The organism is Achromobacter mucicolens, from assembly GCF_902859725.1.
In the GTDB taxonomy this organism is placed as follows: Bacteria; Pseudomonadota; Gammaproteobacteria; order Burkholderiales; family Burkholderiaceae_B; genus Achromobacter; species Achromobacter mucicolens.
Window position 1 is genome coordinate 1 of the sequence record NZ_CADIJP010000006.1, and the last position, 225533, is coordinate 225533.

Here is a 225533-nt window from a genome sequence, read left to right on the forward strand (position 1 = left end):
GGCAAGCCGCCCACAGCCACGCAGACCGCGCCGGCGGCCGCCGGCCCGCTGCGCCGCGACCGCGCGTTCGTGACGCTGGCCGCCGGCATGGCGCTCGGCCTGTTCGCCCAGATCGGCCTGATCGCGCACCTGCTGTCGCTGCTGGCGCCGCTGCTGGGCGCGCAGACGGCGGGGCTGGCAATGGGACTTGCCACCGCCAGCGCCATCGCCGGACGCTCGCTCGTCGGCTGGCTGATGCCTCCGGCGGCCGACCGCCGCCGGATCGCCTGCGCGGCCTATGCCGTGCAGATCGCCGGGTCGCTGGTGCTGATGTTGGCCGGGGAACACGTGTGGGCGGTGTGGGCAGGCGTGGTGCTGTTCGGGTCGGGCATCGGCAACGCCACGTCCCTGCCGCCCCTGATCGCGCAGGCGGAGTTCGCGCGCGAGGAGGCGGCCCGGGTGGTGCCCCTGATCGTGGCGCTGTCGCAAGGCGCTTATGCCTTTGCGCCGGCCGCATTCGGGGCGTTGCGGACCCTGTTGCAGCCGACGGGGCTGGCGCTGCCGGGTTTCCTGGCCGCCGCCGCCGTATTGCAGTTGGCCGCCATCCTGTGCTTGACCGCGGGTCGTGGCGCGCATGCCAGGCGCGGCGCGTCCTGACGCCTTCAGGCGCCGCCGCCGCGCCGCGCCACCAGGCCGGCCATGACCGCGTCGCCGCGTTCGTTGACCAGCCCCTCGGCCACGCCCTCGCGATCGGCCGCGTTGCGGTTCTGACTGACCTTCCACTTGCCTTCGATGCGCGCAATGGGGATTTCCACGCCGATGATGGCGCGCATCTGCGCGGCGATGAAGTCGGCGGGCGCCTCGTCCACGCGCCACGGCTGGGCACGGGCGCGCTCCTGGCTATCGGTCAGGGCCTCCAGCTGGGCGCGCAGCCACGCCGGATCGTCCTGGATGACAGGCGTGCCCCACACGTGGACAGCCACGAAATTCCAGGTGGGCACCACCTTGTGCGTCTCCGCCTTGGTCGCGTACCAGGACGGCGTGATATAGGCCTGCGCGCCGTGGAAGGCCACCAGGCACTCGCGTCCCGACGCCAGCTCGGCAAGCTGCGGATTGGCGCGCGCCACGTGCAGGCGCAGGACGCCATGCGAGCCTTCGGGATAAAGCAGACAGGGAATGTGATTGGCCATCAGCCCGCCGTCGCCGCTGGTGCAGACGACGCCCAGCGGGTGGGCGCGGATGAACTCGTGCTGGATATCCAGCGAATCTTCGCGAAAGGCGGACGGCAGGTACATGATGGCGGCGCGATGAAAAGGTCAGGAAAGCGACAACATACCGCGCGCGTGGCCCCACTGAAAGAGCCACACCCTCCGCATTTCATGGAGCCAAGAACCTCGCGCCCCAATTGGCGCCGCCAATGCGTCTCGCTGCTATCGTCGGGATCGCGCGTAGGCAGCGTTCATGCGTTCGCGGGCCTCGGTTTCATGCGCAAAGGCGCGGTCGTAGTTTTCAAGGCAGCCGGGCGTGGGACTGGGCCACTGGATCGCGGCGATTGCTTCGGTCAGTTCATCGCGGGCCCGCTGCCATTCCTTGACGGCGGCATACCATTCGTTGGCGGTGTCCATAGATGTCTCCTTCTATGTGCACATGCTCATCGTAGCGCTAGCCGCGGCCAGCAAGACAGCGTTTTCGCATGGTCAGAAGGATGATGCGGCCAGGCACGCAGCCGACGCCCGCAGCCAAAAAAATAGCCGCGGCAGCGCGAGTTTCGGGCAGATAATTGCCAGCATGAATCGTGCCGGTCTTGTGTCCGCCGCCGCGGACGCCGTTGTCTGAAAAGGAAAGCCCCCATGAAGCCCAACCTCGCACTGCGCGCGGCCTGCTGCGCACTCATCGGACTGGCCGGCTGCACCAATCTGCCCAAGGCCAAGGACTATTCCACCGCGCTTGGCGAACCCCAGAGCCAGCTCCAGCAGGACCCAAACTGGAGCGGCGGCCGCATCTGGGTCCGGCCAGGGCCGCCGATCGGCAGCCAGTTCGACAAAAAGCTGCTCATGGAGAATGTGACCTACATTCCCGGCGACCGGCCTGACGAGTTGGACTTTCGCGACAATGCCGAACTGCGGCAACGCGTGCTGGACTACATGAACGCCGCCTTGCGCCGCGAGTTTTCGCAGGCCGGCTATCAGCTGATATCGGCGCCCGCGCCGCGCTCGGTGCGGCTGCGGGCCGCCATCACGGGCACCTTCCGCAACGATCGCGATCCGCGCCCGGGCGAGTACGTGCCGATCGGCTACGTGCTGGGCCAGACGGCCAAGGCCGCGGGCCTGCGCGATCAATCGGCGCGGCTGTTGATCGAAGCCTCGGCACGCGATGCCACCACCAACCAGCTGCTGATCGCCTCGATGGGCGCCGTCACGGGCAGCAACCTGCCCGAGAGCCGCAAGCCCACGGCGGCCGACGTGCAAGGTGCCATCGACGACTGGGCGCGCCGCGTTCGAGAGCAGTTCGACCGCATCTGGGTCGCGGAAATTCCCAAAACGCCGTGATGCGCGGGTGACCATTTTCCGCTGCATATCACGATGTGATGAATATTGACGTCAACCCTCACTTACCCAGGGACCACGGCTAATGCTACTGTTCCGCCTGTGCAAGGAGTACATGCAATGGATCAGAAAACAAAGCCCTGGGCATTTCCCAAACCCCACCCCGAAAACACGCCCCGCGGCGAGCGCAACAAACAAGAGTTCGACACGCCGCCCAAGGAAGAAAAGCCCGCGGCCAAACCGCGCGCCAAAAAGCAGACGCCTGCGACAGGACGGGCTCGCCCGTGAGGCTGACGGCAAAGGTCTGTGCGGCCGCCGGGGCAGCGCTTTGCGCGCTGTCCATGGCCGCCGCCGCAACGCCCGACTTGCAGACAGGCGACATGGTTTTCCAGCAATCGCGATCGGCGCAAAGCCTGGCCATCCAACAGGCCACGCATTCGCCCTATAGCCACATGGGCATGATCGTGACGCGCCAAGGCCAGACCTACGTCCTCGAGGCCGCGGCACGCGTCAGCTACACCCCCCTCTCCCAATGGATCGCGCAAGGCGAGCGCGGCCATTACGTCGTCAAGCGGCTGCGCGACGCATCGCAGCTCACGCCCGACGCGCGCACCCGCCTGGCCAAGGCGGGCGCCGCCTATGTGGGCAAGCCCTACGATCTGGCGTTCGCCTGGTCGGACGACCAGATCTATTGCTCCGAACTGGTCTGGAAGATCTACGAGCGCGTCCTCGGCGTGCAGATTGGCGCGCTGGCCCCGCTGAAAAGCTTCGATCTGGCCTCGCCCGCCGTGCAGGCCAAGATGCAGGAACGCTACGGCAAGCGCATTCCCTGGGAAGAACCCATCATCTCGCCGGCCGCCATGTTCGCGTCGGACCAACTGGTGACCGTCGGCACCTTCTGACGGCGGCGCGCCGCGCTGATAACGGCGCGCGCCGTGGGGCATCATGCCCGCGCCGCCCGCCTGAAACGCTCAGCGTACCGGCACGGTGTCCTTGTAGAGCACCCCGTCCTTCATGATGACCAGGAAGTTTTTTTCCGGGTCACCGATCAGCGAGATGTCTTCAATGGGGTTGCCATCGACCAACAGCAGATCGGCAAGCGCCCCCTCGCGCACCACGCCCAGGTCGCCGCGGTAAGGATTGCGCTTGCCCGACAACTTGAGCAATTCGGCGTTCGTGCCGGTCGCCATCATGAGCGTCTGTGCCGGCGTGTACCACCGCGTGAGGCTGGCGAGGATCCTGCCCTGCTGCGCCGCCAGCTGGCTGGAAAAAAGGATGTCGGTGCCGAACGCCGTCTTCAGTTTGTACTTGATCGCCAACTGATAGGTCCGGTCGGTGCCGGCAAAGACCTCCTGCGCTTTTTGCCATTGGTCCGAGCCGCGGGGAAAGGCGTCTGCCAGTTCGTCCGGAAAGGGCTGCGTGCTAAGCCATACGCCCGATCGGGCCATCAGCTGCGCCGTTTCCTCATCCATCATGCTGCCGTGCTCGATGCTCTGCACGCCCGCCTTGATGGCCCGCTGGATGGCGGTGGGCGTGTAGGCGTGCACCGCCACGTAGGTGCCCCAATCCGTCGCGGCCTCCACCGCCGCGCGAAGCTCGGGCTCGGTGAACGTCACGACGTCCAGCGGGCTGTGCGGCGACGACACGCCTCCACCGCCGGTCAGCTTGATCTGCGTCGCGCCCTGCATGAGTTGCTCGCGCGTGCGCAGGCGCACTTCGTCGGGGCTGTCGGCGATGGTGCTGTCGCCGGCCAGATCGTGCCGCGACGCTGGCGCCCCTAGCGTGCGCGGCAGGTCCGCCATCGAACGGAAATCGCCATGCCCGCTGGTCACGCTGATCATCGCGCCGGACGGGTAAATGCGTGGGCCCGGGATCACGCCCTGATCCACCGCCTGCTTCAGGCTGAACGCCGAGCCGCCCAGGTCCCGCACCGTGGTGAAGCCGCGCATCAGCGTCTTCCCCGCCTCCACGCCCGCGACAATGTTCAGGTAGGTCGGATCCTGGGTCATCGCCACGGCCAGCGGCACGCCGACGAACATGCTGTGCCAATGCATGTCGATCAGCCCCGGCATGAGCGTGCGCCCGCCGCCGTCGATGACCCGCGCGCCGTCGGCCGACACCTTGTCGCGCGACACCCTCTCGATGACGTTGCCGTGGACCAGCACGCTGCTCGCCGGACTCAGCTCGCCCGACACGCCGTCGAAGATGCGGACATTTTCGAAGAGGATCCGGGAATCGGCCGCGGCCTGCGCGCCCGGCGGCGGCGCCGCTTGGGCCGCGGGCAAGGAATGGGAATGCGCCGACGCAGCCCCGAAAATCAGCAATGCCGCCGTGAATGCAATACCAGTCCTGACAACCATGATCGCGCCTCTGGGTGAGTCATCCGCCTTCAGGACGGAAACAGGATCGGGATCAGCAACACGCTGACCACCAGGGAAAACAAGGTCAATGGCGTTCCGATCTTCAGATAGTCGGCAAAGCCAAAGCCCCCCGCCACGCTGACCAGCGCATTGGAAGGCGTGGACACTGGCGACATGAACGCCGCGGACGACGCGATGGCCACCGTCATCGCAAACGCGTAGGGCGAAGCATGCAGGCTTTCGGCGATGCTGATCGCCACCGGGCCCATCAGCACGGCAGTGGCCGTGCCCGACACCACCACGCCCAACGTGACGGTCGCCACGAACACCAGCGCCAGCTGTCCGTAGATGCCCCAGTCGCCCGAATAGTGCAGCAGGAACTGCGCGGCCATATCGACGCCGCCGCTGCGCTTGAGCGCCAGCGCAAAAGGCAGCATGCCCACGATCAGGATCAGCGCGCGCCAGTTGATCGACCGGTACGCCACGTCCAGCGTCACACAGCCGAACAGGCCCATCATCAGGCCGCCGATCAGACCCGCCATCACGTTGGGCACCCAGTCGGTCAGCATCAGGAACACGACCGTCGCCAGCGAGAACAGCGCGTGAAGGGCGCGATTGGGCACCGGCACCAGCGAATCGGCTTCGACCGGCATGGCCAGGCTGACCAGATCGTGCTCTTCGGCCTGCAGCGAGAAAATGCCTGCCCACGGGCCGACCACCAGCAGCGTGTCACCCACGCGCATCTTTGCATTGGGCAGGTCGCGCATGGCCTCCTTGCCGCGCCACAGGCCGACAACAAAGAGCCCGTGCCGGGCCAGCACCACGGATTCACGGGCATTTGCGCCCTCCAGCCGCGACTCCGAGGGGATGATGACCTCCATCATGCCCACGTCGCGCGCCTGATCGGTGAAGTACACCCCGGACATCGCCAGCCGCTTGACCTGATGCCGGGCGCAGAATCCGTCGATGTCGAAACCTTCGGCGTCCATGTCCAGCAACAGGATGTCGCCCGCTTCCAGCACGTCGTCCGCCGTGGGGCGCATCACGGCCCGGGCGAAGCGCGAGTGCCGCTCGATGGCGATGACGAACGCCGCCTTGCCCAGTTCGCCCGCCCACATGCCAAGCTGACGACCGGCCAGATCGGAGTCGTCCTGCACCAGCAGGCGGCAGGCCCGGTTCTGCAGGGAATACTTGGTGACCCAGTCGCCGAAGCTGGGCCGGTTCGCGGCGCGCGCCCCCTGGCCCGCGTCGATCAGATTGCGCGCAAACAGCATGTAGGCGATGCCACCGGCCAGGACGACAATGCCGATCGGCGTGAAGTCAAAGAAGCGAAAGCCCGCGTAGCCCGCATAGCCCAGCGCGCTGTTGAGCACCAGGTTCGGCGTGGTCGCCACCAGCGTCAGCATGCCGCTCATGGCTGCCGCCGCGCCCATCGGCATCAGGATCCGGCGGCTGGCCATGCCGGACTTGCGCGCGATCCGCAGGACGATGGGAATGAAGATGGCGACCACGGCCGTGGAGCTCATCACCGCGCCCATCGAGCCGACGGCCCCCATCACCAGCAGCACCAGCCATCTCTCGCTCTTGCCGCCATGCCGCAGCAGCAGGTCGCCCACGGCCTGCGCGACACCCGTGCGCACCAGCCCCTCGCCCACGACGAACAGGCAGGCGATCAGGATGATGTTGGGATTGGAGAATCCGTCCAGCGCCTCGCGGTAGGTCACCGTGCCGCTGAATGGCAGCAGCAGCATGACCAGCAGCGCCACGGCATCGGACCGGGGCCGCCCGATGACAAACAGCACGACAGCCGCGCAAAGGATGGTGAGGACGATTGCCAGTTCGCTGACCATTGCCGTGCGGCTCCTTCGCGCGTCCCTAGAACGCCGTGTTGCCCGTGCTGATCGCCCACACGCCGATGCCGCACGACACCAGCACCAGAATCAGGATCGGCCATTCATACGGGGCAAAGATGTTGCCGCGCTGCTCCCGGCGGGAGATCAGAAAGAGAATCGTGCCAGGCGCATAGATGACGCACGACAGGACGAAATACCGGAAGCCGCCCGCGTACACCAGCCCGGCCGCATAGACCGTCGCGGCCGCCGCCAGCGCCAGCTCGATCTTGCGCCGCCCGCCCCAGCCGTTGTAGGTTTCACCGCGCACGGTCAGCATCAGCCCAAACGCCGCCACGAAGAAATACGGCATCAGGCTCATCGAACTGGCCATGTTCTTGAGCAGCACGAAGGTGTCTTCGGTAAAGAGCGTGACGATCAGAAAGAGCTGCACGATGCCGTTGCTGAGCCAGAGCGCGGCTGCCGGCACGCCGTGGCGGTTTTCGCGGCCCAGGAACGACGGCATGATGCCCGCGCCCGCCGCGGCGCGCAGCACTTCGGCCGCCAGCAGGATCCACGCCAGATAGGCGCCCGCCACAGACACCATCAGCCCCACGCTGACCAGCATGCCGCCCCACGGCCCGACCACCGCGCGCAACACGCCCGCCATGGACGGGTTGCGCAGCGCCGCGATCTCCGCGCGCGGCAGCACGCCGTACGACAGCATCGTCACCATCACCAGCAGCGCCAGCACCAGCAAAAAACCCACAATGGTCGCAACCGCCACGTCCTCGCGCCGCTTGGCGTAGCGCGAATAAACGCTGGCGCCTTCCACCCCCAGGAACACGAACACCGTGACCAGCATCGTGTTGCGCACCTGCTCGAAAAGACTGCCCTTGCCTTCACCGCTGAGCCCCTCGGCGATGTTCGCGCGCAGCACGTCCAGGTCCACGGCAAAGGCGGCAAAGACGATGAAGATCGCAATCGGGACGACCTTGGCGATGGTGACGACCGTGTTCATCCCGGCGGCCTGACGGATGCCGCGCAGGATCAGGAAATGGGTAGACCACAACAGCACCGAAGACACCAGCACGGCCGGCACGGTGTCGCCATCACCGAAGAACGGCAGCACGGCGCCCAGCGTTCCCTTGAAGATGACGAAGTAGCTGACGTTGCCCAGGCAAGCGGCCGTCCAGTAGCCCAGCGCCGCCAGAAACCCCAGATACAGCCCGAAGCCCGCCTTGGCGTACGCGAAGATGCCCGTGTCCAGGTCGGGACGCCGGCGCGCCAGGAACTGGAAGACCATCGCCAGCGTCAACATGCCCGTGCCGGCAATGGCCCAGGCCACCATGCCGCCCACCGGACCGGTATTGCGCGCAAACACGCTGGGCAGCGAAAAGATCCCCGCCCCCACCATCGAACCCACTACCATGGCGGCAAGCGCCATGCGAGAAAGTTTGGCAGTTTCCCCGCTCACGATCTTCTCCTGAAAAAGACCCAGTGCTTGCCCCGCCCGCGCGGCCGTCCCCCTCCGGAACGGCCGCGCACGCCGATCCCCCGTTAAGCGGCATCCCGCGAGATCGGGCACGTCATGCAATGCCCGCCGCCGCGGCCCCGGCCCAGTTCCGCGCCGACGAAGGTGATGACCTCGATGCCCGCCTTGCGCAGCAGCGTGTTGGTGTAGACGTTCCGGTCATAGGCCAGCACCACCCCGGGCGAGATGCAGACCAGATTGGCGCCGCTGTCCCACTGCGTGCGCTCGCGGACATAGGCGTTGCCGCCGGTCTCGACCACGCGCATCTTCTTGACGCCCAGCGCCTCGCCGATCACGTCCACGAGCGAGCCCTTGTCCTTGTGCAGCTCCAGCGAGCCCGGGGTGCTGCCCGGCCGGTACGAGAACGCCTGGACGTTGTTGACGATGTCGGGATACATCAGCACGCAGTCACGGTCCGCGAAGGTCAGCACGGTATCCAGGTGCATGGCCGCCCGCAGCTTGGGCATGGCCGCCACGATCACCCGGTCGGCCGCGTTCTTGGCGAAGAGCGTGGCCGCCAGCTGGCTGATTGCCTGGCGCGACGTGCGTTCGCTCATGCCGATCATCACCGTGCGGTTGCCAATCGGCATGACGTCGCCGCCTTCCAGCGTGGCCAGTCCGTGGTCGGCCGTGGGGTCGCCCCACCAGACATTCACCTTGCCGGCAAAGCGCGGATGGAACTTGTAGATGGACGACGTCAGGATCGTCTCTTCGTGCCGCGCGGGCCAGTAAAGCGGATTGAGCGTCACGCCGCCGTAGATCCAGCAGGTCGTGTCGCGCGTGTACAGCGTGTTGGGCAGCGGCGGCAGCAGGTATTCCGTGACGCCCGCGGCCTCCTTGATCAGCATGAGCTGTTCCCCGCCCACCGACTCGGGAAACTCGTCGGTCGACAGCCCCCCGATCAGCGTCTCGGCCAGCTTGCGCGGCGCCAGCCCGTCCAGGTAGCTGCGGATCTCATCGAGCAATCCCAGCCCGACCTGGTTCGCCACCACCTGGTTGTCAAGGATCCACTTCTTTGCTTCGGGTATCGCGACCGTTTCGGCCAGCAGATTGTGCATTTCCAGCACGTCCACGCCGCGGTCCCGCATCTTGGTCATGAAGTCGAAATGGTCGCGCTTGGCGTTGTCGACCCACATGACGTCGTCGAACAGCAACGCATCGCAATTGGAGGGCGTCAATCTTTCGTGGGCGCGTCCCGGCGCGCAGACCATCACCGTGCGCAATTGCCCGACTTCTGAATGGACTCCAAATTCCTCGGTATCAGCCATGACTAGCTCCCAGACGTTAAATGGCGATCCAGCCGTAGATCAGGCCGACAATGGCGGCCAGCGCTCCGACGCATGCCACGATGAAAACGACCAACTCCCAACCCGTGAAGAACGACCTGCCCTGCTCGCGCCGGGCCCAGAAGTACAGAATGGATCCGGGCGCGTACAACAGCGCCGACAGCAGCAGGAACTTCAAGCCGCCGGCGAGAATCATGAACACCGTGTAGATGGCGGCGATGCTGGCAAGCGTCAGATCGCGCTTGCGGTCCTTGCCGTCGACATACGTCTCGCCGCGCTTGGCAAGCTGCCAGCCGAATCCGGCGACCAGCAGATAGGGGATCAACGACATCGCGCTGGTCAGGCTCAGCATCAGCGCAAAGGCGTCGCGCGACCAGTACGTGCTGATGACGAAGAGCTGCACGATGATGTTGGTCACCCACAGCGCCACGACCGGCACGCCGTTCTTGTTCTCACGGGCGAACGCGCGCGGCATGTCTTCGTTCTTGGACGCCGCGTGCATCACTTCCGCGCAGATCAGCGACCAGGCCAGATAGGCGCCCAGCACCGAGATCAAGAGGCCCACGCTGACGAACACCGCGCCCCACGGCCCCACCACCGATTCCAGCACGCCGGCCATCGACGGCTGACGCAGCCCGGCGATGTCGCTCTGCTGCATGACCGCATAGGGCAGCAGCGACACCAACACCATCAGCAGCAGCGCCGTGACAAAGCCGATCAGCGTGGCCACCCCCACGTCCGAGCGCTTGGACGCGAATCGCGAATACACGCTTGCGCCCTCGATTCCCAGGAATACGAAGACGGTCACCAGCATGGTTCTGCGCACCTGCTCGAACAGGCCGTAGCCGCTCATCTCGCCCCAGAAGTTGATGCGGAACAGGTCGAGCTTGAACGCCACGAACAGCACGACGATGAACACCACGATCGGAATGATCTTGGCGACCGTAACGACCGCGTTGATGAACGCCGCCTGCTGCACCCCGCGCAGGATCATGAAGTGAAACAGCCAGATCCCCACCGACGCCACCGCGATCGCGATGACCGTGTTGCCGTCGCCGAAAACGGGAAAAAAGGCGCCGAGCGTGGACTTGATCAGCACCCAGTACGAGACGTTGCCGATGCAGCTGCCGATCCAGTAGCCAAACGCGGACAGAAAACCCATATAGTTGCCAAAGCCCGCCTTGGCGTACGCAAAGACGCCCGCGTCCATTTCGGGCTTGCGCTCGGCCAGCGCCTGAAACACGCGCGCCAGCGTATACATGCCCGCCCCCGCGATGATCCACGCGATAACCGCGCCGACGACGCCCGTCGCCCCGCCAAAGGTCCTGGGCAGCGAGAAGATCCCGGCGCCGATCATCGACCCCACCACCATGCCGGTCAAGGCAAGCAATCCAAGCTTCTTGGGAGTACTGCTTTCCATCATGCACCTCCAATAATGAGCAAAGACGAGAGCGGGTCGGCCGACTTGCCGGGCGGAGCCCGGACCGGCCGGCTCAGCTGCGGGCAACGCGTGAACTGCGGCCTGCGCCGTACACGGTGGTCATCACGATAAGTAGGGGCACGCCAATGAACGTGCCCGGAATGCCCCACACAAACCCCCAGAAAAAAACAGCAAACATCACCATCAGCGGCGACAGCGCAAACGCGCTGCCGGCAAGCCTGGGTTCCAGATAACAGCCATAGACGATCTGGATGCAGTTCAGGACGACGAGCACCGCAATGCTGGTCTGCAGCGATCCGACCTGCACGAACGCGAAGAACGCCGGAAACACCGTAGCCACCAGCGGCCCGAGGAACGGGATGTAATTGAGCAGGAAGGCGAGCCCGCCCCAGGCGGTCGCCAACTCCAGGCCGGCATAGATGGCAAACAGCCAGACCGTCACGCCCGTCAGCACGCTTGCGATCGTGCGGATCACCATGTACCAGCGCAACTTGGCGGCGACATCGCGCCCGATCGCCATCCAGCGCTGCGCCCGGGCCTCACCCAGCAGGCGGATCAGCCGCGCCGGCGCCTCGTCAAGCTCGAACAGCCCCAGCGCAATGAAAACAAAGGCGATGAAGATCATGCCCAGCATGCTGTTGATCCGCAGCGCCACCTCCTGGATCGCCCGCACCAGCCATGACACGTTGAAGCTGTCCTGGAACATCTGGATCGCCATCGCGCCGTGCGGGTGCAGCGTTTCGGTCTCCAGCGTGAACAGACGCTGGAAGCGCGCGGCGTTGGCCATGACCCACTGCGCGACCAGGCTGAAGCCCCAGGCCGCCAGCGACAGGAACACCACCGACACGACCACCGTGACCACCAGCGCCAGGATCGCGGCCAGCGGCGCCGGCATCCTGCGGCCCAGGTACTGGCGCAGCGGCGCAACCAGGCAGATGACGAACAACGCAAACGCCAACGGCACGAAGATCGGGCTGGCCAGGTACAGCAGGCCGAGCAGCAGGAGGGCAAAGATGCCGGACATTGCGAAGGACGTCATCGTGGTATCACCCCATCAACGCGCTTGACCAGATAGGCATAGAACGGATTGGAGGTCAGCCGGGTCAGCGTGTCCATGCCGATCACGAAGGCGCCGACTTCGCCGCGCATGGACATGGCGCCCAGGCTGATGCCAAATTCTTCGATGTTGTCCGGATGCGTGCCGTACAGCGCGTCGTCGGTCGGGAACGGCAGCGCCACGTGCGACAGCGAATAGACCTCGCGCGGATAGTCCATGCCGATGGCCCGTTCCACGACGGCGGTGGCGTTCGGCTCAATGACGCGCTCGATCATGGCGCTTGACGTGGGGCTGGCGTTGGTGACGAGCGTCAGGCGATAGTTGCGCTTTTCACCGGGCAGCGTGCCCGCCAGTTGCCAGGCGACACCGCGCCGGAACAGCGGCCCAAGCTTGGTGGCCCGGTTCAGGTCGAACAGCACCAGATCGCTACCGTTGGCAGGCAGCCGCGCATACAGCGCGTTGATCAGCGCGCGCGTGCTGACGGTGAAATCCAGCACGGAGTGGAACGTGATGATCGGCGGCAACCGTTCCAGGCCGCCCGCGCGCTGCTGCGCGACCAGCCTGTCCTGCAGCGTCTGAGTCAGCTCGAACGACTGGCGGGCCGCGTGGACCGGGAAAGAGTTGTACTTGAAGGGATTGAACTCCGGCACGATGCTGAGCCATGCTGCCTTGGCAAACGCGGGCAGGATGGCCGGCAGCCCCGCCAAGCCCGCGAAGCGCGCGAACGACGTGATGCCGACCATCGGCGAGATCAGCACCAGGCGGTCGGGCTTGTCGAGCTTGGGATTGTCCAGCGCATCCAGCGCGTGCATCAGCGCCAACGCACCGCCGTTGGAAAAGCCCACCATGTGCAGCGGTTTGGGCGCCGGCACGCGGCGGCGGGCTTCGCGCACGGCCAGGCGCGTGGCCGCCGCCCAGTCTTCCCAATGCGCGTCCGTCAGCCCGCCGGGCACCGTGCCGTGGCCCGGCATCCGGATGGCGATCGCCACGTAGCCGACCGATTGGTAATGGGCGGCGACGTGGCGCAGGCTGTAGGGCGAATCCGTCAGGCCATGCAGCAGCACAGCCACGCCCCGCGGCTCACCCGCCGGCAGCAGCATGAACGACCGGTTCCAGTCATGCGCGAAATGCTCGGGGTACACCTTCGCGTCCGCGAAATAGCGGTTGCTGTCCACCTTGTCCTCGGGCAGCAGCTTGTCGCCCACGTTCTGCCTGACCAGCGCAAAAAGCTGATCCTCATGCGCCAGGTAATCGTCCCAGGTGCTGCGGTCCAGCCGCTCGGCGTCCAGTTCCTGCGGCACATATGTGTGCCACGCAGCCAGCGGCGGCCCCTGCTGGATGTCGTACAGGCGCACGCCCATTAGCGTGAAGACGATCAGCAACGCCACCCCGGCCGCAATGAACAAGGCCTTGCGCAGCCGGCGCCACCGCGGGCGCTGGACGGCGTCGGTGGGCTTGCCGGTGTTCACTGCGCGGCTCCCGAGGGGGAAGAACCTGTCCCCGCCGGCAGAACGGGCGTGGACGTGGGGCCCGCCGCGGGCGGCGCGTCCGCCATGACCACTTCCGGCTGCTCGTCCCCGCCACCCAGCGCCACGTACAGCGACACGCCGTTCTGCAATTGCGAGGCCCGCAGCGTCAGCATCTGCTGCTCCGCGTTGAACAAGCCGCGCCTTGCGTCGACGACTTCCAGGTAGATGGAGATGCCGTTCATGTAGCGCAACTCGGCGGTTTCAGCCAGCCGGCGCTGCGCCTGGATCGCCGTCTCCTGCGCGGTGACCTGTTCCTGAAAGCGCTTGCGGTTTTCCAGCGCGGTCGCCACTTCGCTGAACGCGGTCTGCACCGTCTTGCGGTAGTTGGCGACCAGTTCGTCGCGCTGCGCCGTGGCCAGGTCCACCGCCGCCCGCCGCTGCCCGTAGTCGAAGATCGGCCACCCGATCCCCGCGCCGATGTTCCAGATCTGGCTGGGTGAGGAGAACAGATCCGACAGCTCGGTGGACGCGTAGCCCAGCGATCCGGTCAGCGCAATGCGCGGAAAGAGTGCCGCGCGCGCCGCGCCGATGTTGGCATTGGCGCTGCGCAGGCGGTTCTCCGCCTGCCGGATGTCCGGCCTGACCACCAGCAGCGAAGACGGCAATCCTGGGCTAAGCGCATCGAACTGCCCCGCGGACTCGATGGGCTGGCCGGGGGCCATCTCGTGCTGCAGGTCTTCGCCGACCAGCACCCACAACCGGTTCCAATGCCCCGCCGTGGCGCGCTGCCATTCGGCAAGCTGGGTCTGCGCCTGGGTCAGCAGGATGGCCGACTGCTCGAAATCGACGCGCGACGTGACCCCGGCGTCCAGGCGATCCTTGGCCACGCGGAGCGCATAGCTGCGCGTCTCCACCGTGCGCTGCGCCAGCGCGATGCCCTCTTCGCCCGCCTGGGCGTCGTAATAGGTCGAGGCCACGTTTGCGATCAGCGACAGGCGGAACGCGCGCCTGCCTTCCACCGTCGCCAGGTACTGCTGCAACGCCGAGGCGGTCATATTGCGCACCCGCCCCCAGAAGTCCAGCTCGAAGGACGAGACCATCACCTGCGCGTTGAACTGATTGAATTGCACGGTCTGCCGTGACCCGGCCAGCGCCGGGTCCAGCACGGTCAGCGGTTGCTGATTGCGCGACGCCGCCGCGCCGGCGTCCAGTTGCGGCAGCTGATTGGCGCGCTCGATGCGGTAGAACGCCCGGGCCTGCTCGATCCGGGCCGTGGCCGCTGCCAGGTCCTGATTCAGCTCCAGCGACCGGGCGATCAGGCGCTTGAGCTGCGCATCGCCAAAGAACTGCTCCCAGGTCACGTCCTGCGCCGCCTTGGCATCCGGAGGGACCTCGCCCGGGAACATGGCGGGCGTGGCCACTTCGGGCCGGCGGTGCTCGGGCGCAAAATTGCACGCGGACAGCCCACCGATAAGCAGCGCGGCGGCGGCAAGGCGGGCGGGGGTCATGGGTTCTCTCCCCGCTCTTCGGCCTTGGCCGGACCGCTCTCGCCAGGCTTGGGCGCAGTTTTCCGGGGACCGGACCAGCGCCGCGCCACCATGTAGAAAAGCGGCGTGAAGAACACCCCGAACAGCGTGGCGGTCAGCATGCTGCCCATCACGCTGGTGCCCACCGCCTGCCGGCTGGCGGCGCCCGCACCGGTCGCCAGCACCAGCGGCAGCATGCCCAACACGAACGTGACGCTGGTCATGATGATGGGACGCAGGCGCTGGCGGGCCGCATCGACCACCGCTTCCTTGCGGTCGCGGCCTTCAAGCTCCTCCTTCAGCGCGAACTCCACGATCAGGATGCCGTTCTTGGCGGCCAGCCCGATGATGGTCACCAGCCCGATGTTGAAGTAAATGTCCGCCGACATGCCCCGCCCCAACGTGAATGCGGCGGCGCCCAGGATGCCGAAAGGCAGGATCAGCAGCACCGACACCGGCACGGACCAGCTTTCGTACAGCGCGGACAGCAGCAGAAACACCACGACCAGCGACAGGGCCAGCAGCAACGCCACCTGGTTGCCCGCTTGCTGTTCCTCGTACGCGGTCCCGGTCCACTCGTACATGATCCCTTGCGGCAGGACCCGCGCGGCGATGGCCTCCATTTCGGCCAGCGCCACGCCGCTGGAGCGGCCCGCGGCGGCTTCGCCCGAGATCGTGATGGAGGGAAAGCCGTTGTAGCGTTCCAGCTGCTGCGGACCATCGATCCAGCGCATTCGCGAAAACGCCGAGAACGGCACCATCTCGCCCCGATTGTTCGGCAACTGCAAGGCGGCGATGTCCTGCGGCTGCATGCGCTGATCGGCCTCAGCCTGGATGAACACCCGCTGCACCGAGCCATCGTGCAGGAAGTCGTTGACGTAGTTCGAGCCGAACGCCAGCGTCAGCGCCTGATTGACCTGCGCCACCTGCAAACCCAGCGCACGGGCATGCACGCGGTCGATCTCGACATACAGCCGCGGCCCCGGCGGCATGCCGTCCAGCCGCACGCCGGTCAGCAGCGGACTGGCGGCGGCGGCCGCGATCATCGCCGCGCCCGTCGCGGCCAGGCCCGCGCCGCCCTGCGCCGTGCGGTCCTGCACTTTCATGGAAAAGCCCGACGCGTTGCCCATTGACGGGATCGGCGGCGGATTGAGCGCAAAGATCATTGCCTGGGGAATCTGCCGGAAGGCCAGGTTGCTGCGCCCGACCAGCGCATCGACCGCCTTGCTGCGATCCGTGCGCTCGCTCCACGGGTACAGGTCCACAAACGACAGCGCAGCCGTCTGCCCCTGGCCGAAGAAGTTGAACCCGACCACCGACGCCACGTTGCGCACGGCAGGCTGCTCACGCAGCAGGCTTTCGGCCTGTTGCACGGCCACCTCGGTCTGGTCGGCCGTGGTGCCGGGCGCGCCGGTGTACGACACGAAGAAATAGCCCTGGTCTTCCAGCGGCAGATAGCCGCCCGGCAAGCGCGAGAACAGAAAGATCGTCAGGCCGCACACGCCCAGGAAGATCAGCATCCAGCGCAGCGGCCGCACCAGCATGTGCTCGACCGCCCGCACGTACTGGCGCGTCATGGCGTCAAAGCCCGCGTTGAACTTGTCGAACACCCATTGCTTGGCCTTGGACACCCGTCCCTTCGGCGGTTTGCCGTCCGGCAGCTTGAGCAGCGTTGCGCACAACGCGGCGCCCAGCGACAGCGCCAGCACGGTGGACACGACGATGGCGACCGACAGGGTGATGGAGAACTGGCGGTAGATCGCGCCGCTGGACCCCGGAAACATCGCCATCGGCACGAATACCGCCACCAGCACCAGTGTGCTGGCGAAGATCGGCCCCCACACCTGGCCGACCGCCTTGCGTGTGGCTTCAGGCGCGGAAAGCTTTTCGTCCTGCATGATGCGGGCGACGTTCTCGGACACCACGATCGCGTCATCGTTCAACACCCCGATCGCCACCACCATGCCAAACAGCGACAACAGGTTGATGGACGCGCCAAACAGGAACAAGCCCGCGCAGGTGCCGATCAGCGCAATCGGCACGATCAGTGTCGGGATCAGCGTGCTGCGCCAGCTTTGCAGGAACAGGAACACCATCGCCGTGACCAGCAGCAGCGCCTCCACCATGGTGACCAGCACCGAACTGATCGAGGTCGTGATGAAGGGCGTGGTGTCGAACGGCACCGTCCAGCCGACGCCCGCCGGAAAGACCGATTCCAGCTCCGTCATGCGCTGGCGGACCTGGCGCGCGACATCCAGCGCGTTCGCGTCATTGGCCAGCTGGATGGCGATGCCGGCGGCCTCCTTGCCATTGACGCTGAGGCGGAAGTTGTAGCTTTCGTTGCCCAGTTCCACCCGCGCCACGTCGCCCAACCGCACGAGCGAGCCGTCGTTGTTCACGCGCAGGATGACCTGTCGGAACTGCTCGGGCGTGGAAAAACGGCTCTGCGCCACGATCTGCGCGTTGAAGTCCGCGCCGCGCGCCAGCGGCAGGTCGCCCAGCGAACCGCCGATCGTCTGCGCGTTCTGCTCCTGCACCGCGCGCATCGCGTCGCTGGCCGACATCTGAAAACTTGCCAGCTTGCGCTCGTCCAGCCAGATCCGCATGGCGTACGACGAGCCGAACAGCTGCACATCGCCCACGCCACGGATACGGCGCAGCTCATTCAAGATGTTGTTGGACGCGAAATTGCCCATCTCGACGGCGCTGACGTTGCCGCTTTCGGATTGCAATGCCAGCAGCATCAGGAAGCCGGATGACGCCTTGGTCACGGCCACGCCCAACTGGCGCACCTCTTGCGGCAGCCGCGGCTCGACCCGGCTCAGGCGGTCCTGCACCTGGCTGCGCGCCACGTCCAGGTCCGTGCCGGGCTCCAGCGTCACCGTGATCTGCGCCGTGCCGTTGGCGCGGCTGACCGACGCCATGTACAGGAAGTTGTCGACCCCGTTCATTTCCTCCTCGATGATGGAGGTGACGGTGCGATCGATGGTCGTGGTATCGGCGCCCCGGAAGGTCGCCTGGATGGTGATCGACGGCGGCGCGATGTTCGGGTACTGCTCGACGGGCAGCAGCACCACCGAGATCAGGCCGAACAACAGAACGAAAAGCGCCACTACCCAGGCGAATACCGGCCGCAACACGAAGAATGAGCCCATGGCCGACTCCGTCAGGGTTTCGCAGCTTGCTGTTCGACAGGATCGACCTGCTGGCCAGGCCTGATTCTGTGCCAGCCGTCCACCACCACCCGCTCTCCGGGTTCAAGACCGCTACGCACCAGCCAGTTGCCGGCGACCTGCTCGCCGACCTGGATCTGTTTGGGCACGGCCGTGTCGCCCGGCCCGATGACAAACACAGTGGCGGTGTCGCCATTCAACCGCGCGGCCCGCGCGGGAATCAGGATGCCCTCCTTGCGCACACCCACCAGGATCTGCCCGGTCACGAACTGCCCCGGCAGCAATTCCCGCTTCGCGTTGTCAAAGCGGGCGCGTATGGTCTGAGCGCCGGTCGTCCGGTCCACGCTCAGGTCCGCAAAGTCGACGACGCCCGTTTCGCCGAACTCGCGGCCATTGGCCAGCATGAGACGCACCGGAAATGTGTTGCCCGCCGTGGCCAGCGCGCCCGAGCGCGCGTAGTCGGTCAGGTCCATGATGGCGGTGTTGGATTTGGTGAACGTGGCGCTGATCGGCGAAAGCTGGTTGACCTGCGCAAGCAGCGTTGCGCCCGATGCGCTGACCAGCGCCCCCTCGGTGACCAGCGCGCGTCCCACACGCCCCGCGATGGGCGCCCTGACCGTGCAACGGTCCAGGCGCAACTGCGCCAGCGTGACCGCGGCCTGCGCATCGGCGACATTAGCCTGCGCCTGGCCCAGGGCGGCGAGAGCCGCCTCGTACTCCTGTGCGCTGACCGCCTGGCGCTGCACCAGCGGACGGAACCGCTCGGTGACCGAGCGCGCATTCTTCTGCACGGCCTGCGCGCGCTGCAGCATGGCATTGGCTTGCGCCAGCTGCGCCTTGTAGTCGCTCGGGTCGATCTGGAACAGCGGGTCGCCAGCCTCTACGTCGCTGCCCTCGGTGTACAGCAGCTTCTCAACGATGCCATCCACGCGCGCCCGCACTTCGGCCGTGCGGATGGGTTCGATCCGGCCCGGCAGATCCACGTTCAGATCGACCGGCTGGCTCCCCACGGTCATCACGAAAACCTTTACTGGCGCCAGGGGGACGGCAGCCGCATCGTTCCGGTCCCCACACCCCGCCAACACCATCGTCCACGCACTCAACGCATACAACACGACACGACGGACATTGCTGCTCGCTTGCATCATCCCCTACTCCCAGGCGGTCGGACTCAAGGTCCCACTTCCCTCTCCCCCCACCGGTGGAAAGGGCCCAGCTCGGACAGCTCAATGGCGCGGCGGGTGCGCCGGTTCAGCGTATTTGTTGTGGATTACGGGCGCGACGCGGCGCAAAGGGAATAAAGCGCCGGAAAAGGGAGGAGGGCCCGATCGGGAAACATCCGATCCAGGAAGAACCTGCCCAACTGGGCAAGGCCGATGCTTGCCAGGCGTGCGCCAGCCGCATCGTGATACGAACAAGACCATCGACTTTCGCACAAGGATCCTTTATGTCCGGGACAAGGGGAAACTGGCTGAAAAAGTGCTACGTGGTCATTCGGCGGACATTGCGCTGCAATCCGCTTGCCGGCGCTGGCACGTTACGTGCTGGGGCGCGGCGTTTCGGGACAGCTTAAGTAGCGGCGGCGCTTAGCGCAAGCTTTTCTCGATGGTGTCAATCGACCGCATGGCAGCATTTTCAACGCCATGCAGCGAATCCTTGGCGCAGCCGCGCCCGGGCGGTTGGTCGCAAATATGCGAATTTCCGCGGCCTGTTTTGCGCAGCCCAACCCATGAGCAAACACGCTTTACGGCCACGCGGGAGAATTATTTCCAGAAGCGGAAAATTGGCACTAATTGAAACTTTGCTCCGGGAGGCGCGGCGGCCGCTGCGCGTGGCCGCCGGCAACGTTCAACTGCGGGGACGAATCTTGCGCACGACTTCCAGCAGATCGTCCAACGACACCGGTTTGCTGATGTGCGCCGAAAAGCCGGCGCTGACGGCTTCTCGCATGTCTTCCTTGGCGCCGAACCCGGTAAGCGCGATGGACGGCAGATCGACGCCGTCCTCCCGCTCGCGGATGGCCCGCATCAGCGCATAGCCGTCCATGTTGGGCATGCCGATGTCCGACAACAGCAGATCGAATGGGGAGTGATCCAGCCGTTCCAAGGCCTCGCGGCCGCTGGAGACGGCTGTCACGATGGCCCCTTCCAGATCCAGCAGTTCTCGCATGACCTGCAGGACGTCCTCGGAATCGTCGACCAGCAGGACATTCAACCCGTCAAGCGGCATGTCGCCATTCGTTTGCGGCGCGTCCTGTTCTTCGCGCGCCCCGGCCAGGTCCAGCCACACGGTGAACCGCGCGCCGGCGCCCAGGCCGTCCGAGTGCACCTCGATCGTGCCTCCATGGGCGCCAACGAGTTCGCTGACGACCGCCAATCCGATACCCAGCCCAGGGCTGGTGCCGGCCTTCTGACGCACGTCACCCTGGCTGAACATGTCGAAGACCCGGCCGACAAACATCGGGTCGATGCCCTGGCCAGTATCGGCCACGTCCAGCCTCAAACGGTTGTCTTCAACGGCGAGCTTGAGCGCGACCCGCCCTCCTTCCGGTGTGAACTTGATCCCGTTGTTCAGCAGATTCCAGATCACCTGCTCGATGCGTACGGGGTCGGCATCCAGGTAGACCGCCAAGGCGGGATCGAAGTCCGCGCGCAGATCGACGCCGGCGGCGGCGGCGGCGGGCCTGAGCACATCGAGGATATTCTTCGCGATGGCCGCGACGTCGATGATCGATTTGTTCAGCGCCAGCTTTCCGGTGCGCACGCGCGACAGGTCCAGCAGATCGTCGATGATGCGAGCCTGGCCCCTGACGGACCGCTGGATCAGATCGATGGCGCGCGCTGCCGGTGCCAGGTTACGCACGGCTGGCGTGCGAGCCAGCAGCTCGGCATTGAGCTGAATCAGATTGAGCGGGTGCTTGAGTTCGTGCGACACGACCGCGAAGAATTCGTCCTTGAGCATGCTGTCGGCACGCGCGCGATCCAGCCGCGATTCCTGCTCGGCATCGCGCAGCTTCAGTTCCGTCACATCGCGCACGATCTTCGCGAACCCTTGGTAGACCGGGTCGTCCATGCGGTTCACGCCCCCGGTGCAGTACACCAGGCTGCCATCCTTGCGCTTGTGCCACCGCTCGTCCGGCGCGTAACCGATCTGCCGGGCACGATCGAGTTCGTATTCCGGCCTGCCGGCGGCAATGTCCTCGTCGGTGAAGATGATGGATATCGACTTGCCTTCGGCCTCGGCGCTGGTGTATCCGAACATCAACTCGGCGCCGATGTTCCAGTTGGTGATGATGCCCTGGTTATCCAGCGTCATGATGCCGAAGTCGCGGGCGCTTTCCGTCATCAGCTTCAGGTGCGCCTCGCCCAGACGAACCCGGTCTTCCGCCTTGCGCCGGTCGGTGATGTCGATGAACGTCAAGACCGCGCCTTCGATGCGGTGTTCGGCACTGCGGTAGGGCAGCAGCCGCGCCAGATACCAACGGTCGGTGGCGCTGCGCACCTCGCGCTCAAGCGGCCGCAGCGATTCGAAGACGCCCGCGGCATCCTTGGCCAGGTCCGGATAATCCAGCCGATGCGTGATGTCCAGCACCGAACGGCCGGCATCGCTGGGAATCACGTTGAAGATATCGGAGGCGCGCGGCGTGAACCATTGAATGCGCATCATGCGGTCCACGAACACCGTGGCGATGTCGGTGGACGCGATCAGGTTCTGCAAGTCGTCATTGATCTTGGCGGTTTCGTCGACCTTGGTCTTGAGTTCCGCATTGACGGTAATAAGCTCTTCGTTGACGGACTGCAGTTCTTCCTTGCCGGTTTCCAACTCTTCGGTGGTCGAACGCAGCTCTTCGTTGATGGCCTGGAGCTCCTCGTTCGAGGCCTTCAATTCCTCCGTCGAGGTCTCGGCCTGCTCGATGGTGGCTTGCAACTGATCCTTGGTGCGCTGCAGCTCTGCCTCCAGCTGGGTCAGCACGGCAGCAGAGCCGCTCGTCGGGCCCTGGATGCCATCGGCGCTCATGATGTCTTCGACTTCGTCGAACAGCACCAGCATGTAGTCGCTGGCGGACTCCTCGTGCCGGAACGGCCGCACCACCATGTTGATGTAGGCCTGGCGGTCGCCTAAGGTCATCTTGACCCGCCGCGCCTCAACGCTCTTGCGCGAGTGCAGCGCCTGGAACATTGCCGTGCGCAGTTCGGTGCGAAGTTCGGGATGCACCGACGCCGGGAGATTCCGGGAAGGCTCGCCGCCCGGATGGCGCAGGAAACGGCCAGCGCGGTCCGAAATATGCACGATGTCGCTGTTGGCATCGACGATGACGCTGGGTGGCGCGTACATTTCAAGCGCGCGCTGGTGCACGGCGGCGTAAGACACCTTGGTCTCACGCACCGGGGCGGTGGAGGCATGAATGGGCCGGACGTGACTGAAACCGCCGTCCGTCAGTTCGGGCATGCCGCTCAGCTGCGCCGGGGTCTCGCGCGCGGCGTAAATGCGATAGCGCTTGTCCACCACCTGGAACAACTGCGGGCACGCATCGGCCGATTCGGAGCTGCCCAGAAACAGGAAGCCGCCCGGCTTCAACGCAAAATGGAACATGCGCAGCACATCGCGTTGCACCTCGCGATCCAGGTAGATCAGCAGATTGCGGCAGCTGACCAGATCCAGCCGCGAAAAAGGCGGGTCGCGCAGGATGTTGTGCACGGCAAACAGGACACGCTCGCGCACGTCTTTCTTGATGCGGTATTCGTCGTCCTTGCGGCTGAAAAAGCTTTGCAGCATTGCCTCGGGCACATCGGCCTTGATGGCCATGGGATATGCCGCCGCCCGGCCCGCCGTCAGCGCGGATTCGTCGATGTCGGTGGCAAAGATCTGGATCCTGGGCGGCTGAGGCATCGCCGCAGCCCGCGCGCTCATCAGCATGGCGAGCGAATACGCCTCTTCGCCGGTCGAACAACCCGCCACCCATGCGCGCAATGCGGAGTCCGGCGCATGACTGAGTGCCTTGAACAGCTTGGGCAGTACAAATTCATCCAGATTGGCGAAGGCGTCCCTGTCGCGGAAGAACTGCGTCACGCCGATCAGCATGTCGGATAGCAGCTTGGGGGTTTCGTCGCTGCGTTCCTGCAGCAATTTTCCATAGTCCGCCAGGGTCGCGGTGCCCGTGATCTGCATGCGGCGCTCGATCCGGCGCAGCACCGTGGCCTTCTTGTAGTGACGAAAGTCGTGCGCCGTGCGGGCGCGCAGCAAGGCAAGGATCTCGCGCAACGTGTTGCGATCCTGCTTGGACTCATCCGCCGCCAGCTCGGCGTCGGCCGCGCCCGCGGCTTCCTCCTCGGTCAGCGTGGGCAGGTGGATGCTGCCCATGTTCTCCGCGATTTTCCTGAGGCGATCCGGCATGATCGATACCGGCAGCACGATGTCCACCGCGCCGGTTGCGATCGCGCTTCGCGGCATGGTGTCGTGTTCGGCGTCCTGGGGCGACTGCGCGAACGTCACGCCGCCCTGCTCCTTGATACGGGCAAGGCCGACCGACCCGTCCGATCCGCCGCCGGACAGGACGATGCCGACCGCTCGCGTTGTGTGCACGTCGGCCAACGTCCGGAAAAACGTGTCGATGGCGATGTGGCGGCCTTCCGGTCTGGGCGTGGCGGCGGTCACGCGCAGATACCCGTCGTTCATCGCCAGCGTCGCGCCCGGGGGTATCACATAGATGTGATCACGCTGGATCGGGACCGGCTTGGTGACCTGCGCGACCGGGATGGCGGTGCTGGACTGCAAAATCCTGTCGAGGACGCTTTCGTGATCCGCGGACAGGTGCACCACCACGACGAAAGCCATGCCGGGCTTGGCCGGCAGATTCGAAAAAAATGTTTTAAGCGCGTCGATCCCCCCGGCTGAGGCGCCCAGGCCGACCACAGGAAAGCTGAGGTCACTACGGACGACGCCGGGCTTGTTGTTTGGAACGGACGGCGAATCGGACATTTTTTGCCTGCGGTGACGGGCTGAAGGGTATCGGCAATGATACAGGTCGCGAAAAGCGCGGCGGCCTCAAGTCACGGTGCAGGCCCCGGGGGCAGCGCGCGCAGCGGCAGCACATCCGCCGCGCCATCGCCGTGTTTCGTGAAGAAACCCATCAACGCCTCGGCCGCCTGGTCCGTGCCGATGACCAGACAATCCCGCGCGCCGGCTATTGCGTACTGCGCAATCATGCGCTGCTCGGAGACGCCCAGTTCGCGCGCGATGGCGTAATGCGGGCGCAAAGACGTGCTTTCGGGTTGCATGTTCACTCCTATCCGCTTATGGCGGATATCCGCAGCAATCCGTGTGCCCAGCCGTAGCGACGATTGAGACCCCTGAATCCCCTGGCGCCCCCCGGCGCTCAGGGCATCGTATGCGCGTCCTCGGTCAGCACCTGCATCAAGGTTTCGACCGAATAAGGCTTCTGCATGACCGGAAAGCCCAGCGCCCGAGGGCCCGCCATCGCCTCGCTGTAACCACTGGCCAGCACGATCCGGATGCCGGGCCAGCGCTCCCGGATCCGATAGGCCAGATCCATGCCGTTCATGCCGGGCAGCACCAGATCAAGAATGGCCAGGTCGAACCCCCCATCGCGCTGTTCAAGTTCCTTCAGGGCTTTTTCGGCGTCAACGGTCCAGGTGAGCTGTTGTCCCAGCTCTTCCAGCCATGCCGATACCACTTCACCGACCATGCGGTTGTCTTCAACGAGCAGCACTTCGCGGCGCACCGGCACGTTGGCCATCTCACCGGAGACGGGCGATCCGGCCGTGGCGCCCGACGCCTTCGCGGCCGGCAGGTAAAGCGTGAACGTCGTGCCCGCGCCCACCGTGCTGTCGACGGTAACGTCGCCACCCGATTGCCGGACAAAGCCTTGCACCTGACTCAGCCCCAACCCGGAGTTTTCATGCTGACCCTTGGTCGTGAAAAAGGGTTCGAAGACATGCGCCAGCACCTGCGGCTCGATCCCCGCGCCGGAATCCTGCACCGATAGCGCCACTTGCGGCCCATTGAGCTTTGCCAAGCCGCCCAGCGTCGCGGTGTCGGGCACGATCTGGGCCGATATCTTCAATTGGCCGCCCGAGGGCATCGCGTCGCGCGCATTGATGACCAGGTTGAGCAACGCCGACTCAAGCTGGGTGGGATCGGCGAAGATCGTACAGTCGCCTGGCCCGAACTCGTAGCTGACCGCAACGGACGACCCCACCGTGGTTTCGAAGAGCTGCCGCATGGAAGCCAGGCTGTCGCGCACGTCGAACGCGTGCGGCTGCAGCGGCTGCCGCTTGGCGTAGGCAAGCAGCTGGCGGGTAAGCTGGGCGGCTTTTTCCGTCGTGTCGATGATGATGCCCACATAACGCATCAGCGAAGCAGGCAAGTCGGGATAGCGCTTGATGAATTCCGCGGAGAACCGGATCGCCGTCAGAAAATTGTTGAAGTCATGCGCCACGCCGCCCGTCAGCCGGCCAATGGCCTCGTTGCGCTGGGCATGGTGCATCGAATCGCGGGCTTCCTGGAGCTGCTCGTGCCGCTCTTTTTGCTCGGTGATGTCGCGCGTGATCTTCGCGAAGCCGACCAGTTCGCCGCGATCATCAACGACCGGGTCGATCACCACGCTGCACCAGAACCTGCTGCCGTCCTTGCGCACGCGCCAGCCCTCGGCCTCGAAGCGCCCCTCGCGCCGTGCCGTCTCCAGCGCGCGCCGCGGCACCTCGGCCTGCTGATCCTCCGGCGTGTAAAAAACGGAGAAATGCTGCCCGATGATCTCGTCCGCGCCATAGCCCTTGAAACGTTCAGCGCCCGGATTCCAGCTGCTGACGCGGCCATTGGCGTCCAGAAGGTAGATGGCGTAATCCATTACAGCCCCTACCAGCAGACGATAGCGATCCTCGGACGGAAAATCCGGTAAAGAAGTCATGCAATGTCCCCACCTGCGTGTCTATTCATGCTCAAGCCCCGTCAGCAAACGGCGTGCCATCCTGAAAATTCTGTTACAGCCGCCGGCCCGCGGGCACAAAATTTGCTCTAACAGCGATCAGTAGGCGGCCCATCCCTGGCGCCGTCCGGGCACAGAGGGCCTTAGCAATGCAACCCATCCGTAAAGCTGTATTTCCCGTCGCGGGCCTCGGCACGCGGTTTCTTCCTGCCACCAAGGCCATGCCCAAGGAGATGCTTCCCATCGTCGACCGGCCGCTGATCCAGTATGCCGTCGAAGAAGCGGTCGCCGCGGGCATCACGGAACTGATTTTCGTCACCGGCCGAAACAAGCGCGCCATCGAGGATCATTTCGACCGCGTGCCAGAACTGGAATACGACCTGGAAGCAAAAAACAAGAACGCCCTGCTGGAAACCGTCCGCAACGTCATTCCGGACAACGTCAAATGCGTGTACACCCGCCAGCCGGCTGCCCTGGGGCTGGGCCATGCGGTGCTCTGCGCGGCGACCATTGTAGGCAACGAACCGTTTGCCGTGCTGCTGGCGGACGACATGATAGACGCGGATGCCCCTGTCATTGGCGAAATGATGAAGGTGGCCCGGGAGTTCGACGGCAGCGTCCTGGCGATCCAGCAGGTGCCCAAAGCCAACACCCACCAATACGGCATTGTGTCCGGCAGCCGCAAGGCGCACGGCGTCATGAGCCTGACCGGCATCGTGGAAAAGCCCAAGCCCGAAGACGCGCCGACCGACCTGGCGGTCGTCGGGCGCTACATCCTGGAGCCCGAAATCTTCGCGCTGCTAGAGAGCACCCAGGCGGGCGTGGGCGGCGAAATCCAGCTGACCGACGGCATCGCCGCCCTGCTCAAGGCCCATAACGTCTTCGGCTTCGAATACGAGGGCGTGCGCTACGACTGCGGCAGCAAGGAAGGCTTCTATCGCGCCACGATGGAAATTGGGCGCAAGTATCACAACCTGGGTTGATGCCTCGTCCGCCCACGGGGGACGTCAATCAGAAGGCAGATCGACGGCCTGGCCCGCGCCATTCGCAAACGGGGCGCCGACGCGCCCCTGTGCTGCACCAGTCAGCAATTTGCCCAGCTGGACGCGGTGGTGCAGGAAGCCGCCAGCGGCGGCGGCTTCACGCCCGGCGAACGGGTGGCGGTGGATCTGATCCGCTGGTCCTGGCACGAAGTCACGCGGGAACTGGATGCCCTGTGCGACACCGTGCAGCCTGCCGCGCAACAGCCCCCATCCCAGGCCGGGGCCTGAAGCGCGTCACGCGTCATGGCGTGAGCACCACCTTGATGCATTGATCCTCCTTGTCGTGGAAGGTCTTGTACATATCGGGTCCGGCCTCGAGCTTTGCGCGGTGCGTGATGACACCCGACCGCTCACTCGACATCCATGCTGCGATGCGTATTGACCGTGCATAGTCGACATGCACCAATAGCCCGACAGTGTGAACAGGAGGCAGAAATGTCAAACCCAACATACAAGCGAGTCATGGAAGTCGTTGCCGCTGCTGCCGACGGTAGCACTTACCGCATCGACAGATATTCCTCGCAGCCAATGGGCGATGAAATGCCCCGCGCCTACTGCTGCCTTCCCGACGGCCAGCTCGTGACCTGGGAAGGCGATGGACACTACAAACTTCCGGATGGCACCGTCGTCACCATGGTGGCGTCCAGGTTGTGCCAGTGAGTCCGGCGCCGCTACATCCCGCGGATCAATACGCCGACCAGGAACAGGACGGCAACCGCGCCTATCCAGAAGGCGAGCATCAGCCAGGGTCCGCGGCCGGTCTTGGCCCCGCGCCGCGCGGGCCGGCCGCGCGAAGGTGACTCGTCTGCTGGCTTCATGATGGCTCTCCAGGGCGCCCATTTCAGCGCATAGTACGAATTACGGCCCTGCACGCGCAAGGGGTGCGCGGGGTCCGTCATCGCCGTCGTGGCGCATCGATTGAAAAGCGGGCCTTGCCCAGCCCCTGTACCGCAAGGCGCATGCCGGTGAGCCCTGGTGCAACGAGTGGCGGGCAGGCCCTCTTGAACGGCCCGGCGCCGGTTCTGGCGCCGGCGCACGCGCGTGCGCTACTTCTTGGCGGACACGCTTTGCTGCAACGTCTTGGCGGCCTGCAGATGCTGCTGGAGACTGGGCAGCGTTTCGATCGCAAATTGCTTGACCTCGGGATCCTTCACTTCCTTCGAGGCCTTTTCGAACAGCTTGACGGCGTCCTCGTGCGCGTCCACGCCGATCTCGTCGGCGTAAGCCTTGTCGAATCCTTCCTTGCGCAGGCCCAGCGCCTTGAGCTTGGCCGACTGCATCATCGACGGATCCTTGGGCGCCTCGAAGCCCTTGCTCTTGGCCAACGCTTCCAGCTTCTGCCCCACCTTGGTGTGATCGTCGATCATCATCTGCGCGAACTTCTTGACCTCGGCGTTCTGCGACTTTTCCAGCGCCATCTTGCTGCCGGCAATCTCGAGATGGCCAGACTCGGCCGCGTCGGTCAGAAAGCCACGGGCCTCGCTGTCCAGCTTGTTCGTTGCGGCGGGCACCTGCCCGCCAGGGGCGGCGGGCGTCTGCGCAAGCGCAACCGAACCCATGCTGAGGACAATTGCAGCGCCAAGCCCTGCCTTCAAAAGACGGTTTTTCATTCGGACCTCCAGTAGGAATAGCGTCGCCGGATGACGGCGCGTTGCCGTCTGACGAACAACCAAGCTTCAGCAAACGTCATGCCCGGAGGGGTGCCCGGATGGCGTCGCCTAGCGCGTTTGCGTTGGTGGCACACGAGCGCAACACGGGAACGTTAGTTGCGGACTCTGGGGCGTCGCAGCGACGCGGTCATCGGGTTCTGGTTGGGGAGCCTGGTGGCTGGCACGGCCTCGCCTCGTCGCTGTGACCTTGCTTTTCGCTTGGATGGAGCGCATTCGGCCCACAAGGCTCGGCACTTTTTTGCGGCTCAACGCGCGGTTTTACGGCGATGTAACACAGAAACGCGAAGTTACACGCGCTGCGTTGCACGACGGTTTTGCGCTGGGCAAACTAAGCGCTCGCATCTTTTGGGAGAGTTGCCATGCAAGTGGATATCCAGAAGCTGGGAGCAGACGCCGCGCGCCAGGGGTTGACCCTATTGGATTGCCCCTACCTTCGCACCGCAGCCATGCCTGCGCAGACCGGCGAATCCGTCAATGAATGGCGCAGCCGCGTCGAGATGTGGAAAGCCGGCTGGAAAGACGGCGTCAAATCTCGGGCAGTGAGCCGCACGCCTTCATCCCCCTTCATGAGCATACGCAGGTAGCATCGCCCTGCTTTGCGCGCCACGCCGGGCCCTGGACTACGTCCAGGGCCCGCTTCATTTGGCTAGGCCGAGAGGCCATTCAGCAGGTGCAAATAGCCCTGAGCGGTTGGTCGAGAATTCTTGCACTTTGTTGCACCGCATGGGGAGCCGATTTTGGAAAATCCCGGGGCACAACGATTTCTATCCACACCACTCTCTGGAGCGCACGATGAATACTGAACAAGGTATTTGCGTAGATGGATTCAAAGTCCACTGCGACGTCATTGAGTTGCCCAGCGGCAAATACCGGTTGGACGTCACGACCCGGCGTGACGGCGACCTTGATGACCAGCAAGCTGTCTGGCCCATTCCGAGCGGCAAGCTGTTTTCGGCCCAGCATGAAGCCGAGCGGCACGCGAAGTGGATTCTCAAGGGCATCCGGCGCGTCGACCCCAGCGGCACGCCGCAGTTCTGCCTCACCTGACGCGCAACGCACGCGCAGTCCCCTGGAGCGCCTTCGGGCGCTCTTTTCATGGGCCGTACCGGCCCCTCGGGCACGCGCATTGCTGTGGCTCCACCGCCACATCCGGCCGGCAGCGTCGTGAACGACGCTGCCGGCCTTCACACTGGGGAGCATCCATGGATCGGCCACGCCACCGCACACAAGCGGATTCACCGCTGACGGTCTCTGCGCTTGCAAGTCTTGCGGCAGCGCGCGGTCTCTTTTCGGGACCGTATTAAGTGCCCCGCCAGACCTCCCCAGCCGGCCAGGCGCTGCCGGACCCGCGGACCTCGATGCTGAGGGGTTTGATGGGAACGGGTCTGCTCGTCGCGTGCGGGCTGGGCGTGTTCGCGTTATGGCGATACCTGGACGCCGCCCATCCCGCTGTTGGCGCCGCCTTGTTGGGCGGCTTGCTCGCGGCGGGCGCGACCGCGCTGGGCGCGTTGCCGGTCGCGTTCTCGCAACGCGTGCCCGAGCGGGTGCAGGACACCCTGCTGGGATTCGGCGCGGGCATCATGCTGGCCGCCTGCGCGTTCTCGTTGATCATGCCGGGCCTGGACGCGGCCCGGCAACTCGGGAGCGGCCCCTGGGGCGCGGGTCTGACCATCGCAGGGGCGATCCTGCTCGGGGCACTGGCGCTGCTGCTCTTGGACCGCGTGCTGCCCCACGAGCATTTCATCAAGGGCAAGGAAGGCAAGCCCGCACGCAACCTGCGCCGCACCTGGCTGTTTGTCTTCGTCATCACGCTGCACAACTTTCCGGAAGGCCTGGCGATCGGCGTCGGCTATGCCGGCGCCGATCCCGTGCAGGCGGGTTCGCTCGCCATGGGCATTTCGATCCAGGACGTTCCCGAGGGACTGGTGGTGGCCATTGCCCTGCTCGCCGCGGGCTATCGGCGCGCATTCGCCGTTGGTTTCGGGATGGCGTCGGGGCTGGTGGAACCGCTGGGCGCCGTGCTTGGCGCTGCCATCGTGGGCTGGTCGGCCTCGCTCTTGCCCTGGGGATTGGGCTTTGCGGCTGGAGCCATGCTGTTCGTCATCAGCCACGAAATCATTCCCGAGACCCATCGAAAAGGCCACGAGGTTCCCGCGACCTGCGGCCTCATGCTGGGATTCGTGCTCATGATGCTGCTGGACACGGCGCTGCAATGACGTCGCCCGGCGTTGCGGTGTCACCGGTATAAGCGGATCCCTCTCCGCCTTTGGATGCCGGCCGCGTTGACGACGCCCATCCGATTTCAGTAATGTGAATCGGTGAGCCTGCCGGCTCACTTTTCCCTGTAAGCCATTCCATCTGCAAGCCAACCCCAGGAGCTCGAACATGAAGAAGCACCTACTGATGATTGGTCTCATTGGCTCGCTGACCTTTTCGGTCATCGGCCAGGCAGCTGATGCGAAAAAGCCTCTCGGCATGTGGCAATGCCAGGACTTCCTCGACGTCCAAGAGAGCTTCCGTCCCGTCGTCGTCAGCTATGCAGAAGCGCTGAACAACAAAGGCAAACCCGAAGAGGCTGTAGTCGACGTAGAGGGCATCAGCACCCGCACGCCGATGCTGGTCAAGCAATGCAACGAAAACCCCAAGCTCATGCTGCGCGACGCCTTGGCGGGTCTGAAGAAGTAAATGTCTCGACGCCCCTGAGGCTCAGGCTTCGGGGGCCTGCCTTAGCGCTCCTCTTCCCCGCAGCCTCTGGCGCGCAATTGCCCCGATTCGATTCAGGCGCTTGCCGCGAATGGTCGCGGTTGGGGGACTCTGCCCTATAACCCCAGCGACAGCAGCATCAGGAACGCGCCAAACAGCACAAAGTGCGTAAGGCCCTCGATGGCGTTCGTCTGCCCGTCGTTCAGGTTGATGGCCGCGACAACCAACGTGACCAGCATCATCAGCGTCTGCAGCGGCGTCATCGCCATGTTGATCCGCTGACCGGTGATCAAGGCCATCGCCTCCATCGCCGGCACGGTCAGGATCACGGTGGACAGGGACGCGCCCAGCGCAATATTGACCACCGACTGCATGCGGTTGGCCAGCGCCGCGCGAAACGCCGTCAACATCTCGGGCGCCGCCGAGATGCCCGCCACGACCAGCGCGATCAGGCCGACGGGCACGTCCATCCCTTTCAGGCCTCGGTTCAGCGAATGCGACATCAGCTCGGCCAGCGCACCCACCGCCACAATGCCGATCGCCATCACCGCGGCCGACTGGCGCCAATTGGGCTGCGCGCCCGCCGGCGCGGGCTTTCGCGTCTTCTTGTCGGGATAGCTATAGCTGAAGAAATAGCTGTGGGGCCCGGTCTGCATGCGCACGAACACGCCGTACATCAGCAGCATCGACACCACCGTGAAGGCGCTGTAGGCCCGCCAGCTTGGCTGCGGAACGAACTCGGGGATGATCATCGACACCGTGACGGCGGTCAGGATCATTACGCTGTACGTACGCGCCGAATCGTCGTTGTAGGCCTGCTCGCCGTGCTTGAAGCCCCCGATCAGCGCGGCCACGCCAAGGATCCCGTTGATGTCCAGCATCACCGCCGAATAGATGCTGTCGCGCACCAGCGTCGGCGAGCCCGCCTTGGCCGACACGATCACCAGCACGATCACTTCGACCAGCACCGCCGACAGGGTCAGGATCATGCTGCCGTATGGGTCGCCCAGCTTCTGCGCGATTCGTTCCGCATGCCGCGCAACACTGAGCGACGCGGCAAGAATCGCGGCGATCAGCACGACCGTTTCAACAAGGCTGCCGGCTTGACCTAGCCCTTCCAGATGCGGCTCAACCAAGAGCCCCGCGACCGCAAGCCCGCAGGCCAGCAGCAGGAACATTTCAGACTGCAGTAGGGATTTCATTGCAATGTGATGGGCGAAAAACACCGTGAGCCTAGCACGCGCCATGCCGCGTGGAACGCAAGCATTCGGGCATGAGGCTTGCTGTCAGATTTTCCGTCACGCAGGTCCGTGCGTGTAGGGATGGAGCGCCATGCCGAAGAGAAATGCAGCAAGGCGGCGAGCAAAGTGCGAGCCGAAAGCTCGGCCTCATAAGGCCGGAAAAGTGAATCCGATCTCCCACTTTTTTGACCGCTTCGCATCGCACGTCACCAAGAGAGCGGGATCGCCTGTCGCGTTCGGCATCGCGCTGATCGCGGTGGTCGTGTGGGCGTTCTCAGGCCCCGCCTTCGGCTATTCCGAGACGTGGCAGCTTGTCATCAACACCGGCACCACCATCATCACGTTTCTCATGGTCTTCCTGATTCAGCAAAGCCAGAACAAGGACAGCGAGGCGCTGCACCTGAAGCTGGACGAACTGCTGATTGCAGTGAAAGGCGCCGACGAACAGCTGGTCGACGCTGAACGACTGGACGAGGAAAAGCTGCTTGCCTTGGCGTCCGCGCTGACAAGCCGGGCGCGGAAACAGCATCGGCAACGCGCGCGGAGTCGCCGCCGACAATGAAGGGGTGCGGGTCCGGGGCTCGCTTGGACCCGCGACGGTCCGCCCGTGCAACAAGCGCGGGCGCGTCTCGCGTTTGCCTTCCGCTAAGGAATCGATGAAACGTCCCGGCCCGCAGGCGCGGCCGGCACGGGAGGGGTCTGGCGGGTTCGCGGAGTGGGCGGAATGGTCTGCATGACGTGAGTCTGCTGGACGTGCTGGGCGGGCTGACCTTGCTGCACACGCAATTTGCGCAGCCGCGCCACCTGAAGATCCAGAAGCGCCCGAAGCCGCTCGATCTCCGCGTCGTCGGCCGACCTGGCGGCAGCGGCGCGCACGTCCGCCATCATCTTCTCCAACCGGGCCAATTCCGGATCCGACATCGGATCGCTGACGCGCCGTACCTGCATGCGGCCCATCAGTTCGGCAACCCGGTCGCGCATGGCCACCGCCGCCATGGCGCGCAGCGGCTGGCGCAAAAAGCGGGGCCAACCCAGCGTCGCACCAGCGGCCAGCGCGGCCGTGCGGGCCCACGCTCCGCCGGCCCTGTTCAGCGGTACGCGTCGCGGCATGGGAACATCGAGCGCCTGGCGGTCGCGCTCCATCTTGGCCAGCAGGGCCTCTTTATCAGCCAGTGTGGTCGTCTTGGGCATAATGGCTCCGTGCAGCAGCGGTATCCAGGCGCACCTGATGACTCAGTTCCGCGAAGGGCGACGCTTTCGGCGCGCTCCGTGTCGAGATGGCCAGCGAAATCAGCGTGATCAGCAGCCAGGCGCCGGCCACCAGCCACGCGGCCAGCTTGCGATGCTCGGTATCCCAAAAGCTCACAATGGCAGCCACCGAGACAAAACCCAGCGTGCCCAAACCGCAAAACACGAGGGCCACGCTGCTGATCACGGTCGCAACCAGCGCCGACCGGTACAGGGACAACTCGATCCCCACCAACTCCACATAGTCCCCCGAGCGTTCGGCGGCAAAGGCCGCGATGCGGCGCAATCTACGCAATCGTTCTGCAATCATGGCGTCTCCTTGGCGCGTGGCAAGGCCCGCGCAGCAATTGCCATTCCCGCGCCAGAACGCCTACGGCCTCCCCGACGCGCGCCCGCCAGTCAAGCGGATCAACAGGCCCGCCAGCTGCTCGAGCCGGTAAGGCTTGGGCAGAAGCGGAATGCCTTCCTGCCCGGCCTTTTTAACTTCCTCGCCCATGAACCCGGTCATCAGCGCCACCGGCAGTCCCGGGTTCCGGATACGCACTTCCCGAGCCAATTGGATGCCGTTCTTGCCACCCGGCATCATGGCATCCGTCAACATGACGTCCACGCGCCCATCGCCGTTCAGCACTTCCAACGCCTCGGCGGCGCTGGAAGCGGGCGTGACCGCATAACCCAGCTCCTGCAGCATGCTGGCCGTCAGTGCGGCGACTTCGGCGTCATCTTCAACCAGCAAGACATTCAACATCGAGGCGCGTTCCCGAACCGCACGCACATCGGCCGGGCGGCCACGCGTGGCGGCTTGTTTTGCCGACCGAGGCAGACACACCGAAACGGTGGTGCCCATGTCCGGCTGTGTGGAAAGCTCGATGGCGCCGCCCGACTGCTTGGCAAAACCATACGCTTGCGGCAGCCCCAGGCCCGATCCCTTGCCGACATCCTTGGTGGTGAAGAATGGCTCGAACACGCGCGCCGCCACCTCTTCGGTCATGCCCGTGCCGGTGTCCGTCACGCGCAACGCAACGTGGTCGACCGTCAACTCGCCCTGCCCCGGCGCAGCCACGTTCTCGGTCCGGATTTCGATCACACCGCCGTTGGCCATGGCATCGCGCGCATTGACCGCCAGGTTCAGGATGACGAGTTCAAGCTCGCCGGGATCGACCTCCACCGGCCACAGGCCATCGGCCAACGCCAGCGAAACGACGATGTCGCCGCGCAAGCTGCGCTCCAGCATGTCGAGCATGTTGCGAACGACCGTATTCAGGTCCACCACCTGCGGGCGCAAGGCCTGGCGGCGGGCAAACGTCAGCAACTGCCGCGACAACGAGGCGCCCCGGTCCACCGCCTGCCTCATCGACGCATACAGGCGTGTGCGCCGCGCATCGTCGATGGGACGCTGCAGCATTTGCAGCCCCCCTGAAATGACCATCAGCAGGTTATTGAAATCGTGGGCCACGCCCCCCGTCAGTTGTCCCAGCGCCTCAAGCTTCTGGGCCTGGCGCAGCGACTCTTCAATCCGGCTGCGCTCGAGCATCTGTTGCTGAAGTTCGGCATTGGCCATTTCCAGCTCCCGGGTCCGGCTTGCCACCATGGACTCGAGCGCCTGGGCCGCCTGCTTCTCGGCCGACAGCAAAGAACGGATCTCATACTGGCGCATCCTCGCGCGCGCCGCCGTCTGCACCATCGTCGTCAGGGCAAGGCTTTGGGTCGGCCGCTCCAGCAGCGACACGTTGCCCAGCAGCTCCGTCATCTTCTTGCGCCACCGCACGACGGGTCCGCTCTGCGACTTGCCGGTCAGCACGACAAACGGCAGCCCGGACCAGGCCGGCTGCACCCTCAGCCATTCGCTCACCAGATCCAGATTCTTGCCGAACAGCCCTTCCTCGGTGATGCATGCCGTCAGGGCGCCGGTTTCCGCCTGCATCAGCAGCTCTTCCGCGTCCTTGCACACGTAGGTCGAAAAGCCGGCACGCTGCAGCAGCCGCGCGCCCGCCGTGCCATCGCGACCGATCGGGGCATACACCAGAACACGCGCTTCGGCATCATCAGGACGAAGCATCGGGTACGCTCAATAGTCGCAGGTCTTCACCCGTGTACTGCGGGGTGCCCGAAAACAGTCCATGGAAGGCGGTCAAGGGCGGCCCCAGGGTAAGACCTGCCGACGACATGGTGAATTCGCGCATCACGTGTTCATGCGCGCCACTGCGTTTCTTGACGACCGAAATCGCACGACGGACGCGTCCGCCGTATTCGAAATAGCGCAACATGATGACCGTATCGCTGAGATAACTGATGTCCAGCGGCGTTTCCATCGGGCCCACCAGCCCATGCTCGGCAAGCACCATCACGGTTGTCACTCCCTGCTGGCCAAGGTAACTGAGCAGTTCGTGCATCTGCAGAATCAGAAACCGTCCGTCGGGCATGGCGTTCATATACCCGTTCAGGCTGTCGAAAATCACGATACGCGCCCCGCCCTGCTCGACAGCGCGCCGCACCAACACCGTAAATTCGCCCGGAGACATTTCGGCGGGGTCGATTTGCTTGAAGTTCAGCAATCCGGCATCCAGCGCGGTATCCAGTTCCATCCCAAGCGCGCGGGAACGCGCAAAAAATGTGGACCGCGATTCGTCAAACGCAAAAATCGCCGCATGCTCGCCTCGCTGCGTTGCGGATGCCGCGTACGTCGCCGCCAACGAGGACTTGCCCACGCCGGCCGCGCCAATCAACAGGGCGTTGGTGCCACGGTCCAGCCCGCCGCCCAGCAGGCTGTCCAGCTCCGCGTTGCCGCTGGGGGTGGGCGTCGGGTGAAACTCCTTGTGATGCTCGGCCGCGACGAGCCGCGGATAGACCTCCAGACCTCCCCGCTTGATCGTGAAGTCGTGATAACCGCCCCGAAAGTCCACGCCGCGCATTTTTAGAATGCGCAGCCGCCGCCGCTGCGAACCGAAATCGACGGCCACCTGCTCAAGGGCGATGACGCCGTGCGAGATGGAGTGCAGCTGCAGATCGTCCTCTTTGGCGGCCTGGTCGTCCAACAGAATCACGGTGCATTGGCGATTCGCGAAAAAGTGCTTCATTGCCAGGATCTGGCGGCGATAGCGTAGCGACCCCTGCGCCAGCAGTCGAAGTTCAGAAAGGCTGTCAACGACGACCCGCGACGGATTCAGCGATTCCACCTTGTCCAGAATGAGCCGCGTGGTTTCGGTCAGCTCCATCTCGGCGGGGTGCAAGACCGTGAGCTCCCGCTCGGGGTCCAGCACGTCTTCCGACACGATTTCCAGGATCTCGACGCCATCCAATGACCATCCATGGCGGTGCGCGACGAGGTTGAGCTCGGCCGGACTTTCGGACAGCGCGACATACAGCGCGCGATCGCCCTGGCGGACACCCTCCAGCAGAAACTGCATGCCCATGGTGGTCTTGCCAGTTCCAGGCCGTCCTTCGCAGAGATACATCCTGTTGGGATCCAAACCGCCGCCCAGAATATCGTCGATCCCGGGATTACCGGTCGAAATGCGAGGGTCAGGCTTGAAAGCCGCAGTCTGTTCGTCAATCGGTGCGCTCATGGCTTTCCCGCAAATACGAGTGAAGCACCAAGCATATCGCCATCGTCAAATGGGATCAGCCGCTCAGACGGAAAGAGATGTTACGTACTGAATCGCTGCGCCGGGCCAAAGGGGGTTGGGCAATAAAAGGAAAACCCAGGTCGCGGCGCCGCCGCGCAAGAGCGCAATGCGTCCCCAAAAAATAAAAACCCACCTTCCGGAATGCGGAAGGCGGGTTTTTATTTTTACTTAATACTTCGGCTTACTCGAATGAAATCTGAAGCTGGGGATTGATCTTCCATTCGAATCGGGCGCTTGCCTCGCCGCCACCGGCGTCTTGGGCAAGCACCACGTAACGGCCCTCTTGCGGAGTGGGCGGCACCAGACCGCGCAGCGTGCCGGTGGCCTCGTCAAACTTCAGGCCTTCCGGAAGTCGGGCAGGCGTCGTGCCGTCCTTATCGAAAAGCGCGTAGCGCACCGCGCCGCTACCGCCCGTGGCGTTCACCACCGGCAATGCCGTCGGCATCGTGGCGCCGGCCGTGAGTTCGATCGGGTTGGTCGAGATTTCGAGCGCGGGCGCCAGGTTGAAGTCCACCGGGATGGAAACGCGGGCGCCGCCTTCGTCGCTGATGGTGGCGGTCAGGCCTGCCATTTTTTCCAGAGACTTGGGCACCGCGCCGCTGACACGGCCGCTGCCGTCGAGCACCAAGCCGGACGGGATACGCATGGCGCTGCCATCAGCGTTTGAATAGGACACGGCGTAGTTGCCGGTGCCGCCGCTGACGTTGATGAACTTGACGGGGCTCTTGATGCGGCCGCCCGCCGTCGCTTGAATGGAACCGCCTTCGACATTCAAAGGCGGGTTGATGGTCAGTTGCACCGCCCGACTGGCCTTGCCGCCACCGCTGTCTTCGACCTGGATCAGGTAAGTCAGCGTCTTGGGGCTGGCGACGGAGGGTGCGGCGCCCGAGAGCGAGCCGTCGGATCCGAACACGAGGCCGGCGGGCAGTTCGGCGGGCTTGCCGCTGGTGTCGAGCAACCGGAAGTTCAAGGTGCCGGTTCCGCCGGAGGTACGCACGCGGATCAATTGGGAATTAAGCGTTGCGCCCGACGTGATGGACAGCCCCTTGTCGGGAGCAATAGCCGTGCCGCGGGACCGGGCAATTTCCTGACCGCCCGTGGACGTCGTGGAGGCCGCAGGCGTGCCCTTGACGGGCGCGGCGCGTTGCGAGATTTTGCCCACGGGCGGTTTGAAGTCTTCGGCAGCGATGGCTTGGCCTGGCTTGACTGCGATCAGTCCAACAGCGACTCCCAAGCACGCGAATCGGGAGATTATTTTTTTATTCATAACAGTCCTTGTCACTTAATCAACGATGCGCTCTGCGCGTTAAATATCACTCAACAGGCCGAGCGCAAAAACGCTCGGCCTGCGAGACCCAATAACCGCGTGCGCCTCAGACAAACTTGAAGCTCCGCCATGTCTCTTTGCATTTACATCGCAGAACCGCGCAAGGCTGCAGGCCACGATCAGCACTGACGTATCGGAAGACTGGGCGACACATTATTTCAAGAACAAGAGGCTGGAATGGAGAGTAAAACTACCCTTTTGCCAGCACATAATCGGGTTGCCCCTCGCTCGACTGCCAGTCAGTGCCAGGCTTTATCAGACCGATGAACAGCCGGGCCAACGCAATCGAAGAATTGATATTCAGCTTGGAATAAACACGCGCCTTGTGGTTGTCGACGGTTCGCACGGAGATGTGCAGATGCTCCGCGATTTCCTTGCTGGAATGCCCCGCAATCACGCCTTGAACGATCACAAGCTCACGCTGCGTCAGCAGCGCCTTTCGCGCTTCTTCCTGGTCTGCCCGGACGCGGTTCAGATGCGCGCTGCGGCTTAGGCGCAGCGCGAAGTGAATGGCATGGGAAAGGCGGCTGGAATTGAGCGGCTTGGCAAAGAAGTCCACCGCACCGCGCCGCATGGCTTCGACGGCGTCGCCGAATTCAGGCTCGGACTTGATGAAAATCATCGGCAGGGCGGCGTTTGCCTGGACCAGATCGCGCTCGACGGCTCTATATGCGGTCAATTTTCCAAAGTCCATGATCAGGCAGTCGCACTCGCCCTCGGAATAAATGGACAGGAAATCACGCACTGTCCGGCTCTGTATGACTTCGATGGAAAAATTGGCCAGAATCCGTCGCACTGCCCATTCCGATGACTCGTCCTCGTCGACGATGTAGGCCTTGGCGCCGATGGGAAATGGGTCCGCGTCAGTCGCCCGGACCGCAACCCCGCGTGTCCCAAAGAACGCGTCATGGATAAACCGAGGGTGGTACTGCCCCCAGTGCTGCGACTGTTCGGAATACGGCATCGTCTGTTATGGCAAGAACGCAAAATCGCGCATCCCGGCAATCTGGGTAGCACTGCGCGCAAGTGACGAAGTATAGGAACGCGTCCACAAGCAATCCCATCAGAAATCTTCGATTCTTTGGGCCGTCCGTCTCGCTGGCGCCTCGCGTGGCCACGGCATCCATTGCTGCCGGCGTTTTCATGATGGAAGTCAACATCGACGCCGCCCTAATCCGCAATTCTGTCCGGATGGTCGTCATGCTGGTTAAATCGTCCGAAGCGGAGCTTCGCGCGCACGCTCGCCGGTGAAGCATGACTCAACGATGCGGTGAGCGTGGGAGACACAAATGGCCCGCAGACTCAAGTCGTTCATCCTGGCCGCCGTGTTGTTGGCGCCGCTGCTCGCGTTCGGGGCTGCTGGCGACGAGGCGCGTTCCACGGCCCCTGCCCTTGAATTGACGCTGGAGACAGCCCCCGTCGTGATCGACGGCCAGGTTCTGTTCACGGTCCGTGGGCTGTCATCGTTTCCCGCCGAGAAACGGGCGCAAACCATTGGGCGAAGAATCGAGGAAGCGGCCGGCGATGCCGGCTTCGCGAGCGCCGGACTGAAAGTGGGCACCATAGAAACCGGCTCGGTCATCCTGGCAGGCAAGACGGCATTGATGGTCGTCACCGATGCGGACGCCCAGCTCGAGCAAACCACGCGCGAGAACCTCGCGGCCTTGCACCTGGCGCGCATTCGCCAGGCGATCGATGAATACCGGCTGACCCGCAGCACGGACTACCTGATCAAGGCGGCCCTTCATGCGGCTGGCGCCACCGTCCTGCTGGCGGCAGGCATTGCGGTCTTGCTCTTGCTCAACCGATGGCTGGACAAGGCCGTCTCCAGGGTTCTGAAGCGTCGCGTTCATGACGTGGACATCCAGTCGTTCGAGGTCGTGCGGTCGGACACGATCTGGAAAGCGTTGCATGGCGTGATCCTGGCGATCGGGATCATGACCATCGTCGTGTCGATCTACGCATACCTGCAATACGTGCTTGCGCTCTTTCCCTGGACCCGTTCCGTTTCGAACGACTTGCTCAACCTGTCGACCCGCGCTGCCCGCAGACTTGGGAAGTCCACAGCCGAGATCATTCCCGACGTCCTGATTCTGATCATCATCTATTTCCTGACCCGCTTTACGCTAAGCCGGGTCCGAAAATTCTTCGCCGCAGTGGAGCAAAAGCGCGTCGTCTTCACGCAGTTCGAACCGGATTGGGCCATGCCGACCTACAAGCTGCTCCGGGTGCTGATCCTGGCGTTTGCGGTTGTCGTCGCATACCCCTACATTCCTGGCTCCCAAACCGCAGCCTTCAAGGGCATCTCGATCTTCATCGGGCTCATGCTGTCGTTAGGCTCTTCAACGTCAATATCCAACCTTATCGCGGGCTACCTGATGACCTACCGGCGGGTTTTCAAGGTTGGGGATCGGGTGAAGGTGGGCGATGTCGTCGGCGAAGTCGTGGCCGTCCGCCTTCAGGTGACGCATCTGCGTACGAATAAAAACGAAGAGGTGACAATACCGAACTCCCAGATTCTGAACAGCGACGTCACGAATTACAGTTCCCTTGCCGGCACCAAAGGTTTGATTCTTCACACCACGGTCGGGATCGGCTACGAGGTGCCGTGGCGGCAGGTCGAGGCCATGATGCTCACCGCCGCCGGGCGGACCGCCGGCGTGCTTTCAGATCCAAGCCCCTTCATTCTCCTGACCAAACTGGGAGATTTTTCGGTTTCATACGAGCTGAACGTCTATGTGCGCGACACAGAAATGATCGGCAAACGCTACGCCGAGCTGCATCGCCACATCATTGATGTCTTCAACGAGTACCAGGTGCAAATCATGACGCCTGCCTACGAGGGAGACCCCGACCAGCCCAAGGTCGTGCCGCCGGAACGTTGGTACTCCGCGCCCGCATCTGCGGACGTGAGATCCAAGCCCTGACACGCGCGACGCTGCCCGCGATCTATTTGCCGGGTGAATCAACGGTCGGCAAGGCGAAACCCGGCGGCACATGGGTCCACGGGAAGCCCTTCAACGCCATGTCATAGGCGGTGTCGTACAGCGATCGCATGTACTCCGTGTCGAACTCCTCTCGATGAGGCGCCCGAAAGCTCGATGGAATGAACGCAAGGTTGAACTGGACGCCATCGCGGTGCGCCGTCGTGTAGATGCGGTAAAGATCGCCGATACCCTGGCTTTGAATCATGGACGCGACCGCGCGCGCCGCAATGCTCATTGTGGCGCGCTGCACCTGAATCCAGTCCGCGTCCAGCCGCGCGTTGCGGATGATATAGAGCTCCCGCTCGCGGTTGGCGCCACGCAGCGTCGCCTCCTCAGCCAAGCGCAGGGTCACCGGATAGGCAAAGACTTGCGCCACGACACCGCCATCAACGTGCATCTCCTGGTAGCGTCGTCCACCGGCTTCCACGTCAATCATCATGGGAGGAAAAGCGCCCGGAATCGACGTCGAGGCGACCATGACCTTTACGAACAAGTCCAATGCCGCAGGCCCCCCGTAAGTGGCAATCTTGCCCATATCCCAGATAACGCCACGGCCGGTATCGAGATCAGTGGTGCCGATCAACAGCATGCGCCCCTTGGCGTGCTCAGCGGCGATCTCCTCGAGGAATTCCTGGGTCACGAGCTTTCGGGTCAGGGCCAGGAGCGGGCGGTTGTCTGCCATTGCGTCGCTCAACACGCCGCCGAGCAAGCTGCGCTTGACCATCACGTCATCTGGCGAGGTCGTTGTATAGACTTCCTTCAGCGTCGCATCATATTTCTTGCCGACAAAAGCAAAAGGGGCAATCAGCGCACCCGTGCTGATGCCGGTCACAAGCTTGAACTCCGGTCTCGTGCCTGTTTCCGTCCATGCGTTCAACAACCCCGCAGCAAACGCCCCGTTGTCGCCACCACCAGAAATCGCAAGGAATACCGCTGGCCCCAGCTTGCCCGAATACCCCTGCCTCGCAAGATAATCCTGTTCCCTTTTCAACGACTCGTAGGCTGCCTGAACGACTTTCGGCGAGTCGGCCACAACCAGATAGCGCACGCCAGGCATTCCGGGGACTTCTACCTTGTCGACCAATCCATGCGGCACCGCCGATAGCCGGGCGGGCGTCGCGGTGCACCCTTGAAGAAACAACCCGGCCGCCATGATCAGGGCAAGGCCGAACGCAGCGTCAATGTGCCGCCTTCCTGCAAAAAGCGTCTTGAACAGCGTCACGAAGAATCTGCTCATGCTCTGTTTCTCTCCGCGCCTTTGAAGACCGACGGCTTTATCAACTTGATTCCGCGCGCCCCGTTGTAGCCATGAATCTCTTTGACATCGAGCTTGCGCATGAACTCAATGGTGTGCGCGTCGATGATCTGTCCTGGCACCATGATCGGGAAGCCCGGCGGATACGGGATGACGAAATTCGCTGACACCAGCGGGGGGCCCGCCTCAAGGCGCTTGTCAATGTCTTGACTGGACAGCGGCAGATATTCGCAGTCCGCTTCGTTGTAGGCCGCGAAGAAGGCGTCTCGCATGTTGCCTTCCTGCGTGGGGCTGCGCGGGTCATCTCGATAGCCGTCATGAAAGCGGCTGAAGTTGGGAAGGCTGGGCACATCTTCCATCAGGCTCCTGACTTTTTCGGCGAATTCTGCCCTGCCCGCTTCGCCGCTTTCCTTGAATCCTGATTCGATTTCCTCGGAGATCTCCAGCAGCACCTTGATAAGCATCGCGACGTCACTGCGTGTGTTGTTGATATTGCTCTGAAGCAAGACGCTGTTGCGCGAGGTCTTGTTGAGTTGGATGTTGTAGCGGGAAGCCAGCAGGTTCTTGAACGTGGTGCCGTCGTATCCCGCCGTGCCGCACACCAGCGTCAGGCGGGTCGGGTCCAGGCAGAACTCGTCTTCCTTGAACGACTTCACGGCGGTCAGCCAGTTCGTGCCCGGCGCCAGATAGTCGGCAAAGCCCGATGCGCGAAATTCCTCGGGGATCATCTTGTCGGCCCCCAGCACGCTGAAGTAGCGCGAAATCAGGGGATGATTCGCGACCTCGCGGCGGATGGCCAGGGCGACCTCGATGGCGCGCATGACGAGCTCGTAGCCCTCCAGCTCCATCTGACGGCGAGCCACATCCAGCGAGGCAATAATCTGCGCATTGGGCGAGGTCGATGCATGGATGAAGACCGCTTCGTGGAATGCCGAGACATGGTGCTCGTAGTCTTCATCGCGCACGGCGATGATCGATCCCTGCCTTAGGCTCGACATCGATTTGTGCACCGAATCCGTCTCGTAGACGCGTACGCGCATGGCCCGCGGATCGGGAACCAGAACGCGATCCAGCAGCCGCGGGTCCTGGGGGTCCAGATCCTCGCCAAGTTCGCGGCACTGTGCCTGCCAGGCCTCGAGCGCCTTGGGGTCGTCGCGCCATGCCTGCAGCGCGGCCGCGGCGCCCATCGCCGTGCGCATGCGCAAGAATGGGGACCAGCGGGCAAAACCGAACCACGCCTCGTCCCACAGGAAAATCAGGTCGGGCTTGATGGCCAGGCACTCGGCCATGACGCGCTGGGTGTTGTAGATGTGCCCGTCGAAGGTGCAGTTCGTCAGCGTGACCATGGCCACCTTGTCCAGGCGCCCCGCCGACTTCAGCGCCAGCAGCGCCTCTTTGACCGTGCGCAGCGGAACCGCGCCATACATCGAATACTCCGTCATCGGAAAGGCTTCCACATAGAGCGGCTGCGCGCCCGACAGAACCATCCCGTAGTGGTGCGACTTGTGGCAGTTGCGGTCCACGATCACGATGTCGCCCGGTTTGGTCACCGCCTGGTAGACCATCTTGTTCGACGTGGACGTGCCATTGGTCACGAAGAACACGTGGTCCGCGCCGACCGCACGCGCGAACTTCTCCTGGGCGACCTTGATGTTGCCCGTGGGCTCCAGCATGCTGTCCAGGCCGCCTGTCGTGGCGGACGTCTCCGCCAGGAAGAGGTTCAACCCATAGAATTCGCCGAAGTCGCGAATCCAGTTTGACTTGATGATCGACTTGCCCCGCGCGATGGGCAACGCGTGAAAGGTGCTGATCGGCTTGGCGGCATACTGCTTGAGATTATCGAAGTGGGGCGTGGATTGCCGATCACGCACGCCCTCCAGGATGTTCAGGTGCACCTCCATGGGCTCTTCGACCTCATAGAAGACGCGGCGGATCGCCGAGGCGCTGGGGTCGCCCGCCAGTTGTTCCACGTTCCTATCGGTGAGCAGGTAAATGTCGAGCTCAGGCCGGATGCGGGCGATCATGTGGGCCAGCCGCACCCCGATCTCGCGCGGCGCGTCGACCGTCATGTCCAGGTGCTCGTAGACGCTCAGAAAATCCCGCAGCAGCGGGGCATCGTGCTTGGACGGGATGGGGATGCCGTCATAGATGACGACGGCCTCCAGCTTGCCGTTGAGAATCGTGGCTAGCAAGGCATCTTCGACGCTTCCGACCAGGACGGGCTCGTAGATCAGGGGGTCGTCGTGCCGCCGCAGCTCGCGGATTTCTCGGGTGATCGCCGCTGCGCGGGCGGCGGGCGCCGGGCTCACGAACAGCGCCTCGAAGTACGGCCGGCTGGAGTGGCTTCCCGCCAGACCGGGCGGGGTGCGGTCGGGCCCTTCGCCGGAGAATTCCTCTGTCGCCTGCCATTCGCTCTCGTCGTAGCGATAACTGCCCGATAGCAGGGAGTTGCTCATGCGCAGGATGAGACGCGCCGCGCCCATGCCGTCCCCGTCCGCGATCCGCTCGTCCAGCGCATGCAGCAACCGCACGCCCGGGTACGCGAAGTAGCTCTCCATCGGGAGCAGGTCCGCCAGCGCTTCCTGCACGGGTCCCGCGCCCGCGCCGGTCCTGGCGCACCGGACCTCGGCGGCCCAGGCCTGCGCCTTGGCATTCAGGTCGCGCCACCGGTCCAGGCGCGCGGCCGAGTTCGAGAGCAGGTGGTCAAGTTGGTGCTGATCGTTCGTTTCGGATGTCATGGCAGTCCCCAGATGGCTGGCGTAAGCCCCGGCAGACAGCCAGCCGAGGCGCGTGGGCGTCGTTACGAAAGAATCATGATCACCACCATGCCCCAGATCGTCAGCAGGGTATTGCCGACAGCGTAGGTCACCGTGTATCCCAAGCCGGGAACCTGGCTTTTCGCGGCCTCGCAGACCATGCCGAGCGCCGCGGTGGTGGTGCGCGCTCCGGCGCAGATGCCCAGAATCAGGGCCGGGTCGAAGCGAAAAATGAACTTGGCGACCAGCATCCCCAGCACGAGCGGAACGGCGGTCGCAAATATGCCCCACAGGAAGAGGCTGATGCCCAACTTCTGCAGCCCGGCGACAAAGCCCGGCCCAGCCGAGATACCCACCACGGCGATGAAAACATTGAGCCCGACGGAGTTCATGAACCACAGCGTGGGCTCGGGAATGCGGCCAAACGTGGGATGGATGGCGCGGAACCACCCGAAGACGATGCCGGCAATCAGCGCACCGCCCGCCGTGGAGAGCGTGAGCGGGATGCCGCTGACGTTGATCACGACGGCGCCGACAAGCGCGCCGATCGTGATGGCCAAGGACATGAACGCAACATCCGTCACCGTGGTCGGCCGGTCAACGTATCCGAGATTCTTGGCGGTGGCATTGATGTCCTGCGTGCGGCCGACGACGGTGATGACGTCGCCCCGGAACAACTGGGTCTTTGGCAGGATGGGTATCACCGTCTCGGTCGGACCGCGCCGGATCTTTTTCAGGAACACGCCACGGGCTCCCGGCCAATGCGCCAGTTCTTCCAGCGGCTTGCCATCCACACTCTTGTTCGAGATGTAGATATCGACACCCTCGGTCTTGATGTCGAGCAGCTCGGCGTCCTCGACTTCGCGCCCGCTGGGGCCAAGCCGTTCGATCATCTGGTTGCGCTTGCCGCCGATCGCGACCACGTCCCCCGCCTCGATGACCGTTGCCGGATCTGCCTCGATGATCTTTCCGCCCCGCCGGATCCGTTCGACAAACGCGCGGAATCCGGGTTGCACGCCGGCCTCGATCTCGCTGACGGTCCTGCCGATGAATGGGCTGTTCTGTGCCACCGAATAGGCCCGGACGTCGAACTCGTACCAATTGGTCGCGTCCGCCCCGCCCTGCCCGGCGCCCAGTTTCACCTCGTAGGCCTTGCAGGCGGCCACCAGGTCGATGCCAAGAAGCTTCGGCCCGATCTGTGCCAGGATGATCGCCGAACCCACGGTGCCGAAGATGTACGTGACCGCGTAGGCGATCGGCATGGAGTCCAGCAACGCCTGGGTATCCTCGGGCGAGCGGCCAAGGCGTCCGATCGCATCGGTCGCCAGCCCCATGGACGCGGAGATGGTCTGCGACCCCGCGAACAGGCCTGCCGCGGAACCCAGGTCGTAACCTGCAAGGATCGCGGCAACGACGGCCGCGCCCAGGGACAACAGCGCCATGACGACGGCAAAAATCGCCTGGGGTAGTCCATCCTTGGCGATGCCGCGCACGAATTGCGGGCCCACCCCGTATCCCACCGCAAACAGGAACATCAGGAAGAAGACCGACTTCACGTTGGGGGATATCTTGACGCCCAGTATGCCGATGACGATCGCGACAAGCAGCGTCGAGGTCACGGCGCCCAGACTGAAGCCCTTGAAGCTTTTGCCGCCTATCCAGTAGCCGAAGCCCAGCGCCAGGAAGATGGCGATTTCCGGATAGGCTTTAAGCGTGTCCACAAACCAACTCATGATTCTCTCCTTGACTGTTCCTGGGTGGAAAGCACTGAGTCATGCAGGTTCGGAAATCTAATGCGACGCCCGCGCAGCGCGGATGTGCAGCGCCAGAGTAGAGCAGCCCGCATCAACGAAATTGACATTGGTCAACATACCCAACGGCCCATGTCTGAAACTGATCGGGACGCAAATCGCTGCGATCTGCACAATCAAAATCAAAGCGCGGCGCCGGCTCGGAGCCGGACCTGCTCGAAGCGCCGGAGCTTCCTCTTTCGGGGAGACAAATGCCATGGACTTCTTTAGCAACTTGCTGCAGCGCAACCCGGAACTGGCGGTTTTCCTTGCCATCGGGATCGGCTATTGGGTGGGGGCATTCAAGATTCGCGGCGTCGGCTTTGGACCTGTAACGGGATCGTTGCTGGCCGGGCTGCTGATCGGATACTTCGTTCAAGTTCCGATATCCGATACCGCAAAACAGGTGCTGTTCCTGCTATTCATGTTCGGAATCGGATACTCCGTGGGCCCAAGCTTCTTCCGAGGAATGAAGGACGGCGGGTGGCGATGGGCGGTGCTGGGCGTCGTCGTGCCGGTTGCGGGGTTGGCTACTGCGTGGGTGCTTGCCACCTTGTTGAAGCTCGAGATCGGCTATGCGGTGGGCCTCATCTCAGGCGGGCTGACCGAATCTCCGGTCATCGGAACGGGCAGCGAAGCGATCCGGCACCTGCCCATCAGCGTCGACGAACAAAATCGCCTTATCAGCCAAATCGCCGTGGCCGACGCGCTGTGCTACATCTTCGGTACGTTCGGCGTCATCTGGTTCTGCTCGAGCCTGGGACCAAAGCTGTTGCGCATTGACTTGAAAGCGGAAGGCGCGAGGCTTGAACAGGTCTATGGCATCGAACGCGAGAAAGTCGGCGTGACCTCCGCATGGAGACGATTCGACCTGCGCGCGTATCTGGTCCAGGACCATCACGCGATCGTCGGAAAATCGGTTGCTCAGGCCGAGTCGCTTTTCGCGCCGGAGCGGCTGTTCATAGAGCGAATCAGACGTAACGGCAGTCTGCTTGTCTCTACACCCGAAACCCGCCTGCTCGCGGGCGACGTCATCGCCGTCTCCGGCAAAAGCGAAGTCCTTCTCAGAGTGCTGGATCGTAATGCCATCGAACAAGCCGATCGAGAGCTGCTCGACGTTCCAAGCGCCATGTTTGATGTCGTGCTGTCCAAGCGAGAGTTTGTTGGTAAAACGGTCGCTCAAATCGCTGATCGCGCCGAGGAAGTGCGAGGCGTATTCCTGCGAGATATCCGGCGCGGAAGTGAAAAGATCCCGATTGGCCCCGGCACCGTGCTCCAACGCGGCGATGTCCTGACCATCGTTGGCCCGGAAACGGCGGTGGAGCGCGTGGCGGCGCTTGTGGGAAGCGTGGTGCAGGAAGCAGATTCCACCGATTTCGTCGCGCTGGGCTTCGGCGTCTTTCTTGGCGCGGTGATTGGCACCTCGCTCGTATTGCCCATCGGCGGCATGCCGATCGCCATCGGAAGCAGCGTCGGAACATTGGTGCTGGGCCTTTTGGTCGGCTGGCGCAATGCTGGCAAGCCGTTATTCGGCCGAATATCCCACGCTTCCCTGGAATTCATGAAGTCGATCGGGCTGGCCGGTTTCGTCGCCATGATCGGATTGAAGGCAGGGCCTCTTTTCGTCGACGCGCTGAAAGAAGTTGGACTGACGATCTTTCTGGCGGGCATCGTCGTGACGTTGGTGCCCTTGTTCGTTGGCTTGCTGGTGGGACGATATTTGTTGAAGCTTGAGCCGCTTTTATTGTTGGGCGCATTGGCCGGCGTGCAAACCATGACCGCCGGCCTTGCCGCGGTGCAAGAAAAATCCGATAGCCCCGTCGCGGTCATCGGCTATTCCGGCACAGTGGCCTTCGGACATATTCTGATCACGACCTGGGGCACGGTGATCGTCTGGCTGTTGTTTTGACCGTGCACTTACCCAATCAGCCTCAGGAAGGAAGAGCGGTCCATGACCCAGACCAGAACAGCCACGACCGAAGCAAAAACCAAGAATGCTCGCCTTCCATTGCGGAGTCCGGCTGATGGCAATGAAACGGCCTTTTTCCCTTTGAGGCGCCGCTTTTCCCAGGTCTTCAGGAACAGCAGATAGCCGGCATACACGATTGGGTATGCAATCAGCAGATTCAAAAAGGTGCGATGCGGCAGCAGGTCATCATGCGCCGTCAGCGCAAGCGCGCAGGCGGAACTGACCAGCAACATGCCGCTTTCGATGTAATCCTGAATCGACGCGATGGCCAGCTCTGCTTTGGGTGTACCCCGCTGATGTCGGACGACCCCGCGGCCCGCGGTCAACCCCGCCATGGCGGCAAGCCAGAACGAGCAATAGGAAAGAAAGTAAGCCCGTCCGTCCGAGGAAGTGAAAAACGAAGCAGCGTCGGCGTCGTTCAGAAAAACGAGCACCACCACGGGAGGGGCCAGCAACAGAAGCGCCAGCCCAAACAGCGCCCAATCGGCGCCGGTCAAATTTTCCATGTGGTTCATCTACTTGCGCTCCAACAAGGCATCGTTATATTCAGATAACGGCACCGGACGGCGGAACTGAAATGCCGTTCTGGTTGAATGCCCTAGGTTGCGAACGGTCACGAACCTCGGGGACGCGCCACGGTGAGACGCACCGGCCAGAAGCTTAGGGGTGGCGCCATGCGTTCATCACTGCCTCGTGGCGGGCTGCGCACTCCGCGTACTGGAATGCCAGCGCGGCATGCGCCTGCGCCAAGTCATCCCAGGATGGAGAATCAACGCGCGCGATCGGCGGGCACGGCGCGCTGAGGTTGACGGGCAGCGTTGGCCGCGTCGATGGCGTCGTTGGTTGCGCGCACCCTGCCAGGGTCACGCACGCAGTCAGCAGGCAAAGGACGCTGAACAATCTCATGGGTATACCTCTCGATGACCTGGGGCCGCGTGGCTGCAAGCTGATCGATGCGGGCCTGCAGGTCGCCGGACAGCCCGGTCAGGCGCTCAGCTTCGGATTTGAACTCTTGTAAGTCTGCCACGCGGTGGGCCTCCTGGCATTCAGCCCGGCCAGCTTCTCGCTGGAGGTGCCCATACCAGGCGACGCCCGCGCCGGCGGCGCCCAATACTGCCGCACCAGCCACGCCAGCGACCGCGTATCCCTTCCAGCCGGCCAATGTCTTGAGGGCGGCGACGGTCATGCGCGTCCCTTCCAATCGCGCGGGATCTGGAAGTGCGGCCCGTCCTTGAACGATTTCCAGTCCCCGCCCCACTCCACCGGGACGCCTAGCTCGCCGGCGCAGGCCTTGACCACCGAGGCCAGGTCGGCAAACGCCTGCCAGTTGTTCCAGGGAATCGCACCGCCCACGAGCGGCGCCAAGTCGACGGCATGACCCAACCCATGGGCCTGCGGCAGGTGGTGGCTGGCCATGGTTTGGCTGGCTCCTTTCCTGACGTATTCGCGCTGCTGCGCCAGCGTACGCAAGCCTTCCACCACCGTGAAATCCACAGCCGTGCGCTGAATCGCCCGCTTCACGACGGCGACCAGATCGGGATGCACACCGATCAAGCGCGTCAAGCTGCGCTGTGAAAGCTGAAACTGGCTCATTACTCTGGGCTCCATGTATGTTTGGCCGTCTGAGCGGCCACGTAGCAGGCGGGCAAGCCCATGAAGCGCGCGAAGATGACATTGTTGTACATGTCACGCCCCCTTACCGCGCACTCGGTCGATTGCGGCCTGCCACAAGGCTCCCACGGGCAACGCCTGCACGGCTTCCCAAGCGCGCGAGACGATCGCCATGCCAAACATCCCGGTGAGGAATCCGGCCAAGCCCTCCGGGATGCCGAGCATCAGCGAGAGATAAGGCGCCGCATAATAGGCCACCAACGAGCCGCTGCCCGCCATGCTTAGCCGCGCGGGCCAAGATCCTTGCAGGTAGCGCATGGACACAACTGCGCCCAGCACGCCGGCGAACTTAGCGGCAAGGGCGTCGAAATCTTGAACGTTCAATTGCGTCCCCGCAGATAAAGTAAAGACCGCCTTAGGCGGCCACGTGATGACGGCAGTTCGCGACGTAGGTCCGGTCGACGCGAGCGATGCGGCGGTACGTCCACGATCGGAAATATTTCGCCGGATTGGATGGTGAATTTCTCATCCCGGGCAGCATCGCTCATGTACGTCGGCGCCGTCTCTTTCGGGATCGACAGCCCGCATTCGGGCCAGGACCCGGCCTCAAGGTAGCGGCTCTGTAGCGCAAATGCGTGTTACGCGCGCGCAACGTCATCAAATACATACGGAAACGCCGGATCGTAGGGTTGCGCGTTCGATGACGTGGCAAAGAAGGTTTCGGTCATATCACTTTCCTATCGCGATGTAATAGAACAGGGGCGACTGCGCGGATTCGGCGCTCGTGCTGCCGACCACCTCCAGCGACGTGTTCGAAAAGTTCGCGACGCTTAGGCTATCCATAGCGTTTGGCGAGTTCTGGATTTGTGGGATCACGACCCAGGCTGCGTTGGGAAAGGCTAGCGGATACGATACCGACGCCGATCCGACGTAATAGCCATCCGTCGCCGTCTTCATGTTGATAGTGCCGCGTCCCCACTGCAGAATCACGCCGCCCAGCCAGGACGGCAACGCCAGGTAGCCGTTCACGCCCAAGGACATCGTCACGCCAAACCGGAGTTTTCTCGGCGTCACCGCCTTGGTGTCGTCCGTGCCCGCTTCTACTTCGGCAGTGGATGCGATTCCCGCCGGCAGGGCAATCCAGTTCGCACCACCCGAATCCGGATCCGTGCTGTTGTTCTCGGCCAGATTCAGCCAATAGCCCTCCCCCAGCGATTTTTTCAGCATCGCACCCTGGGGATACCCACCGATGGCCGTACTGAACGCGGCGTCGTAGGGATACGCCCCCCCGGCCTGCTGCCACCTCGCTGCCGCACTGAGAAAATTCAAAATCCCATTGAAATCCGCCCCATAAGGCGGCACGCCGCCCGCCGCCAGCGGCGTCATGGTCAAGGGTGGAAAGCCGTCTGTAAACGACGCCGCGCCCGGCGTTACGCCGATCTGCGAGGCCACCGGAATGGCATTCTTGTTGCCGCTGTCCGCAAACGGGACGGCCGATTTGAGAGGTGCGTTGCTAGCTTGCATTGATAAGCCCCGAAGAAGTGAAATAGACGCCCGAGCCAAACGGCTGCATCAGCGCCTCGTTGAAACCGAACGTGGTGGAAAGATCGACCTGCAGGACATGCGCATGTACCGCCGCCGGTTTGGGAATGGCACCGGATTGGGTGAGGATGGCGATTTCGTAGGGGGCCAGCGCAAACTCGAACACATAGCGGAACTCCATATGTCCCGTGTCCGACACGTAGCACCGCCCGCGCCCGGCGAAGAGGTTTGACAGCAGCTGGTTCAGGCTGGGCGAGGTGCAATCCGAGATGTTGGCCAGCGCCTTGACCAGGATCAGCTTGCGGTAGGCATCATCGGCAAGCCGGTACGTCTGCGTGGACTGCTCTCCCGTATAGAACGGCGCCTGGTTGAACGGCTGCCCATCCAGGGCTTCGTCAAAACCCAGGTAGGTCACGTCTCCGGGAACTGTCAGCATCCGCCCGACGTCGACAATCCTGCCCCAGATGTCCAGCCCGAACCCCTGCGCGGTCTCCACGTTCCAGACGTAGCGGTAGAACGCATCGAAATCCGTCTGCGGGTTGATGTAGTCGTCCATGTTGTTGATCAACTGGACGAGCGTCGGGCTGTTGGCGTACTGGCTGATGAGGGTCCGGGAGGCCAGGCCCGGCTTGGGCACGACGTTCATAGCAACGTCACCGCAATATCGCCGGCAGTGACCGTGGGCCGGCGGTTGATGGGCACCGTCAGGCTGGCAGCCGTCGGCGACGCAGGCCCCAGCAGCAGCGACAGGATGGAGACCGAGGGACTGAGGGCCGAGATGGCCGCGTAAAACCGGCTTGCATAGATGGTGGAGCCGATGCGCGCCCGTTGCCCGCCATCCGCGCCACTGAAGGCGTCGATGATCGCCTGCCGGGTCAAGGCAACGATGTCCGAAGGCAGTGCCGGGTTGTCTGCCAGCTTCACCTCAAACAGCACGGGCAACGCAGCCGGCGTTTCCCACTTCACGACGTACGAGGGGTAGGGATAGGAATACCCTTGCCTGTCCTCGATCGTGTATGACGTGTTGCCGTTGTAGTCGCTGCCATTGCTTTTTTTGCGCCAGATCGCATCGGCGATATCCGCGGCCTGACCACCTGCAACGGCCACCCAGATCGAGTGCGGTCCCAGCGTCACCCCTCCGATTGTCCTGGGCACGGACATGTCATTCTCCGTCACATAGGCGTCGATCACGCCCTCTACGTTCGCCACGTTCGCGTAGATCGCGGGCAGCGAGCCGCTGGCGTTCAGCGCCACCGACTGACGCCTGCGCGCTTCGAATTCCGCGCGGCTCTCCACGTCGCTGCCCGGCGTGCCTGCGTCGGCATTCGACACCGAATCCCAGCCGGGAATGGCTTGGTAGATCTGGTTCAACGCGCCGGGCGCGCAATCCACCGGCCCATCGACCGTGCAGGCAAAGGGAAGATCGATGCTGCCGCTGGGTGGAATGGTCCCCGCGCGGGTGCAGAGGTAAAGCCTTCCATCCACCGTCTGCGCCCGCGCGCCCACCGGGATCGTCACGCCGGCCAGCCCATTGCAGGTCGCAATGACGGCGGTAGGCGTGCCAGGCTTGCGGTCCAGAAAGTAGATCCGCCCGATGGCGTCCTGCATCCGGTCCGCGGCGAACGCCGGATCGACCTGATTCACGTACGCCGCGAATTCGTTGTTCTTGTCGCCGATGATGGCGGTCGTACTGGAGGCGAGCTGGCCCTGCGGCGATTCCAGCGCCAGATTCAGTCCGCCGCCGAATGCGGCGTCCATGTCCGACAGGACACCGGCCAGAATGGCGGATTCGTCGGGCAGCACCAGCCCTTCCGGCATGAATTGCACGCGCGGCACTTGAGAGATATTCGGCATGGTTTCCTCAGAAGCTGACGGACTGCGTCGTTCCGTCCTGCAAAGTGATATCGACGTAGCCCGCCAGGGCACGATCGGTGATGGAAGTCAGCGTGCACACCGCGCGCACCACGTCCGGGACAGTCAGGGCCGCCCGTTGGACATGCTCGCGGGCCAGCGCCAGCGGCGGCCGGTGGCCCAGGAACTCATCCCAGTACGGCAAGCCCAGCGCAGTGTTGTAGAACAGTTCGCCCTGGAACAATTTGATGGCGCTGGCCACGTCCTGCGCGACGGCATAAGGGTGGGATGCCATCGCGATGTTTCCGGACGCGTCCAGAACCAGGTCCCAGGCGCTTCGGTCTAGCAGTAGTGTGTTCAATTTGGCGTCCCCGTGTTGGATGGTCCGCTTTGCACGCCGGGATGCGTGTGCGTGCTGCCCACGTCCCTGCCGTTGTTGCGCAAAGTGCCCTGCGTATTCATGTCGCCCTGCCAGGTCGACGTACCGCCGAACGATCCGGCGCCTTGTTGAACCGTCCCGTTCAGTACGATCCGAGGCGCGTTCAACGCGCATTGCGTGCTGGCGTTCATCTCGATGTCCGGCGCCGTCACGGTCACCTTCGATGGCGACACCACGTGGATGCCTGTCTGCGTGAACTGCACGTATTGCACCGGTGTTCCGTTGAGCAGGCCGCCGAGATACAACCCGTCCGCCATGTCGTGCGAGCGCCATGACCCCGGATTGCTTTGCCCCCGCGAGGCTTTCACCAGCGAGATGTCCCGATTCGCGAAGGCCGCCATCCCGATATCTCCGGCTTTCGGGTCCAGGATGATGGCATCCGATCCGCCCTGCAGGCGGAAGTAGGGCAAGCGATGCAGCACACCATGCGGAACCGCATTTCCGGCGCCATCGAGCTGGTTCACGAGCGGCTGCACGTCCACGAAACCCACCGGCGACCGTCCACCGGAATTCGTCACCGACACCACCTTGACGAGCGTCGCCGTGGCGATACGCGCCAGCGCCTGGTTGATCAGGAACTGCAGTGCGCCGAACTCGCTGTCGCCTTGACCTGCTTGCGCGAGGCCCGCGTATCCGAATTGCTCAGCCATCAAGATTCCTTTTACATACCGCCACGGACTGCCAGACACCCCGCGGCACGTCTGCTTCCAGCTGGTGGGCCAGGCTCACGATCGTCCATTCGCCCTGGGCTGCGTGAATGGCGCTGGAGACCCGCACTCGCTTACCAAGCGCAAGATCCGGGTTGTAGAGCGTCTTCAGGGCGAGGCCGCTGCCGGTGAAGGCGGGATACCCGATAAGCCCGGTCTCGGGCGACACCGCAATGGGGTCGCCTTGCCTGAAGCCGTCAGCGGGCCAGATCGCAAGCACGCCCCGATCGATCGTGTGGCTGATCCGGGCCGCCTGGGCGCAACTGCGTAATTGGTCCATATCCGTTCCGGAAAAATAGGGATTGGCCAGGACGGTGTTCACGCCGCGGCCTTCAAAGGTGTAGCCCATCGCTGTGGCGATTTCCCGCATGACTTCCTGAGCGGGCGTGGCGCCCGGATACGACCTGGGGTGTGCGGGCTTCACCTCCTTGGCGCCCGCGACCTGCGCCATGACGGTCAATACGCTGTCGGGCGCCATGCCGTAGTCCGCCCACGCATTGACGATTTCGCCCTCGTAGGCCACGCAGGGCGCCTCCACATCGCTGCCGGCATGCACGCGAACGAGGTTCAACCCCCGGCGCTCCTCCATGACGGGCCCGATCGTCGTCAGCCTGTTCATCGTCTCCTGGTCCAGTCCGTACACCGTCAGAAGTAGTTGAGGCCGGTCGCCCGACGCGTGCATCGGAATCTCCGCAGACACGCGATGGCCCCTGAGCGTCACGTCCGGACCCTGCTGGTCTCCGTACCGGCCCTTACCCAGGCTGAAGGTCACGTCTATCCGGCGCTTGGTGAATGTCATGGCTCGAACGGCTCCAGGTACGACAGGACAAAGCGCGATCCCAGGCTGTCGTATTGCGGGTCGGCCTGTCCTTGGGTGTCCTCGAAAGCCAGGTCCCCGACAAAGCCCAGATAGGCGGACCGCACGAGTCGCACCCGGTCATGGCACAACACCGCCGTGACGACCGGTGCGTCGTCGACCTTGAGGTCCAGGTAGAGCCCCGTCGACTTCTGATAGACGGAGATCTGACAGTTCTGTCCAGACAGCACGACGCTAAGCGTCTGCGACGGAACCGGATGTAGCGGAATCCACTTCATTGCGCGCGCCCCCTCTCGCCTGTGCCGTTCTGAGGCCGACCGGACCGGGCGACCTGGCTGGTCGGCTGCACCTGCCCGTTGCTCTGTTGCGCGGCGCCGCTGGGCTCCTGGGTCTTCGAACCCTTGGCATCGGGCAGCTCCCGAACCAATTTGAGGGTCAACGCAACCACCAACATGCTGGCCCCATTCTTCTCGCCCCGCTCGTAGGTGTAGGTCGCGAGCGTGACCGAGGGGTAGGTGATCTCGGGCGTGACGATCGAGTAAAGCTCAGTGCCGCGGACCATGCGTTCCAGATCTTCCAGCATGGCGCTGCGCGAGGCCTCGTAACCGGAATGCGCCAACCTGACGATCACTTCCCACGCTTTTTCGGTCTTGTTGAAAGGAGAGACTTCGCCCTTCTCCACTTTGGCTTGGGCTACTTCGGTTTCATGCTTGAAGGTGATGCCCAAGAACGTGTCGAAGACGAGCGCGGGCCGCCGCAGCGAACGATAGAGGCCCCACTGGGGAACCCCGAAAATCGATTCGACCAGGCGCCCAAGCGTAGAGCGTTCCTGCGCGGGGCGCGAAGAATCGTTCTCCGCCCGGAATACCGCAGGCACGCCCGGTGCCGCCGGGACATCGGGATAAGGAATGAATGGCATCAGAAAATCCCCGTATTGCCTTGCTGGACAAGACGCTGGCTATGTCCCAAGCCCGCGAGATCACGCGCAATAGCCGCGCCGTCCATCCCCTGCGTCACCAGCGTGATGGCCCCGTGGATATGGGTTTCGGACGTGTTTCGCGCCGGCGTCGTCGCGCCAGCCGTTTGAGACGTGCCGGCCTGCGCCGCCATGGCCGTTACCACTGCGGCCGCGCCGCCCTGCTCGCGCGCATCCCGGGTCAGCGCCGGGTAAAAGGGCGCGGTGGCGGCAGTCCGCTGTCGCACGTCACGCATTTCAACCACTGGCGGCTCGACGCCCAGCAAGCGGCGCAACGCCACGTCGATCGGCTGCGACGTCGTACCGCCCACCTGTGCATCGCCGGCGGGTTGCGCCGCGCCCCGCGACTCCCAGTCAACGAAGCCAAGCTGCTGCTCCGGCGTCGACTGGGAAACATCCACGCCAAATGCCCGCTTGAAATCGGCTGCCCGCGTAGGCGTCCACTCACCGGCGTCATGCGCGATGTCCAAACCGCCCTTCGAACCAGGTTCCGGCGTGTCCGCCCCGGTTGAACGGGCAACGCGTCCGGACGTCTGCCCGCGCGAAACCGCCGGCGAGCCGACGGATTGCGCATCATGGCTCAAGGCGTGTAAGGCAATGGCCGCCACCGCGCGTCCGTGCAGGGGTGGCGCGGCGCCTGGCGACAACGGGTCAACACCCGCTTGCGCACGCGATGCGCAGACCGCCTGAAGCGCGGACGCGACGCCTGCGACCGCCTTCGTCGAAGACAGGATCTTCAACGAACCCAGCGCCAGCAGTGCATCCTGCCACCGGTCTTCGCGCTGATTCGCGATTGCTGTGCCCAGGGGAGCCGGCTGGTCCGCCCCGTCGCCATCCCGGGCCAGGTTTGCTACCCATGCCCCGCCGCGCCGGTGAGGATATGCGGCCGCGCCTGAGGCCGCCGCGAGCATACCGTCACCTTCCTTGGGACGGGTTGCGACTTCACCGGCCGGCATGAACGCGTTTGCAAGCACCGCCGGTTGATCGACGGGCAACGGCACAGTTACGGCCAGGCCGCCCGGCGTCAGCGCCACGGCGTGGGACGCCTCGATCGGCACGTGATCTTGCAAGCCAAGGCCAGGACCCGCAGCGGCAAAGTTCCACAGCGCGCGTGCATCGCTGCGGAACCTGCCCAGGATCGCGATTACCCCTTTGGCGCCGGCCTCCATGGATCGGAAGGCACGGCCCGGTTCACGGGCCGCTTGCGCAAACGCCTGCCAGGCGGACTCTGCCTTTTGAGAGAAAACCCCGGCGTTCCAGTTCAGCGTGACGGCCAAGGCGTCGATAAGAGTGGCCATGCAACTACCTCGGTTCGGTTAGGACACGCCTGTTGTGTGCGTCCACCGCAATCACTTCAAGCAGGTTGTACAGGTCTTCGGTACCCAGGACGGATTGCAGGTCGTGCAGCAGGCCCGGGTGCCGGGAGATCACCACGCCAATGTTGCGAGGCACATTGGCGTAATGGATCAGGCGCGGGCCGCCACGGGGGACCTGGAGCCCGAAGTCGATGGGGTGGCGGCCATGAAAAAATCCAGGTGCATGCCCAGGATTTTCTTGCGCAGCGTAAGCAGGGTCGCCACTTCCTCGATGTCGCTGGGAACGAGCCCCCGCGTCACGTCCGGACTCGGCTGGATCTGCACGCAGTCCATCATCTTGTCGAGCAGGGGCTTGGCGCTATCGAAAGACAGCTTGGCGATGGCGTTCAACCCCATGGCGGCCACGCCCGCCAAACCCGCCTGAGCGATGTCGTCCGGAATCTCCACGCCGGCGTTCATAAGCGCGAACAACGCGCGCCCGCCCCACTCCTCGGCCTCGTAGGCCGAGAGTTCGGTCAGGATGAACACCTTGCCCTTGTCGCGCCCGTCGGCGCCGATGGTCACGGCGATCTGCTTTCTCGCCATGTCACACCAACGCCGGGGTGACGTTCTGCCAGGTGATCTGGAACGCCATGGACTGGAGGATGGCGCCCGCAGTCGGGGCCGCCGGCGCTACCGTCAGCACGCCGCGGGTCAGCGTGTACTTCCGGTCGATCGACGGGATGCTGAGGGTGCCGTGGGCGTAGAAGACGTCACGAGCGGTCCGGGTCGCCGACATCCAGATCTCGAAGAAGCGCATGGACGCCGAGTCGGGCTGCAAGGTGATCGTTTGGACGGTGGCCTTGGGCACGTAGCTGGCCGACAGCCGGCCGTCCACGCCCATGTTCACCTGCGCAAGCTCGTGCGCCGCGAAGGCGAAGGATGTGTCGGACGCGTAGCCCTCGATCTTCTGCGGAACCGGAAAAACCCCGCCGACGGCAAGCATCAGAACGGAATTGGCACTGGTCAAAGTCGCCATGTTGAATCCTTAGAGAATGGCCAACGAGGCCAGGGTGATTTTCTGGACGGAACCGCCGTCCATGTACCAGAACGTCATGGGCGGCGTGCCGCGCGCTTCGCGCACTTGCGGCGTCGCATCCTTGATCTGCAGATACCAGCCGCGAGTCTGGAGCGTGTCGGAAATGTCCACGCCGGCCATGCTGTTGACCTGGGATTTCTGCTGGTTCGACAGCGCGACGCCCGCGCGGATGGCGCCGAAATTGACCGCCGCGTTGATGGGGTCCAGGCAGGCCGCGTCGATCATGGTGTAGCCGTCGATGTTGTAGGGAACGGCGTTCACCTGGGTCAGCAACGACATCAGCGCCTGCTCGAACGCGGCATTCAGCCAGATCTGATTGACGTAGGTGTCGACCCACTTCCAGTTGCCGCTGACCTGGCCCGGATAGAGAAACCGGAAGCGGTCGTTGCTGGTGGCGTAGTCGCCGTAGAAGTTGTAGCCGTTGTCGATCAACGTCTGCGCCGTCGTGGCGTCGGTCACGGAATAGGCCAGGCCGGCCTGGCCCTTGAACGCCAGGGTGGCCCGGCCGTTCGTGCGCGCGAAGTCCAGCGAGGCGATGGCGCCCAACACGAACGCCGCGTGGTGCGGGTCCTGGTAGACCGGCACGGAGCCCGAGTATTCGTTGGCGCTCACGATGGCGGCCCAGTTGGACGTATTGCCCTGCTGCGACGCAGTGACGTCTGTATCCCAGCCGACGTAGGCGTAGCGGTCGCCCTGGGCGCTCGTCCACGCCGAGAACGCCACCTTGCCGTCCGTGTCGGGTTCGAAGGCCGTCATGAATGCCGCCCAGTTCTGGACCAGGTCGGTGATCTGGCCCATGTTCACGGCCGGCACGCCGGCCGCCGCGCCTTGCGACAGCACGGCTCCGGTTGCCTGCGTCAGCTTCAGGCCCGCCGCGATCGTGCCGCTGCCATGGGAAATCGCGCTGGTGGCGCCCTCGGTGCCCGAGGTGATCACGAACGCGGCGCGCTGCGCGTCATAGGCGCAGGTCGCGTCCAGGGACGTGAACGCCGCTTGGATGATCGCCGCGGCATTCGAGAAGCTCGTTGCCGTCGACAGGTCGATGTTGCCGGAGGTCTTGGCCACACCATCAACGGTCACCGTCAGGATGCCTGACAGCGTATGCAGGTCGGCAAGCGTCGACGTAGCCATGGAACCACCCCGCAGGTAGGCGGAAACCGCCGCTGCCGGGTACTGGGCGAACAGCAGGTTGCCCGGCTTGCGGGTCGAGTTGTCGAACCCATTGAAGTAGACGTTGGCCAAGCTGGCCTCGGTCGAGGTCGGACCGAAAAAGCGCTGTACATCGCGCGCGGTCGCGAAACTCTGGATGGCGCCGATGGGTACGGCCGTATCGTGGGTCAGGATCAGGCCGTTAAGGTCGAGCGCCGATCCGCCTGCTGCGATCACGCCCGGGACGACCTGGACGATTTCACTGGCGGGAATGGACATAGCATTAAGCTCCCGTAGGATAAGTGGTGTCGACTTCGATAAGGCCGACGTGGAGTTGGTCCGCGAACTGCTGCGGCACGGTGATAAAGGGGTTGAACTGCAGAAAGGCGTCGAAAGACCACCGTTCGAAGAACGGCCCTTCGGCGCTTGAGATGGGCAATTGCGTCATCGCGCTCGCGGACAGGGGCTGGGCCCGGCCCAGCGTTCCAAGAAACTCGCAGCCGACGGCGCTGCACAGGACAATGGACAGCGCCAGCGCCATATCGTGGGCTCGCGCGCCATAGCTATCGATGCGAGCGGACCACTGCGTGGCCTGGGTGATGGACAGCGTCCCCGTGGCGGTGGCCGGATCGGCGTAGACCGCGGTCGGCAACGAGAGTCCCTGTGCCGCGAGCGGTGTAATGACGACGCATTCGCGCATCGGGCTGGGAACCTGACCGGGCAGGCCGCGAACGACGTCGCAGTCCACCAGTGTCTCGAAGAACGTGATCAGGTCGTGGACCAGCTCAGCCTCGGTAATGCTTATCTGAACGCTCATGCAAGAGATCCGTACCAAAGAGGAACACGCGCGATGGCCGCGCCGAAAACCAGCAGGCCCCGGCTTCGCCGGAGCCATAAATGCAAAAAGCCCCGGCGGGGCCGGGGCTTCAATTCGTCAGGGCGCAATGTCCCGGACCTATTGTGATCGATTGCGTGACCGGAGGGGCGGGGTCTTGTGACGGTAGCGTCACACGCTGTCTGCCGTGCGCGGACACCTCGAAAAACCTGGGTGCACGCCTGAAAAGAAAAAGCCCCGGCGTGTGCCGAGGCTTCATTTCCTTTGGGCGCAATGCCCCGGCCCCATTGTGACCGAATGCGTGACCTATGGGAGGGGCTCTTGTGACGCTACCGTCACACGCCATGCATAGGTGCGTCCGTGCCCGCCTTGCTGCGGTTCCTGGATCAGCACGCTGCCCGTGTCTTTCAGCGCATCCATGGCGCGCTGAATGCCGCGTTGCAGACGGGTCTTTTCCGCGATCGACAAGTCGCGGCCGTGCGATACGTGGCGGACCAGCTCCATCAGGCGGAACGACCGGCCGGGATAGCACGCCATCAAATCCATGACCTCGTGCGCGTACTTCATGCCAACCTCCTTTCGACCAGGCTACGAAACAGGCCGAGGTACAGCTTGTATTCGATTTCGGTGAGCGCCACGCCGGTGGTGTCGGCGATCCAGTCGAGCGCCTTGGCAATGCGCTCGCGATTATTCAGTTCACCGAACATCACGTTCTTCTGCGGATACTCGGCGATGATGATCATCCGCTCGTGCCAAGGCAGCGCGGCGTGCAAGTCTTGCACGACCTGCGCATGATGAAGATTGATGGGCCGGTAGTGTTCCTCTTCGGAAAGATAGACCGCCATGTTGCCCACGGTTTCGCCGGACCAGGTCCATCGCGCCCAGTTCCACATCAAATCGTCGCCCGTCAATTTATTCATCATCCACCTCGCACTGTTTGCATTCTTTCCCATAAGGCCTGCCCTGAAGGTCATAGGTCACCTCCGCGCTTTCGCTCTTGGCGCGCCTGAGCATGTCGGCAATGCCGCGGCTCGGGTGATCGCCGCGCGCGATGCGCGCTTCCCATTTTTCGATCCAGCTTCGGTGCGGACGTCCGCGCTGCCGCAGCACGTTGTCCGCGCCCATCTTCCTGAGCGCCGCCTCCGCTTCCTCGCGCGTTGCCAAGGTGCGACCAGGCGCCGGCAGCACCAGGCGTGGCGGCGGAATGTCCGGCCAAGCGCCCTTTGCAAGTTCTTCGTTCAAGGTTTTCTCCCAGCGCGTCTTGATCGCGCCATAGGTGCAGCCAAGCAGATCCACCGTGCTGACACCCACCGCAGTCCAGTACACGGCCGGATGCGACCACACGCCCGTCTCGCCGCGCTTGCGGGCGGACATGCCGCGCACTGCCTCGTGAAACGCCACTTCCGGCACAGTCCATGGACAACAAAGCTTGATGAACTGCGGCAGGGTCGGCGGCCATTCCTGGGTCAGGCAGGCGACCAGACCGCGGCGCACCTGCGCCTCATTCAGGCCCTCCAGCTTCTGATTCCAGGAATCTTTCAGCTCGCGCGCCGACAGTCCCTGCCACTGCTGCGCGAACTTCGCGCCATACATGAGCCACATCTCGCTCACGACCAACGCGCCCAGGGACGTGGGCTGGATGTCAGCAGGTTGCATCGATCGTTCCCATGAATTTCTCGCGCGGACGGCTATCGGCCGCCAGCGCATCCCGCAGTTCATCGGTCCAGTCCGACAGGCGTTTGGCCTGGCTTGATGACGGGGCGGCCCGAGCCGCGGCGCGGGGCGGGTAGAGACCCTGATAGCCCCCAGCGATGCTGTTCGCAATCACGGCGCCGGGCGCATGACCTTCCGCCCGGTAAGCCGCGAGCTGCTGCAACTGGCGCTTTGCCCCCTCTTGCGTCACCGGCTTTCGGCGGATCTTGCGGTCAGCGACCCAACTGGCCCAGTCGTCACGCTCGAGCCAATCCGGAAGTTCGATCGTCGACGCATCGAATCCCGCGCCGCCACGGGGGCCCGGGGGATTCATCCTTGTTTCCTGGTTCCTGGTTACTGGTTCTTGGTTGGCTTGCGATCCGGTTGCCGCTGGGGCGGCGTCCGGTTTTTCATCGGAACCCATGACAAAACCGGCCGGTTTCCCGGCCGCCATCTCATTCTTCTTTGGCCGCCCTCCCCGTTTGCCGTTCGCCTTGGCGGTTTCGGCCTTGACGTGATATGCGGCAATTTCGACGTCAGCCCGCTTGTTGTGCCAATAGCCGTCCCGCAGGTCGAAGAATTCGCCCAGGACCAACGAAGTCGCCTCCTTTTCCTCGTCGGTCCGCGCGCCTACCCAACGGAATACCTGTTGCAAGTTGTCTAAGATTGGCTGCTCTTCGGCGTAATAACGCCGCAAGAGCCGGCTGTAAATGGCGTCTTCGAGCAGGCTCAAGTGCATGGTGGCCTGGGCGTAGTCGCCGATGTTGTGGCTGTAGTAATTCATGCGTGCTCCAGCATCCCGGCAGATTTCAGGGCCCCGTCCTCGGGGCTCGGGGCGGCGATTCCTCGTTCACCCTGTGCCGGCGGGCGTTCCACGCCTCAAATACCGTGGGCCTGGCCAGACGCAGGAACTCTCTCCACGCCTTCGGCATGCCATTGCCGCGCCACTGCGACACCGCGCCAGCCGTCACACCACAGAGCGCTGCCACCCTGCCGGTGCCGCCCAACGCATCGATAAGCGAAGAATCGTCGTTTTGTGTTTTCATGGATAAATCTTAGAATGCTAAGATATCAAAAGCAAGCCATCTAAGATGGTTTTTGTTTAGCATCCTAAGATGTCCTTCCAAAAACGAATCACGCAGGCATTCAACGAAGAGGCGTCGCGCCGCGCGGACGCGGGCGAGCCTCGCCTCACCAAGACAGACCTGTGGAAAGCCGCAGGCGCTTCATCGGGCGCCGCAACGCATTGGTTCAACGGGTCCAACGGCATGGACATGGCGACCTGCATCAAGGTCGCCCCGCTGCTGCATGTCAACGCGCAGTGGCTGTACGACGGCAGCGGTCAAAAGCGGCCGGACAACGATGACCTGGGCGCGGTCCCCGCGCCAGCCCCCTGGCCCTTCCCCAGCATCCCCGAAGACCAGGTACGCGCCCTGTCTCCAGAACAGTTGAACAAGCTGCAAGGCGCACTCGCGCTGGCGATCGCGCAGTTGAAGCTTGGGATCGACGTCGCCTACGGCTCGGCGGCGCCGCAGGCCCCGATGGTCCTGCGCAGCGACTCGCTGGTGGACACCTATATGGCGCGGGACGAATTTCCCATGCGCATCGAGGGCATGCCCCCGGCCCCTTGGGAAGGCGGAAAAACCACGTACCAGGCCGAACGCGAACACCGCGTCCGGCTCAGCACAGAAACTGACGTATTCGCCAACGTGGGCGCGGGCGAACCGCCGGCCGCCAACGACAAGTTCGAAAAAGTGCCCGAGCTGGCGGATGTGCGCCTGGCGGCCGGCGAGCCCATCGAAAACCACACCGAGGAGCAGACTGGCATGATCCAGTTCCGCAAATCGTTTTTGAAGTCGGTGGGTGCGGGCAACGGAAAGGCCCGCGTCGTGTACGCCAAGGGCGACAGCATGGAACCCGTCATCCGCGACGGCGCCGCCCTTCTCGTGGTTCCCAACGAAAGCCTGACCCTGCAGGACATCGCCGCTGGCGGCGTCTACGCCATCAATTACGACGGCAAGATGATCGTGAAGACCGTGGCGAGAGAGCGGCTGACCGGACGTTGGGTCGCCCGTTCGTTCAATCCGGCCTATGCGGATATCTCGCTGGAAAACGGGCACCCGGTACGCGTGCTGGGCCAGGTCGTTTGGGCGGGTTGCAGATTGCCCGACGATGAAGCGGGGCAGTGGGTGAAGTGCTAGAGGCCGCTCGGCCATCCGGATCTGGGTAACGCAGGTCCCGACTGGCGATCCGGCAAAGCGGTTGACCCCTGCTTCACCCGGGCGGACCCCACGCCGCTCGGGATTGTCGGGCTGTGGGATCGCGACCGGCTTGCGGCCGGCCACGCCGGTATTGTTGGCAATTCACGCGCGCGCGGCCTTGCGGCGGCCCTTCGGGTCCAAGCCACCGAACTTGGCATTCTTCTGCGGGGACTCGGCGCTGATCACCATGCGCTCATGCCACGACAGCGCGGCGTGCAAGGTCTCCACCACTTGGGCGTGGTCATAGAGGATTCGACGGGGATCGTCCCCCCAAGGACACACAGGCCTCCATGTTGCCCACCGTGGCGCCGGACCAGGTTCAGCCAGCCCACTTCCACAACAGGTCGCCGCCCTTCAGCCTACTCATCCTCCACCTCGTACTGTTTGCATTTCTTCCCATAAGGCTTGCCCTTCAGGCAGCGAACGATCGTGTTGCCAAACAGCATCCGCACCGTGCGGGCGTTGGCGCATCCTGCGAACGCCGCTTCAGCGCGGCTTGCTGCCGGTTCATTACGACCAGCATCGGGGCGCGGAACTCCCATTTCCGCAGCTCTGCCGTCATGCGCACCACCACCCAATGCATACCGCGCGACAATCTCCGCATGCCATGCGGCGAATAAAGGTCGCAATCTCCGCACCCATCAGAATTCCTCCACGGACCAGCCGCCGCCGTCCTTCTTGGAGCGTGCCTTTACTGCGATGAACTGAACGGGTGCCCGCGTAAAGATCGGCGGTGTGGCAATCCTCACCACAGCCAGCCGCCAAAGACGAATGGCTACATGGACATGAAAGAGTGGTTCCATGTCCAGCGGAAGGCCGGACTGCTTCAGGTCGAGCGCGGCCGCTGCGGGAGGTGGAAATTCCCGCATGAGCTATCCGGCACGATCGACTGATCGACCGTCTATACGCGATGGCACGCCCGTCGCAATTGAGTCGCCGGTATGCAACGGCTGCCTCCCCAAGCAGCACAGGGACGGAGGCGCCGTGTATGGCTGAGCTGATCGAACGCCTTGCCGCCCAGCTCCGCGAGTGCCTCGAATCCCTCGGGGCCGACCAGATAGACGATCAGCGTGCCATGCGGGCCTACGCCGATGCAATGGCACTATCTCAGGAAACGTCTCATTTATGACGCAAAAACCTCGTCAATGTCTCATTAATAATTCATCCTAGTAAGCCCAGGCTTCATTTTGGAGGCGATATGCTGAGCACCGCCGACAGGCACGCACTGGTCGCGCAGGTCGCGCCGGCGCCGTACATAACGGTCGCATTGGCCGCAGTGATCACCGGCCTCACCGAGAAAGCTATCCGGCGCAAGATCGAGGACGGCAAGTGGCTTGAGGGCCGCGAGTACCGCAAGTCCCCTGACGGCGGGATTTTCATTTCCATGAAGGGATATCAGAAATGGGTCGAAAAGGAACTGGGGTAGAAATCCGGGAGCGCTCCATCCGGCTGTCGTTCACCTACAACGGCAAGCTAGAGCGTCACACGCTCACCCTGGACTTGCCGATGCTGCCCACCCCGGCCAATGTGAAATACGCACACCGACTGGCCATCGAAATCAGAGAGAAGATTCGCCATCGCACGTTCAGCCTGGCGGAGTACTTTCCGAAAGCGGTAGTGGAAGACGCCGGCACCGTCGGCGGGCAGCTCGACACCTGGCTAGCGGCCCAGCGCATCGAGTCTTCGACACGCGACGGATACGCCAGTGCCATCAAATTTTGGAAGCACTCGATCTGCGACCACCACGGCGCGCGCCTGGGGACCATCCCACTGCGTTCCGCCAAGCTCAGTCACTTTCTCACCGTCATCGCCGGCCGCCCGGACCTCTCAGGCAAGACCATCAACAACTATGTTTCGGTGGTGCGAGAAGCCTTGGATCTGGCGGTAAAGGATCGCGTTCTGGCCGAGAACCCCGCCAGCAATATTCCACGCGCGAAGTACCAGCGCGAGCCGCCCGACCCGTTCAGTCGATCGGAGATGGAACAAATCCTTGAGGCCGTGCGGCAACGGTTCCCTGGCCAAGTCCACAATCTGATCGAGTTCTGGTTCTGGAGTGGCCTGCGGACGTCCGAAGTGTTCGGCCTGCAATGGCCGAACATAGACCTGGCATCCGGCTCGGTGCTGGTGGCAGAAGCTCTGGTGCGCGGCGAGAAAAAGGATCGAACGAAGACGGCCGTGGCGCGACAGGTCATTCTGAACAGCCGCGCGATGGCCGCCATTCAAGCTCAACGGCAGCACACTCAGATCACCGGTGCCGCAGTGTTCAATGATCCGCGGTACTCAGCGCAATGGGAAGACGAGCGCGCATTTCGGCGCAGTTTCTGGACGCCAACGCTGAAGCTTTTGGGGATTCGCTATAGACGGCCATACAACATGCGGCACACGTACGCGACGGTGATGCTGATGGCTGGGATGACGCCGGCCTTCTGCGCGAAGCAGTTGGGACACAGCGTGGAGATGTTCTTGAAAACCTATTCCAAATGGCTGGACGGTGATCAGAATGAATTGGAGATGAGGCGCTTGGAGACGGCGATTTCTCCCCAGAATCTCCCCGAGAAAACAAAACAGGCGCCTAAGCGCCTGTAATGTATGGGGAATTCTTGGGGTGGCTGATGGGACTCGAACCCACGACAACCGGAATCACAATCCGGGACTCTACCAACTGAGCTACAGCCACCACTGGTCTTGCTTTGCACATTCAGAATTTACTGAAGCGCTTTCGTCGCAGCGCGTCTTTGAAACGTGTTTCGAAAGAAGCTCAACAACGAAGAGGCCGAATTCTAGCACGTTTTTTTAAAGCGTGTGAAATCGCCCCGAAGCCACACGTTTGCCACCCGCGGCAGCCTTGCTATTCTTGCGCTTGGTTAACCAATGGAGGCCGCGTCTCACGCCCTCGCCATGGATCGCATACACGCATTTTTGATCGAATACTGGCCTCATATTGCCTTTGCCATCAGCATCGTGGCGGGCACGGGCGCGGCGGTGCATGCCGCGATGACCAAGCAGGATGTGCGGGCGGCCATCGGCTGGGTGGGGGTGGCGATGTTCTCGCCGATCCTTGGAGCCCTCTTCTATTTCGTCGCCGGGATCAACCGTATCCGCAAGACGCGGGTGTCGCAGCAGCGCGACGACGCCATGCAGGAAGATGCCGAGCAGGTCGAGACTGCGCCGGTCGATGTGGTGGCGATCTCGGGCGAGCAGTTCGCGTCGCTGAAGGTGCTGGGTGACCGGGTCAGCCGGTTTCAGCTGCTGGCCGGCAACGAGGTGCGGCCGCTGGCCGGTGGCGACGAGACGTATCCTGCGATGCTGCAGGCCATTCGCGAGGCCCGCCACACGGTGGCGATGCAGAGCTATATCTTCGACAACGATCCGATCGGGCGCGAAGTGGCCCAGGCGCTGATCGAGGCGCAGGCGCGCGGCGTACAGGTGCGGGTGTTGATCGATGCGGTGGGGTCCAAGTACTCCCGTCCGCCGATCGTGCGCATGCTGTCGCGGGCGGGCGTGCCGGTGGCGCGGTTCATGACCAATCCGATGGGAGTGCTGCGCATGCCCTATGCCAATCTGCGCAGCCACCGCAAGGTGCTGGTGGTGGACGGCCGGGTGGGCTTTACGGGCGGCATGAATGTTCGGGCGGCGTTTGTCAGTGCGCTGGCGGGCGACGCCACCAACCACGATACGCATTTCCGCGTGGAAGGACCGATCGTGACGCAACTGATGTCGGTGTTTGCGCATGACTGGAATTTCACGACGCACGAGTCGCTGCCCGCCAAGCCGTGGTTCGATCCCGACTTCATGCCGCCGTCGGGCCGCGTGCCGATCCGCTGCGTGCCGTCAGGGCCCGACCGTGCGCTGGGCAGCACGCACAACATGCTGCTGGGCGCCCTGGCCGTGGCGCGGCATCACGTGCGGATCCAGTCGCCCTACTTCCTGCCCGACCAGACGCTGATCGGCGCGCTGGCCACGGCGGCGCGCCGCGGGATCATTGTGGACATCGTGATCCCGGGCAAGAACAACCTGCGGCTGGTCGATTACGCGATGACGGCGCAGCTTGACCAGGTGGTGCGCACGGGCTGCCGCGTCTGGCGCTCGAGCGGCGCGTTCGACCACTCAAAGCTGATGACGGTGGACGGGGCCTGGACGTATGCCGGCTCGTCGAATCTGGATCCGCGCAGCCTGCGGTTGAATTTCGAGCTGGACACCGAGATCTACGACCGCGACGTGGCGCGGTGGCTCGATGCGCGCTTCGATGCGTTGGTCGCCAACGCGCACCGCGTGACGCTTGAGGACCTGCTGCAAGCGCCCTTTGCCACGCGCCTGCGAAACAAGGTGATCTGGCTGGCCACGCCTTATCTGTAGCGCCCCCCTGCCCCCGCGTTGATCACCCGCGCGGCTCGCCGTGGCTAGCCGTCCGAGGCGGGCACGGCGGCGTGACGGACCGCGAACACGGCGCTGGCCTTGAGCATGGCGCGGCCTTCCACCTGCAGGCGGCAGGTCGCATAGATCAGACGCTTGCCCTGCTTGTCGATCTGCACGTGCGCCTCGAGCCAGTCGCCCGGATTGACGGCGTTCAGGAATTCAACGGACATCTGCGCCGTGACGACGGAGACGTGGGCGTCTTCCGAGATGACAAGCCCCAGCGCGCTGTCGGCAAACGTTGCCAGGAATCCCCCGTGCGCCATGCCGTGCATGTTGCCGTGCGCCGTGGTGACACGCAGCCCCAGCACGTTGTCGGCCTTGCGGCGGTAGAACGGGCCAAGATCGTTCAGGTGGCGCATGAACTGGCTGCTGGGATACCAGGGCGTGAAACCGGCGGGGATGGAGTCTGTCATGGCTGCCGCTGCAAGAGTCCCGATGGACGATCCTCGAAAGTATTCCAGACCCGCCCGCCCCGGCATAGCGCGGTGATCGGCGCGCGGACGCCCGACCCGCCGCCGCGGGTGCTCGTTGGCCCCGCTTGCGGCTTCTGCGGGTAAGATTTACGGCACAACAATCACCCTACATGGCAGGAGCAGTGGAAGATGGCAAAAGTCGGCATGGTTGGAATCGGCCTCATGGGCCACGGTATTGCAAGCAACCTGGTCAAGCACGGTCACGCGCTGACCGTGCTTGAGCATCCGGGCAATCAGCCCCTGGACTCGCTCAAGGCTGCTGGTGCGGTCAGCGTGGCCAGCGGCGCCGAGCTTGCCGCGCAGTCGGATGTGATCATCCTGTGCGTTACCGGCAGCCCGCAGGTCGAAGCCGTGCTGCTGTCGCAGGGCGGCGTGCTCGAGGGACTGCGTCCGGGCACCGTCATCATCGACTGCTCGACCGCCATCCCCTCGTCCACCGTGAAGGTCGCCCAGGCGGTCACCGAAAGCGGCGGGCGCTTCCTGGACGCGCCCATGACGCGCACGCCCAAGGAAGCCGCCGAAGGCCGGCTGAACCTGCTGGTGGGCGGCGATGCCGCGCTGTTCGAGGAATGCAAACCGCTGCTGGCCTGCTTTGCCGAAAACATCACCCATGCCGGCCCGGTGGGCGCGGGCCACCGGATGAAGCTGCTGCACAACTATGTGTCGTTGGGCGTGGTGGCGCTGCTGTCCGAAGCCGCGGCGTGCGCGCTGCGTTCGGACATCGACCCGGCCGTCTTCACCGAGGTCCTGGCAAAGGGCGGCGGCGGCGGCGTGGCGCTGGAGCGCATCAAGCCGTATCTGCTGGAACAGGATCCGTCGTCGCTGCGCTTTTTCATGTCGAATGCGCAGAAGGACCTTTCGTACTACAACACCATGGCTGCCGAAGCCGGTGCCGTGCGCGAGATCGGCGCCGCCGTGCAGCACACGTTCGACCAGGCCGTCACGCAAGGCGGCGGCGAGCGTTATGTGCCCGAACTGGTGTCGCTGCTGAAAGACCGCTAGCCGTCCCGCGCGCCAGGGATGCGCCGCATCCCTGGCCGGTTGCCGCGGCGCGACGGGTTCAGCGTCCGGCAGCGGCCGCCACGGGCGGCGCCCGCAGGATGCCACGCGGCGGCAGGCGCAGCGAAATCAGCGCCGCCAGCAACAGCAGCACCCCGGCCGACCCGAATGCGACCCAGTGCGTGCCGAAGGTTTCGAAGGCCCAGCCGCCCAGCCACGAGCTGATCATGCCGCCCACCTGGTGGCCCAGATACGTCAGCCCATACAGCACGCCAACCAGCCGGATGCCATATACGTCGGCCAGAATGGCCGAGGACAGCGCGATGCTGCCGGCCCAGACGATGCCGCCAATGGTGGCGGCCAGGTACAGTTCCCAATGCGCACCCACCATGACGAGCGCAAAGAATCCCAGGCCTCGTACCAGATAAATGGCGGCGAGAATGTTGCGGCGCTCGACCTGGTCGGACATGCGGCCCAGCACCAGCGTGCTGAAGATGGCGACCAGGCCGATCAGACCGATGCCCAGCGAACTGGTGGTGGGGTCAAAGCCGTGATCCATCAGCATGGGCATGCCATGCGTGCCCAGCAGGTTCATGCTGAACCCGCAGGCAAACAGACCCAGCGCAACCTGCCAGAACGGCAACGTGCGCAGCGCCTCGCCCAGCTGCGGCGCGGGCGCCTTGGCGGCCGGCTTGGCCGAACTGGATTTCTCGATGATCTGGTGAGGCAGCAGGTCGGTGTGCTCGGGCGCCTCGTCGCGCATCACGAAAAGCGCGATGGGGATGGTCAGGACGGCAAACAGCACGGCAAAGCCCAACAGCGTTTCCTGCCAGCCCACCGCCGAAATGGCGTAGGTGAGCGTCGGGGTCATCAGCGCAATGCCGGCCATTGAGCCCGTGGACAGGAAGAAGAGCGCCATGCCGCGCTGGCGCGTGAACCAGCGGCTGATCACCGGCGTCAGCGCGACGGGGCTGGTGAAGGCAAGGCCGATGGACAGCGCGACACCGAAGGCGAGCAGGAATTCGAAGGGGCTTCGCGCGAAGACGGTCCAGATGGAGGCGGCGACGACGATGGCCGTGCCGGTCAGGAGCACGAAGCGCGTGCCGCGGATGCTGACCAGATAGCCGGCGAGCGGCATGCCCAGGCCATAGCACAGCATGCCGATGGCCACGATGCCCGACAGCAGGCTACGCGAAAAACCCAAGCCTTCGGCCATGGGCAGAAAGAACGGCCCGATCCCCATGCGCAGGCCGACCGTAAACAGCGTGAGTACCGTGGCGGCGCCAACGATGTTCCAGCCGAAATACCAGCCGCCCGACTCTTGCTTGTCCAATTCCTCTTCTCCTCGGTGTCTTTTTTATGGCCGGTTGCGCGCCAGGACTTGCAGACACCGAGGGCAGGCACGGAGGGGGCTCCGCTGTCGACAGGGGGTGGGAAGGACCAGGCGTGAATCGGCTTGCTCGTGCCTGCGGACGCGCGCCGCCGGACGCGTCACATATTACTCCTGGCTATATGCGAGCGGGACGAGGAAACGGGAATCTTGTCCGGTGAGCGGTCAGCGGATTGAAGCCGTTTGTCGGGCGCGGACGGCGCAGTGGCGGCCGGGTGTCGGACACCTGGCGCGGCGGCGCGGGTCAGCCCGCCTGTTCAAGGAACGCCTGCAACGCCGGGACGGTGTTCAGGACGTGCTGGCGCATGGCGGCCTCGCAGCGTGCCGCGTCACGGGTTTGCAGGGCGTCTATCAGTTCCTGGTGGGATTCGCGCACGCGCAGCACACGGCCGGGTTGGGCGGCCCACAGGCGCATGTAGGGCTCGACGACCGAGTGCAGTTCCGAGATCTGGTTCAACAGGCGCGGCTGCTTGCAGAAGCTGCACAGGTATTCGTGGAATTCGCGGTGGGCGGCGGTCCAGTCCAGGTCTTCGTTCGCGCCCTGGTCCAGCTGCGCCAGCATGTTGACCAGCCGGCGGATGTGTTCGGGCCCCATGTTGGCCACGGCGTTGCGCGTCGCCAGCCCTTCGAGCACCGAGCGCATTTCAAAGACCTCCAGCATTTCCTGCTGGTTCAGGCCGCGCACCACGGCGCCGCGGTTGGCGCGGATCTCGACCAGGCCCTCCGAGGCCAGGCGGCGCAGGGCGCCGCGCACCGGCATGCGGCTGGTGCCGATTTCAGCCGCCACGACGTCCGGCACCAGCCGCTGGCCGGGCGCATAGTGGCCCAGGCGGATTTCACGCTGCAAATGCAGGTACGCCTCGTCTTCGGCGCTGATGGCTGTCTTCTGGAATTGCAGCACTTTCGTCCCCGGGCTTGGAAAGCCGCCATGATAGATAACGGCGAAAATAACACAAACTGGATCCAATGATCCATGAATACAAATCCTAATGGCCGGATCCGCGCCACTTGCGTTTAATCCAGGGCAGGACGCGGCATGCCGCGCCCGCTCGGCCGGAAGGGGCAAGAGACCCGCCCGGCCCATACGCTTTCCATAACGCGATCAAGGGGAATCCATGAAATTTCGTCTCATCCGGGCGCTGGCAGGCGCTGCCGCCGTGGCCTTCGCGGCGCAGGCCGGCGCGCAAGCCACGGACTGGCCGCAACATCCCGTGCGCATCGTCGTGCCCTTCCAGGCGGGTTCCGCCACGGACCTGATCTCGCGCCAGCTTGGCGCGGCGCTGTCCGCCGAGCTGGGTCAGCCCTTCGTCATCGAGGCCCGCCCCGGCGCCGCCGCCGCGATCGGCAGCGCGTCGGTCGCACGGTCCGCGGCGGACGGCTACACGCTGCTGATGGGCGGCCCGGCCGCCGTCGTCACCAACCGCTTCCTGCAAAAGCGCCTGGCCTACGATCCGGACGCGTTTGAGCTGGTCTCGATGGTGGCCTACACCCCGAACATCCTGCTGGCCAACCCCAAGCAACCCTTCAAGACGCTGCCCGAAATGGTGGCCTATGCGCGCGCCAACCCCGGCAAGCTGACCTATGCCTCGTTCGGCACGGGCACGACCTCGCACATGGCGGGCGAAATGCTCAAGTCGGTCGCCGGCATCGACATCTTGCACGTGCCCTACAAGGGCGCGGGCGAAGCCATCCCCGCCCTTCTGAGCGGCCAAGTGTCGATGTACTTCGACACCATCATGACCGGCCTGCCCCAGGCCAAGAGCGGCGCGCTGCTGGCGCTGGGCATGTCCAACTCGCAGCGCTCGGCGCTGGCGCCGGACATTCCCACGATCGCCGAGCAGGGTTTTTCGGGCTATGACATCGCGCCGTGGTACGGCCTTGTCGCACCGCAGGGCACGCCCGCACCGATCCTCGACAAGCTCAACCGCGCCGTCAACAAAGTGCTTGCCGATCCCGCATTGCGCGGTAAGCTCGCCGAAGCCGGCGCCGAGCCGCGTGGCGGCAGCCGCGAGGAATTCGCCGCCTTCATCAAGGCCGAGATTCCGCGCACCAAGCAGCTGATCGACCAGGCCGGCATCACCCCGCAGTAATTTTTCCAACGAGTTCCAGCATCCATGTCCTCCCCCTTCGATTGGTCTTTTCCGTACGCTTCCCGAAAAATGCCGGTCCTGGCCGCCAACGCGGTCGCGACCAGCCAGCCACTGGCTGCGCAGGCGGGACTACGCATGCTGCTGGCCGGTGGCAATGCCGTTGACAGCGCCATTGCCACCGCGATCGCCCTGACCGTCGTCGAACCCGTGATGAACGGGATCGGCGGCGACATGTTCGCCCTGGTCTGGCACGACGGCCAGCTCCACGGCTTGAATTCCAGCGGCTGCGCGCCGGCCGCGTGGACGCCCGAATACTTCAACGGCCGCGATGCGATGCCGGGCACCGGCTGGGGCACGGTCACCGTGCCGGGCCAGGTCGCCGGCTGGAAGGCCTTGTCCGACCGCTTCGGCAAGCTGCCCTTCGCCAAGCTGTTTGAACCGGCGATCGCCTACGCCGAAGAGGGCTTCGCGGTGTCGCCGACCATTGCGCGCCAATGGGCCAACCAGGCGCCCAAGCTTGCCGCCGAACCCGGCTTTGCCGACGCCTTCCTGCCGCAAGGCCGCGCGCCGCAAGCCGGCGAATGGTGGCGGTTTCCGGACCAGGCCAAGACGCTGCGCGACATCGCCGAGACCGGCGGTGAAAGCTTCTACCGCGGCGAACTGGCCCGCAAGATCGCGGACTTCGCCAGCAAGACGGGCGGCGCCCTCAGTGCGGTGGACCTCGCCGAGCACCGGCCGGAATGGGTCAAGCCCATCTCGCAATCGTTCCGCGACTACGAACTGCACGAGATCCCGCCCAATGGCCAGGGCATCTCGGCGCTGATGGCGCTGGGCATGCTCGAGCAATTCGACCTGGAAGGCATGGGCCGCGACAGCGCCGACTACTACCACGTCAGCATCGAAGCCATGAAGCTGGCGTTTGCGGACCTGCACCACCACGTCGCCGATCCGCGCCACATGCGCACGGACGCGCGCGCCCTGCTCGACCGCGCCTACCTGGCCGAACGGGCCCGCCTGATTTCCATGGACCGCGCCAGCGTGCCCACGGCCGGCACGCCGGCCACCGGCGGCACGGTCTACCTGACCGCCGCCGACGCCAGCGGCACGATGGTGTCCTTCATCCAGTCCAACTATCACGGTTTTGGCTCGGGCGTGGTCGTGCCCGGCACCGGCATCAGCCTGCACAATCGCGGCCTGAACTTCGTGCTGAAGCCGGGTCACGCCAACCAGGTTGCGCCGCGCAAGAAGCCGATGCACACCATCATCCCGGCATTCGTGACGCGCCGCGGCCAACCTCTCATGTCGTTCGGCGTGATGGGCGGATCGATGCAGGCGCAGGGCCATCTGCAGATGGTCACGCGTCTGGCGGCATTCGGCCAGAACCCGCAGGCCATGAGCGACGCGCCGCGTTTCCGCGTCGAGAACGGCCCTGTCGTGAACGTGGAGTCGCACCTGCCGGCCGACGTGATCGATACGCTGCGCGCGCGTGGCCACAACGTGGCGGTCGCGCCGGCGGACAGCCTGGAGTTCGGCTCGGCGCAGCTCATCTGCCGCCTGCCGCAGGGCGGCTACATCGCGGCGTCCGACTCGCGGCGCGACGGCCAGGCCGTCGGGTTCTGACCACGCGGGGCACGCCGGACCGGGCGCCAAAGTTCGGCGACAATCCGTGACCGCTCGCGCGCCGGCCGCAAGCCGCGCGCGTCGTCACACGCGTGCGGCGGGGACGGCAGATTCTGCCGCCTCGTTGCCGGAAGGATCGATATGCCCCGCCTGGCCTTGCCGCCTCTTGAACCCCGTTGTTTCGCGCGTAGCGCATCGCGCCGCGCGCGACGCCTACCCGCATTCCTTGCAACGGCCTGCTGCGCCCTGCTGCTGGCCGCGCCGCCATCGCCGGCGCACGCCGCGCTTCCTCTGGCCGTCGACGGACAGCCCTTGCCCTCGCTGGCCCCCATGCTCGAGCGCGTCACGCCCGCAGTCGTGAACATCTCGGCGCAATCCGACGGACAAGCGGCCAACCCGGTGCGCGCGCCCGGCGGCATGCGCCAGAACGTCGGATCGGGCGTCATCGTCGACGCCAGCCAAGGCAACGTGCTGACCAATCACCACGTGATTCGCGGCGCCGCCACCATCCGGGTGTCGTTGCAGGACGGCCGCAGTTTCAACGCCACCGTCGTGGGCAGCGATCCGGACACGGATCTGGCGGTGCTGCGCATCCCCGCGCAAAACCTCCAGGCGCTGGCGCTGTCCGATTCCAGCGATTTGCGCGTGGGCGACTTCGTGGTCGCCATCGGCGATCCCTACGGTCTGGGCCAATCCGCATCGTCGGGCATCGTGTCCGCGCTGGACCGGTCCAGCCTGCGCGCCGCCGGCTACCAGAACTTCATCCAGACCGACGCCTCCATCAATCCGGGCAACTCGGGCGGCGCGCTGGTCAATCTGAACGGCGAACTGGTGGGCATCAACACGATGATCTACACGCCGTCGGGCGGCAACGTGGGCATCGGCTTTGCCATTCCGTCCAACCTGGCGGGCGAGGTCATGCGGCAGTTGCTGCAGCACGGGCAGGTGCAACGCGGCGGACTGGGTCTGGACACGCTGGACATCACGCCGCGCAATGCGCGCCAGCTTGGCCTGGCGCCAGGATCGACGGGCGTGGCCGTTGCCCGCGTGGCCGATGGTTCTCCCGCGCAGAAGGCCGGCATCCAGGCCCGCGATCAGATCCTGTCGATCGACGGCAAGGCCATCGGTTCCAGCGCGCAGCTGCGCAACGCCGAGGGCCTGCTGCCGGTGGGCCGCCAGGTGCGCTTGGGGCTGTTGCGCGCGGGCGCGAAGCGGGACGTCGTGCTGCGCATCGAACCGGAACAGAACGAGCGCCTGCATGGCGGCTCGCTGGACGCGCGCTTCAACGGCGTCGAGTTCACCGAAGTGGGACGCGCGCAGCGCGTACAGGGCAATGACGGCGCGGCAGTCAGCGCCACCTATCCGGACCGGGGCCCGGTGGCCGCGCGCCTGCAGCGCGGCGACATCGTCATCGGCGTGAACCAGCGACCCGTCAGCAAGCTGGCGGACCTGCGCGACCTCCTGAGCGGCGCGGGCGCGCAGCCGCTGGTGTTGACGCTGCTGCGCGGCAAAGCCGCCTACACGCTGCAAGTCAATTGAGACCAGCGCCGGCGGGGAATCGTGGCAGAATGGCCCGATTCCGGCTCAGCCGGACCTTGGGCCAAGCGCGCCCGCAACTGCCACCGCGGGCGCCCTGCCCGCCCGAAGGAGCATGGATGAACCGCATTCCGACTCACCCTCGCCCGGCGTTGGCCGGACTGTTCCTGGCGGCCAGCCTGGCCGCCTCCGCCGCGGCGGCCCAGGACAACGTGCCGCAGATCATGCAGGTACCGGCAGACAACAGCGTCGCATGGCGCGCGCCGGCCGAAGGCGTCATCACCTACGAATGCCGGATGATCCAGACCGACGGCGCGCGCTACGCCTGGGTCATCGCGGGCGCGAGCGCCACGCTGGGCGCGGGCCCGGCGGGATCATCGGGCCCGCGCGGCACGTACAAGAGCCCGCCGGAAAGCTGGCGGGCCGCCGACGGCTCGACCCTGACGGGGATGGAAACCGTGCGCGCATATGCCGGACCGGACCGGCTGTACGACCAGCTCGTGCTGGCCAATCCGTCGGGAGGCGTGGGCGTGCTGACCGGCGTCACGTACATTCAGCGGCTGGTTCGCGCAGGCGGCGGCGTGCCGCAAACGACCTGCTCGCCGGCCACCAAGGGCCAGAAAACGCAGGTGGCATACCAGGCCGATTACGTGTTCTGGAAGCCGAACTGATTCCCGCAGGAGCGACGGGCGCTCTGGCCAGTCGGGCCCATTACGGCGTTACCGTCATGCCCTTTTTCAGTTCTTCGACCAGCCCGGGATGCCGGGCTTTTTCTTGCGCCAACGTATAGACCGAAAAGGTCACGACCTTTTTGCCCGACGCCGCGAACAGCGCCGTCAGTTCGGCGGGACGGCCGGACAGCCTGCTGGTTGCATCAAGTTGAAAGACGCCGATGCTGCCGACCTTGAACGCGCCGTCGCCCGTCTTCTTGAACGTGGGCACCGCGGCCTGCTGCTGCGATTGGAAGCCTGCGGCCATCGCCCCCAGCGTGAAGGCGTCGTCATCGCCAACGGCCTGTTCGACCGGCACATCGATCACGATGATGGCCTGCATGGTCGCGCGATTCAGGTAGATCTTGCCCGAGACCTCGGGCGTGGCCGGATCGGACGGAAACTCGGTTTCGGTGAAACCCGCGGGAATGGCGACGTGGAGCTTGCCGTCCAGGACCTGCAGCGGCGGCGGAGGTGGCGGCGGCGCCACCGCGGCGTCCACGGGCGCGCCATTCGGATCCTGCGCGGCGGCGGGGTCGCCGGACGCTTTGGCATCGGCGGGCTTGGCTTCTGCTGGCTTGGCTTCTGCTGGCTTGGCTTCTGTTGGCTTAGCGTCTGCTGGCTTGGCGTCTGCTGGTTTGGCTTCGGCAGGCTTCGATGCGGCAGGCTTCGCTTCAGCCGGCTTGGCGCCAGCCGCCGAGGCATCCTGGGTCTGCGCAGGCGCGGCCGTCGCGGTCAGGGCCAGCGCCAACGCCAAAGTCATTTCCGCGAGCCGAGCGTTGTGCGTTTGCATAGCTATCCGATGATTAGGCTGAGCTTGCAATACTACAACGCCAACGCGGCCCTTTTGGGCAGCGGTCGCTAAATGGGATTGTGCGAAGGCTTGGCCGGTGGTCAGCCAGAAATGGCAAAGCCCGCGCCAGAATGCGCGGGCCTTCGGTTTGCCATGATCGAAGTTCGGGTGAGCGGACTGAGAGTGGAGCTAGGGAGGTGGCCGCTTTTTTCGCGTCTGTGGCCGGGTAAGACGCCCAATCCGCTCAGTGCAACCGCGGTGCAGGGCGCAAGCGGCGCGCGCCAGGCGCGCCGCTCATCACGTCTGCCGCTTAGAAGCGATGACGGATACCAACCATGCCGACCGTGCTCTTGACGCCGTCGATGAACGCGAAGTCCGTGGCGTAGGAGCCCAGCGCGTACACGTTCGTACGCTTGGACAGGTTGTACGTGTAGCCGATGCTGTACACGTTCATGGCCGAATCGCCACCGGTCAGCAGATCGCTGTCCGGATCGGCACGTTGCCACGAGGCCAGGATGGAGCTGGCGCCGAGCGGCACGGTCAGGCCGACCATGTACGAGTTGGCCTTGAAGTCTTCGACGCCAACGTTCGAGCGGAAGCCATCGGCGATGGTTTCGGTGCTGCCGAAGGCATTGATGCTCTGGCCGGTGAACCAGCCGTCACGCGTCTGGCCGAAGGCAGCCGCCAGCTTCACGACTTCGAAGTCGTACGAGGCGCCGACGTTCCACGACTTGGGCGTGGCATCGTTGCCAAGCTGGTTGGCGGGGTTCAGCTGGTCGTACGTCAGGGCGACGTTCAGGGGGCCATTCACGTAGCGCACGCCGGCCGTGATGGCGCGGGTGTTGTTGGCGGTGCGGAAGCCCGTCTGCGCCGCGGTCGTGTCAGCGACGTTGAACGAGTAGCCGATACCAGCCTGGAAGCCGCCGAACGACGGGGTCGCGTACTGGACCATGTTGTCGTAACGGACGGTGTTGGCAGCGCTGAACGCGTTGCCGATGTTGGCCTGGCCGTAGCTGGCGCCGAACGGATCGATCGCGCCCAGGTACTTGGAGGCGATGTTGGTCTGACGGCCGAATTCCAACAGGCCCCAGGACGAGCTCTTCAGGCCGATGGTGGCTTGGCGGCCGAACAGGCGGCTGCTCTGGCCCGATTGGCCGTTGGCCGAATTGAAGCCGCTTTCAAGCGTGAACACGGCGGAGAGGCCGTCGCCCAGATCTTCCGAACCGCGCAGGCCCCAACGCGAACCGCTGGAAACGCCATTGCTCATGCCGACCTTGGATTCGTGGAAGCCATCGCCCTTGATCCGCTGATAACCCACGCCCGTATCGATCAGGCCATACAGCGTCACCGAGGTTTCCGCCTGCGCCATGCCGGACAGCGCGGCGAAGATGGCGGTGGCGAACAGAGTCTTTTTCATTACAGATTCCCATTGATGTGAACAGACATGCGCAGGTAGCCAGACCCGCGTTGCGGGCGGCACAGTGATGCACACGGCGCATGGCAGTAACGAATTCTAGGGACGCAATATGTCAGTTCTGGGGACGCAAGGGATGTGGTGGAAAGAACCGCAAATCAATCGCTCTTTTGTGGCGCGCGGCCGACAGCGGCGCACGCGCGCGCCACGCCGGCAGGCGTGTCATGTGCGTGTGATACGAAGGCAGGAAGCCGCAACTTGAAGCCGAAATGCCAAGCGGCTATGTAAATCTCGGCTAAGCGAAGCGCCGCGCAAAGATGCGCAGCAGTTGGCGCGCATGGTGCGTGGGTCCCAGCCCTGCGACCATCGCCGCCACGTCGTAGCCCTCTGCCTCGAAGACCGGCGCCCGGCGCGCCAGGCAGGCCGAAATCAAGGTGGACGAGAACTCGGGGTGAAACTGGACGGACCATGCGTTCGGTCCATAGCGCAGAACCTGGTGCGGATCGTGCCGCGAGCGCGCCAGCACCTCGGCGCCCGGCGGCGGCGTCAGCACGCTCTGCTCATGCGTGAGATTGGCAAGAAAGCGCGGCGGTAGCGCGCCAAACAGCGCATCGCCGGCGACGTCCGCGCAGAAGTCGATGGCATGTTGGCCGATCTCGCGGCCTTGGGGATGGAAATCGACCACGCCGCCCAGCGCGTGCGCCATCAACTGATGGCCGTAGCAGATGCCCAGCAACGGCAGCTGCGCGCGATGCGCGCCGCGCAGCCATTCTGCAGTGCGTTCGCTCCAGGGTTCGCGATCCGTCACCATGGACCAGGATCCGGTCAGCACGGCCCCGGCCAGCTCGTCCCACGCGGGCAGCGCCTCATCATCGTGGGGCTTGCACACGCGCACCGGCAGGTCCGGGTCGTCCAGCGCGGCCAGCATCCAGTCGGACTGTTCGCCTTGCGCCTGCCGCAGGTCTTCGGGCGGGCGGCCCATCTGGATGATGGCGAGCGGTTTTCGGGTCATCGATGACGGTTCTACGGCGTTGGGCAAGACATTAACGGTGGACTACTTATCAAACAGGCGGCGCAGGCGCTGGGACTCGGCCAGGTTCAGGCGCTTGGCCTCGTCTTCCGCGTATGCCCGCTCGCCGACATCGTAAGAGCCTTCGTGCAGGCACTGCTTGCGATTGGACTTGCACTCGTTGCTGGCCCGAGCGGGCGTCGTAGTGGTCGCGCTGGCCTTTTCCTCTGCCGTCGGCTTGGTGGACGAGCAACCGGCCACCAGCGCGACGAAGAACAAGGCCGCGCCGCAGCGGCTGATCGTAAGAATCGACATTTTCCCGGCCCTACAGAAATGCTGTAGGCGCTTTTATAGCAAAGCCTGGCCGGAAAAGACGTGTTAAGTCGTAGCAAAAGCGGGGTAAGGTGACCGCCCTCCCCGCTTCGCCACGCGATGCCTATTCGATTTCGATGCCGGCTTCGTCAATCAGCGCCGTCCACTGCGCGGTGTCGCGCCGCACCGTGTCGGCAAGCTGCTGCGGCGTGCTGGAGACAAACTCCACGCCCTGCGACTCGAACTTCTGGTTCAGCTCGGGATTCTTCAGCGTGTCAACCACCGCCGCGTTCAACTTGGCCAGCACCTCGGGCGGCGTGCCCGCCTTGGCAAAGAGTGCGTACCAGGTCGTGTACGACACGCCCGGCAAGGTCTGGGAAATCAGGGGCAGCTTCGCGGTATCCGCGCCCTTGCTCGGCGCGCTCATCGCCAGTGCCTTCACCGACCCCTTGTCGATCATGGGCTTGAGCGACGGCATGCTGCTGAACAGCGCCTGAACCTGACCCGAGGCCAGGTCGGTCAGCACTTGCGAGGTGCCCCGGTACGGCACGTGCACCACGTCCACCTTGGCCTTGCTCTTGAACAGTTCCATGCCCAGATGCGCCACGCCGCCCACGCCTGCCGACCCGAAATTGACCTTGCCGGGATGGGCGCGCGCGTAATCGACGAGTTCCGGCACCGAATTCACCGGCAACTGCGCGTTCACCACCAGGACGTGCGGGCTTTCGGTCAAGAGGCTGATCGGCGCCAGCACTTCCAGCACCTTCTTGCCCTGCATGGCCTTGGACGGCACCGTCATGTTGCCCGAGGCAGGCATGAGCAGCGTATAGCCGTCCGCTTCGGCCCCCAGCACCTGGTTCAACGCCGGCACGCCGTGACCGCCGCCCGCATTCACGACCACCACGGGCTGCCCCAGCTTTTCGCCAAACAGCTTGGCGAATTCGCGTCCCACCATGTCCGCGGGGCCGCCTGCCGCGAACGGCACGATCATGCGTATCGGCCTTTCGGGATAGTCGGCGTTGGCCGCGGCAAAGGGCGCAAGGCCCGCCATCAGGGCAATCGCGCCCAGCGTGTGCTTGAAGTTCATTGTCTTCCTCCTGTTGTATTGAATAGCTGTTATTCGGACGCAGGCAGCGACGGCCCAACGTCCAGCGTGGCCTTGGCCAGCGCGTCGTCAAGCCACACGGGCCGCAGTTCGCCGCGCGCGATGGCGGCCATGCGGCGGGCTTCGGCGCCGGCTTTGGTCAAGGCTGCCGCAACCATCGCGTCCATTTCCGCCGGGGCGACCACGACCAACCCGTCGTCATCGCCCAGGATCCAGTCGCCCGGATCGACGCGCACACCGCCGCACTGGATCTGGCGGTTCACACTGCCGCCGCCGGCCTTGGCGGGCCCCGCTGGCGATATCGCAGCGGCGAACACGGGCAGCAGGCCCTGGCGCAGCTCTGCCGCGTCGCGCACCGCCCCGTCGATCACCACGCCGGCGATGCCGCTTGCGGCGGCCTGCGCACACATGATTCCGCCCATCACCGCGCGTTCGGTGTAGCCCTGCGCATCCACCACCAGCACATCGCCGGGTTGCGCAAGCGCGAGCGCCGCGTGGATCGCCAGGTTGTCGCCCGCCGGGACCGACACCGTCAGCGCGCGGCCGCGCAAAGTCCATCCCGCACGCAGGGGTTTGATCGCCGCACGCAGATAGCGCGCGCCGGCGTCCGCCAGCAATGTGCTGGTCAAGCCGGATTCGTGGATGTCGCGCATGGGGTCACTCCATCAAGGCCGAAACCACGGCCGGGAAAATGCTCTGATAGGCCTCGCCATAGCGCGTGCCCGCCGTTTTGCCCCGGCGCCCGGCCTGCGCGCCGCGTTGCAGCGCGACACGCTCGTAGTACGCCCACAGGTTGCTTTGCGTCGGCATGGCCTGCATGGCTTGCCACTTGCGCTCCCACACCTCCGTGATGTCCAGCAGCACATTGGGCTTGAAGCCGCACAACTCGGTCTGATGCGGCTCAAAGCACAACACTTGCGGCGGCACCACGAAATCGGCGCCATGCCCCGGCGCCATCGCCTGCATGCGGCCGCGCAGCGTCATTTCGAACGTGCGGCAGTGATCGAGGTTGGAAGGATCGTGCTCGGGGTGGGTGAGCACCACCGCCGGCTTCGTGCGGCGCAGCGTCTCGGAGATGCGGCGCACGGCGTCCGGCGAGTCGGGCAGCGGATAGTCGCCCAGGTCGTGAAAATCCACGCTGCTCACGCCCAGGATCTGGGCGGCGGCTTGCGCTTCGGCGTGACGCTGGGCCTTGACCGCCTCGCGCTGCGTATCGCCTTTCCACGCCGAGTTGGACTCTCCGTTTTCGCCATAGCTCAGGCAGACCAGATGCACCTGTACGCCACGCTGCGCGTGCAGGGCCATCGCGCCACCACAGCGCCAGACAAAATCGCCCACATGGGCAGTTACCACCACCATCGAATTTGCCATCCCGGCCTCCCGAATCAACAGACTGGGTGCATTTTAAATTTACGAAACGACGTTGTATTACGTACAATCAGCAAGCAAAAATGCACCTCTTGGAGAATTCATGAGCAATGATGGCGTCGTGGCCGTTGAACGCGCGCTCAGCGTGCTGGACTGCTTTCGTCCCGGCGCGGAGCACCTGTCGCTGGCCGATTTCGCAACCCGCCTTCCCTTGCACAAGACGACGATCTTTCGCCTGCTCAATTCGCTGGCGCGCTGCGGCTATGTGGTGCGCGAGCCCGACGGCCGCTATGGGCTGGGCCCGCGCGTGCTGTTCCTGGCGCGGGTCTACGAGCGCGGCTTCGACCTGGAGGCCGTCGTCATGCCGGTGCTGGAGCGGCTGTCGGCAGACACCGGTGAAAGCGCGGCGTATTACGTAGAAGGCGGAGAACCGGGCCAGCGCCTGTGCCTTTTCCGGCACCAGCCGCACGAAGGCCTGCACAGCCAGGTCATTGCCGGCAGCGTGATGCCACCCGACAAATCATCCACGGGCCAGGTCTTTGCGATCTGGGCGCAAGGCGAACGGCGCGATCAGGTCCGCCTGCCGATCTTCTCGTGCGGCGCGCGCGATCCGTATACGTCGTCCTGGTCTGTTCCGGTCATCGGCCAGGAAGACCGCTTCGTCGGCGCGCTGACCATTGCCGGCCCCTCGGCACGGCTCAATACTGTCGATGCCAAGGCGTTCGAGGCCATGATCCTGGAACGCGCCGACGACCTGTCACGGCGGTTGGGCGCTTCATCCGACATGCGCGCCGTGCTTTACCGGCCGGACGCGTCGTAGCGCAGTGCCTCGATAACCAGCGCCAACGCCGGCGAAAGCTGACGACGGTTTGCGTAGTAAAGGTGATACCCGGGAAAGACTGGCCACCAATCCTGCAATACGGGCGCTAGCCGGCCCGCTTCAATGTGTGGTTGAACCAGGTCGTAAGGCACATAGGCCAGACCCATGCCATCGAGCGCCGCCTGCAGCATAAGGAACGTGTTGTTGAAAACCGTCTGCCCGCTCACGCGAACGCTCAGTGCGCGTCCATCCCTCTCAAAGTCCCACGCATACAGCCCGCCGTGCGTGGGCAGCCGCAGATTGACGCACTGGTGGCCGGTCAGATCCTGTGGCGTGACGGGCAAGGTTCGGCCAGCCAGATAGCCCGGCGACGCGGCCACCGCCATGCGCAGGTCGGGTGCGATACGCACCGCGATCATGTCCTTGTCCACGCGATTTCCCACTCGCACCCCAGCGTCGAACTGGTGCGCGGCAATGTCGGTCATCGCGTAGTCCACGCTGAATTCGATCTGCACGTCGGGATACTGCCGCAACAGCGGCAACAGGCGCGGCCACAGCGCCGTCACGATGGCATGGTCATGCGCGGTGATGCGCACCGTGCCCGCAGGCTTGTCGCGCATTGCGGTCAGCGACTCCAGTTCCTGCTGTATTTCGCTTAGCCGGGGGCTCAGGACGCTCAGCAGCCTGGCGCCCGCTTCGGTGGGAGAAACGCTGCGCGTCGTTCGGGTAAGCAGGCGCACGTCCAGGCGCGCTTCGAGCGCAAGCATGGCGTGGCTTAGTGCCGAGCGCGACACGCCAAGCTGGGCTGCCGCGCGGGTAAAGCTTCGCGCCTGCGCAACCGCGACGAAGGCCTGCAGGTCATTGAGATTCTCTTTCGGCATTGGTGAATCCTGTGCACCAGGGCATCCGGATTTTGCGGTCTTCTCATCTAATTCGCCAGATCATACAGTGCATTGGGTGGGCGTCGAATGCGGGTCGGCGCCCCTGCCAAGCCCGGCACGGCGCGCGCTTCCAAGCGCGCCGTTCAATCAACCCAAGGCAATAGAACATGCAGAACCAAGTGAGCAAACTCGCGGTGTGCGCCGCGCTCGTTCAGACGGCGGCGGCCCAAGCCGCAGAACCGCCGCGCAGCGGTGTGCCGGCCGCCCAGCACATCACGCGCGCTGGCGATCAGGCCTCCATTGCAGGCCCGAACGACTACTTCACCGGCCGCGTGCGCATCGACCCCGTCTGGGCCGCCGACAAGGATCTGAACGCGTCTGGCTCGCTCGTCACGTTCGAGCCCGGCGCCCGCTCGGCATGGCACACGCACCCCGCCGGTCAGCGGCTTGTGGTGACCTCGGGCGTCGGCTTGACCCAGGAATGGGACAAACCCGTGCAAGTCATCCGTCCGGGCGACGTGATCGACTGCCCGCCCGGCGTCAAGCACTGGCACGGCGCAGCACCTGGTACGGCAATGACTCACCTGGCCGTCACTGCGTCAGCGGACGGCAAGAACGTTAACTGGATGGAGAAGGTCAGCGATGAACAATACTCCGCCCGCTGATGGCAGCACGCGGCGATTTCGCGCTGGCGCACTGGTTGCAGCCGTTGGTTTGGCCACTGCCGTTGACCTGCCCGTCCACGCCCAAGGAAATCCCAACGTGACCGCAACCGCCCAGTCCTTAGCAGAATCCCCCGCCTCGCTCTCGGCCCGGCAGGCGGCGATCGTGCCCATTGCCGCGTTTGCGGCAGCGGGCGACATCCCCCGGCTCAACGCCGCGCTCGAGCAGGGCCTGGATGCCGGCATGACAGTCAGCGACGCCAAGGAGGTCCTGATCCAGCTCTACGCCTATGCCGGCTTTCCGCGTAGCCTGAATGCGCTGAGCGAATTGATGAAAGTGCTGCAGGCCCGCGAACAGCGTGGCGTCCGGGACGCGCCCGGCGCCGAGCCCATCCGCCCAATCCCCCAGGGCGCCGCGTTGCTGGCAGCAGGCACCGCCAATCAAACCAAGCTTTCCGGCGGTCCGGTTCAGGGCCCCTTATTCGACTTCGCCCCGCTGGCCAATGAATACCTGCGCACGCACCTCTTTGGCGATATCTTCGAACGCGACAACCTGGACTGGCAAAGCCGCGAGATCGCCACAGTCAGCATGCTGGCCGCAATGGAAGGCGTGGAGTCGCAATTGCAGGCGCATGTGCGGATCAGCATGAACGTCGGACTGACGGCGCCGCAGTTGCGCCAGCTTGCCGACATCTTGGCCTCTCGCGCTGACCCGCAGATGGCTCGCCGTGCTACGGCGGCACTGGACCGGCATCTGCGGGCGCCAGCAGGCAAGTGACGCCAGGGGGCCGGTTTCCGCACAGGCATAACCGGTCCTTAACAGACCTATTAGTAGGGCTAATGAATAAAACCGGGATTTTTTCGGCAAAATTCCGGACTCAAGAAGTTATTCCCCCACCCGAGGCAAGGCGACTGTGCCGTGCCTCTCAGGAATTGCCCCCATGACGCAACTGCAAATCAACGGCCAGACCCAGGACGTCAACGTCCCGGACGACATGCCGATCCTATGGGTTCTGCGCGACGAGCTGGGCATGACCGGCACCAAGTTCGGATGCGGCATGGCGCTGTGCGGCGCCTGTACGGTGCATATCGATGGCACGCCCGTGCGCGCCTGCCTTACCCCCGTCTCGGTGGCTTCCGGCCGCCAGCTGTCGACCATTGAAGGCATGGATGCCGATCCGGTCGGCCGCGCGGTGCAGACGGCCTGGGTCGACAACAACGTCGCGCAATGCGGCTACTGCCAGGCGGGCCAGATCATGACGGCGGTGAGCCTGCTGAAGGCCAACCCCACTCCCACCGAACAGGAGATCGCGGACGCCATGAGCGGCAACATCTGCCGCTGCGGCACCTACCCGCGCATCCTGGCCGCCATTCAACAAGCCGCTAGCCGCCTCGCCCAAGGAGGCAAGCAATGACCGCCGCCGCTCAACTTTCGCGCCGCGCTTTCCTGCAGGGCAGCCTGGGCGTCTTGACGCTTGCCGTCACGGCCAAGGGGTGGGTCACGACCGCGGTGGCCGCCGAGCCGGCCGCCAAGGCGTATGGCGCCGACAGCATGCCTGGCGGCACCGTGGACGACCCACTGGTCTTTGTCAGCATCGCCGCCGACGGCACGGTCACCATCGTGGCGCACCGCGCGGAAATGGGCACGGGTGTGCGCACCAGCCTGCCGATGGTGGTGGCTGACGAGATGGAAGCCCGCTGGGAACGCGTGAAGGTCGTGCAGGCGCCCGGCGACGAAGCGCGCTACGGCAATCAGAACGTGGACGGCTCGCGCAGCATGCGGCACTTCCTGATGCCGATGCGTCGCGTGGGCGCCGCGGCCCGCCAGATGCTGGAAGCCGCCGCAGCAGCACGCTGGGCCGTGCCCGTTGCCGAGGTCAAGGCAGAGCAGCATGAAGTGCTGCATGCGCCCACCGGCCGGCGTCTGTCCTACGGCGATCTGGCGGCGGACGCGGCCAAGCAGCCCGTGCCGGCCAGCGACGCGCTCAAGCTCAAGGACCGGTCCGCATTCCGGTACATCGGCAAGGACCAGGTTCGCCTCGTGGACCTCGAAGCCATCGGCAAAGGGCAAGCCACCTACGGCATGGACATGCGCCTGACCGGCATGGTCTATGCGGTCGTGGCGCGGCCTCCCGTCGTGGGCGGCCGGCTGCGGCGTTTCGACAGCGCCAAGGCGCTGGCCGTGCCCGGCGTGCTGAAGGTCGTCGAGATTCCCCCCATGCAGGGCGCCCCCGCATTCCAGCCGCTGGGCGGCGTGGCCGTCGTGGCGCGCAACACCTGGGCCGCCCGCCAGGGACGCGACGCGTTGGAGATCGAATGGGACGATGGTCCGAACGGCAGCTATGACTCGGCCGTCTACCGGCAAACGCTGCAGGCGGCGGCCCGCGCACCCGGCAAGACGATGCGCAACCAGGGCGACGCCGCCAATGCCTGGGCCAAGGCGCCCGAAGCCGAGCGCGTGGCCGCGGAATACTATTTGCCCCATCTGGCGCACGCATCGATGGAACCGCCGGTCGCCACCGTGCAGATCAAGGGCAACAGCGCCGAGGTTTGGACGTCCGTGCAGAATCCGGCCGCCGCTAAAAGCGCTGTCGCTGCGCGTCTGAAGCTGGACCCCGCCAACGTCAAGGTCAACGTGTTGCTGCTGGGCGGCGGCTTCGGGCGCAAGTCCAAGCCCGACTTCGTGGACGAAGCCGCCATCGTGGCCCGCGCCATGCCCGACGGCACGCCGGTCAAGCTGGTCTGGACGCGCGAGGACGATATTCATCACGACTATCTGCACACCGTGTCGGTCGAGCGACTGGAAGCCGTCATGGACGCGCAGGGACAAGTCCAATCCTGGCTGCACCGCAGCGCCGCCCCCACCATCGCGTCGCTGTTTGCGCAAGGCGCCAAGGGGCAGCAGATGTTCGAATCGGCCATGTCGGCGATCAACATGCCCTACCGCATTCCGAACGTGCGCGTGGAGACCGCCGAAGTCGACGCCCACGCCCGCATCGGCTGGTTCCGGTCGGTCGCCAACATTCCCCATGCCTTCGCCGCCCAGTGCTTCATCGACGAGCTTGCGCACCGCGCGGGCAAGGATCCGCAAGCCTTCGCGCTGGACCTCATCGGCCCGGCCCGCCAGATCGACCCGGGCACGATGGCCGACACGTGGAACTACACCGAGTCGCCTGAACGCTACCCGTACGACACCGGCCGCCTGCGCGGCGTGATCGAGGCCGCGTGCAAGGGCGCGGGCTGGGGCCGCACCTTGCCCAAGGGACATGGCCTGGGTTTGGCCTTTTGCTACAGCTTCATGAGCTACACGGCCACGGTCGTCGAAGTGGCGGTGGACGACAAGGGCGAGGTCCGAGTCGTCGCCGTGGACATGGCCATGGACTGCGGCCCGCAGATCAACCCCGAACGCATCCGCGCGCAAATGGAAGGCGGCGCCATCATGGGCCTTGGCCTGGCGCTGACCAGCGAAATCACTTTCGAAAAAGGCCGCGTGAAGCAAAGCAACTTCCATGACTACGAAGTCCTGCGCCATAACGCCTCGCCGCGCGTGATCCGCACGCACCTGGTCAATGACGATCACGCATTGCCGCCGGGCGGCGTGGGCGAGCCCCCGGTGCCGCCCGTGGCCCCCGCCCTGTGCAACGCCATCTTCGCCGCCACCGGCAAGCGGATCCGCAGCCTGCCGGTGCGCAAGGTGGCATGATGGCGGAACCCGCGACTACGCCCCGCACAGGACCGCCCGCCATGACCGCATGTCTTATCCGCCCGGAGCCCGCCGATGGAAAGTGTTGATGTGCGCGTGCTGCGCGCGGCGCGCGATTGGCAGGTGACAGGTCATCGCCTCATGCTGGCCACCGTCGTCAAGACGTGGGGGTCGTCGCCGCGGCCCGTCGGCTCGATGATGGTGCTGCGCGAGGACGGCCGCTGCATCGGATCGGTCTCCGGCGGCTGCATCGAGGACGACCTGATCCACCGCTACACACGGGCCTACGGCGACGGGGCCATTCCGCAGTCGGCGCCCGAACTCGTGCGCTATGGCGTCACGGCCGACGAGGCGCACCGCTTCGGGCTGCCATGCGGCGGCACGCTTGAGCTGCTGCTTGAATTCGAACCCGACGGCGCGGCGCTTGACGCACTGGTCCGCCGGCTTGAGGCGGGCCGCCTCGTGCAGCGGACCGTCGATTGCGCGTCCGGGGCCGTAACGCTCGGCGACGCATCGGCGCCCGAGGCCCTGCATTTCGATGGCGTCACGCTGTCCAGCACGCTGGGCCCCCAATACCGGCTGCTCCTCATCGGCGCCGGCTCGCTGGCCGAGTACGTCGCCACCATGGCGCTGTTCAATGACTTCGCGGTGACCGTGTGCGACCCGCGCATCGAGCACTTGGGCACCTGGTCCGTGGATGGCGTGGCCTTCACCACCGAAATGCCCGACGACGCCGTGCGCGCGCTCGCCCCCGATTCCCGAACCTGCATCGTGGCGCTCAGCCATGACCCCAAGCTTGACGACATGGCCCTGCTGGAAGCGCTGCACAGCCCAGCCTTCTATGTGGGCGCCATCGGCTCACGCCGCAACGCCGCCAGCCGCCGCGAGAGGTTCATGGAACACTTCGATGAAACGGAAGCGTCGCTTCAACGGCTGCACTCGCCGGTCGGACTGCACATCGGCAGCAAGACGCCCGCCGAGATCGCGGTGAGCGTCATGGCGCACATCCTGGCCGTGAAGAACGGGGTCGTCACAGCGTAAAGACGCTGGCGCGCCGCGGCTCTCATGCAGCGACGCGCACGTCCGAGACGAGCCAACCCGCGCATCCATGGGCTTTTGCCGGCCGTTCGCCGGCAATGTGTACCTGTCTATACTAGGACCGCATTTTAATTTTTCGTGTCACACACCCAGGATCCCCGTGGCTGATTCCCCCCCCAAATTGCCTGTCCCAGCCAACGCCCCGCCCGCTCCGCTGTACGCGCAGGTCAAGCAGATGATTGCGCAGCAGATCCGCAGCGGCGCCTGGCCCGCGCATTACCGCGTGCCGTCGGAAGCCGAACTGGTCGAGGAACTGGGATTCAGCCGCATGACGATCAACCGCGCGCTGCGCGAATTGACATCGGAAGGCCTGCTTGTGCGGATGCAAGGCGTCGGCACCTTCGTCGCGCAGCCCAAGGCGCGCTCGGCCCTGTTTGCCGTGAACAACATCGCCGACGAGATCGCGGCGCGGAACCACCGGCACCACAGCCGCGTGGTGCGGCTGGCTGAAGAGCCGGCCGGCGCCGAACAAGCCCAGGCGCTGGAAATCCGTGCGGGGCAGCCGGTCTTTCATTCGATCATCGTCCACTACGAGGACGACGTGCCGATCCAGCTGGAAGACCGCTACGTCAACGTCCGCCTTGCGCCCGACTACCTGAAGCAAGACTTCACGCAAAGCACGCCCTATGACTACCTGACCCGCGTGGCGCCTCTGAGCGCGGGCGAACACGTGGTCGAGGCAATCCTGGCCAAACCGCGCGAGTGCCAATTGCTGCAGATCGAACGCGATGAGCCATGCCTGCTCATCAGCCGGCGCACCTGGTCCGGCGACCGCGCGGTGACCCTGGCCCGGCTGATCCACCCCGGCTCGCGCCACCGCCTGGAAGGCAAGTTCACGACGTGACGCCCGCGCCATTGCGGCGCGCCCCCTGCTGCTATCGCCAATGCCGAATCCCCACGGGGTTCGGCATTTTTCATTGGGGTAATCCCTGATTCGAAATTAAGTCATATACTCTTGTCTATACAACCATAGGCATCATAAGATTCGATCACCTTGGCGCTGGATCACCGCGCGCCTCGACCCGATCCAGGAGACACACTTGAAGCCTTCGACCCGATTCCGCGACGCCCTCATCCGCGCACCGCGGGGCAGCCAGCTCACGGCCAAGAGCTGGCTGACCGAAGCGCCCTTGCGCATGCTCATGAACAACCTCGACCCCGACGTGGCCGAGAACCCGAACGAGCTGGTCGTGTACGGCGGCATCGGCCGCGCGGCTCGCGACTGGGATTGCTACGACAAGATCGTCGAATCGCTTACGGCCCTGAACGACGACGAAACGCTGCTGGTGCAATCGGGCAAGCCGGTGGGCGTCTTCAAGACGCACGCCAACGCGCCCCGCGTGCTGATCGCCAACTCGAACCTTGTTCCGCATTGGGCCACGTGGGAACACTTCAACGAACTGGACGCCAAGGGTCTGGCCATGTACGGCCAGATGACCGCCGGCAGCTGGATCTACATCGGCAGCCAGGGCATCGTGCAGGGCACGTACGAAACCTTCGTCGAAGCGGGCCGCCAGCACTACGGCGGCAACCTCGCCGGGCGCTGGGTCCTGACCGCCGGCCTGGGCGGCATGGGCGGCGCGCAGCCCCTGGCGGCCACGCTGGCGGGCGCGTGCTCGCTCAACATCGAATGCCAGCAAAGCCGGATCGACTTCCGCCTGCGCACGCGCTATGTGGACGAACAGGCCGCCAACCTGGACGACGCCCTGGCCCGCATCGCCAAACACACGCAAGCAGGCCGAGCGGTGTCCGTCGCGCTCTGCGGCAACGCCGCCGAGATCCTGCCCGAGCTCGTGCGCCGGGGCGTCAGGCCCGACATGGTCACCGACCAGACCAGCGCGCACGACCCCTTGAACGGCTACCTGCCCGCCGGCTGGGCCTGGCAGGAATACCGCGATCGCGCGCAGCGCGAGCCCGCGGCGGTCATCAAGGCCGCCAAGCAGTCGATGGCCGTGCATGTGCAGGCCATGCTGGCATTCCAGCGGCAGGGCATCCCCACCTTCGACTACGGCAACAACATCCGGCAGATGGCCAAGGAAGAAGGCGTTGGCGACGCATTCGACTTTCCCGGCTTTGTGCCGGCCTACATCCGGCCGCTGTTCTGCCGGGGCGTGGGGCCGTTCCGCTGGGCCGCGCTGTCCGGCGACCCCCAGGACATCTACAAGACCGACGCCAAGGTCAAGGAACTGATTCCCGACGACGCCCACCTGCACCGCTGGCTCAGCATGGCGCGCGAACGCATCAGCTTCCAGGGGCTGCCCGCGCGTATCTGCTGGGTAGGCCTGGGCGCGCGCGCCAAGCTGGGCCTGGCATTCAACGAGATGGTCCGGTCGGGCGAGCTGTCGGCGCCCATCGTAATTGGCCGGGACCACCTGGATTCCGGCTCCGTCGCCAGCCCCAACCGCGAAACCGAGTCCATGCGCGACGGCTCGGACGCGGTGTCCGATTGGCCGCTGCTCAACGCGCTGCTCAATACCGCCAGCGGCGCGACCTGGGTCTCGCTGCATCACGGCGGCGGCGTCGGCATGGGCTTCTCGCAGCATTCCGGCATGGTGATCGTGTGCGACGGCACCGACGCGGCCGCCGAGCGTATCGCCCGGGTGCTGACCAACGATCCGGCCACGGGCGTGATGCGGCACGCGGACGCCGGCTACCAGATCGCCATCGATTGCGCTCGCGAGCAGGGCTTGAACCTGCCCATGGTGACCGGCAAGCGCGACTGACCGCACAACAATGATCGCAAGCAGCCGGACAACCGGCGTGGGAGAAGAGGAAATGGAATTGCATGTGAAACCGGGCCACCTGACGCTGGCCGACCTGCGGCGCGCCTACCGGCAGCCCGTGCGCCTGACGCTGGATCCCGGCGCCGCGCAGGGCATCGACGCCAGCGTGGCCACGGTTGAACGCATCATCGCCGAAGGCCGCACGGTCTACGGCATCAATACCGGCTTTGGCCTGTTGGCCTCCACCAAGATCGCGCGCGAGGACCTGCAGGCCTTGCAGACTTCGCTGGTGCGTTCGCATGCCGCCGGCGTGGGCGAGGCGCTGGACGACGCGATGGTGCGCCTCATCATGGTGCTGAAGATCAACAGCCTGGCCCGCGGCTATTCCGGTGTGCGCCGCAAAGTCATCGACAGCCTGATTGCCTTGGTCAACACAGGCGTCTATCCCCACATTCCTCTCAAGGGTTCGGTGGGCGCCTCGGGCGACCTCGCCCCGCTTGCCCACATGTCGATGGTGCTGCTGGGCGAAAGCCAGGCGCGCCATCAGGGCGAATGGCTGCCCGCGCGCGACGCCCTGGCGCGCGCCGGCCTGACGCCGTTGACGCTTGCCGCCAAGGAAGGACTGGCGCTTCTGAACGGCACCCAGGTGTCCACCGCGTTTGCCCTGCGCGGTCTGTTCGAAGCCGAAGACATGATGGCGGCCGGCCTTGTTTGCGGCAGCCTCAGCGTCGAAGCCATGCTGGGCTCGCGCACACCTTTCGACGCCCGCATTCACGCCGCGCGCGGCCAGACCGGCCAGATCGACGTGGCTGCCGTCTACCGCAGCCTGCTGGGCGAGGACAGCGAAGTCGGCCATTCCCATGCCGACTGCGGCAAGGTGCAAGACCCCTACTCCCTGCGTTGCCAGCCCCAGGTCATGGGCGCCTGCCTCACGCAGATCCGCCACGCGGCCCAGGTGCTCCAGATCGAAGCCAACGCCGTCTCCGACAACCCCCTCGTGTTCGTCGAACAGGGCGACGTCATCTCGGGCGGCAACTTCCATGCAGAGCCCGTCGCCCTGGTCGCCGACAACCTGGCGCTGACGCTGGCCGAGATCGGCGCCCTGTCGGAACGGCGCATCGCGCTGATGATGGACAAGCACATGTCGCAATTGCCGCCGTTCCTGGTCCGCAAGGGCGGCGTGAACTCCGGCTTCATGATCGCCCAGGTGACGGCGGCGGCGCTGGCCAGCGACAACAAGGCCTTGGCGCATCCGGCCAGCGTGGACAGCATGCCCACGTCGGCCAACCAGGAAGACCACGTCTCGATGGCGCCCAACGCGGGCAAGCGTCTGTGGGCCATGGCCGACAACGTGCGCGACATTCTGGCCATCGAATGGCTGGGCGCGTGCCAGGGGCTGGATTTCCGCGAGGGGCTCAAGACCTCTCCGCAACTGGAACAGGCGCGCCGCGCGCTGCGCGACAAAGTGCCCCACTACGAAGAAGACCGCTTCTTCGCGCCCGACATCGCGGCAGCCAGCGGGCTGCTCGCCGCGCAGGTCATGAACGGCCTGATGCCCCCGGGCCTTTTACCCAGCCTGTGATGCCGACTGTGGCGGCCGGATGCTTCCGGCCGCCGGCGACAGTTCGAAGGAGAAGTGCATGAGACAAGTCTGGCGGCACTGCCACGCGGCCACGATGGCGGGTGGCGCGTATTCCATCATCGAACACGCGGCCATCGTGACCCGCGCCGATCGCATCGAATGGATCGGTCCCGAAGCCGAATTGCCAAACGTCGACGCCGCGCACGTGCATGACCTGGGCGGCGCGTGGGTCACGCCGGGCCTCATCGACTGCCACACTCACCTGGTGTTCGGCGGCGACCGCAGCCGGGAGTTCGAGCAACGCCTGCAAGGCGTCGACTACGCCACCATCGCCGCCCAGGGCGGCGGCATCGCCAGCACCGTACGCGCCACGCGCGCGGCCACCGAAGACGAGCTCTACGCCAGCGCCCGCCGCCGCGCCCGGCAACTGCTGCGCGATGGCGTCACCACGCTGGAGATCAAATCCGGCTACGGGCTCGATCTGGAAAACGAACGCAAGATGCTGCGCGTGGCCCGGCGCCTGGGCCAGACGCTGCCCCTGACCGTGCTGGCAACCTGTCTGGCCGCACACGCGCTGCCGCCCGAGTTCCAAGGCCGCGCGGACGACTACATCGACGACGTTGCAGCGCGTATGCTGCCCGCCCTGGCGGCCGAGGGCCTGGTCGATGCCGTCGACGCCTTCTGCGAACATCTGGCGTTCACGCCCGCTCAGGTGGAGCGCGTGTTTCAGGCCGCGGCACGGCTGAACCTGCCCGTCAAGCTGCATGCCGAGCAACTGTCTTCGCTGCACGGCGCAAGCCTGGCGGCGCGCCATGGGGCGCTGTCAGCGGATCATCTGGAGTACCTGACCGAATCGGATGCGCGGGCGATGGCCAAAGCGGGTACGGTGGCGGTGCTGTTGCCTGGGGCCTTTTACGCTCTGCGCGAGACACAACTGCCGCCGCTGGATCTGCTGCGCCAACACGGCGTACCCATCGCCATTTCGACGGATCTGAATCCCGGGACGTCGCCCGTGCTGTCGCTGCGCCTGATGCTGAGCATGGCGTGCACGTTATTCCGGATGACGCCGGAGGAGGCGCTGGCTGGCGTGACGGCGAATGGTGCCCGGGCGTTGGGCTTGTCAGCGACGCGCGGGATGCTGGAGGCGGGCAAGATGGCGGATTTTGTCGCTTGGGATATTGCGCATCCGGCAGAGTTGGCTTACTGGGTGGGCGGGGATTTGGCCAAGCGCGTGGTTCGGCATGGGGCGACGGTGAATTTGACGGGTTGACGTTGCGATTTAGTTGATTAACTCAACGACTTGTCCGAGAATGGTTGCTTTCGGACGAGACGCCATCATGACCTTGCAAACCCCGCTGACCCACCTTCTGGGTATCCGATACCCCATCATTCAAGCCGGCATGAGCTGGGCGTCTTCCAACGCGGAACTGGCTGCCGCCGTGTCGGCCGCCGGCGGCCTGGGCGTGGTGGCATCCGGCCCGATGTACCCGGAGGCGTTGCAAGCTGCGCTGCGCAAGCTGCGCACCCTGACCGACGCGCCCTACGCGGTCAACATTCCGCTGTACAACAAGCGCGCGCGCGAACACCTGGACATCGCCATCGCCGAAGGCGCACCGGTCATCATTGCCTCGCAAGGCGGCCCGCGAGAGCATCTGGCCCGCGTGCACGATGCCGGGATGAAATGGCTGCAGGTCATTGCCAGCCCCATCCACGCCGAGAAAGCCCAAGCGGCTGGCGTGGATGGCGTGATCGCGGTGGGCCTGGAAGCGGGCGGGCACCCTGGCCCGGACGAGATCACCACACAGGTGCTGCTGCGTGCAACGGTGCAGCGCGTGGACCTGCCGGTCGTCGCCGCAGGCGGCATCGCGGACGGCGCCGGAATCGCCGCGGCGCTGTGCCTGGGCGCGGCTGGCGCGCAACTGGGAACGCGCTTCCTGCTGACGCCCGAGGCGAGCGTACACGCCGATTACAAAGCGGCCGTGATGGCCGCCGGCATCAGCGACACCACCTTGGTCGGCCGCGGCCGCTCTCCGGTACGCATGCTGCGCAACGCTTTTGCCCAGCAGTACCTGGACGCCGAACGCACCAGCAGCGACGAAGCACTGGACGGCTTGTTCGCGCAAAGCACGTTGAAGCAGGCCGCGCTGGAAGGCAATATCGACCTGGGCAAGGTCGAAGCCGGTCAAAGCGCGGGACTGATCGGCGACTTGGTGCCGGCCGCCGAGTTGATGCAGCGCCTGGTTCAAGAGACGCTGGTTGCGATACGGCGGCTTAGCGCGCTGGGGTGAAGCGCAAGTCCGCCGCCCCGCGCGCGCCCTATTTCTTCGTCAGGCCAGCACTGTCCACCAGCTTGCGCATCGCAAGCTGGTCTTTCTCCACGTATTGAGTGGCTTCCTGCGGCGTCAGGGTCCAGAGCTCCACACCCTGGGCGTCCATCAGCTTGCGATACTCCGGCGACTGGTTCACGGCCTGCACGGCCTTGTTCAATTTCTCAAGCACCGCTTGCGGCGTGCCCTTGGGCGCGGCCAGGCTGTACCACGACGCCGACTCGGCGCCGTTCACCCCTGCTTCAGCCAAGGTAGGCACATCGGGAAACAGCGCCGAACGCTTGGGGTTGGCATACGCCAGGGCCTTCAGTTTTCCGCTGCGGATGAACTGCACGCTGGCCGCCAGGTTCAGGACCGCCATATCTACCTGCCCGCCCACCAGATCATTGATGGCCGGCGCGGCGCCGCTATAGGGAATGTGCATGATGTCGACCTTGGCCTGCTGACGGAACAGCTCGCCGCCCAGATGCGGAGAACTGCCGGGACCGGCCGACGCGTAGTTGATCTTGCCCGGTTCCTTGCGCGCCAGCGCGATCAGCTCCGGCAAGGTGGACACCGGCAAGGACGAACGCACGACCAGCATATTGGGCTGGTTGGCCACGATGGTCACAAAGGCGAAATCCTTGATGCCGTCGTAAGCCGTCCGCTGCATCAAAGGCGTCACGACATGCGCGGCAGACGTCCCCAGCAGCAGGGTATAGCCATCCGGCTTGGCCCGCGCCACGAAATTTGCGCCGATCGCCGCCCCGCCCCCGGCCTTGTTCTCCACGATGACCGGCTTTCCCAACTGTTTTTCCAACTCGCGCGCCAGCGCGCGTCCCAGCACATCGGCCGGGCCGCCGGCGGCATAAGGATTGACCAGCGTGATCGGCTGGGCTGGGTAGGCGTCCGCCGCCAGGCTCGCACCGCTGCAAATCATGCTGACAGCCAGGCCGCACAGCAATCGCTTCAAGGTCTTCATCGTTGTCTCCTGATCCTCATCGGGATGCTTTTTTTGTATTGCTAAATGGCGCCAAGCTGCCTTAACGCCGTGATTTCCTCGGCCGACAGCCCCAGCCTTGCGCGCAATACCTCGTCGGTATGCTCGCCCAGCAATGGTGGACGTTCGACCTGCGGATCTTCATAGCCCTCGAACTTGAAGGGCACCGGCACCGCGCCAAAGCGGCCGATGCGGGGATGGTCATAGCTCGAGACCATGCCGCGCGCGCGGACATGCTCGTTATTCAGGATTTCGCCGACATCCAGAATCGGCCCGGCCGGCACGCCTGCGGCATCGCAACGGCGGCAAAGCTCGTCGCGATCCAGCCGGGCCACGGCAGCCTGCAAACCGGCCATGACTTCCTCCCGGCGGGCTACCCGCACGGCATTGCGCGCCAATTCGGCATCCGCGCCCCAATGAAGCAGATCCAGAAGGTCGCACAGCGGCTTCCAGTGTTGATCACTGCCGGTGATCTGCACCCATTTGCCATCGCGGCATTCAAATGCCGCCGACGGCACCCGGCCAGGATGTTCCGTGCCCATGCGCGGCGGCACCTCTCCCAAGGCGAAATAGCGCGCCGCCGCCAGCGACAACAGACCCACCTGCCCGTCCAGCATCGAGAAATCGATATGGCACCCGCGCCCGCTACGCTCGCGGCCGACAAGGGCGGACAAGATGCCAATCGCCGCCCACAGGCCCGAGGTCAGGTCGGCCACCGGCAATCCCGGCTTCACCGGTCCGCCATCGCGCTCGCCGGTCAGACTCATGATCCCGCCCATCGCCTGGAACACCGTGTCATAGCCCTTGCGCGGGGCGTACGGCCCGGTCATCCCAAAGCCGGTGCAAGAGAAATAGATCAAGTCCGGGTTTCCCGGCGCGATGTGCGCCTTGTCCAGGCCATAACGCGCCAAGGTGCCCACCGGAAAATTCTCGACCACCACATCGGCATCCTGCGCCAACCGGCGTATCACCTCCTGGCCCTCGGGCTTGCGGAAATTGACGGTGATCGATTGCTTGCTGCGGTTGAAGGCCAGGTAATAGGCCGACTCGTCCCCGTCCTCGCCGTGCACCTTGGGTTCGAATCCGCGTGTCTCGTCGCCGCCATCGGGCTGCTCGACCTTGATCACCGTGGCGCCCAATTCGGCCAGGATCATCGACGCAAAAGGGCAAGCCAGCACCCGCGACAAATCCAGGATGGTGATGCCATCAAGCGGCTTCATCGCGACGCCCCCTGACGAAAACCGCGCATGATGACGTTGGCATCGCGGCCCACCCCCAGCGCGTCTTCCAGCCCCAGGTCCGCACACCGATGGAACGCGCGCTTGGTCAGGCCCATGGCCGCCGCTTCCCACCCGGCAAGACGCTCGGCAAAGGCCAGCGCCTGCGGCATGACGTCGGCGGCAGGCACGGCCCGGTTGGCCAACCCCAACGCCACCGCCCGATGGCCTTCGATGGGCTCGGCCATGGCCACCAGCTCGAAGGCCTGCTTGCGGCCCAGCTGCCTTACCAGATTGGCCATCACCACGGCTGCCACGATGCCGTGACGCAGTTCGGGATAGCCAAAGCGCGTGTCCTCGGCCATCACCACCATGTCGCACGCCAGCGCAAGTCCTGCGCCGCCGCCCAGCGCATTGCCATGCACGGCGGCAATGACAGGCTTGCACATGCGCGAGAAGACCAGATGCAGATCGGTGGTCAGGCTGGCGCGCGCCAGCACGGCCTCGGGATGCTCGGGCGTCAGCGCCGAGAACTCCGTCGTATCCGCGCCCGCGCAAAAGGACTTGCCATTGCCGGTCAACACGATGGCGCGCACCGCCGGATCCTGATCGGCTTCGCGCAGGGAGGCCAGCAACCCGGCGGTCAAGGCGGTGTTGAGCGCATTGTGCTTCTCCGGGCGATTCAGCCGAAGCAGACGCACCGCGCCTTGGTTCTCGACAATCAATTCAGCCATGGTTTTGCCTCTATTTAATTGACTTAATCAACTTTATGAATAAAAGAAAGCCTGTCTTGGACAGGCAATCGTCTCAGCGCGGCTGGACGCCGCGGCCGCGGCGGGCCGGCACTTCGGCCTTCAAGTCATTGAGCATGTCCAGCATGTGCGTCGTCATCTTTTCCAGGGCACGTTCCAGTACTTCGCGCTCGTCTTCGCTCAGCACGGCCAGCATCTCCTCGTTACGCTCAACGGCAGCGGGAAACATCTCTTGATAGAGCTTTTTTCCAGCGCGCGTCAGGTCCAGGTTGACCCCGCGCGCATCCTGGGCATCCGCGCAGCGCTCGATCAGGCCGCGGTCGATCAGGTCGGACACCGTGCGGCTCGCCTGGCTTTTGTCGATGTTGGCTTCCCGAGCCAGTGCGTTCAAGGACATATTGGGCGCGGCGCCCAACAAGGCCAGGATCCGCCACTCACGCGGGCCCACGCCATAGCGGCTTTCGTTCAGGCCCGCCGCAATGCGGCTGGACACATAGGCCAGCCGGTTCAAGCGATAGGAAAACAGCTCCTTGAGCGCGGCGGGCGCGGTTCGGCCCGTGGAAAGCTTGTTTCGAGTTGCCATGGAGTTCTCTTGGAGCGGTTGCGGTGACGAGGGCATGATATACAAACGCCGCTCAAGCGCCCGCGCGGATCAGCGGATTAAAGCCGCTGTCGGCCACGCGGCTGTGCAGGTCGCGCCCCAGCACCGCGCGGCAGCGCTGTGACACGACAGCCAGCGCGTCCAGGTCCAGGCCCGTACGCACCCCCATGGATTCAAACAGATTGACCAGGTCTTCGGTCGCCACATTGCCGGTATGGCCCCCGCCATACTTCACCTTTGCCGGATGCCCCCCCACGCCGCCCACGGCGCAATCGAACCAGCGTACGCCGGCGTCCAGCGCCGCCACGTAATTCACCAGACCGGTTGCGCGGGTGTCATGAAAATGGGCCACCAGCGTGAGCTGCGGGAATTCGCGTTGCAGGGCGCCATACAACTGGCGCACGGTTTGCGGCGTGGCCATGCCGGTGGTGTCGCCCAGCGTGACGATGTTCACCCCCAGCGCGGCGTAACGCTCGGCGTCGCGCAGCACGCTATCCGCCGAAACCGCGCCTTCGAAGGGGCATCCGAACGCCACCGAGATCGTGCCGATCATGCGAAATCGGCCCCTGGCCAACGCGGCCATGCCGGCGATGTTGTCCCATTGATCCGCGCGGCTGCGCTTCAGGTTGCGCTCGGAATGCGACTCGCTGGCAGATACCAGCAAGCTGATCTCGTTGGCGCCCTGCCCCTGCTCCAGATCGGCCAGCGCCCGCTGCACCGCGCGCTCATTGGCGCAGGTCGCCTTGTACCAGACGCCGTCACGTCGCGGCAGCGCGGCCAGCATCTCGCTGGCATCCGCAAACTGCGGCACCACCTTCGGATTGGAATACGAGGTTGCCTCCACCCGCTCGAAGCCCAGCGCCGCAAACGCGTCGACCAATTCGGTCTTGACGCCGGTCGCAATGAAATCCGGCTCGTGCTGCAGGCCATCGCGGGCAAAACACTCGCACAGCACCACGTCGCGCGTCATGGCTTTTCTCCCAGACCGAACAGACTGACCGCGTGGGCGCGCAACTTGTTCTTCTGCACCTTGGAGCTCCCGGTCATGCCGATGTTCTCAAAGGTATCGACGATTTCCAGATAGCGCGGCACCTTGAAATTGGCGCAACGGCTCTTGCACCAGGCGATGAGCTCGGCGGTCTCGGCCTGCTGGTCTTCACGTAGCAGTACAAAGGCGGCCGGCACTTCGCCCAGCCGCGCGTCGGGCACGCCCACCACCTGCGCCATGCGCACGGCGGGATGACCATGCAGGACCTCTTCAACCTCGGCGGGCGCCACGTTTTCGCCACCGACCCGGAACATGTCCTTCAAGCGGCCCACCATGCGCAAGCGGCCCTCGGCATCCATTTCTCCCAGGTCGCCGGTGCTAAGCCAACCATCCGCGCTCAGTGCGCGAGCGGTTGCCTCGGGCATCTTGTAATAGCCCTTCATCACGCTCCAGCCACGCGCCTGGATCTCGCCTTGCCCGCCAGGCGCCACCACCGCGCCGGTGGCCGGATCGACCAAACGGATTTCCATGCCGGGATGCGGCAGGGCCCAGCCCTGCGCGCGCAGCGAAAACGCATCGTCCCAGGCCGACATGACGATATTGGGCGAGGCCTCCGATTGCCCATAGGCGTTGCACACCGAGGGCACGCCCATGACATCGCGGATCTTCTGCATCACCTCGGGACCCGCCGCGGCCCAGCCGCCTCGCAAATGGATCCGCTGCCGGTCGAAATCGGGGTGCCCCATCAGCATCAGGAAGATGGTGTCGTTGCCCGACGTCAGCGTGCAGCGCTCCTCGTCCAGCATGCGCAAGGCGTCGCCCACTTCAAATCGCGGCAAGGTCAGCAGGCAGCATCCCGTCACCAGACTCACCAGAATGGACAGCGTGGTGCCCGCCACGTGGAAGTAAGGCCGGATACTGAAATAGCGATCTTCCGGCCGCACGCCCATGCGCTGCGCCACCGCCACGGCGTTGCCCAGCATATTGGCATGGCTGAGCATGACGCCCTTCGGAAAGGACGTCGTGCCCGACGTGTATTGAATCAGCAGCACATCGTCGCTGCTGACGGCGCGCACCGCGGCATCAAAGCCGGCGGCATCCGCACGGGTTGCGCCTTCGATGAAGTCTGCCCAGGCGGTCGTGCCCGGCAGACTGCGATCACCCAGCACCACCACTTTCTCCAGCCTCGGCAGCGCCGCGCCTGGCAGGCGTTCAGCCAGGGCTGGCTCCACCGTTTGCAGCAGATCCAGGAAGTCGATGCCCAGAAACGTATCGGCCGTCAGCAACAGCTTGACGTCTGCCTGTTGCAGGCAGAACGCCAGTTCTTCCGTCTTGAACCGCGTATTGACCGGCACCGTCACCGCGCCTATCAGGGCGCACGCGTAAAACAGCTGCAGCCAGTCGCCGCCATTGCCGAGAAAGATGCCGACATGGTCGCCTCGGCGCACACCGGCCGCATACAGCGCCTGCGCGCGCAGCCGCGCCCCGGCGGCCAGTTCATCCCAGCTGAAACGTTCGCCCGGGGCGACAAAGGCCTCTTGCTGGCCTCGCGCCGCCACCGTCTGCGCCAATACGGCCGCCAGCGTCATCGTCTTCATGCCTGCGGCTCCTTGCCAAAGCCGGCAATCGCACCTTGCCAATCCGTGCCGCGCAGGTTTTCCTCGATAGCCAGCAGTTCGATGGCCATCGCGCCTTCGCGCGTCGTGGCAAGCCCCTGGTCGATGCTGCGTTTGGTCAGCCGCATCGTCAGCGGCTGGGCCCGGGACATGGCAGCCGCCATCGCCAGCGCTTCCCGGTGCAGCGCATCGGGCGCATACACATGGTTGACCAGCCCGATCTCGCGCGCCTCGGCGGCGTCGAACCGGCGGCCGGTAAACAACAGCTCCTTGGCCTTGCGAGCGCCGGCAATACGCGGCAAACGCTGCGTCGCGCCCACCGTTCCCCAACCCACTTCTGGGTAGCAGAACACGGCCTCGCTGGAGGCCAACACAAAGTCGCAGGCGCCCGCGATCTCGCAACCCGAACCAAACGCCGGACCGTGGACTACCGCCACCACAGGCTGCGGCAGACGTTCAATGGCGGCATAGGCGGCAAAACCCTGAACGCGGCGCGCCGTCATCTCCTGGCTGTTCATGGTCTTGCGCTCCTTGAGGTCAGCGCCCGCGCAAAAGGCCGGACCGTTGCCCATGATCAGCGCCACATGCACGCCGGGATCGGCAGCAATCGCCTCCATGACATGCACCAGCTCCGCGCACATCTGCGAGCTGAGCGCGTTACGACTCTCGGGCCGGTTCAACGTCACCGTGGCGACATGGTCCTGCACGTCAAACAGAATCGTGTGATAAGTCCGGGTCATGCCTGCTCCTGATCGGTCGGTTGCTGTGACCGCAAGAAACCGCGGCCACGGAGCGACTATAGGCTTATTAGTTGATTTAATCCACTATATTTTTGTGCGGCGGCGGTGTTGGGTTGGGCTGACAATGAGACGTCGATAGAGGGGACGGGTCGAGTCGAATCGTTCGCGGGGTCGGGCGGAGATCAAACATGGCTGAGCAGGGCCAAGGCACGCGAAAGCCGCTTGAACAGGCACGGCGGGCGTGGGAGGTCACTTCACGGTATCTGTCGAGATATGCCAGTGGGAGTCTGTCGGCTCGATGGCCATTACCCGCTCCGCGATTAGCGGCGTCGTCAGAGGCGCTTATATTCTGATGATTGCCTCGTTGACGACTCACACAACAGCCAAACAGCTGATTTAACTGGGCCATTCTGGCGCGGCAGGAGGGGCTCGAACCCCCGACCCCGGGCTTAGAAGGCCCGTAGGAAACCAATCTAACGCCTTGATTTCACGCGCGTCTTTGTAATCTGCGTTAGAACAAATCCCTGTTATGGGCTACGCTTATATGCAGCTTTGCAGCCATCAGTTCTAACGCTATATGTCCTACTTCACCCCCTTATCCGAGCGCCCCGGAGGCTGGCGGAACTGAGGGCGGTCAAGGCCCTTATGATGATCGGCACTCGGCCATCAAAACGGAGGGAGCATGGCGCTAGTTGTTTTGGAATACCTGAAGCTGTTTCTGTCTTGGCCAGTCGTGGTCGGACTGATTGCGGTTCTATGCCTCTGCATGTTCAAGCAAGAGGTGAAAAGCCTGATGCTGCGACTCGCCTCGATAAAGCTAAAGACGTCGATCAGTTCTTCGATGAAGCGTACGAGTCCTTCGAGCATGGCATTGCTCCAGGGTTTGTGGGCTCGTGGGCCAGGAAACGACGGTTACGGAAGCCCCGAGCAAGGGGCGCGCAAAAGCGCTGTTGAATTGCGTAGATGAATCGCTCTAATTAGAATCCGGGCACTTGGAGGACGAGCGATGAACAGAAGGCTGACCCGGCTCGGGATTGCAATTACAGTGGCCTATCTGGTTTCCGCTGCCTGGCTGGGTTGGGGGCAATGGAATCAGTTTGCGGACATCAAGCCGAACGAGCTGGGGGACTTCCTTGCTGGCGTGGTTGGGCCGTTAGCGCTTCTCTGGCTGATTCTTGGCTATTTTCAGCAAGGGGAGGAACTCAAGCAGAGCACTAGAGCTCTACAGCTCCAGGCCGAAGAGTTACGCAATTCCGTAGCGCAGCAGCAGCTGTTAGTGGCGGTCAGCCGCGAACGAGTGGCAGCTCAGCTAAAGACACTCGAGGGCGAGCAGGAACGGTACCGGATTGCAAACCGGCCCTTTTTGGAATTGCGTAAGCGAATGTCTGTTGGTAACGGACAAGTGCTGACGCAGAGCTTTGATTTGGTGAATCTGGGGGCCGACGCATTCCAACTAGAAATGTCTGTGACGCCCGTTCTAGAAGGGCTGTCCCCGCTGATGCAGTCAACCCTACGCCGAGATGCGTCTCTGGGATTTTCGGTCGCGCTAGATTACTCAACGTCAGGACAGTTTGTTTTGCTTGCGAAGTGTGTGGACGCCATTGGAAATGTCGTCGACACGGAGTTCTTAATAGTAGTGACGGCCGGTCTGGACGGGCCGAAGGTTCAAGTCCGCGGCACATAGTTCGGTAATGTGGCGAAAAAACTTGAGTTCGTTCTCCAGCTACTCGGGACATGCTCAAAGCAGGTCGGGTTGGTCTAGCACGGCAAAACTGTGTGGGCGCAATAGGCGAGCGCTACGGCTTAGGATATGAACATCCCCGCTGACACGTACGTATGTTTGTTCGTCATGGGCCCGCACGGCATTGTGATAGTCGTCGCCTTCAAGGTCCACCTTCACGAGTCTGTCTACGTCGTCGACCCTGCATTGTATGGTTGCCGTTCCAAGCTTTTCGCCCTGCGGTCTGCTCAGATTTTTGACGAACCCTGTGAGTGTGCGATTCTCAAGAATGTAGTCGTCTTTGTAGTAGGACGCCGCTTTGGTAAGAATACCTAACTGGGCGGGATCGAACTTAAACGTCCGGGGCTCAGTTTCGAAGAGGAGTCCCATCTGAGCAGCAACTTTGATCTCAAAGCTGCGGTTCCGATTTGTTCCGCTAAGACCCAAAAGGGCGTCGCACATGTTGGCACTTGCGCCGCCCAGAATCGCGTCGTCGAACACGCGCAAATTCTGCTTGTCATCAAACTCGAAGCTCGCCGTTTCAAGTGCGTCGAGTGCGGAGATCAGACTTTGTGTGACTGCCTGAGCAAGCGGGACCGGGTCGGCCGTTTGATCATTGACCGACGGCTCTTCAATCACAGGCGCAATCACGTTGACCACATAGCTGCCGATCTCCGTCTGTCCCAAGAGCAGACCATCAATGTACGCCCGAGCATCCGCTGCGATCTTACCCGTGAACTGCTTTCGCTTGGCGCGAAGGGCGAGCGCAGCAGAAAGCAGTAGTTCCTTCGCGTTCTGGATCAGAAGGACCCCATCATTGATGGGAATAGTTCCGTCTCGCGTGTCGGGGTGAATCACGCGCACGCTGACTACATTTGCAAAAATGCGCCCGATGTCCTCTTCGACGTGGCGAATGGTTCGGTTTTCAGCCGCCGCAATAGATGCGATGGCTTCTCTAAGGCGTTGATCGTGATCCTTAGCGATAGGGGACGGAAGTACGACCTCGGCATCTGGATCGTTTTGTCGATGCCAAATTGTAGCGACGCCTCTAATCTTGCCGTCCTCAAACCATTGCTTAAGTTCTAGGTAAGTCCGCAGTTGTGCCGCCGTGACACGTATGGCGCGGAAATCCGCGTTGGCGCTCATGGTCACAATGACTCTCCCGCGCTCGCGCGTTGCAGCATTTCTGTAAGAGTGTCATGAGTAAGGCGCTGAGCCAACGGGATAGACACCGTCACCGTAGCTTCATTGTTAGTCGGTCCGGCGTCTCGAAGTGACAGCCAGTAGCAGGAATGATAAAGCGCCAAATGACTATCGTTGTGAGCGATCCAGTCGTCGATGTTGTCGGGCACCAGCATTACAGCGAGGTAGCGCGGCGCCACTACATCATCCCCGCGCAGGTCGTTGTAGTTCTTAACTGGGAGCGGGTACCTAATGGTGTCGTCGACAATCAGATCCCGAGCAGAGCACTTCAACTGCAGCTGAATTATTGGACTACGCAGCCGCCCAGGGCCGAAGTGCCCTTGAGCCTGGAAGGTCACATCGATGCTGTCGTTATCCACGCGGAAATCGCCCCGGTTTACACCGGCGCGCGCTGCGAGGGCGCAGATGTACGCATAGTTAAATTCCTCTTTCTGCCGCTGCGGATCCATTGCATCGCCGTGTCTTCAGTAGAGGATGCAATGTTACATAATTGAAACAACCTTGGCATCTGTATGTTCATACAGTACACGGAGGCGTTTGTTTAGGTAACTTCGGCAGCAACATCAGCGAGTAGCCGTACACCGAGGTCGGACCTATGGTCGTCCCACAAGCTGCTGTCCCGCATACTGTCGGTACATAAAAGAGATCAAGAGCCCAACAAGAACCGAGCACACAAAGAGCAGTACGCGAAACGCCAAGAACGCATTACTCGCCCACAAGTCAGGGTTAAACAGCGCGGAGACGCCTGCGTCTATCTTCCCGACCAGATAGCCCGAAGCGAACACGCTGAAGGCTCTGGCGTAACCGGCAAAACGAGACTCTTCGTTCGCGGAATACGGGGTAATTACGACCCCAATGCCCCATCCCAGTACCATCCCCGTAATGGCAACCAAGACATTCAGCGTGCGCGGATCAACTACCGTTGCGGTAGTGAACGACAGATAAATAAGACTGACGCCGAACAAGACCGCGATAGTGGTGGCGGCAGATAGTTTGGTGATGCCGAAAGCCATATTGGTCTCCTTCATCTAGACGCCCAACCTCGCACGATCTGCGGCGCTTTCTCACTTACCGCAGGATCTCTGTGCGAAAGCACAGTACCACCTACTTCCCTTCGCACACCATCAGTTTTTCCGACTCTTCTTGCCGAGGTAGCATGAGACAGCTTCGGAGAGCGGACCGGCGCCGCAACATCCCCGGCGCTTAGAGTGACTTTCAGGATCTACCCGGGCTACCGGCCCGCTCTCCGAAGCTGAAGGACCAGAAGAGGGGCTGGAAAAGCCGCGCCCTATCCTGCGGCAACAACCCGGCCAGGTGTATGCGACTCGCTGGCAGACGAGTGATAAAGCAAATTGCCTCCGCGCCTTTAGGGTTGGGCTTGGCAAGCCGCGGATAGGCCTACGGTACGGTCAGAAGCCAACTGACGCCGGAATACGTTACCGGCACTCCCACACAGCCGCGCGCCTCAGCGCAGATTCCCATGACCTTAACTGAAACCCTCGCCTGGGGCCTGCGCCTGCTCGCGTTCGCGCGGCTGGTGCTGGCGCCCCTCGGCGACCACCTCTCCCGCCGCCACGCCGCGGCAGATCCCTGGAACCCGACATGAACACCATCAGCGCAAGCGCGCCCCCGGTGCGCCCCCGGTGTGCCACCGTCCTCCCATCACCATCAAGCAAGTAGCCCGCAGGCTTGGCGACCTCATAGCGCCCCGTGACCACGCGGGCAAGGGCAACTGGAACGACGACGCGGATATCCCGCTGTGGGCATGGCCGGCCAGCCTGGCGCTGGCCGCGTTCTTTTTCTTCTTCCCGCAGATCATGGGCTGGCTGCTGCGGGCGATCGTATGAACGGGATCGACTTCATTTTGAGGGATCGCACCGGCTGGACGCCCCCGGTCCCGCTGCCGCGTCGGCGCCTGCGCTGGGCAGACCCCAAACAGGAAGCCATGCGCCCCGAGGAACTGGCGTTCATCAAGGACGCCAAGGGTCGCCTCCCCTCCGTAATCTCTTGGGCGCAGCCCTGGGCACGCTCGAAACGTCGCACCCCGCCCCCAGTGGTCAGCCGGATCTGAGCAAGCACCACGCGTTTGAATTCGGCCGCGTCGACACCGATGGGCGCTTCAGCGTAGTGATCGAACATGGCTACCAAAGCCCGGAAACCGTCATCGCGCGGCTCTACCAGTGGATCGGCTGCACGGAGGCGAAGACTCCGTGACGCTCCTGATGTACGAAGCCCACAAGGCGCTGTCCAAGCTGCGCGCCCATGTAGCCGATGAGCGGGCGGCGCTGTCGCAATACGATTATCAAGCCCTGTTCGACGCCATCGGGAAGGCCGTCAAGGTTCATCCAAATTTGGCCATCGAAATTTCGGTACAAGCATTCCGCGCTGCCCTGGCGAGCGCCCCTGTACCCGACGTGCCGCAAGACACAGGCATCCCAGAAGCTGACCGGCTGATAGGTCGCCTCATGTCATCCGATCCTGACTTTGACGACTGCGCGCGGCCGCGGCGCGGCTCATCCGAGACCTGGCAAGCGCCCCTGTGGCCGGCGAAGCGGTCCGAAAGGTTGTGCTGTTCGGCGCGGCATGGCTGGGCGTCGAGTTGGAAGGACGCGCAACTGGCGTGGATTAGGACGCTTGACGAAGGCGTAACGGAGCCGACCCTGACGGAACATGCGCTCTACTTCAGCCTGCAGGATGTGCGCCCCGCAGCGATCACGACAAAGATCCAAAACCGTGACCACGATGCGTATGATTTCGCCGCTCATGCGAACCCGGCGACAACACACAAACACTACGACAGACGGTTGGTGAAGAAGGCCTCTGCGACAGAGTGAAGTTCTAACGCAAGCATTTTTATTCTAATGATTGCTTTCTTAACGAACTTCAAGGACACGCAATGGCTTGATTTTCCTAGCCATTCTGGCGCGGCAGGAGGGGCTCGAACCCCCGACCTCAGGCTTAGAAGGCCCGTGCTCTATCCAGCTGAGCTACTGCCGCGCGGTGTGAAGACGCCCGGAACCTGTCCGGGCCGCGCATTTTACCCTGTTGCGGAAAAAAGTTTGCCGCCTCTAGCCGGGCTCCCCCTACTCCTCGCCAATGTCCGTATGCGTGGACACCCACAGCACGATCGCATCCTCCGGGCTCAGGCTGATCACCCGGTGCCCCATGCGGCTGTCTATATAGAAGCTCTCCCCCGCCTTTAACCGCGCGGGTTCATAGAACTCGGTATAGAGCTGCACCTCTCCCTCCAGCACATAGACAAATTCCTCTCCCCCATGGCGGCTCCAGTCCTGGAACTCGTCGAAGGAGCGGGCCTTGACGCGCGTGTGGAATGGCATCATGCGCTTGTGGGACAGCGCGGTGCACAGCAGGCGGTGGTCGTAATACGGGGTTTCGTATTGGCGGCCTTCGCCCTGGCGGCTGAGGCTGCGGCGGCCGGTGCCCATGTGGGCGTCGGACGCGGTGAAGAGTTCGGCGACGTCCAGGTCCAGGCCGGCGGCGATCTTGATCAGGTTGTCATAGGTGGGGGACAGCAGGCTGTTCTCGATCTTTGACAGGGTCGACGCGGACACGCCGGTGGCCTCGGCCGCCTGCTTCAGGGTCCACGCGCGCGCCTGGCGCAAGGCTCGCAGCCGTTGTGCCAATGCGCTCTGTTTGTTGCCTTGCATTCTCTACACCCTGTCATGCCCGCAGTAGTCGGGCCTGAATAATCAGGCCCGCAATAATCAGCCCCGCGATTGACGTTCACGCCACCAATCGCGCGCCTGGTAAGACCAATAAGTCAGTTGAACCGCCGCCGTGCCCAGGCTCCCGCCATTCCAGGCCAGCCCGAACGGTTCGAAGAGCTTGTAGCGCTGCGTGTCGCCGGTGATCCCCTCGGCCACGACGCGTCCGCCTATGGAGGTGGTGTTCATGCCGTGGCCGCCGAACGCCGTGCAATACCAGACGCCGGGGCCCAGCAGGCCGATCTGCGGCATCAGGTGCCGCGCGTAGGCCATGCGTCCCGACCACGCCGCCTCCACGCGCACCCCCTGCAATTGCGGGTAGACGCCAAGCAATTCGCGGCGCAGGGACTCAGCCAGATCGGGCGGGTCGTCGACACGGGTGGTGATTCTACTGCCCCAGCCGATGCGGCCGCCATCGAGGACGCGGTAATAGTTGCCGGCGCGCCGGTCGTCGCCGATGGCGGCGGTGCTGCGGATGGCTTCACGGACGCGGTCGCCGAGCGGTTCGGTCAGCATGATGTAGGTGGCGATGGGCAGCATGGCGCGCCGCAAGGCGGGCACGACGTCGCCGGTGTAGCCGCCGGTGGCCAGCACGACGGTGGCAGCATCGACCTGCCCTTGTTCAGTCTTCAGGTGCTTGACCGCGCCGTCGAGCGTGGCGTGCACGACCGGCGAGTCTTCATGGATGCGCACGCCCAGCCGGACGCACTCACGGGCCAGCGCGCGCGCATAGTTCAGCGGATGGAAGTGAAAGGACGACGGGTCTTCGATGCCCTGGAAGTAGACGTCCGACACCAGCCGCTCGCGGACCTCGCTGCGCGAGAGCAGCCGCACGTCGCGCCCGAAGTCGCGCTGCTGGCTGTCGCACCACTGGCGCAGCGCGTCGGTCGCCTCGTAGCGCACGACGCGCAGGCGACCGTCCACCTTGTGGGCGTCGGCAATGCGCAGATCGCGGATGTTGTTGCGGATGATCTCGACGCCTTCCATCGACAGCCGGTAAAGCTGGCGGTAGTGGTCTTCGTCGACGTGTTTGCGGATGGCATCGGCGCCGGCCGAAAAAGCCGGCGACACCGAGCCGCCGTTGCGGCCCGAAGCGCCCCAGGCGATGCGCCGCGCTTCCAGCAGGGTGACGTTGCGGCCGCGCCGGGCCAGTTCCAGCGCGGTGGACAGGCCCGCCAGGCCCGCCCCGATCACGCAGACGTCGGCGCTGGCCGGGCCCGCCAGCGGCGGATAGTAGGTTTCGCTGTCGGCGAGCGTGCGCTTGTAGTAGGTATCGATGTACTCGGAGACCATGGTGTCCGCTCAGTGCAGGCCCGCGCCTTGCAGGCCCCCGGTCAGGCGCTTTTCCAGCCAGTTGGCCAGGCGCAGGAGCGGGTAGCAGTAGATGAAGTAGATGGCGGCGATCATGCCGTAGATGAACAGCGACTTCGCCGGGAACGTGATGATGAAGACTTCGCCCTGGCGGGTCAGCTCTGTGATGCCGACGACCGACAGGATGGCGGTGCTTTTGATCAGCATGACGTAGACGCCGCTCATGGGTTGCACGATCAGGCGCATGGCCTGCGGCAGGATGACCAGCCACAGGATCTGCAGCGGTCGCAGTCCCAGCGTCATCGCGCCTTCGGCCTGGCCCCGCGGCACGGCCTGGATGGCGCCCATGACAATTTCCGCCACGTAGCAGGACGTGTAGACCGACAGCGCCACGAAGGCGGCCGTGCCGGAATCCCAGTGCAGCATCTCAATGCCGGAGCTGGGCAGCACGAAGTAGAAAATGTAGAGCTGCACCAGGAATGGCGTGCCGCGCAGGATGTGGATGTAGAGACCCAGGATCTGATGCACGCCGCGAATGCGGTAGCTGCGGATCACGCCGATGACAAAGCCCAGCAGCGACCCCGCGATGATGGCCACGAAGGAGATCTTCAGCGTTTCCCAAAAGCCCTTGAGCAGAAAGGGCAAGACGACGCCGGCGGTGGAGAGATAGGATTCCAGCATGGTTACCTCGCGTTCCAGGCCGGGCCGGCCAGCCACAGGCTCACGCCCTTGGACAGCAGCAGCATGACGCAGTAGATCAGCAGATAGCCTGCGGCGATGGTCAGGAAGGCTTCGTTGGGCACGATGCGTTCGCTGTTCATCTGCACGCCGGCGGCCACCAGCTCAAACACCGTGATCAGCGACAGCAGCGAGGTGTCTTTGATCAGCACGGCGGTCTGGCCCAGCAGCGGCGGCAGCGTATTGGCGAAGGCTTGGGGCAGCACCACGTAGCGCAGGCGCTGGTGGTAGTTCATGCCGCAGGCCTTGGCCCCTTCGATCTGGCCGCGCGGCACGGACTCGATGCCGACGCGGATGATTTCGCTCATGTAGGCCGCGTGGTGCACGGTCATGGCGATGATGCCCAGCACCATCTCGCTCCAGCCCTTGGCGCCGGGCACCAGGTACGGCACCGCGTAATAGACCAGGTAGATCTGCACGAGCAGCGGCGTGGAGCGCACGAATTGCACATAGGCCGCCACCGGGCGCCACACCGCGCCGCGGGACGACATATGGGCAAGCGCCAGCGGCACCCCGGCCAGCACCGACAGCACGAGGCTTGCGCCCGCGGCGATCAGCGTATTGGCCAGGCCTTCGGCGAATTGGCCCGTGTACTGGCTGACGATGCGCCAGTTATAGAAATCGATCAGCCAGTCCATGGGCGGTCCCGTCTCCGATCAGTGGTCTTTCTTCCAATCGGTCGAGTACCAGTACTGCACCAGCTCCGGCAGCGAGTTGTCGGCGGTCTTCAGCGTCTGCCAGTTGTCCAGCCAGAACTTCAGGCGGAATGCGTTGGGGCCGACGGCGAATGCCAGCGGCTCGCGCACCATGACGCCTTCCAGCACGCGCAGGTTGCCGAAGTCCACGAGGAACTGGTTGGCGGTGGACAGCGACATGATCCCCGCGTCCAACCGGCCGCTGGACAGCGCCTGGCCGACCGGGGCGCTGCCGCCCGAGAACTCCTTCAGCGTGGCCGAGGGCAGCATCTTCTTGCCGACTTCGGCATAGGTGCTGGCGCCCAGCGCGCCGACGGTGACGCCGGACTTGTTCAGTTCGGCGAAGTTCTTGTACGGGGAATCCTTGGGCACCACGGCGACCGTGTCGGCGTAGAACATGGGCAGCGAGAACAGCACCTGCGCGGCGCGCTGCGGCGTGGGCGTCATGTCCGCGGCCACCATGTCGGCCTTGCCCGACAGCAGCGCGGGCAACAGGCCCTTCCATTCATAATCCTGCAGCACCAGCTTCACGCCCAGGTCGTCCGCCATGCGCTTGGCCACTTCCACAGCCAGCCCCGTGCGCTTGCCGGACTTGTCCATGAAGCTCATGAGCGGCCCGGAAGTCTGCACCGCCACGCGCAATTCACCGCGCTTGATGATGTCGGAAAGTTCGTCCGCCTGTGCCGGCAGGGCCACGGTGGCGGCCGCCAGGGCGACGCTGGCCACGCCCAGCCATTGTTTGATCTTCAGCATTTCTAACCCCTTTGGTGATTGGACCCATATCGTTCCGGGCAAGGCACATCGCGCCGGCAGCGCCCGGATAAGCCGGACCGGCGGGACTACAGAATCTTTTCCAGGAAAGCGCGGGTGCGCGCCTCTTTGGGGTGGCCGAACACTTCGTCCGGCGTGCCCATCTCCACGATGCGGCCGGCATCCATGAAGAGCGCGCGGTCGCCCACGTCGCGGGCGAACCCCATTTCGTGCGTCACGACCGCCATCGTCATGCCGTCGCGCGCCAAGGCCCGCATCAATTCAAGAATGCCGCCCACCGTCTCGGGATCAAGCGCCGACGTGGCTTCGTCGAACAGCATCAGTTGCGGGTCCATCGCCAGCGCGCGCGCAATGGCCACACGCTGCTGCTGGCCCCCGGAGAGCTGGCTGGGATAGCGATCGCCAAATTCCGCCATACCGACGCGGCCCAGGAGCTCGCGGGCGTAGCGCTCGGCGTCGGCGCGGCTGCGCCCGCGCACCACGCGCTGGGGTAGCGCCACGTTGTCGAGCGCAGTACGGTGCTGGAACAGGTTGAAGTGCTGGAACACCATGCCCACATCGGTGCGCCAGCGGTTGACGTCAGTGGCCGGGTCCGTGAGCGACACGCCGTTCACGCGGATGCTGCCGCTGTCGATGCTTTCCAGGCCGTTCAAGGTGCGCAGCAAGGTGCTCTTGCCCGAGCCGGACGGCCCCACCACCACCATCACCTCGCCGCGTTCGAGCTGGCAATCGATGCCGTCCAACGCCAGATGCGGGGGATGCCCGTCACGCTGATAGGTCTTTCTGACTGCCTGAACGACGAGCAACGGTTCGGCCACGAATTCACCTTCAGGTGCAGGGCACCTCAAAAATATTTCGCATTTCACGTCATAGTTTCGTATAGTAAATTTTTTTCCAGAATCGCCACTTAGGCATAACCCTTAAGCGAAGACGCTGACTTCGCAAGGCATCGAAGGAACCGGCATGGACACTCCTCAAGACATCCTGCGCAATCTCGGACTCAGTTCCAGTGCGCTCACCGGCGGCACCCTGATCGCCCGCAGCCCGATCGACGGCGCCGAGCTGGCGCAGGTACATGAGCACACGGTGGCCCAGGCCCACGCCGCCATCACCCGCGCCCGCCAAGCCAGCCTGGCATGGCGCGACGTCCCCGCCCCCCGCCGCGGCGAGCTGATCCGCCTGTTCGGTGAAACCCTGCGCCAGCACAAGCAGGAACTCGGCCGCCTGGTCAGCCTGGAAGCCGGCAAGATCGTCGCCGAGGGCGAAGGCGAAGTGCAGGAAATGATCGACATCTGCGACTTCGCCGTCGGCCTGTCGCGCCAGCTCTACGGCCTGACCATCGCCTCGGAGCGTCCCGGCCACCGCATGATGGAAACGTGGCATCCGCTGGGCGTCGTCGGCGTCATCAGCGCCTTCAACTTCCCCGTCGCCGTCTGGTCCTGGAACGCCGCGCTGGCGCTGGTTTGCGGCAACGCCGTCGTCTGGAAGCCGTCGGAAAAGACGCCGCTCACGGCCCTCGCCTGCCAGGCCCTCTTCGCGCAAGCCGTGCAACGCTTTGGCGACGCCCCCGCCGGCCTGTCCGAAGTCCTGATCGGCGGCCGCGAAGTCGGCGAAGCCTTGGTCGACTCGCACACCGTCGCGCTGGTGTCCGCCACCGGCTCCACCCGCATGGGCCGCCAGGTCGGGCCCCGGGTCGCGCAGCGCTTCGGCCGCGTCCTGCTGGAACTGGGCGGCAACAACGCCATCATCGTCGGCCCCACCGCCGACCTGGACATGGCCGCGCGCGGCATCGTCTTCGGCGCCATCGGCACCGCCGGCCAGCGCTGCACCACCACGCGCCGCCTGATCGTCCACGAAAGCATCGCCGACGAACTGGTCCAGCGCCTGCACAAGGCCTATGCCAGCGCCCCCATCGGCAACCCGCTCGACAGCGGCAACCTTGTCGGCCCCCTGATCGACCGCGCCTCCTTCGACGCCATGCAGGCCGCCCTGACCGCCGCACGCGAACAAGGCGGCAAGGTCACCGGCGGTGAACGCGTGCTGGCCGACCAATACCCCGACGCCTGGTACGTGCGCCCTGCCATCGCCGAAATGCCCGGCCAGACCGACGTCGTCTGCCATGAAACCTTCGCGCCCATCCTCTACGTGATGCGCTACAAGGACTTCAACGACGCGCTCGCCATGCAGAACGGCGTGCCGCAAGGCCTGTCGTCCGCCATCTTCACCAACGACCTGCGCGAAGCCGAGACCTTCCTGTCGGCCGCTGGCTCCGACTGCGGCATCGCCAACGTCAACATCGGCACCTCCGGCGCCGAAATCGGCGGCGCCTTCGGCGGCGAAAAGGAAACCGGCGGCGGCCGCGAGTCCGGTTCCGACGCCTGGCGCAACTACATGCGCCGCGCCACCAACACCATCAACTACTCGCGCAACCTGCCGCTGGCCCAAGGCATCAAATTCGGCGAATAACCGTCGATCACCGCGCCGCAAGGCCTGCCGGATCCGCCGCGCAGTGCCTTCGCGCAACACCTTTCTCCAAACCCCGCGCATTGTCGACAATGCGCGGGGTTTTCGCATTGCTTACAGCCCATACAACCAATTAGCCTGACTTACAAACTGTTGCCGGGGACGGTGCTACATTGCCTCATCACAAAAACCATACACGTCCTCAATGACCTCCAGCCGTCCCTTTCATCGCTCTCCCACTTCCCGCCTCGTCGCCGCCATCCTGGCCCTGGGCGCGGCCGGCTCCGCCGCGGCAGGCGTGTCTTACCGGCTGGACCGCCCCTCCGCGGCGCCCGGCGAAACCGTCACCATCGAGGCCGTGTTCTTCAACGAAGGGGGCTCGCGCGTGGACTGGCAGGCCCCGCCTGAACTCGTCCTCCAGTGGCGCAGCCCCAACGGCCAGATCGTGCGCAGCCTGGCCAAACTGAAAAGCGGCCGCGACAACTACAGCGTGCCCGTCAACAACTTCGCCCGCATGTCCTGGACCGCCGAAGTGCCCGCCACCGCGCGCGGCCTGCAAGCCGTCTCCATCGAAGGCCAACCGTCCATGATGGCGCTGGACGCCACTGGGCGCGACAGCGGCACCCTGGCCACCACGCCCGCCCAAACCCCCGTCGTCGACGCCCGCAGCGGCCAACCCGTCCCGCCCGCCGCCGTCGCCGCGGCAGGCGCCTCGCCCGAAGCCGGCCCCGCCCCCGCCGCCGCCGTCGAACAGACCGTCGAACAGGCCGCCTTCGACAAATTCCGCAGCGCCTTCTCGGCCTACAAGCCCGTCTACTTCGCCGTCGGCACCCGCGGCCTGACCACAGCCCGCTTCCAGATCAGCGCCAAATACCGCCTCATCAGCCCGCGCGGCAGCGCAGACACCTGGCACGACGACTTCTACCTGGGCTACACCCAGACCTCGCTCTGGGACCTGGAAAGCGACTCCAAGCCCTTCATCGACACCACCTTCAACCCCAGCGTCTTCTGGCTCTCCGACGACGTTTGGAAATCCGAAAACCAGAACTGGCGCATCGGCATGAACGTCGGCGTCGAACATGCCTCCAACGGCAAGGACGGCGAAGACTCGCGCTCCCTGAACGACGGCTACATCGAACCGCGCTTCCACTATCGCTTTGACGGCGGCAGCACCCTCACCTTCGCCCCCAAGGTCAAGGCCTACTTCGCCGTCGCCAACGAAAACAGCGACTACTCCGCCTACGCCGGCCACGTCGACTGGCAACTGCGCTGGGCCCAGGACAACGGCGCGGTCGTCACCGCCATGTACCGCCAGGGCGACCAACGCCGCCGCACCACCCAGCTGGACTTCGCCTGGCCGCTGCAACGCACGTTCCTGAACTGGAACGGCTACCTGCACCTGCAGTACTTCAACGGCTACGGCGAAACGCTGCTGGGCTACAACCAGCGCAACGAAAGCCAGTTCCGAGTGGGGCTGTCTCTGATTCCGTAAGCCCGCAACGCGGCACGGAATCGTTGAATGAAAATCGCCGGCTTGAATGCCGGCGATTTGCTTTGGGCGCACTTAAGGCGCCTACCCCCGTTGGCGCGACGGTGTCAGACACCCGGGAGAGAGGGTCGTCAACCCGTGACGGCAATTCAACGGGTGTCAGACACCTTGGTATTGCAATTCAACGCGTGCCAGACACCTCGATATCAAGCGCCGACGCAAGACACCCGAACGCCAGATAAGGCCGCCCGCGCGGCCGACATCTGGCAGCCCCGCAAGATCTTCCGAACCCGAACAGACCTGTAGAAAAAGGTCAAGCAAGCCACCCTCCCTAAAGGCCTCCCGACCTTTTACGACGCAGCCCGGCGCGGCGGCGGCCTGGGTGCGCGGGGCGTGTAGATGCGCCCGAGGGAATCGGAAGGCAGTCGCCGAAGGCGACAACGACGATGACGACGGGGAAGTCCGGAGCGAAGGCTCCGGACCGCAATCGTAGCCCCGCGCACCCAGGCCGCCGCCGTGCCGGGCGTCTCAAGAACCCGCACCAAACCCGCTCCAGACCCCGCAAGAACCACCAGAGAAAACCAACAAAGGGATTTCCCTCAATCCCCCCGAAACTCCAACCCCGTCCCGTAAACTCCGCCCCAAAGCGCACCCAAAAACACCGCGCACCAAGGGGATCCGGGCCGCTAGCCCCGGACAGATAAAGCACAAGCAAAGCCATTCATGTTCGCCGACCTGAAGCACCTCTCGCACCACGCCGCCTGGCGCCGCCAGCTTGAAATGCTGCTCGAATCCGCCGGCGAAGGCATCTACGGCATCGACCTGCGCGGCCGCTGCATCTTCATCAACAGCGCCGGCGCCGACATGCTCGGCTACACCCCCGATGAACTGGTAGGCCGCAACATGCACTACCTCATTCATCACTCCCACGCCAACCGCACCCTGATGCCCGTCCACGACTGCCGCATCTTCAAAGCCTTCCGCGACGGCCGTGGCGAACGCGCCGACGACGAAGTGCTCTGGCGCCGCGACGGCACCTGCTTTGACGCCCAGTACGCCTCATACCCCATCCGCAACGACCAGGAAGTCGTCGGCGCCGTCGTCACTTTCTCAGACATCACCGCCCGCAAACAGATCGAGCGCGAACTCCAAAGCACCCAGGCCTTGCTAGAACGCCGCGTCGGCGAACGCACCGCCGAACTCAGCGCCGCCCACGAATCCCTGCGCCGCCTGTCCTCGCACCTGAGCACCCTGCGCGAAGAAGAACGCGCCCACATCGCCCGCAACATCCACGACGATCTTGGCGCCTCATTCACCGCCCTGCAGCTCGACCTGAACTGGCTGCGCCGCCAGCTCAGCGCCGCGCCCGCCCTCCAGGCGCACCTTGACCGCATGCTAGAAGTTACCCAGACCGCCATGGGCGCCACCCGCCGCATCCTCAACGACCTGCGCCCCGTCGTCCTCGACCACCTTGGCCTCTGGGCCGCCCTCGAAGCCCTGCTGCAGGACCTGCAGACCCGCAGCGGCCTGCAATGCCGCTACCTTTGCCCCCCCGACACCGAAAGCCTGCGCCTGGACCGCAACGCCGAAATCGCCATCTACCGCATCGTCCAGGAACTGCTCACCAACGTACAGCGGCATGCCCGCGCCCGCAGCGTCAGCGTCAGCGCCGTCTGGGGCGCCGACGGCCTGGTGCTGACCGTCGAAGACGACGGCGTCGGCATGCAACTGCCCGAAGACCGCCACACCTTCGGCATCCTTGGCATGCGCGAGCGTGCCCGCGCCATTGGCGGCGATCTTGCACTGGACAGCGCCCCCGGCGCCGGCATGCGCGCCCGCCTGCGCCTGAACCCGCTGGCTGCTTGAAGGAAACCGCGCCATGCCCCTGAACCTGCTTATCGTCGACGACCACCTCATCATCCGCCGCGGCCTCGCCCGCATCCTTGAAGAAGATCCGCGCGTCGCCCTTGTCCATGAAGCCGCCGACGGCCCCGCCGCCCTGCGTGCCCTGCGCCAGGCCCACTACGACGCCATCGTCCTGGACGTCGCCCTTGGCGAGCGCGACGGGCTGGATGTGCTGAAAAGCGTGCGCGCCGACCATCCCGGTTTGGGCGTCGTCATGCTCTCCGTCTACCCCGAATCCCAGTTCGCCGTCCGCGCCCTGCGCGCCGGCGCCCATGCGTATCTGAACAAAGGGTGCGAGCCCGAAGAACTGCTTGCCGCCCTGACCAACGCCGCCGCCGGCAAGATGTACGTCACGCCCACTGTCGCCGAACTGCTCGCCCACACCGTGCGCCAGGACAGCTCCCGCCCGCCCCACGAATTGCTGTCCAACCGCGAATTCCAGGTTTTGCAGCTGCTGGTGGCCGGCCGCTCCGTCTCGGCCATTGGCGAACAGCTTGCCCTGTCCGTCAACACCATCTCCACCTACCGCAGCCGCATCTTCGAAAAGCTCAACGTCCGCACGCTGGTGGAATTGGTCGCCTACGCCAACACGCACCAGTTGGGTGCGATCTGAGCGACTGCCGCACTATCCCGGCGCAACCCGCGCACCACGTAGTAAGACCCCTACACGCGTATCGTTGAACCGGCGATACCGGCCGCCGCCGGCCAGCCCCATGATGGCTCCATTCCCGACCGAAGGAGCCACCATGTCCCTCTTCAGCAACCCGTTTGACGCCAACAGCCGCCTGGCATGCGGCTGCGGACGCCACGCCTCGCAAGCCGAACACGAGCGCGCCACGCAGGCCATCGCGCAGGGCGACGCCGCCGGCAGCGCCGTCGAACAGGCCGTCATGCGCGCCCTGTTCCCGCAGGATGCGCTGCGCCGCCGCTTCCTGCGCGCCGTCGGCAGCGGCACCGCCATGGCCGCCATCGCGTCGATCTTTCCGCTGGCCGCCGCCAAGGAAGCCTTCGCGCAGACCGCCGGCCCGCTGGAGAAACAAAAGCTCAAGGTCGGCTTCATCCCCATCACCTGCGCCACGCCCATCATCATGGCGCACCCCATGGGCTTTTACGGCAAACAGGGCCTGGACGTCGAAGTCGTCAAGACCGCCGGCTGGGCGCTCATCCGCGACAAGGCCATGTCCGGCGAGTATGACGCCGCCCACATGCTGTCGCCCATGCCGCTCGCCATCTCGATGGGCGTCGGCGCCAGCCGCGCCGTGCCGTGGACCATGCCCGCCGTCGAGAACATCAACGGCCAGGCCATCACGCTGTCCATGAAGCACAAGGACCGGCGCGACCCGAAGGACTGGAAGGGCTTCAAGTTCGCCGTCCCCTTCGACTACTCCATGCACAACTACCTGTTGCGCTACTACCTCGCCGAACACGGCCTGGATCCCGACACCGACGTGCAGATCCGCTCCGTGCCGCCCCCCGAAATGGTGGCCAATCTGCGCGCCGACAACATCGACGGCTTCCTCGCGCCCGACCCCGTCAACCAGCGTGCCGTGTACGACGGCGTGGGCTTCATCCACACCTTGTCCAAGGCCATCTGGGACGGCCACCCCTGCTGCGCCTTCTCCGCCAGCAAGGAGTTCGTCACCACCATGCCCAACACCTACCAGGCCCTGCTGAAAGCCATCATCGAGGCCACCGCCTACGCCCGCAATCCGGCCAACCGCAAGGAAATCGCCACCGCCATCGCCGCGCCCAACTACCTGAACCAGCCCGTCACGGTGGTAGAACAGGTGCTGACCGGCACCTACGCCGACGGCCTGGGCAAGGTGCTGACCGACCCCAACCGGATCGACTTCGATCCCATGCCCTGGCAGTCGTTCGCCGTGTGGATCCTGACGCAGATGAAGCGCTGGGGCCAGGTCAAGGGCGACGTCGATTATCAGAAGGTCGCAAGCGACGTGTTCCTGGCGACCGACGCCGTGCGCCTGATGCGCGAAGCGGGCCTCACCCCGCCCGCGGAAACCGGCAAGACCTTCAGCGTCATGGGCAAGCCCTTCGACCCCAGCCAGCCCGAGGCTTACCTCGCCAGCTTCAAGATCCGGAGGACCTGATGGGGTCGGTGCAACACTGGCGGGCCACGTTCCTGTCCATCGCCCTGTTCCTGGCGTTCCTGCTGCTCTGGCACGCCGCCACCCGCCCCGATGCGGGCGAGGCGACGGTGGACCCGGCCTATGCGGCGCTGGTCGGCAATGCCGCGGCCAGCGGCTCCAAGACGCCGTTCCCCGGTCCCGCCGAAGTCGGCGCACAGCTGTGGCAGCACCTGAAGGATCCCTTCTACGACCGCGGACCGAACGACAAAGGCATCGGGATCCAGCTCGGCTACTCCGTGGCGCGGGTGCTGACGGGCTTTGGCCTGGCCGCGCTGGTGGCCATACCACTAGGATTTTTGATCGGCATGTCGCGCACGGTGTACCGCGCGTTCGACCCGTTCATCCAGGTGCTCAAGCCGATCTCGCCCTTGGCGTGGATGCCGTTGGCGCTCTACACCATCAAGGACGCCAACACCTCGGCCGTCTTCGTGATCTTCATCTGCTCGCTATGGCCCATGCTGGTGAACACCGCGTTCGGCGTGGGCGCCGTGCGGCAGGACTGGCTGAACGTGGCGCGCACGCTGGAAGTGTCGCGGCTGCGCACCGCGCTGCAGGTCATCCTGCCCGCCGCCGCGCCCACCATCATGACCGGCATGCGCATCTCGGTCGGCATCGCGTGGCTGGTGATCGTGGCCGCCGAAATGCTGATCGGCGGCACCGGCATCGGCTACTTCGTCTGGAACGAATGGAACAACCTGTCCATCTCCAACATCATCTGCGCCATCGTCTTCATTGGCCTGATCGGCATGCTGCTGGACAACCTGCTGGCGCGCGCCGCGCGGCTGGTGAGCTACCGGGAGTAACGCGCATGAGCCAATCTTTTCTGCAGGTCCAAGGGCTGGGCAAGCGCTACCCAGGGCGCGATGGCCGTCCGCAACCGCCCGTTTTCGAGAACATCGATTTCCAGATCGACAAGGGCCAGTTCGTCTGCGTCATCGGCCACTCCGGCTGCGGCAAGACCACCATCCTGAACGTGCTGGCCGGCATCGACGACAGCAACGAAGGCATCGTCATCATGGACGGCCGCCAGATTTCGGGGCCGTCGCTGGAACGCGGCGTCGTGTTCCAGGCGCACGCGCTCTTGCCGTGGCTGACGGCGCTGCAAAACGTGGAATTCGGCGTGCGCTCGCGCTGGCCCGCCTACAGCCGCGAACAGGTGCGCGCGCACAGCCAGCGTTACCTCGACATGGTGGGGCTGGGTCACGCCGCCGGCAAGAAGCCCTGCGAACTGTCCGGCGGCATGAAGCAGCGCGTGGGCATCGCCCGCGCCTTTGCGATCCAGCCCAAGATGCTGCTGCTGGACGAACCTTTTGGCGCACTGGACGCGCTGACCCGCGGCGCCATCCAGGACGAGCTGCGCGCCATCGTCCAGGAAACCCGCCAGACCGTCTTCATGATCACGCACGATGTCGACGAGGCCATCCTGCTGTCGGACCGCATCCTGCTCATGAGCGCCGGTCCCTACGCCCGCATCGCCGAATCCGTCACCGTGGACCTGCCGCGCGACCGCACGCGCGCCAGTCTGCATCACGAACCCCGCTATTACGACATCCGAAACCATCTCGTCGACTTCCTGGTCGACAAGGCCATCCACAAGGAGTGAACCACCATGATGTCCCGCGCTGAAGTCACCGAACTCGTCGTCACCCGCAAGCTGGAAAAAAAGCTCTCGTGGGGCGCCATCGCCGAAGCCGTCGGCCAGAGCAAGGAATGGACCACCGCCGCGCTGCTGGGCCAGATGACCATGACCGAGGAACAGGCGCAGGCCGCCGCACGCGTGCTGGACCTGCCCGCTGACGCCGTCGTGCAGCTGCAGGTCGTGCCCTACAAGGGCTCGCTGCCCAGCACCGTGCCCACCGACCCGCTGATCTACCGCTTCTATGAACTGATCAACGTCTACGGCACCACGTTCAAGGCGCTGATCAATGAAGAGTTTGGCGACGGCATCATGAGCGCCATCGACTTCAAGATGGACCTGTCGCGCGAGGCCGACCCCAAGGGCGACCGCGTGCAGATCGTGATGAGCGGCAAGTTCCTGCCGTACAAGACGTACTGAAGGCGCGCCAGGCGGGGCGCGCCCCGCCCGCGGCTAGCCCTCGGCGGCCAGTTCTTCCCAGCCCAGTTCGCGGGTGCGCTGCAGCGTCACCGTGACCTGGGCCGCCGCTTCGCGCACCGCCTGAACCAGTGTCAGGCCGTTCAGCAATCGCGACGACACCCCCGCCATGAACACGTCGCCCGTGCCATGCACCGACGGCGGAATGGCGATCTCGGGGTGAGTCACCACCGTCACGTCGTCCTGCGTGACCACCACCAATTGCAACGTGCCGGGCGCCGCCGTCATCGGCGCGGCGCTGGTCGCGACGATCCACTGCGGCCCGCGCGCGATCAACTCGCGGGCGGCGGTCACCACTTCGTCGACCGACGACAGCGGGCGGCCCACCAGCAATTCCAGCTCGAAATGATTGGGCGTCATGCCCTCGGCCAGCGGCACCAGGAGATCGCGATACTGCGCGACCAGCCCCTCGTCCACGTAGAGCCCGTCATTGCGGTCGCCCATCACCGGGTCGATGAACACCCGCAGCTCAGGACGCGAGGCCCGCACGGCCGACAGCCATCGCGCCAGCAATCCGGCCTGCCCCGGCTGCCCCAGATATCCGCAGACCACCGCGCGCGCCACCTGGCTCACGCGCCGCTCATTCAATCCTTGCAGCAAGCCCTCGAACCAATCCAGCGGCACCGCCCCGCCGTGCAGCGTGGGATAGTGCGGCGTATTGCTGAGGATGACGGTGGGCAGCGCAATCGCGCGCAATCCCGCCTTGCGGAACACCGGCATGGCGGCGTTGTTGCCGACATAGCCGTAGACGACCTGGGACTGGATCGAAACGACATCCACCTGCGCGGTGCGGGCGGGCAGCGCTGCGCCCGGCGTGGGGGCAGCGGGAATTGCGGTCATGAGGATTGCTCCGGGGTGTGATCGGGGTGTAGAAGAGCGGGGCAGCCCATGCGGGTGATGAAATAGATCTTCTTGACGAAGTGGTCGACTTCCCAGCGGCCCGTATAGCCTTCCGGCATGACAAAGGCTTCGCCCACGGTCAGCTCGTGCACCGTGCCGTCCGGGTCCACCAGACGCGCGGCGCCTTCGACGATATAGCCGAATTCGATGTAGCCGGTGGTGTTGGACTGGAACGAGCCCGCCGTGCTTTCCCACACGCCGGCCTCGGCCTTGCCCGCGTTGCCTTCAAAGGCGGTCACGGTACGAAACGCGGCATCGCCCGAAATCGGGCGGCGCGGCTTGCCGGGCACCGGGTTCTTCATCGGGCCGGCATCGATGCGGACAAGCCGCGATTGATCGTTTTTCATGGTTGATCCTGTGTCATTCAATAGCGAATCAGCGCGCCGGCCCCGGGCGTTCAGTGCGCCGCCACCACCAGCACTTCGGCCATGGCCCGGCTGACGGTGCGCATGCGATGCGGCAATTCTGAGTCGAAATAGACGGAATCGCCGGTCTCCAGGCGGAACTGGCGTTCGCCCACGTGGACCTCGATGGCGCCCTTGAGCACCAGCAGGAATTCCTCGCCCGGATGCGGAAACACCGCGGCGGCGTCCGGAAATTCGCGCGGCGGATGCACCACGAAAGGCTCCATCGCCTTGACCTTGCGCCGCCCCGCCAGCGACTCGTAATGGTACTCGCTGCCCAGGCCGCGCCGCTGCAGGGCCTCCCGGTCGGCCACCCGCACCACGCTGACCACTTCGTCTTGCGCGGCGCCATCGTCCCCGACCAATTGGGATACGCCCACGCCATAGGCCTCGGCCAGGCGCAGCACCGTGGAAATGGACGGCTCGCTCAGGCCCCGCTCCAGCTTGGAGAGATAGCTTTTGGTCAATCCCGTGCGCTGCGCCAGCTGTTCCAGGGACAGGGTTTGCTGGCGGCGCAAGGTGCGTAGGCGGTGCGGCAGGTCGATCATGGGCAGGGAATGCGCAAATACAACCGGCAAGAATGCCCCAAAAGCCCGCCGCCGTCGAGCCGCCCCGCCCTGCTTCGCCTAGCTCAGCGCATCCGGATGCGCCCGCAGGGCGCGGCGCGCGTAGTACGAGAACCCCACCTGCGACCGCTTGGGCGTCAGAATCCAGTCGTGCGCCTCGCGGCCCAACTCCGGCGGAATCGGCTGGATCTTGCCCGCGGCCATCGCCAGCAGCTGCATGCGGGCGGCACGCTCGAACTGCAGCGCCAGCACGCAGGCTTCTTCCACCGACCCGGCCGCAATCAGCATGCCGTGATGCGACAGCAGGATGGCGCGCTTGGAACCCAGCGCCTTGGAAATGATCTCGCCTTCCTCGTTGCCCACCGGCACACCGGGCCAGTCCTTCAGGAACGCCACGTCGCCGTAGAGCGGGCAGTTGTCCATGTGCGAGACCTCAAGCGGAACCTCCAGCATCGACAGCGACGCCACGTGCAGCGGATGCGTGTGGATGATGCAGTTCACGTCGGGCCGCGCGCGGTAAATCCACGAATGAAAGCGGTTTGCCGGATTGGGCATGCCGCCGCCTTCCTGCACGCGCAGGTCTTCGTCCACCAGCAGCAGGTTGCTTGCCGTGATCTCATCGAAGCCCAACCCCAAACGCTGCGTGAAATAGCGGTCGGGCGCGTCGGCGCGTGCCGTAATCTGGCCCGCCAGGCCCGAATCATGCCCGCCGTCAAAGAGGATGCGGCAGGTCAGCGCCAGCCGCTCGCGCAAGGTCCATTGCGGGGTGTCGAACTGACGCTGCATCTCGGCCTGCGCGCGCGCAATCAGTTCGTCCTTTCCCAGGTGCATCGTATCGGCCATCATGTCTCCGTCATGCCGTTTCCATCAACGGCGTAAATCCCGGCAAGGCCCGCATGCGAGCCAGCCAGGCAGTGATGTTCGCAAAGCCGGACAGGTCGTAACCGCCCTCGCCCGCCATGCTCGTGTATGGGTACAGCGCGATGTCCGCGATGGTGGGCGAGGCGCCCACCAAAAACTCGCGGCCAGCCAAGTGGCTATCCATCAGCGCGGCGGCCTTCATGCCCGCCGCGCGCCACGCCACCATGTCAGGATCATCCGTCTTGGCGGTCTGGCGCAGGTGGATCAAGAGGCGCGGCTGCGCGAACTCGTGCATGTGCTGGGTCTGCTCGAAACTCAACCAGCTCGACACCTGCGCCTGCGCCAGCCGGTCCTCGGGCAGCCACGACGTGCCCATGCCCAGATACCACAGGATCGCCTGCGACTCCGCCAGCCACTGCCCTTCCGGTGTCAACAGCGCCGGCACCTGCCGCCACGGATTGATGCGCGCGAAGGCCTCGGTTTCCAGGTCGCCCTGAACGATGTCGAACGTGCGCCGCTTGACCGGCAGGCCCATCAGCCCGCAGGCCAGCCGGATCTTCCATGCGTTGCCCGACCGCAGCGTATCGGCCAGTTCCAGCGGCTTGCCCGCCAGCGGGTGGGACGCCCCGGTATTCATGCGTAGCTCCTTTCCATATGCGTATTTCCTAATCCATCTTGATATTGGCGCGCTTCACGATCTCGGCCCACTTGGTCTTTTCGCCGCCGATGAAGCGCTGATATTCCTCGGGTGTACCCGAATAAAGCTGCGTGCCCTGCGCCGCCAGCCGTTCCTTCAAGTCGGGCGAGGCCAGCGTCTTCTGCAAGGCCGCACTCAGCGCGGCCACCACATCCGGCGGCGTGCCGGCGGGTGCGAAGAACGCATTCCACGAACTGATCTGCAGACCCGCATCGCCCGCCTCGATGCTGGTTGGCACCGCGGGCGCAGACGGCAGCCGGTTGTCCGACGCCACCGCCAGCGCCCGCAACTTGCCCGACGTAACGTGCGGCATGATGACCGGACTGGCGTCCATCACCACATCCACCTGCTCGCCGATCGCGGCATTCACGGCCTCGCTGCCGCTCTTGAACGGCACATGCACAATGTCCACGCCGGCCGTCAGCTTCAGGAGCTCCAGGCCCAGGTGCGGCGAACTGGCGTTGCCAGCCGAGCCGAAATTCAGCTTGGCGGGATTGGCCTTGGCATACTTGACGAACTCGGCGAACGACGCGGCGGGCAAACCCGCACGCACGGCCAGCAAATAGGGCGACCCGGACACCATCCCCACCGGCGCAAACTTGTCCGCGTCATAACTGAGTTTGGCGTAGATCAGCGGGTTCACGACCTGCGTGCCCACCGTCCCCATGAATATCGTGTACCCGTCGGCCGGGGCCGTCGCCGCCACCTGCGCCGCGATCACGCCCCCCGCACCTGGCCGGTTCTCGATCACGACCCCCTGCCCCAACACGTCCCCCATTCCCTTGCCCACCTGCCGCGCCACGATATCCGTGATGCCGCCGGCGCCAAACGGCACCACCAGCCGGATCGACCGCTCTGGAAACGCCGCCTGCGCGTGTCCCGCCAATCCCGCCGTCAACGCCAATGCTGCCACCATGCCCAAGACCTTCATGCCATTCCCCTTGTATGCGCCGTCGCGGCGCTATGACACAAAGTGTCCTATAGAGCATTGATTTTCCGCAAGGGAAATTTGATTAGGGGAAACCTGGAGCGGGGGGAATGGCGTTCGGCTTTTGGCTTTGCCTAGTAACGCCAGCCATGGCGCGGGCGACTTCTCGTTCTTTGCGAACGGAGAGCTTGCAGTTGTAGAAGGCCAACTTCGCGAAAGGCGCGATTAAATTTGCGCAACAGTCTAAGCCCGCGGATTCGGGGGATGCGCATACGGGCATTTCGGAGGGGGCACGGACATCTCGAGGCGCTCGGCTTTACCTTGGGAGCTGTACGAGAGGAAGGCCGTGCCTTGCATGGAAAGGCCCGGTGCCCCTGTAGTCAGTGGCCGCGTTCGGCCAGAAGCGGACATTGCCTGATATCGTCACGGAAGTTCAACGACAAAATGCGAAAAGGACTTGTATGAGTAATCCGTGGTGCTATCTGCTGCGAAGATATGGCGAGGAAGTAGAGATGCCAACGCATGATGAGATCTCGGCAGCAGTAAAAGAGCTATACGAAGAGAACTTGCCGGGCATGACTGAGGGAGACTATGACGAGCACGGCGATGGTTCGCTAACATATGGCTATGACGAAGGGCCCATGTACGAGATTCAAATTACACGTAGTGGGATTGCACGCTTGAACGAGTGGGCCGATCAAGATTATGGGACCGAATTGTGCCCAATGAGAGAGATTGAAGCGCTTCCACAAGAGAAAGCAGTCCGATTATGGGAGCTCCTGGCCGCTGGAAAGATAGAGGTTGTTCGCTCCTACTTCTAAACGGCTAAACGTCCGTTACGGGTCGGAAGCAGACGGCCACCAAGTCTGCAACCGCCCAGAAGCATACGGTAGGAAACGGCAGCTTCACGCCTTCTTTGATAGCGCCCCCAGCGTCGGCGATAAGCGACGGTACCACCTGGATCATTACCGCCCAGAAGGTCAAATCGAGGGACGCAAGTGAGCACCAAGAAACCCAATCTTTGCCTTGTCAACACGATCTTCACGGTGCCAATTTTGGCGCTGACTACCATGGGATCGGCTTTCGCTCTAGGTAATGACGCATCGCCTGATGGCGGACCACGGGTAACCCGGCAGTTCGATTTTTCAGCGCCCGCTTTGAATTTCGAAAGCAGCGTTCCACGAGATGCGAAGGTGCAGACGGCGCCGATGGAACCCAATCCGCCGGACACCATCGGCAACGTGAAGGTAATTGGAAAAATCACGTCGGATAAAAACAATCCGGAGATCGAGACCAGCATTTTGGGCTACAACCTGCCGGCACCCGCCACGGCATGGCGACTCTGCACTTTCGAAGTGGAAGCACTCGGGTATGTACCACGAATCTCCAAAAGCTCGGACGACCTGACAGAAGTGGGACTTCTGTCCCAGAAAGCCGACAACGGGAAGCCGAAGAGCGCCGCTATCAGTTATTGCTTTGTCCGCGAAAAACAGGCGGTGGGCGTTTTCTTCATCGTCGACGTGAGCCGTGCCGCCAGCATGGATGCCGCGAACAACCTGGTGCATGAAGCCGATCAATACGCCACGGCGCTCATTGACAGTCTTTCGTGGGCCAACGGGCAGCAATCGAGTTTCGGACGGGAGATGCAGGATATCCCGCTTCGTATCGGCAACGTGGAACACCGGATTCGCATCCCGGATGGATGGGACATTCCCATCAACGATTTTCACGGAGCACTTCCCGCCGAGCTGCACATGGTCAGGCGTAAGAACGGAAAGGATGTCGGATTGGTCTGGCTATTCGTTCAGAACATGAAGGAGAAACCCGACCTTGAAACAGCCGGCGCCACGCTCGTGAAGGATTACTTCGTCAAGCAGACATCCGACGCGCAGCCTCCCGTGCTGGTGTCGAGCGAAGAGGATAGTGCGTTGGCGGACCAGGGGTTCGCCGCGCGCACCTTCCGGTTTTCCGTCGAAGACAAGAAGGGCCGCGACGCGGGCGACATCGAGGCACTGGTCGCATGGAAGCATGGCCAGCTTTCCGTGCTGACGCTGTGGTCCGCGTGGACAGCTTCCGCCGATAGAAACACCTTCTTCTCGCGACTCCCGGGCCTGTCGGTCTACGACATCCTGCGGCAGGCCGTGGTGAAGACGCAACCGTAGAATTTGCACCGTCATTTTGATAAAAGCAAAGTTGCTGAGAACCTGACGATCGATAGCTGCCATGTCCGAACCCTACTCCGCCTTTCTCAAACTCCAAATATCCCGCGAGAATCTATCCCGATGGCTCGCTGCCCCTGTGCCTGCGGCATCAAGATGGTCGGATTGGCGCACCATTGGCGGGCAGTGGCATCTGTCGGAAGGCAAGGATTTGGCTGCCTCCAGCGACCAGGATTTGGGCAAGCTTGTTTCGGAATGCGACGCCATGCTGGCTCGCCATTCGGACAATCGCGCGGCGCTGCGGGCCATCATGCAATCCGCCGAGGCCGACAACATCAAGGTTGCGGCCTACGATTCTTCGGACACGCACTTCGTTGCGGGATCGCTGACCTATTCCGAAAATCTCTACGACCTCATCGTTTTTCTGACGGTAGCGCGAGGCGCGGCCGATTTTCTCGAGGCAGAGGGTCGAGGCCTTGCGGTGGTTCACGATTACATCTGGGGCGAGGAAGGCGAACGGGAAACCGTTGCTGCGCTTGGACTGGCCGGAAAAGGCGGATCCGAGTTTCTGGCTTCCGATGCGTTCGGTCATGCCGCGGGCGCATTCGAGGGGATGGTAGACGCGATGCTGGACGGCAAAGACGACGCCAAGTTCCACCCGCGAGATCAACTCGACCGTCTTTGAGACCAGGCCTGCGATATCCGTAGAAAAACAGAAGGTACATGACAGGCCCCACCGCGCGGGCCAAAGGGTAAAGATGTCAATGAGACGCGTAGCACTGGTTGTCATGCTGTCTGCCTGCGCGATCAGCCAGGCGCAGGAAGCCCGGACCTGGCACTTTACCGGTGTCGAGCTGGCTGCGGCCCTGGAAGGTCGGATGCCCTCGGCGCTTCACGACGCATCACTTCGCCGCCAATTCTCTTCCGCCTATGCACAGGCCTACGTGGCAGGGATCGCGGACCAGACACAAGGCGCGCTCTGGTGCAGCCCGACCGGCGTCCTGCCCCACGAATTGAAGGACAGGGTATACAGCTACTTGACCAAGCTGCCAGCCAGCCGGCTCGAAGAGAATGCCGGCCCGTTGGTCAGCGAGGCACTCCATCAGTCTTTCGCTTGCCGGTAGGATCGCGCAGGATGACGAAACTTTTCTTTGCCTTTTGGGCTGGAGCGTTCCGGACCGACCTCGTCTGCGCGCCCTTACTATCTCCGCCTTCGAGCGGGACGGGGCCAGCGCCCGCGAAAAAGCAGGCATCGATCGCCGGACGCGGGCGTGCGCTGCGACAATCGCTTTGCGCCCTGCTGTGGGCGTGCACGATCGTGCACGCGTCTGCCGCGGCCATGACGCGCCAGGAGATCGAAGCCACGCTCGCATCTGCCATGACTCAGGTTGTAAACCAGTACGTTGATCCCCTGGATTCACGTGTACTCGTGGTGAACGGCCTGAGCGCGCTCAAGGCGCTGCCAGGCGCTGAAGATCCATCCCGCAAGGCCGCGATCGACCAGGCCGTCCTGACCGGGCATCAGACGGAAGGCATGACACCCCAGATCCGCATCCTGACCGGCGAAATCCTGCGTTTTGCCGACGGCACACCGCGCGAGATGGCGCTGGACGCGGCCCTGCGCGGCATGATGGCGGGTCTGGACCCCTACAGCCGCGTCGCAACGCGCGCTGAACTGGCAGCCCCGCCGGCATCCGTCGGCCTGGAGTTGTCGATCCGGGACGGTGCCCTGACCGTCGTGCGGCCCCTGCCCGGCAGCCCGGGCGAACGCGCCGGCGTCCAGTCCGGCGACATCGTGACCCACGTGGAGGGCCGTGCCACCGCGGGCCTGCCCTTGCCAGAAGCCGTCGCATTGCTGCGCGGCACGGCAGGCACCCGCACCACGCTCACACTGCGCCGGCCGGGCTCGGCCAGCGCGATCACGGCGCAGCCCGTGCGTGGACCTGTACAGGCGCCTCCCACGGTGCGTTGGGACCTGGATGGCGCGATTGCGGTGATCCGGATCTCCGCTTTCGACAGTCGGACGGGCCGCCAGTTGAAAGACGCGCTCGACGCAGCGTCCGCGCATGCCGAAGCGCCGCTGGCGGGACTGGTGCTGGACCTGCGCGGCAACGCCGGCGGGCTGCTCGACGCCGCCGAACTGGTCGCCGGCGTGGTGCTGCCCGAAGGATCCGAGATTGGCAGCCTGCGCGGTCGCACGCCGGACAATGCGCGCACCTTGCGCGCCCGCGCCCCCCTCGTTCAGCAGGGGGTTCCGGTGGTGGTGCTCGTTGATCACCGCACGGGCGCCGGCGCCGAGATCGTGGCGGCCGCGCTGCAGGACCACGGCCGGGCCTTGCTGATCGGCACGGCAACCCTGGGCGCGGGCACGATCCAGACCGTGCGGTCCCTGCCCGGCAACCAGGGCGCGTTGGTGATCACCACCGCCCGCGTCCACCGCGCCGATGGCGCCCGGCTGGACTCGGTGGGGGTAGCGCCGGACATGCTTCTGGACAAGACCGGCCGGCGGGTCACACTGCGCACCGACATTGCGGCCGATTTCAACAGCGCTTTGGCGCAAAAGGTGCGCACGGCGGTGGCATCTGCGCCTGACGGTGCCGACACGGCGTTGCTCGCGGCGCTGACTGCCCTGACGGCGGCCACGACCGGCGATTGAAGCTGGCGTCGCCTCAACAAAGATCCAAGGAGCGATTCAATGAATACCGGCCAGATTCCATCAGATTATGTGCCGCTTTCGGTAACGGGACTGCCTACGCTCTATGGGCCGAAAAGCGCGTGGTGCGTCTGGATCACCGCGTTGCCACTGCCCGCAACGTCGCGATTGCGCGGCGCCGATGCCCTTCCCGCTTCAAAGGGCTACGCGCGCGACGATGCGATCGCACAAGCCGGGGAGGTCATCGCTTTCTTTGAAAATGACGATGGCTCCGGCGAAGCGCCGGCGTCAACGATGATCGAAGCGGCGCGCTGGCTGCTGGACCATGACGAGGAGTTCTACCAGTCGGTGATGAAGGCGATGCTGGCGGATCTGCCGCGCCTGCGCGCCGAGCAGGATGGCGTCGTTCTGGACGATGATGCCTTCCGGTTGCCGCAGCACTGGGATGGCCAAGCCTTGCGGAAACTGATCCGTCTGAACAGCATCACCCTCCACCCGGTCGCTGGCGCGCCTTATATCGGCCTGGACTTCCGCTGCGCCTGGGAGGAGGAGCACGGTTACGGATTGATGATGGCCGGCACCACCGTCATCGAGTCTGGAGGGGCCGACGTCGGCACCTTGTCATGGATTGCGGCGCGGCACGCGAAGTCCCGGGGCTCGGAACCATAGCGCCGTGCAAGGAATGATCAATTGAGTCCGCAGCCCATCGCCAACCGATGTCGCCACCAGCAATGCGGGTTGCGAGCCTCATGCCACGTCCACCACGATTTTCCCCCTCGCGGTTGCAGTCGAGATAGCTTCGTAGGCACTTTCCGCGGAACGCAGGTCAAACCGCCGGGGATCGAGATTCGGCATGAGCTTGCCGGCTTCGACCAGCCATGTGGCCTCGCGGAGCATCGCGCCGTGGTGGGCGCGATGCTGGCCTGTGAGCAGCGGATACAGGGTGAATATTCCAGAATAAGTGGCCTCGCGGAACGACAGCGGCGCCAACGCATGCGTGCCCCACCCCAACGCGCTGACGACATGCCCAAAGTGCTTCACCGCGGCAAATGCAGCATCAAGCGATGGACCGCCCACGGTGTCAACGACAAGATCGAAGCCAGCGCCTTGCGTGAACGAAGCCACATACGTTTCGACTGACTGGGACTGGTAGTCGATGGGCGTTGCCCCGAGGCGCGCAACAAGATCGTGGTCACGCAAACCCGCCGTGGCGAAAACACGGGCGCCCAACGCGCGCGCCAGTTGCACCGACACATGACCGACACCGCCCGCGCCGCCTTGCACCAACACAGTTTGACCGGCCTGCAAACGCGCGCGGTCGACGATGCCCGAGTATGACGTGATAAATGCGAGGGGCAGCGCCGCGGCTTCACGCATCGAGAGGTTTACCGGCTTGATGGCAAGCAGGTCCGCATCCACGACCGCATATTGGGCCAGCGAACCCTGGATGCCGCCGACTCCTCCCGTCATGCCGTAGACCTCGTCACCGACGCGAAAAGTGGACACGCCGGGGCCGACGGCATCGACCACGCCGGCCATGTCTATGCCCAGCACCAACGGCAGCGGATGCTTTGCGTGCGCGGCGCTGCCGGCGCGAATCTTGGTATCCAGCGGATTGAGGCCACTTGCGGCGATGCGCACGCGCACTTGCCCGTGGGCCGGTTGCGGCATGGGAATTTCGGTCAACTCAAGTGGACCGTTATGACGGTTTAGAACGAGCGCCTGCATGGTCATCATCAACTCCTTACGAGTATCTGGCCCGTCGAATGACCGACCAATGCCGTCATCATTGACTATGCTATAACGCATGTAAATCCACATTTCTGCACAACTATTAAACACAAATGAATGACATGCGCCTGGACTGGAGCGATGTCCGCGTGTTTTTGGCGATTGCCCGTTGCGGCACATTGGGCCGTGCGGCAAAGCAGCTAGGCCAAACCCAGCCCACGATGGGTCGCAGGCTGCGTGCGCTTGAAGAAGCGCTTGGGCATACGCTCTTTCAGCGGACGAGCGATGGATTTGTCCTGACCGATGATGGGGCGGCGGTGCTCGCCTACGCCGAACGAATGGAGGAAGAGGCGCTGGGCTTTACGCGTGCGCTGACGGGAAAAGAAACGCAACTGAGCGGGCTGCTGCGGGTCTCTTCATCGGACTGGTTCGGCATCCACGTCCTCACGCCGGTATTCGCGCGCTTTCTGGCACAGCATCCGGGCATCTCAATAGAGCTGCTCACGGATTCACGCCTGTACAACCTTGCGCGGCACGAGGCGGATCTCTTGTTCCGGATCGTCCCTTTCGAAGAGTCCGACATCATTCAACGTAAGCTGATGCGGATCGACTATGCGCTATACGGGCACGTTGACATCGCCCCGCCGTCACCAGGCAACGGTGCCGGCCATGCACTGATCAGCATGGACAGCGCATTCGGTTCCTTGCCCGATGTCGAATGGATCAAGCGGATGTTGCCTGGAGCAAGGATCGTGTTCGGCAGCAACAACCGCGGCGTTCAAGCACGTATGTGTGCTGAGAAATCGGGCTTGGCAGTGCTGCCATGTCTGCTTGGTGATATGACGCCCGGCATTCGAAGAATCGACTTGGGCGAGGCTCCGCCGGGTCGCGATGTCTGGCTAGGCTATCACCGGGATCTGCGTCGTGTTGCACGACTGCGAGCGCTGCTGGACGTCACGATCGATGCACTGGCCAAGCCGTGAGCCGGCTGGCCAGCCTCGATCTCCTGCAGGTTTGCCGCCGATATTCGTCATGCGACGAGTTCCGGCAGACCAACGGCCGGCCAACTTCAAGTCAGCGCCTTTCCCGCTTTGGCCGCGACGGCCAGCCTGTCTCGCCCGGAGTGCTTGGCATCGTAAAGCGCGGTGTCTGCGCGCGCGATCAGGGCTTCAATTGTTTCGCCTGGGGAAAACTGCGCGATCCCTAGTGATAACGTGACAGAACCGACTTCGCCATCGCGATAAGCATGAACCCGTTTGCGGATGCGCTCTGCCAGTTCGATCGCCTCCGAGATGGGACAATCGGCGAGCGCGATCACGAATTCTTCCCCGCCCCAGCGAATGACTGCGTCCTGGCTACGTACCGCGCCGTTCAGAATTCTCGCGATTTCGGTAAGGACGCGGTCTCCGGCGAGATGCCCGAAGCGATCGTTGATCCGCTTGAAGTAGTCGATATCCGCAATGAGCAAGCTCAGCGCGCCGCCATCTGCCTGCGCTTTGAAAACGGCGTCCCGCAGCGTCTTTTCACCCTGATAACGATTAAACAGCCCGGTGAGTTTGTCCTTGGTGGCCGCGCGCCACAGCGCCTGTTCTTTCTCCACCTGCTTCGAAACGTCTTTGCTCACGCTGATGTGGTGGGTGGCTCGCCCGAGATCATCGAAAATCGTCGAGATGGTCTGTTCGACATGAAAGAGCGACCCATCCCGCCTGCGGTTGATGAATTTGGCCCGAAAATCCTGACCGCTTGAAAGGGTGCGGTACATGGCCGCATAAAAAGCGTCATCGTGCTTGCCGGATTTAAGTATCGCCGCCGTTTTGCCCTTGATTGCGGACAGCGGGTAGCCCGTGGCATCTTCGAAAGCCTTGTTCACAAAGATGATTCGCGACTTGGCGTCCGTCAGCATCACCAGATCGCTTGTCGCGTCGAGTGCGCGCGCCAACAGACGATTGGTGCGTTCGACGCGCTCAAACTCAGAAATATCCTCCTGCGCCGACACAAAGTGCGTAACGGTTCCCTGAGCGTCGTGAATCGGTGAAACGCTCCAACGGACGATGTAGTCCGAGCCGTCCTTGCGGTAGTTGGTCGTACTACCCTCAAAATATCGGCCTTCCTTCAAACAGGCGCGCAATTGCGCGAGGATATTCTTGTCGGTAGCCGGGCCCTGAAGCATCCTTAGAGACTGTCCGCGCAACTCCTCCAGGGAATAGCCGGTCATGGCCACGAACGCGGGATTGGCGAACTGGACCCGGCATCCCGCCGAAAGGTCCGCATCCGTAATCACCAACGCGTTCCAGGACTGCATGAATGCAGCTTCAAATAGCTTCTGTTGCGACATTTTTCACGCTCAGTGGTACGTCTATCGCCGGGCAGCCCAGTCGGCGATCGCGATGACTAACTCGCATTGGATATCGATGGCATCGCCTTGAACGCCGGCTTGGCGAACAAATACCCTTGCATGAGAGTGATGCCTTGCGATGCTAGAAAATCGCGCTCGCCGATGGTTTCGATACCTTCTGCAATGACGCGAATTCCCAAGTCCGAGCAGATTTTCTGTATGCCGCAGACGATACGCTGGCGGGCATGATGTGCATCGACGCCACGCACCAATGCCATGTCAAGCTTGATGATGTCCGGCTGAAAGTCCGCCAGGAGCGTCAAGCCCGAATAGCCCGAGCCGAAGTCATCGATTGCCGTCTGGAAACCATATGACTTGTAGGCTTGGAATATCTTCAACAAATGCGCGCGGTCGATGATGTTTTCGGTTTCTATGGTTTCGAAAATGATCTGGCTGATAGGAAAACCGTGGCGCTCCGCTGCCTCAAAGGTTGTGCGAATACACGCGGCGGCTTGATAGACCGCGTTCGGCATGAAATTTATGGATAGAAATCGGTCCATCCCCAACCCGGCCGCGAGCTCGATCGCGGTCGTGCGGCAACGCTGATCAAACTGATAGCGGTTGCTGTCGTCCACATGCGCCAACACGGAAGCTGCAGATTCCCCCTGAGGCCCGCGTACAAGGGCTTCATAGGCATATGCCTCGCCCGATGTCAGGTCGACAATAGGTTGAAACGCGAACGTCATGTCGATCGGCGCATCCTCACCTGATTCGCAAGCGCGGCACAGGCCATCTGATGCCGAGGACCCGGCCGAGCGGTTTATTGGAATCATGGTGGGGAGCCGTAAGGAAAATTGAGGGGACGGAGCCCACCCAGCCGATGGACTTGACGCAGCGCGCAGTCCTACGGTCTTTGATTGCGCGACTTTAACAGATGCGCGGACCTTTCCTCAGGGGACGCGCACACCTTGACGTCGCTTTTCGCCCGGACTTAAATCCGCGCCGCCTTTATCCCGACGGCAAGCGCAGCGCGCTGCTGCGGCAAGCCGCCGGCCGACACACCTTCGAATGCCTACCTATCAAACGGTCATCGTCAGGATGATTTTCCCCACATTCTGCGCCGACTCCATCCGGCGATGAGCATCGGATGCGCGTTCAAGCGGATAGGTGCTGTCGACCACGGGAACCAGACCGGCGCCGCTGGTAAAGCGGTCCAGCCAGTGTTCGCGAAAGCGCTGCACCATGGCGTGCTTTTCAGCCTGTGGACGCGACTTCATGACGGTGCCGAAAATCTGCAGATGACGATACAGGATGTCCTCTAGCGCGATACTGACTTGGCCGCCGCCGCCCAGGATACCCACCTGAACCAGCCGCCCACCGTTGGCCAGCGACGCAATATTGCGCGCAAAGTTGGGCGCGCCAATAAAGTCGATCACGACATCCACGCCGCGCTTGGCCGTCTGTTCAGCCACGACCTGCGAATAGTCCTGCGTGCGATAGTCGATGACGCAGTCGGCGCCCAGTCGCTTGACCTGCTCAAGCTTGCTGGCCTTGGCCGTTGCGTACACGGTGGCGCCCGTTGCCCTGGCAAGCTGGACCGCTGCCGACCCCACGCCGCCAGCTGCCGCATGAATCAATACCGACTCCCCCGCTTTCAGGCGGCCAAGATGCAGCATGGCTTCGTGCGCAGTGACGAACACTTCGGGGATGGCGGCGGCGTGGACATAGTCCAGCTCGGGGGGAATGGGCAGAGCCATGCGCCAGTCCAATCTGGCAATCTCCGCATAAGCGCCGCCGCCCACCACACCCATCACGCGGTCACCGGCCTTGAAGCCGCGCACGGCGCGGCCGGCCTGCAGCACTTCGCCCGCGATTTCCAGGCCCATGATGGTCGAGTCGCCGAAATTCGGGCGGCCGTAGCCGCCACGGCGGTGGGTCAGGTCGGCGCGATTTACACCGGCTGCATGGACGCGGACGATGAGATCATCAGGCCGCATTTCGGGTTGGGGAACGTCGGCCACTTCAAGCACGTCGGCCTCGCCAAACTGTTCAAAAATAATCGCTTTCATTGCTTATCCTTCAGGTCGTTTGTGTGTGACACGGCCAAGGTGGCTTGCGCAATCGCAGAGGCGGTGATCGCGGCAGGAAACCCGACGTAGAACGCCAGATGCGTGATGGCGGCCGACAGTTCATCCTGCGTCAGCCCATTGCCGACGGCGCGGCGCAAGTGCGCGGGCAATTCATCCGTATGGCCCGCGGCAATCAGCGCGGCCACGGTAATCAGACTCCGGTCTCGCGGAGCCAACGCGGGATTGCTCCAGATTTCGGGATAGAGGGTGTTGTCGACAAAGGCCGACAGCGCCGGGGTGAAGGCACGCGCCGCTTCGCGCGGATGGCTGAAATCGATATTCGACATGGGATGCTCCTTTTTCAGGCCTGGCTGATGAACTTGTGGGTGAGGTAGTACTCGATGCCTTCCACCCCGCCCTCTGAGCCATGTCCGCTTTCCTTCATGCCGCCGAAGGGCAACTCCGTTGCAACGATTCGATATTGGTTGATGCCGATCATGCCGGCTTCCAGACCATCGGCCACGTCTATCGCCGTGCGGGCGTTGCTGGTGAACGCGTAGGCCGACAACCCATAAGGCAGCCGGTTGGCTTCCTGCAATCCGTCGGCCAGTTCATCAAAGGGCATGAGCACTGCGATCGGGCCGAACGGTTCTTCGTGCATGATCTTGGCGTGCATCGGGACGTCGGCCAACACCGTCGGTTCGAAGAAGTAGCCAGGGCCATCTATGGCCTTGCCCCCGGTCAATACCGTGGCGCCGCATGCCACCGCGTCGGCAATCAGCGACTGCATCTTCTCCAGCTGGCGCGGGTTTGCCAACGGCCCGACTTGCGTGTCGGGATCAAGGCCGTTACCCACCTTCAGCGCACGGGTAGCCTTCACGAAATGTTCGCGGAATTCGCCATAAACGCCGCGCTGCACCAGAAAGCGCGTGGATGAAATGCAAACCTGGCCCGTGCCGCGGAAGCGATTGGCCGCACCTTCGACCGCGGCGCGCTGGACCTCGGCATCGTCGAACACCAGCACCGGCCCGTGTCCGCCCAATTCCAGCGTGATGGGTTTCACACCTTCGGCGGCGCGCGCCGACAGCAACCTGCCGATGGGTACGGATCCCGTGAATGTCACCTTGCGGATTACCGGCGACGCAATCAGATGCCGCGACACGTCGTCCGGTACGCCAAAGACAACTTGCAGCACCCCTTTCGGCAACCCGGCATCGTCAAGGGCGCGGGCCAGCGCCAGCGCGGTTGCCGGGCACTCTTCACCCGGCTTGATGATGACGCTGCAACCGGCGGCGAGCGCTGCGGCCAGTTTTCGGGCCGGCGTGATCGCAGGAAAATTCCAGGGCGTGAACGCTGCCACCGGACCGATCGCCTGCCGCTTGACCAATTGCTGCACGCCGGGGCGGTTCGCGGGCACGACACGGCCGTCAATCCGCTTGGCTTCTTCGGCAAACCATTCGAAATACTCGGCGGCGCGCCACACTTCGTCACGGCTTTCGGCCAGGGGCTTGCCCTCTTCAAGGGTCATCAACGTGGCGATGTGCCCGGCGCGTTCGCGCATCAAGGCCGCTGCACGATTTAGAACGGCAGCCCGCGCATTGGGAAACGTCCGCCGCCAGATGTCGAAGGCGGGCTGCGTCGCGGACAGCGCGCGGTCCAGATCTGCCGCCGTCGCAAGGGGCACGCGGCCCAGCTCCTTGCGCGTGGCAGGGTTGACAACGCTGGCCGTGTCGCGCTCGTTAGCGCCTATCCATTCGCCGTTGATGAAGAGGTAAAGCGGGTCATAGTCGCCGTTCATGGTTGCAAACTCCGATAAGATTGATCGAAAACCTTGGAACGAAGTCTAGACATGACGGACGTGAGGATTTAGCCCCTTACGGAAGAATGACTTTTCCTTCCAAAGGAAAAGTCGCACGAACACAATGGACGCACGATGGACAAGCTATACAACATGTCGGTTTTCGCGAAAGTAGTGGAGATGGGCAGTTTCACTGCGGTGGCAAACCATCTTTCCACCACGGTCGGCAATATCTCGCGCGCTGTAACGGTATTGGAAGAAGGCCTGAACGCCAGGCTGATTCAGCGCTCCACCCGCCGGCTTGTCGTTACCGATGTGGGGCATCGCTTCTATGACCGGTGCATCGCGATCCTGAGCGACGTTGAGCAAGCGGAAGCCGAAGCGGCGCATGCAACGGTCTCGCCACGCGGCGTGTTGCGCGTTCACGCGGTGCCCGGCCTGGGACGAACGCTGGTCGCCCGCGCCGCCCTGGCTTACAGAAAGGCCCACCCCGACGTCTCTGTGGACCTTCTTTTATCTCAGCGCATGCCGAACTTGCTGGAAGAGCAGCTTGACGTCGGCATCGTCATCGCGCGCGCCTTGCCGGATTCCACCTACGTCAGCCAGAAGATCGGGGTCAGCCATTGCATTTTGGCGGCGTCCCCTGAATACCTTGAACAGCACCCTGCCGTGGAAACTCCCGAGGACCTTGCCCAACATGCTTGCGTGTTGTTGACCACGGTGGACTATGCCCCCGACGAATGGCATCTGGAAGGCGAGGACGGCATGTTCACGCACCGGCCGACCGGGGGGCACCTTTGCGTGAACGACATGGACGCAATGGCGACCGCGCTGCGCGATGGCGCCGGCATCGGCCTCTTGGCGGGCTTCTCAGCGATCGAAGATCTTCGCCGGGGCACGCTGGTACGTGTATTGCCCAAGCTCTACACGAACCAACGCAACGTGTATGCGCTGTACCCATCGCGTCAGTTTGTAGACGCCAAGATCAAGCTGTTTGTGGACGCGCTGAAGCTTCATGTGGGGGAGCAGCTTGCACACTATGCGGCTGATCTGGGCATCGCGGCTAAAGAGACGACTTGAATACCCCTCGCAGGCCCCTCGCACCACATCCAACATAATCCAAGCAAGCCTCACCAACAAAACCAATCAGCAAGCCGCATCAACTGTCTAGATCCGCCGATCTTGATCCGGCGCCGGCAGATGGTCGCGTAACCATTGGTCCAACCCGCAGACCGCGATGCCGCGCTGAGCGTTGAACGTTTGTGCCTTGTCCCAGGCCACCCCGCGCCCCTCTGCGAATACGGCGCGGTACTTGCGCAACGCGTTTTCCGGATCGGCGGCTAGTTGGCGTTTCAGTTCGGGAACTGTCCATTCGTGGCGCTGGACCTTGACACCACGGGCCCGATCCAGGGCGTCGGCCACCTCTCGATAGGTGACGGTATCGCCGGCGACATACACCGCACGGTTGGCGATGCGCGGTTCGGTGAACAGAATCTCCGCCGTCAGGTTGCCGATGTCATCGGCGGTCGTAAGTGTGACGGCCGTGTCCCAACTTCCTAGCGCGTTCACGGTATTGGTGCCCAGGTCGACCACGCCGAAGGCCGGTTCGAACAAGAAGCTGGTGAACATGCCTGTCGAGACAATGACCCATTCGGTGTTCGACTGAGCGCGCAGCATCTCGCGCACGTCCAGTTGTTCGTCGAACAGGTCCTGCGGGCTGTTCCGGCCGATGACGTCGTAGTCCACGCCAAATTGCCACGGTACAAAGCGCTTGACGTCGGCATCCAGCGCGGCGCGCGCAATCTTGCGCTGCACGCCCGGGCCGCCCACGAATCCCGTGCACGAAACCACGGTGTGGAAACGGCTGAATGTGTCGGCGAGCTCGTCGGTGGATTGCGTCGCCAGGTCGCCTGCGACGATATGGACGCCCAGGGCGTTCAGCTCAGCCAGGTCTTGCTGCTTCGCCGTGTCGGTGGAAGCGACAGTCGACGGGCGCAACAGGACCGAGAGGGAAACGCGGGCGGCACGTTTGGCGTGGGGAGCCAGATGGCGCAGCACGGCCATGCCGAGTTGGCCTGCGCCCAGGACCAGAATGGCGTTGTCGTTCAACATGGGAAACCCCGCTAGGAAATGGATATTTGAGAAAGGGGCCGCCGCCCGCCGCGATCGCGATACGAAAAAAATGCCGCCCTGATGTGATTTGCAGTGTAGGAGCGCGCAATCCGTCCATTGTTCGCCGCGCTTGAATACACAACGCGCAGGAAGCACACGGGTTGCGCCGACCGCATTGTTAAAATTGAAAACTCCCGCCGAAATTGGCGCACGCACTATCGGCAGGCAGGCTTATGGACAAACTTCAAGCGATGGCAACTTTCGTACGGGTCGTTCAGGCGCGCAGCTTCAGCAAGGCGGCGCAGTCCCTGGGGATGCCACGTTCGTCGGTGACGACGACGGTCAAGAACCTGGAGGCCCACCTGGGCACGCCGCTGCTTCGGCGCAGCACCCGCAGTCTGAGCCTGACCGACGCGGGCGCGCGCTACCTGGCGGCGTGCCAGGCCATCCTGGCCAATATCGCCGACGCGGAAAACGACATATCCGCCACGAACCAGGCGCCGCGCGGACGAGTTCGCGTGGACATGCCAGGTGCCATCGGAAGGGCGATCGTGGTGCCGCGGCTGCTCGAATTCGAGGCGCGTTATCCGGACATCGAAGTCGTGCTGGGCTTGAGTGATCGGCCGGCGGACTTGATTTACGAAGGCATCGACTGCGCGATCCGCACCGGCACGCTGGCAGACTCGACGCTGGTGGCGCGCAAGCTTGGCCAGTTGGCTTGGCTAACGTGCGCGTCACCCAAATACCTGGCTCGGTTCGGAGAGCCGGATTCCGTGGACGCACTGGAAGCGCACCGAGTGGTCAACTACCTGTCCAACGCCACCGGCCGGCCGCTGGACTGGCGCTTCAGCGTCAATGGCGAAGCCGTGGCGGTGTCCCTGTCCAGCCGCTATGCCGTCAACGAAACCGAGGCCTATCTGCACTGCGGCCTGGAGGGGCTGGGCCTTATCCAGTTATCCGAATTGGCGGCGTCCGTCTACCTGCGCAGCGGGCGCCTGCGGGAAGTTCTGGCGGATGCCCGATGCACCCCGGTGCCGATTTCCATTGTCTATCCCCAAGCCCGAGCCACGGCGGCGGTCAAGACGTTCGTGGAATGGGTCATCGCGATCGCGCGGCCCGAGCTGGCCGGATGAATGCCTCGATAACAACCAGGACAGAGATCGACCCGCGACATACGCTACTCCCCGCTGCTTACCGATCACCTTACCGCTGGCTGGATACCTTGACGCGTTCAAAACCGTTGACGGCTCAATCACTTCGGATTGGCCGCTTCACTCCGCGGCATCTCGCGCGCGCACAACGACGGGCCGCTTAGGGCTCCAATCCCGCCACCGGCAAAGCGAACAGCACGATCGCCGGATTCGCCACGACAAACCCCGTGCCCACCAGGAACATCACTGGCGACAGCGCGCGCGCCATGTCCGCGCTACCTTGCGAGTCTTGCACCGTAATGCGATACGACTGGTCCAGCGCCGTCTGCGTGGCTCCGCCCGCCTGCGCCGCACCCGGCGTCCCCGGCCGGGCAAGATAGCGTTTGCCCTTGAGGTGGTGGGTGTAATAGACCATCCCTTCCTTTGTGGTCTGAAAGTGCATGGCCAGCGCCTGTTCCCGATCACGCGGCGTCGCATTGTCCATCAGTTGCAAGCGCACGTAGCCCCACGTGAAGCCGTCGGCCCCGACATAAAAGTTACGCGGAATCCCTGCGGTCAGCCGGGTGCGAAAGTCAGCTTTCATCGCCTGCGCCATCGCGGGCGGCATGTCGAACAGATAGTGATACTGCGGGCCCAGCACCGCAAACGTCTTGCCGTCCGACGACATCATCAAAGTGGAGACGTTTTCAGTGTAGGTCTTGGTCGACGCGCAGCCCGCCATCAGGAGGGCAAGCGCGCAGAGAAGCAGCGTGGTCAGAAAGCGTTGCATGGATCCGTCTTCGATCAGGGCGCCGGACTCGCATGACGCGTGTGAGTCGCGTCGATGGCCTTCAGCACGGCCGGTGACAAGGTGACGTCGGCGCTGTCGATTTTGCCGGCCGACGTACGCTGGTGCGTGTATTACTCAAGCACTACACGAACCAGCGCAACGTGTGGGCGTTGTACCCACCGCGTCAGATTGTAGACGCCAAGATCAAGCTGTTCGTGGACGCGCTGAAATTACACGTGGGCGAGCAGCTTGCACAATTTGCGGCTGAGCTACGCATCGCGGCCAAAGAGACGACTTAAATGAACGTCGCCCTTCAGGCGTTGTTTGGGGGCGGCGGGCCAAGAATGCTCCTTCTCGGACGTCAGCCTGCATTGATTGAACGACTGAACTGGGTCCGAAAGTGGACCGTAGCGAACGCCAGCTTCGCGCCTTGCCTGCGCCTCGGCAGTTCTCTACAATAAAGAATAATTATCATTTGCAAACGTATGCGATGTCCCCTACCAAGCAAGCCCAAGTCGAGACGCTCTATGCGGACCACCACGGATGGCTGCGGGGCTGGATACGCAAGCAACTAGGTAATTCCTCCGACGCCGCCGACCTGGCTCACGACGTTTTCCTGCGCTTGCTGGGCCGGCCGGCGGTGATCGAGACGCGCGAGCCGCGCGCCTATCTCAGTACGATCGCGCGGGGGTTGCTGGTGGACCACTGGCGCCGCAGCGAGCTCGAGCGTACCTGGCTCGCGGTGTTGGCGCGCACACCCGAAGAACTGGCGCCGTCGCCCGAGAACCGGATGCTGGTGCTTGAGGCGCTCATCAAGATCGATCAAATGCTGGATTCCCTCAAGCCGAAGGTGCGCCAGGCCTTTTTGTGGGCGCAACTGGAGGGCATGCGCTGCCCACAGATCGCCGAACGCCTGGGCGTCTCCCTTGCCACCGCCGAGCGTTACGTGGCGGCGGGCTTGCGCCAGTGCTATGCCTACCGGTTTGGTGACGCGTGAGCGAGGCCGCCGCAATTCCTGCCGCAGTGGTCGATGAGGCCATCGCTTGGTCCGTCAAGCTGAACTTCGGCTCACCCGATCCCGAGACCTGTGCCGCCTTCGAGCGCTGGCGCCGCGCGGCGCCATTGCATGAGCGGGCCTGGTTGCGCATGCAGGCGCTGAATGCCGACTTCACCGCAGTGCCGCAGGGGCTGGCGCTGGACACGCTCATCGCCATGGGGACGGCGCACGACGCGCGGCGGCAGCAGCGCCGAGCCCTGGTCAAGGGCATGCTGCTGCTGGGCGGATTGACGGGCACGGGATGGGCCGTGCGCGAGCACACCCCCTGGCAGCGCATGCTGGCGGACGTCAGCACCGGCGTGGGCGTGCGCGACCGCGTGAAACTGGAGGACGGCACCTTCCTGGCGCTGAACACCGACAGCGCGGTGAGTGTCCGGATGGAAGGCGACAAACGCGTGCTTGTGCTCTATCGCGGCGAGATCTCGATCCAGACCGGCGCCGATGCGTTGTCGCCCATCAAGCGGCCGTTCCTCGTGCAGACGCCGTACGGCGCGGTCCAGGCGCTGGGCACACGATTCGTGGTGCGCCTGGATGACGATTGCGCCCGGGTCAGCGTGCAGCAGCATGCGGTGGCGCTGCGGCCCGCCGACGGCGCCGCCCCGGTGATCGCCGAGACAGGCCAGACCGCCCAGCTGGACCGCCTGGGCGCACGGCTGATGAGCAAGCCTGCCATGGTGGCCGATGCCTGGCTGGACGGCGCGATCGAGGGCACGGACATGAGGCTGTCGGACCTGCTGGCCGAATTGTCGCGATACCGCCATGGCCGCATCAGTTGCGCGCCGGAGGTCGCCGATCTGCGCGTATCGGGCACCTATCATGTGAACGACACCGACCGGACGCTTGCGTTCCTGGCCCAGACATTGCCGATCCGGCTGCGCTACCGGACCCGCTACTGGGTTGCGGTCGGGCCCGCGTGAAGCCCGTCCTCGCCCGGTTTTGCGGCTGTCACGATTTTTTTTCATGAAAAGTGAGGGGATTTGCGTTTTCGACCGGCCTACAGGGAAAGACATCTTTCAACCTGGCCTATCAAGATTTCGCAATGACCCTCGCTCGTACCTCCAGGACGGCGCGCCTGACGCCCGTCCCGACCGTGTTGTCCACCGTTCTTTCCGGCCTGCTGTGCGGTGCCGCCCTAGGCTTCATCGCCCCAGCTGTCCAGGCGCAGGCCGGTGTTGCCGCGCAGGAAACGGAATTCACCTTCGCCATCGAAGCCGGGCCGCTGGAGCAGGCGCTGAACCAGTTTGCCCGCGCCGCCGGCGTGAATGTGTCGTTCGACGCCGCGCAGATGAGCGGGCTGAGGACCGAGGGTCTGCAAGGACGCTGGAGCGCCGGGCGCGGTTTGAGCGCATTGCTGTCCCGTACCGGATTCGAAGGGGTCAGGCTTTCCAGCGGCGGCTATGCCGTGCGGCGCCTGCCCGGCGGCGGCGCTGCCATGCTCGAACCGGTCACCGTGACCGGACAGGAGTACCGCCTCATGACCGAAGGCACCGGGTCCTACACCACGTCGGCGGTAACCATCGGCAAGGGCGAGCAGCAGCTGCGCGACATTCCGCAATCGGTCAGCGTGGTGACACGCCAGCGCCTGGACGAGCAGAACCTGACCTCGGTGTATGACGCGCTGGAAAACACCACCGGCGTGACCTTGCAGCAGAGCCCGCAGGGCGGCAAATACATCTATTCCCGCGGCTTTAACAACAGCGTGATCCAGTATGACGGCGTGCCGCTGGAACGCAGCATGTATGGCCGAGCCAGCAACTACTCGGGCGGCACCGCGTTTTATGACCGCGTCGAAGTGCTGCGCGGCGCGGCCGGCCTGTTGCAAGGTTCTGGTTCGCCTGGCGGAGCGGTGAACCTGGTGCGCAAGCGGCCGTTGCAGGAAGACCGTTTCATGGTCGAGACCCAGGCCGGAAGCTGGGACCGTTACGGCATGCAGCTCGACGGCAGCGCTTTGCTGAACGAAGACGGCAGCCTGCGTGGCCGCGCCCTGATCGACCGCCAGGACGAACACTCTTTCGTGGACCGGGTGAACCTGAAGAACACCACCGTCTACGCCACGGTCGAATACGACTTCTCGCCGCGCACGCAGGTGAATCTGGGCTACAGCTACGAAGACCTGCGAGGCCGTCCGTCGATGTCGGGCCTGCCGCGCTACAGCAACGGTGAAGAGGTCGGGTTCAAGCGGTCCACCAGCTTCGGCGCAAACTGGAACCGGCAGGAGACCTCGAACCAGGGCTTCTACGCCGACTTCACGCATGCGTTCAATGACGACTGGCGCTTCAAGATGACCGGCGCCTACGTGCAGGAAAGTCAGCATCTGAAGTACACCGCGTCGAGCCGAGCGGTGAATCCCGTGACGCAGATGGCGACCGTCAGCGTGGCCAGGACGGTGGCCGACATCGACACCTCGGGCGTGGACGCGCATCTGACCGGCAAGTTCCGTGCGTTCGGCCGCACCCACGAGGTGGTGGTGGGCGCCAACTACGGACACACCAAGATCGACACGTCCTACGCGTACCTGGTCAACTACGCAACCTTCAACGCGTTCAATTTCAATCCGGACCTGCCCGAGCCCACCACGGCCGAGATACGCGCAGGCACTGACGAGGCGCGCATCGGCTCGAACCGCGAACTGGGCTTTTACGGCACCACGCGCCTGCAACTGGCCGATCCCCTGAAGCTGGTGCTGGGCGGCCGCTTCAGCCGTTCCAACCGGGTCTGGACGACCGACACGACGACCGCCGGCGAGCTCGTCAATGGTCAGACCAAGCAGGCCAACACCCACTTCACGCCTTATGCCGGCCTGATGCTGGACCTGTCGCCGCAATGGACGACGTATGTGAGCTACACCGACATCTTCCAGCCGCAAAGCGAGGTGAACGCCGCGGGAGAGTCGCTTAAGCCGATCGTAGGAGAAAGCTACGAACTGGGCTTGAAGGGCGAGTTGCTGGACGGCCGCGTCAATACCGCGTTCGCGCTCTTTCGAATCAACCAGAACAACCGCGCCCAGGTCGATTTCAACACCAGCCCGACCTGCGCTGCCGGCTATTTCTGCTACACCGATGCGGGCAAGGTGCGCAGCCAGGGCTTTGACGCGGAGATCAGCGGCGAGCTGACACCAGGCTGGAACCTCTTTGCCGGCTACACCTTCAACACGACCAAGTACCTGAAGGACCAGGACAGCGAAGGCCAGGCGTTTGCGTGGTACACGCCCAAGCACATCTTCCGGCTCTGGACCACGTATCAATTGCCTGGCGACTTGAACGCCTTCACGGTGGGCGGCGGCGTCAATGTGCAGAGCGGGCAGTCGCGCCAGATCGGCGCCACTACCGTGCACGCCAGCGGACGCGCGGTGTGGAGCGCGTACGCGAAGTATCAGATCAACCGCAATTGGGCCGCCACAGTCAACCTCAACAACATCTTCGACAAGACGTACTACAGCGCGGTCGGCAACCTGGTCAACGGCGTTCATTACGGCGATCCCCGTAACGCCATGCTGACGCTGCGAGGCACGTTCTGACAATGAAGGCCGGACTGCGCCAGCGCATGAGCTGGCTGCACACATGGTGCGGACTGGTGTGCGCCTGGCTGCTATGCCTGATCTTCCTGGCGGGCAGCATCAGCGTGTTCCGGGAGCCGATTACGCGCTGGATGACGGCAGAACCCGTCTTGCCGCCCGCGACGCAGGTGCTGCCGCAGGAAGCCGTGCTGGCGGCGGCCTCGCGCTTTCTGGCTGACCAGGAAGCCGGCGTGCGCTTCTGGCGCATTGAGCTGCCCGAAGCGGCGACGCAGGCGATGCGGCTGGTGTGGCGCACTAACGCGGGCGTTACGCACGAAGCGGCGATCGATCCGCGCGATGGCTCCCTGCTGCCCCAGCCTTGGGGACGCAAGAGCGAAGGCGGTCGCCATTTCATGACGCTGCACTACAGCCTGCATGCCGGCACTTTTGGCTTCTGGCTGGTGGGCTGGCTGACGATAGGCATGCTGGCCGCGCTGCTGTCGGGCATCGTTGTTCACAAGCGCATCTTCAAGGATTTCTTCACCTTTCGTCCGGGGCGCGGCCAGCGCGCCTGGCTTGACGGCCACAATGCATCGGCCGTACTCACGCTGCCGTTCCAGCTGATGATCGCCTATACCGGGCTGGCAATCTTCTACACCAGCTACATGCCAGGCCCGCTCCGCGCGGTCTATGGCGAGCAAGGGGCGGCGCGCTGGCAGGCAGAGCTTGCCCAGCGGGGCCCGCAAGCTGGGGCCGCTACATTGCCCGCACGCCCTCAGCTGGACGGCGGTCTGCCGGCGCGCCAGCAATTGGGCGCGCTGCTGCAAGCAGCGCAGACGGCACTGGCAAGCCCAGCCCGCATGATCATGGTGGAGCGTCCGGGACAGTCGCGGGAGCGCATCAGCGTGTATGGCCGGCCGGATTCCGCGGCCACGATACGCGATCTCACCAGCCCCGCCGGCCGCGCCGTGTTCGACGGCGCCAGCGGCGCGTTCTCCGCCCTGCATCCCGCCGCTGGCCGGCAAGCGGGCGACGCCGCACATGAAGTGATGGAACGCCTGCATGTGGCCTCGTATGGAGGTTGGACGATCAAGTGGCTGTACTTCGTCTGCGGACTGGCTGGCACTCTGATGATGGCGACGGGAGCGGTCCTCTACACCATCAAGCGGCGCAACAAGGGCCAAAGCGAATTCGGCGCCGCCACGCCAGCGTTCTACCGCATTGCCGAAGCACTCAACGTGGCGGCGATTGCGGGAGCCGGTCTGGCCTGCATCTCCTACTTCCACGCCAACCGCCTGCTCCCGGCAGCGCTGCCCGGCCGCGACTCCTGGGAGATCAGGGGCTTCTTCCTGGTTTGGCTCTTGAGCCTGGCGCATGCCTGCGTGCGACCGGTGCGGCGCGCCTGGGTCGAGCAGGTTGCCTGCACCGCGCTGCTGTGCCTCTTGCTGCCCGTGACCAACGTGCTGACCACCGGGCAACATGCGCTGGCCTATGTGCGTCGCGGCGATTGGCAGGCGGCAACGGTGGAGTCCACCATCATCGTGCTTGGCGGACTGTTCACCCTGCTGGCGTGGCGCCTGCGCACGGGGGACTGGACCGCCCGCCGGCAGGCACGTGTGACGGCTGCGCCGCACGGCCATCGCTGGCGAGTGCTGGCGCGTGTGCTCTGCGCGGTGCTAGGCGGCTACGCGCTGGCGACCGTGGGCGCGATCGTCCTGGCTCAACTCCTGCCGATTGGCGGCCTGGTCAGCCCCGCGATAGGGGTGGTCGTGGCCAGCCTGCTGAGCTTTCTGATCTACACGGTGGCGGCGCTGTGGGTGTTCGCGGCGCGGGATGCGTGGCGTTGGCTGCTGACCGGTATTGCCGTGCTGGCGGTGCTGGCTTGGGCGATGGGGATTGCATGAGCACCACGATCGCCGCCCTGGCCGCGCTGGCGCTGGCCTTCGCCACCTTTGCCTGCCTGGCGCTGGCAATGGACCGGCATCATGAACAGGCAACCGGTCATGAAACAACACGCGCCGGGCTAAAGTGCGGCTTGCGTCTGAGCGCCGCGCTGCTGGCGCTTGCCGCGATGGCTGCCTGCCTGCAGGCCTGGGGCATCGCGGTGGCGGCGCTGGTCTGGCTCGGCATGCTGTCGTGCGGCGCGATCCTGACCACCCTCACGCTCAGCTATGCGCCACGGCGGCTCCGAACGCTGTCCGCAATGGCGGTCTTTCTGGGCTTGGGCTTGTGCCTGGCCTGCGCCTGAAACCGCCCGGCGGAACATCGACACATTGCCTTATTCTTACCCCCATACCCAATTTCCACCTCAGGACAAAAGAGAAATCCTCATGCACATTAACCGGATCGCTGCATTCACCAGCCAGGGTCAAGGCGGAAATCCCGCCGGCGTCGTTCTTGCGGATCAACTGCCCTCGCCCGAGGAAATGCAAAGGGTGGCAGCCGAGGTCGGCTATTCGGAAACGGTCTTCTCCTGTCCAACCGGCGATGGCTCGTGGCGCACCCGGTACTACTCGCCTGAAGCCGAAGTCGCCTTTTGCGGGCATGCGACCATCGCGCTAGGCGCGGTGCTTGGTCAGACTTTGGGGCCGGCCCGGTATCCGCTGGCCCTGGCAAACGCGCATATCGAAGTGGCGGCTGAAATCCAGGATGGCGAATGGGTAAGCGTGCTGCGCTCGCCGCCGACGCGCAGCACACCCGCAAGCACCGGGTTGTTAACCGAGGCGCTAGACCTCTTCGGCTACTCGGCTGGCGACCTGGATCCCACGCTCGCACCCTGCATGGCCAACGCGGGGATCGACCACTTGATCGTCCCGCTCATTTCACGCGCCGCGCTGGCGCGCATGAACTACGACCTCGACCAAGGACGGCGCTTCATGCAAACCCATCGCATCGGAACCATCGCGTTCGTGTTCAGCGAGAGCGATACCCTGTTCCACGCGCGCAACGCGTTTGCCATCGGCGGCGTCCTGGAAGACCCGGCAACCGGCGCAGCCGCCGCGGCCTTTGCCGGAATGCTTCGCGACCTGGGCCGCAAAGCGCATGGCGAAATCGTCATCCTGCAAGGCGAGGACATGGGCATGCCCTGCCGAATCGAAGTGGAATTCACCGGGGAGCCGGAATCCCCGGTGAATGTGCGCGGCAAGTCGTCTGTCATCGGCTAGGCGCGCGGGCCGTTCCGTCACGACTTCGGTCGTATGACACTGCCGGCATGTGTGCCCGTGCTGGCGCCAAAGCTCCACGCCAAGCGCCCGTTGACCAATACGTGGTCGATACCCTGAGCCTGGCGGGTGGGTGCGTCCCAGGTGGCGGTGTCCGCAATGGCATCCGCGTCGAAGACCACGATGTCGGCCGCGAAACCCTCTGCGATGCGCCCTCGCGCGGGAAGCCGGAAATACGCGGCCGGCTTGCCGGTCATCTTGTGCACTGCCTGTTCCAGCGTGAACAGCCCGACGTCGCGGCAATAGTGGCCCAGCACCCGCGGAAAGGTGCCCCACAGGCGCGGGTGCGGCGCGGGATCGTGAGGCATGCCGTCCGAACCGATCATCGTGCCCGGGTACGCCAGGATGCGCTCGACGTCGGCCTCGTCCATGATGAAGTAGATGGCGCCCGCCGGCTGCAGCGCATCGACCGCATCTTCCGGACTCAGCCCCATGTCGCGGGCAATATCGTCCAGATCCCGCCCCGCGTACTGCGGATACGGCACGGACTTGGTCACGATGACCCGGCTGGATACCGCAAGGCGGTCCTTGCGCAGGATCGTGGATCCGGCCACGTAGGGATAGCAGTCCAGCGCCACCTCCTGACGCTGGCTGGCCTGGCCGATGTGCGCCAGCGTCTGCACCGAACGTCCATGGTTGCGTGGTCCGATCAGCTTGTGGTGCGAGATCAGCACGGGCGCGCCGCCCGCCGCCCCCACCGCAAAGGCTTCATCCAACGCCGCGAAGATGCGATCGCCTTCATCGCGGATATGGCTGGCGTACAGACCGCCATACTCGCGCAGCACGCTGGCCACCGCCATCAGTTCATCCAGCGTCGCCGGCATGGCGGCCGGATACGCGGTGCCGGTGGACAGCCCGATGGCGCCGCTCTGCATGGCCTCGTGCAATAGCGCCTGCATGTGCTCGATCTCGGCGGCGGTTGCCGGCCGGTCCAGGTCGTCCATCGCAGCGGCGCGCAGCGAAGTGTGTCCCACCAGGCAGGCCGCGTTCACGGCGGGCGGGTGGCGATCCAGGTTATCCAGGTAGGCGCGGAACGTCTCGTACGGAAAATCGCCGGTGTCGTTGCCCAGCAGATTGACGGGCGCAGGCACCTCGCTGCGCCAGCCCGAACGCCACGGCGCCTGGCTGATGCCGCAGTTGCCGGTCACCACCGTGGTGACGCCCTGGCTCAGCTTGGCGGGCATGCCGGGATCGATCGACAGGTAGCGGTCGTCGTGGGTGTGCGTATCGATGAAGCCGGGCGACACGATGCGGCCGGCCGCCGCCAGCACCTGGTCGGCCACGGCGCCCGCCAGGTCACCGACGGCCGCTATGCGGCCGTCGCGCACGCCCACATCGGCCCGGACGCGGTCGGCGCCCGTCCCGTCGATCACCGTGCCTCCACGGATCAGCAGATCGTAGCGTTCGTGATTCATAAGGCTCAGTCGATCTTGACGTTGGCTTGCTTGATCACCTGCGCCCAGACCGGACGCTCGGCGTGTGCGCGGTCAAACAGCTGCTGGCGCGGGCCGATGTTCGGCACATAGGACAGCGTCTTGAGCTTTTCCTGAACGTCAGGCGACTGCAGCGCCTTGTTGATTGCGCCGTTCAGGTAGTCCAGCACCTTGGGGTCGGTGCCGGCGGGCGCGACATAGCCCGTCCAGGCCACGGCGCGATAGCCCTTCAACCCCTGCTCGTCCAGCGTGGCCAGATTGGGCATGGACGGATCGCGCTGCAGGTCGGTCACGGCCAGCGGCACGACCTTGCCCTGGTCCACGAACGCGGCGATGGAAGAAATATTGTCGAACACGAGGTCGGCTTCGCCCCGCAGCACGGCCAGGTCCGCCTCAACGCCGCCCTTGTAGGGCACGTGCATGAACTCCACGCCCGCCATCGCGCCGAACATGGCCGCGCTCAGATGGCCCGTTGTGCCGTTGCCGCCCGACGACACGACCAGCTTGCCCGGTTCCTTCTTGGCCAGGGCGATCAGCTCGGCAACGCTCTTGACGTTCAGGCCCGGACGCACGGCCAGCAGGTTCTGCACGGAACCGGTCAGCGCGACCGGCGCCAGTTGCTTGTCGGCGTCGTACTGCAGCTTGGCGTAAAGGCTCTGGTTGATCGCCAGCGTGGCCACATTGGCAAAGCCGATGGTATAGCCGTCGGGCGCGGCATTGGCCACCGCCTGCGTGCCGATGATGCCGGATGCGCCGGTGCGGTTCTGCACGACGAAGTTGCCGCCGGTCTGCTTGGCCATTTCGGCAGCCAGCAGGCGCGATACCAGGTCGGGCGTGGTGCCGGTATTGAACGGCACGACGATCGTGACGGGATGCTCGGGATAAGCGGCCTGGGCGGCGGACACCGCGGTCAGGCTCATCATTGCGCTCGCGGCCGCGAGCCAGCGCCTGGCGCTGCTTTGGAACGTGGACATGGTTTTCTTCCTTGGACTGTTATAGGTGTAGCCGCGCGGGCTCTGCGTCCCATGCGGGTCTTGCCCGGCGCCTGAACGACGCCGGTACTACGCGGCGGGGCTTACCGCCCCGCCGGCCTGGACGGTCGCGCGAACGCTCAGCCCAGTGCGATCTGTCGCAACAGCGGCAGATCGATGTTTCCGCCCGACAACACGATGACCGCGTCGCGGCCATCGGCAGATAGCTTTCCCGCCAGCAGCGCGGCCAGCGCCACCGCGCCGCCCGGCTCGACCACCAGGCGCAACTCGTCCAGCGCAAAGCGGATGGCGCTGGCGACTTCCTCATCGCTCACCGACACGGCCGCGCTCAGGCAGCGGCTGTTGATCGCGTAAGGCAATTCCGCCGGTGTGGCGGCCTGCAGCGCATCGCACAAGGTCTTGGCGCCTGCGGGGTTGGTCTCGCGCTTGCCGGAGGCCAGCGACCTCACCGTGTCGTCGAATTCGCGCGGTTCCACCGCCACCATCCGGGCCTGCGGCGCCAGTTCGCGCAGCACCAGCGAGCAACCCGCCGCCATGCCGCCGCCGCCGCAGGGCGTGGCAAAGAGCCCAAGGTTGGCCCGCGCCGCGGCCGGCAGATCCTGCAACGCCTCCAGGGCCAGCGTGCCCTGTGCAGCCAGCACGTCAGGATGGTCGCCAGGCGGCAGCAGCGTGGCGCCGGTCTCGGCCAGCAGGCGCATCCCGATCTCTTCGCGGCTTTCGCGCGTGCGGTCGTAGCGCACAACCTTGGCGCCGTGGCGCAGCGCCTTCTCGACCTTGTTTTCCGGCGCATCCACCGGCATCACGATGGTGGCCGGCACGCCCAGGCAACGGCTGGCCCAGGCAACGGCCTGGCCATGATTGCCGGTGGAATAGGCCACCACGCCGCGCTCGCGCTGCGCCGGGTCCATGTTCAGCAGTGCGTTGAACGCGCCACGAGCCTTGAAGGAGCCCGTCACCTGCAGGTTTTCCAGCTTCAGCCAGATGGGCGCCTGCGCCCGTTCGTCCAGCGCCGGCGAGCGCAGCAGCATGGTTCGCCGCACGTAGGGTGCCAGGCGTTCGGCGGCGGCGGTCACGTCGGCGTATTGCGGCACGCGCAGGGTGCCGAGCATTTCGTGTTCGATGGTCGGAGGCAAAAGCATCGCGGTCATGAGGCTATCCAGCAAGGTAGGGAAATTCGGACGGGTCAGGCCGAAGGCGTCCAGACGGCGGGCGCGACGCTGCCGGTCTGCTCGACCAGGCGGCCGTAGGCCTCGGGACGGCGATGCTTGGCGAAATTGAAGACGGTGCTGCGGCCCAACTCGCACAGGTTCAGGTCGCAATCGGCGACGATCAGCTCATCGTCCCAGGTCGCGGCCATGGCGATGATTTCGCCCTGGGGGTTGACGATGATGGAGTGGCCCAACAGTTCATGGCCGTCCTCAGTGCCGGCCTTGGCAACGGCCGCGGCAAAGGTGGCGTTCTGGTAGCAGCCCGCCTGGATGGACAGGTGCGAGTGCAGCACGCGCAGGTGGTGCGCCTCGAAGCCGCGGTTGTCCTGGTTGCGGCTGGGCGTGTTGTAGCCCAGCATGACGAGTTCGACTTGCTGCAGGCCCAGCACGCGCCAGGCCTCGGGCCAGCGCCGGTCGTTGCAGATGAGCATGCCCAGGTTCGCGTCCACGCCGGGCGCAACGGGCGCGCGCACCACCGGGAATCCCAGGTTGCCCACTTCGAAGTAGCGCTTCTCCAGATGCTGGACCTGGCGATGCTCGGCAAACTCGGCGTGCCCCGGCAGATGAACCTTGCGGTACTTCAGCACGATCTCGCCGTTGGGCGCGATGACAACCGACGTATTGAACCGGCGCTTGCGCACGATGCCCTGTTCGTCCGGTTCCCAGGCCAGTTCCGCGTATCCCAGGTACACCATCAGGCCGTAGCGCTTGATGGCGTCGAACAGCGGCTGCGTGGCGGGCGACGGCAGGCTGGGCTCAAACCAGGCATCCGCCTCGTCAAGATCCTCGCAGTACCAGCGCGGAAAGAAGGTGGTCAGCGCAAGTTCCGGAAACACCACGACCTGGGCGCCGCGTTGATGCGCGCGCTCCATCAGCCGGACCATGCGGCCGATCGCCACGCCGCGCCCTTCGGAACGTTGAATCGGACCCAATTGGGCGGCAGCGACGGTGACGATGCGGGACATGAGGTAATCCTGGGTTGTGTGAGCGATATCCGCCGCCAGCATGACGTGCGCGCCCGGCCGCGGGAAGACCGTCCGCCGGGCGGGACGCGGATCGCGACGAGCCGTAAAACGGGCCCGCAACCCTTGAAAACAAAGGGTTTGCCGCCGTCGGACAAGGCTCCGGCCGGCCGCGGGACTGTGCATTTAGTAATGGGCTGCGCGCAAAACGTCATGGCACCCGTGTGGCGCGCACGCCGCGCCGGCCTGCAGGCCATAAAATGGCGGGCGCTGACTACCCATTCACTTACGCCCCCTTCCCTATGGCCGGCCCCCTTCCCTCGGCGCCCGGAGCGCTGACGCTTCGCCAGATCGAGGTCTTCCACGCCGTGATGCTGACCGGCTCGCTCAGCGAGGCGGGCCGCATGCTGTCCGTGACACAGCCCGCCGTGAGCCGCGTGCTGGCCTCGGCCGAGAACCGGCTACGCTATCGGCTGTTCGAACGCGTCAAGGGGCGGCTGCACCCCACTCCGGAGGCCCGGCGCCTGTTTGTCGAGGCCGAAGAGATCTTCGGCCGCGTCAACCGGTTCAATGCCCTGGCGGGCGCGTTGGGCGCAGGCTCGGCAGGCACGGTCAGTCTGGTGTCCAGCCCCAGCTTCAGCGAATGGCTCATCCCGCACGCCATCCAGAAGTTCCGCGAGCGGCATCCCGACACGCCAATCCGCTACCGGCCGCTGGCCTTTGACGCGCTGCTGCCGCATCTGCTGCTGGGACAGGCCGATTTCGGCATCGCGTCGATGCCGCCACCGGTCAACGCCAATATCGTCAGCGAAGAGATCGGCCAGGGCTGGCTAGGCTGTGCGGTGCCGCGCGGCCATCCGCTGGCGGTGCGCAGGCGCGTTCGCGCCGAAGACCTGCAGGGCCATCTGCTGATCGGCTATGGCGCCGACACCCCCTTCGGACGACTAGCCAGCCGCTTTCTGAACTCCGGCCCCGTGCCGGTGCAGCCGCAGATCGAAATCCGCTCGACGCCCGAGGCGCTGGCGCTCGTGCGCCAAGGCGTGGGCGTGGCGCTGATCGAATCGTTCGGCTATCACCCCAGCTTCGGCAAGGACTTCGTGCTGCTTCCCACCGAACCCGCCCTGAGCCACGCCATCCATCTGCTGCATTCGGCCAGCAGCCCGCTATCGAGCACCGCCAAGCGCTTTGCGACCGTGCTGAAGACGCTGATCCGGCAGGCGCAAAAAGACGCGCCCTACTGAAAGTCCATCTGCGAGATCGGCCGCAGGCGCACGCCCTCTTCCAGCAGCGCCTGGCGCACGGCCCGCGCGATGTCGACGCCCTGCGGATTGTCGCCATGCACGCAGATCGTGTGCACCGGCATGGCGACCACCTTGCCGCCCACCGTGCGGATCGCCTGTTCGCGCACCATGCGCAGCGCCTGCGCGGCCGCCGCCGCCGGATCGTGGATCACCGCGCCTGGCTCGCTGCGCGGCAGCGTCAGGCCATTGTCGCCATAGAGCCTGTCGGCAAACACCTCGCAGGCCACGCGGATGCCGGCCCGGCGCGCGGCGCGCTCGGTCTCGTTGTGCGGCGTGCAGACCAGCACCAACTCCGGGTCGAGCGTGCGCATGGCCCAGGTCAGCGCCTCTGACAGCGCACGGTCTTCGAAGGCCAGCGTGGCCAGCGCGCCGTGCACTTTCACATGCGTCACGCGGTGGCCCGCGGCGCGGGCCATGCCCTGCATCGCGGCGATCTGGTACGCGAGCATGTCGCCGATGGCCTGAGGGCTGTCGCCCACGATCTTGCGCCGGCCGAATCCCCACAGGTCGTTGAACCCCGGATGGGCGCCCACATCGATGCCCCGCTTTAGCGCGGATGCCGCAGTTTGGTGCATGACCGATGCATCACCACCGTGAAAACCGCAAGCCACGTTGGCCGACGTGATGAGGTCCAGCATGGCCTCGTCCGCACCAATCTTGTAGTGGCCGAAGCTCTCTCCCAGGTCGGAATTGAGGTCTACGTCGCGCATCTGAAGGACTCCGAAAAAAGCGAATTTCAATGTTTGGCATACCGTTGGCATGCAATTTGCATGCCAAGGACTTGCTGAGGCGATATGCCCAGGATCGGGGCAGGTCTGCCCACCGCGTTTTTTTAATGAACGGAGTCCAAGCAATGAATTTCAAATGGAAGAACGCCACATGCGCCGTGGCCGCAGCATTGGCGATGGCGACTGGCGTGGCGCAAGCGGCAGAACTCAATTTCGCCAGCTGGGGCGGCAACTACCAGGGTGCGATCCGCGACGCCTGGCTCAAGCCCTTCTCCAAGGAAACCGGGATCACCGTCCACGAAGACACCGATCCGCAGGTCGCCAAGATCCGCGCCATGATCGACACCAAGTCGGTCACATGGGATGTGGTGACCGAGAACAGCGCCCGCCTGACGCGCGGCATCAAGCTGGGCGTCTTCGAGAAGATCACGCCGGACATGGTCAACCAGGACCACGTGATCCCCAGTGCCCGCAACGACTATGGCGTGCCGTCGGAAATCTTCTCGACCAACATCGGCTTCTCGACCCAGGCCTTCCCCGCCGGCAAGCCGCAACCCAGCACCTTCGCCGACTTCTGGGACGTGAAGAAATTCCCCGGCAAGCGGACCCTCCAGGACGATCCCGCCACGGTGATCGAAGCGGCGCTCATCGCCGACGGCGTCCCGCCCGCCGATGTGTACAAGGTGCTGGCCACGCCCGAGGGCCTTGACCGCGCGTTCAAGAAGATCGAAGAGATCAAGCCCCACGTCGCCCGCTGGTGGAAGAGCGGCGCCGAACCCGTCAACGCGCTGGGAACCGGCGAAGTCGTGATGGCGCTGGGCTGGAACGGCCGCTTCCAGGCCGGCATCGACTCGGGCCTGCCCATCGCCATGGGCTGGGGCGACAGCATCGCCCAGGTCGGCTACTTCGCCATCGTGAAGGGCTCGCCCAACCGCGACGCGGCGATCAAGCTGCTGAACTACATGATCCAGCCCAAGCACCAGGCCGAATTCAGCAAGTACATCGCCTACGGCCCGACCACCGAGCAGGCCCTGCCCCTGATCGACGCCAAGCGGCTGGAGCGCCTGCCTTCGACCACCGAGCGCCTGAAGAAAAGCATCTTCCTGAACTCGGAGTTCTGGGACACCCACGGCCCCGCCATCACCGAGCGCTACAACCAGGTCCGCGCCCGCTGATCCTCCTGCCTCCTTACTCAGACGCCGGCGCGTGCGCCGGCGTCCCAATGCCATGACCACGAGCACCGACGCCCTTACCCTGCCCGTCGCCAGCGTGCGCCCGGCCGCCGCTTCCCGGCGCGGCCGCGTCGCGGCCCTTGCCGCATTGCCGCTGCTGCTGTTTCTCCTGCTGTTTTTCGCCGGCCCGATCGCGGGTTTGCTGGGCAACGGCTTCAAGGGCGAGGACGGCGGCCTGACGCTGGACCATTACCGCCACCTGCTGGACACGCCGATCTACCGGATCGTGCTGGTCAACACTTTCACCATCGCCGCAGCCGTCACGGTGGCCTGCGTGGTGTTGAGCTATCCGCTCGCCTACCTGATGGCGACCGTATCGCCGACCGTGGCCCGCGTGGTGTTCTTCGCGGTGCTACTTCCCTTCTGGTCCAGCGCGCTGGTGCGCACATCGGCCTGGATCGCGCTGCTGGGCAAAAACGGGCCGTTGAACACCCTGCTGACGACCGTGGGCATTCTCGACCAGCCCATGGCGTTCCTCTACAACTTTACCGGCGTGATGGTGGGCATGACGCACGTGCTGATGCCCTTCGTGGTGCTGCCGCTGTATGCGTCGTTCCGATCCCTGGACGGCAGCCTGGTGCAGGCCGCGCAAGGCCTGGGCGCGGGATCCGCGGGCATTTTCAGCCGGGTCATCCTGCCGCTGACCAGTCCGGGCGCGGTCGCCGGCGGCATCATTGTCTTCATGAACGCGGTGGGCTACTACATCACCCCGTCACTGATGGGCGGTCCCGCCCAGCGCATGGCCGCCGAACTCATTTCGCACAACATCACCGAAGAGCTGAACTGGGGATTGGCCTCAGCGCTGGCAGGCGTGCTGCTGGCCACCGTGCTGCTGTCGCTGTGGCTGTTCAACCGGCTGTTCGGCCTGAACAGCCTGATCAGCGCCAGTTCCGGCAAAGGCAGCAACACCAGCGGGTATCGCCGCACGCCGGGCGGCCGGATGTCGGCCATGCTGGGCGTGGTGTGCGCGGTGTTCCTGCTGTTGCCCATCGTCGTGGTCATTCCGATGAGCTTCGGCACCACCGACTTCCCCATCTTCCCGCCGCCCAGCTACGGGCTGCGCTGGTACGAGAATTTCTTCACGGACGGCAAATGGCTGGCCGCGCTGGCCTCCAGTACGCGGATCGCCGTCGTGGTGACGCTGCTGGCCACGGTCCTTGGCACCGCCGCCGCGCTGGGTGTCAGCCGGCTGGCAAAGCGCCACCAAGGGTGGCTGGATGCCTTCTTCATCGTCCCGATGTCGGTGCCGGCCATCGTCACGGCGGTCGCGCTGTACTACCTGTTCGCGCCCATCGGCTGGGTCGCCAATTCCATGGCGGTCATTCTGGGCCATACCGTGCTGGCCGCGCCCTACGTCTACATCACCATGCGGGCGGCGCTGCGCAGCCTGGACCCCAGCCTGGAGCTGGCCGCGCTCAGCATGGGCGCTTCCTGGCCGACGATGTTCAGGCTGGTCATGCTGCCGGCCCTGATCCCCAGCCTGATCGGCGGCGCCGTCTTTGCCTTCGTCAGCTCGTTCGACGACGTGGTCATGGCGCTGTTCCTGACCACCATCCGCAACCGCACCCTGCCCAAGTTGATGTTCGAGGGCCTGGCCAACGACTTCGATCCCACCGTGATCTCCGCCTCCTGCCTGCTGGTCGGGGCGACGGCGCTGATCCTGCTTGCAAACCTGCTGATCAGCAGGAAGAAGGAACACTGACATGCATATCGCCAACGACATCCTCCCGCAACGCCCGCCGGAACGCCAGGGCAAGGAACTGACGCTTGCCGGCATCCACAAGCGATACGGCGATTCGATTGCATTGCCCGAGGTCGACCTGACCGTGGCGCGCGGCGAGTTCTGCACGCTGCTGGGCGCATCAGGCTCCGGCAAGACCACGCTGCTCAAAATCATCGCCGGCTTCGAATCGCCGGACGCCGGCGTGGTGAAGATCGGCGGGCGCGACGTCACGCATACGCCGATCGCGGACCGCAACATCGGCATGGTGTTCCAGAACTACGCCCTGTTCCCGCACATGAGCGTGTTCGAGAACGTCGCGTTCGCGCTGCGCATGCGGCGCCTGAACGAAGAGGACATCCGCCGCCGCGTATCTGACGCGCTGGACCTGGTGAGCCTGGCGCCGCTGAAGGACCGCAAGCCCGGCGCGCTGTCCGGGGGCCAGCAGCAGCGCGTCGCGCTGGCGCGCGCCCTGGTGTTCACGCCCGACATCCTGCTGATGGACGAGCCGCTGGGCGCGCTGGACAAGAATCTGCGGCAGTCCATTCAGCTGCAGCTTCGCCGGCTGCACCAGGAACTGGGGCTGACCGTGGTCTTCGTCACGCATGACCAGGAAGAAGCCATGAACCTGTCGGACCGCATCGTCATCCTGGAACAGGGCCGCATCGTCGAGGCCGGCTCGCCGGAAAGCCTGTACCGCAAGCCCGCCAGCGCTTTCGTCGCCGGCTTTCTGGGTGAATGCAATTTCCTGCCCGCCAACGACGGCGTGCTGGGCGTGCGCCCCGAGCACCTGCGCCTGGGCAGCCGCCTGGCCGGTGCCGATCAGCGCCACCCGGGCAAGGTCGTGGCGTCGACGTTCTGCGGCGTGCACTGGAAAGTCTTCATCGAAGCCTTCGACAAGGTGATCCTGGCCTACGCGCCGCTGGATGTAGACGCAGCCCAGCGCACGCCCGGACAGGCGGTCACGTGGGGCTTTCATCCGGACGACGCCATGGAATTCGCCAACGCAGCATGATCACCGACGCGCCAACTTCTTGCGGGACTGCCGCGCCGCGCATCGTGGCGGCGGGCGATCGCACGCTGCTGGTCGAGTTTCCCGACCGCATCGACGCCGAGACCAACGCGCGCGTGCTTGCGCTATCGAAGGCGTTGCGAGGCAGCCTGCGCAAGGTCCGCGGACTCCAGAGCGTGGTGCCAGCATACCGTTCGCTCGCGGTGAGCTTCGATCCGCTACTGATCGGGCACGACGCCATTTGCGAGCTGATCGGCCGCAGCCTGCAAGCCAGCGCCTTCGCGCCTGTCCACGCACCGCGGCGCTGGGAAGTCCCGGTCTGCTATGGCGGCGCCCACGGCATGGACCTGCAGGCGCTGGCGGATCAGCATCGGCTTGATCCCGCGCGGGTCATCGCCCGGCACACCGCGCCGGTCTACCGGATCTACATGGTGGGATTCCTGCCGGGCTTCGCGTATCTGGGCGGCCTGGATCCTGCGCTGCACACGCCCCGCCGCGCCATGCCGCGCGCGCACACGCCCGCCGGCAGCATCAACATCGGCGGCCAGCAGACGGCCATCGCCTCGGTGTCCGGACCCAGCGGCTGGCACCTGATCGGCCGCACGCCGTGGCGCAGCTTCGATCTGCGCCACGCGAATCCATTTCTGTTCGAGGCCGGCGACGAGATCGTGTTCACCCCCATCGATGAAGACGAGTTCGAACGCCTTGCCGCCTTGCAGGACGACCCCGCCCGGCGACCGCAACCGCTGACAGGAGACAGCCAATGACCGCGCGACTTCGCGTCGAGAAGGCCGGCTTGCTGACCACGGTGCAGGACCTGGGCCGCCCGGGCTATGAACACATGGGCGTGCCGCCGTCGGGCGCCATGGATCCCGGCGCGCTGCGCATGGCCAATGTACTGGTCGGCAACGCGCCCGGCCTGGCCGCACTGGAATTCACCCTGCTGGGCGGCGCGTTGCAGGTGCTGGATGCGGATTGCACCGTCGCCTTCGCAGGAAGCGCCCTGCTGCACGTCAGCGCCACGGCCGCCTCGCCCGCCCGGTCACTGAGTCCGTGGCAATCCCACCGTGTACCGGCGGGCGCCACCTTGGCGATCGGGCCGCTGGAACGCGGCGTACGCGGATATCTGGCCGTCGGTGGCGGCATCGCCGTGGCGCCCGTGCTGGGCAGCGCTTCCACCCTCACGCGTGCGCGGCTCGGCGGCCTGGACGGCCGTGCGCTGGCGCGCGGCGACGTGCTTGCCACCGGCGACGGCAGGCGCCGTTCGCCGCGTCGCTGGCTGGCCGCCCGCGACACCGGCTGGTTCTATCGGGACGCGCCCATTGGTGTCGTCCTCGGTCCGCAGCAGGATCACTTCGCGTCCGCCGAGATCGACCGTTTTCTTGGCGCCACGTATCGCCTGGCGCCGCAGTCCGACCGCATGGGCCTGCGTCTGGATGGGCCGGCCATCGCGCACGCCCGGGGCGCCGACATCATCACCGACCCCATCGCCGCGGGCAGCATCCAGATCCCAGGCGCGGGACAGCCCCTCATTGCCATGAACGACCGCCAGACCACCGGCGGTTACCCCAAGATCGCCACCGTCATCTCGGCCGACCTGCCTCGTCTTGCCCAGATCCGCCCGGGCCAGCCGCTGCGGTTCGAAGCCCTGGACCTGGCTCAGGCCGTGCAGCGCTGGCGCGATTACACGGAATGGGTCCACGCCCGCGAAGACGACCTGCGCGCAGACCCGAACTTTCCCATCTTCCCCTTACTGTTTCCATGATTCCTATGTCCATCATTCATGCCATGGAAAGCCCCTTGCTCAACGCCGCGGCCGCCGCCCCGGCCGCCGACGACTCGCGCGACCTGGTCGACGAGGCCTACTCGACCATGCTGGACATGATCCAGCTGGGCCAGTTGCCCATCAACCAGCCGCTGCAGGAACGCAACCTGGCCAGCGCACTGGGCGTATCGCGCACCCCGCTGCGCGAGGCGATGAGCCGCCTGATCGGCGCCGGCTTCGCCGTGCGCACGGCGCGCGGGCAGCTCATCGTTCCTGAACCCTCGTTGCGCCAGTATCTGGAGATCTTCCAGATGCGCGTGCTGCTGGAAGGCGACGCCGCCGCGGCCGCCGCCACCCGCATGGCGCCAGAGCAGGCCTTGGCCCTCCTGGAGCAGGTCAGCGAGATCCGGCGCCGCAATGAGACCACCCACGAGGAGAACCATCGGGTCGACAATCTGCTGCACGACAGCATCGCCCAGGCCAGCGGCAACCGGCTGATGGCACAGACCATCCACGACCTGCGCATCAAGGCCCGCTGCTTCGACCAGAACGGCGCGCCCGAACGGCTGATTCCCGGCTGCGACGAGCACATGGCCGTCCTGCAGGCCATCCTGAATCGCGACCCCGACGCCGCGCGCGCCGCGATGCAGGCGCACCTCTGCAACGTGCGCGTTGGCCTGGTCGCCCGCCACACCCAGATTTAACTGCTTCCTTTATCCGCATGTCATTCCCTACCCCCAAGCCGCTGCTCATCATCATGAACCCGGTCACGCAGGCCGACCGGGATCAGATCGCCCGCCACTTCGAAGTCGTCTTCGCCCCGACGCCGGAACAGTACGCGCAAGCCGTCGCCGAGCACGCGCCGCGCGTCGATGTGGTCATGACCATCGGCGCGATTGGCCTGACTGCAGGCCAGATCGACGCGCTGCCCAACCTGAAGCTGATCTACTCGATGGGAGCCGGCTACGAAAAGATCGACCTGGACCACGCCCGGCGGCGCGGCGTCAAGGTCGCCAACGGCGCGGGCACCAACGACAGCTGCGTCGCCGACCACGCCATGGGCCTGATGATCGCCGTCATCCGCGGCATTCCCCGCCTGGACCAGCTCACGCGGCAAGGCGTCTGGCGCACGCAGCTGCCGCTGCCACCCAACGTCTCCGGGAAAAAACTGGGCATCATCGGCCTGGGCGGTATCGGCGAAAAAGTGGCGCTGCGCGCGCAGGCGTTCGAGATGCAGATCGGCTACCACAACCGCCGCCCGCGCCCGGGGTCGCCGCACCGCTACTTTCCTTCCGTGGGCGAACTGGCCGGGTGGTCCGACGTGCTGCTCGTCGCCATCCCGGGCGGCGATTCAACCCACCACCTGATCGATGGCGCCATCCTGGACCAGCTTGGCCCCAACGGCTACCTGATCAACATCGCGCGCGGCAGTGTCGTGGACACCGTTGCCTTGGAACGTGCCCTGCGCCAGCGGACCATCGCCGGCGCGGCACTGGACGTTTATGAAGGCGAGCCCGAGTTGCCAGCGGCTTTGGCCGACTTGACCAACTTGGTGCTCACCCCCCACATTGCCGGCTGGTCGCCTGAAGCCATGCAATTGATGGTGGATAAATTCCTGGAAAATACGCGCCGGCTGTATGCGGACGAGCCGCTGTTGACGCCGCTGTGAGGCGGGACTTTCATTCAACCAGGGCAGAAATGCCCTGGTTGCCTGGCAGCGGCAACACCCATCGCACTTTCAGCACTAAGATGTCGTCTCTCGATAGCCCCATACCCCATCACGCCACCAAGTAGGTCTCCGCGAGCCGACTCCAGAAAGCCGCGCCCACGCACAGGTTGTCGTCGTTGAAGTCGTAATTGGCGTTATGCAACGCGCGCCCACCGCTGGCGGGCCCGTTTCCGAGCCGCACCAGTGCGCCCGGAACGGCCTGCTGCATGTACGCGAAGTCTTCACTGCCCATCAACGGCGGCATATCTCCCGTCACCCGATCTTCTCCCACCAGCTCGCGGGCTACGGCCAGCGCCAGCGCCGTGGGCGCGTCGGCGTTGTCGACGACCGGATAGCCCTCCACGTAGACGATCTTCACGCTGGCCTCGTGGCTTTCCGCGGTGGATTCGCAAACCTGCACGATGCGCTCGCGCAGCCGCGCCCGCACCTGCGGGCTGAACGAGCGCACCGAGATGCCGATCTCGGCCTCGCCTGAAATTACGTTCAGCGCGTCACCGGCACGCAGCCGGCCCACGGACACCACGGCCGCCTGCGACCGATCGATATTGCGCGACACGACCGTTTGCAGCGCCATCACGATGGCCGCGGCCGCGACCACCGGATCGGTCGCCAAATGCGGCCGCGCGGCATGTCCGCCGTTGCCGATGACCTTTACGAACACCCGATCGCCCGCGGCCATGAACGGCCCGCTGCGCCAGCACGCAGCGTGGCCACTAGCCCCGTGCCCGCCAGTCCCGTGATGACCTCGTAGCCCCATTGCGCCAGCAGCCCAGCCACGCGGGCCGACGTGGCGTGCTCCTGAAACGCCAGCTCGGGCCGCTGGTGCAGCGCGCGGCGCAGCGCCGTGAGTTCAGGCTTCAGGTCCTGCAGGTCGGCGAGCGTGGTGCGCGTGACGGCGTCGCGGGCGGCCATTACGCGATCCCGGTGGCGCCGACCAGCTTCACCAGCGCGCCCCACTTCTCATACTCACGCTTGAAGAACGCGTCGAGCTCGGCCTGGGACATGGGCGCATAGGGCGGCACGCCTTCGTTTTCCAGGCGGGAACGGATCGCGGGATCCTCCATCGTGCTTTGCACCGCCTCGCGTAGCTTCGCGACGATCTCAGGCGGCACGCCGCTGGGCAGGCAGAACGCGTTCCAGGTCACGATGTCGTAGTCCGTCTCCAGGACCTCGGCAACCGTCGGGATCTCGGGCGCGGCCTTGAGCCGCTCCGTGCCCGACACGGCCAGCGCGACCAGCCGTCCCGCCTTGACCTGCGGACCCAGCACCGACCATGCGTCGAAGGCGAACGTGAGCTGGCCGCCGGTCAGGTCGGTCAGCACCTGCGGCCCCTGCTTGTACGGCACGTGCAGCAGTTTGGGCACGCCCATCTTCTGCGCCAGCACGTGGCACGCGATGTGGCTCGACGTGCCGTTACCGTTGGAGCCGTAGCTGGCCTTGTCCGGATTGGCCTTGACGTGCGCGATCAGGTCCTTGAGCGTCTTGATCCCCGAGCTGGCCGCGACGACCAGCACCACGGGCACCTGGATGGTGACGGCCAGCGGCTCGAACGCCTTGACCGGGTCAAAGGGCAGGTTCGCGTAGATGTGCGGGTTGATCGCGTAGGTGCTGGCCGTGCTGTAGAGCACGGTGTAGCCGTCGGGCTTGGCCCGCGCCACGGTCGCCGCCCCGATGTTGCCGCCGGCGCCGGCCTTGTTCTCCACCACGATGTTGGCGTCTAGCCGCTTGGCCAGCCCGGTGCCGATCATGCGCGCCACGATGTCGGTGTTCCCGCCCGGCGCGAACGGCACCACGACGGAAACCGGCTTGTCCGGATAGCCGGGCGCGGCCTGCGCGCTTCGCCAGGGCAAGGCGCCCGCGCCCGCCAGCGACAGCAGCGGCAGCCCGGCCAGATGTGCGCACAAGGCGCGACGTTTTTCGTTCATGATTTCCCCTTGTCGATTTATTTGTTGGAATCCGGCGCAAACCGGCCCACGTGCGCGCTGACCTCGAACCGGCCGGCGTTGGCCGACGCGCGGTGATAGTCGTGCAATTGCATCGGCGTCGCCCACCACACGCCCTTGGCGTTGGCGATATGGCCGAAGAACTTATCCAGCAGGCGCAGGCGCTGAGCCCGGCCCGAGATCCAGTCATGGACCGTGATCATGCACAGACCGCCCCACTCGCGCACGCCCTCGAATTCCTCGATCCAGCTTTCGAGCACGGCGTTCGGATTGGCCGGGTGCGTCTTGTCGCGCGGCCCGTTGGTGTATCGGAAGTACAGCGCGTCGTCGATGGTCCAGGTCACCGGCACCTGCACCAGCCCGTCGATCGAATACGGATGATCGAAGCCCATCAGCGAACTGTCGTAGGCCACGCCCGCGCGGCGCAGCGCCGCCAGGCTGGCTGGCGAATGCTCGAACGACGGCGCGCGATAGCCGCGGCAGGCCGTCCCCGTCTGCTGCTGAAAGACTTCGATGCTACAACCCAGGTAATCGTCCAGCGTGGCGTCGTCCAGCGTGTCCAGCCGCTCGTGGAAATAACCGTGATAGCCCACCTCATGCCCTGCCTTCAGCAGCATGGGAAGCAGATCGGGATAGGTGGCGGCCACCACGCCCGGCACGTAGAACGCGCCCTTGATTCCCCACTTGTCCAGCAGCGCAAGGATCCGCGCCACGCCTTGCCGCGGGCCATACCGGCGCTGCTCCAGCTCGCCCAGCGCCACGGGCTGCTTGTCGCGCGCGGTCCAGAAATACGGGGACTCGGCGTCCAGGTCCAGCGTGAACGCCACCGCGCAGCGCTTACCCTCGGGCCATGCGTACGCCGGAAACGATATGCGGTTGTCTTCATGCATCTTGATCGCGCGCATGGAGGTGTCCATCTGATTTCTCCTTGATGATTTGTCTTCGTGGTTCAGGTCGGGGCACGCCGGTTGATGCCGCCCCCGCCATCCACCGACAGCACCTGGCCCGTCGTGAATGACGCCGCGTCGCTCGCCAGGAACAGCACTGCCTGCGAGAGTTCGCCGGGCTGGATCATGCGCCCCAGCGGGATCGCGGCCGCGATGCTCTCCAGATGGGCGGGCGGCAGCACGGGGCTGTTTTCGCCCTGCGCCAGTCCCGGACGGACGGCGTTGACGCGGATGCCGTGCGGGGCAAGCCGAACCGCAAGAATGCGCGTCGTCTGCTCCAGCGCCGCCTTGGACGGCCCGTAGATCGCGCCATTGCCTCGGGCCACCTCGGCCGACGCCGAGCTCACGTTGACCACCGACCCGCGGACGCCCGCGGCGATCCAGCGCCGCGCCAGCGCCTGGATCAGCTGCAACGGGCCCAGCAGATTCACGTCCAGGATTGCGCGGCACAATTCCGCCGGCGCATCCAGGATGTCCGCAAACGGAAAGATCGCCGCGTTGTTCACCAGCACATGGGGCAGGGATTGATCGTCCCAACCCGCGACCAAGCGTTCGATCGCCGCGCAGTCGGTGACGTCCAATTCGATGTGATGCCCTACCCCGACACACGCGGCGTCCTGCGCGCGGTCAGCACCGGTCACCCTGGCGCCTGCCAGCGCAAAAGCCTGCACCAGCTCGCGTCCGAAGTGCCCGTTGCTGCCCGTCACCAGCACGTGGCGGTCCGAAAAATCTGGCGCGCTCATGCCGCGGACTCCATCAGCGCATCCAGGTTGGCGTTGCCGAAATCGCGCGTGCCCGCCTCCATCTCGCGGATCATCGCGATCAGGCGCGACACCGTCGGCGTCTCGATGCCGGCGGCCTGGCCATGAGCCACGATGTCCGTGATCTGCGGGTCCACCTCGGTCGGGCGCTTGCGCACCGCCAGGTCGCGCCACACGCCGCTGCGCGGCTTGCCCACCCAGCGGCGGCAATGATCGGTGATCTGCTGCATCTGTGCCCAGGCCTCGTCCGCGCTGGCCGACGCGGTGAAGGCATCCGGCGCAAAGCCGTCAAACGGCGCCGGGTCCACGCCGCTGGCGCGGGCCACCGTCACCACCTCGCGGCAAAGCGCGCGCCACAGCGGCAGATAGCGCCGGTTGCCCAGCTGCTCCACGATCGTGTCGTTCGACATCGCGGTCGTAAACAGCAGCGACCCAATGGCCACCTTGCTCCACTTGTAGCCCATCAGGCGGTCCGTCCAGCCCGACTGCGGATCTACCTGGCGCAGCAGCGCTTCCACCTGTCGCGAACGGACCGTGTCGCCGCCGTCGATCTCACCGACCCGCAGGCTGCCCAGGCCACCGAACTGGATGCGGCCCGGCCCCACGTAGTCCGACGCAAAATTCACCAGCGCGCCCAGCGTGCGCTCCTGCCCCACCACGCTGGCGATCGTCGCCTCGGTCAGGCCGTTCTGCAGCGCCAGCACCCAGCCGTCCGCGGCCAGTCGCGGCGCGATCGACGCCATCGCCGGGCGGGTGTGCTGCCCTTTCACTGACAGCATGATCCGGGAATACGTCCGGTCCACCTCGGACGCCAGGCAGGCCTTCATCCGCGAAAACGTGCTCTTGCCGTCCGGACCGACGATCTCAAGCCCGCGCGTGCGCACCGTCTCAACATGCTCGGGCACCACGTCCACCAGCAGCACATCCTGGCCGGCATCCGCCAGCTTTGCTGCCACCACGCCGCCAATCGCGCCGCCCCCCCACACAACAATCGGATCCTGACTCACTGCCTGCCACTCCCTTGTTACCCGCGCGCCTTCATCGACGGCCTCAGGGAGAAATTCTGAAAGCAGCAGACATATAATTCAATTTCGAAATTTGATCGAATACTTGCGTTAAACGCATGTATTTTTGCGAGGGGAAGTCTGCATGAATTACCGCGCCTACGAAGCGCTGCACGCGTTCGTCGAAGGCGGCAGCGTCGCCCAGGCCGCGCTGCGCCTGCACCGCACCCAGCCCCAGGTCAGCCGCCTGCTGGCGCAGCTGGAAGAAGAAGCCGGCTTCGAAATCTTGCGCAAGACCGGCCGCCGCCTGGAACTTACCGACGACGGCCATGAGTTCTACAAGCGCGTCTACGGTCTGCTGCGAGCCCAGGACGCCGTGGCCGACTACGCCGAAGACATGCGCCAGGGCCGTCGCGACCGCGTCCGAGTCCTGGCCGCCAACCACATCATCGACGGCCTGGCCATCGAGGCCGTGGGCCGCTGCCGCCTGAAGAATCCCGACTTCACCGCAGCGCTCAATGCACGCATGCCCGCGGAACTGCAATGGTGGCTGGCGCAGCAGCAATTCGACCTGGCCCTGGTCCAGCTTCCGCTGGAGCATCCCGCCATCGAAACCGAGCTGCTATGTCAAAGCGAAATCGTCGCTGTTATGCACCCGGATCACCCGTACGCCAGGCGCTCGCAGATCGGTCCCGAAGACCTGCAGACCGAGCCCTACATCAGCCTGGGCCGCCGCAGCATTCTTGAACAGCGTTGCCTGGCCGCCTTCGAGGCCACCAACGCCGCCGCGCACAGCGAGCTCGAAGTCTCCTTCAGCACCATGGCCATCCAGCTGGCGGCCATGAACTGCGGCATTGCGCTGGCCGACCCCATGGCCACGCTCGCGCAACGGCACCTGAACATTGCCGTCAGAAAATTCCGCCCCACGGTCAAACTGCACTACGGACTCGTTTTTCCCAAAGGCAAACGCCGAAGCCCTGCGACGGAGCAACTGGTCGATGAACTGCACCGCGTAGCGAAGGAACGGGTTCCTGAACTTCGGCGGCTTTTGAGCAAGGAGTGAGTGCGGCAGCGATATTTCCCAACAGGTCAGAATCGCCACGCCACACGTACGCTCGCGGCGTGTTCGCGGCTCTCGGATGCGAACTGGCCATCGTAGGACAAGCCGACGCTGCTGTTGCGCCCCAGGGCCATGTCTGCGCCCAATCCCACCAGGGCCGCGTTGCGCGCGATGGGCGTGCCGGCCACCGTAAACGGCTGGCCTGCGTCGAACGACATCTGGGTTTTGGCATCCACGTCGCCGAAGGCATGACGCCAGCCCAGCATCGCGGTCAGCCATCCTTGCCGGCCACCCAAATCGAAGTCCTGGCGCGCGCGCAGACCGAGCGAGGTCTGCGTCTGTTGCTGGCGCGAGGCCTGTCCGGTCAGCGCCGCGTCACCGCCGGTTTCCTGGAAGCCGCGAATGCGCAGGTCGCTCCAGGCCAGCCCGGCGTACGGTTCGAGCGTGAAACCCGCGGTTGCCGCCCACGAATAGGAAAGCTCGGAGAACAGCTGCACGGTGCTGGCGCCGTAGTCGGCCGTCAATGCATCGGCCTGGCTCGCCGCCTGGCGCCGGGTGGAAATATCGTGCCAGGTGTAGCCTACGCCGCCCAGCAGGTTCCAGGCGCCGCTGGCGGTCGCGAACGACTTGCCGCCGTAGACCAGGGCACTGTAGCCGCCGATGTCGGCCTGGCTGCTGCGATCGTCGACCTTGGCCTTGGTATCGGTAAAGCCCACTGCGCCACCCAGCCGCCAGCCCGCGCCGACCGGCTGGTCCGCGCCGACGAATACGCCGCCGGTATGCTGGCGCCAAGAGGCCGCGTTGCCGTCGCCATCGAAGGTCTGCCAGCCGCCGACGAGCTCGGCCCAGGCAGGCAAGGCGGCCGATGAGGGCAGCGCGCCCTGCGGCAATGCAGCGCCGCCGGCTTGCGCCGTGGGCGCCCCCGGCAGCAGGCCGGCTCGCAGGTTGGCGCGCAGCCGTGCCGTAGGCGCCGCGCGCAGGTTGGCCGCCCCCTGGGCCAACGCGCTGCTCACGCTGGCATGGGCTTCGCCCGACAGGCTGTTGAACACGGATTGTGGCTGGTCGGCAGTCAAGGTCGCGACGTAGCGCCACAGTGCGTGCCCGTCCGGCAGACTGTCGAGTGCCGCGCCGACCGCACGCTGGTTGCCCGTGGCCGCCGCGCTGGCAAACGAACGGGCTTGCGCCAGTTGCAGATTGACCGAACCGGCGTCGTAACTCAAGACCGGATCGAGAAAGGCGTAGTTGGAGGCCACGCCGTCGAAGCGGCCCGAGATCGCGTCGGCAGTCAGGATCGTGTAGCGCTGGTTGGGGGTGAAGTTGCCTTGCGGCCCCACGTGCATCACCGAACCGCCCAGATAGGCGGTGCCTCGAACGTTGACGAGATCGCTCTGGGTGCCCGCCGGTTCGGCTTCGACGCGATAGACCGAGCCGGATGCCAGCCTCAGGTCACCGTTGACGGTAAGCGTGCCGATGGAATTGCCGGGCGCCAACACGCCGCCGGACGCGACCGTGGTCGGACCCACGGCGCCGTTGCCGCCAAGGACGCCGCCGGTCTGCACCTGGACCGGTCCGGCCAGGCTGCCGTTCACCGCCAGCGAGCCGCCGCGCACGGTGGTCAGGCCGGTATTCGTGCTGGCGCCGGTCAACACCAGGTCGCCAGCGTACAGATCGACGGCGCCCCGGCCGGAGATCTTGCCGCCGTATACCAGTGGCGCGCCAGCGAAATTGAACACCAGCCGGCCGTCGCCCTTGCCCAGGTGCACGCGCGGGGTGTCGAGCACACCGGCGGCCACCGGCGCCGAGCCGGCCGCGGCGCCCACGTTCAGTACGCCGCGCGACCCGGCGTTGTTGGCGATGAGAATTACGGGCGCGCGCGCCGTGCCGCCATCGGCCAGCGTCATTTCGCCCTGCCCCAGACGGCCGACGTTCAGGTCGCGCGACGTCTGCCAGAGCGAACCGGCCCCCGTGACGACCATCGTGCCGTTGGCGCCGTTCAGGTCGCCCAGGATGCCATAGCGGCTTTCGACCCGGGCTCCGCCGGAGACAATGGCCGCGCCCCGGGCGCCCGCATTGTGGGCGACGAAGAAGTCGCCGCTGTTCACCCAGGCCGCGCCGCCGCTCAGCGTTGCGCTGCTGTTGGAGCCGTTTTCGGTGCCGACGTAGCCATCGGTGCTGTCCAGGCGCGCGCCGCCGCTCATCTGCAGGGTGCCATTGCCGACGTTGCCCACGTAAACCACGCCGGCGCTATTCAAACGCGTAGCCGCTCCGTCCAGCGTGGCAGTGCCGGACGAACCGGCCTCGTGACCGATCAGCACGCCTTGCGCCGTCACCGCCGCGCCTCCCGACATGACCAGCGAGCCGGTACCGGCATAGCCGACGCTGATCCGGTCGCTGGAGGTCAGCGACGAGCCCGTACCGGTGAGGGTCAGCGCGCCGCTGGCATTGACCGCGTCACCCAATCGGACCTGGCCCGCAGTGGCCTTGGCGCCGCCGCTGATGTCCAGGCGGCCTACGGCCGCCACGGCGCCCGTATCGTTGCGGTCACCGCCGATGGTGAGGGTGTTGACCCCCATCGTCGTGCCCGCACCTCTGAGCACGATGCCGCCGCTAGCCGAACCGCCTCGGCCGAGCACGGTATCGCCTGCGACCATCGCGCCCTGGTTTTCAACCGTGATCAGGCCCGTGCCCCGCGCGCCAACGAAAAGCGCGCCGGAGGTGCTGAACAGGGAATTCAGGCCTGTGACCGTGATGTCGCCCCGGCTGCCGGCGTACAGGCCCATTGTCACCTGGCCCAGCGACGACAGTTGCGCGCCAGAGGCCACATTGACGGCGCCCGCGCCCTGACTGCCGACGGTCAACTGGCCGGAGGCGATCCACTGCGCCTCGTTCGCCAACGTCGCCGAACCGCTGGACCCCGCGCTGGTCGCAAGCACCGCCGTACCGGTCTGCAGCAGCGTGTCCTTGTCCGCGGCGTCGACTACGCCAGTGCCCGAAGCGCCTATCTCCAGCGCGGTGAGGGTCGCGGAGGCCCGGTCGCGCAATTGCAGGGTGCCGTGCGATCCCTGTTCGCTCCCCAGGTAGACCTGAACGCCGTTGAACGAAGCGCCGCCGGACAGCGACACCTGAGCGCGGCCGAAACTGCCGATGACCGACAACGCCGTGTCCGTCCACGACTGGCCATTGGCCAGGTTCATCGTGACCAGGGAGGTGCTGCTGTTGGACAGGACACTCAGATCGCTCCGCAGGCTTGCGCCGGGATCGAAATCTAGCGTGGCGCTGCCCCCGGTGCCCAGGTAGAACATCCCGACCTGTTGCGTGCCATCCAGGCGCACTGTCTGAACGGCGCCCGGCACCGTGCCCAGGAAGACGTTGTCCCCCATCCCGGGCGCAGACGACACGTCCCAGTTGCCGGCCGTGGTCCATCGGGTATCGGCGCCGCCCCCGGCGACCCAGAAATGCGGCGACCCTTGCGCATGCACCGTGGAGGTGACACTCGCAAGCAGCGCGGCAGTGAGCGAAAGCGACCACGGCCAGCCGCCGGAACGCACGGCGGAAGCAATCAAGGATTGTTTTTTCATAATGGACTCGGCCAACCGATAAAAATCCCCTCCTTGAATGGCATCGCTGGCGGAAGGGTTCCATATCAATTGACGACGCTTTTCGCCCGCGCTTAAATCCGCGTCCACATTTTCAGATTCTTGACGGTACGCCGTGCCGCCGTCTGTCTGCGCGCGGCGGCGCCTTGTGCGGCCGTCACATAGAGCGCGGCCACGAGCGGCCGCGATCAGCCCGGCCCGTCGCTCGCCGCAGCCAGCAAGGGCACGATGATGTCGCTGATCGGCGTGGACAGGCCGTGGGCCCGGGCACGACGCGAGATCACGCCGTTTCGTATATCCCATTCCAGTGGCCGGCCGGCTTCGCGGTCCGTCAGGATGGACGTGCTCAGGTCGGGGGAAGCGGCCTGAAACCTGGCGAGGATTTCCTGCGGGACCTCGTCCCCAAGTTTTGCGCCTTCCGCGCGCGCGACCGACAGGCACTCTTGCAAATACGCCAAGGCGAGCTCGGCGATGTCCGGCCGGGCAAACATGCCCGCGCGGCGATGCGTAAGGGCCATGAGGCCAGCGACTGCGTTTTGCAACAGCTTGCGCCAAGCCACAGACTGGAAATCTTCGGTGATGTCCACTACGCACTGAGTACCCTGCAGCGCCTCGGCAACCACGTGAGCTGCCGGCAAGTCGGGCAGGCTCAGGCGCGCGTCCCCGCGCAAACGCACCGAGCCGTCGGCTTGCGCCTGCGCGGGGAACCACACGACAGCGGGGATGATCCGCGCGGGCGGCGCATGCGTTGCAACCGCTTCCAATTGCTCGACGCCATTCTGCAACACGCAGACCACGGTATCCGGCCGGCACAATGCCGCGAGCCATCCCGATGCAGCCTCGGTCTGCGTCGCCTTGACCGCGAGGAAAACGAGGTCCATCTTGCGACCGGCCTGGTCCGGATCCGTCAGCACAGGGCCAGGAACGTCGACGCGGCGATCGCCATCCAGGAGCGTCAGCCGGTCGCGGGGCGTGCGGCCGCACAAGACAGGTGTGCGGCCGGCCTGATGCAGCGCGGCGGCAACCGTTGTGCCGATGGCGCCCGGACCAACGATGGCGATTGCGATGTCTGTTGCGGGTGTCATGGCATGACCTCCTTATTGGCTTGCAAACGACACCTTAAAGCGAAAACGTTGTCTGCCACCTGAAGACAAGCCCGCCTTCCAAGGCTGCTGGCACGTCAAAAGACCGCCAAGCCACTGGCGCAGGCCCGCTTACCAGCGAATCGTGTAGGGCCTGTCTCCCAGCCCCCATACGCCATCTTTTCGTTCCAGCATGATGTGGCGGGTCTGCCATTCGTCCGGCTGGTCCTTGGGGGGAAAGCCGCTTATCTGAGGATAGAAGGCTGGGTCCGCCGCCCAACCCGCGGTGGCGCGATCCAGCCGCCATTCGAACTTGACCGCCGAAACCGCGTTGGGGTTATCGTCGAACGGATTCTTGCCTGGCTTGGTGTAGTTGAGGATCTTGCCCACTTGCAGGCCGGGCGCGCAGAACTTCGCGGTGTAAAGCACTTTGGAACCGATGTGGGCCTCTCCGTCCGTGTAGTACGCGCGGCCTTTTTCGGTCAGCGTCATGTGGCTGGTGGCGTCTTCGGGGTTCTCTCCCGGTTTGGGCGGTGAACCGTCGCCGTCGGCACTGACGCGCTTGACCGTGATGAGCTGGTGTTTGATCAACCCTTGCACGATCTTGTCCTGCTCTTGCAGGAAGACGGTATAGACATCCGTCGGCAAGGGACGCACACCCACCACGTTGACGCAGGCGCTGCCCGGCGCGTTGGTGGGCGTCGCCATGGCGTCGACCAGGATCTTGTGTATCTTGCTTTCGGTCAGGCCCGGACCCAGCGGGGATTCATTCCAGGCATAAACCGCCGCGCCTGCGGCGATGGCCAGACCCAGGGCCCAGACCTTGCGCGGAATTCGGCGGCGTTTGGTCGTGCGCGGCTTCTGAATCATTCCCTTCCTTACGGCTTGTCGTCTGGCGATAGTAACGCGGGACAAAAGGGGCCTGCCAAGAGCCGCCAACACCCGAACGGCCCCCAAATCCTGAACGCAGAACATCGCGGATAAAAAAATGGGGCGCCGCAGCGCCCCACTTTTTACCCGTCCATCAATAACGCCAGCGCAGGTTCAGCGAGCCGCCATGCTCGCGGTTTCCGCCGCCGTACTGGCCGCTGTAGGTCAGCGCGAGCGTCGTGTCGCGCGACATGGCGACCTCGGCGCCCAGCTCGGCCAGCGCCGCGTTGCGTGCGATGGGCGTGCCGGCCACCGTAAACGTCTGGCTACCCTCGAATGCCATGGTCGTCTCGGCCGCCAGGCCGCCAAAGGCATGGCGCCAGCCGGCCATGGCGTGCAGGCGCGCCTCTGCGTCTCCGATGTTGAAGTCGGTCTGTGTGCGCAGGCCCAGCGTGCTGCTGGTCTGCTTGTCGCTGCTGCTGTGACCGTTCAAGGCCGCCGAACCGCCGGATTCCGAGAACGCGCGCGTGCGCAGATCGCTCCACGCAAAGCCCACGAAGGGCTCGATGCGGGTGCTATCGGTCAGCGGCAAGGCATAGCCCACTTCCGCAAAGAGCTGCGCGGTGCTGGCGCCGTAGTCGGACGTCAGCTTCTCCAGTTCGCCCGCCACGCTGGCGTAGCGGGTGGTGCCGACGTCGTGCCAGGTGTAGGCAGCGCCCGCCAGGAAGTTCAGCTTGCCCACGCCGGCCGCGAACGACTTGCCGCCATACAGCGTTGCGCTGTAGCCCGACACGTCCGCGTTCGAAGAACGGTCATCGACGTTGATCTTGCTGTCGGTGTAGCCCACCGCGCCGCCCAGGCGCCAGCCGCTCTGCCCGATCTCGTGGTCGGCGCCCACGAAAATGCCGCCCGTGTGCTGGCGCACTTGCGCGGCATTGCCGTTGTCCTTCTGCGTCTGCCAATTGCCGATCAGCTCCGCCCACGCGGGCTGCGCATTGGACGACGGCAAGGCGGATGCGGGCAGCGGGCCACCCGCTTGCGCGGTGGGCGCGCCCTGGCGCATGCCGGCGTTCAGGTTCGCGCGCAGACGCTGCATCGGCAGCGTGCGCGGCGACGCCGTGCCGCTCATCAGGTTGGACGCTACGCTGGCGTGGGCCTCACCGGTCAGGCTGTTGAATACCTGGGGCGGCAGGCCTTCGGGCAACGTCAGGATGTATTCGTGCAATGCGCTGCCCACCGGCAGGCTGTCCAGCGCATTGGCGACCGAACGCTGGTTCGATGTGATGGCGGCTTCAGCGAACGCGATCGGCGTGCCGGGCGTGCCTGTGTTACCGGGCGTGCTTGGATTGACGGGTGTGCCTGGATTAACGGGCGTGCCTGGATCAACGGGCGAACCGGGAGCGTCCGGCGTGGCGGGCGTGCCCCCGCCCGTCTGTTTGCGATCCAGCTGCAGCGTGACCTGCTTGGCGCCGTAGTTCAGCGTCGGCGTCAGGTAAGCGAAGTTTGACGACACCGAGTCGAATGTGCCGTTGAGCGTATTGGCAGCCAGGATGGTGTATTTCTGGGTGGACTTGAATCCGCCGTCCGGCCCGACATGCAGCACGGAACCGGCCAGGTTGGCGCGTCCCGTGACTTGCACCCGCGAGCTCGCCGACGAGGCGGGATCTGCCGTCACGTTGTAGGCCGAGCCCGGCGAGAAGGTAAGGTCACCCGCGACCGTGAGCGGTGCCGTGCTGCTGGGCGACAGTGTTGCGCCGCTTTGCAGCGTGGTAGTGCCGACCTGGCCCGAGCCCGACAGCGAAGCGCCGCTGCCAATGATCAATGCACCGCCGAGCACGCCGCCGGCCATATTCAGCCCACCGGCCTGCACCGTCAAGGCGCCCGAGTAAGCGCTGCCATCGCCAGACAGATTGAGCATGCCCGCGCCCGTCTTGAGCAACCCGCCCTGCCCACTGATATCACCCAAAAGCGTCAGGTCATTGTCGGCGTGCAGGTTCAGGTCGCTTTGCAGTTTGATCGTGTTTGAGATGGCCATCGGCGCGGTGGTCGACAGGGTCACGCCGCTGCTTGCGTTGACCGTCAGCGGACCGCTGCCCAAGGCGCCCGGGTTGGTGATGACCAGATCGCCGGACTTCAGGTTGACACCGCCGCCATGCGTGTTCACGCCGCTCAACACCAGGGTCTTGCCGGTGTCATTGGTCAGCGAGCCGATGCCGCTCAGTGTGCCGGACAGCGTCATCGCGTGGCTGCCGCCCAGCGTCAGGTTGGCGCCAAGCGCCACATTCTTGTCCAGCGTCAGGTCCGTCAGCGCCGCCAGCGTGCTGTCGCCCGTGACACTGATCCCACCCGTTCCCAGCGCCCCGGCGCCGCTGACCGTCAACGTGCCGCCATTGATCTCCGTGCCGCCGGTATAGAGGTTGCTGGCATGACTGAGCACCAGCTCGCTGGCGCCCGACTTGACGAGACCGCCGGTGCCGGAGAGCTGGCCGCTGAGCGTAATCTGGTTAGTGCCATCCACCGTCAGCTTGGCCGGTCCCAGCACGATGTCGTTGGCGACATCCACACCGGCCAGGGCCGCGCGCAGCGCACCGCCGTTGGCCGAGACCGCGCTGCTCCCGAACGCCGCATTGTTGTCGACCGCCAGAGAGCCGCCATTCAGTTGCACCGACGAGCCCGCACCGCTAGAGAATTGGCCGATGAGCGTCCATGCGCCGCTACCGACTGCCAATCGCTTGAAGTTGATGTAGCTAGCGCCATCGATCACGCCGACGTCGCCAATTCCCGTTACGCCGCCGACACCATTCAACAGGTTGAGGATGCCGTTGCCGCCCGCGCCGCCATCAACCATGCCCGTCGCGGCGAACGTGACGGTCGAGCCCATTACCGCCAGTTGGACGGCGGTGCCCTGCCCCCGGCTCACGCTGGAACCCGTCAGGGCGTTAAAGATGTTCGTGCCCACACCCGCGCCCAGCGACACGCTGCCGTTGATGGTTCCGGCATTGGTGAACACGTTCCCGGTATGCCCCCCCGCGACCAACGCGTCGAGACCTTGGAAAGCCACGCGGCCGGTAATGGTGCCGGTGTTCGTCATGTTGACTCCCGGTCCGTTCCCCATGGCCGAAAGGGAATTCCTGACATAGACGACCGGGATGTCCTCTCTCGCTACCGGCACTGCCGCAACAATGGGGATGGCATCAATCGTTCCTGAATTGGTGATGGTCACATTGCCCCAGGACCCGTTGTTCACCAGCAGCGCGGGACCCACGGTGTTTGGCGTCCACAGGCCGATCAGGCCGTCGCTGGTGCCGCGCAGGGTTCCGGAATTGATGATACTGACGGTGCTGTTGTTCGCATTACCGATCTTCACGCCGGAAGTCAGCCCGGCAGCAATGCCTATCGTCGAAGGCGCCACGAGTCCCCGATTCTCGAACCGCACGTTGTTGCCCAACAAGGTGATGGTTGCGTCGTCTGTAGGGATCGGGCCGGGTACGACCTGGGCATCGTCCAGCACCCTGACGATCATGCTGTTGTAGGGCGATGAGAAGCCCAGCGTGTTCCCGCTGCATTCCACTACTGAGCCCGGACCGAAGGGGGTGCACCCAGCCTGGGCGGACAGTGGCATGGCCAAGCCGCCAAAGGCTGCGGCGATCGCAAAGCCCAGCCCAGTCATGCGCGGTGCGCCCGGCACAACGGAAGCGGTCGCACCGCCTTTGGTTCCTCCCGCCCCCTTGCAACGAGCCCGGGCAGTTTCGGGTGTAGCCACCCAGGCGCCCAAGGCCTGGTTCCAGATCGAGCGGAAAGACGTATTCATAGCGATAAAGGTGGATTGACTTTCAATCAAAACTGGCAACAAACGCAGGCTTTGAAAACTCTAGTAACCTTTTAATTATAGGGACGGGATGTGCCATCAATGCCCAATCAACGTGCCGTTTTTGGGCTAGATCGGCGTTTTCGATGGGGGGCAATCAGGGTGGAATCAGCCGCTGGCGAGTCCGATCAGGCGCGGGCACATCAACGGGAAAATTTTCTACACGCTGCGACGCGCGATGCGCCACGGCTCAGATATCAAGGGGACGGGATCATTGGCCATGAAAAGCCATCCACCCGCGCCTGACCTCACGCCAGCCGCGTTCAAGAAGAGAGACGTGATCGCGAAGCGCCGATGACGTCGAGGGCCGCGCGCAGGGCGGCCCTCCGAAGACCCAATGCCGGCGGCATGCCGCCGCACGGCAACCCCGGCCTCAATGCCGGATTTCCGCCAGGAATTTCTGCGCCCGGGCCGTTTGCGGCCGGTTGAAGAACGCGTCCGGGGTGCCGGTTTCGACGATGCGGCCGGCGTCCATGAACCAGACGCGATCGGCCACTTCCCGGGCAAAGCCCATCTCGTGCGTCACGCAGACCATCGTCATGCCGTCCTTTGCCAAGCCCTTCATTATCTGCAGCACTTCGCCCACCATTTCCGGGTCGAGCGCGCTGGTGGGCTCGTCAAACAGCATGACGGGCGGGCTCATGGCCAGGGCGCGCGCAATAGCGACGCGCTGCTGCTGGCCGCCGGACAATTGCGCGGGGAAGGCATCGGCCTTGTGCGCAAGGCCCACGCGTTCCAGCAGTTGCATCGCGCGCTCGCGCGCTTCGGCGCGGCGGGCGCGCTTCAGTTGCAGCGGCGCCAGCATCAGGTTTTCCATCACGGACAGATGCGGGAAGAGGTTGAACTGCTGGAACACAAAGCCGATATGGCTGCGCAATGCGTCCAGGTGCACGTCCTTGCCGTAGATGTCCTTGCCGTCGACTTCGATCACCCCTTTCTGGATGGGCTCCAGCCGATTGACGGTGCGGATCAGCGTGGACTTTCCGGACCCGGAGGGTCCGCACACCACGACGACCTCGCCCCGGGCGACCTGCGCGGTCACGTCGGCCAGCGCCTGATAATCGCCATACCACTTCTGCACTTCGGAAAATCGGATCATGTGGGCACCACTTTCTGGGTAGGCGCAGGTCCGGCGCGCCGGCGGCCGATGCGGCGTTCGGTCAGGTGCACCAGGAGACTCAGGCCAAAATTCAAGACGAAATAGGTCAGCGCAAGCAGCCCGAAGACTTCAAAGGGCTTGGTCAGCAGGACGCTGTTGATCTGGTTGGCGGCGTAGGTCAGCTCTTGCACGCTGATCACGTAGGCCAGCGAGGTCTCCTTTACCGTGGACACGAACTGGCTCAGCATGCTGGGCAGCATGTTGTAGAGCGCCTGCGGCAGGATGACCCGGCGCATCGTCTGCATGTAGGACAGGCCCAGCGCGCGGCTGGCTTCCTGCTGGCCGGGCGGCAGCGCCTGGATGCCGGCGCGGATGATCTCGGCCAGATAGGCGCTTTCGTAGCAGACCAGCGCGACCACCATGGTGGTCGTGCCCGCCACGGGACGGCCGATGATCAGGGGCACGAAGAAATACGCCCAGAAGATGAACATCAGCAGCGGCAGGCCGCGCACCAGGTAGACCACGGCCGACGAAGGCCAATAAAAGATGCGATAGGGGCTGATGCGGCCCAGCGCCAGCAGCACCCCGCACGGCAGCGCCAAGGCAAGACTGATCGCGGCCAGGCCCAGCGTGGCCACCAGCCCGCCGATGGGTCCATGCGGATACTGCCCGATCAGAAGCAGCAGCCAATTGTCTTTGAGTATGTCCCACATGTCAGCGGACTCCCAGCGGACGATAGCGTCGTTGCAGCATTGCGCCTGCGCCCATGATGACGAACGAGAGCAAGAGGTAGATCACCGTCACGACCGCGTAGGCCTCGAACGTGCGGAACGTGTTGTTCTCGATCTCGCGCGCGGCCGCCGTCAGCTCGGTGACACCGATGGCCATCGCCAGGCTGGTGTTCTTGAGCAGCAGCAGGGTCTGATTCAAGAGTGGCGGAATGGCGATGCGAAAAGCCTGGGGCAGCACGACTTTGCGCATCGTCTTCAGAAAGCTCAGGCCCAGCGCGCGCGCGGCCTCGACCTGGCCGGGCGGAATGCCGCGCACCGCGCTGCGCAGGTCTTCGCAGACATACGCGGACATCACCAGCCCGATCGCGATGCACGACAGGATGAACTCGCTGCCGTGGCTGTTGAGCCAATCCGTGACAGGCGCCGGCAGCAAGGCCGGCACGCCGAAGTACCAGAACAGGATGTGCACCAGCATGGGCACGTTGCGGTGGAACGCGACGTACGTCGCGATCAACCCATTGGCAATGGGCGAGCCTGTCAGGCGGATCACCGCCAACAGGCTGCCCACAAAGAACGCCAGGATCCAGGCAAGCCCGGCCAGCGCCAGGGTGGTGATCAACCCCCTGAGCAGCCAGTCCGGATACTCGCCCTGGAAAATGGCGCCAAAGTCGAAGATGTAGTGCATCGAACCAGGCTCCAGGACGCTAGGCGCGTCAACCCTTGATTTCTTCGATGCGGAAGTCGCGCTTGATGTTGAACTGCGTGCCGGGACCGAACCACTTGTCGAAGGTCTTGGCGGCCTGTCCGGACGCCTCCATGCCGTCCAGCACCTTGTTCACCTGGTTCAGCATCGCCGTGTCGCCCTTGCGCACACCGACGCCCCACGGTTCGATGAACAGCGCCGGCTCCAGGATCTTGACCGGCACCGCGCTGGAGGCGGCCTGGTGTTGCAGCTTGACCAGCATCAGTTCGGAACCGACGAAGCCGCTCACCTTGCCCTGCTGCAAGGCCAGGAACGCGCCACTGGGATCCTTGAACGTCACGGGATCAACGTTCGGGATGTTCTTGCGCGCGCCCATCTCGGACGACGATCCGCGCACCGCGCTGACGCGCTTGCCCGCCAGGTCGGCCGGCGCCTTCAGGTCCTTGTCCGACTCGCGCGACAGGATCTTCTGCGGGCTCACGAAGTGCTGGTGCGAGTAATCGATCTGCTTGGCGCGTTCGGGCGACCACCCCAGGTTGGCGGCCACGACGTCCACACGGCCGGCGATCAGTTCGGGGATGCGGGCCTCGACGGCGATCAGCTTGAGCTCCAGCGGCACGCCCAGGCTGTCGGCCAGCGCCTGGCAGACATCCACTTCGTAGCCGACGATGCCGCGCGTCTTGGGATCCTGGAAGCTGAACGGCTCGGCCGTGCCCATGGTGCCGCAGATGAATTTGCCGCGGGCCTTGATGTCCTGCAGCGTGTCGGCATTGGCGGCGGGCGCCAGCGTGGCCGCCAGGCCGACGATGGCAACGAAGGAGGAGATGAACGTCTTCATGGGATTCCCTTGATGTGTAGGTATGGGTGCTACTTAAAAATCCGGTATCAGGCCAGCCGGGCGCAGGCTTCGCGGATGCGGCGGCAGCCTTCTTCGATGTTTTCCATCGACGTCGCGAAACTGAGCCGCAGGTAAGGCGACAGTCCGTAGGCCGCGCCGTCCAGGCCGGCGACGCCAGCCTCGTCCAGCAGGAACATCACGACGTCCAGATCGCTTTCCAGCTTGCGGCCGTTGGGCGTCGTCTTGCCGAGCAGGCCTTCGACCGACGGGTACACGTAGAACGCGCCTTGGGGAACCGGGCAACGGATGCCAGGCACCTCGTTGAGCAGCGCCACGATGCGGTCGCGCCGGTCGTGGAACAGGGCCGCAGCCTCGCGCACGCATTGCTGGTCGGCCGTCAGCGCGACCCGCGCGGCCGACTGGCTGATGGCGCTGACGCAACTGGTGCTTTGCGAAATCAGGGTGGCCATGGCCTTGATCAACGCCTTCGGGCCGCCTGCGTAGCCCAGGCGCCAGCCAGTCATTGCGTAGGCTTTGGAGACGCCGTTGATGGTCAACGTGCGCGCAGCCAACGCCGGCTCGACGGCCGCGGGCGACGCGTGGCCCTCGCCGCCATAGGTCAGGTGTTCGTAGATTTCGTCGGTCAGGAGCCAGACATGCGGATGACGCGCCAGCACCTGCGCCAACGCGCGCAGCTCTTCCGTGCCGTACATCGCGCCGGTGGGGTTGCTGGGCGTGTTCAACAGCAGCCACTTGGTGCGCGGCGTGATGGCGCGCTCGAGCGCGTCGGGGGTCAGCTTGAATCCGTCGGACTCCGGGCAGGCCACCACGACCGGCGTGCCGTCGTTGACCAGGACCATATCGGGATAGGACACCCAGTACGGCGCCGGAATGATGACTTCGTCGCCTGCCTGCACAGTGGCGGCCAGCGCGGTGAAGATCAATTGCTTGGCGCCCACGCCGACGATCAGTTCATCCAGGCCGTAGTCCAGTCCGTTCTCGTGGCGGAACTTGGCTCGCACGGCTTCAAGCAGGGGCTTGGCGCCGACCGACGCGGTGTAGCGGATGTCGCCGCTGTTGAGCGCATCGATGCCGGCCTGCACGATGTGGGCGGGTGTGGGCAGATCCGGCTCGCCCACCGTGAAATCGATGATGTCGCGCCCCTGAGCGCGCAGTTGATCCACGCGGCTCTTGGCCATCATGCTGGGCGAAGGCTTGATGGCGCGCGCGCGTTCGGCCAGGAATTCGGGGGTGACGGCGTTCATGCCAGCCCCTTTGCCGCAAACGCGGCCTGCATCCAGCTTTGCGTTTTCTCGCCGGTGGCGATTTCGGCCATGATGCGCGCTTCCTTGTCGGCGTGCGCATGGGCCGCGGCAATCAGCGCTTCGGCGTCCGACGCGGCAAAGCTGACCAGCCCATCTTCGTCGCCCACCAGGATATCGCCGGGATTGATGACCTGACCGCCGATCGACACGGGCACATTGACTTCGCCGGGACCGTCCTTGTAGGGACCGCGGTGGATGTGGCCTCGCGCATAGCAAGGGAAGCTGTCGGCCTCGAAGGCTGCCACGTCGCGGATGGCGCCGTCGACGACCACGCCCGCGCAGCCGTGGATCTGCAAGTAGCGCTTCATGATTTCGCCGAGCACGGCGTTGGACAGATCGCCGCCGGCGTCCACCACCAGCACGTGGCCCGGCTGGATCTGCAGCATGGCCTTGTAGATCATGAGGTTGTCGCCCGGACGGGTCTTGACGGTCAGCGCCGTGCCCACGAGCTTGCCCGCGCGGTTGTAGCGCCGCAGGCCGGTGATGCCCTCGCGCCGCGCAAGATTGTCGCTCAGATGCGGCGTGACAATGCCTGCAAGCGCTTGCAGGATGGCGGCGGGCGCGACGGGAGTTGCCGGCAGTATGCGTGCGCCGGTGGAAATGGTAGCCATGACGATCTGCTTGTCCTGAATCGAAGGCCGCACGTTCACCGGCTTTTTGCAGCGGATCCGGTCGGCAGGAATTAAGTCAGAGCGAATGGTGCGAGCTTTTGCGATTCCGAAAAAGGGATTAAATTTCAGCGAACTTCATCACTTTTCAGAATATAGGGGTTACCCCTTAAGGGAAAATTCGGAATGAACTCTGCCGATCTCACGGGCGCCGCATGCTGACTTTCAAGCAAATCGAGGCGCTTTATTGGACGGTGCGGCTAGGCACGTTTTCCGCGTCGGCGCAGAAGCTGCACACCACGCAATCGGCAATCACCAAGCGCATCCAGGAACTGGAAGCCGATTTCGACATCGCGCTCTTTGACCGCTCAGGCCACCGCGCCGAGCTGACGGCCCGGGGTCACGAGATCTACGCGCTGGCCGAACAGATGCTGGGTCACCGCGACCGCCTGCTGGCGCGCCTGAAGGGGCAGCACACCCTGACGGGCACCTTCCGCTTCGGCATCACGGAGATCACCGCGATGACCTGGCTTCCCGCGCTTATCCGTCTGCTGCGCGTCCACTATCCCCGTATCACGCTGGAGCCGCATATCGATCTGGGCGGCGACCTGCACAAGCGGCTGCTGGCCGGGCAGCTGGACATGGCCTTTCTGCATGGCGAATTCGCCGAGCCGAACCTGCAGGTCGTGGCGTTGCAGCGCCTGGAATTTGCGTGGATGGGCAGTCCCGACCTGATCGACACAAGCCACGTCTACACCCCGGCCGATATCGCCCGCCTGCCGCTGCTGCGCCAGAGCCGCGAGTCCGGCCTGAACATGATCTATGACGAGTGGCTGCGCCCCCACACGGCGCAAAGCAACATTTTCACCATCAACAGCCTGATCGCGATGGCCGGGTTGACCGCCGCGGGCTTTGGCGTGAGCTGCCTGCCGCGCGACTACTTTGCCGAGATGGTCAGCACGCGGCAGCTCGTCATTGCGCGCACCAGCGTGGCGCCGCCGCAATCGGTGTACAGCGCGATGTTCCGCCGGGACGCGGATGTGGCGTTTTGCGAGAGCGTGGCCGAACTGGCGGAAAGTTGTTGCGAATTTTCCGTGGGTTGGCGTTTACGTTGAACCGCGAGCGCGGCGCGCCTTGCGCCGCACGGTCCACACCAGCAATCCCGTCACGCACAACATCGCCACTACCAGGCCCAAGACCGCAACCAGCACCTGGCCGGGCCAACCGAGGATGCGGCCGGTGTGCAGCGGGTATTGCCAGATCAGGAAGCGATCGGCCGCCGTGCCGCTGTCGTATCCCGTCATGCCGCGCAGCGCGCCGGTCTGATCGTCGATGAAGATCTGTTCGTAGCGCAATCGCAGCGCACGCTCGCGCATGCCGTCTTCCTTGAAGGCGATGCGGTACACGCCCTTGTCGGGCAGGTGGCTGGCGTACCAGGGCAGGAAGCCCTTGGCGGACGGGGGCAAGTGCTGGCTCGCGCCAGCGATCGCCGCCGCGATGCCATACGCTGGCGGCCGCGTCGTGCCGGCTTGACGGGGAAGGCTTTGGACGGGATGCGGCGTGATGGGAGAAAACAGCCTGACGGCCGGCCGGAAGACCTCGTTGCCGAGGTTGAAGTACACGCCCGTGACCGCCAACACGATCGCCGCGGCCAAGGTCCACAGCCCCCCGGCGCGGTGCAGATCGAAGGTCAGGCGCTGCCGGGATGCGCCGCGCTTGATCTGCCACGCGGGCTTCCATCTGTTCCAGAACGCGTGGGCGGTTTGGGGCAGAGCCGGCAAGGTCAGCCAGGCGCCAATCAGCGACGCGAACAGCCAGGCGAGCGCCAGGCCGCCCACGACCCACCTGCCCCACGGCTCGGCCAGATGGAATGTGCGGTGCAGCTGGTTCATCCAGCCCATGAAATGCGGCCGGTCCATCCGGAAAGCGCCCCACTTGCGCTGCCCTAGCACGGTCCCCGTGGCCGGATCGACGAACAGACGGTCGAAATCCAGCGGGGGCTGCGCGCCTGCGGCGGCATGCGGGCGGGCGGCGACCCGCAGTTCGATGGCCTCGCCGGGGCGTGTGTCGAGCGGCAGCAGCGTGACACGCAGCCGCGGGTCGGCCGCTTCCACCCGCGCGATCAGCGCATCGGGCGGCAGCGCGGCGCCTTGCCGGGGGGTAGTGAAAAGCGCAGGGTTGAGCCAGCGGTCGAGCTCGTGCTGGAACGCCAGTACGCTGCCGGTCACGGCGTTGACCAGCAGCAACACGAGCAGGGTCAGCCCCACGTAACGGTGGATCCCAACCCAAACCTTGCGCGTCATGGCGGCTTACCAGCGGTGCGTGTAAGTCATGCTCAGCACCGCGCCCGCGGCAGGCAGGCGGCTGTTGTTATTGCCGCTGCGCAGCAGCTGGCTGTAGAGCGGCAAGTACTGACGGTTGAAGAGGTTCTGCACGCTGAAGGTGAACCAGTTCTGCTTGTCCAGGTCGTAGCGGGCCAGCAGGTCGACGGTGGCGTAGCTCTTCACATCGGCGCGGGCGAACAGCGTGCGCCCGTCAGAGAGGCGATAGTCGCGCGAACCGAACCAGGTCAGCTCGGCGCGCGTGCGCCAGCGTTCGCTGGGCCGGTATTGCGCGTAGGCAGTGAGCTTGACGGGCGGGATGCGGTAGCCCGTCATGATGCGCGAATCACGCTCGCCCGGCGCCTTCTCCTTGCCGACCATCCACGTGAAGGTGCCCCCGACGGCCCAGATGTCCTCGTCGAAGTAGTGGTCCACGGTGGCTTCGACGCCGTGGATGCGCTCACGCGTGCGCGTGAGCCTGAGCCCGTTGTTGAAGGACTGCACCGCGCCCAGGTCGGAGTCGGAGCGGAACACGGCCAGCGAGGCGGCGGTGTTGGCAAAGCGTCCGCGCCAGCCGAGTTCGTAATTGTTGGTCTTGACGGCCTGCAGTTCGGACGAATGCAGATCAAAGCCGGCCCGCGCGTTGCGCAGTTGCAGGCCCACGTCAGGCAGGTCGAAGCCTTGGCTGAACGAGGCGTACAGTTCGTGATTGTCGGTGGGCTGGAACATCACGCCGGCGTTGTACATGAACGCGTCGTAGCTGATGCGCCCGCCGTCCACGGTGGCCGGGCGGGCCAGACGCGACTGCGATAGCGGCTGAAAATCATCGAACCACGCGCTCGACCGCTCGTACCGCACGCCCGCCTCCGCGGACCACTGTTCGTTGAAGCGGTGTTGAAGCTGCGTGAAGATGCCAACGCTGCGCGTGGTCGTCCAGGGCAGATAGGTATTCGTGCCGATGCGGCGGAATTGCAGGCCGCCGCTTTGGTCGTAGAGATCAGCGTCGAACACGTCCAGGGGCATTTCGCTGCGTTCCCGGATGAAGTCCGCCCCCCACGTGAGCGCCGTATTGCCCGAGGCGGACAACGGGGTGTCAATGGTGAGCCGGCCGCCGAAGACCTTGTTGTTCTGCATGACCTGGTCGACGTTGTTGCCGCGGTTGACGTTGGCGCGCGAGTCCGAGGGCGCGAAACGCGTGCTGCTGTCGCGGGCATAGGTCATCGCAGAGAGGCTGCTGCCCCACAGGTTTTTGTGGTCGTAGCTCAGGCTTACCAGCGTGTTTTCGACTTCGTTCTGGCGCGCGAGGTCCAGGCCCTTGATGGCGCGGGCGTTGGTCGAGCCGAGCGGGGTGCGCGACACCGCGGGGTCGCTGGCGTATTCCGTGTCCTGCCGGGCGCGCAGGTAACTGGCGGCCAGCTGCACGCGCTGATTGGCGTCGATACGAAAACCTAGCTTGCCGCCGATGCTGTAGGTGTTGGAGTCGAACAGATCGCCCTGGCTGGCATCGGGCGCGATGCGGTCGCCATGCGCATCGTACGACCCGCCGATACGGCGGTACGAGAGGTCAAGCTCGTAATCGATGCGGTCCTTGCTGCCCGAGAAAAAGTGCTGCACCTGACCGCCCATTCCGGCCGCGCCCGGATTCGACAGCGACATGTCTATGCCGACCTTGGTCTCGGCGATGGGCTCGCCGCCCGGCTGGCGGGTGGTGATGGCGATGATGCCGCCGGTGGCGCCGCTGCCGTAAATGGCATTGCTGCCGCGCACGACCTCGATGCGTTCGATGCGGCCCGGATCGATGTTGACGAGGTTGCGAGAGGAATCCCGATTGGTGTTCATGGGAATGCCGTCCACCAGGATCAGCGCGGTCCGGCCTCGCAGCGTCTGGCCGAAATCGGTCAGGTTCCGGCTTGAGTCCGACATGCCTGGTACGGCCTTGGTCAGCATCGTGGCCAGATTGGGCGAGCTGTCGCGCAGGTCGTCGAGCGTTTCGCCCTCGATCAGGGTCACCGAGCGGGTGGGCGCCATCAAATTGCTGGAGAGGCGGTCAGAGCTTACCGAGACGGCGGGCATGGTCTGGACCTCGAGCGCGGCGTCCCCCGGCGGGGTGGGCGATCGCTGGATCGCGATCGCGCCGCCAGCAAGGCTGACCGCCTGCAGGCCGGACCCTTGCAGCACGCGGTGCACGGCTTGAATGGCGGTCATGCGGCCGGAGATTGCCGGGGCTTGACGGCCGGCGAGCAGCGCCGGGTCGGCGGCAATACTGCGTCCGCCGAGCTGGCCAATGCGCGTCAGGGTGCCGGTCAAGGGGCCGGCAGGCAGGTCCAGGTCGATCCGGGCGTCAACAGCCACGGCACCGGCTGCCACAGCACCGGCTGCCGCAGCGTCGGCTGCCGCAGCACTGGCGGAAAAGGTCATCGGGGCGGCGACGCAGGCCAGCCACCCCGCAACGGCGAGGGGCCGCAGCGGCGCTGCAAATCGGTATGGCATGAAAGCTTCTCCAGGTTTCGTTTCACCCTTGTTGTGGAGCGAGAACGAAAAACCCCTCACCGATTCACGTATTTTTTTCGGGCAAGCCGATCGAGATGAGCCAGCCGAACCGGCGCACCCGCAAGCCCAGGCTGGCCGACAGGGCCTGAATGGCCTGTTCGGGGTCGTCCAGCGCGAACACGCCGAAGACTGGCAAGCCCCGTGCCTCTGGCGCCACGCGCAGGATGCCACCGTAGTAAGCCTGCAATGCCTGGACCACCTCTTGCAGCGGCGCATTGTCGACGCTGAGCATGCCCCTTTCCCAACTGGCCAGGGCCAGGGGATCGCCGGGCAGCTTGTGCACACCGCTTCGGGTCAGCCGCACGCCCTGGCGGGACTGCAAGGTGGCTTGGCTAGCGCCCTGGACGATCACGCTGACCGGGCCGTCCAAGGCCACCACCCGAACCGAGTCGCCATGATGATCCGCCATGACGCGCCCGTCGGCCGAGCGCAGCGTGCCGTAGGCGGTGCCGATCTCCAGGGCAGATGCCGAATGCGCGTGCACCCGCGCGATCAGGCCGCCCGCCCGGAGGGTGAGGCGCCTGCGTGATCCGGAGAAATCCATATCCACGGCCGATCTCGCGTCCAGCAGCGCCTGGCTGCCGTCGGGCAGGTCGAAGCTGCGGCGTTCGCCCGTGCCGGTGGTCAGGTCGGCCATCAGTTGCCCGATCGGGCGCGCACGGTCCAGCGCAAGCAGGCCGCCGCCCGCCGTGCCGGCCAGCACCAGGGCGCCCCGCAACAGGCGTCGGCGGCGCGTGTGCAGCAGCGCCTTGCGCGCCGCCAGCAACTGGCCGTGCGACGGGCCATTGATCTCCTGCACGATCGCGATCGGTTGCTGCAACACGCCCGTCACGCGGCGCCAAGCCTGGGCGTGGCGGGGATCGGCATCGTGCCACCGCTGAAAGGCATCGCGGTCGGCGGCCGTCATGCGGCCAGCTTCCAGGCTTACCTGCCAATCGACCGCCGCCTCCATCATCGCCACGTCGGGGCGTTCTTCGTCCGTCAGGCTTCGCATGCCAGGCACTGCAGCAGCGCGCGCTTCATGTAGCGTTCGACCGTGGCGAGCGACACGCCCAGGGCTCGCGCAATCTCGGGATAGCTCATGCCATCGAGCCGGCTGTACAGAAACGCCGTCCTGACGGGAACCGGCAGCTGGTCCAGCGCCCGATCTATTCTTTCGATGGCCTCGAGCAGCAGGGCGCGCTGTTCGGCCGAGAGCGCCACGGCCTCGGGCACGGCCATCAGCGATTGCAGGTAGGCGCGCTCCAGATCCTGCCGCCGCCAAAGATGGAACAGCACGCGCTTGGCGATAGTGGTGAGAAAGGCGCGCGGTTCGCGCAGATGCGGCGTGTCGCCCGATTCGGCCAACTGCGTGAACGTCTCGGCGGCAACGTCTTCGGCGTCGTCACGATTGCGCAGGCGCGCACACAATCGGCCGAGCAGCCAGGGCTGATGGTCCCGGTACAAAGTCTCAAGGATCGGCCCCTGCGGGGTAGTCAGGCGAGAAGAAGCGGAGGACGTCATCAGGGCAAGCGGGATCATCCAGGCCGGACGCGGCATGATCTGACCAAATCTTAATGTAAATAATAGCCATTTTTATTTCATTCTAGCCTGAAGCGATAGTCGCACCTGCCTAGCGACCCCTCGCCTGCCCCGCCACCCCCGCAACGATCCCGTCAATCGACCTTCGCGCCCGATTGGCGCACAAGTTCAGCGGCCACCGGCATCTGCGCTTTCACGAACGCCCAGAACTCATCGGGTGTATTCGGTTTTCCCGGAAACGCGCCCTGCTCGACAAACTGCTTCTGCATCTCGGGCTTGGCGATCGCCTTGTTCAAGGCCGCATTCAAAGTTTCCAGCACCGGTTTGGGGGTGCCCGCCGGGGCGACGAGCCCGTACCAGTTGTCCGTGTAGAGCTTCGTGCCCTCTTCTTCAAAGGTCGGCACATCCGGCATGGCCGGGTGGCGTTCTTTGGCAGCCACGGCCACCGCGCGCAGTTTTCCGCTTCGAACGTAGGGCACGGGCCCCGTCGTGATGGAGAAGTCCATGCGGCCAGCCATCAGGTCGACCAGCATCGGGCCCGAACCCTTGAATGGAATATGCGTGATATCGACGCCGGTGAGCTTGATGAACTGGGCCGCGGCCAGGTGCTGGGACGAACCCGATCCGCCGGATCCATAGTTCAGCTTGCCCGGCTGCGCCTTGGCCGCCGCAATGATGTCCGGGACCGACTTGAACGGCGAGTCATTCGGGACTAGCAGTGTGCCTGGCGACGTGTTGATCTGGCCGATAGGCGCGAAATCCTCGATCGGCCGGTAAGGCAGCTTGGAGAACAGCGCGGAATTGAAGCCGTGGGACGCTGAGGTGGCGAGCATGATCGTGTAACCGTCGGGCTTGGCCTCGGCCACGAGCTTGGACCCAATGTTGCTGCCAGCGCCGGGCCGATTGTCGACGATGACGGGTTGCTTCAATGTCACCGCCATCTCCGCCGCGACAAGCCTTGCCAGCACGTCCGCAGATCCGCCCGCGGCCCAGCCCACGATCAGGGTGATTGGCCGCTCTGGATACGCGCCTTGCGCGAAGACGGGAACATGCGCACCCGCCAGACTCGCAAGGGCGAGGCAGAGCAGGCGGCGCCGCGTGGTTGCCGAGGTATTCATGGTGTGTCTCCTGGTGTTTTTTTTGGGTGATATGAAACGTGACGTTATGGCGATCTTCCATCGACGACGATGGCGTCCGGCGGCAGCGGCTGGCCTTGGAGCGCAGCGACCACGCATTGCGCCGCGCGCCTGTTGGCGCGCTCCAGTCCTTCGCGGCTAGAGCCTCCAGTGTGCTGCGTGCAAATCACATTTGGCAGCGTCAGCAACTCGCGCGTGATGCCCTCAAGCGACGCATCACGTTCCGACCCGATCACGTCAAGACCGGCGCCGGCAAGCCTGCCGCGCTGTAGCGCCGCCAACAATGCGCCATCGTCGACGAGCTCGCCGCGTGCCGTGTTGATCAGTATGGCGCTGGGCTTCATGCGGGCCAGGGCGTCCTGGTTGATCAGATGCCGGGTGGAATCGGTCAAAGGCGCATGCAAGCTGATGAAGTCGCTGTCTGCCAACACGGTTTCAAGCGACGCCAGCTGCACGCCGTCCAGGTCCGCCACGTCATCAGGCAGATAGGGGTCATGTGCGATGACGCGCACGTCGAACCCCGCAAGTCTGCGGGCCACCAGCCGCGCGATGCGGCCCAGGCCGATCAATCCGACCGTCTTGCCCGACAGTTCCGTACCCACGAGCACCCCATGTTCGCCGGATTGCATGCGCCGGTGCGATTCGAAGTAGCGTCGGCCGACCGCAAGCATCAATCCAACCGCGTGATCGGCCACGGTCCCCTCATTGCTGCCCGGCGTAATGGTGAGCAGCCTGCGGTGCGCCTGCACGGCGGCAACGTCTATCGTGTCGTAGCCGACGCCCCGCCGCGCCATCACGCGCAGGTTGGGGTAACGCGCCAGCAGGTCGGCGGTGACGGGCGGGATGCCCATGATCCAGGCACTGCACCGGGAGAGCGCACCGTGCATGTCTTCGGTGATCACGGCGTCGACCGCGTCATGGGCAACGCCGCCCGTGACCACCGTCAGGCCGGCAGTGCGCAGGATGCTCGCCGCCTTGTCGTCAAAAAAGCGCGCAGTCACGAGGACACAGGAAAAGGAATTCGCGGGCTGTTTCATTGATTCTCGACGCGCAGCCAGTTGCGCGCGCGCTCGACAACAGGACGATCGATCATTCGACCGTCCAGCGTCACCACCGCCAGCCCCCGGGACCTGGCCTCGTCATCCGCCGCTACCACGCTGCGCGCCCAGGCGAGCTCATCGTCGGACGGGCCAAACCCGGCATTGGCGACCGGCACCTGTCGCGGATGTATGCAGGCGGCGCCACTGAAGCCGGTGTTGCGCGCGAGCCGGACCAGGCTGGCGAATGCCGCCATGTCGTTGATCTGCGCAATGCTTCCGGGCAGGCCCCAGCACGCCAGCCGGTATGCGCGCGCGCAGCACGTCACGGCCTGCGCGGCCCACAGGAGAGATTCCGGTTCCGCAGGCACGCCCATGTCGGTGGCGTAGTCTTCGGCGCCAAATCCCAGCGCCGCCACGCTGGGGTGGGCGGTGGCGATGCTTTGCGCCTGCATGACGCCCAGTGGCGTTTCGATGAGGGCGGCGATGGGAAGACCGGGGAAATCCGACGCGTGGTGCCGGTCGATACACGCCGCGAGCGCCTGCACATCCTGGGGCGATTCGACCTTTGGCAGCAGCACGCCGTGCAACCGCGACAGCGGCAACGCGTCGATGTCCAGCGCAAACATATCCCTTGGCGCATTCACGCGCACCAGGACGGGAATCACGTCGGCCAGCGCCTCGATGGCCCGCCGGGCCATGACGCGAGCCTGATCCTTCAACGCACCGGAGACGCCATCTTCCAGATCGATGATGATCGCATCGGCGCCGCGCTCGGCCGCCTTGGCCCACAAAGATTCCGATGTCGCGGGAACGAACAACAGGGAACGAACGTCGTTCAAATGCACTTGATTGCTCCGCGCGCTGAAAGTTCTTCAATCTGAGCGTCATCCAGGCCGACGTCCCTCAGGATCTGTACCGTGTGCTGTCCCAGCAACGGCGCCTCATGCCGGATCCGGCCGGGCGTGTTGGCAAGGCGCGGCATGACGTTCTGCATCAGCGTGCCGCCGGCGCCGGACGGCCTCACGTAGCAGGCGCGATCAACCACGTGGGAATCGGCCGCAAGCTGCGCGGCGTCATAGATCGGACCGGCAGTCACGCCTTGCGCACGCAGGTGCGCAAGGCACTCGTCCCGGTTCAATTGCGCGACCGCATCGGCGATAAGGGCGTCGAGCTCCGCGTCATTGGCCAATCGCGCGGCATTGTTGGCAAAGCGCGGTTCTTCGGCGAGATCGCCGCAGCCAATGGCCTGCAGCACGCGGCGGGCCATGGCGTCGGTCGAGCCCGACAACGCCACCCAGCCCCCGTCCTTGCACTGGTAGACACCGCGGGGAGACGCGATCTTGACCGAAGGTCCCGCGATTCGTCCCGTGGCCGCGTAGGCGGTCACGTCGGGCCCCATGATGGCGAGCATCGGCTCAAGCAGGGAGAGGTCCACCACCTGACCTTTCCCCCCTCTCACTTCGACCTCGCGAACGGCCGCCAGGGTGGCGAACGCGCCAGCCAGACCCGCCACCATGTCGGCCAGCGCCATGTTGGGCAGCCGGGGAACATCATCGACCGCGTGTTTGTGCGCGAAACCGCAAAAGCCTTCCAGCAGGCTGCCGAATCCGGGCAGGTTCCGATAGGGCCCGGTCTGGCCCCAGCCCGAGACGCGCACGATCACGAGCTGACGATTGAGTTCATGCAACGACGCAGGCGCTAACCCCATGGCTTCCAGGGTTCCGGGCCGAAAACTCTCGATCAGCACGTGCGCGCCGGCGGCGAGTCTACGGAGCACGCCGATGGCGTCGGCATCGCGCAGGTCCAGGGCCAGGCTTTTCTTGTTGCGGCCATAGACCTGCCACCAGGCGTCCAGCGAGGCGCCATCGCCAAGGTCTTCACGCCAATGACGCAGCGTATCTCCCTCGCGTGCGGACTCCACTTTGATGACCTCGGCGCCAAAGTCCGCCAATTGCATCGATAGCATGTTGCCCGCAACCAGCCGTGACAGGTCTATGACCCGCACCCCGGTCAACGGGCCCATCGAATCGCTGTTGGGTGAGGTAGTCGAATTGCGTTCCATGGAATTGGGAAGAAGATGTTTCATTGCCGTCGATGGGCTTGCGCGTTGTCGGCGATTTGCGTGCATGGATGCGGCGCCGGCCCCTTAGAATGAAGCCACCGCAATGAAGCCACCGCTCGGCCTTGAACAATCCTAACGTAGACTATGTGCTATGGCAAATAATGATATAGCAAGGAAAACCCTACCCACGCCTGGACAGAAGCGTAAGCGCGCATCCAGAAAGGATGTCGATTCCCACCGGCCTGAGATTCTCATCACGTATCGGATTTCAGTGCTGGCGCAAACGCTTTCGCGGCTGGTCGATGCGTCGGTACGCACGAATCTGGACCTGACAAGCCGCCAATGGCGTGTGCTGGTGGTGCTGAGCCGGCTGGGCGGTTCGTCCGCGTCCGGGGCGATAGCGCGGATGGCCAGCTTCGACCACAGTCAGGTAAGCCGGGTGACGATGGAACTGGCCGAGAAAGGCTTGCTGACCATGTCCAACGACCCGCAAGACCGTCGCAAGCAGATCCTGACCTTGACGGCGGAGGGGATCGAGCAGCTTCGGCTTGGCCTGCCCCACTCTCTGGAACGGGAAGCGCGGCTACGAGGCCGCCTGACGGAAGACGAGTACGCCAGCTTCCTGAAGGTGCTTGGCGTGCTGGAGGACGAGGCCAACAATCTCCTTGACGAGATCAAGCGCGACGGCTGATCGCGTCAAGCGGAATGCACGGCGGCGCCCTGGCGTGAAGCCCTGGCGCCGCACAGGAATCAGGCCCCCGGCCGGATCGCAACCTTCAGCACGTTGTCCCGCTGATTGGCGAACAGGTCGTACGCCTCCTCGATCTGGTCCAGCGCAAAGCGGTGCGTGACCATTTTTGCGAGATCCAGGCGGCCCGACTGCAACACGTTCATGAGCCGGCGCATGCGCTCTTTGCCGCCAGGGCAGAGCGCGGTGTTGATCTTGTGGTCGCCCAGCCCGGCGGCGAACGCGGATACCGGTATCTTCAAGTCGGCGGAATAGACGCCCAGACTGGACAACGTGCCTCCCGGCTTCAATACGCGCAGGGCGGATTCAAAGGTGCTTTGCTGGCCCAGCGCTTCGATGGCCGAGTCCACGCCTTTGCCGCCGGTGAGACGCAGGATTTCCTCGACGACGTCGCAATCATGGAAATTCAGGACGATATCAGCGCCCCACTGGCGGGATATTTCCAGACGCCGCGCATTGCCATCTACGCCGATGACCGTGGTGGCGCCCAGCAACCGGGCGCCCGCCGCCGCGCACAGTCCGATCGGGCCCTGCGCAAACACGGCCACCGTGTCGCCAATGCGGATGTTGGCGTTTTCAGCGCCTTTAAACCCGGTGGACATGATGTCCGGGCACATCAGCACCTGCTCGTCGCTCAGGCCGTCAGGCACGGGCGCGAGATTGGCCTGCGCGTCGGGAACCAGCAGGTACTCGGCTTGGGCGCCATCGATCATGTTGCCGAAGCGCCACCCCGCGGTGGCGCGGTAGCCGTGACATCCGCACATGCCACTGGCCACCAGATAGCTGCCGTCCTGCGAGGGCGCACCGTCCTGCGCGGCGTAGGAATTGAAATTCGGGCAGATCGCGCCGGCAATCACGCGTTGGCCCTCGGAGTACCCCGTCACGGCGCTTCCCAGCTTTTCGATGACGCCGACGGGTTCATGGCCGATCGTCAGGCCCGGCTGCACCGGATACTCGCCCTTGAGAATGTGGATATCCGTCCCGCAAATGGTGGTGGTGGTGATCTTGATCAACGCGTCATTGGGCCCGACGTCCGGAATGCGCTTTTCGCGTATTTCAATGCGGCCCGGGCTGGCAAAGACGACTGCTTTCATGGTGGTATTCATGCCCTACCTCCAACTGTTGACGAGTGGTTGAACGGCCTGCGGCGCGGCCTCGCGCACGAGCAGCAAGGGAACGGCCACGCCGCGCGGCAGGTTCGGGGCCGGGCTGGCCATCGGCATCCTGCGCACGTCGCGCGACCGGTGCGCCCCGATCACGATCAGATCGGCCTCCCAGGCCCGGGCCTCGGCCGCCAGGCATTCCTCGAACGAGCGTTCGCCTGCTTCAAGGAGCGCGCTATCGACGGCAATGCAGTTGGCGCGCACCCTTGTTGCCGCATTGCGCAGCAGTTCGGCGGCATGCTCAAACAATAACGCCCGAATTTCCGCCGGGAAATAGCAATTTGCGACCAGCCCCCCCGACAACGGCTGCGGTTGGACGATACATATCAGCCGAATGACCACGTCATGGAGAAAGGCCAGGCGTATTGCCTCATTCAACCCCGATTCAGAGGTCGAGCTGCCGTCAATCGGTATGAGAATCCGTCTATACATGGCGGCGGGCATCAAGGATGGAAGGGGATTCCGGTTTTTCCACGGCAGGCATCGGTTTCATCGGCGCACAGATAAACCGGGACCTTGACGAACAGCATGCCCTGGAGCGACAGGCCTCGAACCAGTTCGGTTGCTGACAGGATGAAGCCCGCGATCGGCTCCACGATCAGGTCGCGCGATGCCATGGCGGTTTCGTCCAGGATCTGAATGGTTCCGCTCGCGCCCTCCTCCCACCCCGGCCCGACCTGGAACCCGCGCAGGGCCGCATAGGACGAGAAGACCAGGATCAGCGCCTTGTCGTTCAGCCCAAGCACCGAGCCCGGCGGACTGGCGATGGCGTTGTAGTAATTGCGCCCCTCGGCGGCGTCGATCAGTACACCACGCCCGTAGGCCATCCCCAGGATGCTTCCGTCGGCGTGCAAGGCGGGCACCACCAGCACGCCAAATGAGCGGGCAACCAGCGCCTTGGCCGCGGGCGACAGACGATAGAGGCGCAACAGCGTGGCCTCGGCTTCCTGATCAACGCGGTTCAACAGGGCGGGCGGTACAGGCATCAACGAATCCGCCGGCTGTGCGAGCGCGGCGCCAGCCGGCAGCAGGGCCAGAATCAGGTGAAGCAACACGGCGAGGACGCTTGTCTTCATGGATTTCATCTTGAACCTGTCTGGCAAGCGCTTGTTGACCAAAATCACGAATTCGACGCTGACCGGCGGCACTCGCGCTCGGACTTGGTCGAACGATCCTTCGCATGAGTGCCGCATCCTGGCCGGCACGAACGCCGCAATTGGAAGAGAGATTGACCAGCGTCAATCGCGTCCGCGGCAGCCGCGCGATCATGCTTGCATGGCCAGGCCCCGCGGCCTGGCACGCCATAGCGCCGGAGGCACCATGAAAAACAAGCCGAGTTCCGTGGGGGGATCGGGCCGTGGCCCCGCCGCCGCGCGGGCTGCCGTGTGGTGCGCCGTCGTGTCGGCGATGTTGACCGGCCCGGCGTCGGCTCAGGTCACGCCGCAGGACGTCATGCAGACCTTTGCGCTGCGCGTTGCGCCCGCGCTGACCGTTCCGGCCGACGAGCAGATCCGCTATGCAAGCCTGGCGCTGGAGATGCTCAAGGAAGCGGGGCTCGGCCTGTTGGGCCCCCAGTACGCCCTCGTGGTCGACCGCAATCCCAAGATACAGGCGGTCTTCCTCTTTTGGCTGCCCACCGCGGGCATGCCCGTCCATGTGGGCGCGGCGCCGGTGTCGACCGGCAGGATCGGCCAGTTCGATCACTTTGAAACGCCCACGGGCGTGTACGCGCATACCTTGGCCAATCCGGACTTCCGCGCCCAGGGCACGAAGAACGCGAATGGCATCCTGGGCTACGGCGCCAAGGGCATGCGAGTCTATGACTTCGGCTGGCAGCAGGCCTTGCGGGGATGGGGCAATGGCGGCGTCAGCACGATGCGCCTGCAGATGCACGCGACGGATCCGGTCCTCCTCGAACCCAAGCTGGGCACGCCGCAATCGAAGGGCTGCATCCGCATCCCAGCTACCCTGAATCGCCTGCTCGACAGCTATGGCCTGCTGGACGCCGACTACGAACTCGCGGCCGATCTGATTGCACCGCCGTGGGTGCTGCAGCCCGGCAGGACCCCCGCCGATGGCGCCGGACGCTATCTGATCATCGTCGACACCGAACGCGATAGCCGGCCGGGCTGGGCGGTGCCGGCGCGCGCCGCCGCACATTGATTGACCGGTCCGACCCGCCCTCGTGGTGGATTCAGGGCGAAATCGACGCGATACGCGAGCCTGTCATTCGATCTGCAGCGTCTTGTTCCGGCTTCCGGCCGATTTGGGCAGTGTCAGAGTCAGGACGCCGTTCTCGCAGACCGCCTTGGCGGCCGCTTCATCGATGGGGCTGGCCAGCGACACAGAGCGTTGAACCTGGCCCCAGAAACGCTCCCGGCGGATGACGTTTCCCGCCTCTTTCGTTTCACTGTGCTTTTCCTTGTTGGCCGTGATCATCACCGTGTTGCCATCGATCTGCACGGTGATGTCCTTCTTGTCGATCCCGGGCACGTCGGCCTTCAGGACGTACTTGTCGCCTGCCTCGGTGACATCGATGTCCATCCGGGGGGCCTGATCGTCCCCGTTCTGCCGGATCGGCCGCAGGAACGCCTGGAACACGTCCGCGAAGGGTTCGCTTGAAAATGGGCTGTATTGCGTCAAGCGCGACATGGCTATCTCCTTTTCGTGAGGATGAGACGCGGGAGGTTCCCCCGCCTCACCATGTTGCCCCCGTCCGGAATCGCCAAATTGACCTTTGTCATGCAGAAATCGGGGACAAACGTCGGGCCCCGCGCAGGCCTGGACGCGTTCGTCCAGGCGATCGGGCGAAAGCTTGACTGACGTCAATTTCAACAGCGGTATCGGCGCGATGATGGCATCACGCCCGAGCCATGCGGCCCGGGCAGATACTGCTATCGGAGGGGTCGTGAAAAACGTGCTTATCCCCGTTGACGGATCGGGCAATTCCCTGCGCGCCGTGCACTATGTGGTCGACCAGGTCCGCGAACATGGCCCTTGCGCCATCCACCTGCTGAATGTGCAGCCGCCCATTGCTTCCGGCACGATGTTGGCGTTCTTTGAGCCGGATGCCATCGAAGAATTCTATGAGGACGAAGCCAAGGCCGCCCTCGCGGAGTCGGAGGCCTTGCTGGACCGCTCGGGCATCGTCTATCAAAAGGCGACGCGGGTGGGCAACATTGCCGAATGCATCAAGGCCCACGCCACCGAGCAGGGTTGCGACCATATCGTCATGGGGTCGCGAGGACTGGGCGCGGCCGGCAGCTTGTTTCTGGGATCGACCACGCTGAAGGTGCTGCACACGGTTCACATTCCGGTGGTGCTGATCACCTAGGCCGATGCGCCATGCCTTCGCCGGACCATCAGCGCACCCTGGCCTCGATCAGCCTGGATCTGGTCAAGGATCCGATGTTCGCGTTGCTGCTGGCCGGCGGCGGCCTTTACACATTACTAGGCGCTTGGCAGGAAGCGGCGCTGTTGCTGCTTTTTGTACTGGTCATTTTTGCGCTGACGGTGGCGCAGTCATTACGTACCGCACGCGCCCTTGACGCATTGGATCGTCTGGCGGCGCCCCGCGCCCTGCTGCTGCGCGACGGCAAGCGCCACTGGGTGCCGTCGGCCGACCTGAAGCCTGGCGATGCGGTGCTGCTTGCCGAAGGCAACCGCGTCCCCGCGGACGGCCGGTTGACGGACGGCGAGGGTCTGCTGGTAGACGAGTCGCCGCTTACCGGCGAGTTCCAGCCCGTGTACAAGCAGCCTTCGGGCACGGTTGAGGGCGATGCCGACGTGCTGAGCGGGACGCTGGTGCTGTCGGGAACCGGCACCCTGCGCGTTCTTGCCGTGGGAGACGACACCCGGCTGGGCGCGCTGGGGCAGTCGATGCGGCAGCTGACGCCGGAACGCGCGCCCCTGGAATTGCAGACCCGCCATTTCATCCTGCGGTTCATGTGGGTGGGGTTCTTCCTGTCGCTGGCCACCTGGGCCCTGTACGTCTATATGCGGGGAGGATGGTTCGAAGGAATGCTGGCGGGCATCGCGTTGGCGATGAGTCTGCTTCCGCAGGATTTCCCCGTCATCGTGACCATCTTCTCCGCGCTGGAAGCCCGGCGCATCGCGGGCGAAGGCGTGCTTGTCCGCAAGCTGAGCGTGGTCGAAACCCTGGGCAAGACCACCGTGTTGTGCGCCGACAAGACGGGCACCATGACGACAAACACCATGGTCGTTCGCGCGCTTTACGCCGGCTCGGTGCGCATCGATGCCGCCGATCTCGCGGGCGCGGCGGCGGCGGATTGCGCGGCCGAGGCCAGGACCCTGGCCGAAACGCTTGCGCTGGCGAGCGTGCCCGATTCCGGCGATGCGATGGAGGACGCCTTTCGCACTTTTGCCGCGTCGCTTGGCGGGCATCCGCCGGCGGGCGGTCTTGCTTTGGTTAAAGCCTATCCCTTCTCGTCCGCACGGTTGGCAGTGATCCACGTCTGGTCTGCGGCGCAAGCGGATGACGCCCGTCTCGCATGCAAGGGCGCGCCGGAGGCCGTGTTCAAGCTTTGCCAGCTTTCGCCGGCGCGCACGGCGCAGCTGCAGGCCGAGGTCCAGCGCATGGCCGCGGCGGGGCTGAGGGTGTTGGCGGCCGCCAGCGGGCGTTGTCCGAACGGTCGGCTTCCCGATCAGCCCGACGACCTGCCACTGCAGTTCGCGGGTTTGGTGGGCCTGGAAAACCCGCTGAAGGAAGGCGTGGCCGAGTCGGTCGCCGCGTGCGATGCGGCGGGCATACGCGTGCTGATGCTGACGGGCGATCATCCGGAGACTGCCCGCGCCATTGCCCGCCAGGCGGGCATCCCGGCCGACCTCGTGGCTGAGGGCGATGTGCTGGCGCGGGAAGGCGGCGCGCATCTGGCCGAACTGGTCGAGCGCACCTGCGTTTACGCGCGCGTAAAGCCGGAACAGAAGCTGCGCCTGGTCCAGATGCTCAAGCGGCAAGGCGCCATCGTTGCAATGACCGGAGACGGTGTCAACGACGCCCCCGCATTGCGCGCGGCCCACGTCGGCATCGCCATGGGCGCGCGTGGCACCGATGTCGCGCGCGAAGCCGCCGACCTGGTCCTGACCCGCGACGATTTCTCCGATATCTTGAACGCGGTCCGGCAAAGCCGCCGCCTGTTCGACAACCTGTCCAAGGCAATCGTCTACATCGTCGCGGCGCATGTGCCGATCGCCGGGTTGGTGATCCTGCCACTGCTCTTTGGCTGGCCGGAACTGCTGCGCCCGGCCCATGTGGCGTTCCTGGAGATCGTCATCGGCCCCCTGTGCGGACTGGCTTTCGAGTCCGTCGCGGCAGAGCTGGACCTGATGCGCCGCCCTCCCTTGGCCGTCGAGAAGCCGCTGTTTTCACTACGAACCTTCCTGATTGGCCTGGCCCAGGGGCTGGCGCTGTTGGCATCCGCCGGCGTTCTCTACGCCTGGCTGCAACAGACCCAGACGCCCGCGGATACCGCGCGCGCCACCGCCTTCTGTGCACTGGTGCTGGGCAATCTGACCTTGATGGTCAACAACCGCTCGCCCCATCAGCGGCATGCCGGTACATGGGACGGCGCCACCCGGCTGGCGGTCGCGGCGACGCTGGCGCTGCTGGCCCTGACGCTGCAATGGCCTGCCCTGCGCGGGCTGTTCGAATTCGGCCCGCTGGGCATCCGGGAATGGGCGGCGGCGCTGCTGGCCGCGTTGACGGTGTGGCCGGTGGCGCGTGGACTGCGGCCGCTGGGCCGGCCGCTGAACGCGCCTGGCGCGCTGCCATGCGGGGCCGCTCGATAACGCGCCGACGCGACTGGCGTCGCGGTTTGCGCGATGGAATCAGCCGACCACCAGTCTGTCCTGCACTTCGACCACGCCGGGTACGGCCCACGCTGCCCGCTCCGCGGCGCCGCGCTCCACCCAGCTGTTGACGCGGCCCGTCAGCACAACCTTGTGGTCGTGGACACTGACCTCGACACGCCTGGCTTCCAGCAGGGCGCTGCTGAGCAGCGCGTCTTCGATCCTGCGCTTGATGTCCACCGCGTGCACGGACGGCGCCACGGCGATCTGGTTCGATACGCCCGTCACCCCCGAAAGCTTGTGGACGGCGTGCTCAGCGGCCTCGCGTTGGAAGTACCACTCGACAGCCCCCGTCAAGGTCACCCACCCCTTGTGCACGGCGACCTGCACCTTGCCCTCCGGAATGGTGGCATCCCACGCGATGATGCTGAGGGCGCGCGCGGCAATCTGGTCATCGGCAAGCTTCTTGTCGCCTGCCATCCGCACCTCGATCTCCTGTGCCACGCCGCGCACGCCTTTAACGCGTTCAACGGTCTCTTCGGCAGCCAGCTTCTGTGCAAAGCTGCTGACGTGCCCCGAAAGCGTCACGACGCCATTCTCGGCCACCACGCCGATATGCCGATCATCGACGCTGGGTTCGAACGCCAGCGCGCGCTGCACCCTGTCCCGTAATTCCGAGTCACTCATGATGTTCTCCCGAAGATGACGGTAGACCCGCAGCGCCTTTTCGGCCCTGACGCCGCCACTGGCAGGCGCACGCGCGCACCGCGGCGGTCACCGTTGTGGCGTGGCCGAATTGAGTTGCTGCTGCAGCATCTGCTCCATCATCCGCTGCTGCATTCCCATGTATTGGTCGCGCATGTATTGATGTTCCCGGACCTGCTCAGGCGTCAGTCCGGAGTAATTGCCTCTCATGGCGTTCCATCCCATCATCGGGCCTCCCCGATGATGGGGGCCGCCGCCACCCTGCGCGCAGCAAGCTCCCATGCCGCCCGTCCACATCTGGCGCATCATGCCCATGGTGTTCTGCATGAGCTGCCGGTGTTCAAGCATGAGCTTCTGCCGCGCATCCGGATCGGTGGTCTTCTGGATCTCATCCATCTGCTTTTGCATGTTTTCCAGATTCTCTCTGACTTGCGCAGCCTCCTTGTCGAAGTTCTGGACATTGCCGGAGGGCGAGGCCGGCTGGGCCGGGCGCGCCGGCGCGTCGCTGGGTGGCGCGGCAAGCGCCAGGCCAGGGGCCGACAAGGCAAGCATCGCGGCAATGGCCGCAGTCTTCATGTTCATGATAGATCTCCACCCGATTGCCAATGGCACAAGGTTCACTGCGCGCAACGCCTGCGCAGCGCCAGCATAGATCGGCCAGAATCGCCGAAATTGACAATCGTCAACATCATCGAGGTCCCTGCGCAGGGCCGCTGCAAGGGCACCGCGGCCCCTCTGGACCGCTTGCGATAGACTCGTGACCTGTTTCGAAGAAGTAGTGAAAAGGAGTTCAAGCAATGCCCAGCATTTTTCCAGGCGATCTTTGGGCGGTGGGCGAAGCCCGCGTCAACGGACTGCCGGTCGTCATCCGCTTTCGCACCGGTCTGCCGGCCGAGGCCGACCGCCAGATCAACGAGAACCTGATCATCATTACGTGGCCTTACGAGGGCATCGAATCGGGCATGCCCAATGATGAAGACAAACAGCGCACCAACCGTTTCGAAGAGGCCGTCGAGCAGGGCTTCGAGAACTCGGACGCCGGCGTGCAGGTGGCTTGCCTGACGGGCAATCATCAGAAGGAGTGGCGCTACTACACACCGAATGTCGAGGCGTTCCTGGATGCGTTCAACAAGTGCCTGGCGGGGCATCCCGAGTATCCGATTGAGTTGCGCATGTTCCAGGATCCGGACTGGAAGGCGCTGTCGGAATTGCAGCCGGAAGGGTCCGACCAGCTGCATTGAACGCACGCACGCAAACACCGGACAGGCCCGCTCAGGGCTTGTCCGTGATTCCGGCGTCCTGGATGATCCGGCTCCAGCGCGCCTCTTCCTCCTTGACGTACTCGCCCAGCGCGGCGGGCGTGCCCACATCGGGCGCCAGGCCCTCCAGCTCCAGCGCCGCGCGGAAATCCGGGTCGCCGGACGCCTTCCTGATTGCCGCGTTCAACGTGTCGATGACGGCGGCCGGCGTGCCGTTCGGCACGAACACGCCATACCAGCTATCCACGAAATATCCCGCCTCGCCCGCTTGCGCGACGGTCGGCACATCGGGGTAAGCCGGCGAACGCTGCTTCGTGGTCACGGCCAGTGCGCGCAGCTGGCCGCTCTTGATGTGACCGCTGACGCTGGCCGAGGTCGAGAAGATCATGTCGATCTGCCCGCCGATCAGGTCGTTGATGCCGGGGCCGGCGCCCTTGTAGGGCACGTGCAGGATGTCCACCTTGCCCAGGCTCTTGAAGAGCTCGCCCGCCAGATGGGCCGAGGTGCCGTTGCCATAGGATCCAAACGTCAGCTTGCCGGGATGGGCGCGCGCGTAGGTAAGGATCTCCTGCACGCTCTTGAACGGCGAGTTCGGCGGCACCACCAGCACGTTGGGCGATTTGCCGATCATCGCGACCGGCGCGAAGGCCCGGTCGGTATCGTAGGGCAGCTTCTTGTGGATGGCCGGGTTCACCGCATGGGCGAACGTGGCCATCAGCAAGGTGTAGCCGTCAGGCGGACTCTTGGCCACGTTCTCCGTGCCGATGATGGTGCTGCCGCCCGGGCGGTTTTCCACCACCACGGTCTGGCCCAATTCCTGCGTCAAACCCTTGGCCAGCTGGCGCGCGATCAGATCCGTGCCACCGCCCGGCGTGAACGGCACGACGATGCGCAAGGGCCTGTCGGGGTAGGCCGCGCGCGCCTGCGGCGCGGCCAATGCGCCCAGCGCCAGTACCGCCGCGGCCATGCCGATGCCGCCACGCGTGAAGAAGTTTTGCTGTTTCATGGTTGTCTCCTGTTTTTATCCACCCGCCTGAACTAGTTCAGGCGGTTTTGCAGGACGGCCACGCCGTCCGCCGCGCAAACGCCCTGGCCCGCAGGCCGAACGAAGAGCGGATTGATTTCGGCTTCGACGAGGACGTCTCCCAACGCGCCCGCCATGCGTGAGAACGCGACGACGGCGGCGACCAACGCCGGGACGTCGGCGCGCTCGCGCCCGCGGTAGCCGTCCAGCAGGGGCCAGGTCTTGAGCCGCCGCAGCCCGGCCATCACCTGCGTCGGCGACAGGCCGGTCCCGTCTTCGGGCAGCATCAAGAGCGTCGTATCCCGCACCAGCTCGGCGACCACGCCCCCCATGCCAAGCAGAATGGCCGACCCCAGCGGATCCCGGTGCAGGCCCACGATCACTTCCGCCGCGCCAGTCACCATCTCCTGGACCAGGAAGGCGCGAGGCGTGTCGCCGGTATGACGCAGGACGTCCTCGCGCATCTGCCTCAGCCGTGCGGGCACGTCCTCCTGCGCCACGTTCACGGCCACGCCGCCCACGTCGCTCTTGTGCGTGATGTCGCGCGACAGCAGCTTGAGCACGACCCGCGGGCCCAGCGCGGCCGCGGCCTGCGAGGCCTGTGCCTCGTCCTGCACGACGATTTCCTTGACGCTAGGCACCCCGAAGCGGGCAAAGAGCGCCTTGGCCTGCGCCTCGTCCAGCAATCCGCCTTCTACAAGTTCCAGGCCGTCCGGCAACCCGGCGTTCGGCGGCAACGCGTTGTCCGCCTCGACGCGCGCCTGTGCCTGCCACATCGCCGCCATGGCCGCGCTGACGCCTTCGGGCGTGTGAAACGCCGGTATGCCGTAGCGGCCAAGCACCTCCGCGGCGCGGGGCGCGTGCGGGCTGATGTAGGCCATCACAGGCTTGTTGGCGCCAGCCAACGTGTCCTTCAATGCGCCTGCCATCAGTTCGGGCTGCGCCACGCCGGACGAACCGACGATCACCACCAGCGCGTCGTAGCTGCCGCTATCGAGCAGGATGCGGATGGCGCCGCGCAGCAGTTCGGGCTGCAGGCCCGCGAGCGTGACGTCGATGGGATTGCGGTCCAGCGCGGCGGGCGTGCCGGGTTGCAGGGCGCGCAGCGCCGCGCCGGTGGCGTCGTCAGGCGCCGGCAGCTCGAACCCCGCGAGGCCCAGGCAGTCCGCCACCAGCGTGCCGGCGCCGCCCGTCGATGTCAGGATCGCGACGCGGCGTCCGGGCAGCTTGCGTGCGTGCGCCAGCGCAGCCGGAATATCCAGCAGGTCCGAGAAGGTCTGCGCGCGGATGACGCCCGCATCCTCGAAGAGCGCGTCGTACATGGCGTCGGCGCCAGCCAGCGCCCCGGTGTGCGACGCTGCCGCCCGCGCGCCCGATTCCGAACGCCCGATCTTGAACGCCACGACCGGTTTACCGGCGGCCCGTGCCTTGCGCGCGGCGGCGCGGAATTTGGCGGGATGGCGAATGCTCTCGACGTACAGCGCGATGACCCGCGTGGCGGGGTCGTCGGCCAGCGCGTCCACGAAGTCGGCCAGTTCCAGGTCAGCCTCGTTGCTGGTCGAAATCAGCTTGGACAGGCCCACGCCCCGGGCGGCGGCGCGCGACAGCAGCGCGCCCAGGATGCCGCCGCTTTGCGAGACGAGCCCTACCGCGCCGGGCTGCAGGTCGTCGATTTCCAGGGCGCCGCTGGCCGACAGCGTGACCCGGTCGGTCAGGTTGACCAGGCCGATGGTGTTCGGCCCCAGAATGCGCATGGCGCCAGCGGCCTCGCGCAGCGCCTGCTGGCGGCGCGCGCCCTCCTCGCCGCTTTCCGAATAGCCGCTTGCCAGCACGATGGCCGCGCCCGTGCCGATGGCGGACAGCTCGCGAACGGCCTGCTGCGTGCGCTCGGCGCCCAGCACCACGATGGCGACGTCGGGCGCCTGCGGCAGCGAGCGGATGTCGGGATAGCAACGCAAGCCGTCGATCTCGGACGCCTTCGGGTTGACGGGGTAGATGCTGCCCTGAAACCCGTGCTTGCGCAGGTAAGCCACGGGCCGGCCCGAGGTCTTGGCGGGGTCGACCGACGCCCCGACCACTGCCACGCTGCGGGGCCGCAGCAGCTTGTCCAGGGCGCTCACGACTTCTCTCCCTGGGCGCGGGCCGCCTGCGCCTGCGCCATCTTTTCCAGAAACGCGGCCACGGCGGCGCGGTGCTCGGCGCTGGTGTAGCAGATGCCTTGCGCCTGACTGCCCATGGCGAACACCTGATCGGCCGTCAGTTCGAACGTCTGGTCCAGGATCGACTTGCCCAGCGCCAACGCCGTGGCCGAGCCCTGGCTCAATTCCGCCGCCCACGCCTGGGCCGCCTCCACCTCGGTACCGGCCGGCACGAGCCGGTCGGCGATACCCAGCTGCAGGGCCTCCTGCGCCGCCACCTTGCGCCCGGAATAGATCAATTCCTTCGCGCGCGCCAGGCCGACGCGGCGCGGCAGGAAATACATGCCGCCACCGTCGGGGATCAGGCCGCGCGCAATGTAGCTCCACGTGAACGAGGCGCTTTCGGACGCCACGATGAAATCGCAGCTGAGCGCCGTGTCCGCCCCCAGCCCCGCCGCCGCGCCGTTCACGGCCGCGATCGTCGGCTTGGGCATGTTGAACAGCAACCCTTGCGCGTGGTGCACGCGCTGCTGGCGCGACCATCCGTTGAATCCGACCTCGCCCGCCGGCGCGTCCATCCTGCGCTGCATGCCGGCGATGTCGCCGCCCGCGCAGAATCCCTTGCCTTCGCCCGTCAGCACCAACGCGCGGATCGCGCGGTGCTGTGCGACGTGCTCCAGCGCCTGGATCAATTCGCTGCGCATTGCGTCGCTGATCGCGTTGCGCTTGTCGGGGCGGTTCAGTGTCAGCGTCGCCACGCCGTCCCGCGTCTGCAGTCTGATGAATTCGTAGTCAGCCATTTCCGTGCTCCGTCGTTTCCGGGGCCAGCCCCGGAATCCACAACGGCTGCCGGGCTGGCAACACCGACAAGGTAGGCGCTACAGTGTGCAAATGCACCGCCCCATTTCCATCTAGTGGAATTGCACAACCATGCGCGCCGCCTCCGAATCCGCTACCGCCGCCAGCCGCCGCTTCACCGGCGTGAGCCAGAACCGCTCGCTGGAACGCGGCCTGGAGATCCTTCGCGCGTTCAAGCCGGGCACGGACCTGCTGGGCAATGGCGATCTGGCCGAACGCACGGGCCTGTCGGCGGCGACGGTCAGCAGGCTGACGCAGACCCTCGTGACCAGCGGCTTTCTGGAACACGACCGGCGCGCGCGCGCCTACCGCCTGGCCGCGCCGGTGCTCAGCCTGGGACACGCCATGCACGCCTCGTCGCCGGTGCTGCGCGCGGCCACGCCGCTGATGCGCGAGGTGTCCGTCAAGCAGCGCCTGAACGTGGGCCTGGCCAGCGCCGACCGGGCCGACATGGTCTACCTGGAATCCATCCGCTACAACCGCAAGGCGTCCCTGCGCACCATCGTTGCGGGCCAGCGGGTTCCGATCGAGCTGACTTCGCTGGGCCGCGCCTACCTGGCGACGCTGGACGCCGACACGCGCGACGCCCTGCTGGACCAGATCCGGCAGGGCTATCGCAGCGCCACCTGGAAGCCGATCCGCGCGGACATCGACAGCGCCATCGCCAAGGTGACGGCGCGCGGATATTGCGTGGCGTCGTGGCAGCCGGGCGTGGTGGCGCTGTCCACGCCGCTACGCCCGCTGGGCGGCCCGGCAATGGCGCTGAACATCAGCCTCACCACCGACGACGCGCCGTCCGCGGTGGCGCAGCGGCATTCCCCGCATCTGCTTGCGCTCAAAGCCGGCATCGAGCACGAACTGGAAAGCCAGCATCCCGCCTGACACCTGCCCCCCTCGGATTCCCTGATGCCGCCCCCGCAAACCGCTGATACAATAAGAACCATTCTCAATCTCGACACTCTCCGTCCGGGATTGCCAACGTCTCCCCTTTCGCCGCACTTCCATGACTCGCAGCCTGGCGCCGGATCACCATCATGTGGGCGCACTCTATGTGGACCATCACCGCTGGCTGGTGAACTGGCTGCGCAGAAAGCTGGGGTGCGGCTTTGACGCCGCCGATATCGCGCAAGACACCTTTCATCGGCTGTTGGCCGCGCCCGAGCGCGCCCGCGGCCTGCAAGAGCCGCGCGCCTATCTGACGACGCTGGCGCACGGCCTGGCCGTGGACCACATCCGCCGGCGCAAGCTGGAGCGGGCCTATCTCGACGAGCTGGCCCTGCTGCCAGAAGCCCAGGCCCCTTCTCCCGAAACCCGCGCCCTGCTGCTCGAAACCCTGGTGCGCATCGACCGCATGCTGGACGGCCTGAACGCCAAGGCGAAGGCGGCGTTCCTGATGTCCCGGCTGGACGGCATGACCTATCCCGACATCGCGGCAACCTTGCGCGTGTCGGTGAGCTCCGTCGAAAAATACATGGCCGCCGCCATCCGTCATTGCTACGAACTGCGCTATGGCTGATCGCGCCGTGGTGCTGGATCGCGCCATTTCCTTTGCGGTGCGCCTGAACTCGGGCCACGCCGACGCCGCCGAGCACGAGGCCTGCCGCCGCTGGCGCGAGGCCGACGCCGAGCACGAACGGGTCTGGCGCCAGTTGCAGGCGATCGAGACGGATCTGCGCGCGGTGTCCGGCTCTGCGGCGGCGTCCGCGCTGCGCGCCGCCCCCGCCCGCGGCCGCCGCCGCGTCCTTGCCATGCTGGCGTTGGGAACGGTGGGCGCTGGCGCGACGCTGGCGTGGCGCGACGGCGCCTGGGATCGCATGACCGCCGACTACCGCAGCGGCGTGGGCGAGCGCCGGCGGTTCGCGCTGGAGGGCGGGGCCGAACTGTGGCTGAACACGGGCAGCGCCGTGCGGACCGACCCGGGCGGCCGGCGCCTGACCCTGCTTGCCGGCGAGCTGCGCATGGACACGGGCGCGGCGCCCGCCCCGTGGGAAGTGCGCACGCGCCAGGCGCGTTTCACCGCCACGCAGGCGCGCTTTCTGCTGCGCACGATCGAAGACGCCACGCTGCTGGACATGCAGCGCGGCGACTTGCGCATTGCCCCCTTGCACGGCGCCGAATCGCGCGCCGAACCCGGCGGGCGCTACCGCGTGACGGACCGCGATGCACGGCGCGAACCCGCTGCGCCGTTTGACGCCGATAGCTGGGCCGACGGCGTGCTGACCGTGCGCGGCATGCAGCTCGCGGACTTCCTGCAGGAACTGTCGCGTTATCAGCGCGGCTGGATCAGCTGCGATCCCGCCGTGGCCGATCTGCGGGTGTCGGGCGTCTTCCTGCTGGACGACCTGCCGGGCGCGCTCAATACGCTGTCCCGCGCGCTGCCCACGCGGATCGAGCGCTACGCGGGCCTGTGGACCCGCGTGCTGCCCGCCTGAATGCCGTTACAACTTTTTGGCGATTCCGTTTACGGGTTTTGGCGTCCTCGTTCGACATAGGGAATGACAACCCCCGTTTGAACCAGGATCGCCTACGTCATGTCCCGCTCTGCCCGCCCCACCCCGACGCGCCTTCTGCGCCTGCTTCCGCTATGCGCCGCGCTGGCGCTTGCCCCCGCCGTTCAAGCCCAGTCCGCGCGCGTGACGGTAGAACAGGCCGCCGCGCCGCTTGAGACCGCCTTGAACCAGTACGCCGCGTCGGCGCGGGTGACGCTGTCGTTCGATCCGTCGCTCACCACGGGCCGGCAGGCGCCGGCGCTGCGCGGGCCCTACGCCATCGCCGAGGGCTTTGCGGCGCTGCTGGCGGGCAGCGGCCTGGTCGCCGAACAGACGGGCGAACGCCACTTCGTCATCCGGCCCGCTACACCGTCGGTCAGCACGCTGGCCCCCGTCACGGTGACGGGCGACTCGGCCGCCGAACGCTACAACCCGCCGACCACGGTAGGCTCCAAGACGCCCCTCACGCAGCGCCAGATTCCCCAGTCGATCAGTGTGGTCACGCAGGAACGCATGCGCCAGCAAGCGATGCAGACGCTGGACGATGCGATGCGCAACACGGCGGGCGTCACCGTCGAACGCCGCGACAACAGCCGCTCGATCTTCCATTCGCGCGGCTTTGACATGACGTCGTATCAGATCGACGGCATTCCCACGCAATACGACTGGCGCATGCTGTCCTCGACGGACCTTGCCATCTACGACCGCGTCGAGGTCCTGAAAGGCCCCGCGGGCCTGTACAACGGCGCGGGCGGGCTGGGCGGCGCGATCAATCTGGTCCACAAGCGCCCGCAAAAGGAATTCGGCTTCGAAGGCAGCGTCTCGGCCGGCTCGTGGGACAACTACCGCTCCGAGGTCGACCTGACCGGCGGCCTGAACGAGGACGGCTCGCTGCGCGGACGGCTGGTTGGCGTCTACCAGGACCGCCGCTTCTTCTACGACAAGACCCGCGAGCAGCATTCCGTGCTGTACGGCGCCCTGGCGTATGACTTCACGCCGCGCACCACGCTGACGGTGGGCGGCGGCCGCCAGGAACGCGACATCCACGCGTCGATGTGGTCGATCCCGGCGCTCATGACCGTGGGCCCCGGCGGCCAGCCCAGTTTTTCGCTGGCCGACATCAAGCGCTCCACCTTCATCGGCGCCGATTGGAACCGTGACCAGTTCACGTCCACCGAAGCCTTCGCCGACGTGGAGCACCGCCTGGACAATGGCTGGACCGCCAAGCTGTCCGGCCGCTACGCCGAAAACAAGCTGGACCGCGAACAGGCGTACGGTTGGGGGCCGGCCAACACCTCGAACAACCTGATCCAGCTGTTGTCGGCCAAGGGCCCGACGCGGCAGGCGCAGACATCCTACGACGCCTACGCCGACGGCCCCTTCCAGCTGTTCGGCCGCCAGCACAATCTGACGCTGGGCGCCAACTACACCGACTCGCGCTTTGACAATGCGTGGAACTACCCGACACCGAACTGGGCGCCGCGCATCGACATCACGAACCCGCGCTCGGACTTCGACCGCCTGGACTATGCCTTCAACAACAGCAACCACGCGCGCACCAAGCAATGGGGCCTCTACAGCAACCTGCGCCTGCGTCTGGCCGAGCCGCTGACGCTTGTGGCGGGCGGGCGCTTCAGCTGGTGGGACCTGACTTCCAACCAGCGCACGCTCACCGCGGAAAAGGCGCAGCAGGCCAATTACGACGGCAAGTTCACGCCCAACCTGGGCCTGATCTATGACCTGAACGACACCTATTCGGTCTATACCAGCTACTCCGAGATCTTCCTGCCGCAGAACGGATACACCACGGCGGACGGCAGCATGCTCAAGCCGTTGGAAGGCAAGCAGATCGAGGCCGGCATCAAGGGCGAATACCTGGACGGCGCGCTCAATGCCTCGTTTGCGGTGTTCGAGATCCGCGACGAGAACCGCGCCACGCTCTCGCCGGATTCCACCACGGTCTACACGGCCAACGGCAAGACGCGCAACCGCGGCTTCGAGCTGCAGGTCAACGGCGAGATCCAGCCGGGCTGGAACATCTACGCCGGCTACACGTGGCTGCAGACGCGCGTGGACCAAAGCGCCTCGTATGACTCGAACGTGACCGCCGTCGCGCCGCGCCATCTGCTGCGGCTGTGGACGGATTACCGGCTGCCGGGCGTGGCAAACCGGTGGACCATCGGCGGCGGCGTCAACGTGCAAAGCGGCACCTACGTTGCCCTGCCGCAGTACAACGGCGCGCGACTGGAGCAAGGTGGCTATGCCACGGTCGACATGAAGATCGGCTACGAGATCAACCGCAACCTGGATGTGGCGCTCAACGTCACCAACCTGTTTGACCGCAAGTACTACGCGACCATCAGCTCGCCGCGCTCGCAGAACATCTTTGGCGAGCCGCAGGCCTTCCTGCTGACGCTGCGCGCCAAGTACTGAGCGCGGCATGGCGATCGCAGCGCGCCCGTTCTGGGTCCGCGTGCACCGATGGGCGGGGCTGGCCACCGCCCTGTTCCTGTGCGTGGCCGGGCTGACGGGCAGCATCCTGGCGTTCAAGGAAGACCTGGACGCCTGGTTGAATCCGCAGCTGTTCCTGGCGCCCGCCGAGGGACGCGCGCTGCTGGATCCCTTCGTCCTGCGCGACACGGTTCGCGCGCAGTTGCCATGGGCCGGCGTCGAACAGGTGCCGTTGCGGCGCGAGGCCGGCCGGGCCGTGGTCTTTCGGCTGACGCCGCGGCAGGATACCGCCACCGGGCGCATGCTGCCGTTGCCCGCCACGCATGCCTTCGCGGATCCCTACAGCGGCAAGGTGCTGGGCTGGCGCAACGAGGGTGCGGTGTCGCTCGCGCGCGAGAACCTGCTGCCCTTCATCTACCGGCTGCATCTGGATCTGACGCTGCCCGGTGTCTGGGGCCGCTTGCTGTATGGCGTGATCGCGCTCATCTGGACGCTGGACTGTTTTGTCGGCTTTTACCTGACCCTGCCGTCCAAGGGTGCGAAACGCACTGGATTCTGGCGCGCGTGGCGGCCGGCCTGGTCGATCAAGCGCGGCGCGTCGGCGGCACGCGTCACACTGGATCTGCACCGCGCCTTCGGCCTCTGGCTGTGGGCCCTGCTGCTGGTGTATGCGTGGTCCAGCGTCATGTTCAACCTGCGGGCCCAGGTGTACCAGCCGGTGATGTCGGTCATCATGCCGTTCGACACATCGTGGCGCGGCGCCCCCGTCCTGCCGCAGCCGCTGGCCACGCCCGCGCTGGAAGGCCCGGCCGCCCTTGAGGCCGCGCGCCGCGCGATGGGCGAACTGGCAAAAGAGCGCGGCTTTACCGTGGATGGCGAGGAGTCGCTGATGCTGGACCGGCGGCGCGGCGTGTACGCGTACCTGGCGCACAGCGACGCCGACCTGCGCCGCCACGTGGGCAACACCACCATCCTGATCGACGCCAACACGGGCGAGCGGCGCGGCATGTACCTGCCCACGCGCGGCGCATGGGGCGACACGTTCAGCAACTGGCTGGGTGCGCTGCACATGGCGCACGTCTTCGGCCTGCCCTACCGGATCTTTGCCTGCCTGCTCGGGCTGATCGTCGTCATGCTGTCCGTGACCGGCGTGCTGATCTGGCGGCGCAAGCAGCGGGGCCGGTCGCATGCCGCATTGCGCCGGCCCGGCTGACACGCCGCCCCACATGCCTCAAGGCGCGGACGGCCTGATGTTCTGGTTGTGCCGGAAGAGGTTGTGCGGATCGTAGCGAGTCTTTACCTGCACCAGCCGGTCGAAGTTTTCACCATAGGCCGCGCCCACCCTTGCCGTCTCGTCCTGCGTCAGGAAGTTGACGTACACACCGCCCTGCGACCAGGGCTCGGTCGCCTTGAAAATGTCGCGCGTCCAGGCGATGCACCGCGCATCGTCCCCAGGATCGTCCCAGCGTCCGTGCACATTCATGGCGAACTGCGCGGACCGGTGCGGATAGGCCGTGGCGGAAACGGGCACTCGCATCGCCGCGCCGGCAATGTGGCCGAAGAAAATCTCGCATTGCGGTGACGGCACGTTCTGGACCGCCGACACGACGGCGTCGATCAGCCCATCCTGCAGCTCACCGATGTTGTGAGACTTCCAGTAGTTGCGCGCGCCGGGCGTCAGCAAGGGATCGAACGCCTTCTGCCAGGCCGCATAAGGCATCGGCCCGAGGTGCTCGCCATAGGGTTCGCCCAAGGCGCGCACCGCCTCCAGGGCCTGCGGCCCCTTGTCCACCCCGCCCGTGTAGCACGCGGCGAAGGCGACGATGGGCTTTCCGTGCACGGACGCCGGCAAGAACGGCAGCGGCGGCGCCTGGCGCAGCACGGCCCATACGGTCAGCTCCGGCGGCATCGATGGCAATGCGTCGCGGTAGCGCGCCAGCGCCTCGCGGCCCTGTTCGAGCGGCAACACCACCAGACCGCCGTACACCTCGGGGCCCACCGGATGAAGCTGGAACTCGAACATCGTAACCACGCCGAAATTGCCGCCGCCGCCGCGAAGCGCCCAGAACAGATCCGGATTCTCCGTTTCGCTGGCGCGCAGCGTCTGGCCATCGGCGGTGACGACATCGGCGGACACCAGATTGTCGATGGTCATGCCGAACCTGCGCGTCAGCCAGCCAAAACCGCCTCCCAATGTCAGGCCGGCCACGCCGGTGGTGGAATTGATGCCCAAGGGCACTGCCAGGCCGAACGCCTGCGCTTCGTGATCGAGGTCGGACAAGGTGGCGCCCGGTTCCACGTAGGCCCTGGCGCGCGCCGGATCGATGCGCACCGATTTCATGGGCGACAGGTCGATCATCATGCCGCCGTCGCAGACGGCAGTGCCCGCGATATTGTGGCCGCCGCCCCGCACGGAAATGATCAGGCCGTGTTCGCGCGCGTAGTCCACGGCACGGCGCACGTCGGCCGGCCCGGCGCATCGCGCGATGACGGCAGGCCGCCGGTCCACCGTGGCGTTCCAGATTTTTCGGGCCTCGTCGTAACCGGCATCGCCGGCCGACAGGATCTGACCCCGGGCCGCCGCCCGCAGATCGTCCAAACTACTGCTGGACAGGTTGTTCATCACACATCTCCTTGATGGCGATGTCTTTACAAACAGCGTGTAAAGCCGTCTATCTGCTGGGGCGCGACATGGGAATTGCCTCCTTGGAAAAGGGGCCATGACCCTGTGCACATGAATGCCCGGCGAACGCCGCGCGGGGGGAAGGCGGCAGACGCCCTGTGTCGTGCGCCGGAGCGTGCGTGATGAAAAAAGTATAGGCCTTTGGCCCGGGCGGCAGGCGCCCTATGAATCGTTTTTCAGGACGCCGCGCACGTTGAGCACGGCCAATCCTAGTTGCAGCGCAATAAGCGCCCAGGCGTCGTCGTGTAGCCCCCAGGCCACCCACAACACGTTGCTGGCAAGAAATACCCAGAATCCGGCCATGCGCCGGCCGGCGCTGCGCGAGGCGACCAGCCAGGCGGCGGCAAGCGACGCCACCATGGCCGGCCACTGCAGGAAGTCCCACAACGCGTCCAGCGTCATCGGCTACGGTTCCTGCTCAATGCACAGGACAGGTTCAAGGCTTGGACCGGGCGCCCTGCCCGCGGTTGCGCTGGCTCTGCTGGTCCTGGCCAGTCCCGATCTGCGTGGTATGGCCCTCCTTCTTGGTCCGGTTCTGCGTGTCGCCGTGGCTCGCCTGCGATTGCCGCGGCGTATCGTCCTGTGTGCGGTCCGCGCCGGTCTCGTTGTGCTTGTCGTCCTTATGCTTGGTCATGATTTGCTCCTTTCATTGACGCGGATCCGGTTGTCGACGTCGTTGACGCCGGCGCACTCCACGGTGCAATCCTCGACGTGATGCTTGATGCGGCGATTGGGGACAGTGCCCTCCAGCGCGACCCGGCCATCGGTGACCGAGACGGACACGTCGCTCACGTCCAGGCCGCTATGGGCGAGCGCCTCGCAGACGTTCTCGCGAATCCGGTCGTCCGAACGGATGTAGCCCTTGGGATCGGTCCTGCGCGATGCGCGGTCGCGCCACGCCGTCGGGCCACGGTTGTAGCCGCCGCGCTCGGCGGTTTCGAAGGACATGGATTCCTCGCGCCAAGCTGGACGGTCGCCGTAGTAGCCGCCTTCGTCGTCACCGAAGGATGTGGGGCCGTCGTAGGATTGATCGCGCCCGTAGGCGCGTTCGCGCCCGCCCTGATATCGGCCCTGGCCGCCCATGCCGCGGCCCTGATCGCCATATCGGCCGCCCGCGTCATGGTGGCGGTTATCGCCGCCACGCCCGCGATCCTGCCCCTCAACCACCTGTTGACGCTGGAAAGAGGGATCTTCGTTCGAAAATCCGCCATAGCTGCTCTGGCCAGGATCCGCGCTGCGGCTGCGCACAGGCTCTCGCGTCTGGCGCGCGCCTCCTGCCTGGCGGGTGCCTTCGCTCTGGTATCCGAACGAAGGCGCTGGGTCCTGCCACGGTTCCCGCTCGCCGCGAAATGCCGGCGTGTTTCTCGGGTCTCTGCTCATATCGTCTCTCCCGTTGCAAGTTGCACATCAAACGGGCCGGGTTCGGGGGCAACTGCGCGCCCTCGCCTGCCCGCCTGGTCAGGGCAGCAAGTGCTGTGCCGGACGGATGCGGCCGGCCGGACCGCACAAGGTCCACGCTGTATGGCCGATAGGCCAAAGGCGGTTGCGGTGCTAAGAATGGGTCATGCGGTCAGAACGCCGCGGCAAGGCCAACAACCGCATCCGGCAACACGACACACGACATTCAGGAGATGAAATATGGCTTCAGGATCCAGGCTGTCCGATGTAATCGTAAAACTCCCCGATCGCTCCACCTGCCGCGTAGAACGGCGTTTGATCGCAAGGAGAACGCAAGAAGCATCCGGTGTCCCCATCTACGTCTGCACCCTTCCGACCGGCGAACCCGTCACGTGGCTGGGGGGAGGCAAATACCGGCTGCCGTGCGGGTCGGTGGGGGTGGCAGTGGCGCACAAACCGCCTGACAGGTGACGGGGCAGGCGGTTGGCACGCGGGCGGCGCGCAGCACGCGCTGGCCCGGATGATGGCCTATCACGAGCAGTGGCAGAACGGCGTCCCGCCCTCGACGTCCGGCTCCGAGTCCGGCTGAGCGCCATCGCCGCCCGCCGCCGCGTCCCACCCTCTGCGCAGCGCGGTCGCAAATCCGCCTTCGACGCGCGAAAACGGCCGGGCGCTGGTGGTCACGCGCGGCAGGCAGGACCATGCAATGTGCGCGCCGCCGGCTTCCAGCTTGTCGACCAGGGCCTGGTCCTCGCTGCAGGTCAACGCCGCAAAACCGCCGATGCGCCGATATACCTGCGCCGCGACGCCAAGGTTCGCCCCGTGCACGTGCCGGTGGCCATCGCGGTCCTGGTAATGCGCGGCAAACGCGCCGCGCGCCTGCTGCGCAAACGCGCCATGCGCCTCCCATCCCGCGACCGATATCGTGCCGCACACCACTTCCGCGTTCAGGGAAAGCTGGTCGGCCAGCCAATCGGGCGACACGTTCGTGTCGGCATCGGTGAAGGCCAGCCAACGCGCGCCGGCGTCCAGCAGATGATGCGCGCCCGCGGCGCGCGCGACGCCCACGTTGCGCGCGTGGACCGTCAGCAGATCCACCGGCCATCCGGCGACGATGCCCGCGGTCCGATCCACGCAGTGATCCAGCACCACCGCGATCCGCACCGCTTCGCCGCCAAGCCGCGCATGGCGCGAGGCGCGCAGGACGGTGCGCAGACAGGCCTCGATATGGCGCTCTTCGTTGTGCGCCGGAATACACACGCCGATCATGAATCGCTTCCTTGGGGTTGTCTGCGCCACACATCCAGGCGGAACTCGGGCTCTTCATGCCGCGCCGTGCACACCAGGCCGGCCAGCGCGCCGAACGCGGCATGCAGCGCATCCGTGGGCTGGAGACGGTCATCGAAATCCGGGCGCCAGTGGCAGGCGACGAGTTCGCCGCCGGCGCCCAGCGACGCGTCCACGCCACGCAGAAAAGCGCGAAGCGCGGCGTCGTCCAGGTAATACGCCACTTCCGACAGCACAATGAGGTCAAAGCCGCCCGGCGGCACGTCAGGCCACTGCCGCGGCAGGTCCAGCGCCAGCACCGAGACGTGGTCAATGCCCTCGCCCGCCATGCGAGCGCCGCAACGCGCGGCCGCCGCGGGAGCGACGTCGACGGCGCAGACCTGCGCGCACCGCAGCGCCAGGCATCGGGTCAACTCCCCGGTGCCGCAGCCCGGCTCAAAGGCGTGGCGATAGTGTTCGCGGCCGAGCGCCGCCAGCAGCAGGCCGCGCTTGCGGCGTTCGTACCAAGCGCTTGCCACGCGCCACGGGTCGGCGTCGGCGCGGTACAGCCGTTCGAAGTGATCCGCGGCTACAGTGCCCATGGCGCGCTTTCGTGGTTGAGCACCGCTTGTCCGTGCGCCGCCTGATCGCGTTCGGCATGGCTCTGACGGATGAAGACGGGCAGATCGGCCATCACCTGCGCAAAGCCGGCGTCGCGGCACAACGGCCCCGCGCCCAGCGCGCGCGCCGCCCGTTCCACCACCACGGCCGCCGCTGCCTCCACGGCCAAGCGGGCTCGCGCGCAAGCCATCGCGCACGACTGGCTCGGATGCGCATCGATCTCGGCGGCGGTTTCGCGCAGCACCGCCCGCGCCTGCGCCAGGGCGACGTCGACGGCGCCCAGGTGCGCGAGGCGATGCGGGTCGGCTGACGTAACGGGCAACGCCGCGCGCAACGACTGCGCAATGTGCACCAGCCCGCCATACCAGCACGCCGCGACACCGGCGCCGCCGTGCAGGAAACCGGGGCGGTTCACGTAGGCGCCGGGTTTGCCCACCAGCGTGCACGGCGCGTGGCTGAAGACCACGTCGACGCTGGCCGCCGCGCGCATGCCCACGGCGTGCCAGCCGGCGTCGGTCACCTTGACGCCATCCTGATCCATTGCCACCGACACCAGACAGGGTTCTCCGGCCGGATTCCAGCCGCTGACGAGCGCGTGCGTCACGGATGCCGCCCCGGAACACCAGGCCT

At 65.0% G+C, this 225533-nt stretch carries 218 protein-coding genes, 2 tRNA genes and 3 pseudogenes (1 of these 223 running past the window's edge); 84 read left to right on the top strand and 139 right to left on the bottom strand.

Annotated elements, in window-relative coordinates:
- On the top strand, positions 1–636 hold a 636-nt coding region (locus HV786_RS08650; RefSeq protein WP_476691491.1), incomplete at its 5' end, for an MFS transporter.
- Between the two features lie 5 nt (positions 637–641).
- Here the strand turns inward: HV786_RS08650 and HV786_RS08655 are convergent.
- Positions 642–1274, bottom strand: a complete 633-nt coding sequence (locus HV786_RS08655; protein WP_175210560.1) for an FMN-binding negative transcriptional regulator — start codon at positions 1272–1274, stop codon at positions 642–644.
- 135 nt (positions 1275–1409) lie between these two features.
- Positions 1410–1604, bottom strand: a complete 195-nt coding sequence (locus HV786_RS08660; protein ID WP_056323375.1) for a hypothetical protein — start codon at positions 1602–1604, stop codon at positions 1410–1412.
- A 225-nt stretch (positions 1605–1829) separates the two neighbouring features.
- Between HV786_RS08660 and HV786_RS08665 the strand changes: the two genes are divergently transcribed.
- The 3 genes from HV786_RS08665 to HV786_RS08675 all read left to right on the top strand — a co-directional run bounded on the left by HV786_RS08665 (position 1830) and on the right by HV786_RS08675 (position 3427).
- On the top strand, positions 1830–2528 hold the full coding sequence (locus tag HV786_RS08665; RefSeq protein ID WP_128828756.1) for a DUF3313 domain-containing protein: 699 nt from the start codon (positions 1830–1832) through the stop codon (positions 2526–2528).
- 117 nt (positions 2529–2645) lie between these two features.
- The gene (locus HV786_RS08670) at positions 2646–2813 is read left to right on the top strand and encodes a hypothetical protein (RefSeq protein WP_174245436.1); all 168 of its coding nucleotides are present in this window, start codon (positions 2646–2648) and stop codon (positions 2811–2813) included.
- Positions 2810–3427: a YiiX family permuted papain-like enzyme gene (locus tag HV786_RS08675; protein ID WP_256387866.1), complete on the top strand. Its 618-nt coding sequence runs from the start codon at positions 2810–2812 to the stop codon at positions 3425–3427. Before HV786_RS08670 ends, HV786_RS08675 begins: the two co-directional genes overlap by 4 nt.
- Before the next feature lie 69 nt (positions 3428–3496).
- Here HV786_RS08675 and HV786_RS08680 read toward each other — a convergent pair whose 3' ends face one another.
- From HV786_RS08680 to HV786_RS08740, 13 genes and pseudogenes are all read right to left on the bottom strand, one after another.
- On the bottom strand, positions 3497–4885 hold the full coding sequence (locus HV786_RS08680) for a metal-dependent hydrolase family protein (RefSeq protein ID WP_128828758.1): 1389 nt from the start codon (positions 4883–4885) through the stop codon (positions 3497–3499).
- Between the two features lie 29 nt (positions 4886–4914).
- Entirely contained in the window at positions 4915–6735 is a 1821-nt protein-coding gene (locus tag HV786_RS08685) for an SLC13 family permease (protein WP_128828759.1), read from the bottom strand.
- 25 nt (positions 6736–6760) lie between these two features.
- Positions 6761–8191, bottom strand: coding sequence for a basic amino acid/polyamine antiporter (locus HV786_RS08690; protein WP_256387867.1), 1431 nt, complete (start codon positions 8189–8191; stop codon positions 6761–6763).
- Between the two features lie 83 nt (positions 8192–8274).
- On the bottom strand, positions 8275–9516 hold the full coding sequence (arcA, locus tag HV786_RS08695; protein WP_128828760.1) for an arginine deiminase: 1242 nt from the start codon (positions 9514–9516) through the stop codon (positions 8275–8277).
- Positions 9517–9532: 16 nt separating this feature from the next.
- Positions 9533–10954 carry a basic amino acid/polyamine antiporter gene (locus HV786_RS08700; RefSeq protein WP_128828761.1) on the bottom strand — a complete coding sequence of 474 codons (1422 nt, stop codon included), beginning with the start codon at positions 10952–10954 and terminating at the stop codon, positions 9533–9535.
- Between the two features lie 73 nt (positions 10955–11027).
- On the bottom strand, positions 11028–12014 hold the full coding sequence (locus HV786_RS08705) for an AI-2E family transporter (RefSeq protein WP_128828762.1): 987 nt from the start codon (positions 12012–12014) through the stop codon (positions 11028–11030).
- Positions 12011–13501, bottom strand: a complete 1491-nt coding sequence (locus HV786_RS08710; protein WP_217472107.1) for an alpha/beta hydrolase — start codon at positions 13499–13501, stop codon at positions 12011–12013. Before HV786_RS08710 ends, HV786_RS08705 begins: the two co-directional genes overlap by 4 nt.
- Entirely contained in the window at positions 13498–15009 is a 1512-nt protein-coding gene (locus HV786_RS08715) for an efflux transporter outer membrane subunit (RefSeq protein ID WP_128830271.1), read from the bottom strand. Before HV786_RS08715 ends, HV786_RS08710 begins: the two co-directional genes overlap by 4 nt.
- Complete coding sequence (locus HV786_RS08720) at positions 15006–18182, bottom strand: multidrug efflux RND transporter permease subunit (RefSeq protein ID WP_254599466.1); 3177 nt, start codon at positions 18180–18182, stop codon at positions 15006–15008. Before HV786_RS08720 ends, HV786_RS08715 begins: the two co-directional genes overlap by 4 nt.
- An 11-nt stretch (positions 18183–18193) precedes the next feature.
- On the bottom strand, positions 18194–19216 hold the full coding sequence (locus HV786_RS08725; protein ID WP_230965040.1) for an efflux RND transporter periplasmic adaptor subunit: 1023 nt from the start codon (positions 19214–19216) through the stop codon (positions 18194–18196).
- Positions 19217–20048: 832 nt separating this feature from the next.
- Positions 20049–24179: a CheR family methyltransferase gene (locus tag HV786_RS08730; protein WP_128828763.1), complete on the bottom strand. Its 4131-nt coding sequence runs from the start codon at positions 24177–24179 to the stop codon at positions 20049–20051.
- 92 nt (positions 24180–24271) lie between these two features.
- Positions 24272–24418 (bottom strand): annotated as a pseudogene (locus tag HV786_RS08735) (ammonia-dependent NAD(+) synthetase); the annotation flags it as partial.
- A 158-nt stretch (positions 24419–24576) separates the two neighbouring features.
- The gene (locus tag HV786_RS08740) at positions 24577–26127 is read right to left on the bottom strand and encodes a PAS domain-containing sensor histidine kinase (protein ID WP_128828764.1); all 1551 of its coding nucleotides are present in this window, start codon (positions 26125–26127) and stop codon (positions 24577–24579) included.
- A gap of 167 nt (positions 26128–26294) precedes the next feature.
- Between HV786_RS08740 and galU the strand changes: the two genes are divergently transcribed.
- The 3 genes from galU to HV786_RS08760 all read left to right on the top strand — a co-directional run bounded on the left by galU (position 26295) and on the right by HV786_RS08760 (position 27848).
- A complete protein-coding gene (gene galU / locus HV786_RS08745) occupies positions 26295–27128 on the top strand; it encodes a UTP--glucose-1-phosphate uridylyltransferase GalU (RefSeq protein WP_128828765.1) in 834 nt (277 codons plus the stop codon).
- Positions 27129–27257: 129 nt separating this feature from the next.
- Positions 27258–27416 carry a hypothetical protein gene (locus HV786_RS08750; protein WP_158216702.1) on the top strand — a complete coding sequence of 53 codons (159 nt, stop codon included), beginning with the start codon at positions 27258–27260 and terminating at the stop codon, positions 27414–27416.
- A 207-nt stretch (positions 27417–27623) separates the two neighbouring features.
- Positions 27624–27848, top strand: a complete 225-nt coding sequence (locus tag HV786_RS08760) for a hypothetical protein (RefSeq protein ID WP_128828766.1) — start codon at positions 27624–27626, stop codon at positions 27846–27848.
- 11 nt (positions 27849–27859) lie between these two features.
- Here the strand turns inward: HV786_RS08760 and HV786_RS08765 are convergent, their stop codons facing one another.
- Together HV786_RS08765 and HV786_RS08770 are read right to left on the bottom strand one after the other, a co-directional pair.
- The gene (locus HV786_RS08765) at positions 27860–28006 is read right to left on the bottom strand and encodes a hypothetical protein (protein ID WP_158216703.1); all 147 of its coding nucleotides are present in this window, start codon (positions 28004–28006) and stop codon (positions 27860–27862) included.
- Positions 28007–28234: 228 nt separating this feature from the next.
- The gene (locus tag HV786_RS08770) at positions 28235–28798 is read right to left on the bottom strand and encodes a DUF4142 domain-containing protein (protein ID WP_128828767.1); all 564 of its coding nucleotides are present in this window, start codon (positions 28796–28798) and stop codon (positions 28235–28237) included.
- Positions 28799–29217: 419 nt separating this feature from the next.
- Here HV786_RS08770 and HV786_RS08775 point away from each other — a divergent pair, with 419 nt between their 5' ends.
- The 4 genes from HV786_RS08775 (at position 29218) to hdeA (ending at position 31543) form a co-directional block, all read left to right on the top strand.
- Positions 29218–29442, top strand: coding sequence for a CrpP-related protein (locus tag HV786_RS08775; protein WP_128828768.1), 225 nt, complete (start codon positions 29218–29220; stop codon positions 29440–29442).
- A 208-nt stretch (positions 29443–29650) separates the two neighbouring features.
- A complete protein-coding gene (locus HV786_RS08780; RefSeq protein ID WP_128828769.1) occupies positions 29651–29905 on the top strand; it encodes a hypothetical protein in 255 nt (84 codons plus the stop codon).
- A gap of 326 nt (positions 29906–30231) precedes the next feature.
- A complete protein-coding gene (locus tag HV786_RS08785; protein WP_254599467.1) occupies positions 30232–31074 on the top strand; it encodes a ZIP family metal transporter in 843 nt (280 codons plus the stop codon).
- A 169-nt stretch (positions 31075–31243) separates the two neighbouring features.
- Positions 31244–31543, top strand: a complete 300-nt coding sequence (hdeA, locus tag HV786_RS08790; protein ID WP_128828770.1) for an acid-activated periplasmic chaperone HdeA — start codon at positions 31244–31246, stop codon at positions 31541–31543.
- 134 nt (positions 31544–31677) lie between these two features.
- Here the strand turns inward: hdeA and HV786_RS08795 are convergent, their stop codons facing one another.
- Positions 31678–32763, bottom strand: a complete 1086-nt coding sequence (locus tag HV786_RS08795) for a calcium:cation antiporter (RefSeq protein ID WP_128828771.1) — start codon at positions 32761–32763, stop codon at positions 31678–31680.
- A 130-nt stretch (positions 32764–32893) separates the two neighbouring features.
- Between HV786_RS08795 and HV786_RS08800 the strand changes: the two genes are divergently transcribed.
- Positions 32894–33364 carry a low affinity iron permease family protein gene (locus HV786_RS08800; RefSeq protein ID WP_128828772.1) on the top strand — a complete coding sequence of 157 codons (471 nt, stop codon included), beginning with the start codon at positions 32894–32896 and terminating at the stop codon, positions 33362–33364.
- A gap of 83 nt (positions 33365–33447) precedes the next feature.
- Here HV786_RS08800 and HV786_RS08805 read toward each other — a convergent pair whose 3' ends face one another.
- The 6 genes from HV786_RS08805 to HV786_RS08830 all read right to left on the bottom strand — a co-directional run bounded on the left by HV786_RS08805 (position 33448) and on the right by HV786_RS08830 (position 39967).
- On the bottom strand, positions 33448–33993 hold the full coding sequence (locus HV786_RS08805) for a hypothetical protein (protein ID WP_128828773.1): 546 nt from the start codon (positions 33991–33993) through the stop codon (positions 33448–33450).
- Positions 33968–34360: a phage holin family protein gene (locus HV786_RS08810; RefSeq protein ID WP_128828774.1), complete on the bottom strand. Its 393-nt coding sequence runs from the start codon at positions 34358–34360 to the stop codon at positions 33968–33970. The genes HV786_RS08805 and HV786_RS08810 overlap by 26 nt, the downstream gene beginning before the upstream one ends.
- A gap of 60 nt (positions 34361–34420) precedes the next feature.
- Positions 34421–36109 (bottom strand): ATP-binding protein, encoded by a 1689-nt coding sequence (locus HV786_RS08815; RefSeq protein ID WP_128828775.1) that lies wholly within the window; start codon positions 36107–36109, stop codon positions 34421–34423.
- The gene (locus HV786_RS08820; protein WP_128828776.1) at positions 36096–37616 is read right to left on the bottom strand and encodes an ATPase domain-containing protein; all 1521 of its coding nucleotides are present in this window, start codon (positions 37614–37616) and stop codon (positions 36096–36098) included. The genes HV786_RS08815 and HV786_RS08820 overlap by 14 nt, the downstream gene beginning before the upstream one ends.
- Before the next feature lie 241 nt (positions 37617–37857).
- Positions 37858–38910: an Ig domain-containing protein gene (locus HV786_RS08825; protein ID WP_175210562.1), complete on the bottom strand. Its 1053-nt coding sequence runs from the start codon at positions 38908–38910 to the stop codon at positions 37858–37860.
- Positions 38911–39193: 283 nt separating this feature from the next.
- Positions 39194–39967: a response regulator transcription factor gene (locus HV786_RS08830; protein ID WP_128828778.1), complete on the bottom strand. Its 774-nt coding sequence runs from the start codon at positions 39965–39967 to the stop codon at positions 39194–39196.
- Between the two features lie 146 nt (positions 39968–40113).
- Between HV786_RS08830 and HV786_RS08835 the strand changes: the two genes are divergently transcribed.
- Positions 40114–40254, top strand: coding sequence for a hypothetical protein (locus HV786_RS08835; RefSeq protein ID WP_158216704.1), 141 nt, complete (start codon positions 40114–40116; stop codon positions 40252–40254).
- A gap of 38 nt (positions 40255–40292) precedes the next feature.
- Positions 40293–41930, top strand: coding sequence for a mechanosensitive ion channel family protein (locus tag HV786_RS08840; RefSeq protein ID WP_128828779.1), 1638 nt, complete (start codon positions 40293–40295; stop codon positions 41928–41930).
- A 22-nt stretch (positions 41931–41952) separates the two neighbouring features.
- Here HV786_RS08840 and HV786_RS08845 read toward each other — a convergent pair whose 3' ends face one another.
- The 3 genes from HV786_RS08845 to aspT (HV786_RS08855) form a co-directional block, all read right to left on the bottom strand.
- Positions 41953–43227, bottom strand: a complete 1275-nt coding sequence (locus tag HV786_RS08845; protein WP_175210564.1) for a patatin-like phospholipase family protein — start codon at positions 43225–43227, stop codon at positions 41953–41955.
- Positions 43224–45983: an aminotransferase class I/II-fold pyridoxal phosphate-dependent enzyme gene (locus HV786_RS08850; RefSeq protein WP_128828780.1), complete on the bottom strand. Its 2760-nt coding sequence runs from the start codon at positions 45981–45983 to the stop codon at positions 43224–43226. Before HV786_RS08850 ends, HV786_RS08845 begins: the two co-directional genes overlap by 4 nt.
- A gap of 62 nt (positions 45984–46045) precedes the next feature.
- Positions 46046–47734 carry an aspartate-alanine antiporter gene (aspT, locus tag HV786_RS08855; RefSeq protein WP_128828781.1) on the bottom strand — a complete coding sequence of 563 codons (1689 nt, stop codon included), beginning with the start codon at positions 47732–47734 and terminating at the stop codon, positions 46046–46048.
- 274 nt (positions 47735–48008) lie between these two features.
- On the opposite strand from aspT (HV786_RS08855), the gene aspT (HV786_RS08860) reads away from it, so the two are divergent.
- Positions 48009–49700 (top strand): aspartate-alanine antiporter, encoded by a 1692-nt coding sequence (gene aspT, locus HV786_RS08860; RefSeq protein ID WP_128828782.1) that lies wholly within the window; start codon positions 48009–48011, stop codon positions 49698–49700.
- 8 nt (positions 49701–49708) lie between these two features.
- On the opposite strand, the gene HV786_RS08865 is transcribed toward aspT (HV786_RS08860), so the two are convergent.
- From HV786_RS08865 to HV786_RS08970, 23 genes are all read right to left on the bottom strand, one after another.
- Positions 49709–50275 (bottom strand): hypothetical protein, encoded by a 567-nt coding sequence (locus HV786_RS08865; RefSeq protein WP_128828783.1) that lies wholly within the window; start codon positions 50273–50275, stop codon positions 49709–49711.
- A 145-nt stretch (positions 50276–50420) separates the two neighbouring features.
- Positions 50421–50627: an Rz1-like lysis system protein LysC gene (gene lysC, locus HV786_RS27575; RefSeq protein ID WP_420809634.1), complete on the bottom strand. Its 207-nt coding sequence runs from the start codon at positions 50625–50627 to the stop codon at positions 50421–50423.
- Entirely contained in the window at positions 50530–50946 is a 417-nt protein-coding gene (locus HV786_RS08870; protein WP_158216705.1) for a hypothetical protein, read from the bottom strand. Before HV786_RS08870 ends, lysC begins: the two co-directional genes overlap by 98 nt.
- Positions 50943–51353: a M15 family metallopeptidase gene (locus tag HV786_RS08875; RefSeq protein WP_128828785.1), complete on the bottom strand. Its 411-nt coding sequence runs from the start codon at positions 51351–51353 to the stop codon at positions 50943–50945. Before HV786_RS08875 ends, HV786_RS08870 begins: the two co-directional genes overlap by 4 nt.
- A gap of 93 nt (positions 51354–51446) precedes the next feature.
- Positions 51447–51755 (bottom strand): hypothetical protein, encoded by a 309-nt coding sequence (locus tag HV786_RS08880; RefSeq protein ID WP_128828786.1) that lies wholly within the window; start codon positions 51753–51755, stop codon positions 51447–51449.
- Between the two features lie 345 nt (positions 51756–52100).
- Positions 52101–52895, bottom strand: coding sequence for a gp53-like domain-containing protein (locus HV786_RS08885; protein ID WP_128828787.1), 795 nt, complete (start codon positions 52893–52895; stop codon positions 52101–52103).
- Positions 52885–53559 carry a DUF2612 domain-containing protein gene (locus HV786_RS08890; protein WP_128828788.1) on the bottom strand — a complete coding sequence of 225 codons (675 nt, stop codon included), beginning with the start codon at positions 53557–53559 and terminating at the stop codon, positions 52885–52887. Before HV786_RS08890 ends, HV786_RS08885 begins: the two co-directional genes overlap by 11 nt.
- Positions 53556–54767 carry a baseplate J/gp47 family protein gene (locus HV786_RS08895; protein WP_128828789.1) on the bottom strand — a complete coding sequence of 404 codons (1212 nt, stop codon included), beginning with the start codon at positions 54765–54767 and terminating at the stop codon, positions 53556–53558. Before HV786_RS08895 ends, HV786_RS08890 begins: the two co-directional genes overlap by 4 nt.
- Positions 54768–54774: 7 nt before the next feature.
- Positions 54775–55059, bottom strand: coding sequence for a hypothetical protein (locus tag HV786_RS08900; protein ID WP_252870203.1), 285 nt, complete (start codon positions 55057–55059; stop codon positions 54775–54777).
- Between the two features lie 62 nt (positions 55060–55121).
- The gene (locus HV786_RS08905) at positions 55122–55853 is read right to left on the bottom strand and encodes a Gp138 family membrane-puncturing spike protein (RefSeq protein ID WP_128828791.1); all 732 of its coding nucleotides are present in this window, start codon (positions 55851–55853) and stop codon (positions 55122–55124) included.
- A complete protein-coding gene (locus tag HV786_RS08910) occupies positions 55846–56709 on the bottom strand; it encodes a baseplate hub protein (protein WP_128828792.1) in 864 nt (287 codons plus the stop codon). Before HV786_RS08910 ends, HV786_RS08905 begins: the two co-directional genes overlap by 8 nt.
- Positions 56706–57005, bottom strand: a complete 300-nt coding sequence (locus HV786_RS08915; protein WP_128828793.1) for a phage baseplate plug family protein — start codon at positions 57003–57005, stop codon at positions 56706–56708. Before HV786_RS08915 ends, HV786_RS08910 begins: the two co-directional genes overlap by 4 nt.
- A complete protein-coding gene (locus HV786_RS08920) occupies positions 57002–57646 on the bottom strand; it encodes a hypothetical protein (protein WP_128828794.1) in 645 nt (214 codons plus the stop codon). Before HV786_RS08920 ends, HV786_RS08915 begins: the two co-directional genes overlap by 4 nt.
- The gene (locus HV786_RS08925; protein ID WP_128828795.1) at positions 57646–59001 is read right to left on the bottom strand and encodes a serine/threonine-protein kinase; all 1356 of its coding nucleotides are present in this window, start codon (positions 58999–59001) and stop codon (positions 57646–57648) included. The genes HV786_RS08920 and HV786_RS08925 overlap by 1 nt, the downstream gene beginning before the upstream one ends.
- 4 nt (positions 59002–59005) lie before the next feature.
- Positions 59006–59155 (bottom strand): transcription elongation factor GreA, encoded by a 150-nt coding sequence (locus HV786_RS08930; RefSeq protein ID WP_217284686.1) that lies wholly within the window; start codon positions 59153–59155, stop codon positions 59006–59008.
- Positions 59156–59169: 14 nt separating this feature from the next.
- The gene (locus HV786_RS08935) at positions 59170–59604 is read right to left on the bottom strand and encodes a hypothetical protein (RefSeq protein ID WP_128828797.1); all 435 of its coding nucleotides are present in this window, start codon (positions 59602–59604) and stop codon (positions 59170–59172) included.
- Position 59605: 1 nt separating this feature from the next.
- Positions 59606–60037 (bottom strand): phage tail fiber protein, encoded by a 432-nt coding sequence (locus HV786_RS08940; RefSeq protein ID WP_128828798.1) that lies wholly within the window; start codon positions 60035–60037, stop codon positions 59606–59608.
- A 9-nt stretch (positions 60038–60046) separates the two neighbouring features.
- On the bottom strand, positions 60047–61525 hold the full coding sequence (locus HV786_RS08945) for a DUF3383 domain-containing protein (RefSeq protein WP_128828799.1): 1479 nt from the start codon (positions 61523–61525) through the stop codon (positions 60047–60049).
- A gap of 4 nt (positions 61526–61529) precedes the next feature.
- Positions 61530–62063 carry a phage neck terminator protein gene (locus HV786_RS08950; RefSeq protein ID WP_128828800.1) on the bottom strand — a complete coding sequence of 178 codons (534 nt, stop codon included), beginning with the start codon at positions 62061–62063 and terminating at the stop codon, positions 61530–61532.
- Between the two features lie 324 nt (positions 62064–62387).
- Positions 62388–62648: a hypothetical protein gene (locus tag HV786_RS08955; RefSeq protein ID WP_128828801.1), complete on the bottom strand. Its 261-nt coding sequence runs from the start codon at positions 62646–62648 to the stop codon at positions 62388–62390.
- A complete protein-coding gene (locus HV786_RS08960) occupies positions 62645–63004 on the bottom strand; it encodes a hypothetical protein (protein WP_338076532.1) in 360 nt (119 codons plus the stop codon). The genes HV786_RS08955 and HV786_RS08960 overlap by 4 nt, the downstream gene beginning before the upstream one ends.
- Entirely contained in the window at positions 62994–63683 is a 690-nt protein-coding gene (locus tag HV786_RS08965) for a hypothetical protein (RefSeq protein ID WP_254599470.1), read from the bottom strand. The genes HV786_RS08960 and HV786_RS08965 overlap by 11 nt, the downstream gene beginning before the upstream one ends.
- 40 nt (positions 63684–63723) lie before the next feature.
- A complete protein-coding gene (locus HV786_RS08970; RefSeq protein WP_128828802.1) occupies positions 63724–64557 on the bottom strand; it encodes a YdaU family protein in 834 nt (277 codons plus the stop codon).
- A 331-nt stretch (positions 64558–64888) separates the two neighbouring features.
- On the opposite strand from HV786_RS08970, the gene HV786_RS08975 reads away from it, so the two are divergent.
- Complete coding sequence (locus HV786_RS08975; RefSeq protein WP_128828804.1) at positions 64889–65974, top strand: S24 family peptidase; 1086 nt, start codon at positions 64889–64891, stop codon at positions 65972–65974.
- Positions 65975–66675: 701 nt separating this feature from the next.
- On the opposite strand, the gene HV786_RS08980 is transcribed toward HV786_RS08975, so the two are convergent.
- Positions 66676–66903, bottom strand: a complete 228-nt coding sequence (locus HV786_RS08980; protein WP_158216707.1) for a hypothetical protein — start codon at positions 66901–66903, stop codon at positions 66676–66678.
- 119 nt (positions 66904–67022) lie between these two features.
- Between HV786_RS08980 and HV786_RS08985 the strand changes: the two genes are divergently transcribed.
- From HV786_RS08985 to HV786_RS08995, 3 genes are all read left to right on the top strand, one after another.
- Positions 67023–67163 (top strand): hypothetical protein, encoded by a 141-nt coding sequence (locus HV786_RS08985; RefSeq protein ID WP_158216708.1) that lies wholly within the window; start codon positions 67023–67025, stop codon positions 67161–67163.
- A gap of 69 nt (positions 67164–67232) precedes the next feature.
- Positions 67233–67460: an excisionase gene (locus HV786_RS08990; protein WP_128828805.1), complete on the top strand. Its 228-nt coding sequence runs from the start codon at positions 67233–67235 to the stop codon at positions 67458–67460.
- Positions 67436–68620 (top strand): site-specific integrase, encoded by a 1185-nt coding sequence (locus tag HV786_RS08995; protein ID WP_128828806.1) that lies wholly within the window; start codon positions 67436–67438, stop codon positions 68618–68620. Before HV786_RS08990 ends, HV786_RS08995 begins: the two co-directional genes overlap by 25 nt.
- A gap of 15 nt (positions 68621–68635) precedes the next feature.
- Here HV786_RS08995 and HV786_RS09000 read toward each other — a convergent pair.
- A tRNA-His gene (locus tag HV786_RS09000) sits at positions 68636–68711 on the bottom strand.
- A 221-nt stretch (positions 68712–68932) separates the two neighbouring features.
- Here HV786_RS09000 and cls point away from each other — a divergent pair.
- Positions 68933–70390 (top strand): cardiolipin synthase, encoded by a 1458-nt coding sequence (gene cls, locus HV786_RS09005; RefSeq protein ID WP_128828807.1) that lies wholly within the window; start codon positions 68933–68935, stop codon positions 70388–70390.
- Between the two features lie 44 nt (positions 70391–70434).
- On the opposite strand, the gene HV786_RS09010 is transcribed toward cls, so the two are convergent.
- Complete coding sequence (locus HV786_RS09010) at positions 70435–70863, bottom strand: PaaI family thioesterase (RefSeq protein WP_056323229.1); 429 nt, start codon at positions 70861–70863, stop codon at positions 70435–70437.
- A gap of 189 nt (positions 70864–71052) precedes the next feature.
- On the opposite strand from HV786_RS09010, the gene HV786_RS09015 reads away from it, so the two are divergent.
- Positions 71053–71925 (top strand): NAD(P)-dependent oxidoreductase, encoded by an 873-nt coding sequence (locus tag HV786_RS09015; RefSeq protein ID WP_128828851.1) that lies wholly within the window; start codon positions 71053–71055, stop codon positions 71923–71925.
- Positions 71926–71983: 58 nt separating this feature from the next.
- On the opposite strand, the gene HV786_RS09020 is transcribed toward HV786_RS09015, so the two are convergent.
- Entirely contained in the window at positions 71984–73255 is a 1272-nt protein-coding gene (locus tag HV786_RS09020; RefSeq protein ID WP_175210566.1) for an MFS transporter, read from the bottom strand.
- 301 nt (positions 73256–73556) lie between these two features.
- Positions 73557–74213 carry a GntR family transcriptional regulator gene (locus HV786_RS09025; RefSeq protein WP_063954363.1) on the bottom strand — a complete coding sequence of 219 codons (657 nt, stop codon included), beginning with the start codon at positions 74211–74213 and terminating at the stop codon, positions 73557–73559.
- A 214-nt stretch (positions 74214–74427) separates the two neighbouring features.
- On the opposite strand from HV786_RS09025, the gene HV786_RS09030 reads away from it, so the two are divergent.
- The 4 genes from HV786_RS09030 to HV786_RS09045 all read left to right on the top strand — a co-directional run bounded on the left by HV786_RS09030 (position 74428) and on the right by HV786_RS09045 (position 79229).
- Entirely contained in the window at positions 74428–75402 is a 975-nt protein-coding gene (locus tag HV786_RS09030; RefSeq protein ID WP_063954364.1) for a Bug family tripartite tricarboxylate transporter substrate binding protein, read from the top strand.
- A gap of 24 nt (positions 75403–75426) precedes the next feature.
- Entirely contained in the window at positions 75427–77022 is a 1596-nt protein-coding gene (gene ggt / locus HV786_RS09035; protein ID WP_217472108.1) for a gamma-glutamyltransferase, read from the top strand.
- Between the two features lie 312 nt (positions 77023–77334).
- Positions 77335–78561: a trypsin-like peptidase domain-containing protein gene (locus tag HV786_RS09040; RefSeq protein WP_254599468.1), complete on the top strand. Its 1227-nt coding sequence runs from the start codon at positions 77335–77337 to the stop codon at positions 78559–78561.
- Between the two features lie 116 nt (positions 78562–78677).
- Positions 78678–79229 carry a DUF3455 domain-containing protein gene (locus tag HV786_RS09045; protein WP_175210570.1) on the top strand — a complete coding sequence of 184 codons (552 nt, stop codon included), beginning with the start codon at positions 78678–78680 and terminating at the stop codon, positions 79227–79229.
- 40 nt (positions 79230–79269) lie between these two features.
- Here HV786_RS09045 and HV786_RS27440 read toward each other — a convergent pair whose 3' ends face one another.
- The 7 genes from HV786_RS27440 to HV786_RS09085 all read right to left on the bottom strand — a co-directional run bounded on the left by HV786_RS27440 (position 79270) and on the right by HV786_RS09085 (position 85272).
- Positions 79270–80031 (bottom strand): DcrB/PsbP domain-containing protein, encoded by a 762-nt coding sequence (locus tag HV786_RS27440; protein ID WP_276529699.1) that lies wholly within the window; start codon positions 80029–80031, stop codon positions 79270–79272.
- Between the two features lie 340 nt (positions 80032–80371).
- Positions 80372–81478 carry a porin gene (locus HV786_RS09060; RefSeq protein ID WP_062842174.1) on the bottom strand — a complete coding sequence of 369 codons (1107 nt, stop codon included), beginning with the start codon at positions 81476–81478 and terminating at the stop codon, positions 80372–80374.
- A gap of 292 nt (positions 81479–81770) precedes the next feature.
- Positions 81771–82487, bottom strand: coding sequence for a glutamine amidotransferase (locus tag HV786_RS09065; RefSeq protein ID WP_128829187.1), 717 nt, complete (start codon positions 82485–82487; stop codon positions 81771–81773).
- A gap of 42 nt (positions 82488–82529) precedes the next feature.
- Complete coding sequence (locus HV786_RS09070; protein WP_174245433.1) at positions 82530–82799, bottom strand: hypothetical protein; 270 nt, start codon at positions 82797–82799, stop codon at positions 82530–82532.
- Positions 82800–82920: 121 nt separating this feature from the next.
- Positions 82921–83883 carry a Bug family tripartite tricarboxylate transporter substrate binding protein gene (locus tag HV786_RS09075; protein ID WP_063954372.1) on the bottom strand — a complete coding sequence of 321 codons (963 nt, stop codon included), beginning with the start codon at positions 83881–83883 and terminating at the stop codon, positions 82921–82923.
- Between the two features lie 29 nt (positions 83884–83912).
- Positions 83913–84554 (bottom strand): RraA family protein, encoded by a 642-nt coding sequence (locus HV786_RS09080; RefSeq protein ID WP_128829186.1) that lies wholly within the window; start codon positions 84552–84554, stop codon positions 83913–83915.
- Positions 84555–84558: 4 nt separating this feature from the next.
- Entirely contained in the window at positions 84559–85272 is a 714-nt protein-coding gene (locus HV786_RS09085; RefSeq protein WP_128829185.1) for a PIG-L deacetylase family protein, read from the bottom strand.
- Between the two features lie 100 nt (positions 85273–85372).
- On the opposite strand from HV786_RS09085, the gene HV786_RS09090 reads away from it, so the two are divergent.
- Positions 85373–86089, top strand: a complete 717-nt coding sequence (locus tag HV786_RS09090) for an IclR family transcriptional regulator (protein ID WP_128829184.1) — start codon at positions 85373–85375, stop codon at positions 86087–86089.
- On the opposite strand, the gene HV786_RS09095 is transcribed toward HV786_RS09090, so the two are convergent.
- Positions 86068–86970, bottom strand: coding sequence for a LysR family transcriptional regulator (locus HV786_RS09095; protein ID WP_128829183.1), 903 nt, complete (start codon positions 86968–86970; stop codon positions 86068–86070). The two genes, HV786_RS09090 and HV786_RS09095, sit on opposite strands and share 22 nt — an antisense overlap.
- Before the next feature lie 167 nt (positions 86971–87137).
- On the opposite strand from HV786_RS09095, the gene HV786_RS09100 reads away from it, so the two are divergent.
- From HV786_RS09100 to HV786_RS09145, 10 genes are all read left to right on the top strand, one after another.
- On the top strand, positions 87138–87635 hold the full coding sequence (locus HV786_RS09100) for a (R)-mandelonitrile lyase (RefSeq protein ID WP_128829182.1): 498 nt from the start codon (positions 87138–87140) through the stop codon (positions 87633–87635).
- On the top strand, positions 87613–88410 hold the full coding sequence (locus tag HV786_RS09105) for a carboxymuconolactone decarboxylase family protein (RefSeq protein ID WP_128829181.1): 798 nt from the start codon (positions 87613–87615) through the stop codon (positions 88408–88410). The genes HV786_RS09100 and HV786_RS09105 overlap by 23 nt, the downstream gene beginning before the upstream one ends.
- 163 nt (positions 88411–88573) lie before the next feature.
- A complete protein-coding gene (locus HV786_RS09110; RefSeq protein ID WP_056323189.1) occupies positions 88574–89047 on the top strand; it encodes a (2Fe-2S)-binding protein in 474 nt (157 codons plus the stop codon).
- Positions 89044–91335: a xanthine dehydrogenase family protein molybdopterin-binding subunit gene (locus tag HV786_RS09115; protein WP_128829180.1), complete on the top strand. Its 2292-nt coding sequence runs from the start codon at positions 89044–89046 to the stop codon at positions 91333–91335. The genes HV786_RS09110 and HV786_RS09115 overlap by 4 nt, the downstream gene beginning before the upstream one ends.
- 75 nt (positions 91336–91410) lie before the next feature.
- Positions 91411–92376 (top strand): XdhC family protein, encoded by a 966-nt coding sequence (locus tag HV786_RS09120; RefSeq protein WP_128829179.1) that lies wholly within the window; start codon positions 91411–91413, stop codon positions 92374–92376.
- A gap of 157 nt (positions 92377–92533) precedes the next feature.
- Positions 92534–93277, top strand: a complete 744-nt coding sequence (hutC, locus tag HV786_RS09125; RefSeq protein WP_418910144.1) for a histidine utilization repressor — start codon at positions 92534–92536, stop codon at positions 93275–93277.
- Between the two features lie 196 nt (positions 93278–93473).
- Complete coding sequence (gene hutU, locus HV786_RS09130; protein WP_128829178.1) at positions 93474–95156, top strand: urocanate hydratase; 1683 nt, start codon at positions 93474–93476, stop codon at positions 95154–95156.
- Positions 95157–95208: 52 nt separating this feature from the next.
- Positions 95209–96738 (top strand): histidine ammonia-lyase, encoded by a 1530-nt coding sequence (gene hutH, locus HV786_RS09135; RefSeq protein WP_128829177.1) that lies wholly within the window; start codon positions 95209–95211, stop codon positions 96736–96738.
- 58 nt (positions 96739–96796) lie between these two features.
- Positions 96797–98008, top strand: coding sequence for an imidazolonepropionase (gene hutI / locus HV786_RS09140; protein WP_175210572.1), 1212 nt, complete (start codon positions 96797–96799; stop codon positions 98006–98008).
- 67 nt (positions 98009–98075) lie between these two features.
- Positions 98076–99026, top strand: a complete 951-nt coding sequence (locus tag HV786_RS09145) for an NAD(P)H-dependent flavin oxidoreductase (RefSeq protein WP_175210580.1) — start codon at positions 98076–98078, stop codon at positions 99024–99026.
- A 28-nt stretch (positions 99027–99054) separates the two neighbouring features.
- Here the strand turns inward: HV786_RS09145 and HV786_RS09150 are convergent, their stop codons facing one another.
- The 7 genes from HV786_RS09150 to HV786_RS09180 form a co-directional block, all read right to left on the bottom strand.
- Complete coding sequence (locus HV786_RS09150; protein WP_128829176.1) at positions 99055–100026, bottom strand: Bug family tripartite tricarboxylate transporter substrate binding protein; 972 nt, start codon at positions 100024–100026, stop codon at positions 99055–99057.
- A 41-nt stretch (positions 100027–100067) separates the two neighbouring features.
- Complete coding sequence (locus tag HV786_RS09155) at positions 100068–101264, bottom strand: CaiB/BaiF CoA transferase family protein (RefSeq protein ID WP_175210582.1); 1197 nt, start codon at positions 101262–101264, stop codon at positions 100068–100070.
- Positions 101261–101995 (bottom strand): enoyl-CoA hydratase/isomerase family protein, encoded by a 735-nt coding sequence (locus HV786_RS09160; RefSeq protein ID WP_128829175.1) that lies wholly within the window; start codon positions 101993–101995, stop codon positions 101261–101263. The genes HV786_RS09155 and HV786_RS09160 overlap by 4 nt, the downstream gene beginning before the upstream one ends.
- A gap of 73 nt (positions 101996–102068) precedes the next feature.
- Positions 102069–102596, bottom strand: a complete 528-nt coding sequence (locus tag HV786_RS09165) for a MarR family winged helix-turn-helix transcriptional regulator (protein ID WP_128829174.1) — start codon at positions 102594–102596, stop codon at positions 102069–102071.
- Positions 102597–102648: 52 nt separating this feature from the next.
- Entirely contained in the window at positions 102649–103584 is a 936-nt protein-coding gene (locus HV786_RS09170) for a hydroxymethylglutaryl-CoA lyase (RefSeq protein WP_128829173.1), read from the bottom strand.
- Positions 103581–105200: an AMP-binding protein gene (locus HV786_RS09175; protein WP_128829172.1), complete on the bottom strand. Its 1620-nt coding sequence runs from the start codon at positions 105198–105200 to the stop codon at positions 103581–103583. Before HV786_RS09175 ends, HV786_RS09170 begins: the two co-directional genes overlap by 4 nt.
- Positions 105197–105958 (bottom strand): enoyl-CoA hydratase/isomerase family protein, encoded by a 762-nt coding sequence (locus HV786_RS09180; RefSeq protein ID WP_128829171.1) that lies wholly within the window; start codon positions 105956–105958, stop codon positions 105197–105199. The genes HV786_RS09175 and HV786_RS09180 overlap by 4 nt, the downstream gene beginning before the upstream one ends.
- Positions 105959–106964: 1006 nt before the next feature.
- On the opposite strand from HV786_RS09180, the gene HV786_RS09185 reads away from it, so the two are divergent.
- Positions 106965–107642, top strand: a complete 678-nt coding sequence (locus HV786_RS09185) for a hypothetical protein (protein ID WP_128829170.1) — start codon at positions 106965–106967, stop codon at positions 107640–107642.
- A 54-nt stretch (positions 107643–107696) separates the two neighbouring features.
- Here the strand turns inward: HV786_RS09185 and HV786_RS09190 are convergent, their stop codons facing one another.
- The 3 genes from HV786_RS09190 to HV786_RS09200 form a co-directional block, all read right to left on the bottom strand.
- Positions 107697–108824: a hypothetical protein gene (locus HV786_RS09190; RefSeq protein ID WP_128829169.1), complete on the bottom strand. Its 1128-nt coding sequence runs from the start codon at positions 108822–108824 to the stop codon at positions 107697–107699.
- A gap of 2 nt (positions 108825–108826) precedes the next feature.
- Positions 108827–109330: a DUF4365 domain-containing protein gene (locus HV786_RS09195; RefSeq protein ID WP_128829168.1), complete on the bottom strand. Its 504-nt coding sequence runs from the start codon at positions 109328–109330 to the stop codon at positions 108827–108829.
- A 144-nt stretch (positions 109331–109474) separates the two neighbouring features.
- The gene (locus tag HV786_RS09200) at positions 109475–109894 is read right to left on the bottom strand and encodes a hypothetical protein (protein ID WP_128829167.1); all 420 of its coding nucleotides are present in this window, start codon (positions 109892–109894) and stop codon (positions 109475–109477) included.
- Positions 109895–110361: 467 nt separating this feature from the next.
- Here HV786_RS09200 and HV786_RS27445 point away from each other — a divergent pair, with 467 nt between their 5' ends.
- The 4 genes from HV786_RS27445 (at position 110362) to HV786_RS09215 (ending at position 111715) form a co-directional block, all read left to right on the top strand.
- On the top strand, positions 110362–110487 hold the full coding sequence (locus HV786_RS27445) for a hypothetical protein (protein WP_256387878.1): 126 nt from the start codon (positions 110362–110364) through the stop codon (positions 110485–110487).
- Between the two features lie 37 nt (positions 110488–110524).
- A complete protein-coding gene (locus tag HV786_RS09205) occupies positions 110525–110728 on the top strand; it encodes a hypothetical protein (protein WP_128829166.1) in 204 nt (67 codons plus the stop codon).
- Positions 110729–110888: 160 nt separating this feature from the next.
- Entirely contained in the window at positions 110889–111095 is a 207-nt protein-coding gene (locus HV786_RS09210; RefSeq protein ID WP_128829165.1) for a hypothetical protein, read from the top strand.
- Positions 111092–111715 carry a hypothetical protein gene (locus tag HV786_RS09215; RefSeq protein ID WP_128829164.1) on the top strand — a complete coding sequence of 208 codons (624 nt, stop codon included), beginning with the start codon at positions 111092–111094 and terminating at the stop codon, positions 111713–111715. The genes HV786_RS09210 and HV786_RS09215 overlap by 4 nt, the downstream gene beginning before the upstream one ends.
- Before the next feature lie 86 nt (positions 111716–111801).
- Here HV786_RS09215 and HV786_RS09220 read toward each other — a convergent pair.
- From HV786_RS09220 to HV786_RS09250, 7 genes are all read right to left on the bottom strand, one after another.
- Positions 111802–111878: transfer RNA gene (locus tag HV786_RS09220), tRNA-Arg, on the bottom strand.
- 86 nt (positions 111879–111964) lie between these two features.
- Positions 111965–112549: a helix-turn-helix domain-containing protein gene (locus HV786_RS09225; protein WP_056323144.1), complete on the bottom strand. Its 585-nt coding sequence runs from the start codon at positions 112547–112549 to the stop codon at positions 111965–111967.
- A 57-nt stretch (positions 112550–112606) separates the two neighbouring features.
- Positions 112607–113899, bottom strand: coding sequence for an NAD(P)/FAD-dependent oxidoreductase (locus tag HV786_RS09230; RefSeq protein WP_175210584.1), 1293 nt, complete (start codon positions 113897–113899; stop codon positions 112607–112609).
- Positions 113900–113908: 9 nt separating this feature from the next.
- On the bottom strand, positions 113909–114598 hold the full coding sequence (locus tag HV786_RS09235; RefSeq protein ID WP_128829163.1) for an amino acid ABC transporter permease: 690 nt from the start codon (positions 114596–114598) through the stop codon (positions 113909–113911).
- Positions 114599–114600: 2 nt separating this feature from the next.
- A complete protein-coding gene (locus tag HV786_RS09240; RefSeq protein ID WP_056323141.1) occupies positions 114601–115293 on the bottom strand; it encodes an amino acid ABC transporter permease in 693 nt (230 codons plus the stop codon).
- An 18-nt stretch (positions 115294–115311) separates the two neighbouring features.
- Positions 115312–116103, bottom strand: coding sequence for an ABC transporter substrate-binding protein (locus tag HV786_RS09245; RefSeq protein ID WP_062842199.1), 792 nt, complete (start codon positions 116101–116103; stop codon positions 115312–115314).
- Positions 116104–116189: 86 nt separating this feature from the next.
- Positions 116190–116939: an amino acid ABC transporter ATP-binding protein gene (locus tag HV786_RS09250; protein WP_056323137.1), complete on the bottom strand. Its 750-nt coding sequence runs from the start codon at positions 116937–116939 to the stop codon at positions 116190–116192.
- Between the two features lie 145 nt (positions 116940–117084).
- Between HV786_RS09250 and amaB the strand changes: the two genes are divergently transcribed.
- The 8 genes from amaB to cynS all read left to right on the top strand — a co-directional run bounded on the left by amaB (position 117085) and on the right by cynS (position 126181).
- Positions 117085–118587 (top strand): L-piperidine-6-carboxylate dehydrogenase, encoded by a 1503-nt coding sequence (gene amaB, locus HV786_RS09255; protein WP_175210586.1) that lies wholly within the window; start codon positions 117085–117087, stop codon positions 118585–118587.
- Between the two features lie 202 nt (positions 118588–118789).
- Positions 118790–120076: a phospholipase A gene (locus tag HV786_RS09260; protein WP_175210589.1), complete on the top strand. Its 1287-nt coding sequence runs from the start codon at positions 118790–118792 to the stop codon at positions 120074–120076.
- Positions 120077–120796: 720 nt separating this feature from the next.
- On the top strand, positions 120797–121939 hold the full coding sequence (locus HV786_RS09265) for a sensor histidine kinase (protein ID WP_063954404.1): 1143 nt from the start codon (positions 120797–120799) through the stop codon (positions 121937–121939).
- A gap of 13 nt (positions 121940–121952) precedes the next feature.
- Complete coding sequence (locus HV786_RS09270) at positions 121953–122591, top strand: response regulator (protein WP_062842204.1); 639 nt, start codon at positions 121953–121955, stop codon at positions 122589–122591.
- A gap of 133 nt (positions 122592–122724) precedes the next feature.
- A complete protein-coding gene (locus tag HV786_RS09275) occupies positions 122725–124086 on the top strand; it encodes a CmpA/NrtA family ABC transporter substrate-binding protein (protein ID WP_175210590.1) in 1362 nt (453 codons plus the stop codon).
- A complete protein-coding gene (gene ntrB, locus HV786_RS09280; RefSeq protein ID WP_056323123.1) occupies positions 124086–124928 on the top strand; it encodes a nitrate ABC transporter permease in 843 nt (280 codons plus the stop codon). Before HV786_RS09275 ends, ntrB begins: the two co-directional genes overlap by 1 nt.
- 5 nt (positions 124929–124933) lie before the next feature.
- Entirely contained in the window at positions 124934–125728 is a 795-nt protein-coding gene (locus tag HV786_RS09285; RefSeq protein WP_063954410.1) for an ABC transporter ATP-binding protein, read from the top strand.
- Between the two features lie 9 nt (positions 125729–125737).
- On the top strand, positions 125738–126181 hold the full coding sequence (cynS, locus tag HV786_RS09290; RefSeq protein WP_056324548.1) for a cyanase: 444 nt from the start codon (positions 125738–125740) through the stop codon (positions 126179–126181).
- A gap of 33 nt (positions 126182–126214) precedes the next feature.
- Here the strand turns inward: cynS and pdxK are convergent, their stop codons facing one another.
- The 6 genes from pdxK to HV786_RS09320 all read right to left on the bottom strand — a co-directional run bounded on the left by pdxK (position 126215) and on the right by HV786_RS09320 (position 130597).
- Complete coding sequence (gene pdxK / locus HV786_RS09295) at positions 126215–127078, bottom strand: pyridoxine/pyridoxal/pyridoxamine kinase (protein WP_128828197.1); 864 nt, start codon at positions 127076–127078, stop codon at positions 126215–126217.
- A complete protein-coding gene (locus tag HV786_RS09300; protein ID WP_128828198.1) occupies positions 127075–127485 on the bottom strand; it encodes a cupin domain-containing protein in 411 nt (136 codons plus the stop codon). Before HV786_RS09300 ends, pdxK begins: the two co-directional genes overlap by 4 nt.
- A 50-nt stretch (positions 127486–127535) precedes the next feature.
- Positions 127536–128090, bottom strand: coding sequence for a helix-turn-helix domain-containing protein (locus tag HV786_RS09305; RefSeq protein ID WP_056323110.1), 555 nt, complete (start codon positions 128088–128090; stop codon positions 127536–127538).
- 78 nt (positions 128091–128168) lie between these two features.
- Complete coding sequence (locus HV786_RS09310) at positions 128169–128951, bottom strand: aldolase (RefSeq protein WP_128828199.1); 783 nt, start codon at positions 128949–128951, stop codon at positions 128169–128171.
- 10 nt (positions 128952–128961) lie between these two features.
- Positions 128962–129606: a glutathione S-transferase family protein gene (locus HV786_RS09315; RefSeq protein ID WP_128828200.1), complete on the bottom strand. Its 645-nt coding sequence runs from the start codon at positions 129604–129606 to the stop codon at positions 128962–128964.
- 28 nt (positions 129607–129634) lie between these two features.
- Positions 129635–130597, bottom strand: coding sequence for a Bug family tripartite tricarboxylate transporter substrate binding protein (locus HV786_RS09320; protein ID WP_128828201.1), 963 nt, complete (start codon positions 130595–130597; stop codon positions 129635–129637).
- Positions 130598–131004: 407 nt separating this feature from the next.
- Here HV786_RS09320 and HV786_RS09325 point away from each other — a divergent pair, with 407 nt between their 5' ends.
- The 6 genes from HV786_RS09325 (at position 131005) to HV786_RS09350 (ending at position 136075) form a co-directional block, all read left to right on the top strand.
- On the top strand, positions 131005–131415 hold the full coding sequence (locus HV786_RS09325; protein ID WP_128828202.1) for a hypothetical protein: 411 nt from the start codon (positions 131005–131007) through the stop codon (positions 131413–131415).
- A gap of 177 nt (positions 131416–131592) precedes the next feature.
- A complete protein-coding gene (locus HV786_RS09330; protein WP_128828203.1) occupies positions 131593–132756 on the top strand; it encodes a hypothetical protein in 1164 nt (387 codons plus the stop codon).
- 61 nt (positions 132757–132817) lie between these two features.
- Positions 132818–133438 (top strand): hypothetical protein, encoded by a 621-nt coding sequence (locus tag HV786_RS09335; protein WP_128828204.1) that lies wholly within the window; start codon positions 132818–132820, stop codon positions 133436–133438.
- A 103-nt stretch (positions 133439–133541) separates the two neighbouring features.
- The gene (locus HV786_RS09340; RefSeq protein WP_252870113.1) at positions 133542–133877 is read left to right on the top strand and encodes a Rap1a/Tai family immunity protein; all 336 of its coding nucleotides are present in this window, start codon (positions 133542–133544) and stop codon (positions 133875–133877) included.
- Positions 133878–134071: 194 nt separating this feature from the next.
- Complete coding sequence (locus HV786_RS09345; protein WP_175210602.1) at positions 134072–135409, top strand: S41 family peptidase; 1338 nt, start codon at positions 134072–134074, stop codon at positions 135407–135409.
- A 39-nt stretch (positions 135410–135448) separates the two neighbouring features.
- Complete coding sequence (locus HV786_RS09350) at positions 135449–136075, top strand: DUF6985 domain-containing protein (RefSeq protein WP_218895206.1); 627 nt, start codon at positions 135449–135451, stop codon at positions 136073–136075.
- A 78-nt stretch (positions 136076–136153) separates the two neighbouring features.
- Here HV786_RS09350 and HV786_RS09355 read toward each other — a convergent pair whose 3' ends face one another.
- The gene (locus tag HV786_RS09355; RefSeq protein ID WP_128827527.1) at positions 136154–137140 is read right to left on the bottom strand and encodes a zinc-dependent alcohol dehydrogenase family protein; all 987 of its coding nucleotides are present in this window, start codon (positions 137138–137140) and stop codon (positions 136154–136156) included.
- 110 nt (positions 137141–137250) lie between these two features.
- Between HV786_RS09355 and HV786_RS09360 the strand changes: the two genes are divergently transcribed.
- Positions 137251–138120, top strand: coding sequence for a LysR family transcriptional regulator (locus tag HV786_RS09360; RefSeq protein ID WP_128827503.1), 870 nt, complete (start codon positions 137251–137253; stop codon positions 138118–138120).
- Positions 138121–138206: 86 nt separating this feature from the next.
- On the opposite strand, the gene HV786_RS09365 is transcribed toward HV786_RS09360, so the two are convergent.
- The 5 genes from HV786_RS09365 to HV786_RS09385 all read right to left on the bottom strand — a co-directional run bounded on the left by HV786_RS09365 (position 138207) and on the right by HV786_RS09385 (position 143339).
- Complete coding sequence (locus tag HV786_RS09365; protein ID WP_128827504.1) at positions 138207–139472, bottom strand: sensor domain-containing diguanylate cyclase; 1266 nt, start codon at positions 139470–139472, stop codon at positions 138207–138209.
- A 56-nt stretch (positions 139473–139528) separates the two neighbouring features.
- Positions 139529–140305 carry an EAL domain-containing protein gene (locus HV786_RS09370; RefSeq protein WP_128827505.1) on the bottom strand — a complete coding sequence of 259 codons (777 nt, stop codon included), beginning with the start codon at positions 140303–140305 and terminating at the stop codon, positions 139529–139531.
- Between the two features lie 246 nt (positions 140306–140551).
- Positions 140552–141541, bottom strand: coding sequence for an NAD(P)H-quinone oxidoreductase (locus tag HV786_RS09375; protein ID WP_128827506.1), 990 nt, complete (start codon positions 141539–141541; stop codon positions 140552–140554).
- Entirely contained in the window at positions 141538–141888 is a 351-nt protein-coding gene (locus HV786_RS09380) for a carboxymuconolactone decarboxylase family protein (RefSeq protein WP_128827507.1), read from the bottom strand. Before HV786_RS09380 ends, HV786_RS09375 begins: the two co-directional genes overlap by 4 nt.
- A gap of 14 nt (positions 141889–141902) precedes the next feature.
- Entirely contained in the window at positions 141903–143339 is a 1437-nt protein-coding gene (locus HV786_RS09385; RefSeq protein WP_128827508.1) for an NAD-dependent succinate-semialdehyde dehydrogenase, read from the bottom strand.
- A gap of 135 nt (positions 143340–143474) precedes the next feature.
- Here HV786_RS09385 and HV786_RS09390 point away from each other — a divergent pair, with 135 nt between their 5' ends.
- Positions 143475–144419 (top strand): LysR family transcriptional regulator, encoded by a 945-nt coding sequence (locus HV786_RS09390; RefSeq protein ID WP_128827509.1) that lies wholly within the window; start codon positions 143475–143477, stop codon positions 144417–144419.
- Positions 144420–144506: 87 nt separating this feature from the next.
- Here HV786_RS09390 and HV786_RS09395 read toward each other — a convergent pair whose 3' ends face one another.
- Complete coding sequence (locus HV786_RS09395) at positions 144507–145451, bottom strand: aromatic alcohol reductase (protein WP_128827510.1); 945 nt, start codon at positions 145449–145451, stop codon at positions 144507–144509.
- A gap of 233 nt (positions 145452–145684) precedes the next feature.
- On the opposite strand from HV786_RS09395, the gene HV786_RS09400 reads away from it, so the two are divergent.
- On the top strand, positions 145685–146584 hold the full coding sequence (locus HV786_RS09400) for a LysR family transcriptional regulator (protein WP_128827511.1): 900 nt from the start codon (positions 145685–145687) through the stop codon (positions 146582–146584).
- A 178-nt stretch (positions 146585–146762) separates the two neighbouring features.
- Here the strand turns inward: HV786_RS09400 and HV786_RS09405 are convergent, their stop codons facing one another.
- The gene (locus tag HV786_RS09405; protein WP_128827512.1) at positions 146763–147371 is read right to left on the bottom strand and encodes a hypothetical protein; all 609 of its coding nucleotides are present in this window, start codon (positions 147369–147371) and stop codon (positions 146763–146765) included.
- Positions 147372–147861: 490 nt separating this feature from the next.
- Between HV786_RS09405 and HV786_RS09410 the strand changes: the two genes are divergently transcribed.
- From HV786_RS09410 to HV786_RS09435, 6 genes are all read left to right on the top strand, one after another.
- Positions 147862–148368 (top strand): sigma-70 family RNA polymerase sigma factor, encoded by a 507-nt coding sequence (locus tag HV786_RS09410; protein WP_128827513.1) that lies wholly within the window; start codon positions 147862–147864, stop codon positions 148366–148368.
- The gene (locus HV786_RS09415; protein ID WP_128827514.1) at positions 148365–149345 is read left to right on the top strand and encodes a FecR domain-containing protein; all 981 of its coding nucleotides are present in this window, start codon (positions 148365–148367) and stop codon (positions 149343–149345) included. The genes HV786_RS09410 and HV786_RS09415 overlap by 4 nt, the downstream gene beginning before the upstream one ends.
- 122 nt (positions 149346–149467) lie before the next feature.
- Complete coding sequence (locus tag HV786_RS09420) at positions 149468–151945, top strand: TonB-dependent siderophore receptor (RefSeq protein ID WP_128827515.1); 2478 nt, start codon at positions 149468–149470, stop codon at positions 151943–151945.
- Between the two features lie 2 nt (positions 151946–151947).
- Positions 151948–153828 carry a PepSY-associated TM helix domain-containing protein gene (locus tag HV786_RS09425; RefSeq protein ID WP_175210604.1) on the top strand — a complete coding sequence of 627 codons (1881 nt, stop codon included), beginning with the start codon at positions 151948–151950 and terminating at the stop codon, positions 153826–153828.
- On the top strand, positions 153825–154172 hold the full coding sequence (locus HV786_RS09430; protein ID WP_128827517.1) for a DUF3325 domain-containing protein: 348 nt from the start codon (positions 153825–153827) through the stop codon (positions 154170–154172). Before HV786_RS09425 ends, HV786_RS09430 begins: the two co-directional genes overlap by 4 nt.
- Positions 154173–154254: 82 nt before the next feature.
- Positions 154255–155088, top strand: coding sequence for a PhzF family phenazine biosynthesis protein (locus HV786_RS09435; protein WP_128827529.1), 834 nt, complete (start codon positions 154255–154257; stop codon positions 155086–155088).
- A 17-nt stretch (positions 155089–155105) separates the two neighbouring features.
- On the opposite strand, the gene HV786_RS09440 is transcribed toward HV786_RS09435, so the two are convergent.
- The 4 genes from HV786_RS09440 to HV786_RS09455 all read right to left on the bottom strand — a co-directional run bounded on the left by HV786_RS09440 (position 155106) and on the right by HV786_RS09455 (position 159743).
- On the bottom strand, positions 155106–156560 hold the full coding sequence (locus HV786_RS09440; RefSeq protein WP_175210606.1) for an N-acyl-D-amino-acid deacylase family protein: 1455 nt from the start codon (positions 156558–156560) through the stop codon (positions 155106–155108).
- Positions 156561–156565: 5 nt separating this feature from the next.
- Positions 156566–157552, bottom strand: a complete 987-nt coding sequence (locus HV786_RS09445) for a Bug family tripartite tricarboxylate transporter substrate binding protein (RefSeq protein ID WP_063954435.1) — start codon at positions 157550–157552, stop codon at positions 156566–156568.
- Positions 157553–157689: 137 nt separating this feature from the next.
- Positions 157690–158718, bottom strand: coding sequence for a threonine ammonia-lyase (locus HV786_RS09450; RefSeq protein WP_175210608.1), 1029 nt, complete (start codon positions 158716–158718; stop codon positions 157690–157692).
- A gap of 35 nt (positions 158719–158753) precedes the next feature.
- Entirely contained in the window at positions 158754–159743 is a 990-nt protein-coding gene (locus HV786_RS09455; protein WP_128827518.1) for an N-carbamoyl-D-amino-acid hydrolase, read from the bottom strand.
- 299 nt (positions 159744–160042) lie between these two features.
- Here HV786_RS09455 and HV786_RS09460 point away from each other — a divergent pair, with 299 nt between their 5' ends.
- A complete protein-coding gene (locus tag HV786_RS09460) occupies positions 160043–160981 on the top strand; it encodes a LysR family transcriptional regulator (protein ID WP_128827519.1) in 939 nt (312 codons plus the stop codon).
- On the opposite strand, the gene HV786_RS09465 is transcribed toward HV786_RS09460, so the two are convergent.
- The gene (locus tag HV786_RS09465) at positions 160975–161751 is read right to left on the bottom strand and encodes a LamB/YcsF family protein (RefSeq protein ID WP_063954438.1); all 777 of its coding nucleotides are present in this window, start codon (positions 161749–161751) and stop codon (positions 160975–160977) included. The genes HV786_RS09460 and HV786_RS09465 overlap by 7 nt on opposite strands.
- Before the next feature lie 143 nt (positions 161752–161894).
- On the opposite strand from HV786_RS09465, the gene HV786_RS09470 reads away from it, so the two are divergent.
- From HV786_RS09470 to HV786_RS09500, 7 genes are read left to right on the top strand one after another with little or no spacing between them, the layout of a single operon-like run.
- A complete protein-coding gene (locus HV786_RS09470) occupies positions 161895–162944 on the top strand; it encodes an ABC transporter substrate-binding protein (protein ID WP_128827521.1) in 1050 nt (349 codons plus the stop codon).
- Between the two features lie 52 nt (positions 162945–162996).
- Positions 162997–164703, top strand: coding sequence for an ABC transporter permease subunit (locus HV786_RS09475; protein WP_128827522.1), 1707 nt, complete (start codon positions 162997–162999; stop codon positions 164701–164703).
- A 1-nt stretch (position 164704) separates the two neighbouring features.
- Entirely contained in the window at positions 164705–165736 is a 1032-nt protein-coding gene (locus tag HV786_RS09480) for an ABC transporter ATP-binding protein (RefSeq protein ID WP_128827523.1), read from the top strand.
- Complete coding sequence (pxpB, locus tag HV786_RS09485) at positions 165733–166500, top strand: 5-oxoprolinase subunit PxpB (RefSeq protein ID WP_128827524.1); 768 nt, start codon at positions 165733–165735, stop codon at positions 166498–166500. Before HV786_RS09480 ends, pxpB begins: the two co-directional genes overlap by 4 nt.
- On the top strand, positions 166497–167498 hold the full coding sequence (locus HV786_RS09490) for a 5-oxoprolinase subunit C family protein (protein WP_175210610.1): 1002 nt from the start codon (positions 166497–166499) through the stop codon (positions 167496–167498). The genes pxpB and HV786_RS09490 overlap by 4 nt, the downstream gene beginning before the upstream one ends.
- A gap of 5 nt (positions 167499–167503) precedes the next feature.
- The gene (locus tag HV786_RS09495) at positions 167504–168202 is read left to right on the top strand and encodes a GntR family transcriptional regulator (protein WP_252870017.1); all 699 of its coding nucleotides are present in this window, start codon (positions 167504–167506) and stop codon (positions 168200–168202) included.
- A gap of 17 nt (positions 168203–168219) precedes the next feature.
- Positions 168220–169167, top strand: a complete 948-nt coding sequence (locus tag HV786_RS09500) for a 2-hydroxyacid dehydrogenase (protein ID WP_128827548.1) — start codon at positions 168220–168222, stop codon at positions 169165–169167.
- A gap of 109 nt (positions 169168–169276) precedes the next feature.
- Here HV786_RS09500 and HV786_RS09505 read toward each other — a convergent pair.
- From HV786_RS09505 to HV786_RS09525, 5 genes and pseudogenes are all read right to left on the bottom strand, one after another.
- Positions 169277–170139, bottom strand: a pseudogene (locus tag HV786_RS09505) (M20/M25/M40 family metallo-hydrolase).
- Positions 170139–171152, bottom strand: coding sequence for a Bug family tripartite tricarboxylate transporter substrate binding protein (locus HV786_RS09510; protein ID WP_175210612.1), 1014 nt, complete (start codon positions 171150–171152; stop codon positions 170139–170141). Before HV786_RS09510 ends, HV786_RS09505 begins: the two are co-directional and overlap by 1 nt.
- A gap of 17 nt (positions 171153–171169) precedes the next feature.
- Positions 171170–172087 carry a polysaccharide deacetylase family protein gene (locus tag HV786_RS09515; protein ID WP_128827545.1) on the bottom strand — a complete coding sequence of 306 codons (918 nt, stop codon included), beginning with the start codon at positions 172085–172087 and terminating at the stop codon, positions 171170–171172.
- A gap of 32 nt (positions 172088–172119) precedes the next feature.
- On the bottom strand, positions 172120–172860 hold the full coding sequence (locus tag HV786_RS09520) for an SDR family NAD(P)-dependent oxidoreductase (RefSeq protein WP_128827544.1): 741 nt from the start codon (positions 172858–172860) through the stop codon (positions 172120–172122).
- On the bottom strand, positions 172857–173885 hold the full coding sequence (locus HV786_RS09525) for a ketopantoate reductase family protein (protein ID WP_128827543.1): 1029 nt from the start codon (positions 173883–173885) through the stop codon (positions 172857–172859). Before HV786_RS09525 ends, HV786_RS09520 begins: the two co-directional genes overlap by 4 nt.
- Before the next feature lie 142 nt (positions 173886–174027).
- Between HV786_RS09525 and HV786_RS09530 the strand changes: the two genes are divergently transcribed.
- On the top strand, positions 174028–174945 hold the full coding sequence (locus HV786_RS09530; protein ID WP_128827542.1) for a LysR family transcriptional regulator: 918 nt from the start codon (positions 174028–174030) through the stop codon (positions 174943–174945).
- Between the two features lie 26 nt (positions 174946–174971).
- Here HV786_RS09530 and HV786_RS09535 read toward each other — a convergent pair whose 3' ends face one another.
- From HV786_RS09535 to HV786_RS09580, 11 genes and pseudogenes are all read right to left on the bottom strand, one after another.
- Positions 174972–178520 (bottom strand): autotransporter outer membrane beta-barrel domain-containing protein, encoded by a 3549-nt coding sequence (locus HV786_RS09535; RefSeq protein WP_175210621.1) that lies wholly within the window; start codon positions 178518–178520, stop codon positions 174972–174974.
- A 206-nt stretch (positions 178521–178726) separates the two neighbouring features.
- Entirely contained in the window at positions 178727–179623 is an 897-nt protein-coding gene (locus HV786_RS09540; protein WP_128829884.1) for an oxidoreductase, read from the bottom strand.
- Positions 179624–179752: 129 nt separating this feature from the next.
- Complete coding sequence (locus tag HV786_RS09545; RefSeq protein WP_128829883.1) at positions 179753–180490, bottom strand: hypothetical protein; 738 nt, start codon at positions 180488–180490, stop codon at positions 179753–179755.
- A gap of 154 nt (positions 180491–180644) precedes the next feature.
- Positions 180645–184112, bottom strand: a complete 3468-nt coding sequence (locus HV786_RS09550; protein WP_254599469.1) for an autotransporter family protein — start codon at positions 184110–184112, stop codon at positions 180645–180647.
- 81 nt (positions 184113–184193) lie between these two features.
- Positions 184194–184301, bottom strand: a pseudogene (locus HV786_RS27580) (ESPR domain-containing protein); the annotation flags it as partial.
- A gap of 430 nt (positions 184302–184731) precedes the next feature.
- Complete coding sequence (locus tag HV786_RS09555; RefSeq protein ID WP_128829880.1) at positions 184732–185457, bottom strand: amino acid ABC transporter ATP-binding protein; 726 nt, start codon at positions 185455–185457, stop codon at positions 184732–184734.
- Positions 185454–186170: an amino acid ABC transporter permease gene (locus HV786_RS09560; RefSeq protein WP_056322947.1), complete on the bottom strand. Its 717-nt coding sequence runs from the start codon at positions 186168–186170 to the stop codon at positions 185454–185456. The genes HV786_RS09555 and HV786_RS09560 overlap by 4 nt, the downstream gene beginning before the upstream one ends.
- 1 nt (position 186171) lies before the next feature.
- Entirely contained in the window at positions 186172–186873 is a 702-nt protein-coding gene (locus tag HV786_RS09565; protein WP_128829879.1) for an amino acid ABC transporter permease, read from the bottom strand.
- Positions 186874–186901: 28 nt separating this feature from the next.
- Positions 186902–187729: an ABC transporter substrate-binding protein gene (locus HV786_RS09570; RefSeq protein WP_062842221.1), complete on the bottom strand. Its 828-nt coding sequence runs from the start codon at positions 187727–187729 to the stop codon at positions 186902–186904.
- 47 nt (positions 187730–187776) lie between these two features.
- Complete coding sequence (locus HV786_RS09575) at positions 187777–188994, bottom strand: aminotransferase class I/II-fold pyridoxal phosphate-dependent enzyme (RefSeq protein WP_128829878.1); 1218 nt, start codon at positions 188992–188994, stop codon at positions 187777–187779.
- The gene (locus HV786_RS09580; protein WP_128829877.1) at positions 188991–189665 is read right to left on the bottom strand and encodes an RraA family protein; all 675 of its coding nucleotides are present in this window, start codon (positions 189663–189665) and stop codon (positions 188991–188993) included. The genes HV786_RS09575 and HV786_RS09580 overlap by 4 nt, the downstream gene beginning before the upstream one ends.
- A gap of 212 nt (positions 189666–189877) precedes the next feature.
- On the opposite strand from HV786_RS09580, the gene HV786_RS09585 reads away from it, so the two are divergent.
- Entirely contained in the window at positions 189878–190777 is a 900-nt protein-coding gene (locus HV786_RS09585; protein ID WP_056322933.1) for a LysR family transcriptional regulator, read from the top strand.
- Here the strand turns inward: HV786_RS09585 and HV786_RS09590 are convergent.
- From HV786_RS09590 to HV786_RS09625, 8 genes are all read right to left on the bottom strand, one after another.
- Positions 190769–191965 carry a PepSY-associated TM helix domain-containing protein gene (locus HV786_RS09590; RefSeq protein ID WP_175210633.1) on the bottom strand — a complete coding sequence of 399 codons (1197 nt, stop codon included), beginning with the start codon at positions 191963–191965 and terminating at the stop codon, positions 190769–190771. The two genes, HV786_RS09585 and HV786_RS09590, sit on opposite strands and share 9 nt — an antisense overlap.
- Before the next feature lie 6 nt (positions 191966–191971).
- Positions 191972–194401 carry a TonB-dependent receptor gene (locus HV786_RS09595; RefSeq protein ID WP_420809635.1) on the bottom strand — a complete coding sequence of 810 codons (2430 nt, stop codon included), beginning with the start codon at positions 194399–194401 and terminating at the stop codon, positions 191972–191974.
- A gap of 136 nt (positions 194402–194537) precedes the next feature.
- Positions 194538–195527 (bottom strand): FecR family protein, encoded by a 990-nt coding sequence (locus tag HV786_RS09600; protein WP_175210635.1) that lies wholly within the window; start codon positions 195525–195527, stop codon positions 194538–194540.
- Entirely contained in the window at positions 195515–196072 is a 558-nt protein-coding gene (locus HV786_RS09605) for a sigma-70 family RNA polymerase sigma factor (RefSeq protein ID WP_252869970.1), read from the bottom strand. Before HV786_RS09605 ends, HV786_RS09600 begins: the two co-directional genes overlap by 13 nt.
- Positions 196073–196188: 116 nt before the next feature.
- A complete protein-coding gene (locus HV786_RS09610; RefSeq protein ID WP_128827184.1) occupies positions 196189–197172 on the bottom strand; it encodes a Bug family tripartite tricarboxylate transporter substrate binding protein in 984 nt (327 codons plus the stop codon).
- A gap of 44 nt (positions 197173–197216) precedes the next feature.
- Entirely contained in the window at positions 197217–198227 is a 1011-nt protein-coding gene (locus tag HV786_RS09615) for a phosphoglycerate dehydrogenase (protein ID WP_128827183.1), read from the bottom strand.
- Positions 198224–199075, bottom strand: a complete 852-nt coding sequence (locus tag HV786_RS09620; protein WP_128827182.1) for an HpcH/HpaI aldolase/citrate lyase family protein — start codon at positions 199073–199075, stop codon at positions 198224–198226. The genes HV786_RS09615 and HV786_RS09620 overlap by 4 nt, the downstream gene beginning before the upstream one ends.
- Complete coding sequence (locus HV786_RS09625) at positions 199066–200292, bottom strand: CaiB/BaiF CoA transferase family protein (RefSeq protein WP_128827181.1); 1227 nt, start codon at positions 200290–200292, stop codon at positions 199066–199068. Before HV786_RS09625 ends, HV786_RS09620 begins: the two co-directional genes overlap by 10 nt.
- 151 nt (positions 200293–200443) lie before the next feature.
- Between HV786_RS09625 and HV786_RS09630 the strand changes: the two genes are divergently transcribed.
- Positions 200444–200983, top strand: coding sequence for a MarR family winged helix-turn-helix transcriptional regulator (locus tag HV786_RS09630; protein WP_128827180.1), 540 nt, complete (start codon positions 200444–200446; stop codon positions 200981–200983).
- Positions 200984–201042: 59 nt separating this feature from the next.
- Here the strand turns inward: HV786_RS09630 and HV786_RS09635 are convergent, their stop codons facing one another.
- From HV786_RS09635 to HV786_RS09645, 3 genes are read right to left on the bottom strand one after another with little or no spacing between them, the layout of a single operon-like run.
- Positions 201043–202146, bottom strand: a complete 1104-nt coding sequence (locus tag HV786_RS09635) for an NAD(P)-dependent alcohol dehydrogenase (protein ID WP_128827179.1) — start codon at positions 202144–202146, stop codon at positions 201043–201045.
- 3 nt (positions 202147–202149) lie between these two features.
- Positions 202150–202647: a universal stress protein gene (locus HV786_RS09640; protein WP_252870006.1), complete on the bottom strand. Its 498-nt coding sequence runs from the start codon at positions 202645–202647 to the stop codon at positions 202150–202152.
- A complete protein-coding gene (locus HV786_RS09645) occupies positions 202647–203351 on the bottom strand; it encodes a lipid-binding SYLF domain-containing protein (RefSeq protein ID WP_252869968.1) in 705 nt (234 codons plus the stop codon). The genes HV786_RS09640 and HV786_RS09645 overlap by 1 nt, the downstream gene beginning before the upstream one ends.
- 172 nt (positions 203352–203523) lie before the next feature.
- Here HV786_RS09645 and HV786_RS09650 point away from each other — a divergent pair, with 172 nt between their 5' ends.
- On the top strand, positions 203524–204366 hold the full coding sequence (locus HV786_RS09650) for a L,D-transpeptidase (RefSeq protein WP_252869967.1): 843 nt from the start codon (positions 203524–203526) through the stop codon (positions 204364–204366).
- 63 nt (positions 204367–204429) lie between these two features.
- Here the strand turns inward: HV786_RS09650 and HV786_RS09655 are convergent, their stop codons facing one another.
- Positions 204430–204855, bottom strand: coding sequence for an Hsp20/alpha crystallin family protein (locus HV786_RS09655; RefSeq protein ID WP_128827177.1), 426 nt, complete (start codon positions 204853–204855; stop codon positions 204430–204432).
- 256 nt (positions 204856–205111) lie between these two features.
- Here HV786_RS09655 and HV786_RS09660 point away from each other — a divergent pair, with 256 nt between their 5' ends.
- Together HV786_RS09660 and HV786_RS09665 are read left to right on the top strand one after the other, a co-directional pair.
- On the top strand, positions 205112–205537 hold the full coding sequence (locus HV786_RS09660; protein ID WP_175210637.1) for a universal stress protein: 426 nt from the start codon (positions 205112–205114) through the stop codon (positions 205535–205537).
- 11 nt (positions 205538–205548) lie between these two features.
- Positions 205549–208011 carry a cation-translocating P-type ATPase gene (locus HV786_RS09665; protein ID WP_175210639.1) on the top strand — a complete coding sequence of 821 codons (2463 nt, stop codon included), beginning with the start codon at positions 205549–205551 and terminating at the stop codon, positions 208009–208011.
- Between the two features lie 39 nt (positions 208012–208050).
- Here the strand turns inward: HV786_RS09665 and HV786_RS09670 are convergent, their stop codons facing one another.
- Together HV786_RS09670 and HV786_RS09675 are read right to left on the bottom strand one after the other, a co-directional pair.
- Positions 208051–208698, bottom strand: a complete 648-nt coding sequence (locus tag HV786_RS09670) for a BON domain-containing protein (protein WP_128829162.1) — start codon at positions 208696–208698, stop codon at positions 208051–208053.
- Positions 208699–208785: 87 nt separating this feature from the next.
- Complete coding sequence (locus tag HV786_RS09675) at positions 208786–209292, bottom strand: hypothetical protein (protein WP_128829199.1); 507 nt, start codon at positions 209290–209292, stop codon at positions 208786–208788.
- Between the two features lie 221 nt (positions 209293–209513).
- Between HV786_RS09675 and HV786_RS09680 the strand changes: the two genes are divergently transcribed.
- Positions 209514–209957, top strand: coding sequence for a DUF695 domain-containing protein (locus tag HV786_RS09680; protein WP_128829161.1), 444 nt, complete (start codon positions 209514–209516; stop codon positions 209955–209957).
- Positions 209958–209988: 31 nt separating this feature from the next.
- On the opposite strand, the gene HV786_RS09685 is transcribed toward HV786_RS09680, so the two are convergent.
- From HV786_RS09685 to HV786_RS09695, 3 genes are read right to left on the bottom strand one after another with little or no spacing between them, the layout of a single operon-like run.
- On the bottom strand, positions 209989–210981 hold the full coding sequence (locus HV786_RS09685; protein WP_128829160.1) for a tripartite tricarboxylate transporter substrate binding protein: 993 nt from the start codon (positions 210979–210981) through the stop codon (positions 209989–209991).
- 32 nt (positions 210982–211013) lie between these two features.
- The gene (locus HV786_RS09690; RefSeq protein ID WP_175210641.1) at positions 211014–213119 is read right to left on the bottom strand and encodes an acetate--CoA ligase family protein; all 2106 of its coding nucleotides are present in this window, start codon (positions 213117–213119) and stop codon (positions 211014–211016) included.
- The gene (locus tag HV786_RS09695; RefSeq protein ID WP_128829159.1) at positions 213116–213937 is read right to left on the bottom strand and encodes an enoyl-CoA hydratase/isomerase family protein; all 822 of its coding nucleotides are present in this window, start codon (positions 213935–213937) and stop codon (positions 213116–213118) included. Before HV786_RS09695 ends, HV786_RS09690 begins: the two co-directional genes overlap by 4 nt.
- A 130-nt stretch (positions 213938–214067) precedes the next feature.
- Between HV786_RS09695 and HV786_RS09700 the strand changes: the two genes are divergently transcribed.
- The 5 genes from HV786_RS09700 to HV786_RS09720 all read left to right on the top strand — a co-directional run bounded on the left by HV786_RS09700 (position 214068) and on the right by HV786_RS09720 (position 220148).
- Complete coding sequence (locus HV786_RS09700; protein ID WP_128829158.1) at positions 214068–214877, top strand: IclR family transcriptional regulator; 810 nt, start codon at positions 214068–214070, stop codon at positions 214875–214877.
- Positions 214878–214998: 121 nt separating this feature from the next.
- On the top strand, positions 214999–215511 hold the full coding sequence (locus tag HV786_RS09705) for a sigma-70 family RNA polymerase sigma factor (protein WP_062842238.1): 513 nt from the start codon (positions 214999–215001) through the stop codon (positions 215509–215511).
- Positions 215504–216427: a DUF4880 domain-containing protein gene (locus HV786_RS09710; RefSeq protein ID WP_175210643.1), complete on the top strand. Its 924-nt coding sequence runs from the start codon at positions 215504–215506 to the stop codon at positions 216425–216427. The genes HV786_RS09705 and HV786_RS09710 overlap by 8 nt, the downstream gene beginning before the upstream one ends.
- A 99-nt stretch (positions 216428–216526) precedes the next feature.
- Complete coding sequence (locus tag HV786_RS09715) at positions 216527–218917, top strand: TonB-dependent siderophore receptor (protein ID WP_175210644.1); 2391 nt, start codon at positions 216527–216529, stop codon at positions 218915–218917.
- A 7-nt stretch (positions 218918–218924) separates the two neighbouring features.
- Complete coding sequence (locus HV786_RS09720) at positions 218925–220148, top strand: PepSY-associated TM helix domain-containing protein (protein ID WP_128830233.1); 1224 nt, start codon at positions 218925–218927, stop codon at positions 220146–220148.
- A gap of 18 nt (positions 220149–220166) precedes the next feature.
- Here HV786_RS09720 and HV786_RS09725 read toward each other — a convergent pair whose 3' ends face one another.
- From HV786_RS09725 to HV786_RS09755, 7 genes are all read right to left on the bottom strand, one after another.
- Positions 220167–221558, bottom strand: a complete 1392-nt coding sequence (locus HV786_RS09725; protein WP_128830232.1) for an FAD-binding oxidoreductase — start codon at positions 221556–221558, stop codon at positions 220167–220169.
- Between the two features lie 222 nt (positions 221559–221780).
- A complete protein-coding gene (locus HV786_RS09730; protein WP_420809633.1) occupies positions 221781–222020 on the bottom strand; it encodes a hypothetical protein in 240 nt (79 codons plus the stop codon).
- 34 nt (positions 222021–222054) lie between these two features.
- A complete protein-coding gene (locus tag HV786_RS09735) occupies positions 222055–222252 on the bottom strand; it encodes a hypothetical protein (protein WP_128830231.1) in 198 nt (65 codons plus the stop codon).
- Positions 222249–222998, bottom strand: a complete 750-nt coding sequence (locus HV786_RS09740) for a BON domain-containing protein (RefSeq protein ID WP_128830230.1) — start codon at positions 222996–222998, stop codon at positions 222249–222251. The genes HV786_RS09735 and HV786_RS09740 overlap by 4 nt, the downstream gene beginning before the upstream one ends.
- 549 nt (positions 222999–223547) lie before the next feature.
- The gene (locus HV786_RS09745; protein WP_175210646.1) at positions 223548–224285 is read right to left on the bottom strand and encodes a glycosyltransferase family 2 protein; all 738 of its coding nucleotides are present in this window, start codon (positions 224283–224285) and stop codon (positions 223548–223550) included.
- A complete protein-coding gene (locus HV786_RS09750) occupies positions 224282–224884 on the bottom strand; it encodes an SAM-dependent methyltransferase (RefSeq protein ID WP_175210648.1) in 603 nt (200 codons plus the stop codon). The genes HV786_RS09745 and HV786_RS09750 overlap by 4 nt, the downstream gene beginning before the upstream one ends.
- On the bottom strand, positions 224872–225533 hold the 3' portion of the coding sequence (locus HV786_RS09755) for an acyl-CoA dehydrogenase family protein (protein WP_175210650.1). 382 nt of this gene lie beyond the right edge of the window; the window shows 662 of its 1044 coding nt (coding positions 383–1044); its start codon lies beyond the right edge, outside the window — the gene reads right to left on this strand; its stop codon occupies positions 224872–224874. Before HV786_RS09755 ends, HV786_RS09750 begins: the two co-directional genes overlap by 13 nt.

What these genes read in the sequence shown, in the direction of transcription:
- HV786_RS08655 (WP_175210560.1), bottom strand. Translation starts at nt 1,274, where the DNA reads ATGTACCTGCCGTCCGCCTTTCGCGAAGATTCGCTGGATATCCAGCAC.
- HV786_RS08660 (WP_056323375.1), bottom strand. Translation starts at nt 1,604, where the DNA reads ATGGACACCGCCAACGAATGGTATGCCGCCGTCAAGGAATGGCAGCGG.
- HV786_RS08665 (WP_128828756.1), top strand. Translation starts at nt 1,830, where the DNA reads ATGAAGCCCAACCTCGCACTGCGCGCGGCCTGCTGCGCACTCATCGGA.
- HV786_RS08670 (WP_174245436.1), top strand. Translation starts at nt 2,646, where the DNA reads ATGGATCAGAAAACAAAGCCCTGGGCATTTCCCAAACCCCACCCCGAA.
- HV786_RS08680 (WP_128828758.1), bottom strand. Translation starts at nt 4,885, where the DNA reads ATGGTTGTCAGGACTGGTATTGCATTCACGGCGGCATTGCTGATTTTC.
- HV786_RS08685 (WP_128828759.1), bottom strand. Translation starts at nt 6,735, where the DNA reads ATGGTCAGCGAACTGGCAATCGTCCTCACCATCCTTTGCGCGGCTGTC.
- arcA (WP_128828760.1), bottom strand. Translation starts at nt 9,516, where the DNA reads ATGGCTGATACCGAGGAATTTGGAGTCCATTCAGAAGTCGGGCAATTG.
- HV786_RS08700 (WP_128828761.1), bottom strand. Translation starts at nt 10,954, where the DNA reads ATGGAAAGCAGTACTCCCAAGAAGCTTGGATTGCTTGCCTTGACCGGC.
- HV786_RS08705 (WP_128828762.1), bottom strand. Translation starts at nt 12,014, where the DNA reads ATGACGTCCTTCGCAATGTCCGGCATCTTTGCCCTCCTGCTGCTCGGC.
- HV786_RS08715 (WP_128830271.1), bottom strand. Translation starts at nt 15,009, where the DNA reads ATGACCCCCGCCCGCCTTGCCGCCGCCGCGCTGCTTATCGGTGGGCTG.
- HV786_RS08720 (WP_254599466.1), bottom strand. Translation starts at nt 18,182, where the DNA reads ATGGGCTCATTCTTCGTGTTGCGGCCGGTATTCGCCTGGGTAGTGGCG.
- HV786_RS08725 (WP_230965040.1), bottom strand. Translation starts at nt 19,216, where the DNA reads ATGACCGTGGGGAGCCAGCCGGTCGATCTGAACGTGGATCTGCCGGGC.
- HV786_RS08730 (WP_128828763.1), bottom strand. Translation starts at nt 24,179, where the DNA reads ATGTCCGATTCGCCGTCCGTTCCAAACAACAAGCCCGGCGTCGTCCGT.
- HV786_RS08740 (WP_128828764.1), bottom strand. Translation starts at nt 26,127, where the DNA reads ATGACTTCTTTACCGGATTTTCCGTCCGAGGATCGCTATCGTCTGCTG.
- galU (WP_128828765.1), top strand. Translation starts at nt 26,295, where the DNA reads ATGCAACCCATCCGTAAAGCTGTATTTCCCGTCGCGGGCCTCGGCACG.
- HV786_RS08760 (WP_128828766.1), top strand. Translation starts at nt 27,624, where the DNA reads ATGTCAAACCCAACATACAAGCGAGTCATGGAAGTCGTTGCCGCTGCT.
- HV786_RS08765 (WP_158216703.1), bottom strand. Translation starts at nt 28,006, where the DNA reads ATGAAGCCAGCAGACGAGTCACCTTCGCGCGGCCGGCCCGCGCGGCGC.
- HV786_RS08770 (WP_128828767.1), bottom strand. Translation starts at nt 28,798, where the DNA reads ATGAAAAACCGTCTTTTGAAGGCAGGGCTTGGCGCTGCAATTGTCCTC.
- HV786_RS08775 (WP_128828768.1), top strand. Translation starts at nt 29,218, where the DNA reads ATGCAAGTGGATATCCAGAAGCTGGGAGCAGACGCCGCGCGCCAGGGG.
- HV786_RS08780 (WP_128828769.1), top strand. Translation starts at nt 29,651, where the DNA reads ATGAATACTGAACAAGGTATTTGCGTAGATGGATTCAAAGTCCACTGC.
- HV786_RS08785 (WP_254599467.1), top strand. Translation starts at nt 30,232, where the DNA reads ATGGGAACGGGTCTGCTCGTCGCGTGCGGGCTGGGCGTGTTCGCGTTA.
- hdeA (WP_128828770.1), top strand. Translation starts at nt 31,244, where the DNA reads ATGAAGAAGCACCTACTGATGATTGGTCTCATTGGCTCGCTGACCTTT.
- HV786_RS08795 (WP_128828771.1), bottom strand. Translation starts at nt 32,763, where the DNA reads ATGAAATCCCTACTGCAGTCTGAAATGTTCCTGCTGCTGGCCTGCGGG.
- HV786_RS08800 (WP_128828772.1), top strand. Translation starts at nt 32,894, where the DNA reads ATGCCGAAGAGAAATGCAGCAAGGCGGCGAGCAAAGTGCGAGCCGAAA.
- HV786_RS08805 (WP_128828773.1), bottom strand. Translation starts at nt 33,993, where the DNA reads ATGCCCAAGACGACCACACTGGCTGATAAAGAGGCCCTGCTGGCCAAG.
- HV786_RS08810 (WP_128828774.1), bottom strand. Translation starts at nt 34,360, where the DNA reads ATGATTGCAGAACGATTGCGTAGATTGCGCCGCATCGCGGCCTTTGCC.
- HV786_RS08815 (WP_128828775.1), bottom strand. Translation starts at nt 36,109, where the DNA reads ATGCTTCGTCCTGATGATGCCGAAGCGCGTGTTCTGGTGTATGCCCCG.
- HV786_RS08820 (WP_128828776.1), bottom strand. Translation starts at nt 37,616, where the DNA reads ATGAGCGCACCGATTGACGAACAGACTGCGGCTTTCAAGCCTGACCCT.
- HV786_RS08830 (WP_128828778.1), bottom strand. Translation starts at nt 39,967, where the DNA reads ATGCCGTATTCCGAACAGTCGCAGCACTGGGGGCAGTACCACCCTCGG.
- HV786_RS08840 (WP_128828779.1), top strand. Translation starts at nt 40,293, where the DNA reads ATGGCCCGCAGACTCAAGTCGTTCATCCTGGCCGCCGTGTTGTTGGCG.
- HV786_RS08845 (WP_175210564.1), bottom strand. Translation starts at nt 43,227, where the DNA reads ATGAGCAGATTCTTCGTGACGCTGTTCAAGACGCTTTTTGCAGGAAGG.
- HV786_RS08850 (WP_128828780.1), bottom strand. Translation starts at nt 45,983, where the DNA reads ATGACATCCGAAACGAACGATCAGCACCAACTTGACCACCTGCTCTCG.
- aspT (WP_128828781.1), bottom strand. Translation starts at nt 47,734, where the DNA reads ATGAGTTGGTTTGTGGACACGCTTAAAGCCTATCCGGAAATCGCCATC.
- aspT (WP_128828782.1), top strand. Translation starts at nt 48,009, where the DNA reads ATGGACTTCTTTAGCAACTTGCTGCAGCGCAACCCGGAACTGGCGGTT.
- HV786_RS08865 (WP_128828783.1), bottom strand. Translation starts at nt 50,275, where the DNA reads ATGAACCACATGGAAAATTTGACCGGCGCCGATTGGGCGCTGTTTGGG.
- HV786_RS08870 (WP_158216705.1), bottom strand. Translation starts at nt 50,946, where the DNA reads ATGACCGTCGCCGCCCTCAAGACATTGGCCGGCTGGAAGGGATACGCG.
- HV786_RS08875 (WP_128828785.1), bottom strand. Translation starts at nt 51,353, where the DNA reads ATGAGCCAGTTTCAGCTTTCACAGCGCAGCTTGACGCGCTTGATCGGT.
- HV786_RS08885 (WP_128828787.1), bottom strand. Translation starts at nt 52,895, where the DNA reads ATGCAAGCTAGCAACGCACCTCTCAAATCGGCCGTCCCGTTTGCGGAC.
- HV786_RS08890 (WP_128828788.1), bottom strand. Translation starts at nt 53,559, where the DNA reads ATGAACGTCGTGCCCAAGCCGGGCCTGGCCTCCCGGACCCTCATCAGC.
- HV786_RS08895 (WP_128828789.1), bottom strand. Translation starts at nt 54,767, where the DNA reads ATGCCGAATATCTCTCAAGTGCCGCGCGTGCAATTCATGCCGGAAGGG.
- HV786_RS08900 (WP_252870203.1), bottom strand. Translation starts at nt 55,059, where the DNA reads ATGGCATCCCACCCTTATGCCGTCGCGCAGGACGTGGCCAGCGCCATC.
- HV786_RS08905 (WP_128828791.1), bottom strand. Translation starts at nt 55,853, where the DNA reads ATGGCTGAGCAATTCGGATACGCGGGCCTCGCGCAAGCAGGTCAAGGC.
- HV786_RS08910 (WP_128828792.1), bottom strand. Translation starts at nt 56,709, where the DNA reads ATGACATTCACCAAGCGCCGGATAGACGTGACCTTCAGCCTGGGTAAG.
- HV786_RS08915 (WP_128828793.1), bottom strand. Translation starts at nt 57,005, where the DNA reads ATGAAGTGGATTCCGCTACATCCGGTTCCGTCGCAGACGCTTAGCGTC.
- HV786_RS08920 (WP_128828794.1), bottom strand. Translation starts at nt 57,646, where the DNA reads ATGCCATTCATTCCTTATCCCGATGTCCCGGCGGCACCGGGCGTGCCT.
- HV786_RS08925 (WP_128828795.1), bottom strand. Translation starts at nt 59,001, where the DNA reads ATGGCCACTCTTATCGACGCCTTGGCCGTCACGCTGAACTGGAACGCC.
- HV786_RS08935 (WP_128828797.1), bottom strand. Translation starts at nt 59,604, where the DNA reads ATGGCGAGAAAGCAGATCGCCGTGACCATCGGCGCCGACGGGCGCGAC.
- HV786_RS08940 (WP_128828798.1), bottom strand. Translation starts at nt 60,037, where the DNA reads ATGGCGACTTTGACCAGTGCCAATTCCGTTCTGATGCTTGCCGTCGGC.
- HV786_RS08945 (WP_128828799.1), bottom strand. Translation starts at nt 61,525, where the DNA reads ATGTCCATTCCCGCCAGTGAAATCGTCCAGGTCGTCCCGGGCGTGATC.
- HV786_RS08950 (WP_128828800.1), bottom strand. Translation starts at nt 62,063, where the DNA reads ATGAGCGTTCAGATAAGCATTACCGAGGCTGAGCTGGTCCACGACCTG.
- HV786_RS08955 (WP_128828801.1), bottom strand. Translation starts at nt 62,648, where the DNA reads ATGAAGTACGCGCACGAGGTCATGGATTTGATGGCGTGCTATCCCGGC.
- HV786_RS08960 (WP_338076532.1), bottom strand. Translation starts at nt 63,004, where the DNA reads ATGATGAATAAATTGACGGGCGACGATTTGATGTGGAACTGGGCGCGA.
- HV786_RS08965 (WP_254599470.1), bottom strand. Translation starts at nt 63,683, where the DNA reads ATGTGGCTCATGTATGGCGCGAAGTTCGCGCAGCAGTGGCAGGGACTG.
- HV786_RS08970 (WP_128828802.1), bottom strand. Translation starts at nt 64,557, where the DNA reads ATGAATTACTACAGCCACAACATCGGCGACTACGCCCAGGCCACCATG.
- HV786_RS08975 (WP_128828804.1), top strand. Translation starts at nt 64,889, where the DNA reads ATGTCCTTCCAAAAACGAATCACGCAGGCATTCAACGAAGAGGCGTCG.
- HV786_RS08980 (WP_158216707.1), bottom strand. Translation starts at nt 66,903, where the DNA reads ATGCGGGAATTTCCACCTCCCGCAGCGGCCGCGCTCGACCTGAAGCAG.
- HV786_RS08985 (WP_158216708.1), top strand. Translation starts at nt 67,023, where the DNA reads ATGGCTGAGCTGATCGAACGCCTTGCCGCCCAGCTCCGCGAGTGCCTC.
- HV786_RS08990 (WP_128828805.1), top strand. Translation starts at nt 67,233, where the DNA reads ATGCTGAGCACCGCCGACAGGCACGCACTGGTCGCGCAGGTCGCGCCG.
- HV786_RS08995 (WP_128828806.1), top strand. Translation starts at nt 67,436, where the DNA reads ATGGGTCGAAAAGGAACTGGGGTAGAAATCCGGGAGCGCTCCATCCGG.
- cls (WP_128828807.1), top strand. Translation starts at nt 68,933, where the DNA reads ATGGATCGCATACACGCATTTTTGATCGAATACTGGCCTCATATTGCC.
- HV786_RS09010 (WP_056323229.1), bottom strand. Translation starts at nt 70,863, where the DNA reads ATGACAGACTCCATCCCCGCCGGTTTCACGCCCTGGTATCCCAGCAGC.
- HV786_RS09015 (WP_128828851.1), top strand. Translation starts at nt 71,053, where the DNA reads ATGGCAAAAGTCGGCATGGTTGGAATCGGCCTCATGGGCCACGGTATT.
- HV786_RS09030 (WP_063954364.1), top strand. Translation starts at nt 74,428, where the DNA reads ATGAAATTTCGTCTCATCCGGGCGCTGGCAGGCGCTGCCGCCGTGGCC.
- ggt (WP_217472108.1), top strand. Translation starts at nt 75,427, where the DNA reads ATGTCCTCCCCCTTCGATTGGTCTTTTCCGTACGCTTCCCGAAAAATG.
- HV786_RS09045 (WP_175210570.1), top strand. Translation starts at nt 78,678, where the DNA reads ATGAACCGCATTCCGACTCACCCTCGCCCGGCGTTGGCCGGACTGTTC.
- HV786_RS27440 (WP_276529699.1), bottom strand. Translation starts at nt 80,031, where the DNA reads ATGACTTTGGCGTTGGCGCTGGCCCTGACCGCGACGGCCGCGCCTGCG.
- HV786_RS09060 (WP_062842174.1), bottom strand. Translation starts at nt 81,478, where the DNA reads ATGAAAAAGACTCTGTTCGCCACCGCCATCTTCGCCGCGCTGTCCGGC.
- HV786_RS09065 (WP_128829187.1), bottom strand. Translation starts at nt 82,487, where the DNA reads ATGACCCGAAAACCGCTCGCCATCATCCAGATGGGCCGCCCGCCCGAA.
- HV786_RS09070 (WP_174245433.1), bottom strand. Translation starts at nt 82,799, where the DNA reads ATGTCGATTCTTACGATCAGCCGCTGCGGCGCGGCCTTGTTCTTCGTC.
- HV786_RS09075 (WP_063954372.1), bottom strand. Translation starts at nt 83,883, where the DNA reads ATGAACTTCAAGCACACGCTGGGCGCGATTGCCCTGATGGCGGGCCTT.
- HV786_RS09080 (WP_128829186.1), bottom strand. Translation starts at nt 84,554, where the DNA reads ATGCGCGACATCCACGAATCCGGCTTGACCAGCACATTGCTGGCGGAC.
- HV786_RS09085 (WP_128829185.1), bottom strand. Translation starts at nt 85,272, where the DNA reads ATGGCAAATTCGATGGTGGTGGTAACTGCCCATGTGGGCGATTTTGTC.
- HV786_RS09090 (WP_128829184.1), top strand. Translation starts at nt 85,373, where the DNA reads ATGAGCAATGATGGCGTCGTGGCCGTTGAACGCGCGCTCAGCGTGCTG.
- HV786_RS09095 (WP_128829183.1), bottom strand. Translation starts at nt 86,970, where the DNA reads ATGCCGAAAGAGAATCTCAATGACCTGCAGGCCTTCGTCGCGGTTGCG.
- HV786_RS09100 (WP_128829182.1), top strand. Translation starts at nt 87,138, where the DNA reads ATGCAGAACCAAGTGAGCAAACTCGCGGTGTGCGCCGCGCTCGTTCAG.
- HV786_RS09105 (WP_128829181.1), top strand. Translation starts at nt 87,613, where the DNA reads ATGAACAATACTCCGCCCGCTGATGGCAGCACGCGGCGATTTCGCGCT.
- HV786_RS09110 (WP_056323189.1), top strand. Translation starts at nt 88,574, where the DNA reads ATGACGCAACTGCAAATCAACGGCCAGACCCAGGACGTCAACGTCCCG.
- HV786_RS09115 (WP_128829180.1), top strand. Translation starts at nt 89,044, where the DNA reads ATGACCGCCGCCGCTCAACTTTCGCGCCGCGCTTTCCTGCAGGGCAGC.
- HV786_RS09120 (WP_128829179.1), top strand. Translation starts at nt 91,411, where the DNA reads ATGGAAAGTGTTGATGTGCGCGTGCTGCGCGCGGCGCGCGATTGGCAG.
- hutH (WP_128829177.1), top strand. Translation starts at nt 95,209, where the DNA reads ATGGAATTGCATGTGAAACCGGGCCACCTGACGCTGGCCGACCTGCGG.
- hutI (WP_175210572.1), top strand. Translation starts at nt 96,797, where the DNA reads ATGAGACAAGTCTGGCGGCACTGCCACGCGGCCACGATGGCGGGTGGC.
- HV786_RS09145 (WP_175210580.1), top strand. Translation starts at nt 98,076, where the DNA reads ATGACCTTGCAAACCCCGCTGACCCACCTTCTGGGTATCCGATACCCC.
- HV786_RS09150 (WP_128829176.1), bottom strand. Translation starts at nt 100,026, where the DNA reads ATGAAGACCTTGAAGCGATTGCTGTGCGGCCTGGCTGTCAGCATGATT.
- HV786_RS09155 (WP_175210582.1), bottom strand. Translation starts at nt 101,264, where the DNA reads ATGAAGCCGCTTGATGGCATCACCATCCTGGATTTGTCGCGGGTGCTG.
- HV786_RS09160 (WP_128829175.1), bottom strand. Translation starts at nt 101,995, where the DNA reads ATGGCTGAATTGATTGTCGAGAACCAAGGCGCGGTGCGTCTGCTTCGG.
- HV786_RS09165 (WP_128829174.1), bottom strand. Translation starts at nt 102,596, where the DNA reads ATGGCAACTCGAAACAAGCTTTCCACGGGCCGAACCGCGCCCGCCGCG.
- HV786_RS09170 (WP_128829173.1), bottom strand. Translation starts at nt 103,584, where the DNA reads ATGACGCGCGACGTGGTGCTGTGCGAGTGTTTTGCCCGCGATGGCCTG.
- HV786_RS09175 (WP_128829172.1), bottom strand. Translation starts at nt 105,200, where the DNA reads ATGAAGACGATGACGCTGGCGGCCGTATTGGCGCAGACGGTGGCGGCG.
- HV786_RS09180 (WP_128829171.1), bottom strand. Translation starts at nt 105,958, where the DNA reads ATGACCCGGACTTATCACACGATTCTGTTTGACGTGCAGGACCATGTC.
- HV786_RS09185 (WP_128829170.1), top strand. Translation starts at nt 106,965, where the DNA reads ATGAACAGAAGGCTGACCCGGCTCGGGATTGCAATTACAGTGGCCTAT.
- HV786_RS09190 (WP_128829169.1), bottom strand. Translation starts at nt 108,824, where the DNA reads ATGAGCGCCAACGCGGATTTCCGCGCCATACGTGTCACGGCGGCACAA.
- HV786_RS09195 (WP_128829168.1), bottom strand. Translation starts at nt 109,330, where the DNA reads ATGGATCCGCAGCGGCAGAAAGAGGAATTTAACTATGCGTACATCTGC.
- HV786_RS09200 (WP_128829167.1), bottom strand. Translation starts at nt 109,894, where the DNA reads ATGGCTTTCGGCATCACCAAACTATCTGCCGCCACCACTATCGCGGTC.
- HV786_RS27445 (WP_256387878.1), top strand. Translation starts at nt 110,362, where the DNA reads ATGACCTTAACTGAAACCCTCGCCTGGGGCCTGCGCCTGCTCGCGTTC.
- HV786_RS09225 (WP_056323144.1), bottom strand. Translation starts at nt 112,549, where the DNA reads ATGCAAGGCAACAAACAGAGCGCATTGGCACAACGGCTGCGAGCCTTG.
- HV786_RS09230 (WP_175210584.1), bottom strand. Translation starts at nt 113,899, where the DNA reads ATGGTCTCCGAGTACATCGATACCTACTACAAGCGCACGCTCGCCGAC.
- HV786_RS09235 (WP_128829163.1), bottom strand. Translation starts at nt 114,598, where the DNA reads ATGCTGGAATCCTATCTCTCCACCGCCGGCGTCGTCTTGCCCTTTCTG.
- HV786_RS09240 (WP_056323141.1), bottom strand. Translation starts at nt 115,293, where the DNA reads ATGGACTGGCTGATCGATTTCTATAACTGGCGCATCGTCAGCCAGTAC.
- HV786_RS09245 (WP_062842199.1), bottom strand. Translation starts at nt 116,103, where the DNA reads ATGCTGAAGATCAAACAATGGCTGGGCGTGGCCAGCGTCGCCCTGGCG.
- amaB (WP_175210586.1), top strand. Translation starts at nt 117,085, where the DNA reads ATGGACACTCCTCAAGACATCCTGCGCAATCTCGGACTCAGTTCCAGT.
- HV786_RS09260 (WP_175210589.1), top strand. Translation starts at nt 118,790, where the DNA reads ATGACCTCCAGCCGTCCCTTTCATCGCTCTCCCACTTCCCGCCTCGTC.
- HV786_RS09265 (WP_063954404.1), top strand. Translation starts at nt 120,797, where the DNA reads ATGTTCGCCGACCTGAAGCACCTCTCGCACCACGCCGCCTGGCGCCGC.
- HV786_RS09270 (WP_062842204.1), top strand. Translation starts at nt 121,953, where the DNA reads ATGCCCCTGAACCTGCTTATCGTCGACGACCACCTCATCATCCGCCGC.
- HV786_RS09275 (WP_175210590.1), top strand. Translation starts at nt 122,725, where the DNA reads ATGTCCCTCTTCAGCAACCCGTTTGACGCCAACAGCCGCCTGGCATGC.
- ntrB (WP_056323123.1), top strand. Translation starts at nt 124,086, where the DNA reads ATGGGGTCGGTGCAACACTGGCGGGCCACGTTCCTGTCCATCGCCCTG.
- HV786_RS09285 (WP_063954410.1), top strand. Translation starts at nt 124,934, where the DNA reads ATGAGCCAATCTTTTCTGCAGGTCCAAGGGCTGGGCAAGCGCTACCCA.
- cynS (WP_056324548.1), top strand. Translation starts at nt 125,738, where the DNA reads ATGTCCCGCGCTGAAGTCACCGAACTCGTCGTCACCCGCAAGCTGGAA.
- pdxK (WP_128828197.1), bottom strand. Translation starts at nt 127,078, where the DNA reads ATGACCGCAATTCCCGCTGCCCCCACGCCGGGCGCAGCGCTGCCCGCC.
- HV786_RS09300 (WP_128828198.1), bottom strand. Translation starts at nt 127,485, where the DNA reads ATGAAAAACGATCAATCGCGGCTTGTCCGCATCGATGCCGGCCCGATG.
- HV786_RS09305 (WP_056323110.1), bottom strand. Translation starts at nt 128,090, where the DNA reads ATGATCGACCTGCCGCACCGCCTACGCACCTTGCGCCGCCAGCAAACC.
- HV786_RS09310 (WP_128828199.1), bottom strand. Translation starts at nt 128,951, where the DNA reads ATGGCCGATACGATGCACCTGGGAAAGGACGAACTGATTGCGCGCGCG.
- HV786_RS09315 (WP_128828200.1), bottom strand. Translation starts at nt 129,606, where the DNA reads ATGAATACCGGGGCGTCCCACCCGCTGGCGGGCAAGCCGCTGGAACTG.
- HV786_RS09320 (WP_128828201.1), bottom strand. Translation starts at nt 130,597, where the DNA reads ATGAAGGTCTTGGGCATGGTGGCAGCATTGGCGTTGACGGCGGGATTG.
- HV786_RS09335 (WP_128828204.1), top strand. Translation starts at nt 132,818, where the DNA reads ATGTCCGAACCCTACTCCGCCTTTCTCAAACTCCAAATATCCCGCGAG.
- HV786_RS09340 (WP_252870113.1), top strand. Translation starts at nt 133,542, where the DNA reads ATGCTGTCTGCCTGCGCGATCAGCCAGGCGCAGGAAGCCCGGACCTGG.
- HV786_RS09350 (WP_218895206.1), top strand. Translation starts at nt 135,449, where the DNA reads ATGAATACCGGCCAGATTCCATCAGATTATGTGCCGCTTTCGGTAACG.
- HV786_RS09355 (WP_128827527.1), bottom strand. Translation starts at nt 137,140, where the DNA reads ATGACCATGCAGGCGCTCGTTCTAAACCGTCATAACGGTCCACTTGAG.
- HV786_RS09360 (WP_128827503.1), top strand. Translation starts at nt 137,251, where the DNA reads ATGAATGACATGCGCCTGGACTGGAGCGATGTCCGCGTGTTTTTGGCG.
- HV786_RS09365 (WP_128827504.1), bottom strand. Translation starts at nt 139,472, where the DNA reads ATGTCGCAACAGAAGCTATTTGAAGCTGCATTCATGCAGTCCTGGAAC.
- HV786_RS09370 (WP_128827505.1), bottom strand. Translation starts at nt 140,305, where the DNA reads ATGATTCCAATAAACCGCTCGGCCGGGTCCTCGGCATCAGATGGCCTG.
- HV786_RS09375 (WP_128827506.1), bottom strand. Translation starts at nt 141,541, where the DNA reads ATGAAAGCGATTATTTTTGAACAGTTTGGCGAGGCCGACGTGCTTGAA.
- HV786_RS09380 (WP_128827507.1), bottom strand. Translation starts at nt 141,888, where the DNA reads ATGTCGAATATCGATTTCAGCCATCCGCGCGAAGCGGCGCGTGCCTTC.
- HV786_RS09385 (WP_128827508.1), bottom strand. Translation starts at nt 143,339, where the DNA reads ATGAACGGCGACTATGACCCGCTTTACCTCTTCATCAACGGCGAATGG.
- HV786_RS09390 (WP_128827509.1), top strand. Translation starts at nt 143,475, where the DNA reads ATGGACAAGCTATACAACATGTCGGTTTTCGCGAAAGTAGTGGAGATG.
- HV786_RS09395 (WP_128827510.1), bottom strand. Translation starts at nt 145,451, where the DNA reads ATGTTGAACGACAACGCCATTCTGGTCCTGGGCGCAGGCCAACTCGGC.
- HV786_RS09400 (WP_128827511.1), top strand. Translation starts at nt 145,685, where the DNA reads ATGGACAAACTTCAAGCGATGGCAACTTTCGTACGGGTCGTTCAGGCG.
- HV786_RS09405 (WP_128827512.1), bottom strand. Translation starts at nt 147,371, where the DNA reads ATGCAACGCTTTCTGACCACGCTGCTTCTCTGCGCGCTTGCCCTCCTG.
- HV786_RS09410 (WP_128827513.1), top strand. Translation starts at nt 147,862, where the DNA reads ATGTCCCCTACCAAGCAAGCCCAAGTCGAGACGCTCTATGCGGACCAC.
- HV786_RS09420 (WP_128827515.1), top strand. Translation starts at nt 149,468, where the DNA reads ATGACCCTCGCTCGTACCTCCAGGACGGCGCGCCTGACGCCCGTCCCG.
- HV786_RS09425 (WP_175210604.1), top strand. Translation starts at nt 151,948, where the DNA reads ATGAAGGCCGGACTGCGCCAGCGCATGAGCTGGCTGCACACATGGTGC.
- HV786_RS09430 (WP_128827517.1), top strand. Translation starts at nt 153,825, where the DNA reads ATGAGCACCACGATCGCCGCCCTGGCCGCGCTGGCGCTGGCCTTCGCC.
- HV786_RS09435 (WP_128827529.1), top strand. Translation starts at nt 154,255, where the DNA reads ATGCACATTAACCGGATCGCTGCATTCACCAGCCAGGGTCAAGGCGGA.
- HV786_RS09440 (WP_175210606.1), bottom strand. Translation starts at nt 156,560, where the DNA reads ATGAATCACGAACGCTACGATCTGCTGATCCGTGGAGGCACGGTGATC.
- HV786_RS09445 (WP_063954435.1), bottom strand. Translation starts at nt 157,552, where the DNA reads ATGTCCACGTTCCAAAGCAGCGCCAGGCGCTGGCTCGCGGCCGCGAGC.
- HV786_RS09450 (WP_175210608.1), bottom strand. Translation starts at nt 158,718, where the DNA reads ATGACCGCGATGCTTTTGCCTCCGACCATCGAACACGAAATGCTCGGC.
- HV786_RS09455 (WP_128827518.1), bottom strand. Translation starts at nt 159,743, where the DNA reads ATGTCCCGCATCGTCACCGTCGCTGCCGCCCAATTGGGTCCGATTCAA.
- HV786_RS09460 (WP_128827519.1), top strand. Translation starts at nt 160,043, where the DNA reads ATGGCCGGCCCCCTTCCCTCGGCGCCCGGAGCGCTGACGCTTCGCCAG.
- HV786_RS09465 (WP_063954438.1), bottom strand. Translation starts at nt 161,751, where the DNA reads ATGCGCGACGTAGACCTCAATTCCGACCTGGGAGAGAGCTTCGGCCAC.
- HV786_RS09470 (WP_128827521.1), top strand. Translation starts at nt 161,895, where the DNA reads ATGAATTTCAAATGGAAGAACGCCACATGCGCCGTGGCCGCAGCATTG.
- HV786_RS09475 (WP_128827522.1), top strand. Translation starts at nt 162,997, where the DNA reads ATGACCACGAGCACCGACGCCCTTACCCTGCCCGTCGCCAGCGTGCGC.
- HV786_RS09480 (WP_128827523.1), top strand. Translation starts at nt 164,705, where the DNA reads ATGCATATCGCCAACGACATCCTCCCGCAACGCCCGCCGGAACGCCAG.
- pxpB (WP_128827524.1), top strand. Translation starts at nt 165,733, where the DNA reads ATGATCACCGACGCGCCAACTTCTTGCGGGACTGCCGCGCCGCGCATC.
- HV786_RS09490 (WP_175210610.1), top strand. Translation starts at nt 166,497, where the DNA reads ATGACCGCGCGACTTCGCGTCGAGAAGGCCGGCTTGCTGACCACGGTG.
- HV786_RS09495 (WP_252870017.1), top strand. Translation starts at nt 167,504, where the DNA reads ATGTCCATCATTCATGCCATGGAAAGCCCCTTGCTCAACGCCGCGGCC.
- HV786_RS09500 (WP_128827548.1), top strand. Translation starts at nt 168,220, where the DNA reads ATGTCATTCCCTACCCCCAAGCCGCTGCTCATCATCATGAACCCGGTC.
- HV786_RS09510 (WP_175210612.1), bottom strand. Translation starts at nt 171,152, where the DNA reads ATGAACGAAAAACGTCGCGCCTTGTGCGCACATCTGGCCGGGCTGCCG.
- HV786_RS09515 (WP_128827545.1), bottom strand. Translation starts at nt 172,087, where the DNA reads ATGGACACCTCCATGCGCGCGATCAAGATGCATGAAGACAACCGCATA.
- HV786_RS09520 (WP_128827544.1), bottom strand. Translation starts at nt 172,860, where the DNA reads ATGAGCGCGCCAGATTTTTCGGACCGCCACGTGCTGGTGACGGGCAGC.
- HV786_RS09530 (WP_128827542.1), top strand. Translation starts at nt 174,028, where the DNA reads ATGAATTACCGCGCCTACGAAGCGCTGCACGCGTTCGTCGAAGGCGGC.
- HV786_RS09535 (WP_175210621.1), bottom strand. Translation starts at nt 178,520, where the DNA reads ATGAAAAAACAATCCTTGATTGCTTCCGCCGTGCGTTCCGGCGGCTGG.
- HV786_RS09540 (WP_128829884.1), bottom strand. Translation starts at nt 179,623, where the DNA reads ATGACACCCGCAACAGACATCGCAATCGCCATCGTTGGTCCGGGCGCC.
- HV786_RS09545 (WP_128829883.1), bottom strand. Translation starts at nt 180,490, where the DNA reads ATGATTCAGAAGCCGCGCACGACCAAACGCCGCCGAATTCCGCGCAAG.
- HV786_RS09550 (WP_254599469.1), bottom strand. Translation starts at nt 184,112, where the DNA reads ATGCCACTGTCCGCCCAGGCTGGGTGCACCCCCTTCGGTCCGGGCTCA.
- HV786_RS09555 (WP_128829880.1), bottom strand. Translation starts at nt 185,457, where the DNA reads ATGATCCGATTTTCCGAAGTGCAGAAGTGGTATGGCGATTATCAGGCG.
- HV786_RS09560 (WP_056322947.1), bottom strand. Translation starts at nt 186,170, where the DNA reads ATGTGGGACATACTCAAAGACAATTGGCTGCTGCTTCTGATCGGGCAG.
- HV786_RS09565 (WP_128829879.1), bottom strand. Translation starts at nt 186,873, where the DNA reads ATGCACTACATCTTCGACTTTGGCGCCATTTTCCAGGGCGAGTATCCG.
- HV786_RS09570 (WP_062842221.1), bottom strand. Translation starts at nt 187,729, where the DNA reads ATGAAGACGTTCATCTCCTCCTTCGTTGCCATCGTCGGCCTGGCGGCC.
- HV786_RS09575 (WP_128829878.1), bottom strand. Translation starts at nt 188,994, where the DNA reads ATGAACGCCGTCACCCCCGAATTCCTGGCCGAACGCGCGCGCGCCATC.
- HV786_RS09580 (WP_128829877.1), bottom strand. Translation starts at nt 189,665, where the DNA reads ATGGCTACCATTTCCACCGGCGCACGCATACTGCCGGCAACTCCCGTC.
- HV786_RS09585 (WP_056322933.1), top strand. Translation starts at nt 189,878, where the DNA reads ATGCTGACTTTCAAGCAAATCGAGGCGCTTTATTGGACGGTGCGGCTA.
- HV786_RS09590 (WP_175210633.1), bottom strand. Translation starts at nt 191,965, where the DNA reads ATGACGCGCAAGGTTTGGGTTGGGATCCACCGTTACGTGGGGCTGACC.
- HV786_RS09595 (WP_420809635.1), bottom strand. Translation starts at nt 194,401, where the DNA reads ATGACCTTTTCCGCCAGTGCTGCGGCAGCCGACGCTGCGGCAGCCGGT.
- HV786_RS09600 (WP_175210635.1), bottom strand. Translation starts at nt 195,527, where the DNA reads ATGCGAAGCCTGACGGACGAAGAACGCCCCGACGTGGCGATGATGGAG.
- HV786_RS09605 (WP_252869970.1), bottom strand. Translation starts at nt 196,072, where the DNA reads ATGCCGCGTCCGGCCTGGATGATCCCGCTTGCCCTGATGACGTCCTCC.
- HV786_RS09610 (WP_128827184.1), bottom strand. Translation starts at nt 197,172, where the DNA reads ATGAATACCTCGGCAACCACGCGGCGCCGCCTGCTCTGCCTCGCCCTT.
- HV786_RS09615 (WP_128827183.1), bottom strand. Translation starts at nt 198,227, where the DNA reads ATGAAACAGCCCGCGAATTCCTTTTCCTGTGTCCTCGTGACTGCGCGC.
- HV786_RS09625 (WP_128827181.1), bottom strand. Translation starts at nt 200,292, where the DNA reads ATGGAACGCAATTCGACTACCTCACCCAACAGCGATTCGATGGGCCCG.
- HV786_RS09630 (WP_128827180.1), top strand. Translation starts at nt 200,444, where the DNA reads ATGGCAAATAATGATATAGCAAGGAAAACCCTACCCACGCCTGGACAG.
- HV786_RS09635 (WP_128827179.1), bottom strand. Translation starts at nt 202,146, where the DNA reads ATGAATACCACCATGAAAGCAGTCGTCTTTGCCAGCCCGGGCCGCATT.
- HV786_RS09640 (WP_252870006.1), bottom strand. Translation starts at nt 202,647, where the DNA reads ATGCCCGCCGCCATGTATAGACGGATTCTCATACCGATTGACGGCAGC.
- HV786_RS09650 (WP_252869967.1), top strand. Translation starts at nt 203,524, where the DNA reads ATGAAAAACAAGCCGAGTTCCGTGGGGGGATCGGGCCGTGGCCCCGCC.
- HV786_RS09655 (WP_128827177.1), bottom strand. Translation starts at nt 204,855, where the DNA reads ATGTCGCGCTTGACGCAATACAGCCCATTTTCAAGCGAACCCTTCGCG.
- HV786_RS09665 (WP_175210639.1), top strand. Translation starts at nt 205,549, where the DNA reads ATGCCTTCGCCGGACCATCAGCGCACCCTGGCCTCGATCAGCCTGGAT.
- HV786_RS09670 (WP_128829162.1), bottom strand. Translation starts at nt 208,698, where the DNA reads ATGAGTGACTCGGAATTACGGGACAGGGTGCAGCGCGCGCTGGCGTTC.
- HV786_RS09675 (WP_128829199.1), bottom strand. Translation starts at nt 209,292, where the DNA reads ATGAAGACTGCGGCCATTGCCGCGATGCTTGCCTTGTCGGCCCCTGGC.
- HV786_RS09680 (WP_128829161.1), top strand. Translation starts at nt 209,514, where the DNA reads ATGCCCAGCATTTTTCCAGGCGATCTTTGGGCGGTGGGCGAAGCCCGC.
- HV786_RS09685 (WP_128829160.1), bottom strand. Translation starts at nt 210,981, where the DNA reads ATGAAACAGCAAAACTTCTTCACGCGTGGCGGCATCGGCATGGCCGCG.
- HV786_RS09695 (WP_128829159.1), bottom strand. Translation starts at nt 213,937, where the DNA reads ATGGCTGACTACGAATTCATCAGACTGCAGACGCGGGACGGCGTGGCG.
- HV786_RS09700 (WP_128829158.1), top strand. Translation starts at nt 214,068, where the DNA reads ATGCGCGCCGCCTCCGAATCCGCTACCGCCGCCAGCCGCCGCTTCACC.
- HV786_RS09705 (WP_062842238.1), top strand. Translation starts at nt 214,999, where the DNA reads ATGACTCGCAGCCTGGCGCCGGATCACCATCATGTGGGCGCACTCTAT.
- HV786_RS09710 (WP_175210643.1), top strand. Translation starts at nt 215,504, where the DNA reads ATGGCTGATCGCGCCGTGGTGCTGGATCGCGCCATTTCCTTTGCGGTG.
- HV786_RS09715 (WP_175210644.1), top strand. Translation starts at nt 216,527, where the DNA reads ATGTCCCGCTCTGCCCGCCCCACCCCGACGCGCCTTCTGCGCCTGCTT.
- HV786_RS09720 (WP_128830233.1), top strand. Translation starts at nt 218,925, where the DNA reads ATGGCGATCGCAGCGCGCCCGTTCTGGGTCCGCGTGCACCGATGGGCG.
- HV786_RS09725 (WP_128830232.1), bottom strand. Translation starts at nt 221,558, where the DNA reads ATGAACAACCTGTCCAGCAGTAGTTTGGACGATCTGCGGGCGGCGGCC.
- HV786_RS09730 (WP_420809633.1), bottom strand. Translation starts at nt 222,020, where the DNA reads ATGACGCTGGACGCGTTGTGGGACTTCCTGCAGTGGCCGGCCATGGTG.
- HV786_RS09735 (WP_128830231.1), bottom strand. Translation starts at nt 222,252, where the DNA reads ATGACCAAGCATAAGGACGACAAGCACAACGAGACCGGCGCGGACCGC.
- HV786_RS09740 (WP_128830230.1), bottom strand. Translation starts at nt 222,998, where the DNA reads ATGAGCAGAGACCCGAGAAACACGCCGGCATTTCGCGGCGAGCGGGAA.
- HV786_RS09745 (WP_175210646.1), bottom strand. Translation starts at nt 224,285, where the DNA reads ATGATCGGCGTGTGTATTCCGGCGCACAACGAAGAGCGCCATATCGAG.
- HV786_RS09750 (WP_175210648.1), bottom strand. Translation starts at nt 224,884, where the DNA reads ATGGGCACTGTAGCCGCGGATCACTTCGAACGGCTGTACCGCGCCGAC.